Origin of the sequence: Nocardia sp. NPDC056611, from assembly GCF_042792755.1 — a bacterium.
Taxonomy (GTDB): domain Bacteria; phylum Actinomycetota; class Actinomycetes; order Mycobacteriales; family Mycobacteriaceae; genus Nocardia.
In genome coordinates, this window is the sequence record NZ_JBHTVV010000001.1 from 831,621 (window position 1) to 1,061,352 (window position 229,732).

At 69.4% G+C, this 229,732-nt stretch carries 208 protein-coding genes, 2 pseudogenes and 1 riboswitch (2 of these 211 only partly in view); of the genes and pseudogenes, 111 read left to right on the forward strand and 99 right to left on the reverse strand.

Translation table 11 applies throughout. The annotated features are described in order from the left end of the window. The 5 genes from ACFRAQ_RS03805 to ACFRAQ_RS03825 form a co-directional block, all read left to right on the forward strand. Positions 1–571, forward strand: partial view of a TetR family transcriptional regulator gene (locus ACFRAQ_RS03805; protein WP_379093734.1) — the 3' portion only. The gene continues 65 nt to the left of window position 1, outside the view; the window shows 571 of its 636 coding nt (coding positions 66–636); its start codon lies off the left edge, out of view; its stop codon occupies positions 569–571. 41 nt (positions 572–612) lie between these two features. Further along, the gene (locus ACFRAQ_RS03810; RefSeq protein ID WP_379093737.1) at positions 613–1,548 is read left to right on the forward strand and encodes an ATP-binding cassette domain-containing protein; all 936 of its coding nucleotides are present in this window, start codon (positions 613–615) and stop codon (positions 1,546–1,548) included. Continuing rightward, a complete protein-coding gene (locus ACFRAQ_RS03815) occupies positions 1,545–3,206 on the forward strand; it encodes an ABC transporter permease (RefSeq protein WP_379093740.1) in 1,662 nt (553 codons plus the stop codon). Before ACFRAQ_RS03810 ends, ACFRAQ_RS03815 begins: the two co-directional genes overlap by 4 nt. A gap of 214 nt (positions 3,207–3,420) precedes the next feature. After that, the gene (locus ACFRAQ_RS03820) at positions 3,421–3,657 is read left to right on the forward strand and encodes a hypothetical protein (RefSeq protein WP_379093743.1); all 237 of its coding nucleotides are present in this window, start codon (positions 3,421–3,423) and stop codon (positions 3,655–3,657) included. 100 nt (positions 3,658–3,757) lie between these two features. Beyond that, entirely contained in the window at positions 3,758–4,255 is a 498-nt protein-coding gene (locus tag ACFRAQ_RS03825; protein WP_379093746.1) for a hypothetical protein, read from the forward strand. Between the two features lie 18 nt (positions 4,256–4,273). Here the strand turns inward: ACFRAQ_RS03825 and ACFRAQ_RS03830 are convergent, their stop codons facing one another. After that, positions 4,274–5,464 (reverse strand): hypothetical protein, encoded by a 1,191-nt coding sequence (locus ACFRAQ_RS03830; protein WP_379093749.1) that lies wholly within the window; start codon positions 5,462–5,464, stop codon positions 4,274–4,276. Positions 5,465–5,562: 98 nt separating this feature from the next. After that, a complete protein-coding gene (gene glgC / locus ACFRAQ_RS03835; protein ID WP_379093751.1) occupies positions 5,563–6,777 on the reverse strand; it encodes a glucose-1-phosphate adenylyltransferase in 1,215 nt (404 codons plus the stop codon). A 220-nt stretch (positions 6,778–6,997) separates the two neighbouring features. Here glgC and glgA point away from each other — a divergent pair, with 220 nt between their 5' ends. Beyond that, positions 6,998–8,167, forward strand: a complete 1,170-nt coding sequence (gene glgA / locus ACFRAQ_RS03840) for a glycogen synthase (protein WP_379095789.1) — start codon at positions 6,998–7,000, stop codon at positions 8,165–8,167. 1 nt (position 8,168) lies between these two features. Here glgA and ACFRAQ_RS03845 read toward each other — a convergent pair whose 3' ends face one another. Continuing rightward, positions 8,169–8,672 carry a GNAT family N-acetyltransferase gene (locus ACFRAQ_RS03845; protein WP_379093754.1) on the reverse strand — a complete coding sequence of 168 codons (504 nt, stop codon included), beginning with the start codon at positions 8,670–8,672 and terminating at the stop codon, positions 8,169–8,171. A gap of 69 nt (positions 8,673–8,741) precedes the next feature. Between ACFRAQ_RS03845 and ACFRAQ_RS03850 the strand changes: the two genes are divergently transcribed. Next, entirely contained in the window at positions 8,742–9,653 is a 912-nt protein-coding gene (locus ACFRAQ_RS03850; protein ID WP_379093757.1) for a LysR family transcriptional regulator, read from the forward strand. Positions 9,654–9,687: 34 nt separating this feature from the next. Here the strand turns inward: ACFRAQ_RS03850 and ACFRAQ_RS03855 are convergent, their stop codons facing one another. From ACFRAQ_RS03855 to ACFRAQ_RS03895, 9 genes are all read right to left on the reverse strand, one after another. After that, complete coding sequence (locus ACFRAQ_RS03855; RefSeq protein WP_379093760.1) at positions 9,688–10,971, reverse strand: methyltransferase domain-containing protein; 1,284 nt, start codon at positions 10,969–10,971, stop codon at positions 9,688–9,690. Positions 10,972–11,033: 62 nt separating this feature from the next. After that, positions 11,034–11,201, reverse strand: coding sequence for a DUF3117 domain-containing protein (locus ACFRAQ_RS03860; RefSeq protein ID WP_083869218.1), 168 nt, complete (start codon positions 11,199–11,201; stop codon positions 11,034–11,036). Positions 11,202–11,366: 165 nt separating this feature from the next. Then, the gene (locus ACFRAQ_RS03865) at positions 11,367–11,939 is read right to left on the reverse strand and encodes a DNA-3-methyladenine glycosylase I (protein WP_379093765.1); all 573 of its coding nucleotides are present in this window, start codon (positions 11,937–11,939) and stop codon (positions 11,367–11,369) included. Next, entirely contained in the window at positions 11,936–12,322 is a 387-nt protein-coding gene (locus ACFRAQ_RS03870; protein WP_379093768.1) for a DivIVA domain-containing protein, read from the reverse strand. The genes ACFRAQ_RS03865 and ACFRAQ_RS03870 overlap by 4 nt, the downstream gene beginning before the upstream one ends. 83 nt (positions 12,323–12,405) lie before the next feature. After that, positions 12,406–13,542 carry an Mrp/NBP35 family ATP-binding protein gene (locus tag ACFRAQ_RS03875; protein ID WP_379093771.1) on the reverse strand — a complete coding sequence of 379 codons (1,137 nt, stop codon included), beginning with the start codon at positions 13,540–13,542 and terminating at the stop codon, positions 12,406–12,408. Positions 13,543–13,613: 71 nt separating this feature from the next. Then, the gene (locus tag ACFRAQ_RS03880; RefSeq protein ID WP_379093774.1) at positions 13,614–14,483 is read right to left on the reverse strand and encodes a lytic transglycosylase domain-containing protein; all 870 of its coding nucleotides are present in this window, start codon (positions 14,481–14,483) and stop codon (positions 13,614–13,616) included. 176 nt (positions 14,484–14,659) lie between these two features. Then, the gene (locus ACFRAQ_RS03885) at positions 14,660–16,096 is read right to left on the reverse strand and encodes a lytic transglycosylase (protein WP_379093777.1); all 1,437 of its coding nucleotides are present in this window, start codon (positions 16,094–16,096) and stop codon (positions 14,660–14,662) included. 156 nt (positions 16,097–16,252) lie between these two features. Then, entirely contained in the window at positions 16,253–16,840 is a 588-nt protein-coding gene (locus ACFRAQ_RS03890) for a DUF1003 domain-containing protein (RefSeq protein ID WP_379093780.1), read from the reverse strand. After that, on the reverse strand, positions 16,837–18,162 hold the full coding sequence (locus ACFRAQ_RS03895) for a magnesium transporter MgtE N-terminal domain-containing protein (protein WP_379093783.1): 1,326 nt from the start codon (positions 18,160–18,162) through the stop codon (positions 16,837–16,839). Before ACFRAQ_RS03895 ends, ACFRAQ_RS03890 begins: the two co-directional genes overlap by 4 nt. A gap of 61 nt (positions 18,163–18,223) precedes the next feature. Between ACFRAQ_RS03895 and ACFRAQ_RS03900 the strand changes: the two genes are divergently transcribed. The 3 genes from ACFRAQ_RS03900 to ACFRAQ_RS03910 are packed head-to-tail and all read left to right on the forward strand — an operon-like array spanning position 18,224 to position 20,285. Then, positions 18,224–19,159 (forward strand): HpcH/HpaI aldolase/citrate lyase family protein, encoded by a 936-nt coding sequence (locus tag ACFRAQ_RS03900; RefSeq protein WP_379093786.1) that lies wholly within the window; start codon positions 18,224–18,226, stop codon positions 19,157–19,159. Between the two features lie 51 nt (positions 19,160–19,210). Further along, entirely contained in the window at positions 19,211–19,705 is a 495-nt protein-coding gene (locus ACFRAQ_RS03905; protein WP_357091391.1) for a general stress protein, read from the forward strand. Between the two features lie 4 nt (positions 19,706–19,709). Beyond that, positions 19,710–20,285: a suppressor of fused domain protein gene (locus ACFRAQ_RS03910; RefSeq protein WP_379093789.1), complete on the forward strand. Its 576-nt coding sequence runs from the start codon at positions 19,710–19,712 to the stop codon at positions 20,283–20,285. Between the two features lie 16 nt (positions 20,286–20,301). On the opposite strand, the gene corA is transcribed toward ACFRAQ_RS03910, so the two are convergent. Continuing rightward, positions 20,302–21,378, reverse strand: a complete 1,077-nt coding sequence (gene corA, locus ACFRAQ_RS03915) for a magnesium/cobalt transporter CorA (protein ID WP_379093792.1) — start codon at positions 21,376–21,378, stop codon at positions 20,302–20,304. A gap of 62 nt (positions 21,379–21,440) precedes the next feature. Here corA and ACFRAQ_RS03920 point away from each other — a divergent pair, with 62 nt between their 5' ends. From ACFRAQ_RS03920 to ACFRAQ_RS03945, 6 genes are all read left to right on the forward strand, one after another. Continuing rightward, entirely contained in the window at positions 21,441–22,295 is an 855-nt protein-coding gene (locus tag ACFRAQ_RS03920; protein ID WP_379093795.1) for a PHP domain-containing protein, read from the forward strand. Further along, positions 22,292–22,558 carry a hypothetical protein gene (locus ACFRAQ_RS03925; RefSeq protein ID WP_357091388.1) on the forward strand — a complete coding sequence of 89 codons (267 nt, stop codon included), beginning with the start codon at positions 22,292–22,294 and terminating at the stop codon, positions 22,556–22,558. The genes ACFRAQ_RS03920 and ACFRAQ_RS03925 overlap by 4 nt, the downstream gene beginning before the upstream one ends. A gap of 51 nt (positions 22,559–22,609) precedes the next feature. Continuing rightward, the gene (locus ACFRAQ_RS03930) at positions 22,610–24,166 is read left to right on the forward strand and encodes an FAD-binding protein (RefSeq protein WP_379093798.1); all 1,557 of its coding nucleotides are present in this window, start codon (positions 22,610–22,612) and stop codon (positions 24,164–24,166) included. A 477-nt stretch (positions 24,167–24,643) separates the two neighbouring features. Continuing rightward, positions 24,644–25,852, forward strand: coding sequence for an NADP-dependent malic enzyme (locus ACFRAQ_RS03935; RefSeq protein ID WP_379093801.1), 1,209 nt, complete (start codon positions 24,644–24,646; stop codon positions 25,850–25,852). Between the two features lie 126 nt (positions 25,853–25,978). Then, positions 25,979–27,139, forward strand: coding sequence for a sensor histidine kinase (locus ACFRAQ_RS03940; protein ID WP_379093804.1), 1,161 nt, complete (start codon positions 25,979–25,981; stop codon positions 27,137–27,139). Continuing rightward, the gene (locus tag ACFRAQ_RS03945; protein WP_379093807.1) at positions 27,136–27,780 is read left to right on the forward strand and encodes a response regulator; all 645 of its coding nucleotides are present in this window, start codon (positions 27,136–27,138) and stop codon (positions 27,778–27,780) included. Before ACFRAQ_RS03940 ends, ACFRAQ_RS03945 begins: the two co-directional genes overlap by 4 nt. Before the next feature lie 22 nt (positions 27,781–27,802). On the opposite strand, the gene ACFRAQ_RS03950 is transcribed toward ACFRAQ_RS03945, so the two are convergent. Together ACFRAQ_RS03950 and ACFRAQ_RS03955 are read right to left on the reverse strand one after the other, a co-directional pair. Further along, positions 27,803–28,663: an Ig-like domain-containing protein gene (locus ACFRAQ_RS03950; RefSeq protein ID WP_379093810.1), complete on the reverse strand. Its 861-nt coding sequence runs from the start codon at positions 28,661–28,663 to the stop codon at positions 27,803–27,805. Between the two features lie 117 nt (positions 28,664–28,780). Beyond that, on the reverse strand, positions 28,781–29,488 hold the full coding sequence (locus tag ACFRAQ_RS03955; protein ID WP_379093813.1) for a TetR/AcrR family transcriptional regulator: 708 nt from the start codon (positions 29,486–29,488) through the stop codon (positions 28,781–28,783). A 119-nt stretch (positions 29,489–29,607) separates the two neighbouring features. On the opposite strand from ACFRAQ_RS03955, the gene ACFRAQ_RS03960 reads away from it, so the two are divergent. Continuing rightward, on the forward strand, positions 29,608–30,399 hold the full coding sequence (locus tag ACFRAQ_RS03960) for a hypothetical protein (RefSeq protein ID WP_379093816.1): 792 nt from the start codon (positions 29,608–29,610) through the stop codon (positions 30,397–30,399). 59 nt (positions 30,400–30,458) lie between these two features. Here ACFRAQ_RS03960 and ACFRAQ_RS03965 read toward each other — a convergent pair whose 3' ends face one another. From ACFRAQ_RS03965 to ACFRAQ_RS04000, 8 genes are all read right to left on the reverse strand, one after another. Beyond that, positions 30,459–30,794 carry a hemophore-related protein gene (locus ACFRAQ_RS03965; RefSeq protein ID WP_379093819.1) on the reverse strand — a complete coding sequence of 112 codons (336 nt, stop codon included), beginning with the start codon at positions 30,792–30,794 and terminating at the stop codon, positions 30,459–30,461. Positions 30,795–30,885: 91 nt separating this feature from the next. Next, complete coding sequence (locus tag ACFRAQ_RS03970; protein WP_379093822.1) at positions 30,886–32,244, reverse strand: sensor histidine kinase; 1,359 nt, start codon at positions 32,242–32,244, stop codon at positions 30,886–30,888. After that, positions 32,241–32,912, reverse strand: coding sequence for a response regulator transcription factor (locus ACFRAQ_RS03975; RefSeq protein ID WP_357087294.1), 672 nt, complete (start codon positions 32,910–32,912; stop codon positions 32,241–32,243). Before ACFRAQ_RS03975 ends, ACFRAQ_RS03970 begins: the two co-directional genes overlap by 4 nt. 60 nt (positions 32,913–32,972) lie before the next feature. Further along, complete coding sequence (locus tag ACFRAQ_RS03980; protein WP_357087292.1) at positions 32,973–33,395, reverse strand: CBS domain-containing protein; 423 nt, start codon at positions 33,393–33,395, stop codon at positions 32,973–32,975. A 50-nt stretch (positions 33,396–33,445) separates the two neighbouring features. Further along, the gene (locus ACFRAQ_RS03985) at positions 33,446–34,156 is read right to left on the reverse strand and encodes an ABC transporter permease (protein WP_379095792.1); all 711 of its coding nucleotides are present in this window, start codon (positions 34,154–34,156) and stop codon (positions 33,446–33,448) included. Then, positions 34,153–34,794: an ABC transporter permease gene (locus ACFRAQ_RS03990; RefSeq protein ID WP_379093827.1), complete on the reverse strand. Its 642-nt coding sequence runs from the start codon at positions 34,792–34,794 to the stop codon at positions 34,153–34,155. The genes ACFRAQ_RS03985 and ACFRAQ_RS03990 overlap by 4 nt, the downstream gene beginning before the upstream one ends. Further along, a complete protein-coding gene (locus ACFRAQ_RS03995; protein ID WP_379093830.1) occupies positions 34,791–35,936 on the reverse strand; it encodes an ABC transporter ATP-binding protein in 1,146 nt (381 codons plus the stop codon). The genes ACFRAQ_RS03990 and ACFRAQ_RS03995 overlap by 4 nt, the downstream gene beginning before the upstream one ends. 16 nt (positions 35,937–35,952) lie before the next feature. Then, positions 35,953–36,849 (reverse strand): ABC transporter substrate-binding protein, encoded by an 897-nt coding sequence (locus ACFRAQ_RS04000; RefSeq protein ID WP_379095795.1) that lies wholly within the window; start codon positions 36,847–36,849, stop codon positions 35,953–35,955. Between the two features lie 290 nt (positions 36,850–37,139). Here ACFRAQ_RS04000 and ACFRAQ_RS04005 point away from each other — a divergent pair, with 290 nt between their 5' ends. The 3 genes from ACFRAQ_RS04005 (at position 37,140) to ACFRAQ_RS04015 (ending at position 39,249) form a co-directional block, all read left to right on the forward strand. Next, complete coding sequence (locus tag ACFRAQ_RS04005; RefSeq protein WP_379093833.1) at positions 37,140–38,159, forward strand: glycine betaine ABC transporter substrate-binding protein; 1,020 nt, start codon at positions 37,140–37,142, stop codon at positions 38,157–38,159. Between the two features lie 102 nt (positions 38,160–38,261). Further along, positions 38,262–39,008, forward strand: a complete 747-nt coding sequence (locus ACFRAQ_RS04010) for a Crp/Fnr family transcriptional regulator (protein WP_379093836.1) — start codon at positions 38,262–38,264, stop codon at positions 39,006–39,008. 94 nt (positions 39,009–39,102) lie between these two features. Then, positions 39,103–39,249, forward strand: coding sequence for a hypothetical protein (locus ACFRAQ_RS04015; protein ID WP_379093839.1), 147 nt, complete (start codon positions 39,103–39,105; stop codon positions 39,247–39,249). Here the strand turns inward: ACFRAQ_RS04015 and ACFRAQ_RS04020 are convergent. After that, positions 39,215–39,841, reverse strand: coding sequence for a TetR/AcrR family transcriptional regulator (locus ACFRAQ_RS04020; RefSeq protein ID WP_379093842.1), 627 nt, complete (start codon positions 39,839–39,841; stop codon positions 39,215–39,217). The two genes, ACFRAQ_RS04015 and ACFRAQ_RS04020, sit on opposite strands and share 35 nt — an antisense overlap. A gap of 130 nt (positions 39,842–39,971) precedes the next feature. Here ACFRAQ_RS04020 and ACFRAQ_RS04025 point away from each other — a divergent pair, with 130 nt between their 5' ends. The 4 genes from ACFRAQ_RS04025 to ACFRAQ_RS04040 all read left to right on the forward strand — a co-directional run bounded on the left by ACFRAQ_RS04025 (position 39,972) and on the right by ACFRAQ_RS04040 (position 45,211). After that, a complete protein-coding gene (locus ACFRAQ_RS04025) occupies positions 39,972–41,492 on the forward strand; it encodes a flavin-containing monooxygenase (RefSeq protein WP_379093845.1) in 1,521 nt (506 codons plus the stop codon). A 38-nt stretch (positions 41,493–41,530) separates the two neighbouring features. Continuing rightward, positions 41,531–42,361, forward strand: coding sequence for an SDR family NAD(P)-dependent oxidoreductase (locus tag ACFRAQ_RS04030; RefSeq protein WP_379093848.1), 831 nt, complete (start codon positions 41,531–41,533; stop codon positions 42,359–42,361). A 27-nt stretch (positions 42,362–42,388) separates the two neighbouring features. After that, the gene (locus tag ACFRAQ_RS04035) at positions 42,389–43,303 is read left to right on the forward strand and encodes an alpha/beta hydrolase (protein WP_379093851.1); all 915 of its coding nucleotides are present in this window, start codon (positions 42,389–42,391) and stop codon (positions 43,301–43,303) included. Positions 43,304–43,414: 111 nt separating this feature from the next. Next, positions 43,415–45,211 carry an AMP-dependent synthetase/ligase gene (locus ACFRAQ_RS04040; protein ID WP_379093854.1) on the forward strand — a complete coding sequence of 599 codons (1,797 nt, stop codon included), beginning with the start codon at positions 43,415–43,417 and terminating at the stop codon, positions 45,209–45,211. 72 nt (positions 45,212–45,283) lie between these two features. Here the strand turns inward: ACFRAQ_RS04040 and ACFRAQ_RS04045 are convergent, their stop codons facing one another. Then, the gene (locus ACFRAQ_RS04045) at positions 45,284–46,153 is read right to left on the reverse strand and encodes an alpha/beta fold hydrolase (RefSeq protein WP_379093857.1); all 870 of its coding nucleotides are present in this window, start codon (positions 46,151–46,153) and stop codon (positions 45,284–45,286) included. 140 nt (positions 46,154–46,293) lie between these two features. Between ACFRAQ_RS04045 and ACFRAQ_RS04050 the strand changes: the two genes are divergently transcribed. The 3 genes from ACFRAQ_RS04050 (at position 46,294) to ACFRAQ_RS04060 (ending at position 49,211) form a co-directional block, all read left to right on the forward strand. Then, entirely contained in the window at positions 46,294–46,725 is a 432-nt protein-coding gene (locus tag ACFRAQ_RS04050; RefSeq protein ID WP_357087266.1) for a VOC family protein, read from the forward strand. A 66-nt stretch (positions 46,726–46,791) separates the two neighbouring features. Then, positions 46,792–48,345: a molybdopterin-dependent oxidoreductase gene (locus ACFRAQ_RS04055; protein ID WP_379093861.1), complete on the forward strand. Its 1,554-nt coding sequence runs from the start codon at positions 46,792–46,794 to the stop codon at positions 48,343–48,345. A 245-nt stretch (positions 48,346–48,590) separates the two neighbouring features. Continuing rightward, the gene (locus ACFRAQ_RS04060) at positions 48,591–49,211 is read left to right on the forward strand and encodes a Uma2 family endonuclease (protein ID WP_379093864.1); all 621 of its coding nucleotides are present in this window, start codon (positions 48,591–48,593) and stop codon (positions 49,209–49,211) included. A 107-nt stretch (positions 49,212–49,318) separates the two neighbouring features. Here the strand turns inward: ACFRAQ_RS04060 and ACFRAQ_RS04065 are convergent, their stop codons facing one another. Both ACFRAQ_RS04065 and ACFRAQ_RS04070 read right to left on the reverse strand, forming a co-directional pair. Continuing rightward, the gene (locus tag ACFRAQ_RS04065; protein ID WP_379093867.1) at positions 49,319–50,815 is read right to left on the reverse strand and encodes a DHA2 family efflux MFS transporter permease subunit; all 1,497 of its coding nucleotides are present in this window, start codon (positions 50,813–50,815) and stop codon (positions 49,319–49,321) included. 12 nt (positions 50,816–50,827) lie between these two features. Continuing rightward, positions 50,828–51,484 (reverse strand): PadR family transcriptional regulator, encoded by a 657-nt coding sequence (locus ACFRAQ_RS04070; protein ID WP_379093870.1) that lies wholly within the window; start codon positions 51,482–51,484, stop codon positions 50,828–50,830. A gap of 223 nt (positions 51,485–51,707) precedes the next feature. On the opposite strand from ACFRAQ_RS04070, the gene ACFRAQ_RS04075 reads away from it, so the two are divergent. Next, positions 51,708–51,836 (forward strand): hypothetical protein, encoded by a 129-nt coding sequence (locus ACFRAQ_RS04075; RefSeq protein WP_379093873.1) that lies wholly within the window; start codon positions 51,708–51,710, stop codon positions 51,834–51,836. Positions 51,837–51,924: 88 nt separating this feature from the next. Beyond that, on the forward strand, positions 51,925–52,773 hold the full coding sequence (locus tag ACFRAQ_RS04080; RefSeq protein ID WP_379093875.1) for a GNAT family N-acetyltransferase: 849 nt from the start codon (positions 51,925–51,927) through the stop codon (positions 52,771–52,773). Between the two features lie 58 nt (positions 52,774–52,831). Here ACFRAQ_RS04080 and ACFRAQ_RS04085 read toward each other — a convergent pair whose 3' ends face one another. The 3 genes from ACFRAQ_RS04085 to tnpB all read right to left on the reverse strand — a co-directional run bounded on the left by ACFRAQ_RS04085 (position 52,832) and on the right by tnpB (position 61,964). Continuing rightward, entirely contained in the window at positions 52,832–56,578 is a 3,747-nt protein-coding gene (locus ACFRAQ_RS04085; RefSeq protein ID WP_379093877.1) for a multifunctional oxoglutarate decarboxylase/oxoglutarate dehydrogenase thiamine pyrophosphate-binding subunit/dihydrolipoyllysine-residue succinyltransferase subunit, read from the reverse strand. Between the two features lie 112 nt (positions 56,579–56,690). Next, positions 56,691–60,440: an ABC transporter ATP-binding protein gene (locus tag ACFRAQ_RS04090; protein WP_379093879.1), complete on the reverse strand. Its 3,750-nt coding sequence runs from the start codon at positions 60,438–60,440 to the stop codon at positions 56,691–56,693. 57 nt (positions 60,441–60,497) lie between these two features. Beyond that, positions 60,498–61,964, reverse strand: coding sequence for an IS607 family element RNA-guided endonuclease TnpB (tnpB, locus tag ACFRAQ_RS04095; protein WP_379093881.1), 1,467 nt, complete (start codon positions 61,962–61,964; stop codon positions 60,498–60,500). A 144-nt stretch (positions 61,965–62,108) separates the two neighbouring features. On the opposite strand from tnpB, the gene ACFRAQ_RS04100 reads away from it, so the two are divergent. Further along, positions 62,109–62,642, forward strand: a complete 534-nt coding sequence (locus tag ACFRAQ_RS04100) for a VOC family protein (protein ID WP_379093884.1) — start codon at positions 62,109–62,111, stop codon at positions 62,640–62,642. Between the two features lie 3 nt (positions 62,643–62,645). Here ACFRAQ_RS04100 and ACFRAQ_RS04105 read toward each other — a convergent pair whose 3' ends face one another. The 3 genes from ACFRAQ_RS04105 to ACFRAQ_RS04115 all read right to left on the reverse strand — a co-directional run bounded on the left by ACFRAQ_RS04105 (position 62,646) and on the right by ACFRAQ_RS04115 (position 65,273). Beyond that, a complete protein-coding gene (locus ACFRAQ_RS04105; RefSeq protein ID WP_379093887.1) occupies positions 62,646–63,434 on the reverse strand; it encodes a hypothetical protein in 789 nt (262 codons plus the stop codon). A 178-nt stretch (positions 63,435–63,612) separates the two neighbouring features. Then, entirely contained in the window at positions 63,613–64,560 is a 948-nt protein-coding gene (locus tag ACFRAQ_RS04110; RefSeq protein ID WP_379093890.1) for an ABC transporter ATP-binding protein, read from the reverse strand. Further along, positions 64,557–65,273, reverse strand: coding sequence for a hypothetical protein (locus tag ACFRAQ_RS04115; RefSeq protein ID WP_357087233.1), 717 nt, complete (start codon positions 65,271–65,273; stop codon positions 64,557–64,559). The genes ACFRAQ_RS04110 and ACFRAQ_RS04115 overlap by 4 nt, the downstream gene beginning before the upstream one ends. Before the next feature lie 130 nt (positions 65,274–65,403). On the opposite strand from ACFRAQ_RS04115, the gene ACFRAQ_RS04120 reads away from it, so the two are divergent. Beyond that, complete coding sequence (locus tag ACFRAQ_RS04120) at positions 65,404–66,255, forward strand: helix-turn-helix domain-containing protein (RefSeq protein WP_379093893.1); 852 nt, start codon at positions 65,404–65,406, stop codon at positions 66,253–66,255. Further along, on the forward strand, positions 66,248–66,667 hold the full coding sequence (locus tag ACFRAQ_RS04125) for a VOC family protein (protein WP_379093896.1): 420 nt from the start codon (positions 66,248–66,250) through the stop codon (positions 66,665–66,667). The genes ACFRAQ_RS04120 and ACFRAQ_RS04125 overlap by 8 nt, the downstream gene beginning before the upstream one ends. A gap of 4 nt (positions 66,668–66,671) precedes the next feature. Here the strand turns inward: ACFRAQ_RS04125 and ACFRAQ_RS04130 are convergent, their stop codons facing one another. Further along, positions 66,672–67,697 (reverse strand): glutathione S-transferase family protein, encoded by a 1,026-nt coding sequence (locus tag ACFRAQ_RS04130; protein ID WP_379093899.1) that lies wholly within the window; start codon positions 67,695–67,697, stop codon positions 66,672–66,674. A 118-nt stretch (positions 67,698–67,815) separates the two neighbouring features. Between ACFRAQ_RS04130 and ACFRAQ_RS04135 the strand changes: the two genes are divergently transcribed. Together ACFRAQ_RS04135 and ACFRAQ_RS04140 are read left to right on the forward strand one after the other, a co-directional pair. Further along, entirely contained in the window at positions 67,816–68,610 is a 795-nt protein-coding gene (locus tag ACFRAQ_RS04135; RefSeq protein ID WP_379093902.1) for an enoyl-CoA hydratase/isomerase family protein, read from the forward strand. Between the two features lie 320 nt (positions 68,611–68,930). Further along, positions 68,931–70,181: a class I adenylate-forming enzyme family protein gene (locus tag ACFRAQ_RS04140; protein WP_379093905.1), complete on the forward strand. Its 1,251-nt coding sequence runs from the start codon at positions 68,931–68,933 to the stop codon at positions 70,179–70,181. Positions 70,182–70,208: 27 nt separating this feature from the next. Here the strand turns inward: ACFRAQ_RS04140 and ACFRAQ_RS04145 are convergent, their stop codons facing one another. Continuing rightward, a complete protein-coding gene (locus tag ACFRAQ_RS04145) occupies positions 70,209–70,943 on the reverse strand; it encodes a tyrosine-protein phosphatase (RefSeq protein WP_379093908.1) in 735 nt (244 codons plus the stop codon). Positions 70,944–71,362: 419 nt separating this feature from the next. Between ACFRAQ_RS04145 and ACFRAQ_RS04150 the strand changes: the two genes are divergently transcribed. Beyond that, on the forward strand, positions 71,363–71,842 hold the full coding sequence (locus ACFRAQ_RS04150; RefSeq protein WP_357283428.1) for a TetR family transcriptional regulator: 480 nt from the start codon (positions 71,363–71,365) through the stop codon (positions 71,840–71,842). 56 nt (positions 71,843–71,898) lie between these two features. Next, positions 71,899–73,074, forward strand: coding sequence for an amino acid deaminase/aldolase (locus ACFRAQ_RS04155; protein WP_379093912.1), 1,176 nt, complete (start codon positions 71,899–71,901; stop codon positions 73,072–73,074). A 49-nt stretch (positions 73,075–73,123) separates the two neighbouring features. Here ACFRAQ_RS04155 and ACFRAQ_RS04160 read toward each other — a convergent pair whose 3' ends face one another. Next, positions 73,124–76,864 (reverse strand): AAA domain-containing protein, encoded by a 3,741-nt coding sequence (locus tag ACFRAQ_RS04160; RefSeq protein WP_379093915.1) that lies wholly within the window; start codon positions 76,862–76,864, stop codon positions 73,124–73,126. A 421-nt stretch (positions 76,865–77,285) separates the two neighbouring features. Between ACFRAQ_RS04160 and ACFRAQ_RS04165 the strand changes: the two genes are divergently transcribed. Further along, on the forward strand, positions 77,286–78,029 hold the full coding sequence (locus ACFRAQ_RS04165) for an alpha/beta hydrolase (RefSeq protein ID WP_379093918.1): 744 nt from the start codon (positions 77,286–77,288) through the stop codon (positions 78,027–78,029). A gap of 6 nt (positions 78,030–78,035) precedes the next feature. Here the strand turns inward: ACFRAQ_RS04165 and ACFRAQ_RS04170 are convergent, their stop codons facing one another. Together ACFRAQ_RS04170 and ACFRAQ_RS04175 are read right to left on the reverse strand one after the other, a co-directional pair. Beyond that, a complete protein-coding gene (locus tag ACFRAQ_RS04170; protein WP_379093921.1) occupies positions 78,036–78,683 on the reverse strand; it encodes a phosphoribosyltransferase in 648 nt (215 codons plus the stop codon). A gap of 41 nt (positions 78,684–78,724) precedes the next feature. Further along, the gene (locus ACFRAQ_RS04175; protein WP_379095798.1) at positions 78,725–79,528 is read right to left on the reverse strand and encodes a carbon-nitrogen hydrolase family protein; all 804 of its coding nucleotides are present in this window, start codon (positions 79,526–79,528) and stop codon (positions 78,725–78,727) included. A 272-nt stretch (positions 79,529–79,800) separates the two neighbouring features. Between ACFRAQ_RS04175 and ACFRAQ_RS04180 the strand changes: the two genes are divergently transcribed. Then, on the forward strand, positions 79,801–81,600 hold the full coding sequence (locus ACFRAQ_RS04180) for a DEAD/DEAH box helicase (RefSeq protein ID WP_379093924.1): 1,800 nt from the start codon (positions 79,801–79,803) through the stop codon (positions 81,598–81,600). A gap of 72 nt (positions 81,601–81,672) precedes the next feature. Here the strand turns inward: ACFRAQ_RS04180 and ACFRAQ_RS04185 are convergent, their stop codons facing one another. Continuing rightward, entirely contained in the window at positions 81,673–82,431 is a 759-nt protein-coding gene (locus tag ACFRAQ_RS04185) for a hypothetical protein (RefSeq protein WP_379093927.1), read from the reverse strand. Positions 82,432–82,595: 164 nt separating this feature from the next. Between ACFRAQ_RS04185 and ACFRAQ_RS04190 the strand changes: the two genes are divergently transcribed. The 3 genes from ACFRAQ_RS04190 to ACFRAQ_RS04200 all read left to right on the forward strand — a co-directional run bounded on the left by ACFRAQ_RS04190 (position 82,596) and on the right by ACFRAQ_RS04200 (position 86,096). Next, positions 82,596–83,765, forward strand: a complete 1,170-nt coding sequence (locus tag ACFRAQ_RS04190) for an acyl-CoA dehydrogenase family protein (RefSeq protein WP_379093930.1) — start codon at positions 82,596–82,598, stop codon at positions 83,763–83,765. A gap of 9 nt (positions 83,766–83,774) precedes the next feature. Continuing rightward, positions 83,775–84,902 (forward strand): acyl-CoA dehydrogenase family protein, encoded by a 1,128-nt coding sequence (locus ACFRAQ_RS04195; RefSeq protein ID WP_379093934.1) that lies wholly within the window; start codon positions 83,775–83,777, stop codon positions 84,900–84,902. 120 nt (positions 84,903–85,022) lie between these two features. Continuing rightward, the gene (locus tag ACFRAQ_RS04200; protein ID WP_379093936.1) at positions 85,023–86,096 is read left to right on the forward strand and encodes a hypothetical protein; all 1,074 of its coding nucleotides are present in this window, start codon (positions 85,023–85,025) and stop codon (positions 86,094–86,096) included. Between the two features lie 60 nt (positions 86,097–86,156). Here the strand turns inward: ACFRAQ_RS04200 and ACFRAQ_RS04205 are convergent, their stop codons facing one another. After that, entirely contained in the window at positions 86,157–86,684 is a 528-nt protein-coding gene (locus tag ACFRAQ_RS04205) for a hypothetical protein (protein ID WP_379093939.1), read from the reverse strand. Positions 86,685–86,987: 303 nt separating this feature from the next. Between ACFRAQ_RS04205 and ACFRAQ_RS04210 the strand changes: the two genes are divergently transcribed. Next, positions 86,988–87,236 (forward strand): hypothetical protein, encoded by a 249-nt coding sequence (locus ACFRAQ_RS04210; protein WP_379093942.1) that lies wholly within the window; start codon positions 86,988–86,990, stop codon positions 87,234–87,236. Between the two features lie 11 nt (positions 87,237–87,247). Here the strand turns inward: ACFRAQ_RS04210 and ACFRAQ_RS04215 are convergent, their stop codons facing one another. From ACFRAQ_RS04215 to ACFRAQ_RS04230, 4 genes are all read right to left on the reverse strand, one after another. Further along, positions 87,248–88,174 carry a hydroxymethylglutaryl-CoA lyase gene (locus tag ACFRAQ_RS04215; RefSeq protein WP_379093945.1) on the reverse strand — a complete coding sequence of 309 codons (927 nt, stop codon included), beginning with the start codon at positions 88,172–88,174 and terminating at the stop codon, positions 87,248–87,250. Beyond that, positions 88,171–89,388: a CaiB/BaiF CoA transferase family protein gene (locus ACFRAQ_RS04220; RefSeq protein ID WP_379093947.1), complete on the reverse strand. Its 1,218-nt coding sequence runs from the start codon at positions 89,386–89,388 to the stop codon at positions 88,171–88,173. The genes ACFRAQ_RS04215 and ACFRAQ_RS04220 overlap by 4 nt, the downstream gene beginning before the upstream one ends. A gap of 378 nt (positions 89,389–89,766) precedes the next feature. Then, on the reverse strand, positions 89,767–90,717 hold the full coding sequence (locus ACFRAQ_RS04225) for a TauD/TfdA dioxygenase family protein (RefSeq protein ID WP_379093950.1): 951 nt from the start codon (positions 90,715–90,717) through the stop codon (positions 89,767–89,769). 126 nt (positions 90,718–90,843) lie between these two features. Further along, positions 90,844–91,614, reverse strand: coding sequence for a deoxyribonuclease IV (locus ACFRAQ_RS04230; RefSeq protein ID WP_379093953.1), 771 nt, complete (start codon positions 91,612–91,614; stop codon positions 90,844–90,846). Positions 91,615–91,934: 320 nt separating this feature from the next. Here ACFRAQ_RS04230 and ACFRAQ_RS04235 point away from each other — a divergent pair, with 320 nt between their 5' ends. The 4 genes from ACFRAQ_RS04235 to ACFRAQ_RS04250 all read left to right on the forward strand — a co-directional run bounded on the left by ACFRAQ_RS04235 (position 91,935) and on the right by ACFRAQ_RS04250 (position 99,135). Continuing rightward, complete coding sequence (locus ACFRAQ_RS04235; protein WP_379093956.1) at positions 91,935–93,872, forward strand: protein kinase; 1,938 nt, start codon at positions 91,935–91,937, stop codon at positions 93,870–93,872. 79 nt (positions 93,873–93,951) lie between these two features. Further along, complete coding sequence (locus ACFRAQ_RS04240; RefSeq protein WP_379093959.1) at positions 93,952–95,715, forward strand: protein kinase; 1,764 nt, start codon at positions 93,952–93,954, stop codon at positions 95,713–95,715. 97 nt (positions 95,716–95,812) lie between these two features. Beyond that, positions 95,813–96,604: an ABC transporter ATP-binding protein gene (locus ACFRAQ_RS04245; protein ID WP_379093962.1), complete on the forward strand. Its 792-nt coding sequence runs from the start codon at positions 95,813–95,815 to the stop codon at positions 96,602–96,604. Then, positions 96,604–99,135 (forward strand): ABC transporter permease, encoded by a 2,532-nt coding sequence (locus ACFRAQ_RS04250; protein WP_379093965.1) that lies wholly within the window; start codon positions 96,604–96,606, stop codon positions 99,133–99,135. The genes ACFRAQ_RS04245 and ACFRAQ_RS04250 overlap by 1 nt, the downstream gene beginning before the upstream one ends. Before the next feature lie 179 nt (positions 99,136–99,314). Here the strand turns inward: ACFRAQ_RS04250 and chrA are convergent, their stop codons facing one another. The 7 genes from chrA to ACFRAQ_RS04285 form a co-directional block, all read right to left on the reverse strand. Further along, the gene (gene chrA / locus ACFRAQ_RS04255; protein WP_379093968.1) at positions 99,315–100,496 is read right to left on the reverse strand and encodes a chromate efflux transporter; all 1,182 of its coding nucleotides are present in this window, start codon (positions 100,494–100,496) and stop codon (positions 99,315–99,317) included. Between the two features lie 72 nt (positions 100,497–100,568). Then, positions 100,569–101,714, reverse strand: coding sequence for a serine hydrolase domain-containing protein (locus tag ACFRAQ_RS04260; RefSeq protein WP_379093971.1), 1,146 nt, complete (start codon positions 101,712–101,714; stop codon positions 100,569–100,571). Between the two features lie 79 nt (positions 101,715–101,793). After that, positions 101,794–103,218 (reverse strand): protein kinase, encoded by a 1,425-nt coding sequence (locus tag ACFRAQ_RS04265; RefSeq protein WP_379093974.1) that lies wholly within the window; start codon positions 103,216–103,218, stop codon positions 101,794–101,796. 99 nt (positions 103,219–103,317) lie between these two features. Continuing rightward, entirely contained in the window at positions 103,318–104,478 is a 1,161-nt protein-coding gene (locus ACFRAQ_RS04270) for a VWA domain-containing protein (RefSeq protein ID WP_379093977.1), read from the reverse strand. Between the two features lie 136 nt (positions 104,479–104,614). Further along, positions 104,615–107,032, reverse strand: coding sequence for a DUF5682 family protein (locus tag ACFRAQ_RS04275; RefSeq protein ID WP_379093981.1), 2,418 nt, complete (start codon positions 107,030–107,032; stop codon positions 104,615–104,617). Beyond that, a complete protein-coding gene (locus tag ACFRAQ_RS04280) occupies positions 107,029–108,141 on the reverse strand; it encodes an AAA family ATPase (protein WP_379095801.1) in 1,113 nt (370 codons plus the stop codon). The genes ACFRAQ_RS04275 and ACFRAQ_RS04280 overlap by 4 nt, the downstream gene beginning before the upstream one ends. Before the next feature lie 2 nt (positions 108,142–108,143). Beyond that, a complete protein-coding gene (locus ACFRAQ_RS04285; RefSeq protein ID WP_379093984.1) occupies positions 108,144–111,284 on the reverse strand; it encodes a DUF5691 domain-containing protein in 3,141 nt (1,046 codons plus the stop codon). 187 nt (positions 111,285–111,471) lie between these two features. Here ACFRAQ_RS04285 and ACFRAQ_RS04290 point away from each other — a divergent pair, with 187 nt between their 5' ends. Next, the gene (locus ACFRAQ_RS04290; protein ID WP_357283498.1) at positions 111,472–111,771 is read left to right on the forward strand and encodes a SelT/SelW/SelH family protein; all 300 of its coding nucleotides are present in this window, start codon (positions 111,472–111,474) and stop codon (positions 111,769–111,771) included. Here ACFRAQ_RS04290 and ACFRAQ_RS04295 read toward each other — a convergent pair. Next, on the reverse strand, positions 111,768–111,989 hold the full coding sequence (locus ACFRAQ_RS04295) for a zinc ribbon domain-containing protein (protein WP_379093988.1): 222 nt from the start codon (positions 111,987–111,989) through the stop codon (positions 111,768–111,770). The genes ACFRAQ_RS04290 and ACFRAQ_RS04295 overlap by 4 nt on opposite strands. 110 nt (positions 111,990–112,099) lie before the next feature. On the opposite strand from ACFRAQ_RS04295, the gene ACFRAQ_RS04300 reads away from it, so the two are divergent. Next, on the forward strand, positions 112,100–113,659 hold the full coding sequence (locus ACFRAQ_RS04300; protein ID WP_379093991.1) for a carboxylesterase/lipase family protein: 1,560 nt from the start codon (positions 112,100–112,102) through the stop codon (positions 113,657–113,659). A gap of 31 nt (positions 113,660–113,690) precedes the next feature. Here ACFRAQ_RS04300 and ACFRAQ_RS04305 read toward each other — a convergent pair whose 3' ends face one another. From ACFRAQ_RS04305 to ACFRAQ_RS04315, 3 genes are all read right to left on the reverse strand, one after another. Next, complete coding sequence (locus ACFRAQ_RS04305) at positions 113,691–114,986, reverse strand: cytochrome P450 (protein ID WP_379095803.1); 1,296 nt, start codon at positions 114,984–114,986, stop codon at positions 113,691–113,693. Positions 114,987–115,170: 184 nt separating this feature from the next. Further along, entirely contained in the window at positions 115,171–115,887 is a 717-nt protein-coding gene (locus ACFRAQ_RS04310; RefSeq protein ID WP_379093994.1) for a TIGR03089 family protein, read from the reverse strand. Then, on the reverse strand, positions 115,875–117,335 hold the full coding sequence (locus ACFRAQ_RS04315) for an LCP family protein (RefSeq protein ID WP_379093997.1): 1,461 nt from the start codon (positions 117,333–117,335) through the stop codon (positions 115,875–115,877). The genes ACFRAQ_RS04310 and ACFRAQ_RS04315 overlap by 13 nt, the downstream gene beginning before the upstream one ends. A gap of 273 nt (positions 117,336–117,608) precedes the next feature. Here ACFRAQ_RS04315 and rfbD point away from each other — a divergent pair, with 273 nt between their 5' ends. The 3 genes from rfbD to ACFRAQ_RS04330 are packed head-to-tail and all read left to right on the forward strand — an operon-like array spanning position 117,609 to position 120,595. Continuing rightward, positions 117,609–118,526 (forward strand): dTDP-4-dehydrorhamnose reductase, encoded by a 918-nt coding sequence (gene rfbD / locus ACFRAQ_RS04320; protein ID WP_379094000.1) that lies wholly within the window; start codon positions 117,609–117,611, stop codon positions 118,524–118,526. Next, positions 118,523–119,443: a glycosyltransferase family 2 protein gene (locus ACFRAQ_RS04325; RefSeq protein WP_379094003.1), complete on the forward strand. Its 921-nt coding sequence runs from the start codon at positions 118,523–118,525 to the stop codon at positions 119,441–119,443. Before rfbD ends, ACFRAQ_RS04325 begins: the two co-directional genes overlap by 4 nt. A gap of 60 nt (positions 119,444–119,503) precedes the next feature. Then, positions 119,504–120,595, forward strand: a complete 1,092-nt coding sequence (locus ACFRAQ_RS04330) for a sugar phosphate nucleotidyltransferase (protein WP_213559707.1) — start codon at positions 119,504–119,506, stop codon at positions 120,593–120,595. Between the two features lie 80 nt (positions 120,596–120,675). On the opposite strand, the gene ACFRAQ_RS04335 is transcribed toward ACFRAQ_RS04330, so the two are convergent. Further along, complete coding sequence (locus ACFRAQ_RS04335; protein ID WP_379094007.1) at positions 120,676–120,894, reverse strand: DUF4287 domain-containing protein; 219 nt, start codon at positions 120,892–120,894, stop codon at positions 120,676–120,678. A 160-nt stretch (positions 120,895–121,054) separates the two neighbouring features. On the opposite strand from ACFRAQ_RS04335, the gene ACFRAQ_RS04340 reads away from it, so the two are divergent. From ACFRAQ_RS04340 to ACFRAQ_RS04350, 3 genes are read left to right on the forward strand one after another with little or no spacing between them, the layout of a single operon-like run. Next, entirely contained in the window at positions 121,055–121,642 is a 588-nt protein-coding gene (locus ACFRAQ_RS04340) for a TetR/AcrR family transcriptional regulator (RefSeq protein ID WP_357283517.1), read from the forward strand. A 38-nt stretch (positions 121,643–121,680) separates the two neighbouring features. Then, positions 121,681–123,162 carry a phytoene desaturase family protein gene (locus ACFRAQ_RS04345; protein ID WP_379094010.1) on the forward strand — a complete coding sequence of 494 codons (1,482 nt, stop codon included), beginning with the start codon at positions 121,681–121,683 and terminating at the stop codon, positions 123,160–123,162. Between the two features lie 16 nt (positions 123,163–123,178). Next, positions 123,179–123,580, forward strand: coding sequence for a hypothetical protein (locus ACFRAQ_RS04350; protein ID WP_379094013.1), 402 nt, complete (start codon positions 123,179–123,181; stop codon positions 123,578–123,580). Here ACFRAQ_RS04350 and ACFRAQ_RS04355 read toward each other — a convergent pair whose 3' ends face one another. From ACFRAQ_RS04355 to ACFRAQ_RS04375, 5 genes are all read right to left on the reverse strand, one after another. Continuing rightward, positions 123,581–124,507, reverse strand: a complete 927-nt coding sequence (locus tag ACFRAQ_RS04355) for a cation diffusion facilitator family transporter (RefSeq protein WP_379094016.1) — start codon at positions 124,505–124,507, stop codon at positions 123,581–123,583. Between the two features lie 71 nt (positions 124,508–124,578). Then, positions 124,579–125,802, reverse strand: a complete 1,224-nt coding sequence (gene manA / locus ACFRAQ_RS04360; RefSeq protein WP_379094019.1) for a mannose-6-phosphate isomerase, class I — start codon at positions 125,800–125,802, stop codon at positions 124,579–124,581. Continuing rightward, the gene (locus ACFRAQ_RS04365; RefSeq protein ID WP_379094022.1) at positions 125,802–126,983 is read right to left on the reverse strand and encodes a tobH protein; all 1,182 of its coding nucleotides are present in this window, start codon (positions 126,981–126,983) and stop codon (positions 125,802–125,804) included. Before ACFRAQ_RS04365 ends, manA begins: the two co-directional genes overlap by 1 nt. A 73-nt stretch (positions 126,984–127,056) precedes the next feature. Then, positions 127,057–128,433, reverse strand: a complete 1,377-nt coding sequence (locus tag ACFRAQ_RS04370) for a phosphomannomutase/phosphoglucomutase (protein WP_379094025.1) — start codon at positions 128,431–128,433, stop codon at positions 127,057–127,059. Positions 128,434–128,552: 119 nt separating this feature from the next. Next, positions 128,553–128,942 carry a DUF3499 domain-containing protein gene (locus tag ACFRAQ_RS04375; RefSeq protein WP_379095806.1) on the reverse strand — a complete coding sequence of 130 codons (390 nt, stop codon included), beginning with the start codon at positions 128,940–128,942 and terminating at the stop codon, positions 128,553–128,555. A gap of 205 nt (positions 128,943–129,147) precedes the next feature. On the opposite strand from ACFRAQ_RS04375, the gene ACFRAQ_RS04380 reads away from it, so the two are divergent. After that, positions 129,148–129,627 (forward strand): metallopeptidase family protein, encoded by a 480-nt coding sequence (locus ACFRAQ_RS04380; protein WP_357087107.1) that lies wholly within the window; start codon positions 129,148–129,150, stop codon positions 129,625–129,627. A gap of 194 nt (positions 129,628–129,821) precedes the next feature. Here the strand turns inward: ACFRAQ_RS04380 and ACFRAQ_RS04385 are convergent, their stop codons facing one another. After that, on the reverse strand, positions 129,822–130,082 hold the full coding sequence (locus tag ACFRAQ_RS04385) for a WhiB family transcriptional regulator (RefSeq protein ID WP_213560898.1): 261 nt from the start codon (positions 130,080–130,082) through the stop codon (positions 129,822–129,824). Between the two features lie 595 nt (positions 130,083–130,677). Between ACFRAQ_RS04385 and cofD the strand changes: the two genes are divergently transcribed. The 4 genes from cofD (at position 130,678) to ACFRAQ_RS04405 (ending at position 134,250) form a co-directional block, all read left to right on the forward strand. Then, the gene (cofD, locus tag ACFRAQ_RS04390; protein ID WP_379095809.1) at positions 130,678–131,637 is read left to right on the forward strand and encodes a 2-phospho-L-lactate transferase; all 960 of its coding nucleotides are present in this window, start codon (positions 130,678–130,680) and stop codon (positions 131,635–131,637) included. Next, positions 131,634–132,998: a coenzyme F420-0:L-glutamate ligase gene (locus ACFRAQ_RS04395; RefSeq protein WP_379094028.1), complete on the forward strand. Its 1,365-nt coding sequence runs from the start codon at positions 131,634–131,636 to the stop codon at positions 132,996–132,998. The genes cofD and ACFRAQ_RS04395 overlap by 4 nt, the downstream gene beginning before the upstream one ends. Next, positions 132,995–133,513 (forward strand): NUDIX domain-containing protein, encoded by a 519-nt coding sequence (locus tag ACFRAQ_RS04400; RefSeq protein WP_357283541.1) that lies wholly within the window; start codon positions 132,995–132,997, stop codon positions 133,511–133,513. Before ACFRAQ_RS04395 ends, ACFRAQ_RS04400 begins: the two co-directional genes overlap by 4 nt. Positions 133,514–133,564: 51 nt before the next feature. Continuing rightward, positions 133,565–133,728: riboswitch (FMN riboswitch) on the forward strand. A gap of 75 nt (positions 133,729–133,803) precedes the next feature. Next, positions 133,804–134,250 carry a 6,7-dimethyl-8-ribityllumazine synthase gene (locus tag ACFRAQ_RS04405; protein ID WP_379094032.1) on the forward strand — a complete coding sequence of 149 codons (447 nt, stop codon included), beginning with the start codon at positions 133,804–133,806 and terminating at the stop codon, positions 134,248–134,250. 126 nt (positions 134,251–134,376) lie between these two features. On the opposite strand, the gene ACFRAQ_RS04410 is transcribed toward ACFRAQ_RS04405, so the two are convergent. Further along, the gene (locus tag ACFRAQ_RS04410) at positions 134,377–135,720 is read right to left on the reverse strand and encodes a cation:dicarboxylate symporter family transporter (protein ID WP_379094035.1); all 1,344 of its coding nucleotides are present in this window, start codon (positions 135,718–135,720) and stop codon (positions 134,377–134,379) included. 77 nt (positions 135,721–135,797) lie between these two features. On the opposite strand from ACFRAQ_RS04410, the gene ACFRAQ_RS04415 reads away from it, so the two are divergent. The 4 genes from ACFRAQ_RS04415 (at position 135,798) to ahcY (ending at position 140,936) form a co-directional block, all read left to right on the forward strand. Next, on the forward strand, positions 135,798–137,348 hold the full coding sequence (locus ACFRAQ_RS04415) for an ATP-binding protein (RefSeq protein ID WP_379094038.1): 1,551 nt from the start codon (positions 135,798–135,800) through the stop codon (positions 137,346–137,348). Continuing rightward, positions 137,345–138,058 carry a response regulator gene (locus ACFRAQ_RS04420; protein WP_379094041.1) on the forward strand — a complete coding sequence of 238 codons (714 nt, stop codon included), beginning with the start codon at positions 137,345–137,347 and terminating at the stop codon, positions 138,056–138,058. The genes ACFRAQ_RS04415 and ACFRAQ_RS04420 overlap by 4 nt, the downstream gene beginning before the upstream one ends. Positions 138,059–138,269: 211 nt before the next feature. Further along, entirely contained in the window at positions 138,270–139,427 is a 1,158-nt protein-coding gene (locus ACFRAQ_RS04425) for an alkane 1-monooxygenase (RefSeq protein ID WP_379094044.1), read from the forward strand. A gap of 33 nt (positions 139,428–139,460) precedes the next feature. Further along, positions 139,461–140,936, forward strand: a complete 1,476-nt coding sequence (gene ahcY, locus ACFRAQ_RS04430) for an adenosylhomocysteinase (RefSeq protein ID WP_379094047.1) — start codon at positions 139,461–139,463, stop codon at positions 140,934–140,936. An 80-nt stretch (positions 140,937–141,016) separates the two neighbouring features. Here the strand turns inward: ahcY and ACFRAQ_RS04435 are convergent, their stop codons facing one another. From ACFRAQ_RS04435 to ACFRAQ_RS04445, 3 genes are all read right to left on the reverse strand, one after another. Next, a complete protein-coding gene (locus tag ACFRAQ_RS04435; RefSeq protein ID WP_379094050.1) occupies positions 141,017–141,157 on the reverse strand; it encodes a hypothetical protein in 141 nt (46 codons plus the stop codon). A 48-nt stretch (positions 141,158–141,205) separates the two neighbouring features. Further along, on the reverse strand, positions 141,206–141,556 hold the full coding sequence (locus tag ACFRAQ_RS04440; protein ID WP_379094053.1) for a hypothetical protein: 351 nt from the start codon (positions 141,554–141,556) through the stop codon (positions 141,206–141,208). Between the two features lie 155 nt (positions 141,557–141,711). After that, entirely contained in the window at positions 141,712–141,987 is a 276-nt protein-coding gene (locus ACFRAQ_RS04445) for a hypothetical protein (protein WP_379094056.1), read from the reverse strand. Between the two features lie 164 nt (positions 141,988–142,151). Here ACFRAQ_RS04445 and ACFRAQ_RS04450 point away from each other — a divergent pair, with 164 nt between their 5' ends. The 9 genes from ACFRAQ_RS04450 (at position 142,152) to ACFRAQ_RS04490 (ending at position 151,384) form a co-directional block, all read left to right on the forward strand. Further along, complete coding sequence (locus ACFRAQ_RS04450; RefSeq protein ID WP_379094059.1) at positions 142,152–142,799, forward strand: dTMP kinase; 648 nt, start codon at positions 142,152–142,154, stop codon at positions 142,797–142,799. A 78-nt stretch (positions 142,800–142,877) separates the two neighbouring features. Beyond that, entirely contained in the window at positions 142,878–143,555 is a 678-nt protein-coding gene (gene mtrA / locus ACFRAQ_RS04455; protein ID WP_033090495.1) for an MtrAB system response regulator MtrA, read from the forward strand. 44 nt (positions 143,556–143,599) lie between these two features. Next, positions 143,600–145,627, forward strand: a complete 2,028-nt coding sequence (gene mtrB / locus ACFRAQ_RS04460; protein WP_379095812.1) for an MtrAB system histidine kinase MtrB — start codon at positions 143,600–143,602, stop codon at positions 145,625–145,627. Next, positions 145,624–147,423, forward strand: coding sequence for an MtrAB system accessory lipoprotein LpqB (gene lpqB / locus ACFRAQ_RS04465; protein ID WP_379094063.1), 1,800 nt, complete (start codon positions 145,624–145,626; stop codon positions 147,421–147,423). Before mtrB ends, lpqB begins: the two co-directional genes overlap by 4 nt. A 15-nt stretch (positions 147,424–147,438) precedes the next feature. Next, on the forward strand, positions 147,439–148,083 hold the full coding sequence (locus tag ACFRAQ_RS04470) for a ComF family protein (protein ID WP_379094066.1): 645 nt from the start codon (positions 147,439–147,441) through the stop codon (positions 148,081–148,083). 233 nt (positions 148,084–148,316) lie between these two features. Continuing rightward, on the forward strand, positions 148,317–148,982 hold the full coding sequence (gene hpf / locus ACFRAQ_RS04475) for a ribosome hibernation-promoting factor, HPF/YfiA family (protein ID WP_357087356.1): 666 nt from the start codon (positions 148,317–148,319) through the stop codon (positions 148,980–148,982). A gap of 112 nt (positions 148,983–149,094) precedes the next feature. Further along, positions 149,095–150,387, forward strand: a complete 1,293-nt coding sequence (locus ACFRAQ_RS04480; RefSeq protein WP_379094069.1) for an acetyl-CoA C-acyltransferase — start codon at positions 149,095–149,097, stop codon at positions 150,385–150,387. A 173-nt stretch (positions 150,388–150,560) separates the two neighbouring features. Then, positions 150,561–150,986, forward strand: coding sequence for a hypothetical protein (locus ACFRAQ_RS04485; protein ID WP_379094072.1), 426 nt, complete (start codon positions 150,561–150,563; stop codon positions 150,984–150,986). A 65-nt stretch (positions 150,987–151,051) separates the two neighbouring features. Next, the gene (locus ACFRAQ_RS04490) at positions 151,052–151,384 is read left to right on the forward strand and encodes an XRE family transcriptional regulator (protein ID WP_379094075.1); all 333 of its coding nucleotides are present in this window, start codon (positions 151,052–151,054) and stop codon (positions 151,382–151,384) included. A gap of 81 nt (positions 151,385–151,465) precedes the next feature. Here ACFRAQ_RS04490 and bluB read toward each other — a convergent pair whose 3' ends face one another. The 6 genes from bluB to ACFRAQ_RS04520 form a co-directional block, all read right to left on the reverse strand. Further along, entirely contained in the window at positions 151,466–152,098 is a 633-nt protein-coding gene (gene bluB / locus ACFRAQ_RS04495) for a 5,6-dimethylbenzimidazole synthase (RefSeq protein WP_379095815.1), read from the reverse strand. Positions 152,099–152,239: 141 nt separating this feature from the next. Next, positions 152,240–153,490, reverse strand: coding sequence for a fatty acid desaturase family protein (locus ACFRAQ_RS04500; protein WP_379094078.1), 1,251 nt, complete (start codon positions 153,488–153,490; stop codon positions 152,240–152,242). Positions 153,491–153,584: 94 nt separating this feature from the next. Next, the gene (locus ACFRAQ_RS04505; protein WP_379094081.1) at positions 153,585–155,060 is read right to left on the reverse strand and encodes a fatty acid desaturase family protein; all 1,476 of its coding nucleotides are present in this window, start codon (positions 155,058–155,060) and stop codon (positions 153,585–153,587) included. Between the two features lie 155 nt (positions 155,061–155,215). After that, positions 155,216–156,379, reverse strand: coding sequence for a ferredoxin reductase (locus tag ACFRAQ_RS04510; protein ID WP_379094084.1), 1,164 nt, complete (start codon positions 156,377–156,379; stop codon positions 155,216–155,218). A 163-nt stretch (positions 156,380–156,542) separates the two neighbouring features. Then, positions 156,543–157,133, reverse strand: coding sequence for a DUF6912 family protein (locus ACFRAQ_RS04515; protein ID WP_379094087.1), 591 nt, complete (start codon positions 157,131–157,133; stop codon positions 156,543–156,545). Beyond that, complete coding sequence (locus ACFRAQ_RS04520) at positions 157,117–158,538, reverse strand: wax ester/triacylglycerol synthase family O-acyltransferase (protein WP_379094090.1); 1,422 nt, start codon at positions 158,536–158,538, stop codon at positions 157,117–157,119. The genes ACFRAQ_RS04515 and ACFRAQ_RS04520 overlap by 17 nt, the downstream gene beginning before the upstream one ends. 458 nt (positions 158,539–158,996) lie before the next feature. On the opposite strand from ACFRAQ_RS04520, the gene secA reads away from it, so the two are divergent. The 3 genes from secA to ACFRAQ_RS04535 all read left to right on the forward strand — a co-directional run bounded on the left by secA (position 158,997) and on the right by ACFRAQ_RS04535 (position 165,057). After that, the gene (secA, locus tag ACFRAQ_RS04525; protein ID WP_379094093.1) at positions 158,997–161,822 is read left to right on the forward strand and encodes a preprotein translocase subunit SecA; all 2,826 of its coding nucleotides are present in this window, start codon (positions 158,997–158,999) and stop codon (positions 161,820–161,822) included. Between the two features lie 171 nt (positions 161,823–161,993). After that, entirely contained in the window at positions 161,994–162,233 is a 240-nt protein-coding gene (locus tag ACFRAQ_RS04530) for a hypothetical protein (RefSeq protein ID WP_379094096.1), read from the forward strand. A gap of 202 nt (positions 162,234–162,435) precedes the next feature. Further along, on the forward strand, positions 162,436–165,057 hold the full coding sequence (locus ACFRAQ_RS04535; RefSeq protein WP_379094099.1) for a LuxR C-terminal-related transcriptional regulator: 2,622 nt from the start codon (positions 162,436–162,438) through the stop codon (positions 165,055–165,057). Between the two features lie 37 nt (positions 165,058–165,094). Here the strand turns inward: ACFRAQ_RS04535 and ACFRAQ_RS04540 are convergent, their stop codons facing one another. Next, positions 165,095–165,412: a hypothetical protein gene (locus ACFRAQ_RS04540; RefSeq protein WP_357283604.1), complete on the reverse strand. Its 318-nt coding sequence runs from the start codon at positions 165,410–165,412 to the stop codon at positions 165,095–165,097. 343 nt (positions 165,413–165,755) lie between these two features. On the opposite strand from ACFRAQ_RS04540, the gene ACFRAQ_RS04545 reads away from it, so the two are divergent. Next, entirely contained in the window at positions 165,756–168,569 is a 2,814-nt protein-coding gene (locus ACFRAQ_RS04545) for an AAA family ATPase (RefSeq protein ID WP_379095818.1), read from the forward strand. A gap of 6 nt (positions 168,570–168,575) precedes the next feature. Here ACFRAQ_RS04545 and ACFRAQ_RS04550 read toward each other — a convergent pair whose 3' ends face one another. The 4 genes from ACFRAQ_RS04550 to aroA form a co-directional block, all read right to left on the reverse strand. Continuing rightward, positions 168,576–169,100: a nitroreductase family deazaflavin-dependent oxidoreductase gene (locus ACFRAQ_RS04550; protein ID WP_379094103.1), complete on the reverse strand. Its 525-nt coding sequence runs from the start codon at positions 169,098–169,100 to the stop codon at positions 168,576–168,578. A gap of 27 nt (positions 169,101–169,127) precedes the next feature. Next, positions 169,128–169,283 carry a hypothetical protein gene (locus tag ACFRAQ_RS04555; RefSeq protein WP_379094106.1) on the reverse strand — a complete coding sequence of 52 codons (156 nt, stop codon included), beginning with the start codon at positions 169,281–169,283 and terminating at the stop codon, positions 169,128–169,130. Positions 169,284–169,361: 78 nt separating this feature from the next. Beyond that, positions 169,362–170,423, reverse strand: coding sequence for a ribosome small subunit-dependent GTPase A (gene rsgA, locus ACFRAQ_RS04560; RefSeq protein WP_379094109.1), 1,062 nt, complete (start codon positions 170,421–170,423; stop codon positions 169,362–169,364). After that, a complete protein-coding gene (gene aroA, locus ACFRAQ_RS04565; protein WP_379094112.1) occupies positions 170,366–171,667 on the reverse strand; it encodes a 3-phosphoshikimate 1-carboxyvinyltransferase in 1,302 nt (433 codons plus the stop codon). The genes rsgA and aroA overlap by 58 nt, the downstream gene beginning before the upstream one ends. A gap of 105 nt (positions 171,668–171,772) precedes the next feature. Here aroA and ACFRAQ_RS04570 point away from each other — a divergent pair, with 105 nt between their 5' ends. Next, positions 171,773–172,063 (forward strand): hypothetical protein, encoded by a 291-nt coding sequence (locus tag ACFRAQ_RS04570; protein WP_379094115.1) that lies wholly within the window; start codon positions 171,773–171,775, stop codon positions 172,061–172,063. A gap of 52 nt (positions 172,064–172,115) precedes the next feature. On the opposite strand, the gene ACFRAQ_RS04575 is transcribed toward ACFRAQ_RS04570, so the two are convergent. Then, a complete protein-coding gene (locus ACFRAQ_RS04575; protein WP_379094118.1) occupies positions 172,116–173,624 on the reverse strand; it encodes an aldehyde dehydrogenase family protein in 1,509 nt (502 codons plus the stop codon). 146 nt (positions 173,625–173,770) lie between these two features. On the opposite strand from ACFRAQ_RS04575, the gene ACFRAQ_RS04580 reads away from it, so the two are divergent. Then, positions 173,771–174,538 (forward strand): SOS response-associated peptidase, encoded by a 768-nt coding sequence (locus tag ACFRAQ_RS04580; RefSeq protein ID WP_379094121.1) that lies wholly within the window; start codon positions 173,771–173,773, stop codon positions 174,536–174,538. 68 nt (positions 174,539–174,606) lie between these two features. Here the strand turns inward: ACFRAQ_RS04580 and ACFRAQ_RS04585 are convergent, their stop codons facing one another. The 4 genes from ACFRAQ_RS04585 to ybaK form a co-directional block, all read right to left on the reverse strand. Then, complete coding sequence (locus tag ACFRAQ_RS04585) at positions 174,607–174,909, reverse strand: hypothetical protein (RefSeq protein WP_379094124.1); 303 nt, start codon at positions 174,907–174,909, stop codon at positions 174,607–174,609. Positions 174,910–175,077: 168 nt separating this feature from the next. Then, on the reverse strand, positions 175,078–176,769 hold the full coding sequence (locus ACFRAQ_RS04590) for an MDR family MFS transporter (RefSeq protein WP_379094126.1): 1,692 nt from the start codon (positions 176,767–176,769) through the stop codon (positions 175,078–175,080). Next, complete coding sequence (locus ACFRAQ_RS04595; RefSeq protein WP_379094128.1) at positions 176,766–177,311, reverse strand: MarR family winged helix-turn-helix transcriptional regulator; 546 nt, start codon at positions 177,309–177,311, stop codon at positions 176,766–176,768. The genes ACFRAQ_RS04590 and ACFRAQ_RS04595 overlap by 4 nt, the downstream gene beginning before the upstream one ends. Before the next feature lie 156 nt (positions 177,312–177,467). After that, the gene (gene ybaK, locus ACFRAQ_RS04600; protein WP_379094131.1) at positions 177,468–177,959 is read right to left on the reverse strand and encodes a Cys-tRNA(Pro) deacylase; all 492 of its coding nucleotides are present in this window, start codon (positions 177,957–177,959) and stop codon (positions 177,468–177,470) included. A gap of 234 nt (positions 177,960–178,193) precedes the next feature. Between ybaK and ACFRAQ_RS04605 the strand changes: the two genes are divergently transcribed. After that, the gene (locus tag ACFRAQ_RS04605; RefSeq protein WP_379095821.1) at positions 178,194–178,922 is read left to right on the forward strand and encodes a sigma-70 family RNA polymerase sigma factor; all 729 of its coding nucleotides are present in this window, start codon (positions 178,194–178,196) and stop codon (positions 178,920–178,922) included. Between the two features lie 8 nt (positions 178,923–178,930). Then, on the forward strand, positions 178,931–179,200 hold the full coding sequence (gene rsrA / locus ACFRAQ_RS04610) for a mycothiol system anti-sigma-R factor (RefSeq protein ID WP_379095824.1): 270 nt from the start codon (positions 178,931–178,933) through the stop codon (positions 179,198–179,200). 82 nt (positions 179,201–179,282) lie between these two features. Here the strand turns inward: rsrA and ACFRAQ_RS04615 are convergent, their stop codons facing one another. Next, a complete protein-coding gene (locus tag ACFRAQ_RS04615; protein ID WP_153805149.1) occupies positions 179,283–179,357 on the reverse strand; it encodes a 50S ribosomal protein bL37 in 75 nt (24 codons plus the stop codon). 90 nt (positions 179,358–179,447) lie between these two features. Between ACFRAQ_RS04615 and ACFRAQ_RS04620 the strand changes: the two genes are divergently transcribed. Both ACFRAQ_RS04620 and ACFRAQ_RS04625 read left to right on the forward strand, forming a co-directional pair. Next, entirely contained in the window at positions 179,448–179,663 is a 216-nt protein-coding gene (locus tag ACFRAQ_RS04620) for a biotin/lipoyl-binding carrier protein (RefSeq protein ID WP_213559751.1), read from the forward strand. Between the two features lie 87 nt (positions 179,664–179,750). Next, on the forward strand, positions 179,751–181,265 hold the full coding sequence (locus ACFRAQ_RS04625; RefSeq protein WP_357283632.1) for a histidine kinase N-terminal domain-containing protein: 1,515 nt from the start codon (positions 179,751–179,753) through the stop codon (positions 181,263–181,265). 223 nt (positions 181,266–181,488) lie between these two features. Here the strand turns inward: ACFRAQ_RS04625 and ACFRAQ_RS04630 are convergent, their stop codons facing one another. Together ACFRAQ_RS04630 and ACFRAQ_RS04635 are read right to left on the reverse strand one after the other, a co-directional pair. Next, positions 181,489–181,743 (reverse strand): WhiB family transcriptional regulator, encoded by a 255-nt coding sequence (locus ACFRAQ_RS04630; protein ID WP_033087439.1) that lies wholly within the window; start codon positions 181,741–181,743, stop codon positions 181,489–181,491. Positions 181,744–181,999: 256 nt separating this feature from the next. After that, positions 182,000–182,938, reverse strand: coding sequence for a diacylglycerol/lipid kinase family protein (locus ACFRAQ_RS04635; protein WP_379094135.1), 939 nt, complete (start codon positions 182,936–182,938; stop codon positions 182,000–182,002). Positions 182,939–183,147: 209 nt separating this feature from the next. Here ACFRAQ_RS04635 and ACFRAQ_RS04640 point away from each other — a divergent pair, with 209 nt between their 5' ends. After that, positions 183,148–183,606 carry a hypothetical protein gene (locus ACFRAQ_RS04640; protein WP_379094138.1) on the forward strand — a complete coding sequence of 153 codons (459 nt, stop codon included), beginning with the start codon at positions 183,148–183,150 and terminating at the stop codon, positions 183,604–183,606. A gap of 92 nt (positions 183,607–183,698) precedes the next feature. Here ACFRAQ_RS04640 and ACFRAQ_RS04645 read toward each other — a convergent pair whose 3' ends face one another. From ACFRAQ_RS04645 to ACFRAQ_RS04660, 4 genes and pseudogenes are all read right to left on the reverse strand, one after another. Then, positions 183,699–184,178, reverse strand: coding sequence for a GNAT family N-acetyltransferase (locus tag ACFRAQ_RS04645; RefSeq protein WP_379094141.1), 480 nt, complete (start codon positions 184,176–184,178; stop codon positions 183,699–183,701). Beyond that, positions 184,175–184,792: an acid phosphatase gene (locus ACFRAQ_RS04650; RefSeq protein WP_379094144.1), complete on the reverse strand. Its 618-nt coding sequence runs from the start codon at positions 184,790–184,792 to the stop codon at positions 184,175–184,177. Before ACFRAQ_RS04650 ends, ACFRAQ_RS04645 begins: the two co-directional genes overlap by 4 nt. 167 nt (positions 184,793–184,959) lie before the next feature. Next, complete coding sequence (locus tag ACFRAQ_RS04655) at positions 184,960–186,183, reverse strand: hypothetical protein (protein ID WP_379094147.1); 1,224 nt, start codon at positions 186,181–186,183, stop codon at positions 184,960–184,962. 1,337 nt (positions 186,184–187,520) lie between these two features. Beyond that, a pseudogene (locus ACFRAQ_RS04660) lies at positions 187,521–188,889 on the reverse strand (DEAD/DEAH box helicase); the annotation flags it as partial. Between the two features lie 484 nt (positions 188,890–189,373). Here ACFRAQ_RS04660 and ACFRAQ_RS04665 point away from each other — a divergent pair. The 3 genes from ACFRAQ_RS04665 to ACFRAQ_RS04675 all read left to right on the forward strand — a co-directional run bounded on the left by ACFRAQ_RS04665 (position 189,374) and on the right by ACFRAQ_RS04675 (position 191,567). Next, the gene (locus ACFRAQ_RS04665) at positions 189,374–190,408 is read left to right on the forward strand and encodes an alpha/beta fold hydrolase (protein WP_379094150.1); all 1,035 of its coding nucleotides are present in this window, start codon (positions 189,374–189,376) and stop codon (positions 190,406–190,408) included. 145 nt (positions 190,409–190,553) lie between these two features. Beyond that, complete coding sequence (locus ACFRAQ_RS04670) at positions 190,554–191,243, forward strand: ferritin-like fold-containing protein (RefSeq protein WP_379094153.1); 690 nt, start codon at positions 190,554–190,556, stop codon at positions 191,241–191,243. A gap of 96 nt (positions 191,244–191,339) precedes the next feature. Next, positions 191,340–191,567, forward strand: a complete 228-nt coding sequence (locus tag ACFRAQ_RS04675) for a DUF3107 domain-containing protein (RefSeq protein ID WP_213559758.1) — start codon at positions 191,340–191,342, stop codon at positions 191,565–191,567. 98 nt (positions 191,568–191,665) lie between these two features. On the opposite strand, the gene ACFRAQ_RS04680 is transcribed toward ACFRAQ_RS04675, so the two are convergent. Next, a complete protein-coding gene (locus tag ACFRAQ_RS04680; protein WP_357283651.1) occupies positions 191,666–192,331 on the reverse strand; it encodes a TetR/AcrR family transcriptional regulator in 666 nt (221 codons plus the stop codon). A gap of 389 nt (positions 192,332–192,720) precedes the next feature. Between ACFRAQ_RS04680 and ACFRAQ_RS04685 the strand changes: the two genes are divergently transcribed. The 3 genes from ACFRAQ_RS04685 (at position 192,721) to ACFRAQ_RS04695 (ending at position 196,087) form a co-directional block, all read left to right on the forward strand. Further along, positions 192,721–193,716, forward strand: coding sequence for a DUF3152 domain-containing protein (locus ACFRAQ_RS04685; protein WP_379095827.1), 996 nt, complete (start codon positions 192,721–192,723; stop codon positions 193,714–193,716). A gap of 144 nt (positions 193,717–193,860) precedes the next feature. Beyond that, positions 193,861–195,063, forward strand: coding sequence for an adenylyltransferase/sulfurtransferase MoeZ (gene moeZ, locus ACFRAQ_RS04690; protein ID WP_379094156.1), 1,203 nt, complete (start codon positions 193,861–193,863; stop codon positions 195,061–195,063). A 172-nt stretch (positions 195,064–195,235) separates the two neighbouring features. Then, positions 195,236–196,087, forward strand: a complete 852-nt coding sequence (locus ACFRAQ_RS04695; RefSeq protein WP_379095830.1) for a TIGR02569 family protein — start codon at positions 195,236–195,238, stop codon at positions 196,085–196,087. Between the two features lie 85 nt (positions 196,088–196,172). Here the strand turns inward: ACFRAQ_RS04695 and ACFRAQ_RS04700 are convergent, their stop codons facing one another. After that, on the reverse strand, positions 196,173–197,627 hold the full coding sequence (locus ACFRAQ_RS04700) for an MFS transporter (protein ID WP_379094158.1): 1,455 nt from the start codon (positions 197,625–197,627) through the stop codon (positions 196,173–196,175). A gap of 145 nt (positions 197,628–197,772) precedes the next feature. After that, entirely contained in the window at positions 197,773–198,456 is a 684-nt protein-coding gene (locus ACFRAQ_RS04705) for a FadR/GntR family transcriptional regulator (RefSeq protein WP_379094161.1), read from the reverse strand. Positions 198,457–198,563: 107 nt separating this feature from the next. Between ACFRAQ_RS04705 and ACFRAQ_RS04710 the strand changes: the two genes are divergently transcribed. From ACFRAQ_RS04710 to ACFRAQ_RS04745, 8 genes and pseudogenes are all read left to right on the forward strand, one after another. Beyond that, a complete protein-coding gene (locus ACFRAQ_RS04710; protein WP_379095832.1) occupies positions 198,564–199,826 on the forward strand; it encodes a CynX/NimT family MFS transporter in 1,263 nt (420 codons plus the stop codon). Positions 199,827–200,107: 281 nt separating this feature from the next. Further along, positions 200,108–201,613, forward strand: a complete 1,506-nt coding sequence (locus ACFRAQ_RS04715; protein WP_379094163.1) for a nitrate/nitrite transporter — start codon at positions 200,108–200,110, stop codon at positions 201,611–201,613. A 27-nt stretch (positions 201,614–201,640) separates the two neighbouring features. After that, a complete protein-coding gene (nirB, locus tag ACFRAQ_RS04720; protein WP_379094165.1) occupies positions 201,641–204,205 on the forward strand; it encodes a nitrite reductase large subunit NirB in 2,565 nt (854 codons plus the stop codon). Between the two features lie 65 nt (positions 204,206–204,270). Then, entirely contained in the window at positions 204,271–204,666 is a 396-nt protein-coding gene (gene nirD / locus ACFRAQ_RS04725) for a nitrite reductase small subunit NirD (protein ID WP_357283661.1), read from the forward strand. Next, positions 204,663–205,817 (forward strand): annotated as a pseudogene (locus ACFRAQ_RS04730) (uroporphyrinogen-III synthase); the annotation flags it as partial. The gene nirD and the pseudogene ACFRAQ_RS04730, both read left to right, overlap by 4 nt. Before the next feature lie 551 nt (positions 205,818–206,368). Then, positions 206,369–207,193 (forward strand): sirohydrochlorin chelatase, encoded by an 825-nt coding sequence (locus ACFRAQ_RS04735; RefSeq protein ID WP_379094168.1) that lies wholly within the window; start codon positions 206,369–206,371, stop codon positions 207,191–207,193. A 134-nt stretch (positions 207,194–207,327) separates the two neighbouring features. Continuing rightward, positions 207,328–207,540: a hypothetical protein gene (locus tag ACFRAQ_RS04740; protein WP_379094171.1), complete on the forward strand. Its 213-nt coding sequence runs from the start codon at positions 207,328–207,330 to the stop codon at positions 207,538–207,540. A gap of 134 nt (positions 207,541–207,674) precedes the next feature. Further along, entirely contained in the window at positions 207,675–208,082 is a 408-nt protein-coding gene (locus tag ACFRAQ_RS04745; protein ID WP_379094174.1) for a nuclear transport factor 2 family protein, read from the forward strand. On the opposite strand, the gene ACFRAQ_RS04750 is transcribed toward ACFRAQ_RS04745, so the two are convergent. Beyond that, positions 208,079–208,717: a TetR/AcrR family transcriptional regulator gene (locus tag ACFRAQ_RS04750; RefSeq protein WP_379094176.1), complete on the reverse strand. Its 639-nt coding sequence runs from the start codon at positions 208,715–208,717 to the stop codon at positions 208,079–208,081. The genes ACFRAQ_RS04745 and ACFRAQ_RS04750 overlap by 4 nt on opposite strands. Before the next feature lie 117 nt (positions 208,718–208,834). On the opposite strand from ACFRAQ_RS04750, the gene ACFRAQ_RS04755 reads away from it, so the two are divergent. From ACFRAQ_RS04755 to ACFRAQ_RS04780, 6 genes are read left to right on the forward strand one after another with little or no spacing between them, the layout of a single operon-like run. Continuing rightward, a complete protein-coding gene (locus tag ACFRAQ_RS04755; protein WP_379094179.1) occupies positions 208,835–210,217 on the forward strand; it encodes a flavin-containing monooxygenase in 1,383 nt (460 codons plus the stop codon). Positions 210,218–210,232: 15 nt separating this feature from the next. After that, on the forward strand, positions 210,233–211,381 hold the full coding sequence (locus ACFRAQ_RS04760; RefSeq protein WP_379094182.1) for a serine hydrolase domain-containing protein: 1,149 nt from the start codon (positions 210,233–210,235) through the stop codon (positions 211,379–211,381). 58 nt (positions 211,382–211,439) lie between these two features. Beyond that, positions 211,440–213,101, forward strand: coding sequence for a class I adenylate-forming enzyme family protein (locus ACFRAQ_RS04765; protein WP_379094185.1), 1,662 nt, complete (start codon positions 211,440–211,442; stop codon positions 213,099–213,101). Positions 213,102–213,107: 6 nt separating this feature from the next. Beyond that, positions 213,108–214,853, forward strand: coding sequence for an amidohydrolase family protein (locus ACFRAQ_RS04770; protein WP_379094188.1), 1,746 nt, complete (start codon positions 213,108–213,110; stop codon positions 214,851–214,853). After that, complete coding sequence (locus ACFRAQ_RS04775; protein WP_379094191.1) at positions 214,850–215,629, forward strand: SDR family NAD(P)-dependent oxidoreductase; 780 nt, start codon at positions 214,850–214,852, stop codon at positions 215,627–215,629. Before ACFRAQ_RS04770 ends, ACFRAQ_RS04775 begins: the two co-directional genes overlap by 4 nt. Positions 215,630–215,639: 10 nt before the next feature. Next, positions 215,640–216,554, forward strand: coding sequence for an SDR family NAD(P)-dependent oxidoreductase (locus ACFRAQ_RS04780; RefSeq protein ID WP_379094194.1), 915 nt, complete (start codon positions 215,640–215,642; stop codon positions 216,552–216,554). Here the strand turns inward: ACFRAQ_RS04780 and ACFRAQ_RS04785 are convergent. Continuing rightward, positions 216,535–217,116, reverse strand: a complete 582-nt coding sequence (locus ACFRAQ_RS04785) for a helix-turn-helix domain-containing protein (protein WP_379094197.1) — start codon at positions 217,114–217,116, stop codon at positions 216,535–216,537. The genes ACFRAQ_RS04780 and ACFRAQ_RS04785 overlap by 20 nt on opposite strands. Before the next feature lie 188 nt (positions 217,117–217,304). Here ACFRAQ_RS04785 and ACFRAQ_RS04790 point away from each other — a divergent pair, with 188 nt between their 5' ends. The 8 genes from ACFRAQ_RS04790 (at position 217,305) to ACFRAQ_RS04825 (ending at position 226,282) form a co-directional block, all read left to right on the forward strand. Further along, positions 217,305–219,392, forward strand: a complete 2,088-nt coding sequence (locus tag ACFRAQ_RS04790; RefSeq protein WP_379094200.1) for a CocE/NonD family hydrolase — start codon at positions 217,305–217,307, stop codon at positions 219,390–219,392. Positions 219,393–219,648: 256 nt separating this feature from the next. After that, positions 219,649–220,050: a hypothetical protein gene (locus tag ACFRAQ_RS04795; RefSeq protein ID WP_379094202.1), complete on the forward strand. Its 402-nt coding sequence runs from the start codon at positions 219,649–219,651 to the stop codon at positions 220,048–220,050. An 84-nt stretch (positions 220,051–220,134) separates the two neighbouring features. Then, positions 220,135–220,986: an SGNH/GDSL hydrolase family protein gene (locus ACFRAQ_RS04800; RefSeq protein WP_379094204.1), complete on the forward strand. Its 852-nt coding sequence runs from the start codon at positions 220,135–220,137 to the stop codon at positions 220,984–220,986. 175 nt (positions 220,987–221,161) lie between these two features. Beyond that, positions 221,162–221,554, forward strand: a complete 393-nt coding sequence (locus tag ACFRAQ_RS04805; RefSeq protein ID WP_379094206.1) for a hypothetical protein — start codon at positions 221,162–221,164, stop codon at positions 221,552–221,554. Between the two features lie 38 nt (positions 221,555–221,592). Continuing rightward, positions 221,593–222,498, forward strand: coding sequence for an SGNH/GDSL hydrolase family protein (locus ACFRAQ_RS04810; protein ID WP_379094208.1), 906 nt, complete (start codon positions 221,593–221,595; stop codon positions 222,496–222,498). After that, a complete protein-coding gene (locus ACFRAQ_RS04815; protein WP_379094210.1) occupies positions 222,495–223,841 on the forward strand; it encodes an acyltransferase family protein in 1,347 nt (448 codons plus the stop codon). The genes ACFRAQ_RS04810 and ACFRAQ_RS04815 overlap by 4 nt, the downstream gene beginning before the upstream one ends. 154 nt (positions 223,842–223,995) lie before the next feature. Next, complete coding sequence (locus ACFRAQ_RS04820) at positions 223,996–225,531, forward strand: alkaline phosphatase family protein (protein ID WP_379094212.1); 1,536 nt, start codon at positions 223,996–223,998, stop codon at positions 225,529–225,531. A gap of 100 nt (positions 225,532–225,631) precedes the next feature. Next, positions 225,632–226,282: a hypothetical protein gene (locus tag ACFRAQ_RS04825; RefSeq protein ID WP_379094214.1), complete on the forward strand. Its 651-nt coding sequence runs from the start codon at positions 225,632–225,634 to the stop codon at positions 226,280–226,282. A 186-nt stretch (positions 226,283–226,468) separates the two neighbouring features. Here ACFRAQ_RS04825 and ACFRAQ_RS04830 read toward each other — a convergent pair whose 3' ends face one another. The 5 genes from ACFRAQ_RS04830 to narH form a co-directional block, all read right to left on the reverse strand. Further along, positions 226,469–226,774 carry a hypothetical protein gene (locus tag ACFRAQ_RS04830; protein ID WP_379094215.1) on the reverse strand — a complete coding sequence of 102 codons (306 nt, stop codon included), beginning with the start codon at positions 226,772–226,774 and terminating at the stop codon, positions 226,469–226,471. A gap of 107 nt (positions 226,775–226,881) precedes the next feature. Beyond that, positions 226,882–227,616, reverse strand: a complete 735-nt coding sequence (gene narI, locus ACFRAQ_RS04835) for a respiratory nitrate reductase subunit gamma (protein ID WP_379094217.1) — start codon at positions 227,614–227,616, stop codon at positions 226,882–226,884. Next, on the reverse strand, positions 227,613–228,293 hold the full coding sequence (gene narJ, locus ACFRAQ_RS04840) for a nitrate reductase molybdenum cofactor assembly chaperone (RefSeq protein ID WP_379094219.1): 681 nt from the start codon (positions 228,291–228,293) through the stop codon (positions 227,613–227,615). The genes narI and narJ overlap by 4 nt, the downstream gene beginning before the upstream one ends. After that, on the reverse strand, positions 228,290–228,484 hold the full coding sequence (locus ACFRAQ_RS04845; RefSeq protein ID WP_379094221.1) for a hypothetical protein: 195 nt from the start codon (positions 228,482–228,484) through the stop codon (positions 228,290–228,292). The genes narJ and ACFRAQ_RS04845 overlap by 4 nt, the downstream gene beginning before the upstream one ends. After that, positions 228,481–229,732: the 3' portion of a nitrate reductase subunit beta gene (narH, locus tag ACFRAQ_RS04850; protein WP_379095835.1), read on the reverse strand. 464 nt of this gene lie beyond the right edge of the window; 1,252 of the gene's 1,716 nt are visible here — the last part of the coding sequence; the start codon falls outside the window, past its right edge; the stop codon is at positions 228,481–228,483. The genes ACFRAQ_RS04845 and narH overlap by 4 nt, the downstream gene beginning before the upstream one ends.

Sequence of the window (229,732 nt, forward strand, 5' to 3'; positions counted from 1 at the left end):
GGAACAAGGGTTCGGGGTCGGCGTGCGTGCCATCGCCACCGCCGCCGGAGTGTCCCCCGGGCTGGTCATCCACTATTTCGGGTCCAAGGACGGACTCCGGGAGGCGTGCGATGACCAGGTCCGCGCGACCGTCAAGGCCGCCAAGCTGGAGTCGGTCCAGGACCCCTCACCCACCGCGACGATGCGGCAGCTCGCCGAGATCGAGGAATTCGCGCCGCTGATGGCCTACCTGATGCGCAGTCTCCAGGCGGGTGGGCCACTGTTGCGGAACTTCTTCGAGCACATGGTCGAGGACACCGAGCTGTACCTGCGGGCCGGGATCGCGTCCGGCACCGTGCGGGCCATGTCCGACATCGCGGCCATGGCGCGCTACATCGCCACCCAGAACGGCGGCGGCATGATGATGTTCCTGCAGCTGTACGCGGCCGAGCACGAGGGGCCCGTGGACTACCGGAAGGCGTTGCGCGAGTACGCCGATCACATGATGCTGCCCGCGCTCGAGCTCTACAGCTCCGGCCTGCTGGCCGACCGCACGATGCTGGACGCCTACCTCCAACAGCAAGCCGAATAGACCCTCGGCTCCCCACAATCGTTTTCCTGCAAGGAGATTCGATGACCACTCCCGCCAGCCCGGCGATCGAAGTCCGGGACCTGCACAAGAACTTCGGGCAGGTGCGCGCGCTGGACGGCCTCGACCTGGAGGTCGCGCACGGCGAGGTGCACGGCTTCCTCGGGCCGAACGGGGCCGGGAAGTCCACCACCATCCGCGTCCTGCTCGGCATCCTGTCCCGCACCTCGGGCGAGGCCCGGGTACTGGGCCGCGACCCGTGGACCGACGCCGTCGCTCTGCATCGTGACATCGCCTACGTGCCCGGCGATGTCACGCTGTGGCCCTCGCTGTCCGGCGGCGAGACCATCGACCTGCTGGCCCGCATGCGCGGCGGCATCGACCAGGCCCGGCGCGCCGAAATGATCGAGCGCTACGAGCTGGACCCGACCAAGAAGGCGCGCACCTACTCCAAGGGCAATCGGCAGAAGGTGGCGCTGGTGTCGGCGTTCTCGTCGAACGCGCGGCTGCTGCTGCTCGACGAACCCACCTCGGGCCTGGACCCGTTGATGGAGCAGATATTCGGCGAATGCGTGGCCGAGGCGGTGGCGCGCGGTACCACCGTGCTGCTGTCGAGTCACATCCTGTCCGAGGTCGAGAAGCTGTGCCAGCGGGTCACCATCATCCGGTCCGGCAAGACCGTGGAGACCGGCACGCTCGCGCAGATGCGGCACCTGTCGCGCACCTCCATCACCGCCGAGATGATCGGCAGCCCAGGCGATCTCAGCCGGGTGCCCGGTGTCGAGGACATCAGTGTGGAGGGCAGCACCCTGCACTGCCAGGTCGACAGCGAACACCTCGGCGAACTCATCCGGGTGCTGGGCGACGCGGGGGTGCGCAGCCTGGTCAGCCAGCCGCCGACCCTGGAAGAACTGTTCCTGCGCCACTATTCGCTCGACGGCGGCGCGCCCGCCGGCGAGCGCGAGAAGGTGTCGAAATGACCGCCGTCACCGCCACCGCACCTCGCATCGCCGAATCACCGCTGCGCGCAGCCGATTTCACCGGAACCGGCCAGTTGCTGCGGTTGTACCTGCGGCGCGACCGGATCGTGCTGTCGCTGTGGGTGCTGCTGCTGTCGCTGCCGCTGGGCAGCGTCTACATCAAGAGCGTCGAGAAGGTGTACAGCACGCCGGAGGATCTGGCGCACCTCGCGACCAGCATCCTCGCCAGCCCCGCCCAGCTCGCCATGTACGGGCCCGTCTACAACCCCACCGACCTGGGGGCCGTGGGCATCTGGAAAGCGGGGATGTTCCACACGCTCATCGGGATCGCCACCATCCTCACCGTCATCCGGCACACCCGCGCCGACGAGGAGACCGGCCGCACCGAACTGCTGGCAGCCACCCGGGTGGGCCGCTTCGCGGGCCTCACCGCGGTGCTGATCATGACCTACGGTGCGGCACTGGCCACGGGACTGCTCGGATTCGTCAGTCTCGCGGGCACTTCGGTCCCGAAGGCCGGGTCGCTGGCGTTCGGGCTGGCGCTGGCCGCGTCCGGCATCGTGTTCGCCTCGGTCGCGACGGTCACCGCGCAACTGTCGGTGAGCGCGCGGGTGGCGCGCGGGCTCGCCTTCGCGGTGCTGGGCGTCACCTACACGCTGCGGGCCATCGGCGACGCGCGCGCCGGAGACGGGCCGACCAGTCCGCTCACCTGGCTCTCGCCGCAGGGCTGGTCACTGCAGGTGCGGCCGTACGCGGGCGACCACTTCGCCATCCTGCTGCTGCACCTGGCCGCCACCGTGGTGCTGACCGTCGCCGCGTATTACCTGCTGGCACACCGGGATATCGGCGCCGGCCTGATCGCCGAGCGCCCCGGCGCGGCCGGCGCCGGGGCCGCCCTGAGCGGTCCCTTCGGACTCGCGTGGCGGTTGCAGCGCGGCACCCTGCTGGCCTGGACCGTCGGGCTCGGGCTGTACGGGCTGCTGATCGGCAGCGTGATCCACGGCATCGGCGACGAGCTCGGCACCAGCCAGACCATCAAGGACCTGATCACCCGCATGGGCGGCTCGGACTCGCTGGAGAAGGCGATGGTGAACTACGCGTTCACCATGGTCGCGGTCGGCGCGGCCGCGTACGCGGTGTCGGCCACGCTGCGGCTGCACGCCGAGGAGAGCACCGCGCACGCCGAGACCCTGCTCACCGGCGCGGTGTCGAGAACCCACTGGGTGGCATCGCATCTGGCGTACGGGCTGCTCGGTCCGCTGCTGGCCCTGATGGCGTCGGCCGGGCTCGCCGGGCTGGTCTACGGCCGTGCCGCCGGGGACGTCGGCGGCAAGCTGGGGCAGACCCTGGCCGCCGCTCTGGTGCAGGTGCCCGCGGTGTGGACCTTCGCGGCCATCACCGTGGCCCTGTTCGGGCTGCTGCCGCGCTGGAGTTCCGTCGCCTGGGGTGTGCTGACCGCCGCCATCGCCGCGTTCCTGCTCGGCTCGCTGTCCGGTGCGCCGCAATGGCTGCGCGACCTGAACCCCTTCGAGCACGCGCCCAAGGTGCCGGGCGCGGCGTTCACCGCCACCCCGATCGTGGTGCTGCTGCTGGTCGACGTGGCCTTGATCACGGTGGGGCTCATCGCATTCCGCCGCCGGGACCTGCGCTCGGCCTGACGGCGACCGCCCCGCGAACGGCCGCCCCGGACATCCGGGGCGGCCGTTCGCGTGCCCGGCACACGGGCGGCCCGGCAGCGAATCATCAGCTGCCGGTGCGGGTATGGCGGGAGGGCACCGGTGGCGGTGCAGGGGCAGTGTCCAGGGGTGGATTCGGGCCGGGCCTGGGGTGTACCCCAGTAGGGGATCGATTTATCGCTAGGAGGTGGGGGAGATGTTCGAGGGACTGGCCCTCGGGGTGCACCTGCCGACGGGATGGCTGTGGCCGGCACTGGTCGTCTTCGGCGGCATCCTGGGCGCGGCGCTACTGGTGCTCATGCTGGTGAGCGGCGCCCGATTCGACGACCGCGAATCCCGCTACGTGCCGACCACGACGGGCTCGTGTCAGCCGTTCTGCGGCACCGGCACACCCGCGCCCGGGTTCCCGATGCGACCCGGAATCACGAACTGATCGGTCGCCGCGAGGTTTCCGGACGGCACTTCAGGTTTCCGGGCGGCCCACCAGGTTTCCGGATAGCGCGGTCGGATACTCCACGAGAATAGTTCGACGAGTGGGGGTTCCCATGGGTCAGCGGGTACCGGCCGTGGTCGGGTTGTACTTCCGCGACGGCGGGCAGTGGCGGCGCATCGCGGAATTCCGGCTCGCCGCGGACGGCCGCGCCACCTTCCGAGCGGTGGATCCGATCGAGGGCCTGGTCGCGCGGGTCTGGTACCACCAGGGCGTCGACATCCTCGGCGAGCAGCGCACCGTGCTGCCCGGCGACGGCGCGGAGTTCCTGCGAGCACTGCTGCAGCCGTTCGGTTTTCGCGACTACCGGTTCCGGGACGACAGCACCCCGCGCGGCGGGCTCACCCGGGCCCGGCACACCGTCTCCCGCAGCGCGGCCACGCCATGCCCAGCCGAAGGTGAAACCGACTGCGCGGTAGCGGAATCGGAATGTCACCGCTGCGCCGAGCCGGAACCCGCCACCGGCGACCGCGCCCATCGGCCCGCCGCCTGGCGACTGCTGGACGCGGATCGCATCCGCTTCCGAGACGCGGCGCCCTGAGCGCCGCACCAGAATTCGCTACAAGCTGTTGGCCAGCAGCGCGTACTGCGCGACCGCCTTCTTCTTCGCCTCGGCGTCATTGGCCCCGTCCGCCACGCCCACGTACTGCTTGTAGCGGACATAGCAGCGGCTGGGCTTCTTGTCCGAGGATCGGTGCACGCACTGGGAATCCGGCACCTTGTCGTCCACGGCGGTCGTGGTCGTCTCCTGCAGATTCCGGATCATTCCGGCCATCAGGTCCGCGCCCGCCTGCGCGTCGCGCACCCGGATCACGAAACTGCCGTCCGCGACCGACATCTCGCTCGCGCCGGTATCGGCCACCAGCTTGGTCCAGAACCCCAGATCATCCGACGGCAGCACCAGCCAGTTGGCCGGGAACACCGCGAACTTGTCCGGATCCACCGTGCGGTGGTCGCGGTCCATCACCAGGGTGCGGGCCAGCAGGCGATCCGGATCCACCGGCAGCTGGGCGATCTGATCGTTCGGGGTGGCCGCGAACGCGTCCAGCACCGGGACCTCCGCGTCCAGGGTCTTCTTGGACCAGGACAGCAGGCCCTGCAGATCGGCGGTGGGGCGCAGGATGAACAGCGAGATCACGAAATCCTTGTGCGCCATCGCGACTCCGATGGTGGGCACGCCCGGCCGCCAGTGCGCGTACGCGTCCGGATAGTCGGGCAGGGTGAGCTTCTGATTGACGTTCAACGCCACCGAGAAGTCGGCGTCCTCCAGCTCGCGGGCCGCCAGCTTCGCGGCATCCGCGGTCGGGAAGCGCAGCACGCGGGTGGTGATGGTGGTGCCGTTCGGGTCCGGATTGTCGTTGACGTCCTCACGATCGGAGCCGCTGGCCGCGAAACCGGCCACGAAGCCGCGATTCACCAGCACGTTCTTCACCGCGGACGCCAGGTGACTGACATTGAGCACATCGTCGACGCTGGCCAGCACCGCACCGCCGCGGCCGATGTTCAATGCCGGATCGATCTTCACCGCGGGAGCCACCGCGGCGGTCATGCGGATGCCCTCGAGCGTCGCGCCCTTGCCGCCGTTGTTGCGGTCGTAGGTGTAGCGATTCACCGGATAGGTCCCGGTGTCGAGGGTGCGGACATCCAGTTCGCCGGGGACGGCGGTGCCCGAACGGCCGCAGCCGGAGGCCAATGCGGCGATCAAGGCGAGACAGGTGAGTGCGGTGACGACCCGCGCCGGACGGCCCATGATGATCCCTCCCGCGCGGCCCTGCGTCGGCAGCGCTCCCTATCGAAAGATTTTCGGGCCAACGACCGCCGACTGTCCACTCCTATACCGTGTCGCGATCAGACCCAGGTGCCCTTGCCCACGGTCACGACGCCGCCGTTGCTGACCGCGAAGCGTTCCCGATCGCGTTCCCGATCGACGCCGATGATCTCGCCCTCGGTCACCACCACGTTCTTGTCCAGGATGGCGTGCCGCACCACCGCGCCCCGGCCGATCCGGGTTCCCGGCATGAGCACGCTGCCCTCCACCGTCGCGCCGTCCTCCACCAGCACGTTGGAGAACAGAACCGAATTGCGGACGGTCGCCGCCGACAGGATGCTGCCGGCGCCCACGATCGACTCCTGGGCCAGCCCGCCACGGCCGAACTTGGCGGGCGGGAGGTTCTCGGCCGCACCGCGAATCGGCCAGTGCTTGTTGTACAGGTCGAACACCGGGTCCACCGACACCAGATCCATGTGGGCGTCGTAGAAGGCGTCGATGGTGCCGACGTCACGCCAGTAGCCGCGGCTGCGGTCGGTCGCGCCGGGCACCACATTGGTGGAGAAGTCGTAGACCGCGGCCGCGCCGCCGCGCACCAGGGACGGGATGATGTCGCCGCCCATGTCGTGGTCGGAGTCGTTGTCGTCGGCATCGGCGCGGATCGCGTCCACCAGCACCTTCGTGGTGAAGACGTAATTGCCCATGGAGGCGAAGGTGACGTTCGGGTCGTCGGGGGTGCCCGGCGGGTGCACCGGCTTCTCCAGAAAGCCGATGATGCGGCCGGATTCGTCGGAATCGATGCAGCCGAAGGCACTGGCCGAGCTGCGCGGCACCCGGATGCCCGCCACCGTCACGCCCGCCCCGGACTCGATGTGCGCCTGCACCATCTGCTCGGGATCCATCCGGTACACGTGGTCCGCGCCGAACACCACGATGTACTCGGGGTCCTCGTCGTAGATCAGGTTCAGCGACTGCATGATCGCGTCCGCCGAGCCGGTGTACCAGCGCGGCCCCAGCCGCTGCTGCGCCGGCACCGGGGTGATGTACTCCCCGCCGAACCCCGACAATCGCCAGGTCTGCGAGATGTGCCGGTCCAGGGAATGCGACTTGTACTGCGTCAGAACACAAATCCGCAGGTAACCGGCGTTCACCAGATTCGACAGCACGAAGTCGATGAGCCGGTACGCGCCGCCGAACGGCACCGCGGGCTTGGCGCGGTCCTTGGTGAGCGGAAAGAGTCGCTTGCCCTCGCCACCGGCGAGCACGATCCCGAGTACGTGCGGCTGGCTCCTCACACCACTGAAACTACCGGGTGCACCCGAACGTGGAATGTCCAGCATGTGCCGTGTTCATCGCGATCTTGCTGGCCACGTCGATTGGATGGTTCCACAGCGAGCGTTTACGTTGGACCCGTGCACACGTCGCGATGAACACCCGGGGATGAGAGACACCGAGCCTTAGAGGGCCGCGGACAGCCGGAGCGGAGCGGAGGCCATGGACAGAGCACCTCGTGGACTGCGAGTGGCCATGATGACCCGTGAATACCCGCCCGAGGTGTACGGCGGGGCGGGGGTGCACGTCACCGAACTGGTGCCCAGGCTGCGGGAACTGTGCGACGTGACCGTGCACTGCATGGGGGTCGCGCGCACGGATGCGGTGGTGCACCAACCGGATCCGATGCTCTTCGCCGCCAACTCCGCCGTCCAGATGATGTCGGCGCAGTTGCGGATGGCCGACGCCGCGAGCTTCGCCGACGTGGTGCACTCGCACACCTGGTACACCGGGCTGGCCGGGCATCTGGCCGCGCAGCTGTACGGGATTCCGCACGTGCTGACCGCGCATTCGCTGGAACCGCGGCGGCCGTGGAAGGCCGAACAGCTCGGCGGCGGCTACCGGCTTTCGTCGTGGTCCGAGCACAATGCCGTGACCTACGCCGACGCCGTGATCGCGGTCAGCGCGGGCATGCGGGCCGACGTCCTCGACGCCTATCCCGACATCGACCCCGGGAAGGTCCACGTGGTGCACAACGGCATCGACGCCCGGGTCTGGCATCCGGGCGGGCCCGCGCTCGGCTCCCGTGACGTGCTCACCGAACTCGGCGTGTCACAGGACCGGCCGATCGCCGCCTTCGTCGGGCGCATCACCCGGCAGAAGGGCGTGCCGCATCTGCTGGCCGCCGCCCGGCACCTGGACCCCGACATCCAGCTCGTCCTGCTGGCCGGCGCCGCCGACACCCCAGCCATGGAGGCGGAGGTGGCGACCGCGGTCCGCGCGCTGCGCGACGACCGCGACGGGGTGTTCTGGATCAAGGAGATGCTGCCGACCGAACTGGTCCGGCAGGTGCTCGCCGCCGCAACGGTTTTCGTGTGCCCGTCGGTGTACGAGCCGCTGGGCATCGTGAACCTGGAGGCCATGGCCTGCGGGACCGCCGTGGTCGCCTCCGACGTCGGCGGCATTCCGGAGGTGGTGGCCGAAGGGGAGACCGGGCGGCTGGTCCACTACGACGAGCACGCGCCCCACGACTACGAACGCGGCCTGGCCCGGGCCGTCAACCTGGTGGCCGCCGACCCCGTCACCGCCGCCGCCATGGGGACGGCCGGGCGGGTCCGGGCCATCGACCACTTCGACTGGACGCAGATCGCGGCCCGCACCGCGCGGATCTACGACCAGGTTCGCAAGGGCTGAATCAGAGCGGGTAGCGCATGAACACGTCGGCGCGGCCGTAGGGGCTGGGCGGCAACTCCGACGGCGGGACGTGGACGAAACCCATCGACTCGTAGAGGTGCACGGCGCTCGCCAGGCGGGCATTGCTGGCCAGGAAGAACTGCTTCGCACCCAGCTCGCGGGCCCGGTCGATGGCCTCCCGCAACACCACGCGGCCGATGCCCCGGCCCCGGAAGCGCGGCGACACAGCCATTTTCGACAGTTCGAAGACTCCCGGATGCTCCTGGACCAGGGCCACGCAGCCGACGGCCGCACCGTCCAGCCGGGCGATGAGCACCTCGCCGCCGTTCGCGACGATGGCTTCGGCATTGTCGAGGGTGGCCAGGTCGGCGGCCTCGACCGTGAAGAAGGCCTCGATCCACTCCAGATTCAGGTCCCGGAAGGCGCGCGCGTCCTCGGGTCCGGCCATCGGTGCGACCACGATCGAATCGAGCTCGGGGGCTTCGGCGTCCATCTGCTGCGTCACCCCGAAAGCATGTCGGACTTCGAACCATAACGTCCAATACTTGATAGCTGCGATCGATATCATCAGCTTATGAACACTGGGGTGGAGTTGCGGCACCTGCGGTATTTCCAGGCCGTCGCCGAGGAACTGCACTTCGGGCGCGCCGCGGCCCGCCTGCACATCGCCCAGCCCGCCCTCACCCAGCAGATCCAGCGCCTGGAAACCCTGCTCGGCACCCGGCTCTTCGACCGCACCTCCCGCACCGTCGCCCTCACCCCGGCCGGGATCGTGCTGCGCGACCGCGCCGCCGCCCTGCTCGGCCACGCCGACCGCGACCTCGCCGAGGTGATCCGCATCGGCCAGGGCGGCCAGGGCACCCTGCACCTCGGCTTCGTCCCCTCGGTCCTGCCCCTCGAACCCCTGCGCGGCGTCCGCGAATTCCGTGAACGCTTCCCCGTCGTCCACGTCGACCTGACCGAAGGCTTCACCAGCCACCTGATGGCCCGCCTCGCCTCCGGCACCCTGGACATGGCCATCGTCCGCGACCCCGACGACCAGCCCGGCACGGTCACCACCCCGCTCATCACCGAACCGTTCGTAGCGGTCCTGCCCGCCGACCACCCCGCCGCCGCCCGCCCCACCCTGACCGGCGCCGAACTCGCCGACCACCCCGTGGTCTTCTTCCCCCGCGCGGCAGGCGAACTCGCCTACGAGAAGAACCTCACCCCGCTCCTGGAATACGGCCGCCGGCCCCGCATAGTCCAGGAAGCCACCAACTGGACGATCATCCTCTACCTGGTTGCCGCGGGCCTCGGCATCACCATCGCCCCGCGCAGCGCCACCTTCACCGCCCCCGACTCGGTCCGCATCATCCCTCTGACCGGAACCGAAGCCGCCACCACCATCTACACCGCGACCCGCGTGGGCGACGACCGGCCGCTGGTCCACAATCTGCTCGCCCTGCTCCCGAACCGCCCGGCCGCGCCGCGCGAACAGCCTTGAGCGCCACACTCTTCCGGGACCGGGTCGGCCCGGCTCAGCGTGGCCGGTACGCCGAGACCGTCACGGAAGCGGTCACCGCCACCGGATCGGGCAGTGCCGCAACAGCTTCGGCCCGGCCCTCGTCCCCGTGGAACGCCGACGGTCCCATCGCCACCACTCGCGCCACATCCTCGTGCGTGAGCGACATCGTGTATTCGACAGCCTCGCGCCCCACCAGCTCGAAACGCTCCCCGAGGGATTCGGCGAGCCGATCCTCCTTGGCCGCGTCCACGCTCACCATCCCCAGCGGCTCGATCAGCTCCCGCAGATGCCTCGAGGTCGGAGTCACCACCACGAACCGCCCGCCCTCGGCCAGCACCCGAGCGACCTCGTCCGCGTTCCGTGGCGCGAACACCGACACGACCGCGCTCATCACCCCGTCGGGCACGGGCAGCCCACGCCACGCGTCCGCCAGCACCGACCCCGCCCGCACATGCGCCCGAGCCGCCCGACGGGCAGCTGCCTTCGACACATCCAGGGCGATGCCGCGGGCTCCGGGCAGCGCGTCCAGTACCGCGGCCACGTAGTAGCCGGTGCCCGCGCCTATCTCGAGGACCGCGAGACCGCGATCGGCCGCTTCGGTCCGAACGGGCGTCGGCGATTCCGCCGCGGGGTCCGGCCCCGCCCAGGATCGGCTGCCGACCGGACTCTCCGGCGTGCCGGGGGCCTCGGCGCGCCCGCCGCCCGTCGCGGCCGTCTCGCCGGACAGGAGCGTGGCGGCCAGTCGTGCGGCGGAGGCCGTGGCGACCGACATTCCGGGCGTGGCGATACCGGCGCGGGCTCGATGATGGCGGGATGCCGAGTCGGTGCCGGAATTGCGGAGGGCGGTGGGGGTCGCCGCGCCGTCCTCGCGCAGTGGGGCCGGTCGGGCGTCGGTGGCAGCGGCAGCCGGGGGCGAGTCCGCTCCGAATAGTGAGGTGTCGGCAGCGCGGCCGGGCAGGGGCGTCGCGATCGCGGCGGCCAGGGCGGCGGCGATCGGGGCGAAGTGGCCGGCGGATTGGAAGGCGGCGCGGGCGTCGAGCATGGCCGGGGTGTCGCCGGTCATCTTGGTGGACGCGCCGGTGAGGAGGCTGACGTAGCCCTGTTTGGCCAGGTCGTAGCTGTGGCCGAGCCGGCAGCGCAGGGTTCGGGTCGGCGAGTCGTCGGCAGCCGGGTCGACGCCGGCCGTCAGGGGGTGGCCGCACTGTGGGCAGGCCAGCAGGTCGGCGCAGGCCAGAAGCCGATCCGCGGGGGAGGGCTGGTCCGTGCCGACTATGGGGTGCTGTGTGTTGTCGTTCACCGCGATACCGGTAAGCCGGGGGCTCCGGGGAGGAGCCCCCGGGTTGGGCTCACCGGCAGCGATCAGCTGGTGACCTTGACGAGTTCGTCACCGAGCGCCGCGGCTTCATCCGGCGTGAGCTCGACGACCAGACGCCCGCCACCCTCGAGTGGAACCCGCATCACGATTCCACGCCCTTCCTTGGTTGCCTCGAGGGGACCGTCCCCGGTGCGGGGCTTCATGGCCGCCATCCTCTGCTCCCTCCAGATCTGCGCGGTCTGCTGCGCACTTTCATGGAACTCCAGTTGTCACCAACCAGGCAGCCCGCCGGTATGTGGCGGGCTACACCTTGCCCATTCTTCCCTATCGCGGATCGGGGCGGGTACCTGAGTTCCAAAAACCGACCGACGTGGCGTTCAGCGTGTCCCCACATTCACCCAGCAATCGGCGATGTGATCGTCTACCATCCCTGTCGCTTGCATGAGTGCGTACGCCGTGGTGGGTCCCACGAATTTGAACCCGCGCCGCTTGAGTTCTTTTGCGAGAGCGGTGGATTCGGGCGTGACAGCGGGCACATCGGACATTTTCCGAGGCCGCTTCCGTGGGGCCGGGGCAAAGCTCCAGAGCAGCGTGTCGAGACTCTCGTCGAGATCCCGGGCAACCCGCGCATTGTGGACGCTGGCCTCGATTTTGGCTCGATTGCGAACAATGCCCGGATCGGTCAGCAGGCGTTCCACATCGGCCTCTCCGAAGCCCGCCACCCGCTCGATGGAGAAGCCCGCGAATGCCGCCCGGAACGCGGGCCGCTTGCGCAGAATCGTGATCCACGCCAGCCCCGATTGGAAGGCCTCCAGGCACACCCGTTCGAACAGCGCGTCATCGCCGTGCAGCGGGCGACCCCACTCCTGATCGTGGTATTCCCGGTACAGCTGCGAACCCTCCGACCAGCCGCACCGAATTCGTCCGTCGGATTCCACGGGCACGGTCATCGAGTGGCCTCGGGGCCCGGCTCGGCGGGATCGGCCGTCAGCACTTCGGGAACTTCCCGTTCGCCCTCCGGGCGTGGCGTCTCCTCGGGCGCGTCCGCCGGGGCCGTCGCCCGCGCCAGCTCACCCTCGAGTTCGTCGATGCGGGCGGCGAGCCGGGTCAACGCCCAGTCGACCTCACCGGCCTTGTACCCCCGGAACACCTGCTGGAAGCGCAGCGCCCGCACATCGGTCCCGCTGATGCCCGCCACGGGCAGCACGGTGACCGTGGTGCCCTCCGGCAGCGGCCCGAGCTCCTCGGACCGCCCGAAGATCGCACTGGCCACCAGGAACAGCAGGGCGGCGACCAGTCCGACGATCAGCACGTACAGCAGCATGGTGAGCATGCCCCGAGCTTAGGGGTCACCGTCGCGGGCGGCTGCCCACACCCCGGCGGAATTCGGCCGTCGAATTCCGCACGGCCCCTTCGCTACAGGTGGCGGGTGGTGTCGATGGACAGCGACATGCCCGCCAGGCCGCGGCGGCGGACCGAGAGCTTCTCGGCGATGTCCAGCAGCGCCTTGCCCGAGGGGCTCTCGGGCGCGCGCAGCACGATCGGGGTGCCCTCGTCGCCGGCCTCACGCAGCTGCTGCTCGATCGGGATCTGGCCCAGCAGCGGCACATTCGCGCCGATGGTGCGGGTCAGGTTGTCGGCCACGGTCTGACCGCCGCCCGAGCCGTACAGCTCCATGCGCGAGCCGTCCGGCAGATCCAGCCAGGACATGTTCTCGATGACGCCCGCGATGCGCTGCCGGGTCTGCAGGGCGATGCTGCCCGCGCGCTCGGCGACCTCGGCGGCGGCCAGCTGCGGGGTGGTGACGACCAGGATCTCGGCATTGGGGATCAGCTGGGCCAGCGAGATGGCCACGTCGCCGGTGCCCGGCGGCAGGTCCAGCAGCAGGATGTCGAGGTCGCCCCAGAAGACGTCGGCCAGGAACTGCTGCAGCGCGCGGTGCAGCATCGGGCCGCGCCACACCACGGGCGTGTTGCCCTGGGTGAACATGGAGATCGAGATGACCTTCACGTCGTGCGCGATGGGCGGCATGATCATCCGCTCGACCTGGGTGGGCCGCTGCTCGGTGCCCAGCATGCGCGGCACGCTGTGGCCGTAGATGTCGGCGTCGAGCACACCCACCGAGAGGCCCTTCGCGGCCATGGCGGCGGCGAGATTCACGGTGACCGAGGACTTTCCGACGCCACCCTTGCCGGAGGCGACCGCGTACACGCGGGTGAGCGATCCGGGCTGGGCGAACGGGATGACCGGCTCGGCGGCGTCACCGCGCAGCTTGCGGCGCAGCTCGGTGCGCTGCTCGTCGTTCATCACGTCCAGGTCGACGCTGACGGCGCCGACTCCGGGCACGTCGTTGACGGCCTTCGTGACCCGTTCCTGGATGGCGGATTTCATCGGGCACGCCGAGGTGGTCAGGTAGATCACGACCTTGACCGCGCCATCCGCGCCGACGTCGACGCTCTTCACCATGCCCAGCTCGGTGATCGGTTTCCGGATCTCCGGGTCGTTCACCTTCGCGAGCGCGCCCCGCACATCCGATTCCGTAACCACTGGCATGGGCCCAAGTCTAGGAGCGCCGGTTTCGCGCCCCGATGCGGGGCACACTCATGTCAGATGCGGGGCGGGTGTCAGATGCGGGGGAGGGCGGCGGCCGAGGGAGCCATGCCGGAGCCGTACGCGGTCTCCCACGCCATCACGTTGGCGACGTAGGCCATCGAGTTGTTGTAGCGCAGGATGGCCCGCGTCTGCTGGCCCGGGTCACGCATGTCGAGGCCGCCCGAGCACAGGTACTTGCCCGCGGTGAGCGTGGCGTCGTAGATGTTCTGCGGATCGGCGATGCCGTCCCCGTTGCCGTCGGCCGCGTACTTGCGCCAGGTCTCGGGCAGGAACTGCATGGGCCCGACGGCGCGGCGGTAGCTGCCGGACAGGCCGTCCAGGTCACCGCCGTCGGAGGTCTGGATGACGTTGTTGCCGTAGAGGCTTCCGTCGAGCACCGGGCCGTAGATGGGCTGCAGCGGATTGCCGTCCTCGTCGACCTTGCCGCCGAAGCCGTGCGTGGATTCCACCCGGCCGATGCCGGCCAGCAGGTTCCACGGCATGTTGCAGGTCGGGTTCTCCACGGCCAGCACGTGTTCGGCGTTCTGGTAGGCGTCGTGGGCGATGCCGGGCATCCCGAGCGGTCCGGCGGCGCGGGCGGCGGGCACCCGGCCCTCGGGCAGCGCGACGGACTTGATCTCCGGCGGGCCCACGGGCGCAACCTGTTTGGCCTCGTGCAGGAGGGGTTCGGGGGCAGGGGCGGCGGGCGGGGCCGCCTCCGGTGCGGGTAGCTGGTCTTCGTCGCCGCCGAACTGGTGCTGGAAGGTTGCCGCGAGCTTGTCGGTGATGTGGCCATCACCCGCTCCGGTAACTGTGGCGAGCCCTGCGGGCACGAGCCCGGTCAATGCGATGACCGATCCACGACGAACTCTGGGGACCGGGGGTTTACGGTGACGACCCACTGTGTGGTGACCCTCCATTGCCATCGGTTGATACCGGGGAGATGCAACACAGGTCACATTACCTCATCCGAGACCTTCTTGTTACATCTTCGTGATCAACTTTCAGGTTTTGAAGGAATGCCTAGTCAAACGCGAGTTCCGGAGCGACGCGCCGAAACTCGCGAATCACACCTTCGTTACGGAACCGGCGCGGGGGCCGGAGCCGGGAGCGGGATCGTGATGCCGAACGGCAGCGTGATGCCGGGCGCCGGAGTGGTCGGATCGACGGCCTCCGGGGCGGCGTCCGCGGGCGGCTGCGGCTGCGCCTCCGGCGTCTTGGACGGCGTCACCGTTTGCTGGTCCTGCGGTTGCTGGACACCCTGCTGCGGCTGATCCTGCGGCTTGTTCTCGGCCTGCTGCACCGGCGCGGTGCAGGTGGTGATGATGGGCTGATCCTTGGGCAACGGCTTGCCGTCGGGGCCCAGCTTCTGGTCGGCGGGCTGCGCGTCGGCGGGCTTGGCCGGATCCTCGGCGGCCGGGTCGGTGGCCGCGTCGGCGGGCTTCTGATCCGGCGCCGGCGCCGGAACCGCCACCTGCTCACAGGGATTGGCGGGCACGGCCGGGGTGGCCGGGCAGAAGATGCCGCAGGGGATCGGCGGCAGGCCCGCGATGGTGATCATCACCTGGGTCGCGCCGGGCGTGGTGGTCACGACCGTCTGCTGGGTGCCCTCCGGCGCGGGTCCGGCCGGAATTGTGGTGGAGGCCACCGTGATGTCCGGGCCGTTGACCGGAACGTAGTTGTTGGGCACCAGATCCGGCGAGATGCTCACCTGCTGCGGCGCGCCGCCGGTCCGGTAGGCGTTGGCCCAGCTGAGCACATTGGCCGCGTAGGAGATCGAATTGTTGTAGCGCAGCACCGCCCGCAGCTGCTGCTGCGAGTCGGCCAGATCCAGGCCGCCCGAGCACAGGTACTTCCCGGCCGCCAGCGCGGCGTCGAAGACGTTGTTGGGATCGGGCGTGCCGCTGCCCTTTCCGTTGGCGGCGTACAGCGACCAGGTGCTGGGCAGGAACTGCATGGGCCCGACGGCGCGCACGTACTTGCCGTCGGCGGCCTTGATGATCTCGTTGCCGGGCAGTGTCCCGTCCAGCGCCGGACCGTAGATCGGGGTCACCGTGGTGCCCGCGGCGTCGGTGCGGCCGTTGTTGGCGTGGTTGGACTCGATGCGGCCGATACCGGCCAGCAGGTACCACGGCAGATGGCAGTTGGGGTCCGAAGACTGCAGCGCCAGTTCGGCATTGCGGTAGGCGGCCAGCACGATCTCCGGGATGCCGAGCAGGCCGCCGCCGCCGGGCAGGGCGATGTCGCGCAGCGGGACGGTGCCGCCGAAGAGCGGCATGCCGTCCGCGGGCGGGGTCATTGCGCTGAGTTTGCGGGGCGCCTCCGGAGCCGCCGGCACCAGTCCGACCAGCCGATCCGACGGCGTGTCCACAGGCGTGTTCAGACTCGCGTTGGTCGCGGCGGAGGCCGCGAGCAAGGCGTCGGGCGCGGCCTGCGGGGCGACGGGGTGGACCGTCGTGTTGGTGGCGGAACCGGCGGTGACCAGGCCCGCTATCAACAGCGCAGACGCTGTCACCGGAGCAGAAATTCTCTTCGCCACCACACAATCCCCTCAGTCGTGCGGCCGGAGCCCCGTGGTGACACGTGTGCTGCGGCAGTGTCTGGGTCGGTCGCTCGGAACAACGTGATCCAGGTTACCCATGAGTCAGCTTGTTCGGTACAACTTCTGTGGTCAGTCGCCATCTTTCTGTGCCGAAATCGCGACCTCGTTGGCCTTTCGCTCGGTACCCTTCTTTGCTTTCCGCGACTGGACGATCTCCCCGTCGGCGGCCAGTTTCTCCAATCTGACCAGGGTTTCCTTGATATCGTCCAGTTCCCTGCGCACGTAGTCGCGCGTGGCGACCTCACCCACGGCGAGTCGCAGGGCGGCCAGCTCCCTTGCCAGGAACTCGGTGTCGGCCTTCGTCTGGGCCGCTCGGGTCCGATCCTCCTCGAGCGAGACGCGGTCGCGGTTGTCCTGCCGGTTCTGCGCCAGCAGGATCAGCGGCGCGGCGTAGGCGGCCTGGGTGGAGAACGCGAGGTTCAACAGGATGAACGGGTACGGGTCCCACTGCAGCCGCAGCGCGAACACGTTGAGCAGGATCCACACCACCACGATGACGGTCTGGATCACCAGATAGCGGCCGGTGCCCAGGAATCGGGCGATCCGCTCGCTGGTGACCGCGAGTGCCTCGGCGTCCCAGTCCAAGCCGCGGAAGCGATTCTCGAGGGGCGTCTCCAGGCGTTGGCGCGCACTGGATTTGTCGAGCCGTTCGCTCATGAGCGGCCTCCCGTCCCTTCGATCACAGGCATCCCGTGCACGTCGTGATTGTCCTCGTCCTGCTCACGCCAGTCCTCGGGGAGCAGGTGGTCGAGCACGTCGTCGACGCTGACGGCGCCCAAGAGATGATTCTCCGCGTCCACCACCGGTCCGCACACCAGGTTGTAGGTGGCGAAATATCGGGTGACCGCGGTGAGCGGGGCATCGGGGCGCAGCTGCACCAGATCGGTGTCCACGATGCCGCCGACCAGGTTGGCCGGCGGTTCCCGCAGTAGTTGCTGGAAGTGCACGCAGCCCAGGTACCGGCCGGTCGGGGTGGCGGTGGGCGGGCGCACCACGAAGGCCATGGACGCCAGCGCCGGGGTGAGCTCGGGATCTCGGATCCGGGCCAGCGCCTCGGCGACGGTGGTGGAGGCGGTCAGCACCACCGCGTCCGGGGTCATCAGACCGCCCGCGGTGTAGGGCGCGTGCTCGAGCAGGCGGCGGACCGGTTCGGAATCCTCCGGATCCATCAGCGCCAGCAGCGATTCCGCCTCGCCCGCGGGCAGTTCGCCCAGCAGGTCGGCCGCGTCGTCGGGGTCCATGGCCTCGAGCAGGTCGGCGGCGCGTTCCACGCCGAGCTGCTCGAGCAGTTCCACCTGGTCGTTCTCGGGCAGCTCCTGGACCACGTCGGCGAGGCGTTCGTCGTCGAAGGCCGCGGACACCTCGATGCGGCGCTTGAGCGGCAGTTCCCGCAGCATGTGCGCGACGTCGGCGGCCCGCATGCCCTCGAACTGTCCCAGCAGCTGGGTGACGTCCTGACCGGGCATGTTCAGTTCGGTCTGGGTGAGCCCGCGCACCTGCGCCCAGTCGACCACGTGCACCGCGCCGCGGCGGCCGAAACCCACACCGAGGCGGCGGCGTTCGCGGACCGCGACCCGCGACACCACCCAGTCGCGGGTGCGGCCCTTGTCGATGCCGAGGTCGACCACCACCACGTCCACGCCCGCCAGATGTTCGAGTTCGGGGTCGGCGACGCGCACGGTGGAGTCGAGAATCTGTGCGATGGCCAGCAGTTCGCCCGGCCGCTGCTCGAAGCGGCGCACACTGATGGTTCCGGTGGTGAGGGTGATCGCGCCGGGTTCGATGGCCTGCACCCGCAGCATGGGCACGAAAATCCGCTTCCGGGTGGGCAGTTCGACGAGAACGCCCAGTACCCGGGGCTGCTGCCGGTCGTATCGGATGGAGATCACGATGTCGCGGACGCGGCCGATAGACTCGCCGTCCGGTCCCAGTACCACCAAGCCCGCCAACCGGGCGGCGAAAACCTTCGTCGCTGCCATGTTTGATAAGGCTAGTGGGTCCAGCGCGTCCGAAACGCCGCGCCACGAGAAGGAGTGACCCATGACATCGCGCCGATCGGTGCTGGCCGTACCCGGCAGTAACCCGCGCATGATCGAGAAGGCCAAGGGGCTGGGCGCCGACGAGGTGTTCCTGGATCTCGAGGACGCGGTCGCACCGGCGGCGAAGGCGGCCGCGCGGGCGAATATCGTGGCGGCCCTCAATTCCGGCGGCTGGGGTTCCCAGATCCGCGTGGTCCGGGTCAACGACTGGACCACCGCGTACACCTACGCCGATGTCATCACGGTGGTGGAGGGCGCGGGCTCCGAGCTCGACGCCATCCTGTTGCCCAAGGTCACCGACGCCGGCCAGGTGCGGGCGCTGGACCTGTTGCTGACCCAGCTGGAGAAGGCCAACGGCCTGCCGGTCGGGCGGATCGGCATCGAACCGCAGATCGAGAACGCCCTGGGCCTGCGCAATATCGACGCCATCGCCACCGCGAGCCCGCGGGTCCAGACCCTGGTGTTCGGCCCGGCCGACTTCATGGCCTCGATCAATATGCGCACCCTCGTGGTGGGTGAGCAGCCCGAGGGCTACGAGCCCGGCGACGCCTATCACCACATCTATATGACGATCCTGCTCGCGGCCCGCGCCCACGGCCTGCAGGCCATCGACGGCCCCTACCTGGCGGTTCGCGATATCGACGGCTTCCGCCGCAACGCCGCCCGCACGGCGGCACTGGGATTCGACGGCAAGTGGGTGCTGCACCCGGACCAGATCACCGCGTGCAACGAGATCTTCAGCCCGCGCCAGGCCGATTACGACCGGGCCGAGGAGATCCTCGCCGCGTACGCCTTCCACACCTCCGCCGAGGGCGGCGCGCGTGGCGCGGTGATGCTCGGGGACGAGATGATCGACGAGGCCAGCGCCAAGATGGCTCAGGTGATCGCTGACAAAGGTCGGGCCGCCGGCATGGCGCGAACTGCGCGAGCTCTGTGAATCCGGCCCGGCGATCGGGCAGGTGTCGGCCGGAAATAGCATGATGGAGTCATGACGAATCCCATGGGGAATGCGAGCCGGGGCCGGCAGCCCGCCCTGCCGACGCCGCCATCGGGCTGGCCGATCGGCTCCTACCCAACCTACGCGGAGGCGCAGCGGTCGGTCGACTATCTGGCCGACAACCAGTTCCCGGTGGAGGGCGTGACCATCGTCGGTGTCGACCTCATGCAGGTCGAGCGCGTGCTGTACCGGCTGACCTGGGGCAAAGTCATTGGCGGCGGCATGGTTTCGGGCGCCTGGCTGGGCCTGTTCCTAGGCTTGCTGCTGAGCATGTTCACCACCGGCGGCACCCTGGGCCCGCTGGTGGTCGGCCTGGTCGGCGGCATCATCTTCGGTCTCATCTCCGCGTCCATCCCGTACGCGGCGACCCGGGGCCAGCGCGACTTCGCCTCCACCATGCAGTTGGTGGCGGGCCGTTACGACGTGCTGTGCGATCCGAAGACCGCCGAGCAGGCGCGCGACATGCTCGCCAGACTGGCCATCTGAATCGATGGAGGTATTGGACAAGGTCCGGGCCGCGGTGCTCGGTCACTTCGGGGTGGAGTCCGCGGACGCGGCGTCGGTGACGTTCCTGGGTCTGGAGCCCATCGACATCCTGCGCATCCCGGACGGCGAGTTCGTGCACTACTCGACGTTGGGCGGCTCCCGGCATCCGATGACCGATCCGGCGGCGGCGCTGGCCGATCCGGTCCGGGGCCCGCGCGCGGAGCTGGTGCTGACCCTGCGCGGCGGCGCGGGGGCGGGTTCGGGGCTGACCCGGACCCTCGGCGTGCTGGTGGCCGCGCCCGCGGTCGAAGGCGTTGTGCTGCAGGCGGACGCGCTGCTGGACCTGGGCGAGCCGATCTGGGCCAACGCGCCGTTCACGGCAGTCCTGCTGGGCGACAGCGAGATCCCGGAGGTGGTGCTGCCCGATCCCGCGGACCCGGTGCGCTTCCTGACGGTCGCGCCGATCACGGCGACCGAGGCGGCGTGGGTGCGCATCCGCGGCGCGGCGGCGCTGCGCGACGCGTGGGCCGAGGCGGGCATCGACGTCCGCGACCCGGCCCGTCCGGCGGCGACCCTCTAGCGCGCCGCGGGGTTGCTCAAAGCCATTTGTTCCGACGGAAATTCACGTAGAGCATCGTGCACAGCAGCACCATGACACCGATCACGATGGGATAGCCGTAGTGCCATCGGAGCTCCGGTAGGAAATCGAAATTCATGCCGTAGATCCCCGCGATGGCGGTCGGCACCGCGGCCATGGCCGCCCACGCCGAGATCTTGCGCATGTCCGTGTTCTGCTGGACGCTCACCTTGGCCAGCGCGGCATTGATGAGGGCGCTGAGGGATTCGTTGAAGTCGAGGATCTGCTCGGTGACCGCGGTGTGGTGGTCGGTGACGTCGCGCAGGTAGCGCCGAATCTCCTTGGGCAGGGGCAGGGTGGTGTCGTGGGTGAGCACCTGCAGGGGTAGCTGTAGGGGCTTCACGGCTCGGCGTAGTTCCACCACTTCGCGTTTGAGCTGGTAGATCGCCTCGATCTGGAGTTTGTTGGCGGGGGTGAAGACCTCTTCCTCCATGGCGTCGACGTCTTCCTCGATATCGGCGGTGACGGTGACATAGGTGTCGACGACGTGGTCGGCTACCGCGTGCAGCACCGCGCCCGGGCCGAGCGCGAGTTGCGCGGGGTCGGCTTCCAGGTCTTTCCGCAGTCCGGCCAGCCCGCCGTGCTCGCCGTGGCGCACGGTGATGACGAAGTCGGGTCCGGTGAAGACCATGATCTCGCCGGTATCGACGATCTCGGCGACGGTTTTGAGCTCGTGCTCGAGGTACTGCACGGTGCGCATGACCAGGAACAGGATGTCGTCGTAGCGTTCGAGTTTCGGACGCTGGTGGGCGTGCACCGCGTCCTCGGCAGCCAGCGAGTGCAGGCCGAAGGTCTCGGCGACGTCGGTCATCAGCTCCTTGCCGGGCTCGAGCAGACCCAGCCAGACGAAGCCCGCCTTGCGTTCGCGCACTTCGGCGAGGGCGTTCTTGTAGGTGCACCGGTCCCACAGCCGCTGTCCGTCCACGTAGACGGCGCAGTCGACGATCGCGCCGTGCGGTGCGGCCGGTGTGGCGGGCACCGGTTCGCCGGGCCGCCCGGGCCAGTGGAACGAGGGCAGCGGCGGTAAGGAGGACACATCAACGATGCTAATCGTCCCGGGTCGGGGTGATCGTGTGCGCCGCAGGCAAGATAGGTGGGGTGCGCATCGATCTCCACACCCATTCCAACGCGTCCGACGGCACGGACACCCCGGCCGAACTGATCGCGAAGGCTGCCGCCGCCGGTCTCGACGTGGTGGCCCTCACCGACCATGACACCACCTCCGGCTGGGCCGAGGCCGTCGGCGCCCTGCCGCCGGGTTTGACGCTGGTCCGGGGCATGGAGATGTCGTGTGTGGGGCTCGGCGAGGACGGTTACCCGGTGCCGGTGCACCTGCTGGCCTACCTGTTCGATCCGACCGACGAGTCCTTCGCGCAGGAGCGGGAGCGGCTGCGCGCCGAGCGGGTGGTGCGGTTGCGCGCCATGGCCGAGCAGATGGCCGCGGACGGCCTGCCCATCGATCCGGAGGAAGTGATGGCCTCGGTGGGCCCGTCGGCGGGCCGGCCGCATCTGGCCCGGGCGCTGGTGGCCGCGGGCGTGGTGCAGACGGTGGACGCCGCGTTCCAGGATCTGCTGGCCCCGCACGGCCGGTACTACGTCGAGAAGGCCGACACGCCGCTGCGGCGCGCGGTCGAGATGGTGGCGTCGGCGGGCGGGGTGTCGGTGGTGGCGCATCCGCGCGCCCGCAAGCGGGGGCGGCTGCTGGCGCTGGACCACATTCGCGAGCTGACCGAGTTCGGGTTGGGCGGTCTGGAGATCGACCACATCGATCACAGCGAGGCCGACCGTGCGGTGCTGCGCGGGCTGGCCGCGGAGCTGGGGCTGCTGACCACCGGATCCTCCGACTACCACGGCGCCAACAAGACCATTCGGCTCGGTGAATTCACCACCGACCCAACACAATTCGAGGAAATTGTGGGCAAAGCCAGTGGGGTTCCGGTGATCACCGCGTGAAGGTGTTCCGGGGTCTGAGCGGGATCGTCGCCGGGGGTACGGTGGTGCTGGCGGTCACGGTCGCCGGGGCCGCGAGCATCGGTGCTCGCCGCGGTTTTCCGGGCCCCGGAGCGGAGTCGGTGACATGGCATGTGGCCGCCGCGCTCGCGGTTGTCGCCGCCCAGATTTATGCGGATAGACGTCAAGGTTTTGCCGCTTTTTTCGGATGCTTGGTAGTTTTCGGGATAGCGGGATATCTGCTGTGGGCGCAGTGGTGGAATTGAAATACGCATAACGGTTGCGGCGAGTTGAACTGTCGTCGAACATTTGTCGTTATGACCGAATTCGACGCCGATGTGCTGGTGCTGGGAGGTGGCCCGGCCGGATGCTGGGCCGCCCTTGCCGCGGCCGCCGCGGGCGCGCGGGTATTGGTCGTCGACAAGGCCCGCTGTGGATCCAGCGGGCCGACGGCACGGGGCGGGGTCACCCTGTGGAACATCCCGTCGGGCGCGGCCCGCGAGGAGGCGGTGCGGCAGAACTTCGCGCACGGCGGCGGGCTGGGCGAACCGGACTGGATGTACCGGGTGCTGGAGGAGACGCATCGGCGGGTCGGCCAGCTGGTGCACGGCGGCTTCCGTTTTCAGGGCGAACACGCGGAGCGACCGGCGCGGGTCTACCTCGACGGCGCGAAGTATCTGGGCAGGCTGCGGCGCAGCATGGTGATCGCGGGGGTCCGCATCCTCGACCACCATCCGGCCTTGCAGCTGATCACCGACAAGGACGGCGTGGTGTCCGGCGCGGCGGGCGTGGCGCTGCACGGCGAGTCGCCCACCTGGATCGTCCGCGCCCGCGCGGTGGTGCTGGCGACCGGCGGCTGCGCGTTCCTCTCCGGCGGCGCCGGCACCGATGTGGATACCGGGGACGGCCTGCTCATGGGTGCGGAGGCCGGGGCCGAACTGTCGGGCATGGAGTTCTCCAACGCGTATTCGCTGGCTCCGGTGGCTGATTCCCGGCCGCTCGGGGGTCGCCCGGTGTCGGCGGTGTTCGCCTCGGACCAGGTCATGCATTTCGCGACCCTGTACGACGAATCGCGGTCGGTGCTGTGGGGTCAGGGATGCGGTTCCCGGGCACAGGCTTTCGCGGCCATCGCTGATGGCCGGCGGGTGTATGCCGCGCTGGACGAGCTGCCCGAGGGGGTTCGCGCGGAGCTGCTGCGGCTGGGCCCGAGCCCGACCGGTCAGGTGCCGATGGGCGCGGTGCTGGAGGGCACGGTGCGCGGTACGGGTGGATTGCGCCTGGTGGGACCGGATTGCGCCACCACCGTGCCGGGCCTCTACGGCGCGGGGGATGTCACCACCCGGGAGCCGATCACCGGCGCGGTCAGCGGTTTCGGTGGCCAGAACGGCGCGTGGTCCATCTCGTCGGGGGTGTGGGCGGGTGCCGGTGCGGCCGGTTTCGCGGCGTCCCGGCGCAAGCTGGGCAAGGCGCGGCCGGTGCCGGGTGTGGGCCTGGGGGACAAGTCCCGCCTGGATCCGCGCGCGGTGGTGGGACTGGTCCAGGAGCACACTCTGCCCCTGCGGCGCAGCTACTGGCGTAGTGACGGCAGTCTGCGCGACAGTATCGGCGAACTGGACGGCCTGTGGCCGGGGGCGGAGTTGGCGCTGGGCGGAAAAGGTCCCGATCGGTTGTGGGCCCGGCAGGCCGCGGCGCTGCTCGCGGTGGCGCGCTGGACGAAATATTCGGCGCTGGCCCGGACCGAGACCCGGGGAATGCATCGGCGTACCGACCACCCCGGCGCGGGAAGTGACTGGCGGGTACGGTTGCTCTCCGGCGGTCTCGAATCCGTGTGGGTCCGACCGCAACCCGTGGTAGCCGAGGCGGCGCCGGCGTGAACCGGGCGGTAGGTTACTGATCAGTCGAACAGTCCCGTTGACAACCTCACAACCGTCCCCGCGACCGGGTTGTGACAGTTCTCCGAGTTCGGGTTCCCACCAGCGAGTTTCCGTTCACCTGCGCGTGACGCGGCTGACTTACTCTTCAACGATGGTGAGGCGACGCGACGGACCCGGGGTCGATTTGGCACCCCGTCGCAGCGACTGGCAGAATGGGCCGATCCCGGCCGCAGCCACCGCCCGGCCCGGGACACTCGGTGATCACGAACTCCGACTCGCGGGTTCACCCGGGATCACCCCGACTGTCTCGTCCGGACACACCCCTCCGGTTCTCGCTCGACGATCTGTGCCGCCGTCGACCATTCCGTCACGGCGAAAAGATATATATGAGCACCGAAACCATAAAAACAGCTATTACCGAACGGTAACCGTCAAACGGTTGAGTCCGAACCGATCAGGAGTGAAAGCGTGTCACCCGTGACTGAAGCAGTGAATGCCACCGAGGCCCCCGCGTCCAATGGCGCGAACCTGTCCGACATCACCACGGAAGAAATTTTCGCCGGGCATCTTGGCGGCAAGCTTTCGGTCGAACTCACCGCACCGCTGGAGACCCAGCGGGATCTGTCCATCGCCTACACCCCGGGCGTCGCGAAGGTCTGCCTCGGCATCGCCGAGGACGAGTCCCTCGCCAAGACCTACACCTGGGCCGAGCGCCTGGTCGTGGTCGTCTCCGACGGCACCGCCGTGCTGGGTCTGGGCGACATCGGCCCGCGCGCCTCGCTGCCGGTGATGGAGGGCAAGGCGGCGCTGTTCAAGAAGTTCGCCGGGCTGGACTCGATCCCGCTCGTGCTGGACACCAAGGACCCCGACGAGATCGTCGAGACCCTGATCCGCCTGCGCCCCAGCTTCGGCGCGGTCAACCTGGAGGACATCTCCGCCCCGCGCTGCTTCGAGATCGAGAAGCGCGTCGTCGAGGCGCTGGACTGCCCGGTCATGCACGACGACCAGCACGGCACCGCCATCGTGGTGCTGGCCGGCCTCAAGGGCGCGGCCGCGGTGCAGGGCCGTGACATGTCCGGCATGAAGGTCGTGGTCTCGGGTGCGGGCGCCGCGGGCGTCGCGTGCACCGACATCCTGCTGGCCGCCGGCGTCTCCGACATCGTCGTGCTCGACTCCAAGGGCATCGTGAGCAAGGATCGCGGCGACCTGAACGAGTACAAGACCGCGCTGGCCGAGCGCACCAACCCGCGCAATGTGACCGGCGGTCCGGCCGAGGCGCTCGCGGGTGCGGACGTGTTCCTGGGTCTGTCGGCGGGCACCATCGCCGAGGAGCTCATCGCGTCCATGGCGCCGGAGTCCATCGTGTTCGCCATGTCGAACCCGAACCCGGAGATCCACCCCGACGTCGCCGCCAAGTACGCGTCCATCGTGGCCACCGGCCGCAGCGACTTCCCGAACCAGCTCAACAATGTGCTGGCCTTCCCGGGTGTCTTCAAGGGCGCGCTGGATGCCGGCGCCCGCCGCATCACCGAGGGCATGAAGGTGGCCGCGGCCGAGGCGATCTTCAATGTGGTCGCCGGTGAGCTGTCCGTGGACAAGATCATCCCGAGCCCGCTGGACCCGCGCGTGGCCCCGGCGGTCGCCGAGGCCGTGGGCAATGCCGCCCGCGCCGAGGGCGTCGCGTAGTCGCACGCTGAACCGAGCCGGAAGGGGCGCTTCGTCATCGACGAAGCGCCCCTTCCGCGTTCGCGGGCGCGGGATTCGGTCGTCCCCCACACGGGGGAGGAGGGGTCCGGACGGTACCGTGCGGCCATGGATGTGACCAGGTCACTGGCCCGGCAGTCGCTGCTGGTGGCCGCGGTGGCGGCCGTGCTGGACGGCGCGCAGATGGTGATGTGCGGCGGGTTCGGCCTGGCCCCGGTGACGGCCACCGTGCTGACCGTGGCCACGGTGGCCGCGGATCTGGCACTGGCGGCTCCGGCGGCGACGGCGGCCGCGGTGGCGGTGGCGCAGGTGGTGGTGAAGGTGTCGGTGGCGGTGTTCGCGCACCATTACGGGCTCACCGCCAGGGTTTTCGATGTCGGGTTCCTGGTGGCCGGGTATCAGGCCGGCGCGTGGCTGAGCGGGGTGGTGTCGGTGCTGACCGTCACGCTGCTGGCGGGCGGCGCGTTGACGGTGAACATGATGGCGGCGCTGGCGGGCACGAACAATCCTGTGCGGCTGGTGATCTCGGCGCTCGGGGCGGGGGTGGTGCCGTGGCTGGTGGGCCGGTACACGGCGGCGCGCGGGGCCTATATCGCGGAATTGGAGCAGCGGGAGCGGCTGCGACGGCAGGAGCAGCGGGCGGCGCTGGATCGGGCGCTGGCCGATGAGCGGGAGGCGATCGCGCGGGATCTGCACGATGTCATCTCGCATCATGTGAGCGCGATCGGAATTCACGCGGGCGTGGCGCGAATGGCTTTGTCGCGCAGTGATTCCGAGTCGGCGGCCCGGTCGGTCCGTGCGGTGGAGTCCAGTAGCCGGGCGGCGATGGTGGATCTGCGGCGGCAGCTGGATCTGCTGCACGGCCGCGAGGACGACGGTGAGCGGCAGCCCGGGCTCGCCGATATCGACGATCTGGTGCACCGGGTGCGGGATGCCGGATTGATTGTGCGCGTGACCGTCTCGGGGGAGCCGCCGGTGCTGCCGGAGTCGCTCGACGTCATGCTCTATCGGGTCGTGCAGGAGATGCTGACCAATGCGCTGCGTCATGGCGGTGAGCGGGCCGAGCTCGAAATCGTCTACCGGCCGGGCTCGGTGGAGATTCGCGAGACCAATCCGATCACGGCCAGAGCGCCGGGTGCGGATGTGCATCGCGGTCTGGACGGCATCCGCCGTCGTGCCGAGCTGTTCGACGGGACCGTGGTCCACGGTGCCGATTCCTCCGGAACCCGTTGGGATATCCGGGTTTCCGTCCCGATCGGAGTCGCATGAGCATCACCGTCCTGATCGCCGACGATCACGCGGTCTTCCGTTCCGGCTTGCGCGCGGTGGTGGACGCTCACCCCGATCTGGAGTGCGTGGCCGAGGTGGGTGACGGCCGCGCGGCCATCGAGGCGGCCGCCCGCACGCATCCCGATGTGGCGATTCTCGATGTCCGCATGCCCAAGCTGGACGGTTTGGCCGCGACCGAGGCGATCGTCGCCGCGGGCGGCACCCGGGTGCTGCTGCTCACCACCTACGACAGTGAGGCCAATCTGCACCGGGCCTTGTCGGCGGGCGCGAGCGGCTTTCTCTTGAAAAGTCTTCCCCCGGAAGAGCTCGTGGCCGCGATCCGGGTCGCGGTGCGTGGGGACGCGGTCATCGATCCGTCCATGACGCGCAGGCTCGCAACACGTTTCGCGCTCGGTATCGCGCCGCCGGTGGAGCCGCCCGAGCTGGCGCAGTTGACCGCCCGGGAACGGGAGGTGCTGTTGTTGCTGGCCGATGCGCGCAGTAACGGCGAGATCGCGGCCGCGCTGGGTGTCGGCGAGGAGACGATCAAGACGCACGTGTCCCGGGTACTCGCCAAACTCGGTGTGCGCGGCCGCATTCAGGCGGTGGTGTTCGCGCACCAGCACGGACTCGGCCGGTAGCCGGCCGAGTCCGTGGCGGCGATCAGAATCCGAAGGATCCGGTGCTGGGCTTGGTGCCCGGGCCCGGGTCGACCGGCACGTCGGCCACGGTGACCACCTTGGTGGTGGACGAGGCGGCGACGCCGGTACGGCCGGAGAAGTTCGCGCCGATGGTGTACGAGCCCGCCGCGCCCGGGGTCCACACGATGGTGGCCTTGCCGTTCGCGTTGACCGGGATATCGCCGAGGACCTGGTCGCCCGCCTTGAACTGGACGGTGCCGCCCGCGGCGGCCGGGGACACGGTGGCCTCCAGGGTGACCGGGGTGTTGATCTTGGCGCCGCTGACGTCGGTGAGCACGGTGGTCGACACTGCGTCGCTGGACACGGTGATGGCCGGGCCCTTGTCGGTGTAGTTGCCCGAGCCGAGGGAGCCGCTGTAGCTCATGGAGGTCGACAGCGGGGTGTCGCGGGCGCAGTTGACGCCCACGGTGTACTGCACCTCGAAGGTCTGCGACTTCGGCGAGATGTTCGGGTACACCGGGTATTTGACGATGCTGAACGAGGCGCTGACGGCGTCCGGCGTGGTATCGATGGAGACCTGGTCGCCGCCCATCTTCGCCGAGCCCGCGACGGGGGTCAGGCAGGTCGGGTGCGCGTCCTTGATCGAGTAGATGTACTCCACCGGGATGCCGGTCCGCTCGAACTTCGTCGACACGGTCACGACCTCACCGGCGATCGGGTTGGTGTTGGACACCGTCCGGGTGAACTTGCTGTTCCCGTCGTTCCAGGTCACCGTCCCGGACGCGGCCGAGGCCATGCCGGGCATCGCCGCGACCGCGAGCCCGGCCGCCACCGCAAACGCGGCAACCGATCCGGCCGCCCGCTGCATACTTCTGTCCACCATCGTTTCTCCCACGCACCGGGCGCCCTCGATATCGTCATCGAGGCAGGATTCACCCGAGTTGGCGGAATTAGATCACGCCGTTTACTTCCACGGACCCAATTCCGAAATGAACCCATGTCAGATAGGTCCTTGATCATCCGCTTTTCTGGTCGACTGACCATCTGTGGCGTGAGGCAGATCGTGGCCGCGTGGGTTGGCGGCGCGTCTCGGTTGATCCGGGGTGGTGTAGAGGGTGACGGCGTGGTCTGTGCAGCGCTCGATGAAAGCGGTGTCGAGGGGGTGGTCGCCGACGAGAAGGCGGAAATACAGAGGGGCGGAGAGGGTTTCGATGACGTCCCCGGGGCTGGTGTCGGGGGGGAGGTCGCCGCGCCGGATGGCCCGTTGGATGATCGAGGAGCTCTGTTCGAAGCGGGTGGTCCAGAAGTGGCGGCGAGCGGCCGCGACTTCCGGGTCCGGGGAGAGGGCGACCGTGGTGCCGAGGAGTCGGGCTATGCCGGGGCGGGAGATCAGGTCGGCGATCTGCTGGGCCAGTTGGCGGAGGTCTTCCCGGAGGGCGCCGGTGTCGGGGATGGGGTTGGCTTCGGCGGCCAGTTCGGTGACGGCGTCGGCGATGAGGGCGGTGCGGGTGCCCCAGCGGCGGTAGATGGTTGTCTCGGCGACGCCGGCACGGGCGGCCACCTCGGTGATGGTCAGGCCCTCGGTGCCGTGGTCGGCTATCTGGTCGAGGGTGGCGGCGAGGATGGCCTGGCGGACTCGGGCGGATCGGCCTCCGGTCCTGCGGCGGGGGCTTGATTCCGGGTTCTCGCGGTCTCCGGGCTGATCCATGCCCTGTTCATAACAGTTTCGGAGATTGAAAGCTAACAATCCTGGCTTTAGCATTCCCATTGAACCGGGCTTAATGCTAGGTTCACTTGCGTTAAGGATTGGGGACGAGAGGACACGATATGGCCGAGCCCATCGAGATTCGTGCGGACCTGGGGGGACGGCGGATCACCCGAGATCAGGTGCGGGCGTGGGAATCGCGGCGTGCCGGTGCCGTTCTGAGAAAGCTCGCCTCCCGGCTCGGGGAGCGTGCTGTCGCCGAACTGCTGCCGGATCGCACGATCGCGGAGTTGCTCGCCGCGCCCCTCGCTGTGCAGCGAGTCACGCTGACGGACTTGAAGATTCGACTCGGGCATGCCGGGATCTACGCACTGCTCGAGCGGGATCTGGTCCGGTCGGAGCGGATGGCCCGCGTGGGGTTGGCGATGAGCCGGGGGCGGACGAAGCACTCCGCGATTCGCCTGGAGGTCCCGGGCTACTCCGCGGAACGGTTCGCCACGTGGTTCGAGAATCTGGTCGCCGACAACCGTGAGGCCGAGATGGTCGACGCCTGCCCGGATCACTATCTGCTCCGCGGGCTGCCCGACGGACGGCAGGAAGTCGTCGAGACCACCGGCGGATCGCCGATGCCGACCCGGTTCCTGGTCGACTACACCACGACCGATGCCCTGACCGTTCCGGTCGACCCGCGATATCCGATTCAGATCGCGGGGCAAGCGGTTCTGGATGACGGCCTGGTCATCGGCGGCGTCCGCCATCAGTTCCGCGATCAGGACGGCGCTGTGAACGCGCTTCTCACCGTGCAGTTTCCGGCGAGCCTGCCCGGGAGGTTCATCCGGCAGCATCGGTGGCATCTGGCCGCGGAGTTCAGCAACTGGCTGATCGCGGCCGCACCCGTGGCCGCGACGGTCTAGAGTCCCGAAACGCGTGTGGGGCCCGGTCGTTTCGACCGGGCCCCACACGCGATGACCGGCTACTTGTGCTGCTTGCCGCAAGCCTTGTGGTAGTCGATGACGGCCTGGCGCGCCGCCTTCAGATCCTGCGCCTGCTGCGGGTTGGCCTCGCGCCAGGCCTTCAGCTCCGCTCGCCGCTGATCCTTGGGCAGCGCCTTGACCTTGGCGATCTCGGCGGCGACATCGGGATGCGCGGCCAGGTAGGCGGCGACCTTGGGGGCGGAGTCGGCGCGCGCGGCGGCCGCGGCGGCGGGGCCGCAGACGGGGGTGTCGGCGGAGGCGGTGCCGGGGATCGCGAGGGCGATGGCGGCGGCTCCGGCGGCTCCGGCGAGGGCCACGGCGAGGGTGCGTTTCATGCTCACTCCAGGGTGTGTGGTGGGTTCGCCGTCGAATCTGCCCGCCGAACCTGAAGCGTCCCTGAAGCCGGCGGGCTTCTTCAGGTGATCTTCAGGCGGGGAGGGTGAGGCGGAAGACCGCGCCCTGCGCGCCGCGGGGTTCGGGGGCGATGCAGGCCAGGTCGCCGCCGTGGGCGCGGGCGAGACCGCGGGCGATGGCCAGGCCGAGACCGGACCCGTCGGGGCGGGTGTCGCGGGCGGAATCGAGGCGGACGAGGCGGTCGAAGATGCGTTCGCGGGCTTCGGCGGGGATGCCGGGCCCGGTGTCGGAGATCGTCACTTCGACTGTGCTGGAGGAGGATCGGTCCAGCGCGGCGCGCACATCGATGGAGACCGAGCCGTGGTCCCGCATGGCTTGGCAGGCGTTGGTCAGCAGATTGGTGAGGATCTGCGTGACGCGCTCGGGATCGGCGGACACGGTGACGGGATCGCCGATGAGGTGGAATTCGGTGTCCGGATGCAGCATTCGCATGCTGTCGAGCTGGGCGGCGGCGAGCGCGCGCAGATCGACGGGTGCGCGCCGGAGCTGGAGCCCGGCGTCGATGCGCGCCAGGTCGAGCAGATCATCGACCAACCGCCCCGCGCGATGCGTCTCGCGGACCAAGAGGAGCAGCATCCGCTGTCGATCCTCGGGATCGGTGTCGGTGGGCTGTTGCAGGACCGCTTCGGCGAGGGAGCGCACTCCCGTGATGGGTGTGCGCAATTCGTGGGCGGCGTCCCCGACGAACGCGCGAATCTGCTGTTCGGAGGCGCGGGCCCGGGCCTCGGCGGCCGCGGTGTCGCGCAACGCCCCTTCCAGCGCGTCCAGCATTTCGTCGAACGCGGCCGCGGTGCGCCCCAATTCGGTGTCGGTGCGGGACGGTTCGAGCCGTCGTCCGAGGTGGCCGTGCGCGATATCGCGGGCCAGCCGCGTCATGGCGTCGAGCGGTTCGAGCGCGTGGCGTATCCCGAACCACAGCGCGAGCGAGATGATCGCGATGGCGGACGTGGTCGCCGCGGTCAGCAGCAGTCCCAGCCGTGATTGCACCCGGGCCAGCAGCGGGGTGTCGATCTGCAAGGTGAGTCGGCTGCCGTCGATCTCACCGGACCCACTCAAGCGAATGAGGCGTGTCTTGGTGGTGCTGTCCTCGGCGATCCGGTGGTCGAGGCTGCCGAAGGTGCGGCCGTCGGTGAGCACGAGCCGCACCCGCACGGATCGGGTGTCGACGTGGGCGACGAGATCTTCCGGTGTCACCCCGTTCTGCGCGAGCTCGCGGGCCAGCTGCGCCCGGTCGGTGAGCACCGTGTTCTCGCTGCGGTTGACGACCAGCCCGAACAACGCGTGCACGGTGAGCGCGACCAGCACCAGTACGATGCCGGAAACCAGTGCGGCGGTGAGGGTTACCCGCCCACGCAGCGAGACCGTCCTCACTTCGGCGCCCGCAGGGTGTACCCGAGCCCGCGCACCGTGTGCACGACCCGCTCCCCGTGTTCCTCGAGCTTGCGCCGTAGCGCGCTGACGTGCACTTCGACCAGATTCGGGTCGTAGTCGTCGTATCCCCACACGGCCGTGAGGATCTGGGTCTTGGTCACCACCCGGTCCCGCTGCGCCGCCAGGTATGCCAGCAGTTTGAACTCGGTGGCGGTGAGCGTGAGTTCCTGTCCGCCCCGGCGCGCGGTGCCGGTGTCCACGGTCACCTCGAGGTCGCCGATCACGGTGCGGCGCTGGAGTTTCCCCATTCGCCGCAGCAGCGCGTCCACGCGGGCCACGAGTTCGGTGAGGTCGAACGGTTTCACCAGGTAGTCGTCGGATCCGGCGCGTAGTCCCCGGACCCGGTCCTCGACGCCGTCGCGGGCGGTGAGCATGACCACGCCCGCCGCGGAGCGCGCCCGCACCGATTCCAAGAGTGCGAACCCGTCCCGCCCGGGCAGGCCGACGTCGAGCACCACCACGTCGGGCCGGTAGCGGGTGAGGTCTTGTTCCAGCAGCGCGCCGTCGCCTCGCGCGAGCACGTCGTGCCCGGCGGCGGTGAGCCCGGCTCCCACGGCGGCGCGAATGGCCTCGGCGTCTTCGATGACAAGAATGCGTCCCGGTTGCACCCGGCAATTCTCCGGTCACTGCCTGTGAATCCGCTGCGAACCGGGACGCTTCCCGTGGATTTAGTGCGGCACCGCCACGGCACTGATGAACGCGGCGAGCTGCTTGTCGCTGACGTTCTTGGCGAGGTCGGATTCGCAGATCATGCCCGCGAGCTTGTTGCCCTTGCGCATGTCGAGGACGGGCATGCGTTTGATCTGGTTCTGCTCCATGACGTCGAGGACGGTTCCGAGGTCGGTGTCGACGTCCACCGACCACACCCGGCCCTGGGCCAGGTCTCCGGCGCGGACCTTGCCCGGATCGTGTCCCATGGCGATGCAGTTGACCACGATGTCGCGGTCGGTGAGCATGCCGATCATCTGGTCGCCGTCACAGATCGGCAGGGCGCCGACGTCCATGTTGCGCATCATCTGGGCGGCGCGATCGAGCGTCTCATCAGCGGGGATGCATTCCGCGTTCCGGTGCATGATGTCGCGAGCCTTCACTGCGAACCTCCTGTCTCGGATGAGTGTGCCAGGAGACATCGTGACCCCGATCACACCGGAAGGTCAATGCGCCTGTTTCGGATCCGGGCGGTGAGCTGGCCGAATCGTCCGGTCCCGGGCGCGCTCAGCCACACCACGAACGCCAGCAGACCGTCCAGGACGAGCGCCAGCGCGGCCACCAGGATCGCGCCGACCAACACCTTGTCGTAGCGGTAGAGGCTGATGCCGTCGAAGATGTACCGGCCCAGCCCGCCCAGGTTCACGTAGGCGGCGATGGTCGCGGTCGCCACCACCTGCAGGGTGGCCGCGCGCAGGCCGCTGAGCAGCACCGGCAGCGCGTTGGGGAGTTCGACGCGCAGCAGCACCCGCGGCTCGCTCATGCCCATGGCACGGGAGGCGTCGACCACGATGGGGTCCACGTTGGCGATGCCCGCGTACGCGCCCGCCAGCAGCGGCGGAATGCCGACGGTGAGCAGCGCCAGCAGCGGCGGGGTGAGCCCCAGCCCCATCAGCAGCACCACGAAGGTGAGCACGCCCAGGGTCGGCAGGGCGCGCATGGAGTTCGCGAATCCGACGATGAGCGCCGACCCGCGCCGGGTGTGCCCGATCAGCAGTCCGATCGGCACCGCGATCACGGCCGAGAGTCCCACGGCCAGCAGGCTGTACCAGAGGTGTTCGAGCAGCCGCCGCCCGATCCCGGCGGGACCCGACCAGTTCGCGCCGTCGGTGAGGAAGTTCCAGGCGTCCACGAAAAGGTTCACCGCGCAGCCCCTTTCAGCCACGGCGTCGCCACCTTGCCCAGCAGGTACAGCGCCCGGTCCACGATCAAGGCCAGCACCAGTACGACGATGATGCCCGCCACGATCTCGTCCGGATAGTCACGCTGATATCCCTGCGTGAACAGCTTGCCGAGCCCGCCCACCCCGATCAGCGCGCCGACGGTCACCATCGAGATATTGGTGACGGCCACGACTCGCAGGTTGGCGAGGAAGACGGGCAGCGCGAGCGGGAAGTCGACGGTGAGCACCCGCCGCCAGCGCGGGTAGCCGATGGCGTCGGCGGCGTCGAGGGTGGCGTCGGGCACCGAGTCCAGCGCCGCCGGCACCGCCGTCACCAACAGCGCGACCGAGTAGATGGTCAGGGCGATAACGACATTCAGCGGATCGATGACCCCGATCCCGAGCAGTGGCGGCAGGATCACGAACAATGCCAGCGACGGAATCGTGTAGGCGATCCCGGCCGTGGTGGTGGTGATCCGCCGCAGCCAGCGCGCCCGATGCGCGAGCGCGCCCGCCGGGATCGCGATCACCAGTCCGAGCGCCAGCGGCAGCAGCGCCAGCCACAGGTGGGTGCGGGCGTATCCGGCGATCTCGCCGACATTGTCCAGCAGGTACTTCACGTGGTCTCCTCGAAGAAGACCCGATTGCGTTCGGCGTCCTCGGCGGTGCGCTGCCGGTGCAGCTGTTCGAGCACGTCGCGGGCGTAGATGGCGCCGCGCACGCCGCCGGAATCGTCCACCGCGACACCGATTTCCGCGGGCGAGGAGATGGTGGCGTCGAGTGCCTGCCGCAGGTCGCCGCCGGGCGGGAACAGGGAGCCGCCCGAGGCCATGCTGTCGGCGAGCGCGTGCCCGGCGCGGACGCCTTCCACGCCGGTGGTGTCGATCCAGCCCAGGGGTTTCTTGGCCTCGTCGATGACGAGCCGCCATTCGCCCTTGTCCAACCGGAGGCCGGGCACCTGTTCGGGGGAGACGGTGGAGAGGTCGCGCAGGGGTACGGCGTCGGCGGCCCGGAAGGACAGTTCGCGGTAGCCGCGGTCGCGGCCCACGAATCCGGCGACGAAATCGGTGGCGGGCCGGGCGAGTACGGTCTGCGGGACGTCGTGTTGTTGCAGGTGCCCGCCGGGCCCGAAGACGGCGATGTGATCGCCGAGTTTGATGGCCTCGTCGATGTCGTGGGTGACGAAGACGATGGTCTTGTGCAGTTCGGCTTGCAGCCGCAGCATCTCGTTCTGCAGTTCGGTGCGCACGACGGGGTCGACGGCGCTGAACGGCTCGTCCATGAGCAGGATGGGCGGGTCGGCGGCCAGCGCCCGGGCGACGCCGACGCGCTGCTGCTGGCCGCCGGAGAGTTGCGCCGGATAGCGTTGCGCCAGAGCGTGATCCAGTCCGACGCGATCCATCACCTCCAGCGCCGCCCGCCGGGCCGCGCGGCGGGACTGCCCGCGCAGCACCGGCACGGTGGCCACATTGTCGACGACGGTGCGGTGCGGCAGCAGGCCCGCGCTCTGGATCACGTACCCGATGCCGAGTCGCAGTTCGACGGGGTCGACGCGGGAGATGTCCTGTCCGCCTACGGTGATGGCGCCGCGGCTGGGGCTGATCATCCGGTTGATCATGCGCATGGAGGTGGTCTTGCCGCAGCCGGAAGGTCCCACGAACACGGTGAACGACCCGGATTCGATGCGCAGGCTCAGGTCGTGGACGGCGGTGGTGCCGTCCGGGTAGGTCTTGCTGACGCCGGTGAATTCGATGTCGGACACCGTGTTCCGCCTCTCCTTATGCGATCGGCTGGTCGAGCCCCTGCGCGGCGGCCCACTGGCGGGCGGCGGCGGCCGGTTCGGTCTTGCTGCTGCCGGAGACGGCGGTATTGAGCGAGATGAGTTCGGCGGTGGTGAGTTTCGCGGACGTCGCGTCGAGCACCTTGGTCAGCTTGTCGCTCTTCTTGGCGGTGTTGTAGAGCGGCACCACGTTCTGCGGCGGGAAGTTGTGCTTGGGGTCGGTCAGCACCACCAGGTTGTTGGCGGCGATGGCGGGGGAGGTGGTGAAGATGTCGGCGGCGGTGACCTGGCCGTCGGTCAGCGCCTTCACGGTGGCGGGGCCGCCGCCGTCGGCGATCGGCACGAAGTTGCCGGCGGAGATGTCGAGTCCGTAGTTCTTCTTCAGGCCGGGTAGCCCGCCCGGCCGTTCGGAGAATTCCGCCGGCGCGGCCAGTTTCACCTCGGCCGAGTGTGCGGCCAGGTCGGCGATGCTGGTCAGATTCCATTTCTCGGCGGTCGCCTTGGTGACGACGACGGCGTCGGAGTCCTCGCCGGGTGCGGGCGTGCCGATGGCGAGCTGATCGCCGAGCGCCTTGGCGAGTGCGATGTTCACTTCGTCGGGCGTGGTGGCGGTGCTCGATTTGTCCAGGTATTGCAGCAGATTCCCGGTGTAGTCGGGGATCAGGTCGATGGCGCACTGCTTCAACGCGGGCACGTACGCTTCACGGCTGCCGATATTGAGTTTGGTGTCGACGCTGAACCCGTTGGCCCGCAACGCTTCCGCGTAGACGTCGGCCACGGTCTCGGATTCGGGGAAGTTGGCGGACCCGACGGTCACCTTGTTCGTGTCGCCGCCGCAGCCGCCGCCCCCACCGAGCGGATTGGACTTGTTGTCGCCACAGGCGGACAGTGCCATGGCGGCGGCCAGCGCGACCGACGCGGCCAGGATTCGGAGTACGGTCCGGGAGATGCGCTTGCCATCGGCGCGCGTGGTGATGAGCGATTGCACTGTCGTCCTTCCGAGCGGGATGCCTGCGGCGGGCGGGGTGTCACCACCCCTGGAACAGACCTAACTGTCCATATTGCCCGTCTCATCCCGCGAACGGTGCCTACCTACGGTCGGTTTCGCGCTTCCGGCGGAAAAGGCACGCCCGATGTCCGGCCCGGTTTCACCGCCGCGAGGGTCGGCGCGGCAGACTGTTGCGCGTGTCCGGCACTGACTCCCATCCCTCGCAGGCGCTCGGCCGCCGCGCCGCCCGCCGTCGCCCGTCGCGCCGCGCGCGCACGTCCGGGACCGGATCCAACCGATTGGTTTGCGCCGTGCGAACACTGGGCCGGGGCGCGCTCGTCACCGCGATCGCGGTGGCCGCGGTGGCCTGCGGCAGCAAGGACACCGGTCCGGTTGTGACGGTGGGAGCAGGGGATTCGCCCCAGTCCCGGATCATCGCCGAACTCTACGCGGGCGCACTGGCCCGCACCGGCCTGCACACCCGCGTCGCGGAGCGGGTGGGTTCCCGCGGCGATCTGCTCGCCGCCCTCGACTCCGGCGACCTCGCCCTGTTCGGCGACATCACCGGCGACATCCTCACCGCCCTCGACTCGACCGCCACCGTCACCAAGCCGGACGCGGTGAATGCGGCCCTCGCCAAAGCCCTTCCGCAGGGTGTCGCCACCTCCGACCCCGCCGACGGCACCGACCTGCGCCCCGCCATCGTCGCCTCCGCCGCCCACCCCACGACTCTCCCGACCTCCCTGAAGGACCTGGCCCCCCGCTGCGACAGCTTGATCCTCGGCATCGACACCGGCGCCCCCCTGGACGCGCAACGCACCCCCCTCGACCCCGAAGTTGATGTCCTGACCCCCCTGCAGTCGGTCTACCACTGCACCATCACCCGATGGGTCGCCTTCACCACCCCCACCGACCTCCGAAAAGCCCTCTCCGAAGGCGAAATCGACCTAGCAGTCCTCCCCGGCCCCTCATCCTTCCTCCCCGGCGACGGCGCCGACCTAACGCCCCTCTCCGACCCCGACTACGCCTTCCGTGCCGCCATGGTCGCGCCCATCCTCCGCAAGTCCGCCCTCACCGACCCGCAGCTCCGCAAACTCAACTACGTGGCAGGCGAACTCACCACCACCGAGCTCGCCGACATGATCCACCAGATCCGCGACCAGAACGCCATCCCCTCCGCCGTGGCCCGAACCTGGCTCGACGCCCACGCCCTCTGATCCGGGTCCACCACCGTCGCGCTGTGCCACAAACCCTTTCGGTCGCTTACCGTGGAGGGTTCGGGGGCAGCTTCCAACGGCGGTACGGAACTGGATACGACGGTGAACTCACCTGACGACGATCATCTGGGCAATTGGCCCTGGCCCACAGGTACTTTCATGGAGCGGCTGTGCCCGCGATCCCGCAGGTCGCTGCTCCGGCTCGGGACGCGGACGTACGGGCCGCCGGGCACGGTTCTCATGCGGCAGGGCGATCCCGGCAGCATGGTGTATCTGCTGCGCTCGCGCGACCGCTCGTTGTCGGCGTGCGTGAAGATCACCACGGCCGACGGCAGGCTGCTCGCGATCCGGGTCAGCGGTGACGTGATCGGTGAACTCGGTGCGCTGGTGCCGGATTCGCTGCGCTCCAACACCGCGACCGTGTGCACGCCCACCATCGTGCACCGCATCCCGGGCACGGCGTTCATGACCTTCCTGGAAACCCATCACGACGGTTCCCTGGTGCTGTGCCGTTCCCTGGCCGACCGGCTGGCCTGGTCGGATCAGCGCCGCCTGGATTTCGGCGACCATCAGGTGCGGGTGCGGCTGGCGCGCCTGCTCGTCGAGTTCGTCGAGTCGTACGGGCGGCGGGTGGCGGCCGGGTGGGAGCTCACCGTGCGGCTGTCCTACGAGGAGCTGGGCAATCTGGTCGGGGCGCGGGTGGACGCGGTGGGCAAGGCGATGAAGGAACTGGGCGCGGACGGTTCCGTGTGCCTGATGAAGCGGCACGTCATGGTTCGTGATCTCGAAAACCTGCGGCGGGCAGCCGAGTTGACGGATGTTTTCGTGAAAGACGCCCGGGTGACCTGATTTTTCAGGCGTGCTCGTATCCGGCGCGTGCGACTCTCGGGAAGAAGTCTCCCCACCAGCCGGTTCGGGGCACGACCCACGGGAGGTGTGACCGATGTCGGCACCCGCATCACCGTCCGGAGGTATCGCGGTCGACGAGCTGTATCGCCGATTGCTGGTGGTCCACAGCCAACTGGCGGCCGAGCTCATGCTCGCGGCGGCGGCGCTCACTGCTGAAGGGCGGCGGCCAGATCTGCGTTGAGGGCGAGGGCGGGCAGGGAGGTTACGAGCATGTCCACGAGGGCTTCTCGGGGGATGGGTTCCTCGCGAAGCCAGGTGAGGGTGGTTTCCTCGACGAAGGCGATCCAGCCTCGGACCGCCAGGGCGAGCCGGGGGCGGTCGGGGTCGTCGGCGGGGATGGGGGCCTCGGTGAGGATGCGGTCGACGAGGGCCATGCGGGTGGCGTTGACGAGGGCCACGAGTTCCGGGCTGGCGCTGGCGGGGCCGCGGAGCAACGCCAGATACGAGGTGCGGTTCTCGGTGACGTAGGCGATGTAGCGCTCGATCGCGTCCTGCAGCATGTCGAACAGCGACAGGGTGGGGTCGGGGGTGGTGCGTTCGAGGAGTTCGGCATTGGCGTGGTTGACGATCGCCAGGTGGAAGTCGTGCTTGGTGGGGAAGTAGTGGAAGAGCAGGCCGCGGGAGATGCCGGCCTGGGCGGCGATCTCGCCGATGGAGATGTCTTCGAGGGCGCGTTCGCGCAGCATGCGGGCGCCGAGGGTGATCAGTTGCTCGCGGCGTTCGCCGGGGCTGAGGCGCACGCGTTTGGCCCGGCTGTCCGGTCTGCTGCTCACGACGCGCTCCTTGGTCACTTGTCCGACAGTACTGACTGGGGTCGACAGTTACTGAACACGAGTCAATAATATTGACCAGCGCTCAATAACAGTATTGACTCCCACTCAATAAGACCATATTCTCGGGTACATGAGTCGCAAGGTTACAGACAAAGCTGTCGGCAACCGGCCCGCCCGGCACTCCCACGTGATCATCGTCGGCAGCGGGTTCTCGGGCCTGGGCCTGGCCATCCGGCTGAGCAAGCAGGGACGCACCGATTATCTCGTGCTGGAGCGCGGCAACGATGTCGGCGGCACCTGGCGCGACAACACTTACCCGGGCGCGGCCTGCGACGTCCCCTCGCAGCTGTACTCGTACTCCTTCGCCACCAACCCGGAGTGGTCGCGCTCGTTCTCCAAGCAGCCGGAGATCCAGCGCTACATCCAGGGCGTCGCCGACAAGTACGGCGTGCGCGACAAGCACATCTTCGACTGCGAGATGACCGGCGCCCAGTGGAACGCCGCCGAGGCGCGCTGGGAGATCCAGACCAGCCAGGGCCCGTTCACCGCGGACATCCTGGTGTCCGCCGTCGGCGCGCTGTGCGAGCCCAACCTGCCGGACATCAAGGGCATCAACGACTTCCAGGGCGAGATCTTCCACTCCGCCCGCTGGAACCACGACTCCGACCTGGCCGGCAAGCGTGTCGCCGTCATCGGCACCGGCGCCTCCGCCATCCAGATCGTCCCGAACATCGCGGCCGAGGTCGCGCACCTGGACGTCTACCAGCGCACCGCCCCCTGGCTGCTGCCCCGCGTCGACCGCGAGTACCTGGCCCCGGAGAAGTTCGCGCTCAAGCGCATTCCCGCGCTGCGCAGCCTCTACCGCGCCGGCATCTACGCCGCCCGCGAGACCCAGGTGGTCGGCCTGGCCAAGTTCCCGCCCGCCATGCTCGCCCTCGAGACCGTGGCCCGCGCCAAGCTGTTCGCCGAGGTCCGCGATCCGGAACTGCGCAAGAAGGTCACCCCGAACTTCCGTATCGGCTGCAAGCGCATGCTGATCTCCAACGAGTACTACCCGGCCCTGAGCCGCGAGAACGTGGATGTCGTCACCGACGGCATCAAGGAGATCCGCCCGAACGCCATCGTCACCAAGGACGGCGTCGAGCGCGAGGTGGACGCGATCATCGTGGCCACCGGCTTCCATGTCACCGACTCGCCGGTCTACGACACGGTTTCCGGCCGCGACGGCCGTACCCTGTCCGAGGTGTTCGACGCCATCGGCCAGCAGGGCTACAAGGGTTCGGCGATCAACAACTACCCCAACATGTTCTTCATGCTCGGCCCGAACGTCGGGCTGGGCCACACCTCGATGGTGTTCATGCTGGAGTCGCAGATCAACTACATCTCCGACGCCATCGCCCAGTTCGACAACCTGCGCCTGCGCACTGTCGAGGTCCGCAAGGACGTGCAAGACGAGTACAACGCGGGTCTGCAGCGCAAGCTGGAGGGCGCGGTGTGGAGCACCGGCGGCTGCGCCTCCTGGTACCTGGACAAGCACGGCAACAACACCACGCTGTGGCCGGACTTCACCTTCCGGTTCCGTAGTCTGCTCGAGCACTTCGACGTCGCGGCCTACGAGACCACCGGCCAGCCTGTCGCACAGGCCGTTTAGTCACACCCCCCACTCCTGACGAACCGAAAGCGGTAACCGTGAGCAACGATGCTTACTTCAAGGACAAGGTCTGCGTGATCACCGGTGCGGGTTCCGGCATCGGCCGCGCGCTGGCGGAGAACCTGGCCAAGCGGGGCGCGCACCTGGCGCTGTCCGACATCGACGCCGAGGGCCTCGCCGAAACCGTGCGGCGCTGTGAGAAGTTCGGCGTCAAGATCAAGTCCGATCGCCTGAACGTGGCCGAGCGCGAGGCCGTGCTGCTCTACGCCGACGAGGTGAAGAAGCACTTCGGCAAGGTCAACCAGATCTACAACAACGCCGGCATCGCCCACCACGGCAATGTCACCGACACCGCGTTCAAGGACATCGAACGCATCATGGATGTCGACTTCTGGGGCGTCGTCAACGGCACCAAGGCGTTCCTGCCGTACCTCATCGAATCCGGTGACGGCCACGTGGTGAACGTGTCCAGCCTCTTCGGCCTGATCGCGGTCCCCGGCCAGAGCGCCTACAACTCGGCCAAGTTCGCGGTTCGCGGCTTCACCGAGGCGCTGCGCCAGGAAATGCTGATGAGCGGCACCCCGGTCAAGGTCACCTGCGTGCACCCCGGCGGCATCAAGACCGCCGTCGCCCGCAACGCCACCGTCTCCGAGGGCCTGGACCAGAAGAATCTGGCCAGCCTCTTCGACAGCAAGCTCGCCCTGCACACCCCGGAGATGGCCGCGCAGACCATCACCGAGGCGGTCCGCAAGGGCTACGGCCGCGTGCTGATCGGCTGGGAGGCCAAGGCTCTCGACCTGTTCGTGCGCACCACGGCTTCGTACTACCAGCGGATCTCCGCGGTCGTGCAGAAGCGGTTCCTGCCGTAATACAGCGATTCTGAAGGACATTCGGTCATGCCCGATGTGACACTGCCGTTGCCCGTCGTCCGAGCCGTGCTGAACCCGGTCTTCCGGGTCATGCTCCATCACCGGCTCCCGTTCGGTGTCCAGCGGGCACTGATGGATTGGGGTTCGGTGGCGCAGCGCGCGCCGCGCGGCACCCATGTCGAGCACATCCGCCTCGGCGGCCGCCCGACCGAGCGCGTCTCGGTCGGGCCGGTCTCCGACAGCGCCACCGTGCTGTATCTGCACGGCGGCGGCTACACCGTCGGTTCGCCGCTCACGCACCGCTCGCTGGCGGCCTACCTGTCCCGCGAAACCGGTTGCGCCGTGCAGGTTCCCGACTACCGGCTGGCCCCCGAGCACCCGTTCCCGGCGGCGCTCGAGGACGCCGAGGCCGCGTTCCTGGAACTGGTGGCGGCCGGTTACCGGCCGGAACGCATTGCGGTGGCCGGCGATTCGGCCGGTGGCGGGCTGTCACTGGCGCTGGCCGAGCGACTGCGCGACCGGCACGGCCTGACCCCGGCCGCCCTGGGCCTGATCGCGCCGTGGACCGACCCGAACGAGGTCCCCACCCGCAACCGCGATCTGGTCATCAACAAGCCGTGGTCGCGGGCCTGCGCGGCGGCCTACCTGGGTGGCGGCGACGGCAAGGACGCCGGGTACGCGCCGCTGCTGGGCGAACTGCGCGGACTGCCGCCCACCTATGTCCAGGCCGACAAGGCCGAGCTGCTGCACGACCAGTGCACGCGGCTGGTGGCGCAGCTGCGCGCGGCGGGTGTGCCGACCGAGTTCACCGAGACCGAAGGTCTCTGGCATGTCGCCCAGTTGCAGGCGGCTCTGGTGGCGCCGGCCGCCGCGGTCACCGTCGAACTCGGGCAATTCCTGCGCCAGGCGCTTCGACCGGCGCAAACTCGGTCAATAGGATAGAGACGAATCACAGCGCGAGACCGTCCGGGAACAGGTTCGGGCGGTCCGCGGAGAGTTACCTGTGAGCGTGGCGTAAATTACCCGCCAGTAAACCTCTGTGGAAGGGCAGCGATGCGAGAGTTCGAAGTCCCGGCTACCTACACCATTCCGGAGAACGCCAACATGTCGGACGGCGCGTTCCGGCATGCTGAGAAGACCCCCGAGCTGGTGGTCTTCAACACCCCGAATGGCAAGGGCGGCTGGAACGACGTCACGGCGGCGACGTTCGCGAAGACCGTGACCGACGTGGCCAAGGGACTGGTGGCCTCCGGTATCGAGCTCGGCGACCGCGTCGCCGTCATGGCTCAGACCAGCTACGAGTGGGTCGTGCTGGACTTCGCCATCTGGGCGGCCGGCGGCTGCACCGTCGCGATCTACGACTCCTCCTCCGCCGAGCAGGCGCGCTGGATCCTCGAGGACTCCGCCACCAAGCTCACCGTCGTCCAGAACGACAAGCACCGCGCCACCATCGCCGAGATCGAGGCCGGGCTCGACAGCCTGCGCGAGGTCCTGCAGATCGACAAGGGCGCGATCGCCGAGCTGACCGCCCGCGGCAAGGATCTCGACGACGCCGTGGTGCACGAGCGCCGCGCCCAGGTGAAGGCCGCGTCCCCGGCCACCCTGATCTACACCTCCGGCACCACCGGCCGGCCCAAGGGCGTCATGCTCTCGCATGCCAACCTCTACGCCGAGTCGGCCGCCGATCGCTCCTCCATGAGCGAGTTCCTGCAGCCCGGCCGCAAGTCGCTGCTGTTCCTGCCGCTGGCCCACGTCTTCGCGCGCGCGGTCGCGCTGGCCGCCTTCGACGCCGGCGTCACCGTGGCCCACACCGCCGACTGGTCCACCCTGGTCGAGCAGTTCGGCCAGTACAAGCCGAACTTCATCCTCTCGGTGCCGCGCGTGTTCGAGAAGGTGTTCAACGGCGCCAAGCAGAAGGCGCACGACGGCGGCAAGGGCAAGATCTTCGATTACGCCACCGAGATCGCCATCCAGTACAGCCAGTCGCTCGAGACCGGCGGCCCCGGCATCGTGCTCAAGCTGCAGCACGCGGTGCTCGACAAGCTGGTGTTCAGCAAGCTGCGCGAGGCCATGGGCGGCCAGTGCTCCTCCGCCGTCTCCGGCGGCGGCCCGCTGGGCGCGCGCCTGGGCCACTACTTCCGCGGCGCCGGCGTCACCATCTACGAGGGCTACGGCCTGACCGAGTCCACCGCGGCCGTCAGCGTCAACACCCCCCGGCACATCAAGGTCGGCTCGGTCGGCCGCCCGCTGCCCGGCCACGGCGCCAAGGTCGCTGAGGACGGCGAACTGCTGATCCGCGGCCCGGTCGTGTTCGGCGGCTACTGGAACAACCCGGAGGCCAGCGCCGACGCGTTCGACGCCGACGGCTGGTTCAAGACCGGCGACCTGGGCGCCATCGACGAGCAGGGCTTCATCGCGATCACCGGTCGCAAGAAGGAAATCCTGGTCACCGCGGGCGGCAAGAACGTCTCCCCGGCCATGCTCGAGGACTCGCTGCGGCAGAACGCGCTGATCAGCCAGGTCATGGTGGTCGGCGACGGGCAGCCCTTCATCGCCGCGCTGGTCACCCTCGACCCCGAGGCGCTGCCGGCGTGGAAGACGCGCAACGGGATTCCCGCCGACACCCCGATCGAGCACCTCATCGAGAACCCGGCCCTGGTCGGCGAGATCAATGACGCGGTCGCGGCCACCAACAAGCTGGTCTCGCACGCCGAGGCGATCAAGAAGGTCCGCATCCTGCCGGTCGACTGGACCCAGGAGGGTGGCGAGCTGACCCCGAAGCTGTCGCTCAAGCGGGCCGTCGTCATGAAGCAGTACGCGGCCGACGTGGACGCGATCTACAACTCCTGATCGGAGTCGACTCCTGAGCCGAGTCGAACGAGGCGCTGCCGGTGGAATTTCCACCGGCAGCGCCTTTTCCGTTCAGCCGTTCAGCCGGTCGAGGAAGTCCGCGATCAGCGGGGCGATCTCGGCCACATGCGTTTCCAGCGCGAAGTGGCCGGTGTCGAACAGGTGCAGTTCGGCGTCGGGAACGTCCGCGAGATACGCGTGCGCGCCCGGTGCGGGGAAGAACATGTCGTTCGCACCCCAGGTGATGAGGGTCGGGGGAGTGTATTTGCGCAGCCACGCTTGCCATTCGGGGTAGCGGGCCACATTCGACTTGTAGTCGTAGGCCAGGGCCAGCTGAGCCTCCTTGCGGCCGGGGAGGTCCAGATAGTGCTGGTCCAGGGTCCAGGCGTCGGGGTTCAGCAGGCTCGGATCGGGAACGCCGCCCTCGTACTGGCCGCGGGTGCCCTCGAGGGTGAGCAGGCCGAGGATGACGTCCTCGTCACCCGCGTGATCGGGCCGCAGCGCGACGAAACCCTGTGCGGCCTCGGACAGTCCGGCCTCGTAGGCATTGCCGTTCTGGACCACGAGCCCGGCGATCCACTCCGGATGGCGGGCGGCCACGCGCAGGCCGATCGGCGCGCCGAAGTCGAAGATGTACATGGCGAACCGGGTCAGGCCGAGCGCCCGCACGAATCCCTCGGTGATATCGGCCAACCGGTCGAAGGTGTAGTCGAAATCGGCCGGCGCCACGGTGTTTCCGAAACCCGGATAGTCCGGCGCGATCAGCCGGTAGCGGTGGCCGAGCGTGTCCATGAGCCGCCGGAACTGGTGCGAGGCGGTGGGAAAACCGTGCAGTAGCAGCAGGACCGGGGCATCGGCGCGGGCGGGGACCGATTCGCGGTAGAACACGTCGACGCCGTCCACCTCGAGGTGACGGTGCTGGACCCGGGGCAGTTCGCTCATAGCTAGGTCAACCGGGGGACGCACCGAATATTTCTCGCATTCACCGAAATTTCCCGGCCGCGACCGATGATTTCCGGGCGGCCCCCGCGTCCTACCTGTCGGGTGCCGCCGCACCCGCCACACCGACCGAGGAGGAACCCATGCCCGCACTGAACCCGTACCTGGTCTTCAACGGCAACGCCGAGGAGGCGATCACCTTCTACCAGTCCGTCTTCGGCGGCGAGGCCACCATCGTCCGCTTCGGTGACATGGGTGGCGATACCCCCGGCGACCTGCCCCCGGAGATCGCCAACCGGGTCGCCAACGCGCAGCTGCCGCTGAGCGCCACCAATATCCTCATGGTGTCCGACACCCCGCCCGGCAATGACATCGACAACTCCAACCCCGGCTTCGCCGTCCAGGTCGAGGTGGAGTCCGCGGCCGAGGCCGAGCGCCTGTTCAACGAGTTCGCCCCCGGCGGCACCGTCACCATGCCGCTCGGCAAGGTCGAGTGGGCCGACGCGTTCGCCATGGTCACCGACAAGTTCTCGGTGCCGTGGATGATCAACTACACCGGTTCCGCCACCATGTGACGACGTCACCGGATCGTCATTTCTGGCGCGGGTTCGCGCGGCGGTTCCCGCAGTAGGGTCGGTTTCGTGGCCGATCGCGAAGTACGAATCGCCGGCGGCATCGTCGCGGGCCTGGTCACGCTGGGCGTGGCCGAAGTGGTGTCGGTGCTGATCAGTCCGGACAGCACCCCCTTGCAGGCCGTCGGGGCGTGGGTCGTCGACCATACGCCGGACGGGTTCCGGGAATGGGTGATCGGGCTGGTCGGCACCAACGACAAACTGCTGTTGTTCGTGTCGATGGGCGTGGCGGCCGTCGTGCTGGCGGCCGTCGCTGGACTCGCCGAGCGGGTCCGGCGGCCCTGGGGATCGATCCTGTTCGGGGTCTTCGGACTGCTCGCGATGTCGGCCGCGGTGGGACGTCCCGCTGCCGCCTGGACCTGGGCGATACCCGCGCTGCTCGGCACCGTGGCCGGAATTCTCGTGCTGCGCAGCCTGATTCGCCGGCTCGAGGAGTCCGCCGAACGCGCCGACGCGACACCGGCCACCGCGGAGTCCGCCGCGGAACAGACCACGCAACGGCGGCAGGTGATGCGCTGGCTCGCCATCACCGGAGCCGTCGCGGTCGCCGGTGGCATGGCCGGACGGCTCATCGGGCTGCGGTCGCGGGACGTCTCCGCCGAGCGGGCCGACGTCGAATTGCCCACGCCGACCAGCGTCGAGCCGCCCGTCGACCCGGGTGCGGACCTGAAACTGCCGGGCCTCACGCCCTACCTCACCTCGAACTCCAGCTTCTACCGCATCGACACGGCGCTGACCGTGCCGCAGGTCAGCAAGGACGACTGGTCCCTGCGCATCCACGGCATGGTCGATCGCGAGATCCGGCTCGGCTACGCCGATCTCGCCGCCCGCACCCCCATCGAACGGCTGGTCACCCTGGCCTGCGTCTCCAACCCGGTCGGCGGCGAACTGATCGGCAATGCCCGCTGGCTCGGCTACCGGCTCGACGAACTGATCGCCCAGGCCGGGCCGCACCCCGACGCCGACATGGTGCTCTCCCGCAGCGTCGACGGCTTCACCGCGGGCAGCCCCCTCGCCGTGCTCACCGACGGCCGCGACGCCATGCTGGCGGTCGGCATGAACGGTGAACCGCTGCCCACCGCGCACGGCTATCCCGCGCGGCTGGTGGTGCCGGGCCTGTACGGGTACGTGTCGGCCACCAAGTGGGTGACCGAACTCGAGATCACCAGATTCGATCGCGCGGAAGCGTTCTGGACCAAACGCGGCTGGTCGGCGTACGGCCCCATCAAGACCGAATGCCGCATCGACACCCCGCGCGGCCGCACCCTCGCGCCCGGCAAGGTCACCATCGCGGGGGTGGCGTGGGCGCAGCATCGCGGCATCCGCGGCGTGGAAGTCCGTATCGACCAAGGGGACTGGCAGCCCGCGCGCCTGGCGACCGCCCCGTCCATCGACACCTGGGTGCAGTGGGCCTTCGACTGGGACGCGCCCGCGGGCAGCGGCGTGCACACCGTCTGGGCGCGCGCCACCGACGGCACGGGGGAGACCCAGACCGAGCGGCGACAGGACGTCGTGCCCGACGGCGCGACCGGATATCCGTCGTTGACCGTGCGAATCGGCTGAAAAAGACTGTTCCGCCCCAAGAATCGGCGCCGCGTCACGCACGCCGCCGATCCAGTGCGCGAAACACCTCGTGCCCGACCATCGTCCGCGCGGCTCGCCGGTCCGGCGCGGGCGAACGTTCCGAACAACCGTTTCGGCGGCCCGCGCGGATTAAGATCATCGCGGCAGTCGTGGCTCGGTCCGGCCGCTCGGGGGCATCCGCTCGCCCGGGGGCACAACTCGTTCGGGGAATGAGGGGAGCGCGCATGTTCGGCGTACTCGAATGGGCGCGGGCGGAAAACCTGCAGCCCGAACCGATCACGCTCGACATCTGGAAGCAGCTGCCCCCCGACTTCTGCCGGCTCGTCGAGGTGGTCAACGGTGACGTGGTGCGCGCCGAAACGCCCGCCCTGCCCCACCGCAACGCCACCCGCCGGCTGGCCGCCATGCTGGCGTCCGGGGCCGAGCACCACATGAGCCGATACAACGACGGCTCGCTCTACGTCGGCGTCGACCAGGACGTGCTGCTGTGGGAATCGCCGCGCCTCACCATCCGCCGTCCCGACATCATCCTGTTCTCCTGTGCGCCCGCCGATGTCGGCCCGCTGCGGGCCGAGCGGGTGAAGATCGCCGTCGAGGTGGTGTCCCCGGCGACCGAACGCGTCGACACCGCGGACAAGATGGCCGAGTACGCACTGGCCGGAATCCCTTGGTACTGGCTGGTCTACATGGATCGCGATCGAGTGCGCGCCATCCAGACCCACGTCCTGGTACTGGGCCACTACCGGCCGCTGCGGCGGCTGACCGCCCACATCGGCGAGACCCTGACGGACATGCCGATCGACATCCGCATCGACTGGACCCGCCTCGTCGGCCTGCTGCTCTGACCGCGACCCGCAGGGGACGGAAACAGTGCTGCCCGCCGGAAGTCCTGGCGGGCAGCACCTTTGGATTCGAGCCGATCGACCAGCGGCCGATCAGGCCCTGCGATAGGTCAGTGCGCTCCGATGTTCGCCTTCGCCATATCGTCCTGCTTCCCGTCGCCCTGCTTGCCGAAGCCGATGAACATCGCCGAGGCCACCACACCGATCAGCAGGATCGCCGCGGGCAGGTACATGGACTGGCTCAGCGCGGTGCTGAGCTTCTCCAGGATCGGATCCCGCACCTGTGCGGGCAGATCGCTCAGGCTCTTACCGCCCGAGCCCTCGCCGATCGGACCGCTCTGCAGGCCCTGTGCCGAGATCCGCGCCGACAGCAGCGCGCTGATCGCCGCCGAACCGAGCACCGAACCCACCTGGCGGGTGGTGTTGTAGACGCCCGCGCCCGCACCGGCCAGCTGCACCGGCAGGTTGTGGGTGGCGGTGGAGGCCAGCGGCGCCCAGATGCAGGCGTTGGCGATACCGGCGAAGCCGCCGACGATCATGAACAGCGGCAGCGAGCCGTCCGGCTTCATCAACGCGGCGAAACCGAACAGGGTGGCCGCGAACATCGCGAAACCGATGGTCGGGATGACCCGCGGCGCGACCTTGTCCGACATCTTGCCGATGATCGGCGCGAACACACCGGTCAGAATGGCCATCGGCGCGAAGATCAGCGCCGAGCGGGTCGGCGACAGCTCGTGCACCTGCTGCAGGTAGAAGTAGGCGGGCACGAACACACTGGTCACCGCCGCGCCCATGGCCGCGATACCCACATTGGACAGCGCGAAGTTGCGGTCCTTGAACAGGCTCAGCGGCACCAGCGGCTCACCGGTATTGCGCGCCTGGTTGACCACGAACAGCGCCAGCACCACCACACCGGCGGCGATCATGGCCCAGATCTCGGCGTCCCAGTCGTGGGTGTTGCCCTCCTGGATGCCGAACACCAGCAGGAACATGCCGACGCCCGACAGCGCCACACCGACCAGATCGAACTTGTGCTCGTGCGTGGGCAGCGACGGGACCAGCCAGAACGCCAGCGCGAAGGCGATGATGCCGATCGGCACGTTCACGTAGAAGATCCACTGCCAGCCCTGCCAGTCCACCAGCACGCCGCCCAGGATCGGGCCGACCAGGGTGGCCAGACCGGCCACACCGCCCCACAGGCCCATGGCCGCGCCGCGCTTGTCCGGCGGGAAGGTGCGGGTGATGACGGCCATGGTCTGCGGCGTCATCAGCGCCGCGCCCAGGCCCTGCACGGCGCGGGCCGCGATCAGCATGTTGATGCTGGTCGACTCGGCGCACCAGAGCGAGGCGAGGGTGAACACGACCAGGCCGCCGAGATAGATGTTCTTGGGGCCGAAGCGATCCCCGAGCCGGCCGGTGACCAGCAGTGGCACCGCGTAGGCCAGCAGGTAGGCGGAGGTGACCCAGATGACCTGGGAGACATCGGCGTTCAGGTCCTTCATGATTGCCGGATTGGCCACCGCGACGATGGTCATGTCCAGCAGGATCATGAAGAACCCGACGACCAGCGCGTAGAGCGCGAGCCACGGGTTGCGTTGAGTGGACATGGATTCGGGTTCCTATCCCTGGGAGTGGGTTCTGGTGTCGACGCGCTCGCCGGACTCGGAGTCGAAGGTCTCCCATTCGAGTTCGCCGCTGCGGAGCTCGTCCATGAGTCCGCGCAGCCAGGTGACTTCGGCGGTGCTGTGCGCGCGTATGTAGTCGACCCGCATCCAGTAACGGCGCGGGACATCGGAGGCGGCGGCCAGGTCGCGGAGCATGGTCAGCTCGGCGACCCGCGCCTCGATCGAGGCGACGCGTTCGCGGAGGGCATCGATGACCTCGTCCACGGGCAAATTGTGCGCTTCGGCCAATCCGGTCACGAACGCCGGGTACTCGTGAACCGGTTCCCGCAGCAGGTCCCGGACTCGTTCACGCAGCGCCGTGTGCCCGGCCGTGCGAATGCGATAGGTGGTCCGTTCCGGCCGGTTGCCGGCCCGATCGGTGCTCTCCGCCGCGATCAGTTCCTGATCGGTCAGCCGCGCCACCGTGTGATACAGCGACCCCGGCTTGATCTTGGTGAACTGGTCCTCGTGGCGGCTCAATAACAGCTGATACATCTCGTACGGGTGCATCGGACGTTCCTCCAGCAGTGCGAGAACCAGCAGCGCCATCGGCGTGAGCGCTGGAGCCGACTGCTTCTTGATCACCACGACCTCCGTTTCGAGTGACGCCATCACCGTCACCACCATCCTCCGGACCAAATATTCCACGTGGAATATACGACGCCGAACACCGCGCCCACAACCCCTCCCGGGCGACCGGCTCCGCCGGTATTTGTGACCCCTGTCACGTGTCTGTGAAATCGCTTGTTGCAGGCCATTTCTCGGCGAGCAGCAACTGAAACCGACCGGTAACATCAACCTTTCGTCAGGGAAGTAGCAGAAAGAGGTACCCGCCATGTCGGACCAGGAATCGACCACCCAGGACACCGCCGCCGCGGACGGCCTCGCCGCGATGATGGCGGCCTGGGACATCAAGGGCACGGCCGATTCCACTGCGGAGCAGCCGGATTCGGCGGGCGAGTAACTCGTCGCCGGCACCGGACACCGCACAGCCCGCCGAGTCATTCTCGGCGGGCTGTCCCGTTCCCGGTCGTCTGCGCCATGATGGACACATGGGGTGGACGATTACCGAGGACCTGCCGGCATATGAGCGGGCGGCGGACGAATTCCTGCGGTCGGATCCGATCCGGAACACCGTGCTGCTCACGGTGCTGGATCGACTGCGACGGCAGGGGCCGACGATCTACGGGGACGCCGCACCCCATTTCGGATGGTGGACCACTGCCGGAGGCGAGGTCGCAGCCGCGTTCTTCCGGACACCGCCCTTCGGAATCGTGGTGTCCCCGTTGCCATCCGAGGCGATCGTTCCACTCGTGCGTGACTACTCGGCGATCGATCCGGCGCTGTCCGCGGTGTCCGGCCCCTCCGACTCCGCCCGTCCCGTCGCGGAAGCCTGGGCGCGGTCGCACGGCAAGTCGGTCACCCTGAGCCGCGCCGATCGCCTCTACCGGCTGGGCGATCTGATCCCGCCCGATCCGATGCCGGACGGCATCGGACGCCTCGCGACCGACCGTGACCGGGAACTGGCGATCGAATTTCTGCTCGAATTCACCCGGGATATCGGCGACCCGCCCCCGGCGCACTTGGACCGCCTGGTCGATGAACGCCTCACGCGAGGCGGCCTCTCACTGTGGGAAGTGGACGGCACCCCGGTATCGATGGCCGGAACCGGCACAGCCGTAACCGGAACCATCCGCATCGCCCCGGTCTTCACCCCGAAACCCCTGCGCGGCAAGGGCTTCGCAGCCGCCGCCACGACCTACGCCTGCCGCCACGCCCTCGCCTCCGGCGCGAAAGACGTCATGCTCTTCGCCGATCAGGCGAACCGCACCAGCACGGCCCTCTATCAGCGACTCGGCTTCCGGCCACTCGGCGACTACGACATCTACCGCCTCGACTGAGAAACGGCGCGGGGCCGGATCTCGGTGAGAGATCCGGCCCCGCACTGGGATTCGGTGACTAGGCGGTCGGGGAGAACGCCTCGTCGATGATTTCCTGCTGCTCCACGGCGTGCACCTTGGACGAACCCGAGGACGGGGCCGACATGGCGCGGCGGGAGATGCGGCGCAGCTTGCCGAAGCGGGCCGGGAGGATCTCCGGGAGGTTGAGGCCGAAGAAGGGCCAGGCGCCCTGGTTGGCCGGTTCCTCCTGGACCCACGCCAGATCGGAGGCGTTGGGGTACTGCTCCAGGGCCTCGTTGAGGCGGAACTTCGGAATCGGGTACAGCTGCTCGACGCGGACGATGGCCACGTCGTCGCGGTTGTGCTTGTTCTTCTCGGCCACCAGCTCGTAGTAGATCTTGCCGGAGGTGAGCAGCACGCGCTTGACCTTGGCGCGGTCGCCGTTGCCCGACTCGTAGGTGGGCTCCTCGAGCACGGTGCGGAACTTGTTGTCGGTGAAGTCCTCGACCTCGGAGACGACAGCCTTGTTGCGCAGCATGGACTTCGGGGTGAACACCACCAGCGGGCGGCGGATGCCGTCCAGGGCGTGGCGGCGCAGCAGGTGGAAGTAGTTCGACGGGGTGGAGGGAACCGCCACCGTCATCGAACCCTCGGCGCACAGCTGCAGGAAGCGCTCGATCCGACCCGAGGTGTGGTCCGGACCCTGGCCCTCGTGACCGTGCGGCAGCAGCAGCACGACCTCGGAGAGCTGACCCCACTTGGCCTCACCGGAGGAGATGAACTCGTCGATGATGGACTGCGCGCCGTTGACGAAGTCACCGAACTGCGCCTCCCACAGGACGAGCGCGTCCGGGTTGCCCAGCGAGTAGCCGTACTCGAAGCCGACCGCCGCGTACTCCGACAGCGCCGAGTCGTGCACCGCGAACCAGCCCGGGTTGGCCGAGCCGATGTTGTGCAGCGGGGTGTACTCGTCGCCGCTCTTGCGGTCGATGATGACCGAGTGGCGCTGCGAGAAGGTGCCGCGGCGCGAGTCCTGACCGGTCAGGCGGACGGCCTTGCCCTCGTCGATGAGCGTGCCGAAGGCCAGCAACTCGGCCATGGCCCAGTCGACCTTGCCCTCGTAGGCCATCTCGCGGCGCTTCTCCAGCACCGGCTTGACGCGCGGGTGCACGGTGAAGCCGTCGGGCACGTTCAGGAACGCGTCGCCGATGCGCTGCAGCACCGTCTTGTCCACGGAGGTCACGAGATTCGGCGGCAGCTGCTGCTCTTCCTCGATCGACTCGGACGCCTCCGGCGGGAACTTCTCCAGCTCGCGCACCTCGTTGAAGATCCGCTCCAGCTGACCCTGGTAGTCACGCAGGGCGTCTTCGGCTTCCTTCATGGAGATGTCGCCACGGCCGATCAGCGACTCGGTGTACGCCTTGCGGACCGAACGCTTGGTGTCGATCACGTCGTACATGCCCGGCTGGGTCATCGACGGGTCGTCGCCCTCGTTGTGGCCGCGGCGGCGGTAGCAGATCAGGTCGATCACGACGTCGCGCTGGAACTTCTGCCGGTAGTCGACGGCCAGCTTGGCCACCCACACACAGGCTTCCGGGTCGTCGCCGTTCACGTGGAAGATCGGGGCGCCGATGAACTTCGCGATGTCGGTGGAGTATTCGGTGGAACGCGAGTACTCCGGCGCGGTGGTGAAGCCGATCTGGTTGTTCACCACGATGTGCACGGTGCCACCGGTGCGGTAGCCGCGCAGACCCGACAGGTTCAGCGTCTCGGCCACGACACCCTGGCCGGCGAAGGCCGCGTCACCGTGCAGCATCAGCGGCACGACCGAGAACGACCGCGCCTCTTCGCCCTTGGTGACGATGTCTTCCTTGGTGAGCAGGTCCTGCTTGGCGCGGACCAGACCTTCCAGCACCGGGTCGACGGCCTCGAGGTGCGAGGGGTTCGCGGTCAGCGACACCTCGATCTCGTTGTCGCCGAACATCTGCAGGTAGGTGCCGCGCGCACCGAGGTGGTACTTCACGTCACCGGAGCCGTGGGTGGCGGCCGGGTTCATGTTGCCCTCGAACTCGGTGAAGATCTTCGAGTAGGGCTTGCCCACGATGTTGGCCAGCACGTTCAGGCGGCCACGGTGCGGCATACCGATGACGACCTCGTCGAGGGCGTACTCGGCGCACTGGTCGATGACGGCGTCCATCATCGGGATGACCGACTCGGCGCCTTCCAGCGAGAAGCGCTTCTGGCCGACGTATTTGGTCTGCAGGAAGGTCTCGAACGCCTCGGCCGCGTTGAGCCGGGACATGATGTACTTCTGCTCCGCGACGGTCGGCTTCGCGTGCTTCTGCTCGACCCGCTCCTGAATCCACTTGAGCTGCTCGGGATCCAGAATGTGGGTGTACTCCACACCCACGTGGCGGGCGTAGGCGTCGCGCAGGATGGACAGCACGTCGCGCAGCTTCATGCGCTCCTGGCCGTGGAAGCCCGCGACATTGAACTCGCGGTCCAGGTCCCACAGGGTCAGGCCGTGCTGGGTGACATCCAGGTCGGGGTGCGAGCGGAACTTGTCCTTCACCAGCCGCAGCGGGTCGGTGTCGGCCATCAGGTGGCCGCGGCTGCGGTAGGCGTTGATCATCTCCTGGACACGGGTCGACTTGTCGATGCCGCGTTCCTGAATGTCCTTGCGCCAGCGGACCGGCTCGTAGGGGACACCCATGCCGTGGAAGATCTCGTCGTAGAACTCGTCGGAGATCAGCAGGTTGTGGACGGTCCGCAGGAAGTCGCCGGACTCCGCGCCCTGGATGATGCGGTGGTCGTAGGTCGAGGTCAGGGTCATCAGCTTGCCGATGCCCATCTCCGCGAGCTGCTGGTCGCTCATGCCCTGGAACTCGGCCGGGTACTCCATGGCGCCCGCGCCGATGATCGCGCCCTGGCCCAGCATCAGACGCGGCACCGAGTGGTTGGTGCCGATGGTGCCCGGGTTGGTGAGCGAGATGGTGACGCCGGCGAAGTCGTCGTTGGTCAGCTTGCCGATGCGCGCCCGGCGGACGACGTCCTCGTACGCGGTGTGGAACTGCGCGAAGGTCATCTCCTCGGTGTTCTTGATGGCCGCGACCGCGAGCGCGCGGGACCCGTCCTTGCCCGGAAGGTCGATGGCCAGACCGAGATTGGTGTGCGCCGGAGTGACCGCGTTCGGCTTCCCGTCGATCTCGGCGTAGTGCCGGTTCATGTTCGGGAAGGACTTGATGCCCTGCACGATGGCGTAGCCCAGCAGGTGGGTGAAGGAGATCTTGCCACCGCGGGTGCGGGCCAGGTGGTTGTTGATGACCAGCCGGTTGTCGATCATCAGCTTCGCCGGGATGGCACGCACCGAGGTAGCGGTGGGGATGGCCAGCGAGGCCGACATGTTCTTCACGGTCGCGGCGGCCGCGCCGCGCAGCACCTTGGTCTCGTCCTCGGCGGACGGCTTGGGGCCGCCGGAGGTCGGGGCCGCGTTCGAGCTCGGGGCCGGGGTGGTCTGCGGGGTGCGCACCTGCGCGGGGGCCGGAGCCGGGGCGGGCGCGGCGGGTGCGGCGACGGGGGGAGCGGCGGGCGCGGCGGCGGCGGGGGCCGGAGCGACGGCGGCGGCCGCCTGGCTGTTGTTACCAATCTCGGCAGTGTTCTCCGGCGTGTAGTCCGCCAGGAACTCGTGCCAGCTCTCATCGACGGACGAGGGGTCTTGCTTGTACTTCTGGTACATCTCGTCGACAAGCCACTGGTTCTGTCCGAACTGGTCTGTTGAGCTGCTCACAGCAGGTGTTCGCCTCATTTCGTTCTTCGCGCTGCGACGTTTGTGACGTGCCCGGCACGGGTAATCGGCGGATGCGCGCCGATGCGCCCCCACTGAGGATATGCCCACCCCCGTTCGCCGTCGGTCGTGGCTACCACCGAGCGGACGCATTCTCTCGTGACGACTCGTCCTCGCTCGAGAATATTCCTTCCGTCGCCCGCGCCGCAGCCCACAAGCGGGAGTACGCGCCGCGGGCCGCGAGGAGTTCGTCGTGTGACCCGATTTCGCTGATCCGGCCGTGCTCGACGACCGCGATCCGATCGGCCTGCGCGGCTGTCGCGAGCCGGTGCGCCACGATGATCGAGGTCCGCCCCCGCGTCACCGATTCGCTCGCGACCAGCACCGATGCCTCGGCGGCCGGATCCAGGACGGCGGTGGCCTCGTCGAGCAGGAGCAGGTCGGGCCGGACCAGTTCGGCGCGGGCCAGGGCGATGAGCTGGCGTTGCCCGGCCGAGAGCCCGCGCCCGCGTTCCCCGACCGGCTGTGACATGCCCCGGGGCAGCGCGGCGACGGTGTCCAGCGCACCGACCGCGGCGGCCGCCGCCTCGATTTCAACGCGACTCGCAAAAGGTTTGCCAAATGCAATGTTGCTGGCAATGTCGCCGGTGAAGAGGTGAGCTTCCTGTGGGACCACGCCGAGCCGGGAACGGAAGTCGGCGAGGCGATAGTCGCGAATATCCACGCCGTCCACCCGAATTGCGCCGTGAGTGTCCGGATCACGGGCTTTGTCATGCGTTTTCGCTATGGAGATTGCCGTCGCGGCGTCGGTAACTTCGTGATTCGCGTCACCGGACACAGGTTCTCGTGGCATGTCGTAGAGCCGGGCCAGCAACTTCACGATGGTCGACTTGCCCGCGCCGGTCTCGCCCACCAGCGCGAGGCTGCCGCCCGCCGGAATGCCGAGGCTGACGCCCTCCAGGGCGGGCCGCACCGCGCCCGGGTACTGGAAGCGCACGTCGTCGAACACCACCTCGCCACGCAGCTGCCCGTCGATCGGGGCCGCGTCCGCGGGATCGGGGGCGATCGAGGACGGGGTGCGCAGCAGTTCCCCGATGCGCCGCAACCCGACCCGCGCCTGCTGATACCCGTCGAAGAGCTGCGACAACTGCATGATCGGCCCGAACAGCAGCTGCAGGTACAGCACGAACGCGACCAGGGTGCCCGCGGTGGTGGTCCCGTGCGCGACCGCCCAGGCTCCGGTGAACACGACGGCGGCCAGCGCCAGGTCCGCCCACATGCCGACGAAGGCGAAGAAAGTGGCGATGGCCCGCTGCGCCTGCATCCGGCTGACCCGGTAGTTGTCCGAGTATCCGGCGAAGCGCCGCTCGGAGATCGCCTCGTGCCGGTTGGCCTGCACCACCCGCAGTCCCGCGACGTTCTCGGCGAAGTCGGCGTTCACGGTCGCCGAATGCTCCCGGGAGGCGCTGTAGGCGGCATCGGAGACCTTGCGGAACTTCCAGCTGGCCACCAGCAGCGCGGGCACCGTCACGAACACCACCAGGGCCAGGCCCGGGTCGATGATGGTGAGCGCCACCGCGATTCCGCCGACGGTCAGCAGCGCGACCAGCGCGTCCGGCAGGCCGGTCTGCATGAACGTCGACAGCGCGTCGATGTCGGTGGTCATCCGGGTCATGATGCGGCCGGACAGTTCCCGCTCGTAGAAGTCCAGGCCGAGCCGCTGCAGATGCGCGTAACTGCGCACCCGCAACCCGAACAGCACCCGCTCCCCGGCCCGGTTGCTCCACAGCAGCGCGGTCGCCGCGACCAGCCACCCGGCCACGACCAGGACGACGCCGATGACGGTGGCCCGTACCAGCGCGGCGCCGTCGTGCCGCCCGACGCCCGCGTCCACCGCGTACCGCACCACCGACGGGAAACCCACGCCGACAAGCGCGTTCAGTGCCAGCAGGAGCATGGTTCCCGCGACCAGCCATTTCACCAGTCCCAGCGCGTGACTCAGCCGGAATCCGGGGTCGGGCTCCCGCAACGAGTCCGCGTCCAGCCCGGGCTCTTCCAGCGCGGGCGGCAGCTTGCTGAGCACCCGCCGCACTTCCTCGGGCGTATCCCGATCCGGTTGCGCGCCCGCCGCGGTCTGCCCGAGTTCGAGGTCGGAGTCCGCGGCCGCCGGATCGAGCGGCGCGAATTCCGGTGCGGGCAGCCGGATCACACGGTCGGCGTGGGACAGCGTCGATTCGCGGTGGGCCAGGATCAGCGTGGTCCGGCCGGAATCGGTGGGCAGGGACGCGAAGATCGCGGCCTCGGTGACCGCGTCGACCGCCGAGGTGGCGTCGTCGAGGATCAGGACGCGCGGGTCGGCCAGCAGGGCGCGGGCCAGGGCGATGCGCTGGCGCTGGCCGCCGGACAGGGTCAGGCCGCGTTCGCCGACCACGGTGTCGTAGCCGTCGGCGAGGCCATTGATGAAGTCGTCGGCCGCGGCCTGTTTCGCGGCCGCGCGGATCTCGGCCTCGGTCGCCTCCGGTCGGCCCAGGGCGATATTGGCGGCGATGGTGTCCGAGAGCAGGAACGCCTCGTCGAACACGACGCCCACGGCTTCGCGCAGTTCGGCCGCGCGCAGATCGGCGACGTCGGCGCGGGAATCGGTGCCGTACAGGCTGATCCGGCCGGAGTCGGGGGAGTAGAAGCGCGGCAGCAGCAGGCTCAGCGTGGACTTGCCCGAGCCCGCCGGGCCGATGATCGCCACCGTCTCCCCGGGCGCGATGTCGAGGCTGACATCGCGCAGCACCGGCCGGTCCGGATCGAAACCGAAAGTGACGTCCTCGATTCGGATGCCGAGCGGCCCGTCGGGCACCGGCGCCGGATGCTCGGGGTCGACGCGGTCGGGCGCGCTGTCGATGACCTGGTGCACGCGTTCGGCCGCGGCCCGCGTCAACTGCGCCATCACCAGCACGTACGACACGATCCGGGTGGAGTTGGTCATGGTGGCCACGTAGGCGACGAAGGCCAGGAAGGTGCCGAGCCCGATGCTGCCGTGGAAGGCCAGCAGCCCGCCCGCCGCGATCACCGCGACCAGCCCGGCCTGCGGAATCGAGCCCAGTGTCGGGCTGAAGCGGGCGTCGATGCGGGCCGCGCGCATGCGTTCGGCGTACAGCTCGCGGCCGTGGCCCTCCAGCAGGTCGACCATGCGGGCCTCCTGCCCGAAGCCCTTGACCACGCGCACGCCGGTGACGGTCTCCTCGACGTGCTGGGCCAGATCGGCGGCGCGCTGCTGCGCGGACCAGGTGGCGGCGTACAGGCGCGGCCGCACCCGGTAGACCACGAAGGCCAGCACCGGCACCACCAGCAGCGCGGCCAGCGCCAGCGGCGGCGAGAGCCACAGCATGACGCCCGCCGCGAGCACGAATTGCAGCGCCGCCACCGAGGACCAGGGCGCCATCGACAGCAGCCCCTGCACCAGGGTGAGGTCGCTGATCGAGCGGGAGATGACCTGGCCGGTGCGCAGCTCGTCCTGCCCGGGCCCGTCCAGGCGTTGCAGCGCGGCCAGCAGATCCACCCGCAGTTCGTGCTGGACGTCGAGGGCGAGCCGCCCGGCCAGCATGCGGCGGCCGAAGGAGGCGAGGAACCGCCCGAGCGCGAGCGCGCCCAGCGCGACCGCCATCCCCCCGATGATGCCGGTATTGCCCGCGGTCGCCCCGTCGAGGGCGCGCTTGGCCAGCAGCGGCCCGGTCACCTCCACGACCGCGCCGAGCATGATCGCCACCGCCAGGCCCGCCAGCATCCACGGATGCCCGACGCACCTGTCCCACAGCCGCCGCAACCAGCCGCGGCCCGTCCCGTCGCCGGCCCCGGTCACCATCGCCTCGCCCACATCACTCGAACTCATCGCCGAGAACAACGATCTCCCCACCCCCTGTTTGTTCCCCATCCCGTTCCCCGCCCCTTACCAGTGTGGCCGGGACGCCGCCTTGGGTCTCTCGTCCCGGCGTGTTCCGCTGAACTTCGCACCGTTCACGGAATGTGTTGTTCCGTGACCTGCGGGATTGCTCCGGCAGGGTTGGCCCGCAACCGCAGTCTCGGGTCTTCCCGTGGCGATACCATCGCCCGGCGAGCCGGGTCTCACACGGTTTCCAGCGGGCATGTTTACCGTCCCGACGCAACTCGCCGTGGACACCAACGCCGCCAAGTTACGGGCAGCGTTCACATCACGATCCAATACGAGACCGCAATGATCGCAACGGAATACGCGCTCCCCCAAAGCCAGCTTGGCTTTCACTGCTTTGCAGGAAGAACACGTTTTAGAGCTGGGATACCAGCGGTCGGCGGTGATCAACCGTCCGCCGCACCAGTCGGTTTTGTATTCGAGTTGGTGGCGCAGTGTGGAGAACCCGGCCGACCAGATCGCCTTGCTCAGGCACCGATTGCGCAGCATGCCCGCGATGTTCAAGTCCTCCACCACGATCGTCCCGTACTCGTGGGTCAGGCGGGTGGTGAGCTTGTGGAGCCCGTCGCGGCGCATCGCGGTCACCCGATGCTCGAGGCGGTTGGCTTTGGCGTTGGCCTTCTCCCACCGCCGCGACGGCTCGCCACCGTGCTTGCGGTCGGGGCCGCGGCGGCGGGACCGTGCTCGCGCAAGTCGGCGGCGCAGGGCCTGGGTCTTCTGGTAATGCTTAGGGTTGGCAACAATCTCGCCCGTGGACAGGACGGCGAGAGCCTTCACCCCTGTATCCACCCCGACCACGGCGTCGGGCCGTGCGGGTTTCGGATCATTGCGGCGGACCGCGACGGTGAACGATACCCACCACCGGCCACCCCGCCAGGACAAGGTCATGTTCGCGAGTCTGGCGGTCCCGTTCCGCAGCCGCCGCGCGAGCTTGCGCGTCGATTCACCGGTCCGAACGATTCCGATACGGGGAATCTTGACCTGCCGCGACCCGTCGCCGAGTCCGTAACTGCCGGTGGTGACGGTGAACGATTGGTGGGAGTGCTTCTTCCGGGCCGGGACACCCATGCGTGCCCCGGTACGGGTGCCGCGTTTCGACGCCCCGTAGTTGGAGAACGCCTTGGCGACCCGCGCGATACCGGACGAGTACGCCTCTTTGCTGTTCTCCGCCCACCACGGTGCGACCGTGCCCTTCTCCGCGTTCCACGCTTTGCGGAGGCTGTAAGCGGATTGATCGATCCATGGGGTGAGCTCGTCGTCGGGGATGCCGTAGGAGGCTTCGGCTGCGCGCTGCGCCCAGTTGGCGAGGACTTTGCGGCGACCCCAGTTGTAGGCGAACCGTGTTGCCCCGCAGTGGGAACGTAACGCTTGTGCCTGGTCGTGGGTCGGCTCCAACGCGAACCGGTACGCCTGCAACTGTCTCGTCCCCTCCTCGGGACGATCGTTCGACGACGACGGCTCGCTCACCTGTTCGACAGTAGGGAAACCGGGCCAGACACGACAGTATTGAAACCGAAGACACGCCAACCGAATTGTTGCATCCACACCGAAGCCCGACCACCCAACAATTGACCACCTTGCGTCCGGTCTCGTCGAAACGGAGTTCCCGCCATGCCGATTCAGCGCCTCAATCACGCTGTCCTGTTCGTCTCCGACGTGGAACGCTCGGTCGCGTTCTACAGCGAGGTGCTCGGCTTCCGCCGGCTGCCCGGCGGCTTCCCGGGCGGGGCGTTCCTGCAGGCCGAGGGGTCGGCCAATGACCACGACCTGGGCCTGTTCCAGTCCCCGGACCCGTCGATCCCGCACCGCACCGGCCGGGTCGGGCTCTACCACCTGGCCTGGGAGGTGAACACGCTCAGCGAGTTGCAGCGGGTGCGCGACGCCCTGATCGCGGCGGGCGCGCTCACGGGGGCGTCCGACCACGCCTCCACCAAGGCCCTCTACGCCGCCGATCCGGACGGCATCGAATTCGAGGTCTGCTGGCTGGTTCCCGACGCCGCGGTGGAGGCCGAACTGGCGGGTATGACCGCGCCGAGCCTGCCGCTGGACCTGCCGGGGCTCATCGCCGAGTACGGCGCGGACACCCCGGGCGGCCCGCGCACCGATCACGCGGTCTGGCAGCGGGTGTTCGCCGACCGGGACTGAGCGTCAGATGTCGCGGCGGGTGTAGAACCACCAGCCCGCCGCGCCCGCCGCCGCGCTCCACAGCACCAGCATCGCCATGGCCGCCGGCGTGGGCGCGATAAGCGCGTTCTTGGCGTACCGTCCGCCGCTGATCGCCCCGACCGTCGAGGACACCGGCAGGATGGCCGCCAGCCCGCCGAACCCGATGGCGCGCGCGGTGATCCAGATCAGCGGTTCCAGCACCGCCCAGCCCAGCACCGCCATCAGCGCCTGGGTGGGCGAGCGCAGCACGAAGCCCACCGCGGTCCCGATCACCGTCCAACACACCGCCGCCAGCGCCACCCCGATCAGCACGCCGAAGAAGCCGCCGTCCATGGGCACCCGCGAGCCGCCCGCCAGTCGCATGGCGGCTCCGCCGAGCACTTCCATGGCGACCACGGTGGCGAGCGAGAACGCCCCCGCCACCGCGAGTTTCGCGCTCAGGAGCAGGGTTCGGTCGGGGGTGAACAGCGAGCCCATCGCCACGCCCCCGGTCGCGAACTCCGAGCCCGCGCCGACCGCCCCGAAGGCGGCGGCCGCGGCCACGGTCAGCACCACGACCCACGCGGTCAGCACGGACGCCCAGCCGGACCCGGAGCTGAACCCCTGCGCGTTCTCGCCCCCGGGCTGGAATCCGGTCCCCAGCGCCACGAACGCCGCCACACCCGCCGCGACGACCCCGCCGCCGATCACCCAGTTCAGCCGCACCGAAGTCACCTTCCGCACTTCGGAATTCGCGGCCCGGGCCACCACCGGCGGCACAGTGAACTTCATCGAGCGTCCTTTCGTGAAGCGTCCCCGGCCTGGGCGGCTCCGCATATCCGTGCGGCACGGGACGCTGCTCCGGAATCGAGCGTCTCGGCGGCGGTGCCGCGGACCGGTCGTTCGCGGGCCGGGCCACCGGTTGCCGGCGCCGCCGACCGATAGCGAATGTCGATGTGGCACACCGATGTCACCGATACGCCCCAGGGGCGGCCGGGCCGGGGTAGGCGGGGGCGGTGGGTCCGGTGTGGGTGAGGGCGGCCAGCACCTGATCGGGGTGGATGTGTTCGGGCGTGACCTCGGTGAGCTGGACCCGGGCGGCGGAGGCGGCCGATTCCAGTTGTGACAGTGAGGCTTCCGCGATGGCGAGGCGACCGTCCGGCCGCATGACCGAGTCGGTGAAGCCCTGCGCGGCCAGCGAGGTGGCCAGCGCGATCGGGCTGGAGGCCTTGACGAGCAGCCGGTCCGGGTGGCTGCGGCGCAGCCGGGCGGGACTGCCTTGGTAGGCGACGCGGCCGCGGTCCATGACGATGAGCTCGTCGGCGATGGGCAGCACGGTGCTCAGGGTGCGCGAGGTGAGCAGCACGGTGCCGCCGCGGCGGGCGTGGCCGCGCAGATGGTCATTGAGCCAGGCGGTCTCGCCGACGTCGAGCCCGGTGGCCGGATCGTCGAGCACCAGCAGCGGGGGATCGCCGAGCAGGGCGACGGCCAGCGCCAGCCGGGTCCGCATGCCCTCGGTGAGGGTGCCGATCCGTTCGTCGGCGGCGTCGAGGAGCCGGACCAGCCGCAGCAGTTCCTCGGCCCGCTCGTCGGAGACGCCCGCGGCCGCGGCGTACACGCGCAGCTGGGCGAACACCCGCCGCGCCGGGTCCAGCCCGCGCGGGGTGAGCATCGCGCCGACCGCCCGCCGCCCGGCCCGCGCACCGGAACCGGGCCCGCCCACACCGGCGGTGCCGGAGGTGGGGGTGAGCAGTCCGAGCAGCATGCGCAGCACCGTGGACTTGCCCGCGCCGTGCGGTCCCACCAGCGCGGCCACCGTCCCGGCGGGCACCACGAAACTGACGTCGTCGACGGCGGTGATGCTGTCGAAGGTCTTGGTCAGCCCGCCGGCGGCGAAGGCGAGGGGCCGGGCGCTCACTGCTGCTTGTTCCAGGCCGGCGCGTTCAGGGCGGTCAGCGGGTCGGCGTCGACGATCATGGGCTGCGGCCAGCTCAGCGGCGGCGCGCCGAAGGCGTTGCGGGCATTGTCGACGGTGCGGCGGCCCAGCGCCCGGTTGCCGAATCCGCCGATGGCCGCGCCGATTCCGGCGGGGATCACCTTGCCGACCATGAGCGCCCCGCGCTTGGCGATGAACTGCACCATGAACCGCTTGAGCAGCGAATCGTTCATGGAGCTCAGGCCGGGGATCTTGGCGGCCATCAGGCCACCCCAGTTCTTCGCCGACACGCCGACGCTCTTCTGCACGATCTCCATGCCGCTCTCCCCGAGCACCACGGCCAGCACCAGGGCGCGGCGGCGTTCCTTGTCCTCGGGCGCGATGCCGTGCACGGCGGCCACGGCCAGGGTGAACACCGCGGACGCCTCCAGGAAGAACGCGGTCTCCGCGCTCATGGCGGCCACCGACGCGACGGTTCCGACGCCGGGCACGGCCGCCGTCGCTCCGACCGCGGTGCCGGAGGCCGTGACGGTGTTCAGATACAGCTTCTCGAACCGCGCGATGATCTGCCCGGGTGTCTCGTCCGGATGATCGGCCCGCAGCTTCGCGACGTATTTCGCGACCGCCGGGGCCTGCACCTGGGACCCGTTGTCGAGCAGCGAAACGACCGCCTTTTCGAATCCGCCCTTGAACATCGGCAACCCCTTACTTCCGTGCGGTCCTCTCCGACCGAAACTCTATGGCACCTCGACAACGATTCGCGAGATAGACCGGTTCCGGATGGGAGCATCGCGCGCCGCGCCGGATCGGCCTAGGGTGGATCGCGTGGCAGGCGTGTCCGAAGGCGCCTCGGGTGTGTCCGACCCGCGGCTGAGCGCGTACGTCCTCGGCTACGAGGGCTACCTGTTGCACGGCTTCACCCCGGGCACCCACGTCGGCATGCCGGGCTCGGCGCTGACGGTGATCATCACCATCGGCGAATCCATCCACGTCCCCGTCTCCAGTCATCCCGAGCAGCCGGGCGGGCACTGGGACATGCTGGCCAGCGGGCTCACGGTACGTCCGGCGGTGATCGCGCACAACGGCTTCCAGCACGGCGTACAGCTGAATCTGACCCCGCTGGGCTGCCGGGCGGTGCTGGGGATGCCCGCCGCGGCGCTCGGTTCGTGGATCGTGGATCTGGCCGACCTGCTCGGGCCGCGCGCGACGGAGCTGCGGGAGCGGCTGGCGGAGCCGGTGTCGTGGCCGGAACGGTTCGCCGTCATCGACGAGATCCTGCTGCGGCATATCGCCCCCGTGCGCTGGGACGACGAGCTGACCCACGCCTGGGCGCTGCTGTCCGGGCCGGACCCGGCTGTGCGGGTGGCCGAGGTCGCCGACGAGATCGGCTGGAGTCGAAGGCATCTCGGCAACCGTTTCGGCGCGGAGTTCGGCATCACCCCCAAGGACGCGGTCCGGGTGGCCCGTTTCGAACGCTCACACCAACTGCTGCGCGAGCCGGTCGCACCGCCGCTGGCGACGGTGGCGGCGGCCGCCGGGTACTACGACCAGGCGCACATGGCCCGCGAGTGGCGGGAGCTGGCGGGCATGCCGCCGTCGGTGTGGCGGGAACACGAGGAGTTCCCATTCGTCCAAGACCAACCGGTGGCCGAGGTCGGAGGCTGGTGCCATGAGTGAAACCACCAATTCCGTGCGGACCGCCATCGTCGTCTGGCCGACCCTGGTCTACCGCGACGCCGCGGCCGCGATCACGTTCCTGGAGGCCGCCTTCGGCTTCGAGACCACCGCCCGCTACGACTCGGGCGACACCGTCGACCACGCCGAACTGGCCTGGCCGGGCGGCGGCGCGATCATGCTCGGCGGGGTGCGCGAGGGCATGGCGCTGGCATGCCAGCCGCCCGGCGTCGGCTCGGTGTACATCGCCCTCGACGAGATCGACGCGCTGTACGAGCGGGCGCGGGCGGCGGGCGCGACCATCACCCGCGAACTGCGCGACGAAACCGATTACGAATCACGGGGTTTCACCTGCCGCGACCCCGAAGGCGTCTATTGGAGCTTCGGCACCTATCGGGGCGCGGCGGGGGAGTGAGCGGTCAGACCGCGCCGTGACCGGCGGGCACCCGCTCGGCCTCCACCGGCGGAGGCGGCGGGGTGCCGTCGCCGAACGGCTTGCCGCCCAGGGCTTCCCGGCCGTGCGGGGTCAGCCAGTCGCCGAGTTCGGGGCCCTGGGGCACGACCCGCGTCGGATTGATGTCGGTGTGCACGATGTAGTAGTGCTGCTTGATCTGCACGAAGTCGATGGTGTCGCCGAAACCGGGGGTCTGGAACAGGTCGCGGGCGTACGCCCACAGCACCGGCATCTCGGTGAGCTTCTGCCGGTTGGTCTTGAAGTGGCCGTGGTAGACCGGGTCGAAACGGGCCAGGGTGGTGAACAGCCGCACATCGGCCTCGGTGATGGTGTCGCCCATCAGGTACCGCTGGGCCGCGAGGCGTTCGCTCAGCCAGTCGAGCGCGGTGAACAGCCGGTCGTAGGCGGCGTCGTAGGCCTGCTGGTCGCCGGCGAACCCGCACCGGTACACGCCGTTGTTGACCTCGGTGTAGACGCGGCGCATGACCGGATCCATTTCCGCGCGTAGATCTTCCGGGTACAGGTCGGGCGCGCCGGGCCGGTGGTACTCGGTCCACTCGGTCGAGAAGTCGAGGGTCATCTGCGCGTAGTCGTTGGTGACCACCGCGCCGGTGCGCTGGTCCACGACGGCGGGCACGGTGATGCCGCGCGGGTAGTCGGGGAATCGCTCGAAGTACGCGTCGCGCAGGAAGTGGATGCCGAGCACCGGATCCACCTCGCCCGGATCCAGGTCGAATGTCCAGCTGCGCTTGTCGTGGGTCGGCCCGCACAAGCCCAGGGACAGCACCGATTCCAGCCCCAGCAGCCGCCGCACGATCAGCGTGCGATTGGCCCACGGGCATGCCCGCGCCGCGACCAGCCGGTACCGGCCCGGCTCGACCGGATACCCGTCCCGCCCGTCCGCGGTGATCCGCGTTTCGATGTAATTCGTGTCCCGCTTGAATTCGCCGGGCTCGACATAGGTCCCCGGCTCGCTGTTCGAGGTAGTCACTGTGTCTATTTTGCCCTCCGCTCCGCTACGGGCGGGTTCGGGTGATCTCCTCGCAGGTAGTCGTACCGATGTCGCGCCGCCTCTTTTGCGAAGGTAAGCGTCCGCATACATTCAGGGCATGACTGACTCGAAGCCCACCCGCCTGGAGCGCATCGTCACCGACGGCGGCGCGGACGCGGCGATCCTCACCATCGACCATCCGCCGCTGAACCTCTTCGACATGGCGCTGATGGACACCCTCGCCTCGGATCTCGAGGAGCTGTCGGCGAATCCGCCCCGCGCGCTGCTGATCCGCGCCGACGGCAAGCTGGTGTCGGGCGGGGTGGACGTGCACGTCTTCGACGGGCTGTCGGGGGAGGAGGGCGCGCAGCTGTGGCAGGCCCTGTTCGCGCGCATCATCCACCCGCTCGAGGCGCTGCCGTGCCCGGTCGTCTTCGCCGCCCACTCGCTGACCCTGACCGCGGCCTTCGAGATGTCGCTGGCCTGCGACATCATCCTGGCCGCTCCCAAGGCCAAGTTCGGTCTGGTGGAGACCGTGGTGGGCCTGACCCCGTCCATGGGCGGCCCGCAGCGGCTGGCCGAGCGGGCCGGTTCGGGCCGGGCTCGCGAGTTCGTCATGACCGGTGACCTCTACGACGCCGCCACCATGGCCGACTGGGGTGTGGTCAATGCCGTGCACGAGGACGTGGACGCCGCCGCCCGGGCGCTGCTGGCCCGCCTCGCCGAGGGGCCGACACGCGCGCACGCGGCCACCAAGACGATCATCGAGGCCTGGCGGTCCGGCGGTGTCGCCCACGCCGATTCGGTGACCCCGGAGGTGTCCGGGCAACTTTTCGGCACCGCGGACCTGAAGGGCGCGGTGCGCAGCTTCCTGGAGGTCGGCCCCGGAAAGGCCACGTACACGGGCACATAGACCCAGACCGGTCGAACCGGCTGCGCGCGCCCGGGCGTGTCTAATGACGCCCGGGCGTGTCAAGCCGTCTACCTGCGATGGTGTCGGAGTGAGGGCGACACGAGACCGCTCGATGCGCATTCCGGACGCCCGGTCGTGAACGACATCCGAAATCCGACGTTTCCGCAGGCTCGATTGGGGGAACCAGGGTTTGGCAGGACGCCGATCTGTTTCCGTGGGGTCAAAGCCTGACATCCGTTTGCCGACAATCCGCCCACTTCTGTGATCTGCATCATATAGTCACTCATGCCTGGCAGGGCTTCGAGGCACTCGGAGGGACGATGTCGCAGTTACTCGTGGAATTCCCGCACACGCGAAACGGCTGGTGTGACAACCCGCTTGCGCGCGCCGCCGACGGCATCCTGCGCTACGGAAACCTCACCCCCGCACTGACCGAGCTACTCGATATCCAGGTCCACAATTTCGCCGCCCGCGAGGCCGTCGTCGAGATCGGCGGCCCCCGGCTCACCTACCGCGAGCTCTGGTACTCGGCCTCCCGCATCGCGGGCGGGCTGCAGGAGCACGGCATCGGCTACGGCGACCGGGTCGCGGTCCGCATGCCGGTCGGCGCCCGCTGGGTCCAGGCCTTCCTGGGCGCGCTCCTCTCCGGCGCGGTCCCGGTGCTGGTCCACGACGGCCTCCCGGACGTGGTGGCGGACCGCGTGATTCGAGACGCCTGCGCCGACTTCGTGCTGGACGGCGGCGGTACCGCGGCCGGTTTCGCCGCGGCCCTGCCCGACGGCGCGGCCTTCATCGACGACGGCGCGTCCCTGGGCGAGCTGGCGCTGCTCTCCTACACCAGCCCGGGCCCCGACACCGCCCCGCGCGGGGTGGAGCTGACCAACGAGAACCTGCTCTCCGCAATCCGTTCCGTGGTCGGCGCGCTGGATCTGCCCACCGACGGCCTGCGCAACCTGGTGCTGCTGCCGCTCGCGCACGCCAGCGGGTGCGTGGATCAACTGCTGCCGACGTTCGCGGTCGGCGGCACGGTGGTGCTCACCCCGGACCGGTCCCTGGTGCCGCGGGCGCTGGTGGCCGAACGCATCGACATGGTCGCCGCGACCCCCAGCATCTTCGCCGGACTGTTGCCCGGCCTGGCGGGGCTTCGGGTGGAGCAGGTGCGTCAGGTGTGCAGCGCCGGGCACCGCGCCGAACTGGCCGCGGCCTCCGCCGCATCCGGTTCGGTCGCCGACACCCTGCGCGAGGTCTTCCCGGCCGCGCGGCAGTGGTCGGTGTGGGGCGCGACCGAGACCTCCGGCATCGGCCTGGCTCGCGACGACACCGCCCTGGACCTCGACGGCCACGACAGTGCCCGCGACACCCTCGGATTCGCCTTCGGGGGAACAGAACTCGCGTTGTGGGGCCCGCACGCGGATGCCGGGTGCGGAGAATTGCTGTGCCGCGGTCCGAATGTGAGCCCGCGGTACTGGAACGATCCGAAGACCACCGAATCGCGCTTCACCGGGCCCTGGTTCCACACCGGGAACCAGGTCAGCATCACCGCCGACGGCTTGGTCCGCCGCGTCGGCTGACGCGCGGACCCGCCGGGACGCGGGCGCTCAGCCGAGCAGGCGGGTGTGCAGGGCGTCGCGGATCTCGATGGTGATGCCGATTTCGGTGAGGTAGCCGTCGAGGCCGCCGTAGAGGGCGTGCATCGAGGTGGTGGCGCACTCCAGGTATTCGGTGCGGACGCCGAGCAGGTCGTCGGAGACCTCCTTGTCGGACTCCGCGCTCATGAACGAGCGCAGCACCGGCACCGCGTCATTGCTGAGCAGGTAGTCGGCGAATACGTCGTCCTCGGTGACCCCGACCGCGCGCAGCAGCGTGGCCACCGCCCAGCCGGTGCGGTCCTTGCCGGCGGCGCAGTGCACCAGCGCGGTGCCGGCGAGTGTGGAGTCGGCCAGCGACTTGATCGCGAGGTGGGCCTCGGGCAGGGCCGGGAACTGGCGGTAGACCTCGAGCATGTGGGCCTGGGCGGTCGCCTTGTCGCGCGCCTCGTGCGGCGGGGTCTGGCCCATGCGGGAGTCGAAGGGTGTGACCCGCAGTCGCACGCCGTCCGGGATGACGTCGTGCCCGATGTACTCGATCTCGGCGTGTCCGCGCAGGTCGTGGATATCGGTGACGCCCAGCGTGCGCAGGGTGTCGACACCGGCGTCGTCGATGCGGCTTAGCTGGGCGGACCGCAGCAGGACGCCTTCCTTGACGGTGGATCCGCCCACGGTCCGTGCTCCACCCAGGTCACGGAAGTTGAAGGTGCCGGAGATCAGGAATTGGTCGTAGCGCGCAGAGGTCACGAGCTCAGGCTATCGGTGAGTGGGACTCGTGGTCGGCGATCGATCGGTGAGCGGGACTCGTTCGCGGCGAATCCGGTGCCCGAAAATGCGCTGTCGGGTGTGGGGTCGCGCACACCCGCTATGTGTGTCGCGCATACCGCCATAAAATACCGATTGGTCCAAACAACGGCTTTACCTGGCGATCGTTCAATTTGATCATTCCCAATCGATCGCGGGCCCGTTTCAATCAGGTAACAAAACAATCCTGAGGTACGTAATCGGCCATCAAAGCTGGTTGCAAGGCAAGTAAACGACGTAACATCGGTACCCGTTGAACGGGTACGCCGGGGTACAGGCCGGTGATCGATGCTGATCTGAAACCCGTTGAGCGAGCCGCGCAGGCAGAGGTGCGCGAGTCTTTTCGCTAAAGGGAGTCGTCGTTGAGCGCAAGTGGAGAAATCACCCAGGTCGGACTTCGTCCGGCCATGACCGAGGCCATCGAGGCCGCGGCCGGGTCGCTCGATTTCAGCGGTAATCGTGCGCTTCGAGTTCTGTTGCACGCGGGCGTCAGCACGCTGTGGCCGATCCTGAAATCCTCACCCGACCGGCAGCTGCGGGCCTACGAGTCGACCCTGTCGGTGCTGCGGCGGCGCTGGGAGAACCAGACCGGCTGCGTACCGGATCCGATCGCCACCGCCATGTTCCGCGAACTGGACGCCGATGTGACCGAGTTCCTGGATCTGTGCGCCCGCCGTTCGGGTACCCAGTGGCTGGAACCGGTCGACGCCATCGCCGCCTACCTGCTGGCCGTCATCCAGGGCATGGTGTTGCGCTGGCTGGCGGACTGCGATGACGAGATCTCGCTGGTCGTGCTGGACGACCTGGTCTCGTACCTGTCCACCAAGGCCGTCGACCTCTGAGGATTCGCCCGAACTTTGTGCTGGACGAGTGACCAGGTTCGTGGTCGAATGATCTGGTGACCGATTCGTCGCCGATCAGCGGGCTGCACGCGGCCACCGCCGACCTGGAACCACCGCTGGCCGCGGTCGACCTGACCGCCCTACGCGCCAATGCCGCCGATCTGGTGCGCCGCGCCCGCGGCGTGCCGATCCGGGTGGCCAGCAAATCCGTGCGTTGCCGCGCGGTGCTCGAGGAAGTGCTGGGCGACAAGCTCACCGCGTCCGGCGGCTTCGCCGGGATCATGGGTTACTCACTGCGCGAAGCGATCTGGCTGGTCCGCGAGGGCGCGCGCGACGTGCTGCTCGGCTATCCGACCGTCGACCGGCACGCGCTGGCCGAACTCGCCGCCGATCCGCTGCTGCTCGACTCCATCACCCTCATGGTCGACGACACCGACCAGCTCGACTTCATCCGCGCCGCCGTCGGTGAGAAGGCCGCTCCCCGTGTGTGTCTCGACGTCGACGCCTCCCTGCGCATCGGCCCGCTGCACCTGGGCGTGCGCCGCTCCCCGATCCGCACCCCCGACCAGGCCGCGAAGCTGGCGACCGAAACCCGTTCCCGCGGTTTCCGGCTCGTCGGCGTGATGACCTACGAGGCCCAGATCGCGGGCCTGCCCGACACCAATCCGGCTGTGCGCCTCGTGAAGTGGGCCTCCGCCGCGGAGATCGGCAAGCGCCGCCGCCAGGTGCTGGACGCGGTGCGGTCGGTGGCCGGTGAACTGGAGCTGGTCAACAGCGGCGGCACCGGCTCCATCGAGGTCTCCATCAGCGACCCGGACGTCACCGAGGTGACCGCGGGCTCGGGCCTGTACCTGCCGACCCTGTTCGACGGCTACCGCAATCTCGCTCCGCGTCCGTCCATGTACTTCGCGGCTCCCGTACTGCGCCGTCCCGCGCCCGGGATCGCCACCGTGTTCTCGGGCGGCTACATCGCCTCGGGTCCCACGGGCGCGTCCCGGGTGCCGAAACCGGTGTGGCCCTTGGGCTTGAAGCTGATCGGCACCGAGGGCGCGGGTGAGGTGCAGACCCCGCTGACCGGCGCCGACGGGCTGCGGATCGGCGATCGCGTGTGGTTCCGGCATGCCAAGGCGGGCGAACTGTGCGAGCGGTTCAACGAGGTTCAGCTCGTCGACGCCGACGGCAGCCGCACCACCGTGCCGACCTATCGCGGCGAAGGCCACAACTTCGGCTGACCCCGAGTGCACCGAGTTCCGGCAGTCGGGGGAACTCGGTGGCGCGGTGTCAGACCCGGTCGAGTTGCAGGACCGCGGCCAGGTCCGAGAGCTCGGCCGTGGTGGCCGGGAGGAATTCGGTCAGCAGCGGCGAGCGCACGATGATCGCCGACCACATGGCCCGCGAGATGGCGCTGGTCAGCCAGTGCCGCGACAGCAGCGCCCCGATGCCGTGCGGGGCGTCCTCGGGCGCGGAGGTGGTCATGGAGACCAGCACCACCGCCGCCTCGCGGCCCTGGAAGTGATCGGGTGTGCCGACCAGCACGTCCTCGATCTTGGCCCGCGACAACAGGGTTCGGATGCGCGCCACCTGCGCGTGATACGGGGCCACCACCAGGATGTCGTGCGGGTGCAGGCGGCGGGTGACCGCCCCGGTGTGCCAGGGCAGGCCGAGTAGCGTCCGCACCTGGCGCACGATCTCGCGCGCCTCCTCGGCGGATTCGGTGCCGTTGCCGTGATGCTCCACCGCGACCGTGCGCACGCCCGGCGGAATGCCGTCGAGTTCCCGTGCCAGGGTGACGGTTTCGTTCGAGCGCAGCCGATTGTCGTAGCGCAGTCGCGACACCGGCCCGCACATGCGCGGATGCATGCGCCAGGTGCGGTCCAGGAAGTAGCCGTAGGCGGCGGGCAGGGTGCGGTGCGCGCCGAGCAGCCGGCCCAGCACGGATTCGGCGATGGGTTCGGGGTGGGTGCCGTGCGTCGTGGGCGGCGCGGGGTCGCCGACCAGCAGCAGGTTGCGCGCGCACACCGCCACCGCGGCCGCCTCGGCCAGCGGGAACTTCCCGGCGTCCACGATGACCAGCAGGTCCAGGCTGTCGCGCGCGATGCGTTCGGGATCGGTGAAGTCGCCCGAGAGCCCGCCCACCACACAGCCGTTCACGGCATTGTCGAGGAAGCGCGGATAGCGGGACGCCTCGATGGGCAGCCATTCCGGGGCCACCGCGCGGCTGTCGGCCTTGGCCACCAGCTCCGGGAGCACGCCCACCTCGACGACGGCGTCCAGCAGGTGCTCGACCGCCCGGTGCGTGCGCGCCACCACCCCGACCCGCCACTTGTAGCGGGTGACGAGGCGTTCCACGGCGCGCGCGGTGGTGACGGTCTTGCCGGTGCCGGGCGGACCCTGCACGGCCGCATACGAATTGTCGAGGTCCAGCACGGCCGCGGTGACGGCGGCGGCGTGGTCGCCGAACACCTCGGGCAGCGCCGCGCCGGTGCGCAGCCGCGGCGGGCGGCGGGTGAGGATGTCGAAGACGGCCGTCTCGGGCACGTGGGGGAGCGTCACCAGCAGTTGATGTGCGGTGTCCTCCAAGGCTTCCGCGAGACGCGCGTCGGGGCCGGGCGGGCAGGGCGCGATGGCGGTGGGCAGCTCGTCGTAGGGCGCGCAGCCCTCGGGCAGGAACTCGACGACGCGCACCACGTCTTCGAAGCCCGCGTCCAGGGAGCAGCCGAGCACGGTGGCGTGCGCGGTGGCGCGCAGCCCCGGGGTGACGGTCATCCCGGGCGCGGCGTGGTCGTAGAGGGTGAGCACGGGGGTGCCGGGCGGCGGCGCGTTGCCGGTGCCCAGGCGTCCGGTCAGGGTCAGGTACCGGCGCAGGGGCCGCTGTCCGGTGCCGTGCCAGTCGGTGTCGACCGAACCGGAGTCGGCGACGAGTACGCCTGCGGTGTCGGCCCATTCGTCCACCGGGTGGTCGAGGCGGTCGTCGTGGGCCCAGCGCAGCGGACGGCGTTCGCGCCGGTGATAGCCGAGCGCGGCCGCGGTCAGTCCGGCGGCCTCCTGGGCCGGGCCGCGTCGAGCGCCCGAGCTCTCGGCGAATTCCCGCAGCGCGGCCTCGACGTCGTCGGGCCCGGTCTCGGCGTAGTCGTAGGCCCAGCGCCGGCTCGGCCGCACCTGGTGTTCGGCGGCCAGCTCCAGCAGCCAATCCCGCAGGCGCAGCACCGCTTCGGCGCCGTGCCCGCTCTCCTCCTGGTTGGGCGGCAGCTGGTGCAGGTCGTAGGACCGCTCGCCGACCACCAGCGCGGCCCGCACCACGGGGTACAGATCGACCAGCGCGGGCAGCAGCTCCGCCACCGCGTCCTCGGCCTCGGAGTCGCGCTCACCGACGGCATCGAGCACCTCGCGCAGATCACCGCGGTAGTGGTGGATCCGCAGCTCCGGGAACTCGCGCTGCCGCTCCATCAGGAACTCCAGCAGCTCGTCCGCGTCGTCCCGCCGCCGGGTGAGCGACACCCCGCCGTCCCGCTCGCCGCCTCGAATCACGAAGGTGCGCTCGGTTTTCGGCAGCGCGGGCGCGGGCACGAAGCCCAGGTCGATGGTGCTCACGCCGGGCATCGGCCCGGGCTCGGCGGTGGCCACGCGATCTCCGACGGTCCCGGGAGCCGTCGCGCCGGGTGTTCTGGGGCCGAAACTCAGTGCCACCGGAGGGATGTCGGCGTTGCCGAGCCGGGCCGCGGTGTGTTCCGCCTCGCGCGGGTGTTCGGCGGTGTCGGTTTGTGCGTCGCGTGGGCCGTCGGCGCGGTGGCGGGCGTTGGTGGGATCGGCGTCGCCGATCGCCGCGCCGAAACCCACGTGGACGATCAAATCACCTGCGGTGCGGCACATTCCGGCTCGGGGGCGGGCGGTTCCGCAGGTGTTGACCATGGGGATCGCGGCGCCGTCGGGTCCCGGGGGCGCGGTGACGCTGACGAACAGTTCGCCCGGGGCGGGGGCAGCCAGCGCGGCGAGAGCGGCCGGCTCGACGAGGCCGTGCACGGGGCGGCCGGTGCGTTCGCGCAGGATCTGGACCTCGGCCTGGCGCCGCAGGGTGGTGAGGGTGGCGGCGGGGATGCCGGTGACCGTGGAGTCGGCGACCGCGAGCCGGTCCACGGTGGTGATGCCGGCGTCGCGCAGGTGGGCGCGGGTGGCCGGGCGCATGCCCGCGACCAGCAGCAGGTCACGGCGGGCCTCGAGTTCGGCGGTGCAGGTGGGGCAGTGGCCGCAGGCCAGGAAGCGTCGATCGCCCCACTGCACGGGAAGTAGTTCGCCGAGTTTGGATTCCACGATGAGGTTCAGCCGCGCGCGCCGGGCCTGGTAGACCACCGCCATGTCGGCGAGCCGGTGGGTGACACGGACCCCGTCCTCCCACACCAGTGCGTGGGAGGCGGACCGGAAGCCGTTGTGCCGTAGGGCTTCCGCCGCCGCGGCCAGGCCGAGCAGGGTGGCGACCCCGCCGCGGCGTCCGGCGACACCGGTCACGATGTAGTCGTGGCCCTCGGGTGCGTGGTCGCGGACCAGGAATTCGCAGCGGGCCGCGAAGTCGCCGTCGAACAGCACGGCCCCCGCGACCGCCTCGGCCGCGCCGCGCAGTGCCGCCGCGGTCTGCTCGTGCGCGGCCCGCAGTCCGGCCAGCGCCTCGTCCTGCGTGTGCTCGGGTGTCGCGGCCGCGGTGTCGCGGCGTAGCGCGCGGGGATGGTCGTCGGGTAGGCCCGCGAACGGGTCGGCGTCCGGGGGCGTGAGGGCGGCCACGCCGAGGGTGGCCGCGGCGGCCCGGGACAGGCGGATGCGGGTGACGGCGTCGCCGTGGCGGTCGCGGAGGTCGGCGAGGCGGTGTTCGACGGCCGGGTCCGGGGTGCGCGTGAGCGCGCCGCGCGACGGGAACTCGACCGGGGTCACCAGTCCCAGTTCGGCGTCGAGCGCGCGCAGCAGCGCGAACTCACAACGCGCCGCCGCCACCAGGTCTCCGGTGCTGCACACGACACGATCACCGAACAGCATCAATCGCGGCCCTCCTGTGCCATTGCTCCGCCCGCCCGGCCGGGATCGTCACGTGCCGAGTCGGCCATAGCGTAATGACTGCGGGCGGTGTGATGTGCCGCCAGGTGGGGCCCGCGCACCGGGTCGTCCCGGTCGCGAGCCGCCCACGTCAGCGCGCGTTTGCGGGCGGTGTTGGGAGACAACGCGACTCGTGCGGGGCGCGGTGGCCGGAGTCGGCTCAACGCCCGGTCGGACGCCAGAAATCGCCCCGCCATTCCGGCGTGTCGCCCGGCGGGCGAGACCGGGTCGCCCGTCCGGTCCGGCCGGAGGGACCGGCCCGGACCGGAAACCCGGGCCGATCGTTCGGTCCCTCCATTAATTACTGACCAGTTGCCTGTTCGGAGCTTCCCCACAGCCGCCTCCGGTCTGTCACAATCTGCCGATGCGTTACCTCGCGGGCGCTCGCGGCCGCCTTCACTACCGACGATGGCAGCTCGACCATGCCCAGGCCGTCCTGGCTCTGCTGCCCGGGATCGGCCAGCACAGCGCGCACTACCATCGGTTTGCCCGGGCGCTCGCCGCGCACGGAATCGAACTCTGGGCCCTGGACACCTCGGGCCACGGTCTCAGCGAAGGAGACCCGGAGCGGCCCGGCAATATTCACGAACTGGCCGCCGACGCGCGCATGTTCCTGGATCAAGTGCACGAGCACTCCGACTCCACGCCCTTCCTGATGGGTCACTCGCTCGGCGCGGCCACCGCGCTGGCGGTGCTGCGGGACGCCGAACCGCGAGACTTCTCCGGTCTGGTGCTGTCCGGTACGCCGCAGGCGGTGCTGGAGGGCCGGTCGCCGAAATCCGCCCGCGGCAGCGCGGTCGCGAATCGTGGCCGGGCCCAAGCCGTTTCCGGCGGAAGTTCGGCCGAGGCCCGCTCCGCGGCGGCGGCGGCGACGGCCAGCGAATCGGACTGGCCGGGCCCCCGGCTACCCGAGGGCCTGCCGGTGCTGATCGTGCACGGCGCGGACGATCGGCGCGCGCCGATCGACCCGGTCCGGGCCTGGTCCGAACAGGTCGGGGCGCGCTTCCTCACCTATCCCGACACCGGCCACGATCTGCTGCACGAGCCCGCGCACGCGGCGGTCACCGCCGAGGTGGTCGATTTCGTGCACGCCCGCTCGCTGGTCTGACGGCGGTCACCGTTCCGGATCGCGGGCGGTGGCGGGCCGCAACAGCCGCACCACCTCCGCATCGGTGAGCTGGTGGAAGTCGCGATACGCGCCGCCCACGCCGCCGAGATAGCGCGGCACCATCGGGCACACCACCTCATCGGCGACGGCCCGGATCCGCTGCAGCGCTTCGGCCGAGGACACCGGCACGGCGACGACCACCCGCCGGGGCTCGTGCCGGCGCGCGATCTCGCATCCGGCGGCCACGGTCGCGCCGGTGGCCATGCCGTCGTCGACGATCACCACGGTCCGGTCGGTCATGTCGATCGGCGGCCCCTCGCGCAGCACCCGCCGCCGCCGTTCCAGCTCGGCGCGTTCGACGTGCTCGATGTCGATCAGCTGCTCCGGGGACACCCCGGTGTGCCGCATGACGTCGTGATTGAGGACCCGCACCCCGTCCTCGCCGATGGCCCCCATGGCCAGCTCCGGCTGCCACGGCACTCCGAGCTTGCGGACCAGCAGCACATCCAGATCGCCGCCGATCGCCTCGCGGACCGCCACCGCGACCGGAACCCCGCCGCGAGGCAGTCCCAGCACCAACGGATCCGCCGCGCGCAGGTGCCCGAGCACCTCACCCAGCGCGCGCCCGGCGGCCCCGCGATCCGGATAGATCATCGGTATTCAGTCTAGTTGCGTGAGCCTCGGCTCACCGGGGGTCAGTCGCCCCAGATGGTGTACCGGCGCAGCGCCAGGCTGGGGTTGGTGGCCCGGACCTCGCCCAGGTGCGCCAGGTCGACGCGGGCGGTGGCGATGCCCGGCTGATCGCCGAGTTCGGCCAGCACCGCGCCGGTGGGGGCGACGATCATGGAGGCGCCGGAGCCGCGCGGCGCGGCCTGGTCGGCGGCGGCCACGTACATGGTGTTCTCGATGGCCCGGGCCCGCAGCAGGGTGGTCCACTGATCGACCTTGCCGGGGCCGGGAATCCACTGCGCGGGCAGCAGCAGGGTATGCGCGCCGGCGGCGGCCAGGCGGCGAATGCCCTCGGGGAATCGCAGATCGAAGCAGGTCTGCATGCCGAACACGACGCCGTCGACGGTGAAGGTCTGGGACTGGTCGAGCGGGCCGGGGATGAGCAGGTCGGATTCGCGGGAGCCGAAAGCGTCGTAGAGATGAACTTTTCGGTACACCGCGGCGAACTCGGCGTCCGGGGAGGCGGCGACGAGCGTGTTGTAGATGTGCCCGGCGGGCTGGTCCGGGCCCCCGGCCTCGACCACGCCGGCGACCACGTGCACGCCGAATTCGGCTGCCACGCCGCGCAATCCGGTGACGAACTCTCCGGTGAGCGGCTCCGCGGCGGCCAGCACCCGCTCGTCGAGGCGCTTGGTGGCGAACATCGAGTACTCGGGGGCCACCACCACCTTCGCTCCGAGTTCGCTGGCCGCTTTGACCTCGGCGCGCAGGGCGGTGAGATTGGCCACGGTGTCGGTGTGCGGATCGAACTGCACCACCGCCACGTCCACCGACCCCGCGGGCGCGGCGCCGGCCTGCTGCCGGGCCGCGGCGCCGGACTCGGGGACGGCCGCCGCCACGGCTCCCGAGCTGGCCGCATCGGGCGAGGCCAGGGTCCCGGCGGCATAGCTGTGGACAGGAGCGGCTTCGGTATTTCCGAGTCCGGAAACCGGACTCGAGGGCGTCGGGAGGGCGGGCGCGGGCGGGTTGTCCGGTTGCACGACTCCCAGGGTATTCACCCGATGGTCAAGCCCGCAGCTAGCAGGCAGTAAAATCCATGGCAATGAGCACCTCACCGGCCGACAGCGTTCCCACTGACGACGAGAGGGACGTTTCCGGCCCGTCCTTCGCCGATCTCGGGCTCGATGACCGCATTCTGCGGGCCATCGCCGATGTCGGCTACGAATCGCCGTCGCCGATCCAGGCGGCGACGATTCCGCCGCTGTTGGACGGCCATGACGTGGTGGGTCTCGCCCAGACCGGTACCGGTAAGACGGCGGCGTTCGCCATCCCGGTGCTGCAGGGCATGCACGGGGCGGGCAAGGCGCCGAAGGCGCTGGTGCTGGCCCCTACTCGTGAGCTGGCGATCCAGGTAGCGGAGGCGTTCGGCCGGTACGCCACCCATATGCCCGGAACGCATGTGCTGCCGATCTACGGTGGTCAGAACTACGCGGTGCAGCTGTCGGGGCTGCGGCGCGGCGCCCAGGTGGTGGTCGGCACCCCGGGTCGCGTCATCGATCACCTCGAGCGCGGCACGCTCGACCTGTCGGAGCTGCAGTACCTGGTGCTCGACGAGGCCGACGAGATGCTCAAGATGGGCTTCCAGGAGGACGTCGAACGCATCCTGCGCGACACGCCCGCGGAGAAGCAGGTCGCCCTGTTCTCGGCCACCATGCCGACGGTGATCCGCAAGATCTCCAAGCAGTACCTGAAGGATCCGGTCGAGATCACGGTCAAGACCAAGACCTCCACCAACACCAACATCACCCAGCGCTGGGTGCAGGTGTCGCATCAGCGCAAGCTGGACGCGCTGACCCGCATCCTCGAGGTGGAGCCCTTCGAGGCGATCATCATGTTCGTGCGCACCAAGCAGGCCACCGAGGAGCTGGCCGAGAAGTTGCGCGCGCGTGGGTATTCCGCCGCGGCCATCAACGGTGACATCGCGCAGGCGCAGCGTGAGCGCACGATCGGCCAGCTCAAGTCGGGTGTGCTCGACATCCTGGTCGCCACCGACGTCGCCGCGCGCGGTCTGGACGTGGAACGCATCTCGCACGTCGTCAACTACGACATCCCGCACGACACCGAGTCCTACGTGCACCGCATCGGCCGCACCGGCCGCGCCGGCCGCACCGGGACCGCCCTGCTGTTCGTGGCCCCGCGTGAGCGCCGGTTGCTCGATGCCATCGAGCGCGCCACCCGCCAGCAGGTCACCGAGATGCAGCTGCCCAGCGTCGAGGACGTGAACGCGCAACGCGTCACCAAGTTCCACGACGCCATCACCGACAACCTGGCCTCGGACAACCTGCCGCTGTTCCGCAAGCTCATCGAGGAATACGAGCGCGAGCACAACATTCCGCTGGTGGACATCGCGGCGGCGCTGGCGGTCGGCGGCCACGACGGCGACAGCTTCTTCATGGAGCCCGACCCGGAGCCCGCCCCGCGCGAGCGCCGCGAACGCGCCCCGCGTTCCTTCGACGATCGCGAGCGCGGCCCGCGCGAACGGCGTGAGCCCGGCGTCCCGTCGCGGCACCGTCAGACCGGCGCGGAACTGGTCACCTACCGGATCTCGGTCGGCAAGCGCCACAAGGTCGCCCCCGGCGCGATCGTCGGCGCCATCGCCAACGAGGGCGGCCTGCGCCGCAGCGACTTCGGGCACATCAGCATCCGCCCGGACCACTCGCTGGTGGAGCTGCCCGCCGACCTGTCCAAGGAAACGCTGAACGCGTTGAGCCGCACCCGGATCAGCGGTCAGCTCATCGAGCTCACCCTGGACGGCGGCCCGCCCGGACAGCGCTCCATGAGCCGCGCCCCGCGCCGCGAGGGCAAGCGCCCGGACCAGCATCGGCGCAAGCCGCGCTTCTGACACAGCGCTCCGAAACGACGACGCCCGCATCCGGAATGGATGCGGGCGTTGTGTTTTCGGTGGTGGCGCGGTCTAGGCCGGAGCGCTGCCGGAGCCGGAATTGTCGGCCGGGGTCTGGGCGGGAGTGGTCGGCGCGGCCGGGGTGACGGAGGGGGTCGCACCGGAGGCGTCCGGGGCCGCCGGGGTGGCGGCGGGCGGGGTGGCCTGGACCGCGGGGGCGTCCGGGACGGTCGAGAGGCCGACGGTCGGGAGGACCACGCAGCGGGCGTTGGGGTAGTCGATGGTGCCCCAGAGCGAGGCGATGATGGTGCCCGGCCCGGTCTCGACGGTCTTGGACAGCGTCGGGAGGCTGTACTCGGTGTGGTCGTCGAGGGGGACGATGCCGCTGCGGCCGTTGTTCACGTTCAGCCAGGCGACGGTCAGGCCGGAGGACAGGGGGAAGCCGTTCTGCTGGGCCATGACCTGGAAGCTGACATTGCCCGCGGGCAGCGACACCGTGGTGGCCGGGCCCGCGACGCCGGTGACGGCGGTGGCCGAGGTGAGGCTGAACGGCATGTTGAAGCCGCAGCCCAGGGTGGGGGCCAGGTACGAGAATGGTGTGAACTGAACGTTTTCCAGCTTCGCGGCGGCGACCAGCTGGGCGGCCTTGGCGATGTCGGCGACCGCGGTCTTGCCCGCTACGTCGTCGCCGACGGCGTGGGCGAGCTGTTCGACGCCGGTCTCGGCGGGAGTGCGGGGCTGATCGGCAGTGGCCGTGGTGGTGCTGAGGGCCGCGGCGGTGGTCATCGCGGCGATCGCCGCCGTGCGCCGGAAAAGCGTGCTGCCGTTCACTCTGGCTGCTCCTGCGTTGCGGGTGTGGGGTTCTCGGGCAACCTACCAGTTCAGGTCGGTCCCGGTGCCGCCGAGCCGCCCCGTCGGTGTGATCCGGGTGACAAATGGATCGTTACCGGGGGGTAGGTTTGATGGCGACATCACAGCGACGCTCGGGAGAAGCAATGAAGCTGGCCCTTTCACCCGATGAGGTGACATTCCGGGACGAACTGCGCGAGTTCTACCGGACCAAGATCCCGGCGGAGATCCGTGACCGCGTCAAGTACGGTCTCGAGCTCTCTCGCGATGACATCGTCACCACCCACCGCCTCCTCAACGAGAACCACCTGGCCGTGCCCAAGTGGCCGGTGCAATGGGGTGGCCGCGACTTCTCGCCCATGCAGCTGCACATCTGGGAAGACGAGATGCAGCTGGCGTCGGTGCCGGAGCCGCTCACCTTCAACGCCCAGATGATCGGCCCGGTCATCGCCCAGTTCGGCTCCGAGGAGCTCAAGCAGCGCTTCCTGCCGCCGACCGCCAACCTCGACATCTGGTGGTGCCAGGGCTTTTCCGAGCCCGACGCGGGTTCGGACCTGGCCTCGTTGCGCACCACGGCGGTCCGCGACGGCGACTCCTACATCGTCAACGGCCAGAAGATCTGGACCACCCTGGCCCAGTACGCCGACTGGATCTTCTGCCTGGTCCGCACCGACCCGAACGCCAAGAAGCAGGCGGGCATCTCGATGCTGCTCTTCGATGTGAAGACCCCGGGCGTCACCATCCGCCCGATCAAGCTGATCGACGGCCACCACGAGGTCAACGAGGTCTTCTTCGAGAACGTCCGGGTCCCGGCCGACCAGCTGGTCGGCGAGGAGAACATGGGCTGGACCTACGCCAAGTTCCTGCTCGGCAACGAGCGCACCGGCATCACCGGCGTGGGCCGCACCAAGGTCAAGCTGGGTGTCGCGAAAGAGCATGCGGCGCAGATCCGTTCGGGCAACGGCACGCTGCTCGAGGATCCGGTCTTCGCCGCGCGGGTGGCCGAGATCGAGAACGAGCTGCTGGCGCTGGAGCTCACCCTGATGCGGGTGATCTCGAATTCCAGTGACGGCAAGCCGAATCCGGCCTCCTCGGTGCTGAAGCTGCGCGGTTCGGAGTTGCAGCAGGCCGCCACCGAACTGCTGCTCGAGATCGCCGGTCCGGACGCGCTGCCGGTGAACGCCGCCGACATCGCCTCGCCGGGCTGGGCGCAGCGCAGCGGCCCCGGGTACCTCAACTACCGCAAGACCACCATCTACGGAGGCTCCAGCGAGGTGCAGCGCACCATCATCGCCTCCACCATCCTCGGATTGTGAGCCGCCGCCATGGATTTCGAACTCACCGATGAACAGGTCATGCTGCGCGATACGGTCCGGGACCTGCTGGGCCGCGCCTACGACCCGGAGACGCGCCTGAAGGTCATCGACACCGAGCTCGGCTGGAACCGCGACGTGTGGCGGCAGCTTGCCGAATTGGGCGTCCTCGGACTGCCTTTCGACGAGGAGGACGGCGGCGTGGGCGCGGGCCCGGTCGAGACCATGGTCGTCATGGAGGAGATCGGCCGCCGCAACGCGCCCGAACCCTACCTCGACGCCGTGCTGGTCCCCGGCGGGCTGATCGCCCGCGCGGGCAGCGCCGACCAGCGGCAGCGCGTGCTGCCCGCGCTCGCGGGCGGGGAGACCCTGCTGGCCTTCGCGCACGACGAGCCCGGCGCCCGTTGGCCCGCGACCGATCTGGCCACCACCGCGGTGTCGGACGGGGACGCCTACCGGATCACCGGCGTCAAGAACCCGGTGCCGCACGGTGACTGCGCCGACCAGCTGGTGGTCAGCGCCGCCCTGCCCGGCGGGGGAGTCGGACTGTTCCTGCTCGCCGCCGACGCCGACGGCGTCACCCGCACCCCGTTCCGCACCTTCGACGGGCGGCGTGGCGCGCAGCTCGAATTCGCCTCCGCGGCAGCCGAACTCCTCGGCGAGGGCGGCGACGCCCAGCCGGTGATCGACGAGGTCACGGTGGCGGCGCAGGCGAGCCTGTGCGCGGAATCGCTGGGCGCGATGGAAGAGTCGATGCGGCTCACCACCGATTACCTGAAGACGCGCAAGCAGTTCGGGGTCACGCTGTCGAAGTTCCAGACGCTGACCCAGCGGGCCGCGAACATGTACGTCTCGCTGGAGCTGGCCCGCTCCATGAGCCTGTACGCGACCGCGGCGGTGGCCGACGGTTCCGCGGACCGGGTCGCGGCGTCGCGGGCCCGGCTGCAGGTCGGCCGCTCGGCCCGGCACATCGGGCAGGAGTCGATCCAGATGCACGGCGGCATCGGCATCACCACCGAGTACCCGGTGAGCCACTATGTCGCCCGGCTCACCGCCATCGCCCGCACCCTGGGCGGCGACCTGGAGCACCTGCGGGTGCTCAGCGATCGGGTCGGCGAGTACAGCCTCGTGGAGTTCTGACCCGGAGCCCCCGAACGCACCCCGCTCGAGCCATGAGCGGGGTGCGTTCGTGTGTCGGTCCGGGGTGCGAAGCTGAAATTCCGGTGTCGGCATACGGATTGGCGGGCGTAGGGTCGGAGCATGGGAGGAGACGCCGTACGGCTGGACGGGAACACCCTGGTGTTGCCCGGTGAGGTGGGGGTGCGGTTCATCCGCACGCTGAGACTGCCCGAGCAGGGGACGCATCCGCTGCCGCCCGGGCTCGGTGAGTTCCCGGTGCGGCGGGTGGCGGACTACGCCGCCTCGGTGCCGCCGGAATGGGCCGAACGTGGTGGCGTCATGCTGCCCATGTATCTGCGCGAGGCCATGTGGCTGTCGTTCTCCGCGAAGGAGCCCGCGGCGCTGCAGATCGGCGTGGGCAAGGTGTGCGCGGTGTCGGGGAAGCCGTGGAGCGCCCGGCTCGATCGCGATCCGCAGAACTACGTGGTGCTGCCCCGGCAGCCGTGGCTGGACGGCATCAATTCCGGCAAGGGCACCATCCGGCAATTCGTCGCGGTGCCACTCGGATTGGGCGCGACCGTGGAGGGCCAGGTCACCGGGGAGGAGACCTGGGGCGGGATTCAACTCCAGAACTTCGCGCTCAACGATCTCGAACTGGCGCGCTGGCGCAAGGCCGAGGAGGAACGCCGCGAGCGGGCGTCCCGGCGGCGTTACCGCAAGTCGGGTTCCGCCTTCCTGGCCGGAGCTCCCGGCGCTCTGCCGCCCCCGGCCGCGGCTCCGGCCTACGGCGCGCCGCCGGCCCCGGGTGGTCATCCGGCCGGGGCGCCGCGCGCCACCGCCATGGGACTGGGCGTCGGCGGCACCATGCGGCAGCAGATCTACAAAGACGAACGCCCCCTGGCGGATTGGTCCACCGAACGCTCGGGTCGCGTCTTCGTGCACCTGGTGACCCCGCCCGACTGGCGGCGCATCACCGGCGAGGCCGCGCCGCCGTCGCCGGTCGACCGCGCCGCGTACACCGCCGCCGGCCTACCCTGGTTCGACTACTTCGATTCGGACGCAACCGATCTCGCGCCCGCCGATCCGCTCGCGAATGTGGTCCCGGTCGGTGACTGGCTGGGTGACGACCATGAACCGTGGCAGCCGCCGGCGCCCGGTCAGGTACATCAGCTGGGCGACAAGCAGGGCAAGCCCGTCGAGGACGGCGACTGGTAGAGGCCGGTCGTCCGAGGCGTGCCGAACGTCGAAGGCGCGCTGGTCGTCCGAGGTGTTCGACTAGTTGTCGGAGGTGTCCGAAGCCGCGTGGTCCGTGGGCGAGGCGCTCGGGGGCTGCGTGGTCTCCGGGCGGGTGGTGACCGGCGCCTCGGTGGTGGTGCGCGGGGATTCCGTTGTGGTCCGGCTGGATTCGGTCGTCGCCGGCCGGGTGGTGGTGGTCGGGCGGGCCGGGGTCGAGCGGGTATTGCTCGGGTCGGCCGGATCCTCCGGGGTGCCGGTGACGGTGGAGATGGGAGCGCGCCGCGACGGCTGGTCGGCGGCCACCCGCCAGGTCGGGGACGGCGGGATGACGATCGCCGGGGTGGCGGAGGCGCCGCTCTTGGCCGAAGTCACCGGGGCCGCTTGCAGATCGGCGTTGAGCGGCGGCGGCGCGACATAGGTGTCGGTGTGGCCGAGACCGCACGCGCCGAGCAGGATGAGCCCCGCCGAGACCGTGCCGACCGCGGCCGCGGCGTACACCACGGGCTTGGGCAGGCGACGCCACGGGGTGACCGCGTGGTCGTCCGCGCGGGCGTTGCTGCCGTCCATGAGTGGCACTCCTGATTCGTATCGAGTGGGCTCACCCTAACGGAGGCGATGGGCATCGGCCAGGCGGGTGGTCGGTTCGATCGGAGGACCCGTTCGACGCATTTCCGGGGCCTCGAAAATATCTCAAACAGCGGTGATTCAAATATCGAATTAGTAAACTCGGCGCGTTTTGCATACGCGTCGCATGGACTTTCCGTTGCCGGGCCGTAATGTGTGTCCAAAGTTACACAAGAGACGCTCGAAATTAGCCGAGGGGCGCGCCGAAGATTCGCGAACCTGCCGGGCGTCACCGAGGAGTGGATGATGGGTGCATTCTCGATATCCCCGCTGCGCGCATCGGCGCGCTCCGGAGAGCCTGCGGCCCCTCCGACGCCGCGGGTGCCGGCGCTCCTGGCCCGCACCGCCGCCTGGCTGTTCTTTCTGGGCGGCCTCACCGGTGCGATTCTCGGTATTGCCGGACTGCGGGTGGAGATCACCGTCGCGGGTTTGATCCTGGCCTGTACCGCGGGCCTGATTCTGCTCAAGATTCGCGCCGACGCGCACGATAGCTAATTTCTAGCGAATCAATTCCGGTTGGTAATTGTCCACTCGAATGCCGTGGCTTCCGAGTTCGCGCCTTCGATGGTCCGGGATCGATTCGGTTCGCCGAGTTCTTTCAGCAAATCCTCGGAAATGCACACCAAGTCCGACAATACGGACGGTGTGAACCATTCCGGCCGGGTCGCGAACAACAGATCCTCGCTCGAGGTGTTCCCGGAGGCGCCCGGCGCGAACGGGCAGCCGCCCAGCCCGCCCAGCGAACCGTCCACGACGCCCGCGCCCGCGGCCAGCGCCGCCAGCGAATTGGCCACCCCCATACCCCAGGTGTCGTGCCCGTGGAAGACGATGCGGTGCTGCGGAGTTCCCCAGCGCCCGGTCGCGGCCACCGAAGCCACCAGTGCGCCAACCTGACCCGGATGCGCTTGCCCGAGGGTATCGGCGATCACGATGTCCGCGGCGCCCTCCGCGCGCGGATCGGCCGCGATGGCCAGCACCCGCGCGGGATCCACCGGCCCGTCGAACGGACAGGTGAAAGCCGTTGCCAGGCAGAGCTGGATGCGCCCGCCCGCCTCGTGCGCGTACCGCACCGCCTCCGGCATGGCGGCCAGGCTGTCCTCGGTGGTGCGGCCGATATTGGCCTTGTTGTGCGCGTCCGACACCGAGAAGCAGTACTGGAAGTTGCGCACCCCGGCCTCGGCGGCCTTGGCGACGTGCCGCGGCGTGGCCACCCACACCCAGCAGCGATCCAGCTCCTCGGGTGTCAGCCGCTCGACCAGTTCGAGGGTATTGGCCATGGGCGGCACCAGATCCGGGCGCGCCATGGAACCGATCTCCAGCTCCGGCACGCCCGCGGCCAGCAGCTGCCGGGCGATCTGGACCTTGCGCTCGGTGGGCAGCACCTTCCCGGTGAGCTGCAGTCCGTCGCGCAGCGTGACATCGCGCAGGGTCATGACTTCGCCTCCAGGGCATCGATCTCGGCGTCGGTCAGGCCGAGCAGCTCGGACAGCACCTCGCGGGTGTGCTCGCCGAGGTCCGGGCCGACATTGCGGATGGGCAGCGATTGCCCGCCGATCACGGGGACGATGCCGGGGAAACCGACTTCCTTGGGTTCCGGCTCGCCCACGTCCACCGGGAAGGGCTGGATCATATTGCGCGCCTTGTACTGCTCGTCGGCGACGATGTCGGCGGCGGTGTAGATGGGCCCGCACGGGATGGCGGCCGCCTCGAGCACCTTCAGCGCTTCCTCGCGGGTGCGCAGCCGCGTCCATTCGGCGATCGAGGCGTCGAGCCGATCGCGGTTGCGCCAGCGTCCCGCGTTGTCCTGCAACTCCGGGTCGGCGGCCAGGTCGGGACGATCGATGACCTGCATGTAGCGCTGGAAGATGGCATCGCCGTTGCCGCCGATGATGATGCTGTAGCCGTCGCTGGTCGGATAGGCGTTGCTCGGCGCGATGCCCTCCATCCGCCCGCCGACCCGCTCGCGATTGATGCCGTAGGCCAGATAGTCGGGCACCAGCGATTCCATCACCGAGAGGATGGACTCGTTCAACGCCACGTCGATGACGCGCTGCTCCAACGGAACCCGCTGCACTCGTTCCCGCTGGAACAAGGCCATGACGGTGCCGAAGGCGGCGTAGATGCCCGCGATGGAATCGCCGATGGACACGCCGACCCGCACCGGAGGCCGATCCGGATCGCCCACGAGTTCCCGCAGCCCGCCGACCGCTTCGGCCACCGCCGCGAAGCCCGGCCGCTGCGACAGCGGCCCGGTCTGCCCGTAGGCGGAGATCCGCGTGATCACCAGATCCGGATTCGCCGCGTTCAGCACCTCGGGCCCGAGACCCCACTTCTCGAGCATCCCCGGCCGGAAGTTCTCCAGCAGCACATCGCACTGTTTGATCAGGTCGAGCACGATCCCGCGCCCCGCCTCGGTCCGCAGATCCAGCGTGATCGACTTCTTGTTCCGGTTGACCGTCCGGTACAGCATCGACGTATCGCCGCCGTACAGCCGCCAATTCCGCAGCTCGTCACCGGTTTCCGGCCGCTCGACCTTGATCACCTCGGCCCCGAAGTCCCCGAGTATCCGCCCGGCCGTAGGCGCAGCGACGTAATTTCCCAACTCCAGAACCCGAACCCCGTCGAGCGGCCGAATCTCCGTGTTCAATGTGCCCTCCGCTTCGCTACGGGCGGGTTCGCGGCCCTGGAGGTCTCGTTCTTCCCTCCCTGCGCTCCTCCGCTTCGCTCCCCCGCTCCGCTCAGTCCAGAACGAGACGGGCCGCGAACCATTATGGTGCAGCGCACGGTGCGCGAGGGCTACGGGTTCCTCCGATGCGTGCGGGTCGGAGGACAACCGGGTGAACGACGAAAGGCCGGTGCGACGACGAGAGGTTGGTGTCGTCGCACCGGCCTGGCCATGTGGCCGCGAGGTGTACGTGTGGCGCGCGGCCACATGGCATCGAGTCGTGTCGGTCCGCGACAACGGGCAACAGCGGGTGAGTGGCAGCACCCGGTGTGGCCCGATCGCGGTGCTCCGCGCCGGGTTTCAGGCGGCGCGGGGCGTGACCTCCTCGATGATCGAGTAGTGCTCGGCATTGCCGGTGATGATGGTGCTGGGGTCGCCGTGCACGTCGACCGGCACGTCGCCCGCGAGGGTGATGCGGGTGAGGCGGCGGGGCTGGCCGTCGTAGTCGTCGATGGCGTAGTGCTGGGTGGCGCGGTTGTCCCAGATCGCGACATCGCCCAGCTGCCAGTTCCAGCGGGTGGTGTTCTCCAGGCGGGTGACGCGGTTCTGGAGGAGCTGGAACAGGGCCTGGGATTCGGCGGCGGAGAAGCCGACGAAGTTCTTCACGAAGTGGCCGAGCAGCAGGGCACGTTCGCCGGTCACCGGGTGCACGCGCACCACCGGGTGCTCGGTCTCGTAGTAGCTGGACTCGAATTCCTCGCGGTAGGCCTTGATATTGGCGGTCACCTCCGCGTTCTCGCCGCGCGCCACCTCGGTCCGGTCGGCGGCGTAGTCGTAGGCGTTGGTGTGGCGGGCCCGCAGGTTCTCCACGAACACCTTGAGCGGCGCGGGCAGCGAGTCGTAGGCGGCCACGGTGGAGGCCCAGGTGGTGGAGCCGCCGTAGGACGGCAGGTGCACCGCGCGCAGGATGGACGCCTTCGGCACCCGGTCCACGAAGGTCACATCGGTGTGCCAGCTGTTGGCGCGGCCGTACTCGGAGTCGATGGGCAGGGTCTTGACGCCCTTGGAGGTGACGGTCGGGTGCGGGGTGGTGGGCGCGCCCAGCAGCTGCGCGAACTCGTACTGCCCGTCCTCGGTCAGGTGCTCCTGGCCGCGGAAGAAGATCACCTTGTGCTTGTGCAGCGCGTCCTGAATGGCCTGCACGGTCACCGAATCCAGGTCGCCGCTGAGCCGGACGCCGTCGATGCGCGCGCCGATCCTGCTGCCCAGCTGCACGACCGTGGGGGTGGAAGTTGCGTAATCGACGGACATGCCATGCCTTTCGCCCGGTGGAGTCCGGCCCGGATTCGAGCCATGATCAGGACACCATCGGGTGCGCCGCCGAAACAGGTTCAGGATCAGCGGGATCGAAAGGACGGCGGCGGCCGCCGCGGGCGCTCAGCCCAGGTGTTCGCGCAGATACTTCAGATCGTCGGCCACGCCGTCGGCGGGGGTTTCCAGAATCACCGGCGCGCCCGCGGTGCGGCACACCTCCGCCAGCAACTGCGGATCGATGGTGCCGTCGGCGAAATTGGCGTGCCGGTCCGCGCCCGAGTCGAAGGCGTCGCGTGAGGAGTTCAGGTGCACCAGGTCGATGCGCCCGGTGATGGCTTTGATCCGCTCCACGATCCCGACCAGTTCCTCACCGCCCGCCCAGGCGTGGCAGGTGTCCAGGCAGAACCCGGCCCCGTACTCGCCGACCGTGTCCCACAGCCGCCCGATATCGTCGAAATACCGTGCCATGGCGTGATTCCCGCCGGCGGTGTTCTCGATCAGGATCGGCACCGCGAACCCGCCCTTGTCGGCCTGGCGTTCGAACAGTTTGCGCCAGTTGACGAATCCCTCCGCCATCTCCTCGTCGGAGCGGACGTGCCCGCCGTGCACCACCAGGCCGAACGCTCCCAGGTCGGCCGCGGCCTTGGCCTGCTGCGCCACCGCGTTGCGCGAGGGCATGCGCAGCCGGTTGTTCAGGCTGGCCACATTGATCTGATACGACGAGTGCACCACCACGTCGATGTCGCTGGCCTTGATCTGCTCGGTCAGCGGGTGGGGTTTGGGCTTGTCCCAGCTCTGCGGATCCACCACGAACATCTGGATGACATCGGCCCCGAGCTGCTCGCCGAAGCCGATCGGGTCGCTGTCCGTCCGGACGTGAGCTCCAATGCGCATACGCCCAGCGTATCCCCGACCCCCGACAGCTCAGGGCGGGTCCGGCCGGGACGACAAGCAAACGTTGAGTGTTGCGTTAGCGGGTCGTGCGTAGATAGTTCGGTAGGAATTCCGAAGCCCGGCCGATCAGAGGAGGTGAATACCGTTGCAGGCGAACGCTGCAGGTTCGCGCGGCGCGCCCGGCCCGGCGCGAGGCGCGGGTCGGATCGGCTACAGTTTCGGTGTTTTCCGGATCGGCCCGTTAACGATCACGCCGATCGTCTGTGGTACTCCGCACGCTGGTGGGTCCCGGCGCGTGGAGTGGGAAGTGGGAGATCGTCATGCTGTCCGAAGGTGACGTTTTTGCTGAGTATGTCATCGAGCGGCAGCTCGGCCGGGGTGGCATGGGTTCGGTGTACCTGGCCAAACACCCGCGGCTGCCCCGTCTGACGGCGCTCAAGCTGCTGAATCGGGAGATGGTCTTCGACAAGGAGGTCCGGGCCCGCTTCGAACGCGAGGCCGACCTGGTCGCCCAGCTGGACCACCACAACATCGTCACCGTCTACGACCGCGGGCTCGAGGACGGCCAGCTGTGGATCTCCATGCAGTACATCGACGGCATCGACGCCGCCAGCGTGAATCCGCAGACCCTGCCGCCCGAGCGGGCCGTGCAGATCGTCGCCGAGATGGCCGACGCCCTGGACTACGCGCACCGCAACGAGGTGCTGCACCGGGACGTGAAGCCGGCCAATATCCTGCTGGCCCGCTCCACCGGCGGTAAGGGCGAGCGGGTGTACCTGACCGACTTCGGCATCGCCCGCCTGCGCGATGACAGCGGTCATCTCACCCAGACCGGCACGTTCACCGCGACCCTCGCCTACGCCTCGCCGGAACAGCTGACCGGATCCGCGCTGGACGGCCGCTCCGACCAGTACTCGCTGGCGTGCACGTTGTTCTGGCTGTTCACCGGGTCGGGGCCGTTCTCGGCCACCAACCCGGCCGCGGTCATCCAGGGGCACCTGCAGAATCCGCCGCCGCCGCTGAGCAGCGCACGGGCCGGACTGCCGCCGAGCATGGACCTGGTGATCGCGAAGGCCATGGCCAAGCGGCCCGAGGACCGCTTCGCCAGTTGCAGCGACTTCGCGGCGGCCGCGCGCAGCGCGCTCGCGAATCCGAGCGCGCCCGCCATCCCGCTGGTCAACCGGACCGCGCCGCCCATGCCGGTCATGCCCTACACCGGGGGACCGGCCCCGGTCGCGCCGCTGACCGGTGGCGGCATGCAGACCGGGATGCCCATGTACACCGGTGGCGCGATGCCGACCGGCGGGCCGATGCAGACCGGTGGGCCGATGCAGACCGGTGGGCCCTTGCCGACCGGCAATCCGCTGACCGGCGGCGCGCACCAGGCGGGGATGCCGGTCACCGGTGGCCCCATGCAGACCGCGCGCCCGCAGACCACGCCGCCGACCCCGGCCGTGCCGTATCCGGCTCCGACACAGGTCAATCCGGTCAATCCGGTCCCGCCCAAGCCGGTGACCGGCAGCTACACCGGCCACGGCACCAACCAGTACACGCAGCCCCCGGCCTACGGCTACGCGGGCCCTGGCCAGCAGCAGCGGCCGCCGATCGCGCCGCTCGCCGGGCCGATGCCGCCCAAGAAGTCCAATGCCGGGCTCATCATCGGCATCGTGGCCGCGGCCGTGGTGCTGCTGATCGTCCTGGTCGTGGTGCTGGCCGCGATAGGCAGCAAGGCGGGCGACGACAAGATGGGGTCGCCGACCATCTCGGCCACCACGTCGCCGGGGGCCGCGCCCAAGAGCGACAAGTCGATCGACTGGTCGACGGCGGCCAAGGAGTTCCCGAAGCTGTTGCCCGCCACCAAGACCGGCGGCAAGGGCATCAACGGCGCGACCTGCTGGGTGGCCGACTCCCCGGTCTCCTCCGACGCCACCGACGGCACCCCCGACTTCGGCGACTGGAAGGTGCAGTGGCGCTGCTACGGCGGCAGCGACAACAAGGACCCCTTCTACCGCATCTTCGCCTACTCCTCGTCGGCCGCCGCGCAGTCGGTGGTGAAGGGCCTGACCGCCGACACCACCACCCAGGACACCAACGGCGGCAAGACCTACACCAACTACCAGATGACCGACGACAGCCACCCGCGCATGGTGACCGCCTTCACCGACCCCGGCCGCACCCAGTACCTGATGTACACCGACGGCCTGGTCGGCAGCATCGACGACGTCGTCACGTGGTGGAAGAGCGCCCCCATCAACTGAGCTGACCTGGGCGGATGACAGCCCCCGCGCGGGGCACGTAGGGTCGCGGACCGAAGCAGAGTCGGTCGGAAGGGTTCTTGTGCTGCGCAGCGGGGAGTTGTTCGCCGGGTACGAGATCGAACGTGAGCTCGGGCGTGGCGGCATGGGGGCGGTCTATCTGGCCCGGCATCCGCGCCTGCCTCGGCTGATCGCGCTCAAGCTGCTGGGCCGGGAGCTGTTCGGCGATGCCGAGATCCGGGGCCGGTTCGAGCGGGAGGGCGATCTGATCGCCCGGCTCGACCACCCGAACATCGTGCCGATCTACGACCGGGGCATCGACGACGCGCAGCCGTGGATCGCGATGCGCTATGTCGACGGGCCCGACGCGTCCCAGTTGGAGGCGGCGAATCTGCCGCCGCGCGAGGCGATCCGGATCATCGCCGAGACCGCCCGGGCGCTGGACTTCGCGCACAAGCGGGGAGTGCTGCACCGGGATGTCAAGCCCGCCAACATTCTGCTGGAGCGGGCCGACGGCGAGGAGCGGGTCTTCCTCGCCGACTTCGGTATCGCGCGCCTGCGCGACGACGCGAGCAAGCTCACCCAGACCGGCTCGTTCACCGCGACGCTGACCTACGCCTCGCCCGAACAGCTCTCGGGTCAGCCGCTCGATCCGCGGTCGGACCAGTATTCGCTGGCCTGCACCCTGTTCCGGCTGCTGACCGGGAACGTGCCGTTCGACGCCGAACATCCGGTCGGCATCATCCACGGTCACCTGAACCAGGCGCCGCCGCCGGTGAGCGCGCTGCGGCCCGGGCTGCCCGCGGCCCTGGACGCCGTCCTGGCCCGGGCCCTCGCGAAACACCCTGAGGGACGGTTCGATTCATGCGGCGAGTTCGCCGTCGCGGCGCAGGACGCGCTGGAGAATCCGGCGGGTGCGACGCAGTTCCTCGCGCCCGCGCCGCTCGGGCACAGCGGGCCGCCGGGACAATCCGGCCCGGCCCCCACGGCGGTGCTGAACGCCCCGGCGGGCGTCGATCCGAATTCCGTTCCGGGAGCGCGCCGGACGATGCGGTACACCGCGATGGCTCCGGTGACCACGCCCCCGCGTCCGCTGCCGCCGACCCCACCCGCGCCGCGCAGGAAGCGCTCCAGGCTGCGCGGTTGCCTGATCGGAGCGGCCGCGATCGTGGTGCTGCCCCTGGTGGGCATCGCGGGCTGCCTGGCCGTACTCGACCGGGCCGCGACCTCGAACACCCCCGTGACCACCACCGCCGCGCCCGCCCCGAGCACCGAGGAGGCGCCCGCGCCGGCCGAGACCACCGAGCCCGCCGGGATCCCCGAGCACTCGGGCACGGACGCCCAGCTGATCAGCCAGCGGTTCCCGCAGATGCTGCCGCCGGCCGACCCGGCCGCCGATACCAACTCCGGCATCGGCTACCAGGGCGCGGCCTGCACCACCTATCCGCGGTCCGCGCCGCCGCCCGAGACCGGTTCCGGCGATCCGGACCTGGGCGAGTGGGTGGTGGCGTGGAACTGCGCGGGCGGTGTCGGCCACCCGGCCTACCGGTTCGTCATGTACCGCTCGGCCGCCGACGCCGAGGCGGCGCTCGCCGCGCTGCCGGGCTACACCCGTTCCGACGTCAAGGTCCACGGCACCGTGTACACGAACTACCGGATCAACGACAGCGCGTTGCTGCGCCCGCGCCTGGTGACCGAATTCCACGCTCAGGACGGCAAGAAGGACGCAAAAAAGGACGGCAAGCACGCCGGGGACGGTCAGCACGTCTTCCTCATGTACAGCACCGGTTTCCTCGCCACCGATGACCAGTTGCTGGACTGGTGGCGGGCCGCCCCCATCAATTGAGGCCCCGACCCGGTCGTTTGTGTGGACTTGGTGAGGACACGGCCATCAGGGACATCCCGGATGGCATCCGCCCGCGAAGCTAGACACACTGGACTGCATGACTTCGAACGTCTCGGAATCCGTCACTCTCGACACAGGCACCGACACGGTCGCGGCTCGCGCGACCGACCTGGTGAAGGTCTACGGCTCCGGCGATACACAGGTCCGCGCGCTCGCCGGGGTCACGGCCGAGTTCGCGAAGGGGGAGTTCACCGCGATCATGGGCCCTTCGGGCTCCGGGAAGTCGACGCTCATGCACTGCCTGGCGGGGCTCGACGCGGCCACCACGGGCACCGTCCACATCGGTGACACCGATCTGACCCGGCTCTCGGACAAGCAGATGACGAACCTGCGCCGCGACCGGATCGGCTTCGTATTCCAGGCGTTCAACCTGGTCCCCACCCTGACCGCGCTGGAGAACATCACGCTGCCGCTCGACATCGCGGGCCGCAAGCCCGACGAGGAGTGGCTCGCGACGGTGACGAAGCGGCTCGGCCTGAACGACCGCCTGACGCACCGGCCCGCCGAGCTGTCCGGCGGCCAGCAGCAGCGCGTGGCCTGTGCTCGCGCGCTGGCCGGGAAGCCGGACATCATCTTCGGTGACGAGCCGACCGGCAACCTGGACTCGCACTCCTCCGGGGAGGTGCTGTCCATCCTGCGCGCCGCGGTCGACGAGTTCGGGCAGACCGTGGTGATCGTGACCCACGATCCGCGCGCGGCCTCGCACGCCGACCGGGTGGTGTTCCTCGCCGACGGCCAGATCGTGGACGAGCTGCGCGAGCCCACCGCGGATTCCATTCTGGACAAGATGAAGTCGCTGGAGACGACGGCCGGGGAGGACGAGCTCTGATGGCCGGCTCCCCGATGCGCAAGGTCGCCTTGCGCAATCTCGCCGCGCACAAGGTGCGGCTGGTGCTGACCCTGCTGTCGGTGGTGCTCGGCACCGCCTTCATCTCGGGGTCGTTCATCTTCACCGACACCCTGCAGAGCACCTTCGACGGCATCTTCGCCAATCAGGCCAAGGGCGTGGACGTGCGGGTGCAGCCCAAGGGGCAGCAGTCGCTCGGCGTGCCGGACGATGTGGTGACCCGGATTTCCCAGATGGACGGGGTGCGGACCGTCGCGCCGAGCGTCAACGGGCCCGTGGTCCTGTTGAAGGACGGGCACGCCGTACAGACCGGTGGCGCACCGGCTTTCGGGCAGTCGTATCTGCCGCCGGACAAGTCGGTGGCCGAGCCGGAGAAGTACGTCGACGGCGTTCCGCCCACCAAGCCGGGTGAGATCTCCATCAATAACGGCGGCGCGGATCGGGCCGGTTTGAAGGTCGGCGATCGCACCCAGGTGCTGGTGCCGTCCAAGGGCAATGTCGATGTGACCGTGTCCGGCATCTACGAGATCGACGGCTCCTCCGATACCGGTGGCTTCGTGCAGTTGTTGTTCGAGGACACGCAGGCGCGTCAGCTGTTCACCGACGGCAAGCACGTGGCGTGGGTGGACGTCGCGGCGCGGCCCGGCGTGCAGGCCGACGATCTGCGCGACGAGATCAAGGCGGCGCTGCCCGAATACAAGGTGCAGAACGCCGACGAGGTGCGGGAGGACTTCAAGGCGCAGCTGGGCAACGCGCTGAAGTTCATCAACTACTTCCTGCTGGCGTTCGGGTCCATCGCGCTGCTGGTGGGCACGTTCATCATCTACAACACCTTCTCCATGCTGGTGGCGCAGCGGCTGCGGGAGCTGGCGCTGCTGCGGGCGGTCGGCGCGAGCCGGCAGCAGATCGCGCGGTCGGTGGTGGGGGAGTCGCTGATCGTCGGATTGATCGGCAGCGCACTGGGTCTGGCCGCGGGCGTCGGGCTGGCGTTCGGATTGTCCGGACTGCTCAACGCGTTCAAGCTGGGTCTGCCCACCGGCACCATGTCGCTGGAGACGCGGACCGTGGTGGTGGCGATCGTGGTCGGCACCGTCGTGACCGTGCTCAGCGCGTACGCCCCGGCGCGGCGGGCGGCCAAGGTGCCGCCGGTGGAGGCCATGCGGTCGGAGTCCAATTCGTCCGGAGAGTCGTTGCGGCTGCGGACCATTGTCGGCGCGGTGCTGGCGGTGGCCGGTGTGGTGCTGGTGGTGCTCGGCGCACGCGGTACCGGCGGGACAGCCGCCTCGGTGGTCGGGATCGGCGCGGCCGCACTGATTCTCGCGGTGCTGTTCGCCTCGCCCGCGCTGTCGCGGCCGGTGGTGTCGGCGCTCGGGGTGCTGACCCGGCCGTTCGGCCCGGTCGGACGGATGGCGCGCAACAACGCGATTCGCAATCCGCGGCGCACCGCGGCGACCGCGTTCGCGTTGACGCTGGGCCTGATGCTGGTGTCCGCCATCGGCATGCTGGGGTCCTCGGCCAAGGCCAGCATCAGCGAACTGGTCGACCACGGCGTGAAGGCCGATTACATGCTGGCGGGCCCGCCCGGCGGCCTGATCGGCGTCCCCCTCGCCGCCACCGCCACCGTCGCCCAGGTGCCGCAGGTCAAGGATGTGGTGGCCTTCCACGGGGTCGCGCTGAAGGTCGACGGCAAGCAGGTGCTGGGCACCGCGCCCGAGGGCCAGATGACCAAGGTGCTCGACTACACCATGCGGGAAGGCACCGACCAGCTCGGCGCCGACGACATCATGGTCTCGGAAACCTATGCGGCCGACCACGGTTGGCGGGTCGGCGACACCGTCGACATCACCAGCCTGGACTACCGCAAGTTCCCGGTCACCGTGGCGGGCGTCTACAAGGACACCCAGCTGCTGCAGAACCTGGTCACCTCCATGTCCCTGTACGAACGGACCGTGCCGGTCAGCTACCAGAGCAGCTTCCTGGTCCTGGTCGCCGCCCAACCCGGCGCGGATCTGCCGGCCATGCGCACCAACCTGGAGAAGGCCACCGAGCAGTACGTGATCGTCCAGGTCCAGGACCGCGAGGACTTCAAGGGCGCGCAGGGCAAGCAGATCGACACCCTGCTGGCCATCCTCTACGGCCTGCTGGCCCTGGCGGTGGTGATCGCCATCCTCGGCATCGTCAACACCCTGGCCCTGTCGGTCGTGGAACGCCGCCGCGAGATCGGCATGCTCCGCGCGGTCGGCATGCAACGCCCGCAGGTGCGTCGCAGCATCTACCTGGAATCCATGCTGATCGCCATCTTCGGCGCGGTGGTCGGCGTCATCCTCGGCATCGGCCTGGGCATCGGATTCCTCAGCACCCTGAAGGATCTCGGCATCGCGACCATCGCCGTCCCCTGGAGTCAGATCATCCTGATGCTCCTGGCCTCCGGTTTCGTCGGTGTGCTGGCCGCTCTGTGGCCCGCCATCCGAGCCGCCCGCACGCCCCCGCTGGCCGCTATCGCCGACCTGTAATCGGCTCCGAGCCCCCAGGACGTCATCCCGTCGGTTCCCCCGCCCATGAAAGCGGGGGCCTTCGGAAATGGCAACGTTTCACTAACGTGACTGGCCTGGGGACGAGAGCCCGGGGTAGGGAGAAAGGGCCGACGCGGAATCCGCGTCGGCCCTTTGCTTTGCGGTCAGGTGATCGGCGATCAGGTGATCGGGAGACCCACCGCGGCGGCGGCGATTCCGATGGCGGCGGCGGTCAGCAGGGTGGTGACCACGCCACGACGGGCGACCAGGAGGAAGACGGCGGCCGCGGCCAGGACGGCGAACTGCCAGGCATGCTGAAGGGCCAAGGCGAGGGGGATGGCGGAGCCGAGGATGGCGCCGATGACGGCCGGGCCGGCGCCCGCGAGAAAAGCCAGGACTCGGGGGTTTTCACGGAGCTGGTCGAAACGAGGGCCGCCGAAGATGACGAACAGGAATGACGGGGTGAAGGCCACGAGGGCGGCGAGCAGGCCGCCAGGGATGCCCGCGGCGGCGTAGCCGACCACCGCGACCGTCTGCACGACCGGACCCGGGGTGATCTGGCCCAGGGCAACGGCATTGAGGAATTGGGCGTCGGTCATCCAGTGATAGTGGGTGACCGCGTCGGACTGCATGAGCGGGATGATGACGAAACCGCCGCCGTAGGACAGGGCGCCGACCTTGAAGGCGACCCAGCTCACGGCCGCCAGACCGCCGAGGGTGGGCACGGCGAACGCCAAGGGCAGCGGTGCCGCCGGCGAGGTCGATCGGCCCGGAATACCGGTACGGACAACAACTTCCAGGAGACCCGCGGCGACGAGGACGAGCACCAGCCACGGACCGATCAAGGCCGCGGCGAGCGCGCCCACCACCAGGTAAGCGATCCAGCGCAGGCGGGACGCCCGCTCCGTTCCGGCGCGCTGCCAGCTGGCGGGCACCAATCCGACGCCGGCGTGGACGGCCACCGCCGCCACGGCCGCACCCGCACCGGCCGCCGCGCCGAGCGCCCAGCGCGGCACGCCCCCGGCGAGGAAGAACGCCGCCAACGCCAGAATGACCACGAGACCGGGCACGATGAAGCACACCCCGCCCACCAGCGCCCCGGCCGTTCCCCGCAGTCGCCACGCCGAGAAGATGGCCAGCTGGGTGGACGCCGGGCCCGGTAGCAGATTCGTCGCCGCGATCGCGTCCTCGAACTCGCTGGGCGCGATCCACTTCCGCTCCTCGACGCACAGCCGCCGCAGCAGCGCTATGTGCGTGGGCGGTCCGCCGAATCCGATGCACCCGATCCGCCCCCACTCACGGGCGATCGTGCTGAGGCGAACCTCGGCCGCCCGATCGCCCCGCCCGGCTCCGACATCCACGCCCGCAGCCCTCGCTCCATCGTCCTGACCAGCACCGAAACCGCAGTACAGGCAGACGATAACAGCGTTCGGTTACGGGCACAGGGCGTGGTCGATCAGGGTGGCGGCCGCGGATTCCTGCGCCAGGATGTGCTCCGGGGTGTCGCCGAGGGCCTCCGACATGGAGACCACGGCGCTGCGGGCGCCGTCGCCGGTGACGCCATTGAGGGTGATGTAGCCGCCGTCGCCGCCCTCATGGGACCAGTAGGCGCCGCCGCAGCTCAACGGGCGTTCGGCGAGACCGAGGCCGTATCGGCCACCCGGCCACATGGTTTCGAGGTCTCCGCTCACCGGCACGGTCCGCTTCATCTCCGCCAGCCGGTCGGCCGGGAGCAGGCGGCCGCCGAGCAGGGCTCGGAAGAAGGTGTTCTCGTCCTCGGTGGTGGTGACCCAGGAGAGGTTCTCCGGTTCCAGCGCGATCTGGTCGGTGACGTCGACTTCGGAACCGGGGCCGAAGAACTGGTAGGCGCGGGCGTGCGGCTGCGGGAGCGTGGGCGAGTCGCCGAGCCACCGGGTTCCGTGCAGGCCGAGTGGTGTGACGATGCGGTTCTCGATCTCGGTGTGAGCGGGTCGGCCGGTGGCGCGCTGGATGATCTCGGCGAGCAGGATGTAGCCGGTATTGGAGTACTGCCAGTTCGAGCCGGGCGCGAAGTCGGGCGCGTGGGTCATCGCCCGGGCGATCAGCTGGGCGGGGGTGTAGGTGTCGTAGCGCTGCCGGTAGTACTCGCCGGGTGTGGCGTACCCCGGCAGGTCGTCGTGAATACCGCTGGTGTGCTGCAACAGCTGGCGGAGGGTGATCCGGGTGCCGTCGTTCCCGTTGCCCCGCACCATATCCGGCAGCCACCGTTCGACGGTGTCATCGAGGGTGAGCGAGCCCTCGCCCGCCAGTTGCAGGACCACGGTGGCGACGAGTGTCTTGGCGGTGCTGGCCATCCGGAAGTACCCGTCGGACGGGACCGGGTCGCTGGTCGCCAGGTCGGCCGTCCCGCTGGTGGCGACCGAGTCCGTGCCGTCGGGCTCGATGACGCGGGCCTGCACGCCGCTGATGCCGAGAGCGTGGATCGCCTCGGCGTCCTGGCGCAACCTCTGAGCGACGGAGGACTCCGCGGGCTGGGTGCAACCGACGGCCGCCCCGGCGATCAGTAGAGCTCCGAGGGCGGCGGCACAGCGTTTGATCATGATTGAACGCTAGGTCCGCGTGCAGCCCCGGGTAATCCGGCGGATCCCTGGAATCCGGGTGGGGGAGATCCCCCAGGTCTCACAGGGTGGTGCGGAAGGCCTGGTCGCCGAGGACGCTCTCGGGCGTGCGATGGTCGGTGAAGGCCGAGTACACGATGGTGTCGGGCTGCAGCGGGGCGTCGGCCTTGGACTTGCTGCCCTTGACAATCACCGCGATCACGATGATGACGATGACCAGCACCGTGACGATAGCGGCGATCAACCAGGCGGTGCTGTTCGAATTGCGTTGCCGAGGAGCGTAATTCGGTTGCTGGGCATGGTGGGCGTAGGTCTGCGGCGGCTGGTACGACGGACCCTGCTGACTCGTGAAATGTTGCGGCGCGGGCTGGTTCGGGTACGCGGGCGTCGAGGTCTGCTGGTTGTGGATCGGGTGGTGCGGGTACGACGGGGCCTGTTGGTTCGGGTACGACGGGCCCGACGTCGGCGGCGACGGGTACGCGGGGCCCTGATTGGTGTAGGCGGGGCCGGGGCCGACCAGCGGGCGCGGGGTCGACGGGGTGGGCGTCGGCGGGCGCTGGATCACCGGCTGCGGGCGGGCCGGGGTCGGCGGGCGCGGGGCCACGATCGGCTGGGGGTGCGCGGGCGTCGGCGGCCGCGGCGGGGCGGCCGGAGCCGAGAGGGCTCGTTCGGCGGCCGTGGCGAATTCGACGCACGAGCGGTAGCGGTCGGCGGGGCGCTTGGCCAGGGCCTTGGCCAGGACGGCGTCGATGGCCCGGGGCAGGGCCTGGCGCAGCGGGCTGGCCTGGGGCGGCGGCTGCTGCAGGTGGCCGCGGATGACGGCGGCCGGGCTGGTGCCCTCGAACGGGACCGCGCCGGTGAGCAGCTGGAACAGGGTGCAGGCCAGCGAATACTGGTCGGAGCGGCCGTCGAGGGACGCGCCGGTCAGCTGCTCGGGGGAGGCGTAGGCGAGAGTGGCGGTGACGGTGCCGGTCTGGGTCAGATGCCCGGTGTCGTCACGCAGGCGGGCGATACCGAAGTCGGTCAGGTAGACCCGCTCGCTGGAGCCGGTCTTGGAGGACGAGCGGGCCAGCAGGATATTGGCCGGCTTCACGTCCCGGTGCAGGACATTGAGGCCGTGCGCGTAGTCGAGGGCCTTGGCGGTCTCGGTGATGATCTGGACCGCCCGCAGCGGCGGCAGCGTGCCGGGGCTGATGGAGGAGGCGTTCACGCCGTCGATGAACTGCATCGAGATCCACAGCTGCTCGCCCTCGTCGCCGCGGTCGTAGACGGTGACGATATTCGGGTGGTCCAGCCGGGCGACGAGATCCGCCTCGCGGATGAAGCGGGCGCGAATCTCGTCGTCGGAGAACATCTCCTGATTGAGCAGCTTGAGGGCGGTCATCCGGGGCAGCCGCGGGTGCTTGGCCAGATACACCGAGCCCATGCCGCCACGGCCGAGCTCGCGTTCGATGACGTAACCGGCGAACACATCACCAGAGCGCAAACCAAGCACCCGCTTCCCGAAACCAAATCTGCCACGAGCCTGAATCCGCCAGGCAGCCTATCAAGTGCCCGACACCGATCGATTGTCGCTGACCAGCCCTCAACCCGCGTTGAGATGCGCCCAAGCTTGCACGTCACCGCGGTCCAAGGCCACCGCGAGCAGGTCCGGGAACTTGTCCGGGGTGCACGCGAAAGCGGGCACACCCAGGGCGGTCAGCGCCGCCGCGTTGTCGCGGTCGTAGGCCGGGGCGCCCTCGTCCGACAGCGCCAGCAACACCACCACCTGCACCCCCGATTCCTTCATGGCGCGAATGCGCCGCAGCATCTCCGCCCGGACTCCGCCCTCATAGAGATCGGAGATCAGCACGAACAGCGAATCGGCCGGGCGGGTGATGAGCGACTGCGAGTACGCGATGGCCCGATTGATATCGGTGCCGCCGCCCAGCTGGGTGCCGAACAACACCTCCACCGGATCCGACAGCTTCTCGGTGAGATCCACGACGGCGGTGTCGAACACCACCAGCGAGGTGCGCAGCGACCGCATGGACGCCAGCACCGCGCCGAACACCGACGCGTACACCACACTCGACGCCATCGACCCGGACTGGTCGATGGCCAGCACCACGTCCCGCTTCACCGCCTGCGCCTTGCGGCCGTACCCGACCAGCCGCTCGGGCACCACGGTTCGGTGATCGGGCAGATAGTTCGCCAGGTTCTTGCGAATCGTTCGGTCCCAGTCGATGTCCCGCAGTTTGGGGCGCGACACCCGGGCCGCCCGGTTCAGCGCGCCGCCCACGGCGGCCACGGTCTGCGCCGCGATCCGCCGCTCGATCTCCTTGACCACCTTCTCCACCACCACGCGCGCGGTGGCCTTGGTGGTCTCCGGCATCACCCGGTTCAGGCTCAGCAGCGTTCCGACCAGGTGCACATCCGGTTCGACCGCTTCCAGAAGCTCGGGCTCCAGCAGCAATTCGGTGAGGTTGAGCCGATCCACCGCGTCCCGTTGCATCACCTCCACCACGGTCGAGGGGAAGTAGCGGCGAATATCGCCCAGCCACCGCGACACCTGCGGCGCGGACCCGCCGAGCCCGCCCGAGCGCCGTCCGCTCCCGCCCTGCCCGGAGTCGTAGAGCGACCCCAGCGCGCGGTCCATCGCCTGATCGTCGGGGTTGCTCAGGCCGCCGCAGCCGAGCCCGGCCTCCCCGGCGCTGCCGAGCACCAGCCGCCACCGCCGCAGCTGCGCTTCGTCGATCTCGTTCATGCCATCCCCCACGATAAGTATGAGTGGTAACTGGTTGTGCCCCAAGCGGAGTCATGCTCCGAGCCGGGCCGGCTCAGGCGCCCGGCCTGCGGCCGAAGGCTCCGCAGCCGGCTCCGGCCACCGCCGCGCGGGCTCATCAGGCCACTCCGAGGATCTCGGCCGCCGCCCGCATGGCCAGCGTTCCACGGGTCGCGTCGTACTCGGTCCCGGCGGTGGCCGCAGTCATCGGCGCGCCGTGACGGACGGCCTGGCCGATGGCCTGCCGCTCCCCGGCCTCGAACGCGCCGAAGGTCCGGCGCAGCAGGGGCAGGGTGGCCACGAACTGGTCCTCGTCGAGTCCACCCAGCCAGCTGTCGATGAGCGACAACAGGTTTCGGTCGTGCACCAGCAGCAGGCCGCGGCCGCCGAGGAAGCCGTCGATCCAGGCCGCCTTGTCCGGCGCGGTGCGGCCGACCGACAGCGCCGCGGATAGTCGGCGGCCGGACTCCTCGTCGCCGATGCGCTCGGCGTCGCAGAGCAGCCGCACGGCGCGGCCGACGATGCCGCCATGGACGTCGTCGCGATCGGCCAGCGTCTCGAGGGTGGACAGCCAAGTCCCCGAGGCCCATTCGTCGTCGCGGTTCGACAGCGCCAGGTGCACCGCGTCGATCCGGCTGCGCAGCGCGGCGGCCGCGTCGGCGTCGAGTCCGGTCACCGCGCCCGGCAGACCGGCGCAACTACGGACCAGCAGGCTGTCCGCCACCCGGGTCAGCGCCGCGCCGTCGGTGCCGCGCACATCGCCGTAGCGGGCGATGCGCAGCAGGCCGGGCAGCGCCGACATCAGGTGGGTGACATCGTGATCCAGGGCCGCAACGGTTTCCAGCCGGGCGATCAGTCCGTCGGTGGCCCCGCCGAGATCGGCCAGCAGGGCCTCCTCCAACGCGGACGCCACCTTCCCGACCGTGGCGTCCGGATCCCGGGCGGCGTCGAGGATCTTCGCCTCGGCGGCCGACCGCAGGGTGGTGCCCCAGCGCGACGCCTCCACGATCGCGATCGCCAGTTCCGGCCGCCAGCGCAGGGTCCAGGTCTCGCGGAAGGTGCCCGCGTTGCGGACCTGGCTGTCGGTCAGCCGCCCCCACTCGATGCCCAGCAGCCGGAGCCGGTGCAGCAGACGCGATCTCGCGAGCCCGCCGTCGGTGCGCAGATCCAGGTCGACGGTGCGCTCCAGGGCCTGCTGCTTGAGCCGCAGCGTCTTGATCTGGGCCCGCAGGTCCGCCTCCAGCGGCACCGTCGGCGTGCCCTCGGGCACCGTCCCGAGCGCCTCGCCCACCACCAGTTCGGTGCTGACCAGCCGCAACAGGGTCTCGTCGCCGTCGCACAGCACCGACCGGGTGGCCTCGGTGACCTCCGACAGTCCGGCCAGCGGCCGCTCCCGCAGGGTCGCGAGAGTCTCGGCCAGCCGGATGGATTCGATGATGTGCGCGCTCGACACCGGCAGATCGTGGGCGCGCAGGGTGCCCGCCACCTTGGTGAGCCAGCGGGCGATCGGCTGGTCGGTCTCGGTGAACAGGTGGTGGTACCAGCCCGGGGAGGTGATGCCCGCGCCGTAGCCGGACGAGCTCGCCAGCCGCGAATGCGTCCACGGCACCCAGGTCAGCGTGGCCTTGCCCTTGGGCATGCCCTTGAGCAGCCGGGCATCGGCCGCGGCCGGGCCCAGCTTGCCCTCCAGCGCGGGCGCGTGCCACGCGCCGCACACCACGGCCAGCCGTTTCGCCCCGTCCTTCAAGGCTTTTCGCATGATCTGGCGCATGTGCGCCTCGCGACGCAGGGTGTGCGCGTCCACCGTGATCCGCGCCGTGGCAGCCGAGAACGGCTCCTCCTCCGCTGTCCCGGACCCCTCCGCTGTCCCGGACCCCTCGGCTGTCCCGGACCCCTCGGCTGTCCCGGACCCCTCGGCCGGGCCGGCGGAATCGGATTCCTCCGAGACCTCCGCACGATCCTCCGCGTGCTCACGCAGGGCGGCCATGGCCTCGTTGACCGCCGGGAAGATATCGGCGTCCGAGGCGGATTCGACGATGGCGTCCCACCAGCGTTCGGCGTCGTCGTAGCCGGCGGCCGAGGCCAGGATGCCGAGCGGGTCGGTCCGATCGCCCGGCTCGTCCTCGACCGCCAGGCAGATCGAGGCCGGCAGGTCGCAGAAGCCCGCGGTCACACCGTTCTCCGCCGCGTACCGCAGCGCCACCCACTCCGGGGAGAAGGTCGCGAACGGCCAGAACGCGGCCTTGGCGGGACTGTCGGGCTGATAGGCGAGCAGGGCCACCGGCGGTGACATGCCCTCGGCCGCAATGTAACCGACCAGCGGATCGGCGTCCGAAGGGCCCTCGATGAGGATGGCGTCGGGACGGAACCGCGCCAGCGCCAGCGCCAGCGAGCGCGCCGACCCGGGGCCGTGATGGCGGATGCCGAACACCCGCGTCTCGGCCGGGCCCGCGGCCTCGGTGAAAGCCACGGTCTCGCTCGGCAGGGCGGTCTCGGCGGCGTCAGCGGTGTCGGCCGGGATCGTGGCGGCCGTCATTCGTGCACCTCGCGGCAGGCGCGGTAGAAGTCCGCCCAGTCCGCGCGCTGCCGCACAACGGCTTCCAGATACTCGGTCCACACCACCTGGTCGGCCACCGGATCCTTGATGACCGCGCCCAGCACCGCGCCCGCGATATCGGCGGGCCGCAGCACACCGTCGCCGAAGTGCGCCGCCAGCGCGATGCCATTGGTGATCACCGAGATCGCCTCGGCCGTGGACAGCGTGCCGGTTGGCGACTTGAGCTTGGTGCGGCCGTCCTCGGTCATGCCCGAGCGCAGTTCCCGGAACACCCGCACCACGCGGCGGATCTCCTCGGCGGCGGCGGGCACGGCGGGCAGTTCCAGTGCGACACCGAGCTGTTCGACGCGGCGGGTCACGATGGAGACCTCCTCGTCCTCCCCGGCCGGCAGCGGCAGCACCACGGTGTTGAACCGGCGGCGCAGCGCGGAGGACAGCTCGTTGACGCCGCGGTCGCGGTCATTGGCGGTGGCGATCACATTGAAGCCCTTGGCCGCCTGTACCTCCGTGCCCAGTTCCGGCACCGGCAGCGTCTTCTCCGACAGCACCGTGATCAGCGCGTCCTGCACATCCGACGGGATGCGGGTGAGCTCCTCGAGCCGGGCGATGGACCCGGCGCGCATGGCGGTCATGATCGGCGAGGGCACCAGCGCCGCCTCGCTCGGACCCTCGGCCAGCAGCCGGGCATAGTTCCAGCCGTAGCGGATGGCCTCCTCGGCGGTACCGGAGGTGCCCTGCACCAGCAGCGTCGAATGTCCGGCGATGGCGGCCGAGAGATGTTCCGACACCCACGTTTTCGCGGTGCCGGGGACGCCGATCAGCAGCAGCGCGCGGTCGGTGGCCAGGGTGGCGACCGCGACCTCCATGATCCGGCGCGGGCCCACGTACTTGGGCGTGATCACGGTGCCGTCGGACAGCGTGCCACCCAGCAGATAGGTGACCACCGCCCACGGCGACAGGTTCCAGGAGGGCGGACGCGGGCGGTCGTCGGCCGCGGCCAGGGCCTTCAGCTCGTCGGCGAAGGCCTGTTCGGCGTGCGGGCGCAGCAGGGCGTCCGGTTCCTGAGCGATGGTGACTTCCTGAGCAATGGTCACTGCAACTCCTCGAGCATCGTCTTGCGTTCAATGAGGTCATGGGCGAGCTGGTCGAAAGCCTGCTCCCAGTACGGATCCGCGCAGCGGCGGGCCAGACCGGACACCAGTCCGGCCAGCTCCACCGGGAAGTGGGCGGACGCCGCGCGGAACAGCGTCCGATACGAGCCGGGCACCAGGCTGGGCGCACCCGGCCGGTCGGCGCACAGCTGAGCGCGCTCGGTGAGCAGCCGCAGCACGTGCTCGGCCATCGGGCCGGGCCACTGCCGGGGCATGGCGCGCAACAGGGATTCGATCTCGGCGAGCCAGCTGGAATCCAGGCCGCGCAGGTACCGCACCTGATCGGCCTCGGGCTGGAGCGCGAACAGCGCGCGCAACTTGTCGGAATCGGCGTCGCGGGCGGCCGGACCGGAGATCGCCCCGAACAGGGCCCGCGCCCACGCCGGATCGCCCTGTGCCAGTGCGGCATCGGTCCAGCCCGCGAACATGGGTCCGCGTACACCGTCGGCCATGGACACCCGGACCGCCTCCTCGGGGGAGCCGAGCAGCCGTTCCCAGTGCCGCAGCGGCGTGGCCGCCACCACCCGGTGCAGCCATTCGGTGGCCAGATCGGGTGCACCGTCGGCGCGGTAGGTGGTGTAGCCGAAGGAATCCCCGACCCCGTCGCGGCGGGCCGCGTCGTCGAGCACGCCGGGGCCGGTGGTGACCAGTAGCGGCGTGACCGGGCGCGCGCCGAAACTCAGCCAGGCCGATGCCCGCTGCGACATCCGTCGCGCGAACGCCGAATCCGGCAGCCGCCCCAGCAGATCCGCGGCCAGCCGCCGCACCTCCGCGCGCCGATCGTCGAGCGCGGTCTCGAGCAGCGGCTCGTCGGCCGGCGAGAGCCCGTCGGCGAGCACCGCCAGCAGATCGGCCTTACCGGGCCCGGACTCGGTGCCCCACGATCCGGCCAGCGCCGCGCTCGCGGCCGCCGGATCGCGCTGCCGCAACTGCGCCAGCCAGCTGCGCCGTTCCGTCGCCCGGCCGTGCGACCACACGCTCTCGTCCTCGGCGGCCGCCCGCACCAGCGACTTCCAGCCCGGATGCTGCCCGGCCAGCCACCGTCCCCGCGCCCCGGCCAGCCGCAACAGCGGCTCCCGATGCGGGGCGAGCGCTTTGGCGCGATCGAGCAGGACGCTCACCAAGCCGTCCGGCGCGCGGAAATCCCGCGGCGCGGCCAGCGCGAACCACTCCTCGAGGAACGACGAATTGTCCGACAGCATGTCGACCAACCGCGCCCCCGCGGCGGCGGGCAGCAGCGGCCGCTCGTCATCGGACGCGGCGGCCCCATGCTCACCGGAACCGGCGGTGACGCCGCCGCGCGCGAAACAATCCTGCAGCGCAATGGATTCCAGCAGAACAACCGCCGGATCCCCGCTCAGCGCGGTCGCGGCCGAGGTGACGGGCGAGGCCAATCCCGACAGGTCCGCCTGCCGTCGTGCCGTGCCCACCAACGCCGCCGACACCAGCTCGGCGCTACCGGCGTCCTCTATCCCGCCGCGGACGGGGTTCGGAGTCCCCAGCGCCACACCGACATCCACCATCACACCGTCGGCGAGCGCTGCGACGGGAACCAGCCCGTCGACGGTCCATTCGGCGAGCAGGGTGACCGCGTGTCCACCCGACAGCCCGAGCAGCCGCCACGGCTCGCCCTCGGTCGTCGACACCGGCAGTGCGTCGCCCCCGGATTCCACTATGTCCCAACCCTTTTCGCTCCGAACCGGAACGACATCGGCCAGCAGCACCGGCCACGACCGCAGGAACGGATCGGCTCCCAGCGCCCGCGACTGTTCATCGAGAGCGGCGGCGATACCGCCCGGCCGCAAGTCCGACCTCGTGGCGTCCCCGTTCGCCCCTGCGCTGGATACGTTCGACACGGCTTTGGCCTGGTTCGACACCGGCTCGGCGTGATTCGACGTGGCCTCGGGCGGGTTCGGCACCGGCTCGGCGTGGTTCGACGTCGCCTCGGCCTGGTTCGACGTGGCCTCGGTCAGGTGGCTGCCCATGTCGGGGGCGTGTGGGTCGGATCCGTCGCGGGCAGCTGCCGCCATCGGCGCGGCACAATCGCCGCGGTTGTTCTCGCCGGTGAATCCCGGCAGCGGGATCGTGGTGAAGGGTTCGGGAATGTCCTCGTGGCGATCGCCCCAGATGGCGCGCAGGGGCGCGGCGGCGGGATAGAAGTGCAGGTTCGCGTCCACTTGGAAGCCCGGGGCCGGGGTGTCGTTGGGGAAGGCGGGACTGCCGTAGTGGTGGTCCAGGATCAGGGCCCAGCGGCCCGAGGCCCGTCCGCGCAGCCAGACCCGGCGGGTGTAGAGGCCGTCCTCGGTGGTGGTGCGGACGCCCAGGACCTGCCAGCGGTCGCGGACCGCGGGTTCGACGCGGACCGAGTCGGCCGGGGTCTGGTAGCCGATATGGGTGCGCACGCTGGCGCGCAGGCCGGGGGAGAGCTCGTCGAGGCGGGTGTGCGCGGTCGCCAGCAGGTGCAGCCGGGCGTATTCGCGCAACAGTAGCCGGGGCCAGTCGGAATGGCTTGTGGCGAGCGGCAATTGGCGCAAGGTGGCGGCCACGCCGGGGGCCTGCGCGTCGACCATGCGCGCCGCCACGGTCTCGAAGGCGCGCATCGAACGGTCGGACTGGGCCAGACCGGTGCGGACCTGGTCGGTGAGCCAGGTGTCCAGGTCGGCCAGGCCCGCGGTGACCCGGGCGCGGCGCTGATCGGCGGTGGCCCCGGAGCTCGCCGCGGGCGTGGCCTCGGGCGCGGCCTTCTTGGCGGCGCGGGCGGCCCGGCCGCCCAGCCAGTCGGCCGCGAAATCGCCCACGGCGTCCGCGGTGGGTACCTCGCCCGCGCTCCACGACAGCAGCAGCGACAGGGCGTGCTTGCACGGGAACTTGCGGCTCGGGCACGTGCATTTGTACGCGGGTCCGGCCAGGTCGACGATGGTTTGGTACGGGCGGCTGCCGCTGCCCTTGCACAGCCCCCACAGCGCCGTGTCGTGAATCCCGGTGCCGCTCCACTTGCCGCGCAATTTGCGGGCGGCGGTCAGCGACGCGGCGTCCGGTGCGAGCGAGCCGATGTGGTCGGCGGTCCAAGCGGTGGTCATCCATCCCCCTTCCTCGGTTGACATAGTTCTATCCGAGGGCACCGACAGATCCGGGCGTCACGCCGTGGCCGGGCCGGCTGCGGAAGTCGTTCCGCCGCCACCGATTCGGACGATGCGGGCGGTGCGTACCGAGGGCCGCCGACGGGTGCGGGCGGCGCTGTCGGTGGGGCGGGATAGGGTCGCGGACATGCCTCGCGTAGCGATCGAATACTGCACACAGTGCCGCTGGCTGCTCCGCGCGAGCTGGATGGCCCAGGAGTTGCTGACCACCTTCGCCACCGACCTGTCGGAGGTCGCCCTGGTTCCGGGCGAGGGTGGCGTCTTCCGCATCACCGTCGACGGCGAGCAGATCTGGGAACGCAAGGCCGACGGCGGTTTTCCCGATATCGCGCTGCTGAAACAACGCGTCCGCGACCGCGTGGCCCCGGATCGCGCACTGGGCCACACGGACAAGAAGACGGACGAGAACGCCGGACCGGCGAGCTAGCAGCAGCCTCCGCCGCCGCAGCAGCCCCCGCCGGCCGGCGGGGCCGGCATGGACACCGGGGCGGCGCCGCCACGGCTCACGGTTCCGAAGGTGGTCAGCAGCTTGACGGTGTCGTCGTGGCCGTCGGGGCAGGTCGCGGGGGCGGACGCCTCGGCCATCGGACGGGTCAGCTCGAAGGTGTCGCCGCAGCTGCGGCATCGATACGCATAGCTCGGCACCCGGCCAGCGTAGACCACACCGCCGAGCTCGTGCGGCGCGCTGACGATGATCGCCCGGCGACCCGCGAACCACCAGTACCCTCGATTTACGGAGTACGAGGAGGTGTCGTGTGAACACTCGGATCTTCGACGAGCGGACCGAACGCGATGAGGCGCCGGTGGCACGGACGGTGTCCGGCGCCGTGTCCGGCGCCGTCATCGGGTCGGCCGCGGTCTGGCGGGGCATTCCCTACGCCGACAGCACGGCCGGTCCCCACCGCTTCCGCCTGCCGCAACCCGCGCGACCCTGGACCGGCGTCCGCGAATGCGTGCGCTACGGCGACGTCGCCCCGCAGACCCCGGGCTTCGTGCCCGTCGACGCCAACCTGCGCATGGGCGAGAACTGCCTGTGGCTCAATGTCTGGGCCCCGGCCGCCGCCGTCGACGAACCCCGCCCGGTCATGGTGTGGCTGCACGGCGGCGCCTACTGCCTGGGGACCGCCGCCCAGGCCATCTACGACGGCCGCCGCCTCGCCGAGGCCGGTCAGGTGATCGTGGTCGGCGTGAACTACCGGGTCGGGGCCCTGGGCTTCCTGGACCTGTCCTCGCTGGGCGAGGAGTTCGTCCCGAACCTGGGACTGCACGACCAGATCGCGGCCCTGGCCTGGGTGCGCGACAATATCGCGGCCTTCGGCGGGGACCCGGGCAATGTCACCATCTTCGGCGAATCCTCCGGCGCGGGCTGCGTCACCGCGCTGCTCACCTCGCCGCTGTCGGCGGGCCTGTTCCATCGCGCCATCGCCCAATCACCGCCCGCCACAGCGGTTTTCGGTCCGGAGCGGGCCGCCGTGGTGGCCAAGCGCTATCTGGAGCTGCTGGAGCTGCCGCCCGATCGCGCTATCGAACTGCTCACCATGCCGCTCGAACGCATGGTGACCGCGGCGGGAACCCTCTTCGACGAGGTGCCCGCGCGGGAACCGGGCCGCCTGGCCGCCGCGCCGGTGGTGGACGGCGATGTGCTGCCCGGCTACCCGAGCGAGCGCTTCCAGCAGGGGCGGTCGCATCGGGTGCCGCTGCTCATCGGCACCAACAAGGACGAATCCTCGCTGTTCCGGCTGCTGCGCTCGCCGATCATGCCGGTCACCCCGGACGCGGTGAACTCCATGCTGCGTTCGGTCGCCGCCGAGCATCCGGGCCTGTCACCCGAACGCGTCGCCGAGTTCGCGGCCGCCTACGCCGCGGGCACGTCGCGCGGCGCGATGATCATGTCGACCGACGCCGCGTTCCGGATGCCCGCGCAGTGGGTGGCCGACGCGCACTCCACGCACTCGCCGACCTGGATGTACCGGTTCGACCACGCCACCCCCATGCTCAAGGCGGCCCGGGTCGGAGCGGGCCACGCCACCGAATTGCCGTATGTGTTCGGCAATTTCGGTTCCTTCGACTACGACCCGACCTTCTGGCTCGGCGGACGCAAAGCGGCGCAGGAGGTTTCGGGCCGGGTGATGCGCCGCTGGCTGGCCTTCGCCGAATACGGCGTGCCCGCCGCCATCGACGGATCCAAGCACTGGCCGCCCTACCACGCCGCCACCCGGACCACGCTCGTCATCGACGGCGTGGACCGGGTCGTCGACGATCCCGACCGCGACCGCAACTCCGTGTGGGGCGACGACGTCGTCGGCTTCTACTGAGCCGCAACCGATCCCGCCCCACCGCGGCGGGCTACACGGTGGCGGTGGCCCGGCGGCCCAGGTGCGCGGGCAGGTGCGCGTACCCGTGCAGCGTGTAGAGCGGGCGGCGTTCGGGCGCGCCCGCCAGCGCCAGATCCGGGAACGCGTCGAACAGCGCGCGCAGCGCGTGCACGCCCTCCATCCGGGCCAGGCTCGCGCCCAGACAGGTGTGGATGCCGCTGGAGAAGGTCAGGTGCTCGCGGGCGTTCGCGCGGGTGATGTCGAACCGATTGGGGTCGGTGAACTTCTGGGGATCGCGGTTCGCGCCCGCCAGCGACATCACCAGGACGCTGCCCGCCGCCAGCCGCTGATCGCCGACCTCGGCGTCGGCCAGGGCGATGCGCGCGGTCATGGTGACCGGCGGGTCGAAGCGCAGGATCTCGTCGATCGCCTGCGGCCACAGATCCGGATCCGCGCGCAGCATGGCCAGCTGCTCCGGGTGCGACAGCAGCTGGACCACGCCGTTGCCGATCAGGTTCACGGTGGTCTCGAACCCTGCGCCCATGAGCAGGCTCGCGGTCGCCTTCAGCTCGCGCTCGTTCAGCTCCCCGGCCGTCACCAGACTGGACAGGATGTCCTCGCCCGGGGTGGCCCGCAGCTTCGCCAGATGCCCGTTCAGGTACTCGTCCATCACGCTCATGGCCGCGTACGCGTCGCGCCAGGCCCGCCACGAGATGCCGATGTCCAGCAGCGGGCTGGCGGCGTCACCCCAGCTCAGGAACTCGTCGCGGGACGCCTGCGGGAAACCCAGCATCTCGGTGATGATGGCGATCGGCACCTGCTGGGCGAAGGCCGCGATCAGGTCGGCCGAGCCCTCCGGCGGCAGCTCGTCGAGCAGTTCGGCGGTCACCGACTCCACCCGATCACGCAGCCGGCCGATGGCGCGCGGGGTGAACGCCGCCGACACCGACTTGCGGATGCGGGTGTGATCGGGCGGATCGATCATCAGCATGGACGGCGGCTCCACCGGATTCGGCGGCGTCTGCGCCCGCTTCAGGCGATCGCGCAGCCAGGCGGGCATGTCCACGCCGTCCGGGCCGAACGCGCCGAAGCGGTTATCGCGCAGGATGGCGCGGATCAGCTCGTAGTCGGCCGTCGCCCAGGTGTACGGGTTGTGCACCAGGCGGCCGCGGGCACGGATGTCCTCGATCAGGGGATACGGATCGTGGAGCGCGTCCGACGTGGTGATCAGTTTCGCGAACGGAACATCGTGGCGGGCCTGCCAACGCAGACCCCAGCGCGGGGCACCGTGCTCGACCATCCATCGGGCCCAGTATCGGGGACTCATCATCGCGGGACTCCCTCGTCATCGGATGATTCCACGGTACGTAAACGCTTGCCGTGGATAAACATCCCGAGGAGGGAAAGTGTGCTCCTACCGGGGTAGGAGCACCTCCCAGGGGCAAGCCCCTGGAACCCCACGTCGACCGACGACGCCAGCCGCTGGAACCCCATCGCCCGGCGGCGGATCGTCAGCGGCGCTGGGCGGTGACGCGCTCGGTGGCGACGCGGCGCTCCTGGGCGGCGGGGTCGGGGTTGGTGACCTGGACGAGTGAGGCACCGGCGGCCAGTACCGCGACGAAGCCGTCGATCAGTTCGGCGGGGGTGTCCCAGGACGTGGTGGACAGGACCCGGTCCTCGGCGGTGAAGCCCTGGCGGGCAGCCGATTTGCGGGCTTCGTCGAGGACGGCGGAGACCGAGGTGCCGTCCAGGGCACAGCCGATGCCGTGCGGGCGGAACTGGTCGCCGTGGACGCGGACCGAGGTGGCGTAGTCGGTGATGCCGATCGGCAGATCGCGCACCGGCATGCCCATCGGGTCCAGCGAGAGCGCGGCCACCTCGGCGATACCGTCGGCCTCGTCGATGCGGTCGGCGGTCACCAGCGCCAGTTCGGCGTCCGGATCGGCGTGCAGCACCACCTCGACGCCCGCCCACCAGCAGCCCAGCAGCACCGCGGCGGTCTGCCAGTGCGCCGGCAGCAGGACCGCCACCCGGGCGCCGGAGGTGAGCCCGAATTCGTCGCGAATCATATTGGCGGTCTTGGCCGCCCAGTTGGCCAGCGTGAGCGCGGACAGTTCGATGCGCGCGCCGGTGGCGTCGTCGTAATAGGTGATGCGCGGCCCGGCGGGGTCGCGGGCGAGGATGGGGTCGAGTACCGCTTCGGTGAGGGTCTCGTTCAGTTCACGCATTTCGGTCCGTTCGTGCCGGCGTCGATAGGTGGGGCTGGGGGCACGGGCGTCGCGGTCGCGGTTCCGGAGAAATCGAACGTGACGCTGCCCTTCGCCGAACCCGGACCAGAGTAGTCACCCGCCAGCACCACCCGGACCGAGCCCTCGGGCAGTCCCGGCTCCGCCATCACCGGCAGCCCGCCCAGCGCCTGCGCCACCGCGCGCGCCTTGGGGTCGCCGCCCGAGGCGGCCAGCACCCGGCTGCTCTGCACCGGCCCGCCGATCCAGTTGTCCACCGTGCCGGTGCGGAAACCCTTGGCGGCCAGCGCCTGTGCGGCCTGCGCGGCCAGGCCGCCGGCGCCGGAGGCGTTGTAGACGTCGGCGATGACAGTGGACGGCTCGATGCCGCCGTCGCCCTTGGTGTCCTCGTCGTCGTCGCCGACCGCGGCGGTCACGTACTTGTGCACGGCTGTCGGATCCACCCGGACCACGGATTCGCCGTTGTCGGTCCAGCCGTTGAGGTCCTTGACCGGAATGGTCTCGAACTTCACCTCGCCGCCCGCCAGGTCCTGCAGCTGGTGCAGGAAGCTGAGCACGTCCCAGTCGTCGTCGAGCACCACGGTGCGGCCGACCGCGTCGCTGAGCTCCTTCAACCGGCCGGGGCTGGCGAGCACCTTGGCGCTGAGCACCTGGTGCACCAGCTGCGCCATGTACACCTGCTGGCGCACGATCCGGTCGATATCGCCGCGCGGCAGGTCGTGGCGCTGGCGCACGAAACTCAAAGCCTCTGCGCCGTCGAGCTTCTGCTTGCCGGACGGGAAGTCCGCGCCCGAGAGCGGTTCGTCCACCACGTTGTTCAGGCACACGTCGACCCCGCCGACCGCGTCGGTGAGCAGCACGAAGCCCAGCAGCCCGACCTCGGCGTAGTGGTCGACGGTGATGCCGGTGAGCCCGGCCACCGACTTGACCAGCGCCTGCCGTCCGGCCTGGGTGGAGCGCTTGTCCGCCTCGGCGGGGGAGACGCCCTGATCGATCAGCTTCTGCTGCAGGGTCGACTTGGTGATGCCGTACGCGGAGTTGATCTTTCCCTTGCCCAGGCCCGGGATGTCCACGTAGGAGTCGCGCGGGATGGAGACGGCGACGGCGGACCGCCCGTTGTTGGGCACCCGGATCAGGATGATGGTGTCGGTATTGAGTCCGCCCTCGCCGTCGTCGCCGGCGTGCAGCATGGCCAATTCGTCCTGGGTGAGCGGATTTCCGTGCGCGTCGGTGCGTGAGTCGATGCCGACCATCAGGATGTCGGTCGCGCCGTCGGACTTGCCGCCGCCCAGTCCCAGATTGCCGATCCGCTCGATGCCCGACACCAGCTGGTCCACGCTGTGCCAGCCGAGTCCGGTCACCGTCAGGGCCAGCACCGCGGCCAGCGCCGCCAGTGCCCGGCCCGGCCCGCCCCGCTGCCGCGGGCGCATCGCTGATGGGCGGGACCCTTTCGGCACGGATGCCCAGGCACTCTCCGGCAACCGACTGTCCTTTCCAAACTCGGCCCACTGGACCCCGGCAAGCGAGGTCGAATCGAATGGGAGACCCCCACCCTGCAGGCTAGTGGCGGTAACCGTTCAGTTGCCGTAGCCCGGACTCCGTGAGTCGCGCGATGTCGCCCGATTACCCCGGTCTGTCCGAATGAATCCACAGGTCGCGACGGGTTCGCGAGGTGGCGGACGTGGCGTGCCACACTGACAGCCGTGATTGCCGACGACGTGAGCCCGACCACCGGACAGCCGCGCCACGAGACCGCCCGGCTGCTGGTGACCGGAGCGCGCGGCCAGCTCGGCCGGGCCCTGACCACCCTCGCCCCCGGGGCGCGCGGCCTGGCCCACGCCGATCTCGACATCACCGCCGCCGACGCCGTGCGTGAACTGGTGAAACCCGGTGACGTACTGATCAACTGCGCGGCCTACACCGCCGTCGATCAGGCCGAGTCCGAGCCCGAGGCCGCCTTCGCGGTGAACGCCACCGGGCCGGGCGTGCTGGCCCGGGTGTGCGCCGAACGCGGCGCCCGGCTCATTCACGTCTCCACCGATTACGTGTTTCCCGGCACGGCCTCCCACCCGTACGAACCGGACGATCCGACCGGACCGGCCACGGTCTACGGGCGGACGAAACTCGCTGGCGAGCAAGCGGTTCTGGAGTATTCGCCGGACGCGCGCATCGTGCGGACCGCCTGGGTCTACACCGGCGACACCGGTGATTTCGTGGCGACCATGCGGCGGCTGGAGGGCGAGCGCGACACCATCACGGTGGTGGACGACCAGATCGGCTCGCCCACCTACGCCCTCGATCTCGCGGCGGGTCTGCTGGAACTCGCGGGGACGCTGGGGGCGGGTGTCAATCCCGGGGTACCCCGAATCCTGCACGCCACCAATGCCGGACAAGCCAGTTGGTTCGATCTGGCGCGCGCGGTCTTCGCGGGCCTCGGCGCGGACCCCGAACGCGTACGGCCCTGCGGCACCGAGAATTTCCCGAGACCCGCTCCGCGCCCGGCGTATTCGGTCCTTTCGGGCAATTCGTGGGCCGCGGGCGGCCTGTCGCCGCTGCGGGACTGGAAGTCGGCACTGAACGACGCACTGGCCGCCGTCTCCGACTATCCTGGGCCCCCGTGAGCCCCTCGGATTCTGTCGGACAGCCCCCCGCCGCGGCGAAAAAACCGCAGCTGGCAGTCGTCACGGTGACCTACTCGCCCGGCGAGCACCTGGAACACTTCATCAGCACCCTGGCCATCGCGACCGGTGAGAAGCCGCAGGTCATCCTGGCCGACAACGGCTCGGTCGACGGTTCCCCGGAACTGGCCGCCGAGGCCAACGCCCACGTGCGCCTGCTACGCACCGGCGGCAATATCGGCTACGGCGGCGCGATCAACCGCGCGGTGGCCGAGATCGACCCGGACATCGAGTTCATCGTCATCGCCAACCCGGACGTGCGCTGGAGCACTGACGCCATCGACGAGCTGCTGGCCGCCGCCCGCCGCTGGCCGCGCGCCGGTGCGCTGGGCCCCAAGGTGCTCGAGCCGGACGGCAGCACCTACCCGTCCGCGCGCTCGGTGCCGGGCATCGCCGACGGCGCCGGCCACGCCATCCTGGGCAGCATCTGGCCCAAGAACCCGTGGACGCTGCGCTACCGCCAGGACAACGAGGCCATCTCGGAGCGTTCGGTGGGCTGGCTGTCGGGTTCCTGCCTGCTGGTGCGTCGCGCGGCCTTCGATTCCATCGACGGTTTCGACTCCCGTTACTTCATGTACATGGAGGATGTCGACTTCGGCGACCGGATGGGCCGGGCGGGCTGGCACAATGTCTTCGTGCCGTCCGCCGAGGTCACGCACGCCAAGGGGCATGCCGCGGGTCGTCACCCGGAGACCATGCTGCCCGCCCATCACGCCAGCGCGTACCGTTTCCAGGCCGACCGGCATCCGCACTGGTGGCAAGCCCCACTTCGGGTGGCACTGAAAGCTGGACTTGCGGTGCGCTGCAAACTTGCGGTTCGATCCGCACTGCGCGAACGAGATCGAAACGGCTCTGTTTAACATTTGGGGCGGTTAGGATCTGCGGTCGCGTATCACTGACCACCTGACACAGGGGAGAAGATGGCGAACAGCGGTAACACCGCCGGGTCCACGGACGCGGTGATCCTGGTCGGAGGCCAGGGCACCCGCCTGCGTCCGCTGACCTTGTCCGCTCCCAAGCCGATGCTGCCCACGGCCGGACTGCCGTTCCTGCAGCACCTGCTCGCGCGCATCGCCGACGCCGGCATCACTCATGTGGTGCTCGGCACCTCCTACAAGGCGGAGGTGTTCGAAGAGCACTTCGGCGACGGCTCCGACCTCGGCCTCGAGCTCGAATACGTCACCGAGAGCGAGGCCCTGGGCACCGGCGGCGGCATTCGCAACGTGCTGCCCAAGCTGCGCGCCGACACCGTGCTGGTGTTCAACGGCGACGTGCTCGGCGGCACCGACCTGGGCGGGGTGCTCGAGACCCACCACACCTCCGGCGCGGACGTCACCCTGCACCTGGTGCGGGTCAGCGACCCCCGCGCCTTCGGCTGCGTCCCCACCGACGAGAACGGCCGTGTCACCGCGTTCCTGGAGAAGACCCAGGATCCGCCGACCGACCAGATCAACGCGGGCTGCTACGTCTTCCGCCGCGAGTACATCGAGAAGATCCCCGCGGGCCGTCCGGTCTCGGTCGAACGCGAGACCTTCCCGTCCCTGCTCGCCGAGGGCGCGCACATCCAGGGCCACGTCGACGTCTCCTACTGGCGTGACATGGGCACCCCCGAAGACTTCGTGCGCGGCTCGGCCGACCTGGTCCGCGGCATCGCCCCGTCCCCGGCGCTGCCGGGTCAGCGCGGCGAATCCCTGGTCCACCCCGGTGCGGGCGTCGCGCCCGGCGCGCTGCTGATCGGCGGCACGGTCGTCGGCCGCGGGGCCGAGGTCGGCGCGGGCGCTCGCCTGGACGGCGCGATCCTGTTCGACGGGGCGCGGGTGGAAGCCGGTGCCACTGTGGAACGTTCGATCATCGGCTTCGGCGCCCGGATCGGTCCGCGCGCCCTGGTCCGCGACGCCGTCATCGGCGACGGCGCGAATGTCGGCGCGCGTTGTGAACTGCTGCGTGGCGCGCGCATCTGGCCGGGGGTCGACATCCCGGACGGCGGCATCCGCTTCTCCACCGACGTCTGATCTGTCACAACGACATCGGCCGCTCCCATGGAAGGGGGCGGCCGATGTCGGGTGTGTGGCGGAGGTTTCCGCGGGCGCGGTCAGCGCTCCCACTTGCCGGGGTTGAGGTGGAACTGCGCCAGCGCGGTGGCGTGCCCGTGACCCATCTCGTGCTCGGTCTTCAGCCAGTTCACCAGGTCCTTCTGTCCGGTGATGCCGGTCTCGGCGAGCAGGGTGAACCAGTCGTCCACGGAGCGGCCGTATGTGGCCTCGATGGACGGGAAGTACGAAGCCGGTCCGTGGGGCTTGGTGGTCGCCATGTCAGTCTCCTCTGCGCTGGGTGTCATGGGTGTGGACGGTGCGGCCCAGTGGAATTCATCGTGCCGTGGCGAGGGTCACAGGTGGCGAGAAGGCTCGCGGGGTCGGGCGCGTGACCGACTTTTGCGTCGGTAGATTGTCTAGCGGTGCTAGAGTTCGGTTATGAGCGCCATCCAGACCCGCAAGGAACGCGAACGCATCGAACGGCGGCAGCGCATCATCGACACCGCGCGGGAGATCGCCGAGACCGAGGGCTGGGACGCCGTCACCGTGCGCAAACTCGCGGATCGCATCGAATACAGCCAGCCCGTGCTGTACAGCCACTTCGCCGGGAAGGACGCCATCGTCTCCGCGGTCGCCGAGGCGGGGATGGCCGAATTCGCCGGAGTGGTCCGCGAACTCCGCGAGTCCGCGGACACCCCCGAGCAGGCCCTGCGCGCGGTGGTCCAGGGCTACCTCGACTTCGCCCGCGACAGCGCCGCCCTCTACGACGCCATCTTCCTGCTGCGCACCGACCTGAAATTCGGTCCGGACGCGCCGCAGGCCCTCAAGGACGCCTTCGTCGAACTGCTGCTCACCTTCGCTCCCTTCGCACCGCCGCACGACCCCGAGACCTTCACCGAGGTCGCCTGGAGCACCATGCACGGGCTGGCCACGCTGGATCGGGGTGGCCGCCTGCGGCCCGACTTTCGGCAGCAGCGCCTGGAAATCCTGGTCGCCCAATGGGTTCGCGGTGACCGACCCCACTGATCACCCACGGACCTCCCACCCGGGCATACGCTGAAAGCATGGCTGACGCGGTGGTGGTCGGATCCGGTCCCAACGGGCTCGCGGCGGCGGTGATCCTGGCCCGCGCGGGGCTCGACGTCGAGGTGTACGAGGCCGCCGACGGGATCGGGGGCGGGTGCCGCACCGGCGAGGTCACGCTGCCGGGCTTCCACCACGACCTGTGCGCGGGCGCGCATCCGATGGCGGTGGCGTCCCCGTTCTTCCGGGCCTTCGACCTGAAGGCGCACGGCGTCGAACTACTCACCCCGCAGGTGTCCTACGCGCATCCGCTCGACGGCGGCCGCGCCGGGCTGGCCTGGCTCGACCTCGACCACACCGCCGACGGCCTGGGCCGGGACGGCGGAGCGTGGCGGCGGCTGTTCGGTCCGCTGGTGCGCAAGTGGGAGGACCTGGTCGCCCTGCTCATGTCGGATCTGCGGCATCCGCCGATCGACCCGTCCGGCATGCTGCGCCTGGACCCCGGGATCGAACTGCGCGTCCTGCGCCGGATGGTCGAGCAGGCGACGCCGTTGTGGAACATGCGTTTTCGCGAGGATGTGGCGCCCGCGCTGCTCACCGGTGTGTCGGCGCACGCCATCCGGCCGCCGCGCGGATTCCCGGGCGCCGGCGTGGCCATGCTGCTGGGCACGCTCGCCCATGTGCGCGGCTGGCCGGTGCCGCGCGGCGGCAGCCAGGCCATCATCGACGCCCTCGCCGAGGATCTGCGCGTCCACGGCGGGCGCGTCATCACCGGCCACCGCGTCGACTCCCTCGACGAATTCGACGAGGTCCGAGCGGTATTGCTGGATGTCGCGCCGGCCGAGTTGCAACGCATCGCGACCCTGCCCGCACGATACGACTTCGCGCTCAACAGGTTCCGCTACGGCGGCGCGGCCTGCAAGGTGGATTTCGCGCTCTCGGGTCCGGTGCCGTGGCAGGCGCCGGGGTGTGATCGGGCCGGAACTCTGCACCTGGTCGGCACCCGCGCCGAGGCCGTGGCCGCCGAAAAGGCCGTCGCCGCAGGGCGGCACGCGGAGCGGCCCTATGTGCTGGCCATCCAGCCCGGCGTCGTCGACGACACCCGCGCGCCCGCGGGCAAGCACACCCTCTACACCTACGCGCACGTGCCCAACGGCTCGGCCGAGGACCTCACCGAGACCATCACCGCCCAGGTCGAACGCTTCGCCCCCGGCTTCCGCGACCTGATCCTGGCGACCCATGTGCGCACCGCGGTCACCATGCCCGCGCACAATCCGAACTACATCGGCGGCGACATCTCCGCGGGGGCGATGACCCTGCGCCAGACCGTCTTCCGGCCCGCCCCGCGCTGGAACCCGTACGCCACCCCGCTGCCCGGCGTCTACCTGTGCTCCTCGGCCACGCCGCCGGGGCCGGGCGTGCACGGCATGAACGGCTACCATGCCGCCCGCCATGCCCTGCGCAAGGAGTTCGGCATCCCGACCGATCCGCTCGAACTGCTTACCGGCCGCTGGCGCATCTGATTGCTACGCTGCGGCCATGGCCGGTTACTCGGGCACGCCGCTCCCGCGCAAGCTCGGCATCAAGCCCGGGAGCCGGGTGCTGCTGGCCGGGGCGCCGGCGGGATTCGAGCTGGGGGAGTTGCCCGGCGGGGTGCTGTTGCACCGCCGCGCCGGGATCGGGCCCTATGACGTGATCCTCGGCTTCTGCCCCGACCGCGCCGCCCTGACCCGCCGGTTCTCCGGCTGGCGGGAGCGTCTCGCGATCGACGGCGGCCTGTGGCTGGCCTGGCCCAAGAAGTCGAGCGGCGTCCCCACCGATCTCGGTGAGAACGCCGCTCGCGCTTACGGTCTGGGCCAGGGCCTGGTGGACAACAAGGTCGCCGCCATCGACGGCACCTGGTCGGGTTTGCGGTTCGTGGTCCGCCTCGCCGATCGCTGACTACTGCTGGACCGGCTGGGCGCGATAGAGATCCGGCTCCAGGTAGATGACCCGGGCGGCCGGCACCTCGGCGCGCACCCGCGCCTCGGCCTCGTCGATGGCCGCGGCGATCTCGGCGATCTCCAGACCGGGCACGATGGCGACCTTGGCGGCCACCAGCATTTCCTCCGGCCCCAGGTACTGGGTGCGCAGGTGGATGACCCTGTCGATGCAGCGGTCGTCGACCAGGGCGGCGCGGATGGCCGCGTCCTCCTCGGGGGTCGCGCCCTCGCCGATGAGCAGGCTCTGCATCTCGACGATCAGGATGACGGCGATGACGCCGAGCAGGATGCCGATCGACAGGGTGCCGACGCCGTCCCAGATCGGGTCGCCGGTGATCATGGTCAGGCTGATCGCGGCGAACGCGAGGACCAGGCCGATGAGCGCGCCCGAGTCCTCCAGCAGCACCACCGGCAGTTCCGGATTGCGCGAGTTGCGGATGAACCGCCACCAGCTGGCATTGCCCTTGAGCGGCTTGGACTCCCGCATGGCGGTGATGAAGCTGAACCCCTCGAGCCCGATGGCCAGGCCTAGGATGACGATCGCGACGATCGGGTTGGACAGTTCCTCGGGATGCTCGATCTTGTGGATGCCCTCGTAGATGGCGTACACCGAGCCGAGCGCGAAGATGACCAGCGCGACCACGAACGAATAGAAGTAGCGGTTGCGGCCGTAGCCGAACGGGTGCAGCTCGTCGGCCTCCTGTTCGGCCCGGCGTTGTCCGAGCAGCAGCAGGCCCTGGTTGGAGGTGTCGGCCACCGAGTGCACGGCCTCGGCGAGCATGGACGCGGAGCCGGTGATGGCCGCGCCGACGAATTTGGCCGCCGCGATGCCCGCATTCGCGCTGAGCGCCGCCAGGATGGCCTTCTTACCGCCGCCCGCAGACAATGAACCGCCCCTTCCGATGTCCGTTTTGTCGAGAAAACGTGTGTGACCGGGAGGAGCCTACAGTCCGCTCGTCACTCCTCGCCCACCGCGGCGCAGAACAGCTGCGCGGGACCGTCCACCGCCTGAGCCCGGATTCCGCCGTCCGCCGCCGAGATCCACGCCGCCCGACCGCACTCCACGATCAGGTCGTGATTGCCCTGGAAGAGCCGCGCCCGGCCATGGGTGACCAGCGCGATCACCGGACCGGAACCCACCACCGTCACCGGCTCGGCCTCCGGCTCCAACTCGAAGCGGCTGAGCGCGAACTCCGGCGCGGGCGTGTGATAGCGGAAGACGCTGTCCGAGACCTGCTCCGCGCGCACCACCGGCAGGTCGAGCGGCTCGAAGTCGAGCACCCGCAGCAGCTCGGGCACGTCCACGTGCTTGGGGGTGAGCCCACCGCGCAGCACATTGTCGGAGTTGGCCATGATCTCCACGCCCACCCCGCGCAGGTACGCGTGCAGGTTCCCGGCATCGAGGAACAGGCCCTCGCCGGGCTCCAGGGTGATGCGGTTGAGCAGCAGCGCCGCCAGCACCCCGGCATCGCCGGGATAGGCCTCGGCCAGCTCGAGCGCGGTGCGCACCTCGGCGACGAATTCCTTACCGCCGCTGCCCGCCTCGGACAGGTAGCGCACGCAGCCGTCGAGCACCTTGGGCAGCAGCGTGCTCAGGCTCGCCTGCGGCAGCGCGATCCAGGTGGTGAACAGGGTGCGCAGGCCCGCGGAGTCGGGCTGGGCGGCAAGCAGATCGGCGTACTGGCTCAGCTCGGGGACGTCGAGGGCGGCGAGCAGCCGCACGGTCTGGCGCGGATCGCGGAACCCGGCCAGCGCCTCGAAGCGGCCCAGCGCCACCACCAGTTCCGGCTTGTGGTTCTCGTCGCGGTAGTTGCGCATGGCCGAGTCGATGGAAACCCCGGCGTGGTTCTCCCGCGCGAACCCGGCCCGGGCCTGTTCGACGCTGGGATGCGCCTGCAGCGAGAGCGGCTCCTCGGCGGCCAGGATCTTCAGCAGGAACGGCAGCCGTCCGCCGAATTCGCCTGCCACCGGCCCGAGTTCGTGTTGCGGGTCGGCGCTGACCAGCTCCAGCAGGGATTCGCTGTGACCGTTGATCTGTACGCGGGCCGGATCGGCGGGATGCGCCCCGAACCAGAGTTCGGCTTCCGGATGCGCGGAGGGAACCGGCCGTCCGCACAGCTGTGCGAGCGCGGTGCGTGAACCCCAGGCGTAGGAACGCAGCGCACCAACGAGTTCGTGCACTAGTAATTGCCCCCGTCGTAGCGTCCCGGTCCGGTGGCCGGGCGGGAACCGAGTAGTCGGAGATAGGCGGCCGCCATCTCCAGCCGAAGTGCGAGTACCGCAAGCTTTTCCACCTCGCCGCTCGCGGCGGCGGGCACGGGCTGCCCGGGTGCGTCGGCCGGCGGGGCGGCGGCCGCCTCCGTGTCCACGGTGATCAGGTCGGTGTCGACGAGCCCGGCGTCCGAGCCGAACACGGCCAGCCGGCGACGCACGGCGACCTCGTCCGGGTCGGCGCTCACCACGAAGATCCGCACCTGCTCCACCGGCGCGGGGCCGTCGAGCTCCTCGTCGTGGAACAGCGGATCGAAGCCGGGCGCGGCCACGCCTGCGGCCTGCACCAGGCGGCCGTGCGCGGCAATGGCTTCCGAGAGCGAGACGGCCGCGGTGACCTGTCCGGCCGCGGCCAGCAGCACCTCCGACCCGTGTCCGGCGAGCTCGGCGGCCGCGGCGGAATCACCGGCCAGCACGACGCGCTTGCGCTGCATCATGCGGGTGGCCAGGGTCTTGGCCGGATTGTGGAAGGCCTCGTGCTGCGGGCCGTCGCGCAGCGCCTCCTCGTCGAGCAGGTCTGCGAGAGTGTTCAATTCGGGCACGAGCGGTCCGACCCGATGCGGGTCGATGGTGCTCAGCACGGCCAGGCCCGCGGCCAGATAGCGCAGCATCAGATTGTGGTCGAGCACCCGCACTCGCGGCGCGAGAATGGTGGCGCGCCCGGCGGCCGCGGCTCGGATGGGGCCCTCGTCCGGTGCGGCGACGACCACTTCGGCACCCCGTCGGAGTGCTCGGTCCACCGCCTCGGACAGGCGCGGATCACCCGCGTCGTCACCGGCCACCAGCACCACGTCCAGCGGCCCGACCCACGGCGGGACCGAGGTCGCCGGCACCAGCGGCAGGCTGGTGTGGTCGCCCAGGGCCGCGATCAGCAGCGCGGCCGCGCGGGCGGCGCGTCCACTCCCGGAGATCAGGACCAGACTGCGCGGGCGCAGATCGGTCAGCCGGGCGAGCGCATCCTCGGAAAGCGCGGCGGCGGTTGCCCTTACCTGCGCTCCCCCCGAAGCGGCGGAGCGCAGCACACCCCCGGCGTCGGCCGCCTCCAGCGAGGCGACGTCATCGAGGTCGATTACCGGTGTCCCAGCGATCATCGGGCGTTGCCACCTCCCCTCATCGGGTCACCAGGCGCTGGTGAATCCAAGCTCTGTGATTCCACTATTCCAGTCAGGCGCGCACGATGCTCAGGATCTCGGTTACGAGTGCGTCTACATCGTCCTGCGATCGCGCCTCGACGTTGAGCCGCAGCAGCGGTTCGGTATTGGAGGCGCGCAGGTTGAACCAGGCGCCGTCGGCCAGCTGCACGGTCACGCCGTCCAGTCGATCGACCGAGGTGGCGCGGCCGCCGAAGGCCTCGACCACGGCGGTGGTCCGCTCGTGCGCGTCGGCGACCGTCGAGTTGATCTCGCCGGAGGCCGCGTATGTCGCGTAGGCCGAGGCCAATTCCGACATCGTGCGGTCCTTCTCGCCCAGCGCAGCCAGCACGTGCAGCGCGGCCAGCATGCCGGAGTCGGCGCCCCAGAAGTCGCGGAAGTAGTAGTGCGCGGAGTGTTCGCCGCCGAAGATCGCGCCGGTGGCCGCCATCTGCTGCTTGATGAAGGAGTGGCCGACGCGGGTGCGCACCGGGGTGCCGCCCAGCTCGGTGACCAGCTCCGGCACCGCCTTCGAGGTGATCAGGTTGTGGATGACGGTGGCGCCGGGCTCCTTGGTCAGCTCGCGCTCGGCGACCAGGCCGGTGACCGCGGACGGGGAGACCGGGTCGCCCTTCTCGTCCACCACGAAGCAGCGGTCGGCGTCGCCGTCGAAGGCCAGGCCCAGGTCCGCGCCGGTCTTGCGGACGTAGTCCTGCAGGTCGACCAGGTTCTTCGGATCCAGCGGGTTGGCTTCGTGATTGGGGAAGGAGCCGTCCAGTTCGAAGAACAGCGGCTCGATGGTGAACTGCGGCAGCGTGCCCAGCACGGCGGGCACGGTGTAGCCGCCCATGCCGTTGCCCGCGTCCACCGCGATGCGCAGCGGGCGCGAACCGCTCAGGTCCACCAGCTTGTGCAGGAAGTCGGCGTAGGCGGTGAGCAGGTCCTCGCGGGACTCGGCGCCGCGCGGGCCGCCGAAGGCCGGGACGCCGGCGATGACTTCCTCGGTGATCGTGGCCAGGCCGGTGTCCTGACCGACCGGCAGCGCCTTGGCGCGGCACAGCTTGATGCCGTTGTACTTGGCCGGGTTGTGGCTGGCGGTGAACATGGCGCCCGGGCAGTCCAGATGGCCGGAGGCGAAGTACAGCTGGTCGGTGGAGGCGAGGCCGATGTGCACCACGTCCAGGCCCTGGGCGAGCACGCCCTCGGCGAAGGCCGCGGCCAGTTCGGGGGAGGAGTCGCGCATGTCGTGACCGATCACAATGCGCTGCGCGCCCTCGGTGCGCATCAGCCGGGCGAAGGAGCCCGCGACATCGCGGACGAAGTCCGCGTCGATCTGCTCGCCGACCACGCCGCGAACGTCGTATGCCTTGATGACTGCTTGAACGGACTCGGCGGACCGGGCGACTGTCATGGGGAACACCCTAGTAGCAGACCCTTGCCGAGGCAGACTTCGCCTGCCCCTACTTGTCGGGTCAAGTGATTCGGTGAGCTGAGGGCGACTCGTCGGGTATGGCCCGGCGTCGCGCTCGATCAGCTGGGCGGGTCGGGTAGGACGCGTAGGTGCCCGCGGCGGCCGGTGCGGCCCGTGCGGGTGGGGCGCTGCGGGGCCGGGGCGTAGTCGGCGTAGCCGCGCGGGTCGGGATCCGTTGTGCGGCGGCGCAATCCGGCTTCGCGGACGGCTTCGGCCAGGGCGGTCAGATCGTCGTCGTCGGGGGTGGAGCTGGAAAACCCGCCCTCGTGACGGACCAACTCCCATCCCTTCGGCGCGGTGATCCGGGAGGCATGTGTTTCACACAAGTCCCAGGAATGTGGTTCCGCGACCGTGACCAGGGGACCCACGACCGCCATCGAGTCGGAGTACACATAGGTCAGCGTCGCGACGGCCGGGTTCTTGCAGCCTGGACGGCAGCAACGACGCATGGGGATCACGCCAAGCAGGGTAACCCCCCTGGCGGCCCTCTGGACACAGACACGCTCAATGAAGCCCGTCTCACTAGCGTCAATCGGGCCCACAGGGAGGGTTCGCGGCGCGTCTCGTTCCGGACCGAATGGGAAGAACGAGACCTCCAGCGCCGCGAACCAGCCGGAGCGGAGCGGAGGCAGCAGAAAGAGCTAGATTCAAGGTATGACCCGTTCACGTAAGAGGCGGCCGCCCACCGCGCGGTCGGTCATCCGCCGCGGGCGGGGTGTGCGCGGGCCGATGCTGCCTCCGACGGTTCCGGCCCGGCGCACCCGCGGCCAGGAGTTCGACCGGCTGGTGCTGGAGGCGTTCGCGCCTCTGGAGAGCCGTTGGCACGAGCAGTTGACCAAGCTCGACATCGCGGTGGATGACGTGCCGAAAATCCGTCCGCTGCACCCGGATTCGGTCACCTGGCCGGACGAGGTGGTGGCCGACGGGCCCGTGCCGCTGTCACGTCTGATCCCCGCGGGGGTGGACCGCTACGGCATGGCCACCCGCGCGCGCGTCGTGTTGTTCCGCAAGCCCTTGGAGTTGCGGGCCGGTGACCCGGACGACCTGGTCGACCTGCTGCGCGAGGTCCTCGTGCAGCAGATCGCGACCTACCTCGGGGTGGAGCCCGACATCATCGATCCCGAACCCGAGTAGTAGGCCCCGATCCCGAACCCGAGTGGTAAGCCCCCGAACTACGTTTCGCAACAACTGGTTTCGTCAGTTCGGGGTAACTCTTCGGGCACGTCCGACGTTGTATCGGCTCCCAACCGCCGGCACGGGTTGCCGGCGGTCGACGGCTCTCAGCCGTCCGCTGAAGGCGCGGAGAGGCGGGTCGGTGGAGAGGCGGGTCAGATGATGCCGCGCTTGAGGCGGCGGCGCTCACGCTCGGAGAGGCCGCCCCAGATGCCGAAGCGCTCGTCGTTGGCGAGGGCGTATTCCAGGCACTCGTCGCGGACCTCGCAGCCCAGGCAGATGCGCTTGGCCTCGCGGGTGGAGCCGCCCTTCTCGGGGAAGAACGCCTCCGGATCGGTCTGGGCGCACAGCGCCCGTTCCTGCCATTGTTCGGCTTCGGTCATCATGCGACCGCCGCGCGCGAAAGTGTCGTACATATCCTCGGCACCGGTGACGATCAGGCTCAGCCGCGGTGGTTCGGGCTGGTAGGCAGCTCGCGCCCACTGTCCGCCCCCCGGCCGCGTCGTCATCGGTTCACCCCCCTCGTATCCGTTCCGATCGTCGGCGCAGAAGTCAGGTGCTGCGCCAGTCGTGGAATCGGTTTGCGATACACCGCCCGGAATGCCCGACGGGGCCAGCTCATCGGCCATCGCTCCGCCTCCTCACTGTGTGTTAGCGCAGAATGATTAATCCGTCGGAGCCGATCCCACCGACGGCCCAACACCGCGGCGTAGTCCCGCGGCCATCCCCGAGCTTGCGCCACTCCGGTGCGAACAGTTGTTCGAAAACCCGTCCGCGCCTTGCACTCTCACGCGGACCCGGAATGACATGCCTGTGATTAGACACGCCGGGAGCGGCGATGGTCAAGCTGCCGAAGCGATTCCGTTACCATCTGTGACCCCTTCTGGCGGCGTTCCCGCAGATCAGACAGCAAATTCACAGCAAATGAGCTGCGAGCCGCTTTCGGCCCGTCACCGCATAGGCTGTGCGGATGTGACTCGAGAACAAGCGGACACCGCGCCCGGCACCGGCCTGCGGATCGCGGTCCTGGTCGGCGGAGTCGGCGGCGCCCGGTTCCTGATGGGCGTGCGCGAGCTGCTGCCCGGAGCCGACACCACGGCCATCGTCAATGTCGGCGACGACGTCTGGATGCACGGGCTGCGCATCTGCCCTGACCTGGACACCTGCATGTACACCCTGGGTGGCGGCATCGATCCGGAACGCGGCTGGGGACACGCGAACGAGACCTGGAACGCCAAGGAGGAGCTGGCGAAATACCACGCCCAGCCCGATTGGTTCGGCCTCGGTGACCGCGATATCGCCACCCATCTCATCCGCTCGGAAATGCTGCGTCAGGGCTACCCGCTCTCCGCGGTGACCGAGGCGCTCTGCAATCGGTGGCAGCCCGGGGTGACGCTGCTCCCGGCAACCGACGACCGCTGCGAAACCCACGTCGTCATCGGCGACCCGGAGAACCCTGGCGAACGCCGCGCGATCCATTTCCAGGAGTGGTGGGTCCGGTACCGGGCGAACGTAGAGACCCATGGATTCGTGACTATTGGGGCAGAAGCTGCGAAACCGGCACCGGGTGTGACAGAAATCATAGAGTCCGCCGATGTGATCCTGCTCGCTCCGTCGAACCCCGTCGTGAGCGTCGGAGCCATCCTCTCGGTTCCCGGCATCCGGGGCGCAATCCGCACCTCGGGCGCGAAGGTGATCGGCCTGTCCCCGGTGATCGGTGGAAAAGCCTTGCGCGGCATGGCCGATGAATGCCTGTCGGTGATCGGCGTGGAGACCTCCGCGGAGGCGGTCGGGAACTACTACGGCGCGCGCTCGGGCACCGGCATCCTCGACGGCTGGCTCGTCCACACCGGCGACACCGCCGACATCCCCGGCGTCGAAGTCCGCAGCGTCCCCCTGCTCATGACCGACCCGGCCACCACCGCCGAGATGGTTCGCGAAGCCCTCGACATCGCGGGAGTCACACCGTGACAACGGATTCCATCCAGACCCCGGGCGACCACGCGTCCGGCGGCGAACTGCGCATCCTGCCGATTCCGGGCCTGCCCGAATTCCGGCCCGGCGACGACGTCGCCGAAGCCATTGCGGCACAGGCGCCTTGGCTGCGGGACGGCGACGTGCTGGTGGTCACCAGCAAGATCGTCGCCAAGGCCGAGGGCCGCGTGGTCACCGTGCCCACCGACCCCGAGGAGCGCGACGCCGCCCGCCGCCGGCTGGTGCTCGAGGAGTCGGTGCGGGTGCTCGCCCGCAAGAACCGCACCCTCATCACCGAGAACAAACTCGGCATCGTGCAGGCCGCCGCCGGCATCGACGGCTCCAATGTGGAGCAGGACGAACTCGTGCTGCTGCCCGAGGATCCCGACGCCAGCGCCAAGGCCCTGCGCGCGGGCCTGGCCGAACGGCTCGGCGTGCAGGTGGCCGTGGTCATCACCGACACCATGGGCCGGGCCTGGCGCAACGGCCAGATCGACGCCGCCATCGGCTCGGCCGGGCTGCGGGTGCTGCACGACTACAACGGCGCGGTCGACGGGCAGGGCAACGAACTGCACGTCACCCTGGTCGCGATCGCCGACGAACTGGCCGCCGCCGCGGACCTGGTGAAGGGCAAGCTGGGCGGCGTCCCGGTCGCGGTGGTGCGCGGGCTCGACTACACCGACGACGGCTCCACCGCCGGGGACCTGCTGCGCCGCGGCGAGGAGGACCTGTTCTGGCTCGGCACCGAGGAATCGGTGGACCTGGGCCGCAAACAGGCGCTGTTGCTGCGCCGCTCGGTGCGACAGTTCGCCGACACCCCGGTCGAACCCGGGATCATCCGGGCCGCCGTCGCCGCCGGTCTCACCGCGCCCGCCCCGCACCACACCCGCCCGGTGCGGTTCGTGTGGGTGCGCAAGCGCGGTCTGCGCGACCAGCTGCTCGAGGCCATGGCCGAGAAGTGGCGGACCGACCTGACCGGTGACGGCCGCTCGCCGGAGAGTGTGGAGAAGCGAGTCGCGCGGGGCCGCATCCTGTTCGACGCCCCCGAGGTGATCATCCCGTTCTGCGTGCCCGACGGCGCGCACGACTATCCGGACGAGATCCGCCGGGCCGCGGAGAAGACCATGTTCACCGTGGCGGTCGGCGCGGCCGTGCAGGGTCTGCTGGTGTCGCTGGCCGTGCGCGGGGTGGGCAGCTGCTGGATCGGTTCCACCATCTTCGCGCCCGACGTCACCCGGGAGGTGCTGGGTCTGCCCGCGGACTGGAGCCCGCTCGGCGCCATCGCCGTCGGTTACCCCCTCGACGAGCTCGCCCCGCGCGAGGTCGGCGAGCCCGGCATCGGTCTGGTCGAACTGTGAGCGCGGAGTCACTGCACAAGTCCGCCACCGAACTGCTCGAGACCTGGTCCCCGGCAACGGGTCCCGAGCAGTCGCTGCGCGAGGCCATGCTGGCCTTCCTCGGTTCCGCGCCGCGCGGCTGCCTGCGCGAGCACGCGGCCGGGCACATCACCGCCTCGGCCATCGTGCTCTCCCATGACGAGCGAGAGGTGCTGCTCACCCTGCACCCCCGCGTGGGCCGGTGGATCCAGCTCGGCGGCCACTGTGAGGAATCCGACGATTCGGTCGCCGCGGCCGCCTTCCGGGAGGCGACCGAGGAATCCGGCATCGAGGGCCTGACCCTCGAGCCCGGCCTCTACGGCGCGCAGGCCCACCCCATCACCTGCTCCCTCGGCGTCCCCACCCGGCACCTGGACCTGCTGTTCAAGATCAAGGCCCCGGAAGGCGCTGTCCCGGTGCGCAGTTCGGAATCCACCGACCTGCGCTGGTGGCCGGTCGACGCCCTGCCCGCCGACGCCGACGTGCTGTTGCGCTGACCGGACACGGGGGTTCCGGATGGCGGAACCCCCGTGTTACTGTCCGGTCGTACACGTTCTCAGGGCGGGGCGGAATTCCCCACCGGCGGAAATGGCGAGCCGGACCGATCCGGGACGCACGAGCCCGCGAGCGCCACACCTTCCGGGTGTGGGTCCAGCAGATTCCGGTGTGATCCCGGAGCCGACGGTCACAGTCCGGATGGAAGAGAACGCGGCACCGGCTCGTCCGCTCGCGCGGCCGGCCCTGTTCGCGTCTATGCCCTGGGTGACAGCGAACAGGAGGAATCCCCATGTCACCCATGCCGAATCGCATCGCCCTCGTCGCCGCCCGCTGGCACAGCGACATCGTCGACAAGGCCGTCGAATCCTGCCGCGCGGAGCTGCTCGAGCGCGGCTACACCGAGATCGACGTGATCGAGGTGCCCGGCGCGTTCGAGATCCCGTTGCAGGCCAAGCGTTTGGCCACCAGCGGCGCGTACGCCGCGGTCGCCGGGGTCGCGCTGGTGGTGGACGGCGGCATCTACCGCCACGACTTCGTCGCGCCGACCGTGGTCGACGCCCTCATGCGGGTGCAGCTCGACACCGATGTGCCGGTGTTCTCGGCCGTGCTCACCCCGCACCACTTCCACGAGCACGCCGAACATCTGGAGTACTTCGCCCGGCACTTCGTGAAGAAGGGCGCGGAGCTGGCCAACGCCATCGCCGCCACCCTGGCGCTGGGCGCGATCCCCGCCTGAGCAAGCGTTCGCGCACCCTGTCCGCGCGAGCCGGAGGCGGCTCGTCGCGCGGACAGGGTGCGCGGTTCCGACGACGCGCAGCAGGGGGAACGCGCCGGCGGTCCGGTTTCGGCCCAGGGGTTGGGGTCAGGCCGGAACCAGGTCCTTGTCGTGCGGGCCGGGATGATCGTCGTCGACCATGGCCCGCTCGTCGAACGGGATCTCGCGGTCCAGCACCGCGCGGACGCGGGCCGGGTCGATGGTGTCGGTCCAGGTGCCGACCAGCAGGGTGGCGACGGCATTGCCCGAGAAGTTGGTCAGCGCACGGGCTTCCGACATGAACCGGTCGATGCCCACGATCAGGCCGACCCCGTCCAGCAGTTCCGGGCGATGGCTCTGCAGTCCGCCCGCCAGGGTGGCCAGGCCCGCACCGGTGACACCCGCCGCACCCTTGGACGCCACGATCATGAACAGCAGCAGCCCGAGCTGCTCGTGCCAGGCCAGCGGCTTGCCCATGGCATCGGCCACGAACAGCGTCGCCATGGTCAGGTAGATGGCGGTGCCGTCCAGGTTGAACGAATACCCCGTCGGCACGACCACGCCCACCGTGGTGCGATCCACCCCGACATGCTCCATCTTGGCGATCAGCCGCGGCAGCGCCGACTCCGAGGACGAGGTCGCGAAGATCAGCAGATACTCGCGCGCCAGATAGCGGACCAGTTTGAAGATCGAGGTCCCCGCCACCAGGCGCAGCAGCAGGCCGAGCACGCCGAAGATGAACAGGACGCAGGTCAGGTAGAAGGCCACCATCAGCAGCGCCAGCTGCTTCACCGCGTCCAATCCGGTGCGCGCCACCACATTCGCCATCGCGCCGAACGCGCCGATCGGGGCCAGCCACAGGATCATGGTCAGAATCCGGAAGACCAGCTTCTGGATCGAGGCCACCCCGCGCAGGATCGGTTCACCCGCCGCGCCCATGGCCTGGATGGCGAATCCCGCCAGCAGCGCCACGAACAGCGCCTGCAATACCTTCCCCGAGGTCAGCGACGACAGCAGCGTCGTCGGCACGATGTCCTCGAAGAACTGCCAGGTGCCGCCCGCCGCCTTGGCGTCGGTGGCGTACTTGGTGACCTCCTTCGCGTGCGCGGCCACGTTCAGGCCCGACCCGGGATGCAGCAGATTGCCGACCAGCAGCCCGATGCCCAGCGCCACCGTGGACATGATCAGGAAGTAGCCGATGGCCAGACCGCCCACCCGGCCGACCTTGGCGGCCGCCCGCACCGAGCCGATGCCCAGCACGATGGTGCAGAAGATGACCGGCGTGATCATCATCTTGATCAGGTTCACGAAGATGGTGCCCAGCTCACCGACGCTCTTGCCGAAGCCCGGCGCCAGCTTGCCGACCACGACGCCGGCGATGACGGCCACGATGACGGCCAGGTACAGCCAGTGGGTACGGTCTCGGGCCGGTGGTGTTGCACTGTCGCTCATAACGTGAGAATCATGTTCCACCGAGTGACGCCGGTCACTGTTTCGTAAATTATGTTCATGACGTTCGCGGAGGAATCGTGAAGGGCCGAAGACCCCGCCGCACCCTGGCCGGGCAGGTGTTCGTCGTCCAGGTGCTGGTGCTCGCGGCGGTGATCGCCGCCGCCGCGCTGCTGACCTTCCTGCAGACCCGCCGGGTGCAGGACGACGCCACCCGCGCCGAGGTGCGCGACACCGCGGTCGCCGTCGCGCAGTCGCCCTCCACGCTGGCCGGGGTGCGCGGCCCGGACCCGACCGCCGCGCTGCAACCGGTGACCGAGGCCATCCGCAAGGCCACCGGCATGGACTTCATCGTGGTGATGGCCCCCGACCGCACCCGCTACACCCACACCGAGACCGACCGGATCGGAAAACCGTTCAGCGGCAATATCGATCGGGCGCTCGCGGGGGAGACCTTCACCGAGACGTTCACCGGCACCCTCGGCCCGTCCATCCGCGCGGTCACCCCGGTCCGCGACGCCGACGGCCGCATCGTCGCGCTGGTGTCGGCGGGTGTTACCCGCACCCACATCGGCGAGCAGGTGCGCGCTCAGCTGCCGCTCATCCTGGCGGTGGCCGCGGGCGGGCTGGCGCTGGCCACGATCAGCTCACTGTTGCTGCGGCGCAGGCTGTTACGGCAGACCCACGGGCTCGGTACCGCCGAACTGCGGATGATGTACGAGCACCACGACGCGGTGCTGCACTCCATCCACGAGGGGCTGCTGGTGTTCGGCAGGTCCGACGCCGACGCCGAGGTGGTCAACGATCAGGCGCGCCTGCTGCTCGGCCTGCCCGACGGGCCGATCACCCGCGCGGACCTGCCGGTGTCATTGCAGCGCTTGGGGGCCGGCGTGGTGCGTGACGAGATGCACGTGACCCCCGAGCGGGTACTGGTGGTGAATCAGGACGTGGTCGAGCACGCCGGACGCCGCATCGGCACCGTGGTCACGCTGCGCGACCACACCGAATTGCGGGATGTGCTCGGCGAATTGGATTCGGTGCGCGGTTTCGCCGAATCGCTGCGCGCCCAGGCGCACGAGGCCGCCAACCGGCTGCACACCGTGGTCACCATGGTCGAGCTGGGGCGGAATCGGGAGGCGGTGAGCTTCGCGACCGCGGAACTCGAACTGTCCCAGGCCCTCATCGACCGGCTCACCGGGGCGGTCGCCGAACCCGCGGTGGTGGCGCTGCTGCTGGGCAAGGTGGAGCAGGCCGCCGAATACGGCGTCGAACTGACCGTCACCGGCGACACCCTGCTCGACACCACCGAGCCGCTCACCCCGCACGAGATGGTCACGTTGCTGGGCAATCTCATCGACAACGCCCTCGACGAGGTGGGCCATGACGAGGACGCCTGGCTGGAGGTGACGGTGCGCCGCGACGACACCGAGCTGTACATCCGGGTCGCCGACAGCGGGCCCGGCATGTCCGAGGAACTGTTCACCCGCGCCACCGAGCGCGGCTACTCCACCAAGACCGACCACCACGGGCTCGGGCTGGCGCTGGTGCGGCGGCTGGTGGCCCGGCACGCCGGTGAGTTGCGGGCCCGGCGCGAGCCGGAATCCGCTGTGATCGTGAGGTTTCCGCGATGAGAACCGACCGGGAGGCGCCGGTCCGGGTGCTGATCGTCGAGGACGAGCCGAAAATCGCTGCGGCACACCGCTCTTACCTGGATAGGGTGGACGGTTTCGACGTGGTGGCGGTGGCGCACACCGGGCGCGAGGCCCTCTCGATCGCGAAAAGGTCACAATCTTCCGGCGTCCCGATCGATCTGGTGCTGATGGACATCGGTTTGCCGGACATGAGCGGGCTCGCGGTGGCCGCCGCGCTCGCGGTGCTGCGCCCACGCCCCGATGTCATCGCCGTCACCTCCGCCCGGGATCTGGCCATGGTGCGCGCCGCCGTCGCGCACGGCGTGGTGCTGTATCTGTTGAAGCCCTTCACCTTCGCCGCCTTCCGGGAGAAGCTGGAACGCTACCGCGAGTACCGCGCCGCCCTGCCCGCCGGCGAGACCGCGGTGTCCCAGCACGACATCGACCGCGCCTTCGGCGTGCTGCGCACACCCGAACAGCGGCCCACGTCCCCGAAAGGCATTGCGCCGCAGACGATGGACGAGGTGTCGCGCGCGGTGCGGGGTGCGCCCGAGGGCCTGTCCGCGGGCGAAGCGGGCCGCGCGGTGGGGGTTTCGCGGGTGACCGCGTGGCGATACCTGGAACGTATGGCCGAAGACGGCGTGGTGGAACGGCGAACCGACTACGGTCGGACGGGACGGCCGCAGGTTCGCTACGTGTGGTTGCGCTGAGTGCGGGGGATTGCACACCGAGCGCGGTTCGCCGCTGATTTGCGCGTATGGGTAAGTGACGGGAACCACAGGGGCGGTTGCGCCGGAACCGACTGCTCATGATGTAACGGTGGCCACCTTTCGGTCCGCACACGTGCTGTAACAGCCACTAGGTTTCAAGATATGTAGCTGCGAAGTTCTGACGAAGTTGAGTAGCGGAGAAAACGTGCGAATGTTCGGCAAACGGTTGGGTTCGCCGGATCCCAAACGCCACCTGTGGGTGCTGGGGCTCATCGCCCCCATGTCGGCGTTGCTGCCCTCCCAGCTGGTGTTGCATACCAAGCTGACGGTGTTCTGGTGGATCGGACCGATCATCATCCTGATCGTGATTCCGGTGCTGGACTGGGTCGTCGGGGAGGACGGCACCAATCCGCGCGACGAGGATTACGAACTACTCAGCAATGACCGGTTCTACCGGTGGTGCACCTACCTGTTCCTGCCGATCCAGGTGATCGGCCTGGTCATCGCCGCCTGCATGTGGGCGGGCACGGACCTGTCCGCGGTCGACAAGATCGGGCTGGCCACCACGCTGGGGCTTGTCAGCGGTATCGGCATCAACGCGGCGCACGAGCTCGGCCACCGGGTCGAGAGCCTCGAGCGCTGGCTGTCGAAAATGGCGCTGGCGCAGTCGGCCTACGGGCATTTCTTCGTCGAGCACAACAAGGGCCACCACGCCCGCGTCGCCACCCCCGAGGACCCCGCCAGCGCCCGCATGGGCGAATCGCTGTGGGAGTTCCTGCCCCGCAGCGTGATCGGCGGCTTCCGTTCGGCAATCAAGCTCGAAAACGAGCGGCTGGCGCGCAAGGGGCACCGCTGGTTCAGTGTCCACAACCACATCCTGCAGGCGTGGAGCATGACCGTCGTCCTGTTCGGCGGCCTGATGGCGATCTACGGCCCGGCCATCCTGCCGTACCTGCTGTTGCAGGCAGTGATCGGCGCGGGCCTGCTCGAAACCGTCAACTACGTCGAGCATTACGGGCTGCTGCGCCGTCGTCGCCCGAACGGTAACTGGGCCCGCTGCGCCCCGAGCGACAGCTGGAACAGCGACCGCCTGGTCACCAATATCTTCATGTTCCACCTGCAGCGGCACAGCGACCATCACGCCAATCCCGGCCGCCGCTACCAGACGCTGCGCAGTTCCGAGGAAGCCCCGCAGCTGCCCGCGGGCTATGCCACCATGATCTTGCTGGCCCTGTTCCCGCCGGTGTGGCGCATCGTGATGGACCCGCGCCTGCTCGCGCACTACTCGGGGGACGTCAGCCGGGCCAATATCCAACCCCGCAAGCGCGAGCGCATCCTCGCCGCGTACGACGTACCGGCGGCCGCGTAGGGTTTGGGAGAAGCAGCCGACCAGGAGAGGCAGATGACGACCTCAGTGTCCAGCACGATGACCCCTGATGTTCGCAACGGGATCGACTACAAGGTGGCGGATCTGTCACTGGCCGAGTTCGGCCGCAAGGAGATTCGCCTTGCCGAGCACGAGATGCCGGGCCTGATGGCGCTGCGTCGCGAGTACCACGACGTGCAGCCGCTGAAGGGCGCGCGCATCTCCGGCTCCCTGCACATGACCGTGCAGACCGCCGTGCTGATCGAGACCCTGGTCGCGCTGGGCGCGCAGGTCCGGTGGGCGTCGTGCAACATCTTCTCCACCCAGGACCACGCGGCCGCCGCGGTCGTGGTGGGCCCGCACGGCACCGTCGACGAGCCCAAGGGCACCCCGGTCTTCGCCTGGAAGGGCGAGAGCCTGGAGGAGTACTGGTGGGCCGCCGAGCAGATGCTGACCTGGCCGGGCGAGCCGGCCAACATGATCCTCGACGACGGTGGTGACGCCACCATGCTGGTGCTGCGCGGCGCCCAGTTCGAGAAGGCCGGCGTCGTGCCGCCCGAGGACGAGACCCACTCCGAGGAGTACAAGGTCTTCCTGAACCTGCTGCGCGCGAGCCTCGAGGCGGACGGCGGCAAGTGGGGCGCGATCGCCGAGTCGGTCAAGGGCGTCACCGAGGAGACCACCACCGGCGTGCTGCGGCTGTACCAGTTCGCCGCCGCGGGCGAGCTGGTGTTCCCGGCCATCAACGTCAACGACTCGGTCACCAAGTCCAAGTTCGACAACAAGTACGGCACCCGCCACTCGCTGATCGACGGCATCAACCGCGGCACCGATGTGCTCATCGGCGGCAAGAAGGTGCTGATCTGCGGTTACGGCGACGTCGGCAAGGGCTGCGCGGAGTCGATGGCCGGCCAGGGCGCGCGCGTCCAGGTCACCGAGATCGACCCGATCAACGCGCTGCAGGCGCTGATGGACGGCTTCGACGTGGTCACCGTCGAGCAGGCCATCGCCGACGCCGATATCGTGATCACCTCGACCGGCAACAAGGACATCATCACCCTCGATCACATGAAGGCGATGAAGGGCCAGGCCATCCTGGGCAATATCGGCCACTTCGACAACGAGATCGACATGGCCGCCCTGGAGCGTTCCGGCGCGCAGCGGTTGAACATCAAGCCGCAGGTCGACCTGTGGACGTTCCCCGAGACCGGCCGCTCGATCATCGTGCTGTCCGAGGGCCGCCTGCTCAACCTGGGCAACGCCACCGGCCACCCCTCGTTCGTCATGTCGAACTCCTTCTCCAACCAGGTCATCGCGCAGATCGAACTGTGGACCAAGCCGGAGGAGTACGACAACGAGGTCTACCGCCTCCCCAAGCACCTCGACGAGAAGGTCGCCAAGATCCACGTCGAGGCCCTGGGCGGCACCCTGACCAAGCTCACCAAGGACCAGGCCGAGTACATCGGCGTGGACGTGGAGGGCCCGTACAAGCCGGAGCACTACCGCTACTGAGCGGAAACCGCTCGTAACAGCTGACAATTCGGCCGGTCACCCCGCACTGGGGGACCGGCCGAATCTCGTCGCCGGGCGGACTAGCTCACCCACGGCGGGATGTAGACGTCGGTGCATCCGGAGTCCGCGTGCCAGTACAGGCCCTGGCCGGTGATCCGGCACAGGAACCCCTTGTCGAGATGGTCCGCGGAACCGCCGCTCGAGCCGGTGGTCGTGGCCACGGGCTCCGCGGTGAGCGGGGCGGCGATCGGAGCCAGGACGGGTGTGGCCTATGCCGCCGGGTCGAGGACCGCGCTGCTCGGGTTGAACACCGGGTACTTGCAGGTGGCGGTGGCCGAATCCCATTTGCCGTACTGCAGTTGGCAGAGGAACTGCATGTACCCTCTGGTCAAGCCGGATCCCGAGGCGAGTTCGGTCGAACCCGCGTTGAGCGCGGAGGAGCCCGGCGACATGCTCAGCGCCATGAACAGGGCCGTCAAATCCGCCCCGAGGCCGTACTCCGAGATCGGCGCCGGCTCGGGCGCGAGCGGGTCGGCGGTGGCGGTGCCGGTGGCCAGGGCGGCGGTGGCCAAGGTCGCGGCGACGGCGGTCGAGACGCGGTGGGTCAGAGCGGATTTCATCGGGAAACTCCTCGGTGGTAAAGCGTTGGCACAGTTTAAAAGGAAGGCGTTTTAGAACTGTGCCGGGAATTCTGGGGGCACGGCCTCGATGGGGGGTGCGGAAATGACTGTGCCGCCGTCCTTTTCGGGGGCGGCGGCACGGAGTCGGGGTGGTGTCAGCGAAGGCAGACGTCGAAGACGGGTACCCAGGTGCCGCCGGTGATGCTGCAGAAACCGGCGTTGAGGAGCTGGCTCACGCTGGAACCGGTGCCGAGGAAGTTGCTCGAGCCGCCGGAGGAGGAGAGGGAGGATGCCGAGCCGGAGTCGGCGACCTGGGCGGCCGAATCCGGGGTGGCGGGGTCGAGGGTGAGAGGGGCCGCGTTCGCGGTGCCGCCCAGGGAGAGGGCGGCGGTGGAGATGGCGACGGCGGCCAGGGTGAGGCGTGTCTTCATCAGGGGGTGCGCTCCTTGCAGGGGGAGTGGTGGCTAGAACCTACAAGGGTTGAATCGTGAGTGTTTCGGATTCGCTCATATTGTTCCGGTGATCGCGGATCGGGCTCGCCGGACAAACCGGAACCTGCCGTTACGTGGCGGCGGAGGTTGGGTAGTCTCGCCGCATGGGTGCACTGGTTCCGGTGGAAGGGCTCGACGGCGCGGGCAAGCGCACGCTCACCGAGGCCGTCGTCGCGGACCTGCGCGCCCGCGGGCTGCGCGTCGCGACACTGGCGTTCCCGCGGTACGGGGTCTCGGTGCATGCCGACCTGGCGGCCGAGGCGCTGCGCGGCGGCCATGGGGATACCGCCCAGTCCGTGAACGCCATGGCGCTGCTGTTCGCCCTCGACCGCGCCGACGCGCGCGACCAGCTCTCGAAACTGCTCGCGGACAACGACATCGTGCTACTGGACCGCTACGTCGCCTCCAATGCCGCCTACTCCGCCGCGCGCCTCGACCAGGACGCGCGCGGTGAAATCGTGGACTGGATCGCCACATTGGAGTTCGAACGATTCGGACTGCCCGCCCCGGATATCCAGATTCTCCTGGATGTTCCGGTCGACGTGGCCGAGGAGCGCGCCCGCCTGCGCGGCGAGGCCGACGCCGCGCGCGCGTTGGACGCGTACGAGAAAGACGGTGGACTGCAGCGTCGCACCGGTAGGGTCTACCGTGAGCTGGCCGAAATCAGCTGGCGTGGACCGTGGTGGGTGCATCGAACCGGAGACGATCCGGCAACACTCGCCGCGCGCCTCGCGGAAATTGTTGCTGGATAGGGTTGGATGTCCGCCGACAGGTCACGAGTGTTGGCGTGGCGGCCGAATCAGAGCCGGAGAGGTGACAAACTAGACGTTATGAAGCCGAAGATTCTGGTCGTCGACGACGATATGGCTCTCGCGGAGATGCTCACGATCGTCTTGCGCGGTGAGGGTTTCGACCCCCACGTCGTCGGAGACGGCACGCAGGCGCTGACCGCGGTCCGGGAGTTGCGCCCGGACCTCGTGTTGCTGGACCTCATGCTGCCCGGCATGAACGGCATCGACGTATGCCGGGTGTTGCGAGCCGACTCGGGTGTGCCCATCGTGATGCTGACGGCGAAGACCGACACGGTCGACGTCGTCCTGGGTTTGGAAAGCGGCGCCGACGACTACATCGTCAAGCCGTTCAAGCCGAAGGAACTCGTGGCCCGGGTGCGGGCGCGCTTGCGTCGCACCGAGGAGGAGCCGCAGGAACTGCTGTCGATCGCCGATATCGTCATCGATGTGCCCGCGCACAAGGTGACTCGCGGCGGCGCGCAGATCTCGCTGACTCCCCTGGAGTTCGATCTGCTGGTGGCGCTGGCCCGCAAGCCGCGCCAGGTGTTCACCCGCGAGGTGCTGCTGGAACAGGTCTGGGGATACCGGCACGCCGCCGACACCCGCCTGGTCAACGTGCACGTGCAGCGGTTGCGCGCCAAGGTGGAGAAGGACCCGGAGAACCCTGAGATCGTGTTGACCGTTCGAGGTGTGGGCTACAAGGCCGGACCGCCGTGATCGATGGCTCCAGAAACCGCGTGCAGCGGTGGCTGGCGGTAGTGATGGCCTGGTTCCGCAATCTGGGCGAGCAACTGGGCCATGTGTGGCGGCGTTCGCTGCAGTTGCGAGTCGTCGTGTCCACCCTCACCCTGTCGCTGATCGTCATCACGATTCTGGGCGTCGTGCTCACGAGTCAGATCACCGACCGGCTGTTGGACGCGAAGATCAACGCGGCCGTCGAGGAAATGGGTCGCGCCCGCAACACCGTTCAGAATCAACTGACCGGTGTGCACGACTCGGGCACCCAGCAGAGTCGACTCGACGATGCCCGCCGCGCGCTGTTCTCCAGCGCCGGCGGGACCCAGACCGGCGGCGCCGCAGGCAGTTACGAGGCCGCCCTGGCGATGACGGGAGACAGCGGACAGGAGCTCACCTCCGGCTCGATCCAGGAGATCCCCACCGAGCTGCGGCAATTCGTCAAGCAGCGGCAGGTCTCCTACCAGTTCTCCACGGTCTCCAGCCCGGACGGGTACAAGGGCTCGGCGCTGATCATCGGCAGTCCGTCGGCCGATATCGACTCGCTGGAGATCTATCTGATCTTCCCGCTCACCAATGAGCAACGCAGCCTGTCGCTCATGCGCGGCACCATGCTCATCGGCGGCATCGTGCTGCTGGTCCTGCTGGCCGCCATCACGGCGCTGGTGACCCGGCAGGTGGTGCTGCCCATCCGATCCGCGGCCCGCATCGCGAGCCGATTCGCGGACGGGCGCCTCAAGGAGCGCATGCTGGTGCGCGGTGAGGACGACATGGCCAGGCTGGCCATGTCGTTCAACGAGATGGCCGAGAGTCTGTCCAACCAGATCACCCAACTCGAGGAGTTCGGAAATCTGCAGCGCCGCTTCACCTCCGACGTCAGCCACGAGCTGCGCACGCCGTTGACCACGGTGCGCATGGCGGCCGACCTCATCCACGGATCCAGCGACGACCTGGACCCGGCGCTGGCGCGCTCCGCCGAACTGCTGGTCAACGAACTCGACCGCTTCGAGGGCCTGCTCAACGACCTGCTCGAGATCAGCCGCCACGACGCGGGTGTGGCCGAGCTGCAAGTGGAATCGCTGGACGTGCGCATGTGCGCGCGGGCCGCGGTCTCCACGGTGCGGCACCTGGCCCGCGAATCCGGCGTGGAACTCGTGGTCGACATGCCCGAGGAACCCCTTGTCGCCGAGGTGGATCCACGCCGCGTCGAACGGGTGCTGCGCAACCTGCTCGCCAATGCCATCGACCACAGCGAGGGCAAACCGGTCCTCATGCGCATGCGCGGCGACGTGGACGCCAATGCCGTCGCCATCGTGGTGCGCGACCAGGGCGTGGGCCTGCGCCCGGGCGAGGAGAAGCTGGTGTTCAACCGCTTCTGGCGCTCGGACCCCTCCCGTATGCGCCGCTCCGGCGGCACCGGCCTGGGCCTGTCCATCAGCGTCGAGGACGCCAACCTGCACGAGGGCAAGCTCGAGGCGTGGGGCGAGATCGGCGTGGGCGCGAGCTTCCGGCTCACCCTGCCGCTGGTCCGCGGCCGCAAACTGGGCACGAGCCCACTCTCGTTGGAGCCGCCCAAGATTCGCGGCGCGGTCTCACCCGAACAACTGGCCCTGGATATCGCGGGCCCCGACACCCCGGCGGGTTCGGACACGGCCTCCGGCGAAGCCGCCGCGGGCCCTGATTCGGTCCCGGCGGGCCTGCTCGGCCTGGCCGCGCTCGAATCCGTGCCCACCGCAATCGAACCGGGCACCGACGGCCTCGACGCGGCCGCGGTGGAATCCGCCGCCGCGGCAGCCGCGGAAACCGGCGACGACGAACCGGGATTCGACGCCATCGCCCCGGAATTCCCGGCCGCCACCGGCATCGACGACGCGACTGCCGACCACGGCGACGTGACCGCGGCCGACCTGGCCGATGCCGCCGACCTGGCCGCCCGCGAGGGCTTCGAGCCCGAGCCCCCCGACAACGGCACCACCGGAACACCTCCCGGCCCCGCCGAGGGAACCGGTTCCGGGCGTGACGCTTCCGCCGAGCCGGGTGACGGCCAATCATGAGGCGGCCGGCGAGGGCCCTGTTCCGGGTCCTGGCGGCCCTCGGCTGCCTGATCGCGGTGAGCTCCTGTGCGAGCCTGCCGGATTCGTCGGCGCCGCAGGCGCTGGGCAGCTTGGACCACCAGCCCACCAGTACCGCGCTCAACCCGCCGGTGGCCGGGCGCGAGCCCGAACAGCTGCTGCTGGACTACCTGCAGGCCACCGCGGACCCGGCGAACCGGCATCAGCTGGCGCGCCAATTCCTCTCGCCCGCGGCGAATGTGCAGTGGGACGACGGGGCCGGGATCACCATCGTGGACTCCCAGCCGAACACCTTGCGCGAGTCCCGCACGGGTGATTCGGCCACCTATGTGATCCGGGCGCGCAAGATCGGCGAGCTGGCCGCGGACGGCTCCTACCGGGCCGCCGACGGCACGCTGGAGACCAAGATCGATCTGGAGAAGATCGGCGGCGAGTGGCGGATCAAGGACGTGCCCTCGGGTGTCATCGTCGAGCAGGCCGCGTTCGCCAAGTTCTACCACCGGTATTCGTTGTTCTTCCCGAATCCGGCCGGGGCCGGGATGGTGCCGGACCTGCGCTGGATCTCCGCCCGCAAGGACCAGGTGGCGCAGCGGTTGCTCAGCATGCTCAGCGAGGGGCCGCAGTCGGCGCTGGCTCCGGCCGTGCGCAACCCGATGGGCGCGCCCGTCTCGCAGCGCGGCCCGGTCACCAAGGCCAATGGCGATCCCGACAGCGTCGGGGTCGGGGGCGGCGGGATGGCCGTCGACTTCTCCGGCGCGGCCGCGCTCGACCCGGCCAACCGGGACCTGCTCGCCGCCCAGGTGGTCCTCACCCTGTCCGGGGCCGACGTGCTGGGCCCGTACCTGATCAACGCCGACGGCAAACCGCTCGTCGAGAAGTACGCGGCGGGCTGGCAGCGCGCCGATGTGGAGGCCCGCAGTCCGGATGTGATCGCCCGCAACCGGACCGGTCTGCACGCGGTCCGTGACGGTTCGCTGGTGGCGGTCAACGGCAGCGGCATCACGCCCGCCCCCGGCTTCTTCGGCAGCACCCACGCGCTGCAGTCGGTGGGGCTCTCGCCGGACGGGACGCTGGTCGCCGCGGTGGCCCGCTCCGGCCGTCCGGACCCCGAACCCGAGCGCACCCTAATCATCGGAACCTATGACGGGCAGGGCTTTCCGGTCGCCACCGGCGGCACCTTCACCCGGCCCACCTGGCCCGCCGACGGCGGTTCGGCCTGGTCGGTGGTGGACGGGGACCGGGTGATCCGGGCCGTGCACGACCGCGGCACCGGCAATGTGTCGGTGCAGGACGTCGACATCGCCGACCTGATGGCGGCCGCGATCAACTCGACCTCGCCGCGCACCCCCATCACCGAACTGCGCATCTCCCCGTCCGGGGCGCGGGCGGCGATCATCGCCAACGGCAAGGTGTACGTGGCGGTGGTGGTCCCGCAGCCGAACGGGAAGTTCGCGCTGTCCTCGCCGCTGCCGCTGGCCATCGGACTGTCCACGCCCGCGGTGTCCATCGACTGGCTCACCGACGAGCGGGTCATCGTGGCCCGCGACGGCACCGTCGACCCGGTGGCCGGGGTGCTGGTGGACGGTTCGGAGTACCGGGCCCAGTCCTCCCAGAACCTCACCCCGCCGGTGCGGGTGGTGAGCGCCTCCCCGGATCAGGAGTACGTGGCCGACTCGCGCGCGGTGCTGGAACTGACCCGCAATCCCGAAGGGCGCGAGGACTACTGGCGCGAAGTTCCGGGTCTGGGGGCCAACGCGGTTCCGGTGCTGCCCGGCTAGGCGCACACTGGGGGCATGGGGGAACTGCTGGATCTGATCCTGCCGCGCGCCTGCGGCGGGTGCGGGCGAGCCGGAATCTGGTGGTGCGCGGACTGCGCCGCCGCGCTGTCCGGCCCGCCCATCCGGATCCGGCCGCGCGCCGATCCCGGGGTGCCGTGCTGGGCGCTGGCCGCCTACGCGGGTCCGGCGCGACGGGCGGTGCTGGGCGTCAAGGAGCAGGGCCGGCGGGAGCTGGCGCGGCCGCTGGGAACCGGATTGGCCAGGGGCCTGGATCATTTGCGGGACGCCTCCCGGCCCTTGGCACTGGTGCCCGCGCCCAGTCGCGCGGCCGCGGCCCGGCGGCGCGGCGGGGATCCGGTGGTGCGTGCCGCGAGCGTCGCGGCGGGTTGGCTACCGGGTTGCCGCCTGGTACGCGTGTTGCGCATGGGTCCCGGTGTGCGGGATTCGGTCGGCCTCGGGCACCGCGATCGCCAGCACAATCTGCACGGGCGGATCATGGTAGCTACCACCCGGCCCCCGAGCGCGCTGTTTCCGGCAAATGCCGAGGTAGTGGTCATCGACGACGTGTTGACCACCGGTGTCACGGTGACCGAATCGGTCCGCGCGCTCACCGCCGCGCGGATCGCCGTGTGTGCCGTGCTGGTTACCTGCGCTGCTTGATTCTTCGAAATTTGCGTGAACACTGGCGGACAGGTCGCTGGCGCACTAGGTTGGCGATCAGACACCCGAACCGCAAGTTTGGAGGTGGCGCCTCGGACATATGTGCCGATGCGAGTTCCATCGGTCGGCACACGTTTCAATCCCGCCGCACGAGCGGCTTGTGCGGCCAGATCCGGGAGGTACGCGTGACGACTTCTTCACGACTCTCAGCGAAGAACACAAGCACTTCGGTGCTGCTCGATGACGAGCTCATCGACGAATCAGCCAGTCGGGCCACCACGGCGGACGTCGTGGTCAAGGGTAGGACCCTGGGGGAGGGCGGAGTGCCCGACCATTTCCGAATTCATGTGGCGGACAAGCTGTCTCGGCTCGAGCGCTTCGACCCCACCATTTACCTCTTCGACGTGGAGCTCACCCACGAACGTAACCGTCGTCAACGCAAGAACTGCCAGCGAATCGAGATCACCGCCCGGGGCAAGGGTCCGATCGTGCGGTCCGAGGCCTGCGCGGACAGCTTCTACGCCGCCCTCGAGGGCGCGGTCGAGAAGCTCGAGAGCCGATTGCGCCGGCTCAAGGATCGCCGCCGCGTGCATCACGGGGACAAGACGCCGATCTCGGTCGCGGAGGCGACCGCGGGTCTGGTCGACGAATCGCTGTTCTCCGACAACGGATCCGAGGCCCACGACCATTCGGCTGCGATGGAAGGCGAATCCGCCGGTCCCGGCCATGTCGTGCGCACCAAGCAGCACCCCGCGATACCCATGACGGTCGATGACGCGCTCTACCAGATGGAGCTCGTCGGCCACGATTTCTTCCTGTTCCAGGACAAGGAGACCGACCGACCGTCGGTCGTCTACCGCCGTCACGCCTTCGACTACGGGCTCATCAGGCTCGCGTAGTCGCGGTAACCAGGGACATCCACTTTTCGACCGGGGTCACGGGACAGGCCCCGGTCGCCTGTTGTCCGGGGCAAGTCTTGCTGTTACGGCGCGTATCAGTTAAAACTGTGCCATGGCTACCAAGGGCGCTCGCCGTGCTGTCATCGTCGCCGGGGCGCGGACCCCGTTCGTGCGGGCATTCACCGATTTCACACGCATGGACTCCATCGACCTCGCGGGCATCGCCGTGCGCGGGCTGCTGGAACGAACCGGACTGCCCAAGGGCGACGTCCAGGGCATCGTGTGGGGCGGTGTGGTGCTGCCCAGCGCCGCGCCGAACATCGCCCGCGAGATCGCGCTCGACCTCGAACTCGACCCCGGCTGCGAGGGCTACACGGTGACCCGCGCCTGCGCGTCGGGCCTGCAGGCCGTGGTGTCCGCGGCCGCGGCCATCGAGCGCGGCGAACACGACATCATGATCGCCGGCGGCAGCGACTCCACCAGCAATGCCGAGGTCAAGTTGCCGCAGAAGCTGGTGCACGCCGCCGCGCCGCTGGCGCTGGGTAAGCCCAAGCCCAGGGACTACCTCACCGCCGCAACGCAATTGGCCCCGTTCTACGACCTCATGCCACGCCGCCCGCAGATCGCCGAGCGCACCACCGGCGAGGTCATGGGCGAATCCGCCGAGAAGATGGCCCGCATCCACGGCGTCTCGCGCGGCGCGCAGGATTACTTCGCGGCCACCTCGCACCACCGCGCCGCGGCCGCCATCGAATCCGGCCGCTTCGACCGCGAGGTGCTCTCGGTCCGCACCCCCGACGGCACCGCCGTCACCCGCGACGGCCTTGTCCGCCGCGACACCAGCCTGGCCAAACTCGCCAAGCTGGCACCGGTTTTCGCCGAGAACGGCACCGTCACCGCGGGCAACTCCAGCCCCCTCACCGATGGCGCATCCGCGGTCCTGCTGATGAGCGAGGAGAAGGCCCGCGCCCTCGGCTTCACGCCGCTGGCCGCCTTCCGCTCCTGGAGCTTCGTCAGCGTCGACCCGCGCGATCAGGTCCTCATCGGCCCCGCCATCTCGATGCCGCGCGCCCTCGACCAGGCCGGAATGTCGCTGGGCGATATCGATTTCGTCGACATCCACGAGGCGTTCGCGGCCCAGACGCTCTCCGTGGTCTCCGCCCTGGCCAGCGACGAATGGGCCAAGACCCGCCTCGACCGCGACACCGCCGTCGGCGAGATCGACCCGGCCACGCTCAATGTCCACGGCGGCTCGGTCTCCCTGGGCCATCCGTTCGGCGCGACCGGCGCGCGCATGGTCACCACCATGGCCAACGAACTCGCGTTGACCGGGAAGTCCACCGCGCTGCTCGGCATCTGCGCGGCGGGCGGCATCGGAGCCTCGGCGGTGCTGGAAGCCGTCTAGCCGACACGCTTCGTGTCACCTGTCGGGTGGCCGACGCACATGCGTCTTCGTGCAGGTGAGACCCCGATCCGCTGCGCCGGACCGGGGTTTCCGGCGGGCGGATCGAAAATCGTTGGTGGAGACTCGGCGTCGAATGGGTATCCCTGAGGAAACGAGCTGGGCGGAGGCGGATCATGAACGGCAGGACGATGATCGGCACCGCGGCAGTCCTGCTCGCGGCGGGGATCGCCGGGGCGGGAAGCGCTGCGGCGCTGCCACTTCCGGCGACCGGGTCCGAAGGCGGGCAGCCGGTCTCCGATCTGAAGCTGCGGCTGCAGGATGCCGGACGACATGTCGGGGAACGGTATCCCGTCTACGGACTGGTGTACTCGGACGCGGCGGTGTGGACTCTCGGGTTCGTGCACGGTGAGCCGACCCGGTACTACACCATCGACGGGGCGCGCGTGGAGCTCACCGGCCCGGTCAGGGAGTCGGTCAAACAGGGTGACGAGTTCACCGGGACCATCACCATCAACGGCAAGAACGACTCGGGGGATCCCGTGGTCACCTTGGACGACGTGTCCGTCATCGGGCATCGCCCCACCGACGCGCTGCGCTGAGCCGGGACCGGCCGCGCCACTCGGAATGATTGCAGCGTGAAACACATCCGGTACACAATCGAGGTGTGGGTTTCCGGGAGTGGAAACAGGTGGTATCGAACGGCGACAGTGACCGCGCCATCGCCGCGCGGATGGGCACCAACCAGATGCGGGTGGCCCGGCACCTGAGCAGCGACTCGCCGGTCGCGGAAACGGTCATCGCGTTCAGCCGCACCTACGGTGCGAGTCCGATCGAAGGTTTGATCGCGGCCGGGTTCCTCACCCGCGACGACGTACTGCGCGCCTCCCTGGTGGAGGCGCTGCGCGAGGCGACCGGCGCGGAACTGGCCGCCGAGGTGACCCGGCGCCTGACCGACCCCGACCCGGACGCCGCCGAGGGCCAGCCCACGACCACATGACGGGAACGGCTCGGGCGCGGATCGCTGGAGGAGTAGCGCGGGGCGTCGGCTTCGCCGCCCCACAACACCGAGTCTTCGAGGTCAGTCGTCCGAGCGGGGTGTGAACCGCTCCCAGTGGATGGCCGATTCGAGCGGGCGGCGATTGCGCCAGCCGAACCGCTCCAGGTCCGGGACCTGCTGGAACTCGTGGACCGGGCCGACGCAGAGCCAGGCCACCGGCTTCACGCCACGCGGCAGGTCGAGCAGGTCGGTCAGGAACGGCTCGTCGTAGAAGCTCACCCAGCCCACCCCCACGCCCTCGGCGGTGGCGGCCAGCCACAGGTTCTGGATGGCCAGGATGGTGGAGTAGATGCCGGTCTCGGGCACCGTGGCCCGGCCGAGCACGTGGGTGCCGCCGCGGGCCTGATTATGGGTCACCACGATCCCGGTGCCGCTCTCGACGATGCCCTCGATCTTGATCGGATTGAAGGTCTCGGCGCGGTCGGCGGGCAGCGAGTCGTTGAACTCCTGCCGCTTCTCGGCCACGTGGTCGGCGAACGTGCCGAGCGTGCCCGGATCCCGCAGCACCACGAAGTCCCACGGCATGGAATTGCCGACGCTGGGCGCGCGATGGGCCGCCTCGAGAATCCGCAGCAGCGTGGCGTCGTCCACCACCTCACCGGTGAATTCGGCGCGGACGTCACGACGCAACTTGATGGCGTCGTAGACGCTCAAACATTCGAGGGGGCTGATCGGGCCTTCGGAACACACGCGGTCCAGTCAACCAGGCCGGAACCGCGCCGAACCTGGCAGCCCTCCACAGCGAAAACGCCTCCCGCCGAGAGTCCGGCGGGAGGCGTTCGCGGTCGTGGGTGACTAGCCCGCCATGGCGGGCTCACGGCGGGCCAGCTTGCGGCGGCCCTCCTTCAGCGCGGTGCGCAGGCCGCGGCGGCGGCCGGTCGTCGGGTCCACGGTGGTCGCTCCGCCGAACATCTTCTCCGACTTGGTCTCCGGAGCGTCGTCGGTGGAGCGGCGCAGGTACTTGTTGGGCAGCGACAGCTTCATGATGGTGCGCCACGACTTGGCGTACTGCACCGGCAGCGACCCGGTGGTGTACGGCAGGTCGTACTTCTCGCACAGCGCCCGCACCCGCACCGCGATGTCCTTCAGGTGGTTGGACGGGATGTCCGGGTACAGGTGGTGCTCGATCTGGTGCGACAGGTTGCCGGTCATGAAGTGCATGACCGGGCCGCCGGAGATGTTCGCCGAGCCGAGCATCTGGCGCAGGTACCACTCGCCCTGGGTCTCGTTGTCGCAGTCGAACTTGGTGAACTTCTCCGCGCCGTCGGGGAAGTGGCCGCAGAAGATGACCGCGTTGGTCCACACATTGCGGACCACATTGGCGGCCAGGTTCGCGGTCAGCGTGCCCAGGAAGGACGGGCCGGTGAGCAGCGGGAAGATCAGGTAGTCCTTGGCGGCCTGCTTGCCGATCTTCTTCAGAACCGTCTTGCGGTCCTCCTCGAACTGGATGCGCTCGGGCGAACCCGGGGCCCACTTCTTCTTGGCGACCTTGCCCAGTTCCAGGTGCTGGATGGCGACGCCGTATTCGAAGAACATCTGCAGCAGCAGGTTGTAGACCGGCTGGCCCAGGTAGAACGGCGTCCAGCGCTGGTCGCGGGTGACGCGCAGCAGGCCGTAGCCGATGTCGTCGTCCATGCCCAGCACGTTGGTGTACTTGTGGTGCAGGAAGTTGTGGGTGATCTTCCAGTGCTCGGAGGGACCGGCGTTGTCCCATTCCCACTTGGTGGAGTGGATTTCCGGATCGTTCATCCAGTCCCACTGCCCGTGCATCACATTGTGGCCGATCTCCATGTTCTCGATGATCTTGGCGGTGCCCAGCAGGGCGACGCCGGCCAGCCACGCGGGCGGGAAAAGACTAGCGAAAAGCACTGCGCGGCCACTGATTTCGAGGCCGCGCTGGAGACGGATCACATTGCGGATGTAACGGGCATCCTTGTCGCCCAGGGATGACTCGACCTCACGGCGGATCGCGTCCAGCTCCGCCCCGATCGCTTCGACATCCTCCGGGGTGAGGTGCGCGTATTCCTTGACATCCGAGATCGCCATGCTGGTTACAGTACCGTAGGTTACGGTCCCGTAGGTTACGACGATCGAATCTCTAACGTGTCGTATACCGCATTGTTTTCGCGACTGCCGTCTGCTAGCGATTGCGGCGGAGTTTACGCGAGAACCAGCCCTCGCGCTGAGCTTTCTCGGTCAGCAAAGCCTTTTCCGTCAAAGCCTTTTCGCGCAACGCCTCCTTGGCCTCGCGCAGCACCTGCTTCTCGTGCGCGGCCTTCTCCTTGAGCGCCACCTTGGCCTCCTGCAGCGCCGACCGCAGCCCGCGCCGCTCGCCCGTCTCCGGGTCCAGGCCCCAGCTCGGCTGATGCTCGGCCAGCCACTCCGACGCATTGTGCACGGCCAGCCACTCACCGGACTTGTTGTGCTCGGCCAGCCACTCGGAGCCGTTCCACGCCGGCAGCGAGATGCCCGCGAACTTGCGCTCCGAGGAGGTCTCCGGGGCGTCGTCGGCGGTCCGCTTCAGCCACTGATCCGGCAGCGCCAGCTTGTGAATCGTGCGGAACGCCAGCAGGTACTGCTTGCCCAGCGAGCCCGTGGTGTAGGGCAGGTCGTACTTGTCGCACAGCTCGCGCACCTTCACCGACACCTGCGCGTAGCGGTTGCTCGGCAGGTCCGGGAACAGGTGGTGCTCGATCTGGTAGCTCAGGTTGCCGCTCATGAACGCCATGGCCGGGCCCGCGTCGAAGTTGGCGCTGCCCAGCATCTGCCGCAGGTACCACTCGCCCTGCGTCTCGTTCTCGAACTGCTCCTCGGTGAACTTCTCCGCGCCGTCGGGGAAGTGGCCGCAGAAGATGACCGCGTAGGCCCACAGATTGCGGACCAGGTTCGCGGTCGCGTTCGCCTTCAGCGTCGACTTCCACGCCGGACCGGTCAGCGCCGGATAGATCACGAAGTCCTTGGCGACCTGCTTACCGGCCTTGCTCCAGAACGCCTTGTTCGGCTCGTTGACGATGTGGCGCGGCGGGAAGAACTGGCTCGGCGGAATACCCATCTGCTCCTTGGTGGCCGCCAGATCGTGCAGGGCGATGCCCCACTCGAACAGCGCCGCCAGGAACAGATTCGCGACCGGCTGCACCAGGTTGATCGGCTTCCACTCCTCGTCGCGCGTCATGCGCAGGATGCCGAAGCCCAGATCCTCATCCATGTCGAGGATGTTGGTGTACATGTGGTGCGAGTAGTTGTGCGCGGCCTTCCACTGCGCCGACGTCCCCGTCATATCCCACTCCCACGTGGTGGAGTGGATCTCCGGGTCGTTCATCCAATCCCACTGCCCGTGGCTGACGTTGTGCCCGAGCTCCATGTTCTCGATGATCTTCGCGACCGACAGCAGGGCGGTGCCGGTCAGCCACGCCCAGCGCTTCTTCGAAGCGAACAGGGTGGCGCGTCCGGCCGCCTCGAGGATCCGCTGCGCGGCGATGGTGCGCTTGATATAGCGCGCGTCACGCTCGCCGAGCGAGTGCTCGACATCGCGCCGGATGGTGTCGAGCTCCTGGCCCAGGGTCTCGATATCGGCCGCCGTCAAATGGGCGAACGCCTTGATGTCGGTGATGGCCACCGGCAGGTCCTTCCGTGGTTGATCTGCCTCGCACCGCTGCGCGGATGGGCGGCCCCGACGGGGGCCGGTCAGGCTCGATTGCTATCGAGGGTAGCCGTTCTCGGGCGGGACCGTCTCACACGGTGCGGTGTGGGTCGGCCCCCGGACAGTGTCGGTCAGACCTCGAGGGTGCAGTCGCCCGCGGCCGCGGAGATGCAGGTCTGGATCTTGTCCCCGGCGCGGTGTTCCTTGCCGTTGCGCAGGTCCCGCACATGACCCTCGGTCACGGTCACCACGCAGGTCTGGCAGATGCCCATGCGGCAGCCGAACGGCATCTGCACGCCCGCGCCCTCGCCGGCCTGCAGCAGCGTGGTCGCGCCGTCCACCTCGACGGCCCGGCCGGTCTTGGCGAAGGTGACCGTGCCGCCCTCGGCGGTGGCGCTGCGCTCGATCTCGAACCGCTCCACATGCAGCTGGTCCTCGATACCGGCGGCGGCCCAATGCTTTTCGATCTCGTCCAGCATGGGCAGCGGGCCGCAGGCCCAGGTCTCGCGCTCACGCCAGTCCGGGCACACGGTGTCCAGGTCGGCGAGCGCGAACTTGCCGTTCTCGCCGGTGAGGTGCAGGTGGGCGGTGAAACCCGGACGCCGGTCGTGCAATTCGCGCAGCTCGTCGCCGAACATCACATCGTCGGGGGTGCGGGCGGAATGCACGTGCAGCACATCCGGGACCGCGTCGCGGCGATCCATGGTGCGCAGCATGGCCATCACCGGGGTGATGCCCGAGCCCGCGGTCAGGAACAGCACCTTGCGCGGCGCCGGATCCGGCAGCACGAAACCGCCCTGCGGCGCGGCCAGGCGCACGATGGTGCCCGCCGGGACACCCGAGACGATGTGGGTGGACAGGAAGCCCTCCGGCATCGCCTTCACCGCGATGGAGATCAGCCGGCGGCCCTTGTGGGCGCCGTCGCCGGTCCAATCCGGCGGGCTGGTCAGCGAATACGAGCGCCAGTGCCAGCGGCCCTCCACCAGCACGCCGATCCCGATGTACTGGCCGGGGGAGAACTTGAAGTCGAAGCCCCAGCCCGGCTTGATCACCAGGGTGGCCGAGTCCGTGGTCTCCTTGCGGACCTCCACGATGCGGCCGCGCAGCTCGCGCGCCGACCACAGCGGGTTCACCAGGTGCAGGTAGTCGTCGGGCAGCAGGGGAGTGGTGATCCGGGCCGCGGCTCCGCGCAGGGTGTCGAGCGGGGTCCGCCCGGCGTTCCCGCCTTCGGCCACGGGGGCCTCCAGCCATTCGCGCAGTCCTCGCACGGAGAATCCGCCACTCTTCGATGCCATATCCGGAAAGCTTTCTGTCGTCGTGCACGCTGGTCAGCGCATCGTCGCGCACGGTTCGCCCGTGTGATGGGCGACCATCACAACAAGGTTACGGCATCGTAGGTTACGCAGCCGGATGTACCTGTCTCTCGAGACTGCGGGCCGAGGAATTCTCGGGTGGCGGTCAGAGCAGGTCGAGCAGGAACGGGAGTTCCTGGGCCGCGTACCAAGCCAGTTGGTGATCTTCGGCGTCGCCCAGGACGAATTCGGCGTCCGCGTCGCCCATGTCGGCGGCGTCGATCACCTCGACGGCCTTGGCGACCTCGGACTCGGCTTCGGCCAGGTCCACGTGGATCGACGCGATGCGGTCGTAGGGGATGGCGGCGGAGAGCCGGACCACGGCGTCGTCGAGGTCGGGGCGCAGGGTGGCGCCGGTGACGTCGGCGGCGATGACCGCGCGGCGGAAGATCGGGCCCCGGGGCGCGGCCTCGCCGGCCTCGTCGCCGGCGTCCTCGCCGCCCAGGTCCGCGACGGCCTGCTCCTCGGCGAGCAGCCGCAGCGAGGCGCGCGCGGCCTCGGCCATGGCGACCTCGGCGAGTTCCTCGTCGTCACCGGAGGCGTAGGCCTCGCGCAGCGCGGGGGTCACCGCGAAGGCGGTGTCGTTGAGGGCGCGGATCTCCCGGTCCTTCACCAGCTCCCGCAGCATCGGCACCGTGGCCGGGACGTAGACCCGTAGCTTCTTCGGCACGGCGGACGACTCACTGGACGCAGGCACCGAGCATCTCCTCCATCGACTCGTGCACCGAAGCGGTCAGCACCGCGATATCGGCCATGGCGTCGCGATCGGCCGTGAGTCCGTAGAACACCCGCCCGTCGTAGGACGTGAGCCCGATACTCAGAGCCTGAAAGCGCAGCAACGGCGACACCGGGTACATCTCCAGCATCCGCGCGCCGCCGATGTACATGGCCTGCTGCGGACCCGGCGCGTTGGTGATCACCAGATTGAACGTGTGCTCTGCAAAAGTACTCGCCGATCGCACGCTCATGGCATGCAGGCTCGCCGGAGCGAATCCGGCCATGTGCACCAGCGTGCGCGCCCGCACCCCGCGCTGATGCCGCGAGTGCGCCTCGGTGGCGTGCTTGATGTGCTCGATGCGGATCACCGGATTCGGTTCGCCCACCGGCAGATCCAGCAGCAGCGAGGTGACCTCGCCCGCGGGTTTCAGTTCGCCGTGCGGGCCGTCGGCGTACACCGACATGGGGACCACCGCGCGCAGCGCGTCGGCCTCGGTCAGCACCTGCCCGCGGGAGAGCAGCCAATTGCGCAGCGCGCCGGTCACCACCGCGAGGATCACGTCGTTGATGGAGCAGTCGAACCGCTTGCGGATCTTGCGGTAGTCCTCGAGATCGGTGCGCACCACCTCGAACCGGCGATTGCGGGAGGTGCGGGTGTTCAGGGGGCTGTCGGGCGCGCCGATGGCCGCGGTGCGGACCATGGACACCAGCTTCTGCACGGCCTTGCCGGTGGCGTCGACCATCGCGAAGGCCTCGGCCATGTGGTGCCGCGCCACCTCCAGGCCCTCGCGCGGCTGGGTCGCCAGGTGGGCGACCGCGCCGAGCAGCAGTTCCAGCTCGGCGGGCTCGCGGTGGGCGACCCAGGCGTCGTCGGCGACCTCGCGGGGCGCGGTCGAGGTGTCCAGGATCACATGCCCGATCTCGAGCGCGCTGTCGCCGTCCACCAGGGCCGAATGGGTCTTGGTGAAGATCGCGCAGCGGCCCTCCGACAGGCCCTCGACCAGGTACATCTCCCACAGCGGGCGGCTCGGGTCGAGCGGGCGTGAGGCCAGCCGGGCCACCAGGTCGAGCAGCTGTTCGTCGGTGCCCGGCTCGGGCAGCGCCGAACGCCGCACGTGGTAGGTGATGTCGAAGTGGCTGTCGTCCACCCAGATCGGGCGGCCCAGCGCGAACGGGATCTCCCGCACCTTGCGCCGGTACAGCGGTACCAGCGGCAGCCGCGACTCGACCAGCGACACCAGCCGGTCGTAATCCAGCGGCCCGGGCCCGGATCTACCGGTGGGCGCGGGATTGCGCAGGATCGCCAGAGAGCCGATGTGCATCGGGTTGCTGCTGGATTCCAACCGGTAGAACGACGCGTCCTGCGGCGTCAGTCTGGTGATCACGCTGCCCGCTACTCCCTTATCCCTGCCCGCGCCTCGCAGTTTCCCCCTGCCGAGGCGCCGGCTTTCATGCGGACGAACCGCCTGGAGGCAAGCTATCGCAATCCGGTCACCTGGGGGAATGTATGGGCCGCACTGCCCGAGATCACGCACCGTCGTCGGTGCCGCCGTTCCGGGTGCGCGGGCGCAGACCGCCACACGCCGGACCCCCTACATGGTACGTCAGGGGTCTCGAATCAGCTTCGGCCGCAAGCCCATTCGCTGGGCGTTCGCCAGGGTCGGGAGCAGGGGTGCGGGCGTCGCGTTTTCACAGCTTCTCCTCAGCGCCCGGGCAGTCCCGTGCGCAGTTCAGCACCTACGATGGGGGCCGGATTACCATGGCTTGTGAATGCGCGCCCGCGCGCAGGCCTCCCGCCATGGTGGGGGCTACCGACAACACCGACCAGAGGACTACAAGACCCGTGCCTGCGCTGAGTTTTTCAAGGTTGCTACGGATTGGTGAAGGTCGCACGGTCAAGCGGCTGGCAAGCCTGGCGGACGAGGTCATCGCCCTCGACGAGGAGTACACGGCGCTCTCCGACGCCGAACTCCAGGCCAAGACCGCGGAGTTCAAACAGCGCTACGCCGAGGGCGAGACCCTCGACGAACTGCTGCTGGAGGCCTTCGCGACCGCGCGGGAAGCGTCCTGGCGAGTGCTCAACCAGAAGCACTACAAGGTGCAGATCATGGGCGGTTCCGCCCTGCATATCGGCAATGTGGCGGAGATGAAGACCGGTGAGGGCAAGACCCTGACCTGTGTGCTGCCCGCCTACCTCAACGCCATCTCCGGCGAGGGCGTGCACGTCGTCACCGTCAACGACTACCTGGCCAAGCGCGACTCCGAGTGGATGGGCCGCGTGCACCGCTTCCTCGGTCTCGAGGTCGGCGTGATCCTGGGCGGCATGACCCCGGCCGAGCGCCGCGAGGCCTACGCCGCCGACATCACCTACGGCACGAACAACGAGTTCGGCTTCGACTACCTGCGCGACAACATGACCCACACGCTGGACGATCTGGTCCAGCGCGGGCACAACTTCGCCATCGTCGACGAGGTCGACTCCATCCTCATCGACGAGGCCCGCACCCCGCTGATCATCTCGGGCCCGGCCGACGCCTCCTCGAAGTGGTACGCGGAGTTCGCGCGCATCGCCCCGCTGCTGAAGAAGGACCTGCACTACGAGGTCGACATCAAGAAGCGCACCATCGGTGTGCACGAGGCGGGCGTCGAGTTCGTCGAGGACCAGCTGGGCATCGACAACCTCTACGAGGCCGCGAACTCGCCGCTGGTGAGCTACCTGAACAACGCCATCAAGGCCAAGGAGCTCTACACCAAGGACAAGGACTACATCGTCCGCGACGGCGAGGTCATCATCGTCGACGAGTTCACCGGCCGAATCCTGGTGGGCCGCCGCTACAACGAGGGCATGCACCAGGCCATCGAGGCCAAGGAAGGCGTGGAGATCCAGCCGGAGAACCAGACGCTGGCCACCATCACGCTGCAGAACTACTTCCGCCTGTACGACAAGCTGTCGGGCATGACCGGTACCGCCGAGACCGAGGCGGCCGAGCTGCACCAGACCTACGGCCTGGGCGTGGTGCCGATCCCGACCAACAAGCCGATGGTCCGCCAGGATCAGTCCGACCTGATCTACAAGACCGAAGAGGCCAAGTTCGCCGCGGTCGCCGACGACATCCAGGAGAAGCACGAGCTGGGCCAGCCGGTCCTGGTCGGCACCACCTCGGTCGAGCGTTCGGAGTACCTGTCCAAGCTGCTCACCAAGCGCGGCATCGCGCACAGCGTGCTGAACGCCAAGTTCCACGAGCAGGAAGCGCAGATCGTCGCCGAGGCCGGTCGGCCGGGCGCGGTCACCGTCGCCACCAATATGGCCGGTCGCGGTACCGACATCGTGCTGGGCGGCAACCCGGACATCATCGCCGACATCCTGCTGCGCCGGCAGGGCCTGGATCCGGTCGAGACCCCCGACCAGTACGAGGCCCAGTGGCACGCCACCCTGGACCGGGTCAAGCAGCAGGTCGACCAGGACGCCGAGGCCGTGCGCGACGCGGGCGGCCTGTACGTGCTGGGCACCGAGCGCCACGAGTCGCGGCGTATCGACAACCAGCTGCGCGGTCGTTCCGGCCGTCAGGGCGACCCGGGCGAGTCCCGCTTCTACCTGTCGCTGGGCGACGAGCTGATGCGGCGCTTCAACGGCGCGGCGCTGGAGTCGATCATGACCCGGCTGAACCTGCCCGACGACGTGCCGATCGAGGCCAAGATGGTCTCGCGCGCCATCAAGTCGGCGCAGACCCAGGTCGAGCAGCAGAACTTCGAGATCCGCAAGAACGTCCTCAAGTACGACGAGGTCATGAACCAGCAGCGCAAGGTGATCTACGCCGAGCGCGCCCGCATCCTCAACGGTGAGGACATGGAGGGCCAGGTGCAGGAGATGATCACCGACGTGATCACCGCCTACGTCAACGGCGCCACCGCGGAGGGCTACGTCGAGGACTGGGATCTGGACAAGCTGTGGGGCGCGCTCAAGACGCTGTACCCCGGCAACCTCGACTACCGCGAGCTCACCGGTGAGATCGAGAGCGGCGAGCCCGGCGACCTGTCCCGCGAGGAACTGCTGGACGCGCTGCTCGACGACGCGCACACCGCCTACGACAACCGTGAGAGCGAGATCGACGGCCTCGCGGGCGAGGGCAGCATGCGCAACCTGGAACGCCAGGTGCTGCTGAGCGTGCTGGACCGCAAGTGGCGCGAGCACCTCTACGAGATGGACTACCTCAAGGAGGGCATCGGCCTGCGCGCCATGGCGCAGCGCGACCCGCTGGTCGAGTACCAGCGCGAGGGCTTCGACATGTTCGCGGCCATGCTCGAGGGCCTCAAGGAGGAGTCGGTCGGCTTCCTGTTCAACCTCCAGGTCGAGGTGCAGCAGCCGCAGCCGGTGGGCGTGAACGTGGCCGCGGGCCTGCAGTCGCCGGTCGGCAACCGCCCGCTGCCCACCCAGGAGGACGCGGCGCAGGCGGGTAACGGCGCTCCGGCGGCGTTGCGCGCCAAGGGAATCGACGAGTCCGGCCCGCGCGGGCTGTCCTACAGCGGCCCGGACGAGGGCGGCCACGCCGCCGTGCGCAGCGACAGCGACGAGTACGGCGCCGAGGACGGGCAGGGCGGCACCCGCCGCGAGCGTCGTGAGGCGGCGCGGGCGCAGTCCAAGGCGGATCGGTCCAAGCGCCGCCACTGAGTTCGCGATCCTGTCGAAACGTGCCGCGCCCCGGGTGTTCTCACCCGGGGCGCGGTGTTTTCCGCAGTGCGCCAGAAGTTTTCGTGTGATCATGAAACGGTCATGATCGGTTCGCTGTAATTGGTTCCGAACCGATCGCCGGGTGGCGATCGAAAAGGAAGGAACCGCATAATGTTCAAGACTTTCGCGCTCACCGCCATGGCTGTCGGACTCGCCGGACTCGGTGTGGCGACCGCGTACGCGGAGACCCTGACGGTGGACGGCAACTACGCCACGGTCGACGCCTGTGCCGCGGACGGCAACAATGGCCAGTTCCAGGCCGGTGGCGTGCTGCTGCGCGGCGAGGACGGCTGGCAGTGGAGCTGCGATCAGGGCGCCGACGGGCTCTGGTACATGACCATCTTCCGCTGATCGGCGGGCCGCCCGGCGAATCCCATTCGGGTGTTCTCACTTCAACGGTGACAATAGGGGGCATTTCTATCGCGCGAACTCGATTGCGCGTTAATTGAATTGCTCCTATTGATCTTGTGATCTGCGTCATTCGGGACAATTTGTGCCAGTTGCTTGCGGAGGGCTTGGTTGCACGCTATTAGCTAGACTAAATTTCCCGAATGTGTGGGAGGACCTGAAGCTCTACGGGAGGGAACGAGAACGCGGCCACGTGGATCGCGTTCTCGCGGCGGCACGTTCGGGCCGCGGTGCGGCGCTGGTGCTGTCGGGCGATCCGGCGATCGGCAAGACCGCGCTACTGCGGGCCGCGCTCGACCGGGCCGCGGACTTCCGGGTGCTGCGCTGCCAGGGCATCCGCGCCGAATCCGGCCTGGACCACGCCGCCCTGCACGAGCTGCTGCTGCCGGTCGCCGACCGGCTGCCGCTGCTCCCGCCCGCCCAGGCCCGCGCCCTGGGCGTGGTGCTCGGCCTCGACGCCGGTCCCGCCGACGCGTTTCTGGTCGGGGCCGCGCTGGTGCGGCTGCTCACCGAACTCGCGGCCGAGCAGCCGCTGCTGCTGATCGTGGACGAGGCCCGCCTGGTCGACCCGGAATCGGCGCGGGCCATCGTCTTCGCCATCCGCCGCCTCACCGCCGCCCCCGTCGCGCTGCTGGCGGCGCTGCGCGACGACCCGGCCGACACGCTGTGGCGGGACCTGCCCGCGCTGCGGGTCACCGGCCTGCCCGACGCGGAGGCCCGCGGCCTGCTCGCCGACCGGTACGGTCCGCTCGGCGCGCTGCGCCTGAGCCGGATTCTCTCCGTGGCCGACGGCAACCCCCTCGCCCTGCTCGAATTGCCCGGTGTCGTGGGCGATCTCGCGGGCACCGCCCCCGAACCCATGACCCTGGGCCCCGGCGTGCGCACCGCGTTCGGCGAACGCGTCGCCGCCCTGCCCGCCACCGTCCGGACCCTGCTGACCGTGGCCGCCACCGAGACCCGCGGCGTGCTCGGCGTCGTCACCACCGCCGCGGCCGCCCTCGGCGTGGACTCCCAGGCCTGGGAGTACGTCGCGGCGACCGGGCTGCTCACCATCAGCGACGGCCGCGTCGAACGCACCCACCCGCTGCTGTGCGCCGCCGTGCACGCGGCCGCGACCGTGGCCGAGACCCGGGCCGCCCAGCTGGCCGTCGCGGACGCGCTGACCGGGACCGGCGATCACGACCTGAGCGCCTGGCACCGCGCCCTCGCCGCGGGCCGACCCGACGAGGACCTCGCCGCCGCGCTGACCGAACGGGCGACCGGCGCCGCGCACGGGCCGATGGCCGCGGCCGCCATGCTGCGCCAGGCCGCCGCCATCTCACCCGATCCGGAGCGGGCCGGGGAGCGGCTGGCCGCCGCGGCCCGATTCGCCTGGGCGGGTGGCGATATCGCCTCCGCGCACGGCCTGCTCGACCGCGCCGTCGCGCGCCTGGGCCCCGAACGGGCCGCGACGGCCGCGCGCGGTCTGGCCGGACTGCTGGAATTCGTTGCGGGAGAACCGGAACGGGCGAGCCGCCTGCTGCTGCGCGACGCCGAACTGGTGGACCCGGCGACCGCCGCCAACCTGCGGGTCGACGCCGAACGCGCGCGCTGGGTCGCCGGGCACGGCGTGCTCGACCTGGATCCCGCGGAAATGACCGTGCGGGAAGGCATCTCCCGCTTCCACACCATGATCCGGCCGCTGCCGCCCGCCCCGCTGGTGCTGCTGTGGGGGTTGGCCGAGACCGCCCTGGAGCCGTACACCCAAGCGGCGGCGTCGCTGCGGGGCAGCGCCGCCCCGGCGGCGGTGTCGCTACTGCCGCAGCTGGCCATCCTGCAATTCGCCAACGGCCGCTTCCCGGCCGCCGAGCGCACCCTGGCCGAGGCGTTCGAGCTGGCCGAGGCCGGCGGCGTGGACAATGTGCTCGCCCAGTGCTGGGCGCTGCGCGCGAAAATCGCCGCCCTGCACGGTGATTCGGACGGGGTGCTGGTGGCCGCGGATCGGGTGCTGGCGCTGGCCCGGCCGCGGCGCGCACACGCGGTCATCGCGTCGGCGCACTGGCACCTGGGCTTCCACGCCCTCAGCCTCGGCGATCCGGAGACCGCGTACCTGCGCCTGCGCACCCTGGCCCAGCCCGGCCACGACGCCCGGCATCCCACCTACGCGCGGCTGGCCGCCGTGGATCTGGTGGAGGCGGCGGTCCGGGTGGGCCGGCACGACGAGGCCGCCGGGTACTACGAGGAGATCCGGGACTGGGCGCTGCGCTCCCGCGCCGACTGGGCGGTCTCGGCCGCCTACACCTGCCGGGCGCTGCTGTGCACGGACGATCGCGCCGACAAGTACTTCCAGCGCGCGCTGGCCGTGCGGCGCACCCGCCACGATCTGAACCAGGTGCGCACCCGCCTGCTCTACGGCAAGTGGCTGCGCCGGGCCCGCCGCCGCGCCGACGCCGCCGAGCAATTGCGTTCGGCCGCCGAGGCGTTCGAGGGCATGGGTGCGGCCCAGTGGGTGCTGCGCGCCCGGCAGGAGCTCGAACTCACCGGCCGCCGGGCCGCGCCGGTCACCGCGCACGGCGAGACCTCGGTGCTGACCGCGCAGGAGCTGCGGGTGGCGCGGTTGGCGGCCCACGGACTCACCAATCGGGAGATCGGGACCGAGCTGTTCCTCAGTCCCCGCACCGTCGGGCACCACCTGTCGCGGGTGTTCGGCAAGCTGGGGCTCAGCGGCCGGTCCGATCTGGTGGACGTCGACTTCGACAACGGCATGCGAATCGTGCGGCCGCGCTGAGGCTTCCGGCTAGCGGTGCGCCGTGGCTTTCGACCGGTCAGTCCAGGTTGACCGACTCGCCCCAATAGCGCGGGTCCCAGTTGATCAGGATCATTCCGGCCACGCTGCCCGCGCAGCCGCCGCAGGCGTGCACCTGGATCACGCTGTCCACGTCGGTGTCCCCGGCCATGACGGCGCGGGTGGACAGCCACACCGCGCGCAGGTGCAATGCCGCGGGTCTGCCGCAGCGGACGCATTCGGGCAGCGCGTCGTCCGGGTCGTTGCGCCCGATCCGGACCTCCGGGGTGACGGGTGCTCCCGGGCCGAGGGCTGCGTCGAGGAGCGGCGAGAATTCCTTGCGCTCACGGTCTTCCACCAGCGCAGGCTAACTATTTCCGGCGGGGTCCGCACGCCGTGCGACCGAAACGTGTCCTGGGCTCGGAACGGTGCGGGCCGGAATGTTTAACCGGGGCGCCGCCGGGAATGCAAGAGAAAGCGTTTCGGAGCGATGTCCGAATCAGGGTTCCTTATTCGCGCCCGCATTTTAGTCCTCCCGATCCGGAAGAGAATCGGTCATCGTATCGGTCGGTCAATCGGTCGATCGCGAAATGTCCGGAATCGCTTATCCCGGCGGGGATCTCAGCCGCTGGGAAGATCGCGTTTACAGGTTTGTCGGTTGCTCGTAATGCGAGGTACCTTGCGACGTGCGCGAGATCCGGGTGCTCCAGGGGAGGGAACGAGAACAGAACGAACTGTCTCGGGTCCTGACTCAGGCGCGCGCCGGTCACGGCGGGGGAATGCTGCTCTGGGGAGAACCCGGGATCGGGAAAACCGCGCTACTGCGTGACGCCGAACAACGCGCCACCGAATTTCGAGTTCTGCACTGCCGCGGAAATTCCGCCGACAGCGGAGTGGATTTCGCGGCATTGCGCGAACTGCTCGGTCCGCTCGCCGATCGTGTGCCCGCGCTGCCCGATCCGCAGGCTCGTGCCCTGACCGCCGCCCTCGGCCGCGGACCCGGCGCGGCGGACCGGTTCCTGGTGGGCGCGGCCGTGGTCTCCCTGCTGGCGGCCGTGGCCGCGGATCAGCCGGTCCTGCTCATCGTCGACGACGCGCAGTCGGTGGATCTCGCGACCGCCCGCGCCCTCACCTTCGCGCTGCGCCGCCTCGGCGGCGTCCGGGTGGCCCTGCTGGTCGCCATGCGCGACAGCCCCGCCACCACGGTGTGGCAGTCACTGCGGGTGCTGCCGGTCGCGCCGCTGCCCGACCCGGAGGCGCGGCGGCTGCTGGCGCGGCGGGCGGGCGGCGTCGGCGCGCCCCGGGCGAACCGCATGCTGAAGCTGGCCGGCGGAAACCCCCTGGCCCTGCGCGAATTCCCGATCGACACCGAGGACGGCGCCGGAATCGCGTGGGGACCCGCGCCTTTCGGCCCCCGCCTGCGCGCCGCCTTCGCCGAGCGGCTCGCCGCCCTGGACCCGGGCATCCGCCTGCTGCTGGTGGTCGCGGCCGCCGAGGACCGCGGCACCCTGTGCCCGATCGCGTCCGCCGCCACCGAACTCGGTGTCGCCCCGGCGGATTGGGAGCGGGCATTCGAGGCGGGCCTGCTGGTCGTCACCGACGGCCGCGTCGACACGCGGCACCGCCTGCTCGGCGGCGCGGCCTACGACGCCGCCCCGCCCGCCCAGCGTCGCGCCGTCCACCTCGCCCTGGCCGCCGCCCTCCCCGGCTCCGGCGCCGAACAGCTCCGCGCCTGGCACCTGGCCGCCGGACTCGACACCCCGGATCCCGAACTGGCCCGCGCCCTCGCCGACGGCGCACCCCGCGTCCTGCGCCACAACGGCCCCCTCGCGGCGGCCGCCGTCCTGCGCCGCGCCGCCGCCATCACCCCCGATCCGGCCACCGCGGGTCTCCGTCTCGCCGCGGCGGCCCAATTCGCGTGGGAAGGCGGCGATATCGAATCCGCCCGCCGCCTGCTCACCCTCGCCGAATCCCGCACCACCCCGGCCGCCATCACCACCGCCGCCGCGGGCCTGCCCGGCCTCCTCGAACTCGTCGCCGGCGACCCCGCCCGCGCCCACACCCTGCTGCTCCGCGACGCCGACGCCATCGCCGCCCGCCTCCCAGAGATCCCTGCCCCCATCGCGGGCGCGTCCTCGCCGGTGCCGCCCGTTTCGGCGGTGCGCCCCGCGGGGCGCGCGGAGGTCACCGCCGGGAGCGCGAATTCTGCTCTGTCCGGTCGCGATTCGACTGTCTCGCCGTCCCCTACGGCGACGGAATTCGCGGGCGGGAACTCACGGCGCGAGCGCGGGGCCGACCTGGTCGCCGGCTTGCGGCTGCTGGCGGAGCGGACCGAGTGGGTGCTCGGGCAGGGCGTCGACCGGCCGATGGACGGGCAGCTGGAGGCCGTGGTGGCGGAGTCGTCGCCGACGTACGCGGTGCAGCTGCTGCCGCCCGCGGCGCAACTGCTGGAGTGGGGGCTGGCCGAGGCGGGGCTGGAGCCGTATCTGACGGTCGCGGCGGGGCTGCGGGCCGCGGGCGATCGGGCGGCGGCGGTCGGGATGCTGCCGCAGCTGGCCACCATGCAGTTCGCGACCGGGCGGTGGGAGGCGGGGGAGGCCACCCTCGAGGAGGCGTTCGACCTGGCGTCGGGCGCGGGCGCGGACAATATCCTCGCCCAGTGCTGGAACCTGCGGGCCCGGCTGGCCGCCCAGCGCGGCGACGCGGACCTGGTGGCCGACAGCGTGGAGCGCGCGCTGGCGCTGTCCCGCCCGCACGCGGTGCCGCTGCTCACCGGCGGCGCCTACTGGCACCACGGCTTCCACGCGCTCACCGCCGGTGACGCCGAGGCCGCCTATCGCCGGCTGCGGGCGCTGTCGCAGCCGGGCCACGAGGCGGCGCATCCCACGCTGGCCCGGCTGGCCACCCTCGATCTCGTCGAAGCGGCGTGCCGCGTGGGTCGTTTCGACGACGCCGCCGCGCACTCGGAGCACATCGTGCTCTGGGCGCGGCGGTCCCGCGCCCGCTGGGCGCTGGCCGCCGCCTACGCCTGCCGCGCGCTGCTCGCGGAGGAGGACCGCGCCGAGCACTACTACCGGCGTGCGGTCGCGGCCGGCGATTCCCGGCACGGCAGCTTCGGGCGCGCCCGCACCCAGCTGCTCTACGGCAAGTGGCTGCGCCGGGTCCGCCGCCGCCGCGACGCCGCCGAGCAATTGCGGCTCGCCGCGGACGGTTTCGAGCTGATCGGCGCGACCGCCTGGGCCGCGCGTACCCGCACCGAACTCGATCTCACCGGCACCGGGACCAAACCCGCCGGCGGTTCGGACACGCCGCTGACCGTGCAGGAGTCCCAGGTGGCCCGGCTCGCCGCCCAGGGCCTCACCAATCGGGAGATCGGCGCGGAACTGTTCCTCAGCCCGCGCACCGTCGGCCACCACATGTCCCGGATTCTCGAGAAGCTCGGTCTCACCGGCCGTTCCGAGCTGCGCGGCATCGACTTCGACAATGGCATGCGGCTGACCCGCCCGCGGCTGTGACCCCGCTCAGGCGCGGGTGAGTTCGAACAGCCGGAACCGGCGCGTCCCCGCCAGCCGCTGCTCCATGGCGTAGCCGGGCCAGAATTCCAGCGCCCGCCGCCAGGCCCGATCCCGATCGCCGCCGGTCAGCTCCCGGACCCGGACCGGGAACCGCTCGCCCCGCACCATCAGCTCGGCCGCTTCGGCGTGCCGCAGATTGGCCGACCAGGACGGCTGTTCGGGCTTGCCCCAGTTCGACGTGACGATCAGGAACCGTTTCTCGTCCAGGAGATCGGGCGTGTAGAGCAGACTGACGGTGCGCGGCAGCCCGGTGCGGCGGCCCGCCACCGTCAGCTCCACCGCGGGCAGGCCCGCCACATCGAGAATCCCCTTGCGGCCTTGGGTGGTTCGCCGCGCGAGCCGTTCGAGGGCGAAGACCAGCGGGGCGGCGCGCATGACGGTGCGGCGGCGGGCCAGCGTCCGCCCCAGTCGAGGGATCGGATTCCAGCGGGCGGGAGCGCCGGGGCCGCGCTGCCATTCAGCGAAAACCATGTCCCCGATTATGTTGCCGGGCCGCCGCTAGGGCGCCCAACGCGCCCGGTCCCAGTCGTCGTTCCAGTCGTTCGGGTCGGCGGGGGAGCGGTCCTCGTCGTGTTCGCGGCGCAGTTTCTTCTTCTCGTCCTCGCGCGGGTCGGCGTCGTCGTCATGCTCGCGCGGCGGAGTTTCCTCGCTCATGACTTCCCTTCGTGCCTGTTATGCACAAAAGGTATCGAATGGGCGATTCTTCAGCTACCGGTGGCGGCCCGTGTCGCCTCAGGATTCGCTGTTGCCGCGGAACCAGGGGTCGTTGGAATTCAGCGCGGTCAGCAGACGGCGGATGGCCGCCACCCGCTGCTCCTTGCCTTCCAGCAGGTCGAGTGCGCATTCCGGATCGGCGGGCGGGCCCAGGTGGGTGCACCCGCGCGGGCAGTCCTCGATGGCGTCGGCCAGATCCGAGAAGGCGGCGATCACGTCGTCGGGAGTGATGTGGGCCAAACCGAACGAGCGCACGCCGGGCGTGTCGACCACCCAGCCATCATCGGGCAATGGCAACGCCACCGACTGGGTCGAGGTGTGCCGGCCCTTGCCGACTCCCGACACCTCGCCGACCGCGCGTTCGGCATCCGGGACGAGCCGGTTCACCAGGGTGGACTTGCCCACCCCCGAATGCCCGATGAACGCGGTCAGCTTGTCGTCGAGCAGCTCCAGCACCGGCTCCAGGGGATCCTCGATGCCCGCGTAGACGATGGTGAGATCCAGATCCTCGAAGGCCGAGGCGAATTCGGAGTCGGCGGCCAGATCGTGCTTGGTGAGGCACAGGATCGGTTGCAGCCCACCGACATACGCCGCCACCATGGCCCGCTCGACGAACCCGGTGCGCGGTGGCGGATCGGCCAGCGCCACCACGATGAACAGCTGCTCGGCGTTGGCCACCACCACCCGCTCGAACGGGTCGGTGTCATCGGCGGTGCGGCGCAATACCGTTCGCCGTTCGGACACCCGCACGATGCGGGACAGGGTGTCGGGCTTGCCGGACAGGTCGCCGACCAGATCCACCTGGTCGCCGACCACGATCGGGGTCCGGCCCAGTTCGCGCGCCCGCATGGCGACCACGCCGCGCTCCGGATCCCCGTCCAGCACGCACCCCCAGCGGCCGCGGTCCACCGAGACCACCATGGCCGCTTCGGCATCCAGATGCTGCGGCCGGGTCTTGGTGCGCGGTCGCGAGCCCTTGCCCGGGCGCACCCGGACATCGGACTCGTCGTACTCGCGGCGCCTCAGCGTCCTGCTCCCGGCTCGCCGGCGTGGTCCGCTCCGGCCAGCATGCTCTCCCACAACCCGACGAATCCGGGCAGCGTCTTGGCGGTGGTGCCGATGTCCTCGATCTCGACGCCCGGTGTCACCAGGCCGATGATCGCGCCCGCGGTGGCCATCCGGTGGTCGGCGTAGGAGCGCCACTGCCCGCCCGTGAGCGGGTTCGGCACGATGGCCAGACCGTCGTCGGTCTCGGTGGCCTTGCCGCCGAGTCGGTTGATCTCGGTGGCCAGGGCCGCCAGCCGGTCGGTCTCGTGGCCGCGCAGGTGCGCGATGCCGCGCAGCCGTGACGGCGAATCCGCCAGGGCCGCAAGGGCGGCCACGGTCGGGGTGAGCTCACCGACGTCGTGCAGGTCGATGTCGATGCCCGCCAGGCGTTCCGGACCGCGCACGGTCAGCACGTTCTCGAAGAAACGCGCCTCCGCGCCCATGCGCACCAGGATCTCGCGGATCACGTCGCCGGGCTGGGTGGTGATCCGCGGCCAGTGCGGAATGCTCACCTCGCCGCCGGTGACGGCGGCCGCGGCCAGGAACGGGGTGGCGTTGGACAGGTCCGGCTCCACGTCCCAGTCCACCGCGCGGATCGGGCCCGGCGCGACGGTCCAGGTCTGCGCCTTGCGCGGATCGTTGGGGGCCTCGACGCGAACGTCGGCCCGGCGCAGCATCTCCACGGTCATCTCGATGTGCGGCATGGACGGCAGCGCCGCGCCGTCGTGGTTCACGGTGACGCCCTGCTCGAACCGCGCCGCCGACAGCAGCAGCCCCGACACGAACTGCGAGGAACCCGACGCGTCGATGGTGACCGGCCCGCCGCGCAGCGCCCCCGTCCCGTGCACCACGAAAGGCAACCGGTTGCCGTCGATGTCGAGGCCCAGCGCCCGCAGCGCGTCCAGGATCGTGCCCAGCGGCCGCGCCCGCGCCTGCTCGTCGCCGTCGAACGCGACGTCGCCGCGCGCCAGCGCCGCGACCGGCGGCAGGAACCGCATGACCGTGCCCGCCAGCCCGCAATCGACCATGGCGCTACCGAATTCGGCGGGCGGAGTCACCACCAGCGTGCTGCCGTCACCCTCGATCCCGGCGCCCATGGCCCGCAGCGCCGCGATCATCAGATCGGTGTCCCGGCTGCGCAACGCCCCGGTGATGGTGGACGGCCGATCCGCCAGCGCGGCGAGGATCAGCGCCCGATTGGTAATGGATTTGGACCCGGGCAGGGTCACGGCAGCGTGGACGGGAACTCGGACATGGGGCGCGGGCCAGAAAGTCACAATGCCTATCCTCCCAAATGACCGGGGTCTCGGGGGGCGCACGTCCCGTTCTCGCCCGGACCGCAACCCTCGACGTATACGTATACGAGTACGTATGCTGGGTGGGTGATCGATCCCATCAGCCTGGTAATCGGTGGCGCGCTCGTCGGCGGCGGCTGGCTCGCGGGCCGATTCGGCCCCCGCCGCACCAAGTCCGAGCAGCCGAGTCCGGCGCTCTGTGGCTGCGGCCACGACCTGGCCCTGCACGACCGTGAAGCGGGCCACTGCCACGCCGAGAACTTCCGCAAGACCGGGGCGGGCATCAAAGCCTGGGCGCGGTGCAATTGCCGGCGCTACACCGGCCCGACCCCGCTCGAGGAGTTCTTCGCCGCACCGCCGTTGCCGCCGACCACCTGACGCACAACGCCGGTCCCCGCGGGAACCGGCGTTGTCGCAGTGGGTGTTTCGCCTACTTCGCGCGGCCGTGCACCAGGGGCACGATCTTGCGCAGCAGCTTCATGGTGCGGTCGGTGCGGGTGTAGGACAGCAGCGCCATGCCCGGAATCGTGAAGCGCTGCACCGCGATCGAGTGCGGGCGGGCGAATTCCAGCAGGCCGGGGGCGCCGTGGATGCGGCCGATGCCGGAATCGCGGACGCCGCCGAAGGGCAGGCCGGAGATGGCGGCGTAGGACAGCACCGAGTTCACCGAGGTGCAGCCGACCTCCAGTCGCCGGGCGATCTCCATGCCCTGCTTCTTGGAGTAGACCGCCGAGCCCAGGCCGTACTTGCTCTTGTTGGTGAGCTCCACGGCCTCGTCCACGCCGCTGACGGTGCGGATGGTGACGGTCGGGCCGAAGGTCTCCTCGCACACCGCTTCCGAGGACTCGTCCACGTCGACCAGGATGACCGGGTCGATGAAGGAGCCCTTGACGGACTCGGGCCCGCCGAGCACCGCGGTGCCGCCGTTCTTCAACGCGTCCTCGATGTGCCGGCGCACGATGTCGACCTGGCTCGGCATGGTCATCGGCCCGTAAGAGGCCTTGTCGTCGGAGCCGGGCTTGATGTCGGTGAGGATGCGCTTGACCTCGGCCACGAACTCGGTGGCGATGGACTTGTCCACGTACACGCGCTCGACGCCCGCGCAGGTCTGTCCGGAGTTGGCGGTGGCGCCCCAGGCGACGGCGTCGGCGGCGGCCTTGATGTCGGCGTCGGCGGCCACGATCACCGCGTCCTTGCCGCCGCACTCCAGCAGCACCGGGGTGAGCGACTCGGCGGCCGAGGCCATGATCTTCTTCCCGGTCGCGGTGGACCCGGTGAACGCCAGCTTGTCGACGCCGGACTTCACCAGCGCGGCGCCGGTGGCCCCGTAGCCGTTGATGGTGATGAACACCCCGTCCGGCAGCTCCGGGTTCGCCTCGGCGAACGCCTTGGCCACGAAATTACCGATGCCGGTGGAGAATTCGCTCGGCTTGAACACCACGCAGTTGCCCGCGGACAGCGCGTAGGCGATGGAGCCGTTGGGGGTGTAGACCGGGTAGTTCCAGGGGCCGATGATGCCGACCACGCCCAGCGGGCGGTACTCCAGGTGCGCGGCGAAGTTGGCCATGAACGCGCCCGGCGCGACCTTGCGCGGCTTGAGCACCTTCTCGGCGTTGGAGGCGGCCCACTTGATGTGCTCGAGCGCCAACATGAGCTCGAGGAACGCGTCGTCGACGGGCTTGCCGTTCTCGGCGTGGATGAGCTCGCACAACTCGTCGGACTTCTCGACGAGCTTGCTGCCCCAGCGCAGCACGTGCTTCTTGCGCTCGGCGTAGCTCAGTGCGCCCCAGGTGGCGGCGGCGCTGCGGGCTTTGGCGACGGCAGCGCGCACGGCCGCCTCATCATCGATCCGGTAGGTGGCGAGGGCCTCGCCGGTGGCAGGGTTGACGGAAGTCAGCGTCTCGGCCTGATCGAGCGGGGCAGCTTCGGTTGCAGTCATTGTGCGGCGATCCCTTGATGAGAGTGTGATGAGACGAACGTCTCACACCGTCCAAGTGATGTCAATTGCCATCACATTGATGGCGATTCGATTCGCGGGCGCGGTGGTCCTGGTGGGTGTCGGTGACCGGTGGCAGCATGGCAGGCATGTGCGGTAGATACGCGACCACGACGAATCCCGCGAAGCTGGCCGTCGAGCTCGACGCCATCGACGAGACCGGCGACAAGGGCTTCGACCCCAACTACAACGTGGCCCCCACCAACCAGGTGCTCACCGTCGTCGAACGCCACGACCGCGACCACCCCGAGGACCCGGCCGCCCTGCGCCTCCGGGCCATGCGCTGGGGCTTGATCCCACCCTGGACCAAGACCGCCGAACCGGGCGTCCCGGTGAAGGGCAAACCGCTCTTCAACGCCCGCGCCGACAAGGCCGCCACCACCGCCTCCTTCCGCGACGCGGTGAAGAAGCGCCGCTGCCTGGTGCCGATGGACGGCTGGTACGAGTGGATCACCGAGGCGGGCGGCACGGGCAAGGCCGTCAAGCGCCCGTACTTCATGTCCCGCGCCGACGGCGGCCGCCTCTATATGGCGGGCCTGTGGTCGGTCTGGCGCGACCGCGAGCTCGGTGACGCCGCACAGCCGCTGCTGTCCTGCACGATCCTGACCACCGATGCGGTCGGCGATCTCACCAAGGTGCACGACCGCATGCCGCTGCCCATGCCGCGCGAGCACTGGGCGGCCTGGCTGGACCCGGATCACCCGGCCCCGGAGGAACTGCTGGAAACGCCTGCCGCCGCGGCGGTTTCGGACATCGTGATCCGTGCGGTGCCGTCGCTGGTGAACAGCGTCAAGAACAACGGCCCGGACCTGTTGGCGACCGTCGACGAACACGCGGGTCAGATCAGCCTGATCTGACTCGCTACCTTCACGAATCGTGCCCCGCCGCGGGACGCAGCGGGGCACGGGAGTCCTGTGCGGTCGGATCAGCCGCACTTCACCGTCGGGATGCCGATATTCAGCGCGCACTTCAAGGTGTCGGCCATGGAGTCGATCATCTTGGTGACGATTCCGCCGCCGAGCTTCTCGGCCTTGTCGACCCTCTCGTCCTTCTTGGGCGCCGCCCCTCCGCCGGGGGCTCCCGGATCCGGGAAGCTCGGGCCCTGCGGCGCGACGGGCACCGGGACCGGCGCGGCCGTCGCGGTCACGATGGTCACCGGGCCCGCGCTCAGCGCCAGCGCGAGTACTCCGGCGGCGGCAATTGTGTGAATACGCCGATGGCGAGACATAAACCGCATCACATCCTCGGTTCGAAACGGACCTTGCGGACTGCACACGTTCACAACGACCTCACTGCTCGCTCCCCAGTAACTCACAGAGAACCGCCGGGATAGTGAAATGACAGTGCCCCCGCCGCGTCTCCGCGGCGAGGGCACTGTCGATTCGGTTGTCGCCGGTCAGACCGTCGCGGGATCCGCCTGCTCGGCGGCCTCGTCCCGGGCCTGGATGCCGCCCGCGGTCCGCAGCGGCACCTCCTTCCAGAACAGCACCAGGAGGAAGGCGATCAGCGCGACGCCGGTGGCCGCCAGGAACACCCGGTCCATGGACTCGGCGAAGCCCTCCTTGAACGGATGCGCCAGGGTCGGGTCCAGCTTCTGGATGACCGAGCTGTCGTTGAGCACCTGGTTCGCGACCGCAGGATCCTTGGCGACCAGGCCCTGGGCGACCTGCTTGTCGACCGGGTTGTCGCTGGTCATGCCGTCCTTGATGGCCTGCACATAGGCGGGCTGCTGGGCGGCGGACTCGAGCGAGGTGGTGATGTTCGGGGCGAGCTGGGTGAACAGCACCGACAGGAACACCGCCACACCCAGGGTGCCGCCGATCTGCCGGAAGAAGGTCGCGGCGGCGGTGGACACGCCCATGTCCTTGGGCGGCAACGCGTTCTGCAGCGCCAGGGTCAGCGGCTGCATCAGGTTGCCCAGGCCGAAGCCGGTGATGGCCATGAAGATCATGACGATCCACAGCTTGGTGTCGGCCGAGACCAGGTGCAGCAGGAACAGGCCGGCGGTGAGCAGCCCCGCGCCGACCGGCGGGAAGTACTTGTACCGTCCGGTCCGCGAGATCAGCTGACCCGCCAGGATCGAGCCGGTCATCATGCCCGCGACCAGCGGCAGCATCAGCAGACCCGCCTTGGTCGGGCTCGCGCCCTGCACCACCTGCAGGTACTGCGGCAGCAGGGTGATGCCGCCGAACATGGCCGCACCGACCACCACCGAGATGAGCACGCCCAGGGCGAAGGTGGAGTTCTTGAACATGCGCAGCGGAATCAGCGCGGCGTCGCCCTGCCTGGCCTCGACCGCGATGAAGGTCAGCACGCCGAACGCGCCGAGGGCGTAGCAGATGATGGCATGTCCACTGGTCCAACCCCATTCGCGGCCCTGCTCGGCGATCACCAGCAGCGGCACCAGGCCGACGATCAGCGCCGAGATGCCCATCCAGTCGATGGCGACCTTGGTGCCGGGACGCTTGGGCAGCTTGAGCACGCGGGTCACCACGGCCAGCGCGAGGATGCCGACCGGCACGTTCACCAGGAACACCCAGCGCCAGCCGGTGACGCCCAGGATCTGGTCGGTGCCCGAGAGCAGACCGCCGATGACGGGTCCCACCACGCTGGAGGTGCCGAACACGGCCAGGAAGTAGCCCTGGTAGCGGGCGCGTTCCCGCGGGGACACGATGTCGCCCATGATGGTCAGCGCCAGCGACATCAGACCGCCCGCGCCCAGGCCCTGGAAGGCCCGGAAGGCAGCCAGCTGGTACATCGAGGTCGCCATGGAACAGGCCAGTGAACCGGCCACGAAGATGGTGATGGCGGCCAGGTAGAACGGCTTGCGGCCGTACATGTCCGACAGCTTGCCGTAGAGCGGGGTGGCCAGCGTCGAGGTGATCAGGTAGGCGGTGGTGACCCACGCCTGCGCCGAATAGCCCTGCAGCTCATCGGCGATGGTGCGGATGGAGGTCGACACGATGGTCTGATCGAGGGCGGCCAGCAGCATGCCCATCATCAGGCCGCTCATGATCACCAGGATCTGCTTGTGGGTGAAGCCGGCCGAATTGAGTTCCGGCTCCGCCGCTGTGGCTTGGGTTGTCACGAATTGCTCTCCGCGGGTTCGTAATAGGATTTCAGGTCTTTGTGGGCCGCGATATCGGCCAGCATGCGCTGCCGGGTCCCCTCGTAGCCGTCGACGAAGCGATGCAGCAGCCGGGAGAAGACCTCCCGTTCGCCGGGGGTCCAGTCGGTGAGCATGTCGCGCAGCGAGTCGTTGCGGCGGGCCCGGATCTGGGCGGCCACGGTGCGTCCCGCGGGGGTCACGTCGAGGACGCTGGCGCGGCCGTCGGCGGGGTCGGCACGGCGCTCGATGAGTCCGCGCTTGACCAGGCTCGCGACCTGGCGGCTGATGGTCGAGGCGTCGGAGTAGAGAGCCTCGGCGAGCGCGCCCGAGCGTTTCGGGCCGCCGTGGATCAGCTGGAACAGGATGCTGAACGCGGCCGGTTCGATCTCGCCGCCGGTGAGGGCCGAGATCTGTGCGTTGGTGCGATCGCGCAGCTTGGTGAGCCGGGCGATCTCGTAGGCGATGGCATCGACAAGGCCGTCGTCGATGTCGGTGGTGGGCGCCGGGTCATCGTCGGTCACGGTCGGTCTCACCTCCTTGCGTCGGACAATTGCTTGTAAAAGGCAACTAGTTGTACGGCGCAAGTATTCCGACATAGTTGTCACTTGGCAAGGGATTTCCGGAGGTTGTGTCTCCACTCACGGCCGAATCGGACAATTCGCCCATGAATCGGCAGGTCAGGCCACCGCGACCGCCGCGGTCACCGCCCCCGTCAGCCGCACCAGATCCGCGGGCGCGAGCTCGATCTCCAGTCCGCGCCGGCCCGCGCTGCACAGCACCCGATCCCACTCCAGCGCCGAGGAATCGACGACCGTCGGCAGGCGCTTCTTCTGTCCCAGCGGCGAAATCCCGCCCAGCACATAGCCGGTCGTGCGCTCGGCCTTCGCCTTGTCCGCCATCGCCGCCTTGCCGCCGCCCAGCGCCGCGGCCGCCGCCTTCAGCGACAGCGTGGTCGGCACCGGCAGCACCGCCACCGCGAGCCCGCCCGAACCCAGCTCGATCACCAGCGTCTTGAAGATCTGCCCGGCGCTCACCCCGACCTCGGCCGCCAGCGCGTCCACCGCCTCCGCGCCGTACGAATCACTGCGCGGGTCATGGGCATACGCGTGCACCCGATGCTCCACCTTCGCCTGTACCAGGGCTTTGATCGCGGGAGTAGAAGCGGCCATGCGGCTCACCCTAGACACCGCGCGCAAGCCGATTTCAGAGTGTGGGAACAGGCGGAGCGTTCACCCTGTTGCATGCGATACGCGCTTCTCGGCAACCGTCGGGCCCACGGACGGGAAGCACTCGATCCCATGACCAAGGAGGAGTCGGTGTCCGTTCTGCTCGAGGAGCGACCAACCGGTTTCCGGGCCGAATCCCTGTTCGCGGTAGATTCAATTGCTACGGCGACCGAAGGGATTAGCGTGACGAGCGACGACGACATGGTCGATCGCCGGCGTGATGACGATGCGGACAGCATCGACGCCGGTGACGACCAAGCGGTCGACTATGACGACGAAGTGAGCGAATCCGGTGCCCGGAGCTCCGAATCGACGGCCGAACTGGCCGCCCGGTTCGAACGCGACGCGCTGCCGCTGCTGGACCAGCTCTACGGCGCGGCCCTGCGCATGACCCGCAACCCGGCCGATGCCGAGGACCTGGTGCAGGAGACCTTCGCCAAGGCCTACCAGGGCTTCAAGTCCTTCCGTGAGGGCACCAACCTGCGGGCCTGGCTGTACCGCATCCTCACCAACACCTACATCAACTCGTACCGGAAGAAGCAGCGCCAGCCCGCGCAGTATCCGACCGACGAGATCACCGACTGGCAGCTCGCCGCCACCGCCGAACACACCTCCCAGGGCCTGCGCTCCGCGGAGATGGAGGCGCTCGAGGCCCTGCCGGACGACGACATCAAGGCCGCTCTGCAGTCGCTGCCGGAGGAGTTCCGGATGGCGGTGTACTACGCCGACGTGGAGGGCTTCCCCTACAAGGAAATCGCCGAGATCATGGGTACTCCCATCGGTACTGTCATGTCCCGCCTGCACCGGGGCCGCAAGCAGCTCAAGGGCCTGCTCGCGGACGTGGCGCGGGAACGTGGATTCAACCGGTCGGGCAGCGATGCGGCGCGCGAGGAGGTAACCCAGTGAGCGACGAGATGGAAGAACTGGACTGCTCGGCGGTGCTCGCCGATGTGTGGCTGCTCCTGGACAACGAGTGCGACGAGACCGTCAAGGCCCGCCTGCGTGAGCACATCGACCGGTGTTCGCCGTGCGTGGAGGCCTACGGCCTGGAGGAGAAGCTCAAGTCGCTGCTGAACCGCAAGTGCGGTGGCGACCGCGCGCCCGATTCCCTGCGTCAGCGTCTGACCATGGAGATCCGGACCAGCTACACGGTCATCCAGACCCGGGCCGAAACGGCCGAATAAGACATCCCGGATACAGCTGAGCGGCACCCTTCCCCGGTGGGAAGTGGTGCCGCTCAGCAGTTTTCGAGCTTATCGAAGCAGCTCAGGCGTTAGGCCGCTTGCCGTGGTTGGCGGCATTCTTCTTGCGGCCACGCTTCTTACGTCCACGCTTACCCATAGGTAATCTCCCTTCAGTCGGTCGCCATTCTTTCACGGATGATCTGCTGTACCTTCAGGGGCTACAGGTCACTCGAGACGAGAGGTGTTCATGGCTGAGGAAGTGCTGGCCGAGATGGTGTCGACCGTGCAGGAGATCCTGGTCTCCGTCGGCGACGAAGTGAAGGCCGACGACCCGGTGGTCATGCTCGAGTCGATGAAGATGGAGATCCCGGTCATCGTCGAGGGCCCCGGCACCGTGGCCTCGATCAACGTCAAGCCCGGCGACGTCCTGCAGCCCGGCGACCTCATCGCCGTCATCTCCTGAGATACGAGCCCTCAGCCGCTCCTGACGCATCCTTGCCGTGTCGCGTGGGAACATACACGCGACGTGGGAACAGAGGAGTGTGGGTGAATGTCGACCCTGAGTGAGCTACTGGCCGAGCACACCGATCTACCGGGCGCGGCCGTCGACCATTTGCAGCGGGTGGTGGGGGATTGGCAGCTGCTGGCGGATCTGTCCTTCGCGGATCTGCTGCTCTGGGTGGGGACCGGGCCGGTGACCGAGGGCGCGGAGGTGGTCTGCGTGGCCCAGTGCCGACCCACCACCGCCCCCACCGTGCATCCGGAGGACCTGGTCGGCGGCTACGCCACCAAAGAGTCGAATCCGCACGTGTTCGAGGCCCTGCTGAACGCCGATATCCAGCGCTTCGAGGCCGACACCGCGCTGACCGGGGTCTATCACCCGCATCCCGTGCACGCCATGCGCGAGGCCATTCCGGTGCGGGTCGGCGACGACATCATCGCCGTCCTCGGGCGCGACACCGACACCCAGCGCCGCAAGATGCGGTCCAGTCTCGAGATCGCGTACATGTCCTGTGCCGACGACCTGTGCCAGATGGTCGCCGACGGCACCTGGCCGGCGCTCGAGGACCGCACCGGCTCGCATTCCAGTCCGCGCGCGGGCGACGGTTTCATCCGCCTCGACACCGAGGGCACCGTCGTCTACGCCAGCCCCAACGCGCTGTCGGCGTATCACCGCATGGGTCTGCAGAACGATCTGGTCGGCCAGGACCTGGCGCTGACCACCCGTTCGCTCATCACCGACCCGTTCGACGCGCAGGAGGTGGTCGGCGACATCCAGGCGGCCCTGGCCGGAAAGGGCGGGCGCCGAATGGAAGTCGAGGCGCGCGGCGCCACCGTGCTGTTGCGCACCCTGGTGCTGCGGCCGCACGGTGAGCTCGGCGGCGCCGCCGTGCTGGTCCGCGACGTGACCGAGGTGAAGCGCCGCGACCGCGCGCTGCTGTCCAAGGACGCCACCATCCGCGAGATCCACCATCGGGTGAAGAACAACCTGCAGACGGTGGCCGCGCTGCTGCGCCTACAGGCCCGCCGCACCGAGAACGAGGAGGCCCGCCTGGCGCTGACCGAATCGGTCCGCCGGGTCACCTCCATCGCGTCCGTGCACGAAATGTTGTCGATGTCGGTTGACGAAGAGGTCGATCTGGACGAGGTGGTGGACCGCCTGCTGCCGATCATGGCCGATGTGGCGACCGTGCACACCGCCCGCATCAAGGTCCGCCGCGCCGGATCCCTGGGCGTCTTCTCCGCCGAACGCGCCACGCCGCTGGTCATGGTGCTGACCGAGCTGGTGCAGAACGCCATCGAGCACGCCTTCGACGCGGGTGAGAACGGCACGGTCACAATCCGTTCCGAGCGTTCGGCCCGCTGGCTCGACGTCATCATCAGCGACGACGGCCGCGGCCTGCCCGACGGATTCAGCCTGGAGGCCTCCGACCGGTTGGGCCTGCAAATCGTCCGCACACTGGTCACGGCGGAATTGGGCGGTTCGATCGGACTTCACCCCGGAGCCGATGTCGGAACCGACGCGGTGCTGCGAGTTCCGCTCGGCCGGCGCTCCGCGCGCTGAAATATCAACTTCGACGCATAAGTTCGGGCGTGAGCTGAAAAGCCGCGCCCGAACTTTCGTTCGAGGCGCGAATCCCGTTGATCGGGAATTGCCGGGAATTCGTGCCCCCGAGAGGTGGTCTTCCCCTTTACACACTGAAGCCCGGCACCTGTGTTGGTGCCGGGCCGAATTGCGCTGCGGCCCCGAGGCTGGGGTGGGCCGTAACGCCTTGTCGTCTAGGTGGTTAGACGACGCTGCGGGTGCGCGTGCGCGCGTTGCGACGCTTCAGCGCGCGACGCTCGTCCTCGCTCATTCCACCCCACACGCCGGCATCCTGGCCCGACTTCAGGGCCCAGGAAAGGCAGTCAGCGGTGACAGGGCAGCGAGCGCAGACCAGCTTGGCATCGGCAATCTGCGCGAGCGCCGGACCACTGTTACCCACCGGGAAGAACAGCTCGGGGTCCTCGTCGCGACAGATGGCCTTGTGGCGCCAGTCCATTCCTCTGCTCCTTTGCTAGGGCGCGCATGGCGCTGCCCCTCGGGTTTTGTGGTCCGTTCACTTGTGCGACTCGAATGTTTCCGCACGGTTGCTTGTGAATGCTTTCACGAACACCGTAGATGTCAATAGATACCTGGTGCACCGTGGGGAAGCTCACGCTGTAAGACCCCTACATGGGGGTCCGCCGTGTCATTTGTACTCGGTCTAGCGGGTTTTCGCAGCGCAACAACGAGTTTTCTCAGGTGTGTCGAGCCGGCTAGGGCTTGGGCGCGACCACACCGAGGATATCCGGGACGGCTGTGAAATTCACCATGTTGCGTCGACCGATGAAGTCGCCGTCGATTTGCAACCCGATCGGTTCTTCCGCCGTGACGGTTACGCCCGGTACGTCGTCCTCGCGAAACAATGTGTGGCCCTTGGGATCCCCCTGGGCTGCCAGCAACTGTCTCGCGACCATCAAGGTGGGGAGAACTCCCATGGTGCGCATGGCAAACACCCCGAGACCGGATTCGAATGTGGTCCCCGGGTTGGTGACCACGGGCGTGTTGTCGAGATACGTCCAGGGGCTGGCGTTGGTAACGAATGCGTAATGCACATCCGTGACCGGTTCGTGACCTGGAATGTCCAAGGTCACTTGCGGGGCACGGCGTTTGGCCCGGAAGAACTGCTTGACCGTGGTGCGCAGATAACGAGCGGGCGTGGCCGCCTTGCCCTTCGCGCGCTTCTCGTCGATGGCCTCGCACACATCCGCGTCCAGGCCCACTCCCGCGCTGAAGCAGAACCAGCGATCGTCGGCCACGCCCAGACCGATGCGGCGGTCCGCGCTGTCGGCCACCAGATCGATCAGCTGATTGGTCGCGGTCACCGGATCCGGCTCGATGCCGAGCGAGCGCGCGAACACGTTCGCCGAACCGCCGGGAATGATGCCCAGCCGCGGCAGCCATTCACGCTGCGGCTGTCCGGGCAGCGGGAGGAAGCCGTTGATGGTCTCGTTCACGGTGCCGTCGCCGCCGTGCACCACGATCAGATCCATCCGACTGTCGGCGGCCCAGCTCGCCAATTCGGCGGCGTGCCCCCGGTGCTCGGTGTGGCGGACGGTGAGTTCGGTGCGGCTTTCCAGTGCGTGGGCGAGTAGATCGCGAGTGGACCGAGTGGTCGAAGTGGCATTCGGGTTCACGATCAGGAGCGTCCGCACGGTGCCATTCTGCCTCCGCTTCGCTCCGGCCGGTTCGCGGCCCCGAAGTCTCGTTCTTCCCTCCTCCGTTCCTCCGCTTCCGCTTCGAGCGCGGGGAGGCGGGGCGCAGTCCGGAACGAGACGGCCGCGAACCTTCCAGTGCCAGTTCTCAACTGGTCGAACGCCGTGCGGGTGCGTTCGCCAACGACGCTCGGTCGTAGGCTGGGGGCGTGGCTGAGCAGAACCAGGGCGAGAGCAAGTCGGCGGGCGACACCGGGGGCGGGACCGCGCAGGCCGGGGGCGTGCCCGCGACCGTGCGGGTCGCGGGGGCGCTGGTCGCGCTCGAGGGCGCGGCCGGGCTGGTGGCGATGGTCATCCTGATCATCGTCGGCCTGAACGGGGAGGCGCAGAGCGCGAAGAACAGCTATCTCACCGCCGGGTACGCGGCGATCCTCGGCGGCGCGGTGCTGGCGGCGGGGCTCACGCTCATGCGCGGCAAGCGGTGGGGCCGGGCGCTGGCCACATTGACCCAGCTGTTGCTGCTCGGTGTCGCGTACTACATGTTCACCTCGGGGCGGCCCGAATTCGGGACGCCGCTGGGGTTGCTGGCGCTGGGCGCCCTGGGCGCGCTGTTCGCGCCCGCCTCGGTCAAGTGGATGGCCGAGGGGTACGGCTCGGACGCGGAGTAGCGCCGCGCGCCCGGCTCAGCGGCCGCTGAGCCGATTTTTGGACGCTCGCCCACCTCCTGGGTGAGCGAGCGCTTTCCCGGGCCTCTCGGCTCTCAGTCGTCGGCGTGCGTCGCGAGGCGCGCCAGGGGAGCGCCGGCCAGCCGGTAGCCGGTCCACTCGTGCTGATGCTCGGCCCCGATGGACCGGTAGAAGTCGATGCTCGGGGTGTTCCAGGTGAGGACCGACCAGTCCACCCGCGCGTACCCTTGCTCCACGGCCTCGCGGGCCAGCGTCGCCAGCAGGCTCTTGCCCAGCCCGCGCCCGCGCGCCTCCGGCTTGACGTAGAGATCCTCCAGGTAGATCCCGTGCGCGCCCTTCCAGGTGGAGTAGTTCAGGAACCAGATGGCGCAGCCCACCACGCCGTGATCGCTCTCGGCGACATGCGCGTAGAGCGCGGGCGTGGGCCCGAACAGCGCGGTCCGGAGCTGCTCCTCGGTGAGCGTGCACTCCTCGGGGGCCTTCTCGTACTCGGCCAGATCGTGGACCAGACCCACCAGCGCGGGAACGTCGTCGGGTGTGGCGCGGCGGATCATGCGGAGGTCCCTTCCATCGGGTCGAGCGGCGCGACCAGGTTGTGCGCGAGTACGGTTCGCGCTCGATGATCGTGTCCCAGCACCGTAACCGCGGCCGTGGACAGGAAGAACCGGCGGCCCTCGGTCACCTCGAACTCGGCCCAGCGAGCGATGAGGGCCCGCGAGAAGTGACCGTGCCCGACCAGCACCACGTCGCGGGTGGCGAGTTCGGGAATGACCGTGGCCAGCACGTGGTCGGCGCGTTTACGGACCTGGTCGTCGGTCTCGCCCTCGGGGACCTCCCCGGTCCAGATGGTCCAGCCGGGCGACATCCGCTGGATCTCCGGCGTGGTCAGGCCCTCGTATTCGCCGTAGTCCCACTCGACCAGGTCGTCGTCCACGATGACCCCGGTCAGCCCGGCCAGTTCGGCGGTCCGCAGCGCCCGCTGCCGGGGACTGCTGAGCACCAGGGGATTCGACAGGTCCAGGTCGTACAGCAGTTTTCCGGCCGCCCGGGCCTGGGCCTCACCGATCTCGGTGAGCGGCACATCGGTCCGCCCGGTGTGGCGGCGCGCGGCCGACCAGGCCGTCTCCCCGTGTCGAAGCAATACCAGCCGGAATTCGCCACCGCTCATGAATCGATCATGCGCCACCGCCTCCCCGAATACTCAGCGGGCGACGGATTGCCGTCGGAATTGAGCACCCGGGCCGGCGGCTGGGAGCCGATCCGACCCTGGGCGTCCCCGGGGGAGAGCTATCCCGACCGCCGCGAAATCAGCTGGCGCGGTGACCTACGAGGGCCTCAGGGGCGGGCGCCGACTCCGTACACCTGCGTGCCGCGGCGTTCCAGGAACACGGTGCCCGACACCCCGAGCGAGATGGGTTCCTTGTGGTAGTCGCTGCGCTGCAGCGGGATTCGCGATAGCTGGGCGCCGGTGGCGGGATCCAGGATGGCCAGCCCGTCCGGGATCGGGGCGATCAGCTGGCCGGACATCAGCGCGGCGGTGCCGAGCACATTGTGGGTGCCCCACAGCGGGTCCAGGGTGGCGAGGTTCAGCGCGACCAGCGCCTCACCGGTGAAGACGAAGTAGCCCGACGACAGCCGCGCCACCATGGCGGTGTCGGAGAACGCCGGCATCTGGTGTGTAGCAATCAGATTGCCGTTCACGTCGTAGAGCGCGAGAACCGGTGTGGTGGACGGGGTTCCGGGTAGGTAGAGCGCGATCCTGGTGTCGGACACCGCGATCACCTTCGCCCCGTCGACCGCGCCGCCCGGCTCGGTGAGCACGTGCGAGCTGTACTCCTCCGGCGTGGTGCCGTCCTTCGGCGCGGGATTGAGGATGGTCAGTCGCGCGGCCGCCTCGTTCGGGCAGCGTTCCAGCACCGCCACCCGGCTCGGCGCCGAAGCCGACGACACCAGGGCGCACCCGCTGCGCGGCTGGGTGTGCGGGTTCACCGGGGCGTCGACATAGCCGTACTCGAGGGTGCGAACCATGTCCGAACGCCACAGTTCCAGCCGCCGCGGACCCTGCGCCAGCATGTAGGTGCTGTCGGGGGCAAGCGTGATCTTGTCGTCCATGTAGCTGGACCGGGCCGCCACCCGAGAGCCGTTCTCGGCGTTGAGCAGTGTGGTCTGACTGCACCCGCGCTGATCCTTGTAGGTGGCGATGACCGTGCCGAACTGGACCTCCACCGCGCACAGCGGCAGATCCCGCTCGTAGGTCCACACCTGCTCACCGGTGCGGGGATCGCGCCCCGACACCGTGCCGCCGTCGGCGGTGACGGCCACGCCGCCCACCACCAACGACCGCTGGGCCGCCCCGTCGGAGGCATGCCACAGCTCGGCGACCTGCTGGGGCACCGGATCGGTGGAGATCGGCGCGGGCAGGGTGCGGGTGGCCGTACTGGCGTGGGTACCGCGAACACCGCTGGTCAGCACCACGACCACTGTCGCGATCGCCACCAGAGCGGCGATCGCGACAGCAGTGAGAATATCGGCGCGCGTCCGCCGCTCGGGTGCGAGCACGACAGCGAGAGTAGCCGATCCGCCCGACTAGGCCGAGGCCGCGACCGCGGTGTCGGGCACCGTGACGGCGCCCTCCGCCCCGTCCTCGGTCTTCTTGCGACGCGTCCGCTTCACCGGGGCCGCCGCGGAACCGCTTGCCGCGGTACCCGGCTCGACGGCCTCGACCTCGGACGTCGCCGCCGCCTTCACGGCCTTGCGAACCCGCTTCTTCGGCGCCTCCGCCTCGGCCACGACCTCACCGGTCGCGGCGGCGGCCTTCTTCGTCGCGGCCTTGGCCTTGGCGGGCGCGGCCTTCGCGGCGGTGGACTTCGCCTTGCCGTTGGCAGCCGGCTCCGTCGTGCTGTCGGCGGATTCGGCCTGGGTGTCGGCGGCAGCGGCGGCGACCTTGCGAGTCCGCTTGGCCGGCGCCTTCTTCGGCGCCTCGTCCGCCGCGACGGCGTCGACGACAGCGGCGGTCTCGGCCGCGGCCTTGCGAGTGCGCTTGCGCGGCGCGCTCTTCGGAGCCTCGGCGGAGTCCTCCGCGACCACCTCGACAGCGGCCTTGGCGCGGCTCGCCCGCTTCTTCGGCGCGGCCATGGCGACCTCGCCCGAATCATCCTTGGCCTCGGCCGCTACCGCGGCGTCCGCCGCGACGGCGGAACCGTTTGCGCCGGTGGCGGATTCGGTGGTGGCCTTGGTCCGAGTGGACCGCTTGCGCGGTGCCGCGGCCTCGGGCGCTGTCTCGGCGGCCACGGCGGTCTCGGGCTTCGGGTCCGCCGCGGCGCTGTCGGTGGCAGCCACCGAACCGGCCTCGGCCGTGGCCTTGCGGCGGACGCGCTTGCGCGGCGCTTCCGCATCCTGCGACGCGGCCTCGACCGCCACGACCTCGGTGCCCGCCGAATGCTCGTCGGCCACCGGCGCGGCCGCCTTGGCGCCACGAGTGCGCTTGCGCGAAGCCGCCGTCGGGGGCGCGTCCGCACCGGAATCGGCCGTCGCGACAGCCGCGGGAGCCTGGTCCTGCGCCACGACGGGCGCTGATGTGGCCGGAGGCGCGTCGGCGGTGGTGGCCGCGACCTCGGTGGCGACGGTGCTCGCGCCGGATTCGGCCGAACCCCGCCCGCGGCGGTTGCGTCGGCGGTTGCGGCCGCCCTCGGCGGCTGCCTCGCCCGCCGGTTCACCGGCGGCTTCGGTCTCCACCGAGGTGGTGGCCTGGACCGTGCCGGTGGCCTCCGCTCCGTTCGCGCCGCCCTTGCCGCGACGGCGGCGGCGACGACGGCGGCCGGTCTTCTCCGGGTCACCGGTGGTCGAATCCGTCTCGGCGGCAACGGTTTCGGTGGTGGTGGCGGCCGGAGCCGCGTCACCCTCGGTACGGCCGCCACGGGTGCGTCGGCGATTGCGTTCACGGGGCGCGCGGCGTTCGCGTTCGACGACGACGGCGTCCTCGTCGCGCGGGGCCGGGCCCTTGCGCACGGTGCCGGTGACGCCCTGCGGGATGCCGAGCTCCTCGTACAGGTGCGGGGAGCGGGAGTAGGTCTCCGCCGGTTCCGGAATGCCGAGGCCCAGGGCCTTGTCGATCATGGCCCAGCGGTTCAGCTCGTCCCAGTCGACCAGGGTGACCGCGACGCCGGTCTTGCCCGCGCGGCCGGTGCGGCCGATGCGGTGCACGTAGGTCTTCTCGTCCTCGGGGCACTGGTAGTTGACGACGTGGGTGACGTCGTCGATGTCGATGCCGCGGGCGGCCACGTCGGTGGCGACCAGCACGTCGATCTTGCCTTCGCGGAACTTCTTCAGCGCCTTCTCGCGGGCGATCTGCCCGAGGTCGCCGTGTACCGCGCCGACCGCGAAGCCGCGCTCGGCCAGATCGTCGGCGACCTTCTGCGCGGTCCGCTTGGTGCGCGCGAAAATCATTGTCGCGCCGCGGGTCTCGGCCTGCAGAATGCGGGCGACCAGCTCGCTCTTGTCGAGCGCGTGCGCCCGGTAGATCAGCTGGGTGATCCGGTCGTGCACCGCGGATTCGTGGTGCTCCTCGGCGCGGATGTGGGTGGGCCGGCTCAGGAAGGTGCGGGCCAGGGTGATGATCGGGCCCGGCATGGTGGCCGAGAACAGCAGGGTCTGCCGCTGCTCGGGGACCATGTTCAGGATCCGCTCGATATCGGGCAGGAAGCCCAGGTCGAGCATTTCGTCGGCCTCGTCGAGGACGAGCACCTCCACCTTGCCCAGGATCAGGTGATTCTGCTGGGCCAGATCCAGCAGGCGGCCCGGGGTGCCGACGACCACGTCGACGCCGGCGCGCAGCGCCGCGATCTGGGTGTCGTAGGGGCGGCCGCCGTAGATGGCGGTCACGCGGACCGGGGTGCCCTGGTCGTCCTTCAGGTACTTGCTGGCGTTCTCCAGATCCTCGGTGACCTGCATGCAGAGCTCGCGGGTCGGAACGATGATCAGGGCGCGCGGGGTGCCATCGAGGGTCTTGGTGCCGGAGCCGGCGGTGGCGATCCGGTTCAGCAGCGGCACACCGAAACCGAAGGTCTTACCCATACCGGTGCGGGCCTGGCCGATGAGATCCTCACCGGCCAGCGCGAGCGGCAGGGTGAGTTCCTGAATGGCGAAAGTGCGTTCGATGCCGATGTCGGCGAGGGCCCGGACGATTTCGGGGCGCACGCCCAATTCGGCGAAAGTGGGGGCGAGGTGGGTGTCGTCGAGTTCCGCGGTCAGCAGCGTGTCCGCCACACCCGGTTCCTGCTCTACGGTGATCTTGCTCAGGTTCTTGCCTTTCCTCGTTTATCGCGTCTCGCGCGCACGAGGCGTGGGGCGGACCCGGACGGCCCGCGACGACCACTAGATCCGGTTTCTCGCCGCTGCTGGGATGCCTGTCCGGGGGATGGGCGTCGACCTGGCGCGGCGGTGCAGTGCTGCGGATCGGAGTGCGCGCACATTTTCCATGGACTGGCGGGTATGAATTTCCACCGTCCGCGGAGATTGTAGCGTGATACGACCTTCGCCCTGTTTTCCGCCACCGCCGATGTGCGGCATTATTACGCTGGTAGGCGCGCTTATCGATATCCGATACGGGTCTGATCCGGGGTTTCGCAGTAGCGTTAATGATTGCGGCGCACCATAATTCGGTCCGAGAGCGGGTGTGGACCGCGCGACCGGCAGTTGAGTTGCTCACATGTGTGATACGTCGTGTACCACTATCTGTCATGGTGGTGCCGTGAGCTTGGCAGACACCGTGACAACCGCAGCGCGCAACGCGTGGGCCCTGACGTTCGGCGACGGCATCGAGGCCCCCGACCCCACCCCCTCGACGGTGCTGTCCGACGCGCCGCACCGCGAACTGCGCCGCTACGACGGCGCGGGCCCCGACGATCCGGCCGTGCTGCTGGTGCCGCCGCTGGCCGCGCCCGCCTTCTGCTTCGACCTGCGCCCCGACCAGAGTCTGGCCCGGTTCCTCCTGGACTCCGGCCGCGCCCCCTACCTGGTCGACTACGGCGACATCACCTTCGACGACCGCCGCATGGGGTTCGAGACCTGGATCGACGACATCCTGCCCGAGGCCATCCGCCAGGTGTCCGCCGATCGCGGTGGCCGCCCGGTCGACCTGGTGGGCTGGTCCATCGGCGGAGTGCTGGCCCTCCTGACCGCCGCGGCCGACCAGACGCTGCCCATCCGCTCGATCACCGCGGTGGGCGCGCCCCTGAGCTACGACCACATGTTCGGCGCCCGCGAGCTCCGCTCCCTGGCCCGCCTCGACGGCGGCCGCACCGCGACCACCGCGATCCGCGCCCTCGGCGGCGTCTCGGCGCAGATCACCCGGTTCGCCTACCGGGCCACCGCCTGGAACCGGGAACTCGAGCGCCCGCTGTTCATCGCGAGCAATATCGCCGACACCGCGACCCTGGCCCGGATGGAGACCATCGACCGGTTCCAGAATTCGCTGCCCGGCTATCCGGGACGGTTCTACAACCAGCTGTGGGGTCGCTTCATCCTCAACAACGACATCGGCAAGGGCGGGCTGCGGCTGGGCGAGCGCGCGATCGCGCTGGCCGAGGTCACCCAGCCGGTGCTGCTGGTCGGCGGACCGCAGGACGCGATCACCGCGGCCGCCGCCGTGGAGCACGGAACGAAGACCCTGACCGGATCGCCGAATGTGCGGTACGAGACCGCACCCGGCTCGCACCTCGGCATTCTCCTCGCCCGCGACACCACGTGGACCTATCTGGACAAGTTCCTGCGCGACCTGGCCTGATCGGGGCCCGGCGGGTCGTGAACGGCACCGGCGGGTTGTGAACAACTCTGTGGCGCAATGCTTTTCGGGTAAGTCGAGAGTGCGCTCGCGACCCGCCCCTCGATGGGTGAATGCACGGCGTTTTCTGGGGCTAGGGTGGGGACCCATGGGAGCAAACTCGTCCACCGCCCCGGAGCCCACGGGCCACCTCATCGCCGCCGAACACCCGGGTGTCACCGACCTCTTCGCCGTCCTCGCCTATGGCGAGATCTCCGCCTTCTACCGTCTCGCCGAAGAGGCCAAACTGTCGCCCACGCTGCGCGGCAAGGTGGCCGTCGCCAAGATGGCGGGCAACGAGGCCGAGCATTTCCAGACCCTGGAACGCGCCCTCGCCGACCGTGGTACGGACGTCTTCGACGCCATGGCCCCCTTCGTGCGCGCCCTGGACGCCTATCACGCCTCCACCGACCCCTCCACCTGGCTGGAGTCGATGGTCAAGTTCTACGTCGGTGACGGCATCGCCGCCGACTTCTACACCGAGATCGCCGGCGCCCTGGCTCCCGAGGTCGCCGACGTGGTGCGCGACGTGCTGGCCGAGACCAACCACTCCGAGTTCGTGATCGAGGAGGTGCGCGGCGCGGTCGCGCAGAACCGGTCCGAGCGCGACCGGCTGGCGCTGTGGGGCCGCCGGCTGCTGGGCGAGGCGATCACCCAGGCGCAGTACGTGATGGCCCAGCGCGACGAGCTGACCGAGCTGGTGCTCACCGCGACCGGCGACCTGAACGGCATCGCCACGCTGTTCGAGCACATGCAGAACAGCCACACCGAGCGCATGCGCGTGCTCGGCCTGGGCTGAGTTTCGCTATCAGCGCAGGCGGTCGGGGCCGATGGCGGTCGCGGCTGCGCTAGCGTGATCGGGACAGGACTACGACTCTAGGTTCGGAGGTTGGCCGTGGAGGTCAAGATCGGCATTTCGGATAGCCCGCGTGAGCTCGTCATCAACAGCTCGCAGACCCCGGCCGAGGTCGAGGCGCTCGTCAGCGGTGCGCTGCAGGGTGAGGGCGGCGTCGTGGCGCTCACCGACGAGAAGGGCCGCAAGTTCCTGATCCAGGCCGCGAAGGTCGCCTACGTCGAGATCGGCGCTCCGTCCTCGGGTCGTGTCGGCTTCGCCGCCGTCTAGTTTTCCCGCGCGCGACGCGGTAGATCGCGCCAAAAGAATTGGCCCGCCGACTTAGTCGGCGGGCCAATTCTTTTTGATTCAACGAGAGTTGTTATCTCTCAATCGATCGGGTGCAGCGGAACGTGCTTGAGCCCGCCCCAGCACAGCGCGACCGTGGTGTCGACGGCGTCGTCCTTGGGAATCGGCCGGTCCGCCTCGAGCCAGTACCGGGCGCTGAGCTGGCTGGCGCCGACCAAGCCGACCGCGAGTACGCGGGCCCGGTAGGGGTCCAGACCGGAGTCGTGGGCGACCAGGTCGAACACCGCGTCCACACAGGCCTCGGTGGCCTGCTCGACCCGGCGCTGCACCTGCGGCTCATTGGTCAGATCCGATTCGAAAACCAGTCGGAAGCCCTGGGTTTCATGGTCGACGAAGTCGAAGTACGCGGCGACGGCGGCGCGCACGCGCTGCTTGTTGTCGGTGGTGGAGCGCAGCGCCTGGCGCACGCTCGACACCAGCACGTCGACGTAGTTCTGCAGCACTGCCAGGTACAGCTCGAGCTTGCTCGAGAAGTGCTGGTAGAGCACCGGTTTGCTGACGCCGGCGCACTGCGAGATCTCATCCATGCCGGCGGCGTGATAGCCGCGTTGCACGAAGACCTCGCTGGCTGCGGCGAGAAGCTGCGCGCGGCGCGCCTCGCGGGGCAGACGGGTGCCGCGCTTGCTCGTCGCCATGGCCTCGGATGACATGCGGTGCGATGTCATCCGGTCCACGAGGTCAGTCATTGCCTATTTCTCCCAGTTGATTCCCGGTGCGAAGGATGTTCACCGGTATCCCACGAACGATACGCGCTCAGGGGGCCGCTGCCGATCCAGGTTCCGAATATTGGTCGCGTGATGCTCGCTTTGATTATGCGAGGCCGATCACAACTGTGTAGCACATGTTCCGATTTGTGAGGTCTGCCGCATTAGCGTGAGATATCTCGCAGCAATGATCACGGGCTGGGACGGCAGCTCTCGGTGACCGGCCGGGCTGTGAGAGTCTGTCAGGCGTGACCGAGAAGGCCGCCGGCAACAAGCGACGGGGTAGACCCAGCGGGCCGATCTACGATCCGCTCGGTTTGTACGACGACGACGGCGCATCGGAGACCGGCCCGTCGGTATCTTCTGGGCTCATCGCGCCACCCGATCCGGACCTCCCCGCCGAGGACCGCCCGCTGCCGCATCAGCCGCTGCGCGCCCGCTGGGACCCCACCTCCCCGCCCGCCGACGCCCGCAATCGCCCCCGCCCCGAACGCGAGACCAAGAAGCAGAGTCCGCTGGGCCGGTTCGTGAACACCTACGGCTGGCGGGCCTACGCCCTGCCGGTACTGCTGGTGATCACCGTCGTGGTCGCCGTCGACGCCTTCCGCCACACCGGTGACAGCGATGCCGGGCTGCCCGGATTCGGTCGCTTGAGCGAGTACACCGACAAGCCGGGCCGCATCATCGGCGGCGCGCCCAAGGGCGACGGCAAGTACGCCGTCGACCTGCCGACCGGCGCGGTCCCGCCCGGCGGGGCCTACACCGACACCGGCGCGGGCACCTGGCGGGTGATCCCGGGTACCAGCGCTCAGGTCGGCACCGGCACCCAGCACGCCTTCACCTACTCCGTCGAGATCGAGAACGGGGTGGACACCGCGTCCCTGGGCGGTGATGCGGCGGTGGCGCAGATGATCGACGCCACCCTCGCCAATCCCAAGTCCTGGACCCATGATCCGCGCTTCGCGCTGCGCCGCGTCGACACCGGCAACCCGGACTTCCGCATCTCGCTGACCTCGCGCGACACCACCCGCAAGTCGTGCGGTTTCGAAATCCCGGTCGACTCCTCCTGCTACAACACCGAACTGGGCCGCGTCGTGCTCTCGGAGGTGCGCTGGGTGCGCGGGGCCCCGGCCTTCGAGGGCGATGTCGGCTCGTATCGGCAGTACCAGATCAATCACGAAGTGGGCCATGCCCTCGGCTACCACGAGCACCAGCCGTGCGAGACCGACGGCGGGCTGGCCCCGGTCATGATGCAGCAGACCTTCGGAACCCGGAACAACGACATCGCGAAGCTGGATCCCGAAGGCGTGGTGCCGATGGACGGCAAGACCTGCCGCTTCAACCCCTGGCCCTACCCCCGCGCCTGAGCGGCCGCCGCCCTCCAGCGGCGGATTCCGGCCGCTGATCACCCCGGTTCGAACGGGACTAGGCTTGGGGAAGAACGGTCCCGGTCGCTGTGTTGCAGAAATGGCCGCGAGTTTCCGGCGAATTCGATTGAGGAGTCCGCACACGTGACAGCATCGCATCCCTCCCTGCCGCCCTTGGTGGAGCCGGCGGCGGAGCTGACCCGGGACGAGGTCGCCCGCTACAGCCGCCATCTGATCATCCCGGATCTCGGGGTGGACGGTCAGAAACGTTTGAAGAACGCCAAGGTGCTGGTGATCGGCGCGGGCGGGCTCGGCTCCCCGGCGCTGCTGTACCTGGCCGCCGCCGGTGTCGGCACCCTCGGCATCGTCGAGTTCGACGAGGTCGACGCGTCGAACCTGCAGCGGCAGATCATCCACGGCGAATCCGATATCGGCCGCTCCAAGGCCGACAGCGCCCGCGACTCGATTCTGGAGATCAATTCCGGAATCACGGTGGAGCTGCACAAGATTCGGCTCGAGCCCGACAATGCGATCGAGCTGTTCCGGCAGTACGACCTGATCGTCGACGGCACCGACAACTTCGCCACCCGCTACCTGGTCAACGACGCCGCCGTGCTGGCGGGCAAGCCGTACGTGTGGGGTTCCATCTACCGCTTCGAGGGCCAGGTCTCGGTCTTCTGGGAGGACGCCCCCGACACGCCGGATGGTGAGAAGAGGGGCATCAACTACCGCGACCTGTACCCGGAGGCCCCGCCGCCGGGCATGGTCCCGTCCTGCGCCGAGGGCGGCGTGCTGGGCGTGCTGTGCGCGTCCATCGGCTCGATCATGGTGACCGAGGCGATCAAGCTGATCACCGGGATCGGCGACCCGCTGCTCGGGCGGCTCATGGTGTACGACGCACTGGACATGAGCTACCGCACCATCAAGCTGCGCCGCGATCCGGAGCGTCAGCCCATCACCGAGCTCATCGACTACGACGCGTTCTGCGGCGTGGTGTCGGAGGAGGGCCAGGCCGCGGCCATCGGCTCCACCATCACCGCCCGGGAGCTCAAGGAGATGCTGGACGCGGGCAAGGACGTGGCCATCATCGATGTGCGCGAGCCCGTGGAATGGGACATCGTCCGGCTCGAGGGCGCGACCCTGATCCCGAAGGACCGCATCCTCTCGGGTGAGGCGCTGTCGGAGCTGCCGCAGAACACCCCGATCGTGCTGCACTGCAAGACCGGTATCCGCTCCGCGGAGGCGCTCGCCGCCCTGAAGAACGCGGGCTTCTCCGATGCCACCCACCTGCAGGGCGGAATCATCGCCTGGGCCAACCAGGTCGACCCCTCCCTGCCGGTCTACTGAGCCCGCGCGGACGGGCCCTCGGCGGCAGCACGGGGGCCTGTTCGGCGGCGGTGCGGGAGCCCGGAGGTAACGCCTCGGTCGCCGGTGTTTCACACCATGGTTTCGGCGTGTGGAACGGTCGGCGCGGCGAGGGTCGCGAAAACCTGGCCAGCGGTACCGTACGCGCGTGACGATGACTGTTGTGGAACCTCCTGAGCATGTGCGCTCAACCTTCGGGTTGCGCGAGGAACCGCCGGTCCCGTTGGGGAACTGGGATGGCGGCTGGCGGTGTGGCGATGTCGTCTTGAGCCCGGTGACCGATCATGCGCGGGCCGCCTGGTCGGCGAAGGTGCGCGAGACGCTGCGGGTGGACGGGCTGCGCCTGGCGCGGCCGGTACGGGCCACCGATGGACGGTATGTCGTATCCGGGTGGCGCGCCGACACCTACCTCGAAGGCGTGCCGGAACCGCGGCACGACGAAGTGGTGTCGCTGTCGCTGCGGCTGCACCAGGTGACCGCGCAGCTGGAGCGCCCGCGTTTCCTGGCCGCGCAGCCGGTCGCGCCGTGGGCCGACGTGGACGTGTTCGCGGCCGCCGATCGCGCGGCGTGGGAAGCGGTTCCGCTGCGCAGCCTGAAGCTGGGCGGCATGCTGCCGTCCACTTCGCCGGACGGCGACCGCAGCCTGACCCTGATCACCCAGTTGTCGACCCTGCGCAAGCCGGTCGCCACGCCCCCGCAGCTGGTGCACGGCGATCTGTTCGGCACCGTGCTGTTCTCCGGCGGTTACGCGCCCGGCCTGACCGACATCACCCCCTACTGGCGTCCCGCGCCGTGGGCGGCGGCGGTCATCGTGGTGGACGCGCTGTCCTGGGGCGGCGCGGACGACGGTCTGATGGAGCGCTGGGCCCAGTTGCCCGAGTGGCCGCAGATGCTGGTGCGCGCGGTCATGTTCCGGCTGGCTGTGCACGCCCTGCACCCGCGCTCCACCCCCGAGGCGTTCCCGGGTCTGGCCCGCACCGCGGACATGACCCGGCTGCTGCTCTAGGGGCGGGCGAGAGCATGCGGAAGGGCCGCACCGGGCGACGAATTCCGGTGCGGCCCTTCCGTTCCCCAGGGGCGGCTGGGGAGTCTTACACGTTCGCGTGGGCGAGCGAGGGCGCCCGGCCGACGGCGAACGAGGACCGCAGGTAGAACCACCAGCACAGCGCGCCCATGGCGAGGTAGGCCGCCACGTAACCCCAGAAGGCCGGATTCATGCTGTGGTAGTGGGTGTTCGACAGGCGCAGCGCCTGCTGCAGGATCCAGCCGCCCGCCGCGCCGACCGCGCCGATCACGCCGATGGCCGCGCCCGCCTGCCGTTTGGCCGAGATCAGTGCCTCGCCGATGTCCTGCCCGGTCTCCGAGGCGTGCCGCCGCGCTTCCGCGGTGAAGATCATCGGGATCATCCGGTAGGTCGATCCGTTGCCGATGCCGCTGAGCACGAACAGCAGCAGGAACGAGGCCAGGTAGAGCGGGAAGTTCTTGGCGGACAACGACGCCACGATGAGCGCGGTGGCGAACGCCATGCCGCCGAAGACGTAGAGCGTGATCCGCGCGCCGCTGAGCTTGTCGGCGATCCACCCGCCGAAGGGGCGGCTGAAGGATCCGACCAGGGCGCCGAGGAAGGCCAGGTTGCCCAGCGTGCTCATCCACCCGATCTTGGCCAGGCTCGGGAAGTTGGCCTTGAGCAGGGTCGGGAAGGCGAAGGAGAAGCCGATGAAGGAGCCGAAGGTGCCGATGTAGAGGATGGCCATCACCCAGGTGTGGCGGTTGGCCAGCGCCCGCTTGTACGACGTGCCATCGGATTTCGCGCCGCTCAGCGAGTCCATGTAGCGCAGTGCGCCGAAGAGGGCGGCGAGGATGAACGGAATCCACACCAGCACCGCGAGCGTGATGCCGAAGCGGTATCCGGCGGCGTCCTTGGCCATGATGTGCGTGCCCAGCGTGATGATGAGCGGTACGAACAATTGTGTCTGTGCCACACCGAGATTGCCGCCCGCGGCATTGATGCCCAGGGCCGCGCCCTTCTTACCCTCGGGGAAGAAGAAGTTGATATTCGCCATGGAGGACGAGAAGTTGCCGCCGCCGACACCGGCGATGGCGGCCAACGCCATGAACACCCACATCGGGGTGCCGGGCTGGTTGATGAAATAGGCCAGGCCCAGGGTGGGCAGCAGCAGCATGCCCGCGCTGAACGCGGTGAACGCGCGGCCGCCGAAGCGGGGAATGGCGAAGGTGTAGGGCACCCGCAGCGCCGCGCCGACCAGGGTCGGGGTGGAGGTGAGCAGCAGGGCGTTGTTCACGGCGTCGGGATTGTTCTTGCCCAGGAAGGCGAATCCGGCCGAGCCCATGGCGGTGACGACGCTGGCCCAGAGCACCCAGACGCTGAATCCGAGGTTCTCGGCGAATACCGAGAAGATCAGATTCTTGCGGGCGGTCTGTTTACCCCCGTTTTCCCAGAATTCGGTGTTATCGGGTTCCCAGCGGTCGATCCAGCGCCCGCGTTTCTGATACGTGATTTCGGTAGGCTCGATAACTGTTGCCATGAGCGGTTGTCCTCTCGGCTGATGCGACCGCCCTCATCTGCGGTCCCGTCAACCGTAGGAAGCCCGTTTTACGTCCGGGTGTTTTTCCATGACGGAGATGACAATTCGGGCTCACTTGGCCCAGATTCGCATGGTGACCCTTCGGTTACCCGAAATTCTTATCGAGCGTCCGGTATTCAGCCATGAGCGAGTCCAGGAAGCAGTTGGCCGTGCGGGCCGCCCGGTCGGGGTCGCCGTCGATCACCGCGGCCACCAGCTCGGCGTGCTCGTCGTGGTAGGTCTCGCCCTCGCGCGCGGACCGGAAACGGATGCCCGCGGCGATCACCGGCAGCAGCGAGTCGTAGAACTCGAGGTACACCGCGTTGTGGCTGGCGACCACGATGGCGCGGTGCAGCTGCACATCCGCCTCGATGGCGGCGTCGAAGTCGCTGTCCCACAGCCGGGTCCGGTCGTCGAGCAGTCGCCGCAGTTCGGCGATGTCGTTGTCGTCGCGGCGGGCGGCGGCCAGCCGGGCGGCGGTGGTGTCGAGGGCCTGGCGCAGTTCGAGCACGTCGCGCTGCTGGGCGTCGGCGAAGTACTCGGTGAGGGTGCCGCCGAGGGTGGAGGTCGAGATGACGTAGGTGCCCGAGCCCTGTCTGCGTTCGAGCATGCCGGCGTGCACGAGGGCCTGGACGGCCTCGCGCACGGTATTGCGGCCGGTGCCGGTGAGTTCGGTGAGTTCGGGCTCGGTGGGGATGCGCGAGCCGACGGCCCAACGGCCGGAACGGATTTCGGCACGAAGCTGCTCGGTCACCTGGGCGATGAGGCTCGTGCGCCGGACTGGTTGCACGGGGGACAGCGTACCTTGCCTCACATTCGTTGCATCACATCATCGGGTCATCCTATGATTTCGTGGTGACTGCGACGATCGATGAGACGATGGCCCCCGGGCGGGGCATGACCCGTACCCCTGCCGAGCCGGGGCGCGTCCATCTCGAATCGCCGAAGCCCGAACTCTCCCGGCGCGCTCTCTTCGAGGGTCGCCTGCTGGTGCTGGTCGCCATCGTCATGTCGGCGCTGACGCTGCGGATCGCGGTCACCGCGTTCACCCCGCTGGCCGCCCGCATCGGCGACGACATCGGCTACTCCACCGCGGTGGTCGGCGTCTTCGGCATGCTGCCGACCGCCATGTTCGCCCTCGGCGGCCTGCTCACCCCCGTGCTCTCGCGCCGATTCGGCCTGGAGATGACCGCGCTGGCGGCCATGCTCATGACCGGTATCGGCTCGGTGCTGCGTGCCCTGGTGCCCGACACCTGGCAGCTGCTGGCCTTCTCGGCCTTCGCGCTGGCCGGTATGGGCATCGGCAATGTGGTGATCCCGCCACTGGTCAAGCGGTACTTCTCGGATCGGCTGGCACTGCTCAGCTCGGTCTACATCGTGATGGTGCAGCTGGGCACGGTGTTCCCGGCGCTGATCACGGTCCCGATCGCGGACGCGCACGGCTGGCGGTTGTCGCTGGGCATGTGGGCCGCGCTGGCCTTCGCCGCCGCGCTGCCGTGGATCGCGGTGCTGCGCACCCGCCGCGCGAACGCCCGGTTCGACACCACCGAGCTGCTCGCGGACGCGGTCGAGTCCACCGGCAAGGTGTGGCGCTCGCCGCTGGCCTGGGGCATGGCCTTCATGTTCGGCATGACCTCGTTGATCACCTATTCGATGTTCACCTGGCTGCCGACGATCTTCAGCGACGCGGGCGCGGACGCGGCGTTCGGCGGCTCGATGGTCGGCATCTTCGCGCTGATCGGCCTGGTCGCGGCCTTGAGCGCGCCGATCGTGGTGGGCCGCATCGCCAATCCGTTCCCGGTGGTGATCGGCTGCGCGGTGTTCTTCTTCATCGGCTTCGGCGGCCTGTTGTTCGCGCCGATGAGCGCCCCGCTGGTGTGGGTGCTGGCGCTGGGCCTGGGCCCGTCGACCTTCCCGATGGCGCTGACGCTGATCAACCTGCGGACCCGCACCGGCGCCGGTTCGGCCGCGCTGTCCGGTTTCACCCAGGGTGTCGGTTACTCGGTGGCGTGCGTGGGCCCGCTGCTGTTCGGCACGCTGCACACCATGACCGGCGGCTGGCCGGTGCCGTTCGCCTTCCTCACGGTGGCGGTGCTGATCCTGATGGCCGGCGCGTGGGTCGCGTGCAAGCCGCGTTTCCTGGAAGACAGCTGGAACTAGCGGTCACCGGGAACTAGCCGGAATTTCACTGTTCGAGTTGCCGAGTCGTGAGGTTGGGGCCATGCTGTGTGGCAAGGCTCTCACCTCACGGCTCGAAAACTCGTTTTCAGGCGTTTCGTGACCGCCGGAAACTCTTGTGTCACATAGGCGAAACATAAGGCCGGATCTCACGCCGTAAACCCGGAATTCGTGAGCAACCGTTGATTTGCCGGACATTTCGCGCAGCACGGGCGCAATACCCGTTTTCTACCTTGGGGCCATCCAGATTTCAGGAGGGCCTCTTGTTGACGACGCTGACCCGCAAGCGCGACATCGAGCATTGGGATGCCGAGGATGTCGTGGCTTGGGAAGCCGGTGGTAAGGACATCGCGCGCCGCAATCTGATCTGGTCGGTCTTCGCCGAGCACATCGGGTTCTCGGTGTGGTCGATCTGGTCGGTCATGGTGCTGTTCATGCCGACCGACGTCTTCCACATCGATCCGGCCGGCAAGTTCTTCCTGGGCGCGGTGCCGACCCTGGTCGGCGGCTTCATGCGGATCCCCTACACCGTGCTGACCGCGAAGTTCGGCGGGCGCAACTGGACCATCGTGTCCGCGCTGCTGCTGCTGATCCCGACGCTGCTGACGCTGTACTTCATCAACCAGCCGGGCACCTCCTACACGACGTTCCTGATCGTGGCGGCCTTCGCGGGCCTGGGCGGCGGCAACTTCTCCTCGTCGATGTCCAACATCAACGTGTTCTTCCCGCAGCGGCTCAAGGGCTGGGCGCTGGGCATGAACGCGGGCGGCGGCAATATCGGCGTTCCGGTGGTGCAGCTGATCGGCCTGGCGGTCATCGCCACCCTGGGCAACCACTACGGCAACGCCTCGGTGGTGTGCGCGGTGTACCTGGTGCTGATCGCGGTGGCCGCGGTGGGTGCGGCGCTGTACATGGACAACGTCAAGAACCAGAAGGCCGACCTGTCCTACATGCTCAAGGCGCTGCGCGTCCCGCAGTCCTGGGCGATCGCCTTCCTTTACATCGGCACCTTCGGTTCGTTCATCGGCTACAGCTTCGCTTTCGGCCAGGTCCTGCAGATCACCTTCAAGGCCGGTGGCGCGAGTGTCTCCGCCGCCGCGCTGCACGCCGCGCAGATCGCCTTCATCGGCCCGCTGCTGGGTTCGCTGGCCCGCCCGTATGGCGGCAAGTGGGCCGACCGGATCGGCGGCAGCAAGGTCACGCTGTACACCTTCGTGGCCATGACGCTCGCGGCCGTGGTGGTCGCGGTGTCGTCCACCATGGGCGATCACGCCGGGCACCCGAAGGGCGGCGTGCTGGTGGCCATGATCGTCGGTTTCACCGCGCTGTTCGTCATCTCCGGTATCGGCAACGGTGCGGTCACCAAGATCATCCCTTCGGTGTTCGAGGCCAAATCCCGTTCCCTGGAAGGTGATTCGGCCAGCCGCGCGGCGTGGGCCCGCAACACCTCGGGTGCGCTGATCGGCTTCGTCGGCGCGATCGGCGCGCTGGGCGGCGTCGGCATCAACCTGATGCTGCGCACCTCCTACGCCTCCACCAAGTCCGCGACCACCGCCTTCTGGGTCTTCATGGCCTTCTACGTGCTGTGCGGCCTGGTCTGCTGGGCGGTCTTCATGCGCCGCCCGAGCCTGCGGGCGCTGTCCAGCGATACCGCTGACGCCGATGTCGTCGTCGAGGCGGAGGCCCTGGTCCTCGAGGCCGAATCCGGCTCCGCCGCAACCGATCGTGCGTCCAACACCGCCTCGTCCACTCCGTCGGCTCGCGCCTGACCAGTCCAGCTCGAAAGGGACACCGTCATGACCCACAGCATCGAACGCAAAACCGCGATCGTCGTCGGCCACGGCATGGTCGGACACCGCTTCGTGGAGGCCCTGCGCTCCCGCGACGAAGCCGGGACCTGGCAGGTCATCGTGCTCAGCGAGGAGAAGCTGGCCGCCTACGACCGCGTCGGACTGTCCTCCTACGTCGGCATCTGGGAGACCTCCGCGCTGGCCCTGCCCGGCAATGGCTACGAGGGCGACGACCTGGTCGAGGTACGGCTGGGCGTGCGCGCCGACAGCATCGACAAGGCCGCCCGCAAGGTGACCACCTCCACCGGTGACGTGATCGGTTACGACGCACTGGTTCTCGCGACCGGTTCCTACGCCTGGGTGCCGCCGGTGCCGGGCGCCGACGTCGAGGGCTGCTACGTCTACCGCACCCTCGAGGATCTCGACGGCATCCGGGCGACCGCCGAGGCGGCCGGTCCGGGCGCGGTCGGCGTGGTGGTCGGCGGCGGTCTGCTCGGTCTGGAGGCGGCCAACGCGCTGCGCCTGCTGGGCATGACCCCGCACGTGGTCGAGTACAACAACTGGCTGATGCCCGCCCAGGTCGACGAGGGCGGCGGCGCGATCCTGGAGAAGCTGGTCACCGAGCTCGGCCTGAGCGTGCACACCGGTGTCGGCACCGCCTCGATCGCATCCGACGACGCGGCCCCGCCGGCGGAGAAGCTGACCGTCACGCTGTCCGACGAGAGCGAATTGCGGGCCGCCCTGGTGGTTTTCGCCGCCGGTGTGCGTCCCCGCGACGAGATCGCCAAGGCCGCCGGCATCGAGGTCGGCCCGCGCGGCGGTGTCATCACCGACCTGGGCCTGCGCACCTCGGACCCGAGCATCTACGCCATCGGTGAGGTCGCCGCGGTCGAGGGCGTCTGCTACGGCCTGGTGGCCCCGGGGTACAGCACCGCCGAGGTGGTCGCGGACCGCCTGCTCGGCGGTGAGGGCGAGTTCCCGGGCGCGGACATGTCGACCAAGCTGAAGCTGCTCGGCGTGGACGTGGCCTCCTTCGGTGACGCGCACGCCAAGACCGAGGGCGCGCTGTCGGTGGTGCTGCACGACGCCGCCAAGGGCACCTACGCCAAGCTGGTCGTCTCCGACGACGCGCAGACCCTGCTCGGCGGCATCCTGGTCGGTGACGCCACCCAGTACTCGGCGCTGCGTCCGCTGGTCGGCCGCCCGCTGCCCGCCGATCCGGCCGCGCTGATCTCCCCGGCCGGTGCGGAACTGGGCGCGGACGCGCTGCCCGACGACGCGCAGATCTGCTCCTGCAACAACGTCTCGAAGGGCTCCATCTGCGGCGCGATCGCCGACGGCGCCTGCGACGTCCCGGCCATCAAGAGCTGCACCAATGCCGGAACCTCCTGCGGCGGTTGTGTTCCCATGCTCAAGAAGCTGCTGGAGCAGTCGGGTGTGGAGGTCTCCAAGTCGCTGTGCGAGCATTTCTCGCAGTCGCGCGCGGAGCTGTTCCACATCATCCAGTCGACCGGTGTCCGCACCTTCTCGGGCCTGATCGCCAAGTACGGCAAGGGCACCGGCTGCGACATCTGCAAGCCGACGGTGGCCTCCATCCTGGCCTCCACCTCGAGCGATCACATCCTCGACGGCGAGCAGGCCTCGCTGCAGGACACCAACGACCACTTCCTGGCCAACCTGCAGAAGAACGGCACCTACTCGGTCGTCCCGCGGATGCCCGGCGGTGAGGTGACCGCCGACCAGCTCATCACCATCGGTGAGATCGCCAAGGAATTCGACCTGTACGTGAAGGTCACCGGCGGTCAGCGCATCGACCTGTTCGGCGCCCGCGTCGAGCAGCTGCCGCTGATCTGGAAGCGCCTGGTGGACGTGGGCATGGAGTCCGGTCACGCCTACGGCAAGTCGCTGCGCACGGTGAAGTCCTGCGTCGGATCGACCTGGTGCCGTTACGGCCAGCAGGACTCGGTCGGCATGGCGGTGCTGCTCGAAAAGCGTTACCGCGGTTTGCGTTCCCCGCACAAGCTGAAGCTGGCCGTGTCGGGTTGCGCGCGTGAGTGCGCGGAGGCCCGCGGCAAGGACGTCGGCGTCATCGCCACGGAGAACGGCTGGAACCTGTACGTCGGCGGCAACGGCGGTCTGACCCCGAAGCACGCGGTGCTGCTGGCCGGTGAGCTCGACGACGAGACGCTGATCAAGTACATCGACCGCTACCTGATGTTCTACATCCGCACCGCGGACCGCCTGCAGCGCACCGCGCCGTGGCAGGAGGCCCTGGAGGGCGGCATCGACTACCTCAAGGCCGTCGTCTGCGAGGACAGCCTGGGCATCGCCGCCGACCTGGAGGCCGCCATGGCCAAGCACGTGGACGGCTACAAGGACGAGTGGGCCGCCGTGCTCGAGGACGAGGGCAAGCTGTCGCGCTTCGTGTCCTTCGTCAACGCCCCCGAGGAGTCGGACCCGACCATCGGCTTCGACGAGAGCGGCGAGCGCAAGGTGCCCGTCCTGCTCGGCATCCCGGAGCTTCCGGTCGGTGCGGCCCAGGCCACAGAACCCGCCACGCACGGGAAATGACTGCTTAACGACTTGGAAACAGGGCGCCGGTACCAATAGGTAAGGCGTTCGGAGGAGAGTTACCGATGACCGTGATCGACACACCCGGCACCGCAGTCACCACCACCTCGGGGTGGACCCAGGCCTGCCGACAGGACTATCTGATTCCCGGCCGCGGCGTGGCGGTGCTGCTGAAGGGCGGCCGCCAGGCGGCTCTGTTCCTCACCACCGACGGCACGCTGTTCGCCGTCGGCAATATCGATCCGTTCGGGCGCGCGGCGGTCATGTCGCGCGGCCTGGTCGGCGACCGCGGCGGCGTGCCCGTCGTGGCGTCCCCGCTGCTCAAGCAGGCGTTCTCGCTGATCGACGGACGCTGCCTGGACGACGACGCCATCTCCCTGCCGGTCTACGCGGTGCGCGTGGAGGACGGCGTGGTCGCGGTGTCGAACGACCCGGTGCAATTCGTCGGCGGTACCGCATGACCGAGGTCGACGGCGGTACTCCGCTGGCCGGTTTCACGGTCGGCATCACGGCTGCCCGGCGTGCCGACGAACTCGGCACCCTGCTGGCCCGCCGGGGCGCGAATGTCGTTTCCGCCCCGGCCATCCGGATCATTCCGCTGGCCGACGACAACGAGCTGGAGCGGGTGACGCGACAGCTGGTCGCCGACCCGCCGCAGATCGCGGTCGCCACCACCGGCATCGGTTTCCGCGGCTGGATGGAGGCCGCGGAGGGCTGGGGGCTGGCCGAGGAGCTGCGCTCCACGCTGGCCTCGACCCGTATGCTGGCCCGCGGCCCCAAGGCCAAGGGCGCGATCCGCGCGGCCGAGCTGCGCGAAGAATGGTCTCCCGCTTCGGAATCCAGTGCCGAGGTGCTCGATCACCTGCTGGCGCAGGGCGTCGAGGGGGTGCGGATCGCGGTGCAGCTGCACGGCGCGACCACCGAATGGGAGCCTGTCCCCGATTTCTGCGAGGTGCTGCGCTGCGCCGGAGCCGACGTGGTTCCGGTGCCGGTGTACCGGTGGATCCCGCCGGACGACCGCACCCCGATGGATCGCCTCATCGAGGGGATCGTCACGGCCGGACTGGACTGCGTGACCTTCACCAGCGCCCCGGCTGTGGCCTCACTTCTCATGCGCGCCAAGGAAACCGGTCTGCTGGAGGCGGTACTGCACGCCTTCCGGACCCGGGTGCTGCCCGCCTGCGTCGGCCCGATCACGGCCGCGCCGCTGGAGGAGCTGGGCGTGCCCACCACGAGCCCCGGCCGAGCCCGCCTGGGTGCGCTGGCCCGGCACGTCGCCGAGGAACTGCCCCGGCGCGCCAACCGGATTCAAGCCGCCGGCCACGTCCTCAGCGTCCGCGGCGGCTGCGTCGTGGTGGACGGTCAGGTGCGACAGCTGGCTCCCGCGCCGATGGCGCTCATGCGTTCGCTGGCCCGGCAGCCGGGCCGCGTGGTCTCCCGCGAGGATCTGCTCGCCGCCCTCCCCGGCGGCGGCGATGACACCCACGCCGTGGAAACCGCCATCGCCCGCCTGCGAGCGGGCCTGGGCACCCCCAAGGCCATCCAGACCGTCGTCAAGCGCGGCTACCGCCTCGCCCTGGACCCGGCCGAGTGCATCGACAACCCGCATGAAGCCGCGAATCCCGTTGTCCGCCAGCCGGACCCGGCTCGCGGCAACGGTCCGGTCACGCGCCGCGAGATCCCGCAGTCGCGGATCCCGGGCACCCGGCAGCCGATGACCGATACCCCGCCCGCCGCGGCTCCCCGCCGTCCGGGCGCCCCGTCGGCGGTCAACGGCACGGCGCATCCGGCCGCGGCTCCGTCGCCGGTGGCGCGATCCGTCGCCGCGCCGCTGCGATCGGTGCCCGCTCCGGCGGGCCCGGGCACCGGGGCGGCGCGACCGGGCGCGGCCCCGGTGCGATCGGCATCCCCGGCGAATGATGTTCGCCCCGTTGGTCTTCCGGTGCAGCCCGGCAGCGCGACACCCGCGACCCCGGTCGCTGGTCCGGCGGCCACGTCTGCCCGGTCGGCGGCCACCGCCCGCGCCGTGTCGGCGTCGCGCCCGTCGAACCCCAATGCCACACAGTCGAATTCGGTGTCACGGCAGGCATTCCCGCCCCGCTCGTACGGCTCTCCCGGCGCCCTGCCGGGTTCGGGGGCCGTCCGTCCGCCGCGGGGTGCGTGGTGAGCGCCCCCGCGCTGGTGCTGGTCGCCCACGGCACCCGCAGCGCGCGCGGTGTGGAGATGATCGCCGAGCTGGCCGAGGCGGTCGCGCGGGAGCTGGGCGCGTCGGCGCTCGCGCACGCGGCCCGGCTGTCCGGGACAGGTGCCGGTGCCGATTTCGGGGCCGCATCGGCATCGTTGCGTGAAATGGCGATCACGGCCGCGCCGCAGGTGCGGACCGCGTTCGTGGATGTGCTGGGCCCGTCCCCGGCCGAGGTGTTGCGGGATCTGGATCCGGTTCCCGCCGTGGTGGTTCCGGCCTTCCTGGCCTCGGGCTATCACGTATATCAGGATGTGCCGCGAGAGGTGGCCGCGAGTGCGCACGACGCGGTCGCGGTCACCCAGGCCATGGGTCCGGACCCGGCGCTGGCCGAGGTCATGCACCTGCGGCTGCGAGCGGCGGGCTGGCGGCCGGGGGACGCGGTGGTCTTCGCCGCCGCGGGTTCCTCGGACGCCCGGGCGCGCCAGGATGTGCAGCGGGCCGCGAACCTGCTCTCCGAGCGGGTCGGCACGCCCGCCCACCTGGCCTACATCGCCACCGGCGAGCCCAAGGTCCCCGAGGTGGTGGCCCGGGTCCGGGCCGCGGGCGCGCGCCGTGTCTTCGTGGCCTCGTACCTGCTCGCGCACGGCCTGTTCCATCAGCGCCTGCACGAGGCGGGCGCGGACGGCGTCGCCGAGCCGATCGGCGTGCACCCGTCGGTGGTGCGCCTGCTCGCCGATCGCTATGACGCGGCCGTCGAATCCTTGACGGCCGACATCTCGGCGACCGATGTCCGGGTTGCCTGATCGGTCTCTTCCGTCCCGTGGGGATTAGGGGTTCTGCCCTAATTCCCACGCCGAATTCCCGTACCGCTTGGTGATTTTCGGATTCGCGTGGCAACCTTTACCGCAATTCGGTAAAGACTCTGGAGGATTCCCACGTGAAGAAGCTTGTCGTCGCCGCAGTGATCGCGGGCGGTATCGCCGGCCCGGCCGCCACCGCCGCCGCCGATTTCCCCACGATCTACGACCCGTGGACGGCCTGCATCCAGTCGGGTCAGACGGTCGAGCAGTGCCAGGCGCTGGTCAACAGCACCCAGCCGACCGATCAGGGCGCGGGTCTGGGTTACAGCGGTTCCGCGTTCTCCCGCTGATCTCTAAAACAATTCAATTTCAGATTTCGGGCCGACGTCTTCGGACGTCGGCCCGACGTCTTTCCTCACACTCGATATCCCGCTCACCGGAATTTGCCGGTTCGGTCCGGGCGCGTGGCGGTCAGGATGGCGGGATGTCGCTCGAACACCCCGCTCGCCGTGCCGGACTCGCCTCGCAGGCGGCGGTGCGCGCCAAGCGCAAGGGCGAGTGGCTGGCATTGTTCGCCGACGACGCGCGCGTGGAGGATCCAGTCGGGATCTCGCCCTACGACCCGGTGGGGGAGGGGCACGCCGGGCACGCCGCCATCGCGGCGTTCTGGGATCTGGCGATCGAGCCCAGCCGGATCGAATTCACCTGGGCGGATTCCTTCGCCTGCGGCGACGAGGCCGCCTTCACCGGAACCATTCGCAGTACGCGCCCCGAGGTGAGCGTCGAGGTGGATCTGGTGGCCGTCTATCGCGTGAACGCGGACGGGAAGATCATTGCGCTGCGCGCGTTCTGGGAATTGGATCGCGCCCGCGTCACGCCGGTCTCGAATTAGCCCTTCGGCGTCTGGAGCGCCGGGAACCAGATATCGGTGAGGACGGCCGCGGCCTCGTCGGCCGAGACGTCGATGGTGCCCTGCATGGCCCAGCGGGTGAAGAAGCGTTCCAGCTGGGCGACCAGGAGTTCGACGCGCAGGCGCGCCTCCTCCTGGCGGTCGGCGGGCCAGCGTGACAGGTAGGAGCTCATGACGCTGGGCAGCGACATGATGCCTTCCTTGGCCACTTCGCGGAATTCGGGTTCGAGGGTGGTGGCCTCGTCCCAGGCGGGGAGCAGGTCCTTGTACTCCTGGAACCAGTCGATGGCCCGGCGCATCCATGCCGCGAATTCCTCGCGCGAGCCGGTGTCGAGGACGTGGTCGAGGTCCTCGTAGAAGTTCCGGACGCTGGGCAGCGTGCCCTGTTCGGCGATGGCCCGCAGCACGTCCGGCTTCCCGGTGAAGTGCAGGTAGAAGGTGGCGCGGCTGCAGCCGACGGCGGCGGCGATGTCGTCGACGCGGACCGGCGCGTAGCCCTGCTCGGTGAACAGCTGCTTGGCGGCGTCGATGAGCCGGCTGCGGGTGAGCCGCTTCTGTTCGTCGCGCAGCGAGGTGCGCCGCGGGGTTTCGGGGTGGTCTACATCGGATCGGGTCACCGTTGAATGATAGACGCAAGTTAACTCACTAGACACGGTGTCTAGTGAGTGTTAGCGTGTGTGGCACGTCACGTCCGGCAGGGCTCGTCAGACCCGTCGCCGAATCAGGAGAGTGAATTGGCTGCGAAATCCGCACAGAACCGCGAGCTACCCCGGGTCGCCATCATCGGCGCGGGCCCGTCGGGCATCACCGCCGCGAAGCGCATGGCCGAATACGGCATCCCCTTCGACTGCTACGAAGCCTCCGACGAGGTGGGCGGCAACTGGTACTACAAGAACCCGAACGGCATGTCGGCGTGCTACCAGAGCCTGCACATCGACACCTCCAAGTTCCGTCTGCAGTTCGAGGACTTCCCGGCGCCCGACGAGTGGCCGGACTTCCCGCACCACAGCCAGTTGCACCAGTACTTCAAGGATTACGTCGACCACTTCGGCATCCGCGACCGAATCCGGTTCAACCACAAGGTGACCGGGGCCGAGCGTGGCGCCGACGGCCTGTGGACGGTCACCACCGACCAGGGCACCGTCGAGACCTACGACGCCCTGATCGTGGCCAACGGCCACCACTGGGATCCGCGCACCCCCGACTACCCGGGCGAGTTCGACGGCACCCTGATCCACTCGCACTCCTATAACGACCCCTTCGACCCGATCGATATGCGCGGCAAGCGAATCGTCGTGGTGGGCATGGGCAATTCGGGTCTGGACGTCGCCTGCGAGCTGTCGCAGAAGTTCATCGCCGAGAAGCTGTGGGTCTCGGCCCGCCGCGGCGTGTGGGTGCTGCCCAAGTACGTCGGCGGCAAGGTCGGCGACACCCAGGTGGTGCCGGCCTGGATGCCGCCGAAGCTGGCGCTCAAGCTCAAGCAGCGCTTCGTGGTCAAGAACCGCGGCCGCATGGAGGATTACGGCCTGCCCAAGCCGGATCACCTGCCCTTCGAGGCGCATCCGTCGGCCAGTGAGGAGTTCCTGCACAAGGTCGGTTGCGGCGATATCGATTTCAAGCCCGCCATCACCAAGCTGGACGGCAAGGTCGTGCACTTCGCGGACGGCTCCACCGAAGAGGTGGACGTGGTGGTGTGCGCCACCGGCTACCACATCAGTTTCCCGTTCTTCACCGATCCGGTGTTGCGGCCCGACGAGAGCAACAAGCTGCCGCTGTGGCGTCAGATGCTCAAGCCGGATGTCGACAATCTCTTCTATCTCGGTCTGGCCCAGCCGATGCCGACGCTGGTGAACTTCGCCGAGCAGCAGTCCAAGCTGGTCGCGGCGTATCTTTCGGGCAACTACCGGTTCCCGTCGCAGGCGGACATGAACGCGGCGGTGGCCAAGGCCGAGGCCGAGCGCGCCGAGCGCTACTACAACTCACCGCGCCACACGATTCAGATCGACTTCGACATCTATGTGCGAGAGCTCAAGAAGGAACTCGCCGATGGCGCGCGCCGCGCGGCCGCGGTGGGCAATGCCTTGCCGGTGCGCAGCCGCGCCCTGGTCGAGGCCTAGGGGGAGGTGGTCGGAATGAGCAACGTCGCTGGATTCTGCGCCCCTGAATTCGAAGCTGTCCGTACGGCTTTCACCGAGCAGGTGGAATCGGGGGCAGAGCTGGGCGCGTCGGTCTGCGTGACCGTCGACGGTGAGCCCGTGGTGGATCTCTGGGGCGGTTACGCCGACCCGGAGAAGACCACGCCCTGGGCCGCCGACACCGTGGTGAACACCTTCTCCATCACCAAGACCATGGTCGCCCTGAGCACTCTGCTCCTGGTCGACCGCGGTGAGCTGGACGTGCACCAGAAGGTGGCCCACTACTGGCCGGAGTTCGCCGCCAACGGCAAGGCCGATATCGAGGTGCGGCACCTGCTGTCGCACACCTCGGGCGTCTCCAGCTGGGAGGCCCCGATCGTGCTGCCGGACATCTACGACACCGACGCGGCCACGGATCGCCTTGCGGCGCAGGCGCCTTGGTGGGAGCCGGGCACCGCGTCGGGTTATCACGCGATGAACTACGGTCACCTGCTGGGCGCGCTGGTCAAGCGCGTCACGGGTCGCCCGCTGGGCCGCTTCTTCGCCGAGGAGCTCGCGGGCCCGTTGGGCGCGGACTTCCACATCGGTATGGCCACCGAGGATCTGGGCCGCATCGCGACCCTGGTCCCGCCGGAGCTGCCGGAGTTCGATCCGTCGCTGCTGCCGCAGGACAGCGTCATGTTCAAGACCCTGTTCCAGCCGCTGCTGGACTTCGCCGAATGCGGTACCCCGCAGTGGCAGCGGGCGGAGCTGGGCGGCATGGGCGGGCACGGCAATGCCCGTTCCATCGCCCGGCTGCAATCGCTGATCAGCAACGGCGGCGAGTTGAGCGGCCGGAAGCTGTTGTCGGACAAGACCATCGACCTCATCTTCGAGCAGCAGTCCGACGGCGTGGACCTGGCCATCATGGTGCCGCTGCGCTTCGGCATCGGCTACGGCCTGCCGCAGCCGCAGACCGCCCCGCACGTGCCGGACGGCCGGGTGTGCTGGTGGGCCGGGATCGGCGGCTCGATGGTGGTCAACGACCTGGACCACCGGGTCACCTTCGCCTACGCGATGAACCGGATGGAGGCGGGCCTGATCGGTTCGCCTCGTGCCGACGCCTATCTGAAAGCGACCTTCGATACAGTCCGGGGGTCGGCGTGATCGGTCTCACTCTGGTTACCCGCCACGGTTCGCGCACAAGGATTCGAGGACTTGATTCATGACCAACGCCGTTGACCTCCAGGCTCTCGCCGCCCAAGTCGCCGGAAAGCTGACCGCGCCGGGCGCCCCGTTCGAGATGACGGTCGAGCAGGTGCTGGGCGTCCCGCAGCCGGTGTTCAAGAACCGGCACGCGTCGCTGCTGGACCTGCTGGAAGTCTCCCGTGACCTGGGCGACCTCGACTATCTGGTGTCCGCGCGCACTCGCTACACCTTCGCCGAGCACTACGCTGCCGCGGGCGCGCTGGCCGCGGCGCTGGCCGAGAAGTACGGCGTCGGCAAGGGCGACCGGATCGGCATCCTGGCCGCCAACACCCCCGAATGGGTGCTGACCTTCTGGGCCGCACAGCGCCTGGGCGCGATCCCGGTGGGCTACAACGCCTGGTGGGTGCCGCGCGAGATCGAGTACGGCCTCGAGCACTCCGCCCCGACGGTGGTGATCGCCGACGCCAAGCGCGCCGCGTTGGCCGCCGAGACCGGCACCGACATCCCGGTGCTGACCATGGAGACCGACCTGCCCGCGCTGATCGCGGAGTTCGCGCAAGGCAATCCGGCCGCCGAGGTGACCGAGGACGATCCGGCGATCATCCTCTACACCTCCGGCACCACCGGCCGCCCCAAGGGCGTGGTGCACACCCAGCGAAACATGGTGGCGGTCGCCGACTACCACCGCTTCATGGACGCGCTGGCCGCCGGCTTCCGCGGTCAGGCCTGGGACGGTTCCCCGGCCGCCCGCCGCTACCTGGCCACCATGCCGCTGTTCCACATCGCGAGCCTGCACAACCTGTCGATCCCGCGCCTCACCACCGGTGACGCCGTGGTCTTCCCGACCTCGGGCGAGTTCGACGCGGAATCGCTGCTGCAGCTGGTCGAGACCGAGAAGGTCACCAACTGGGCGGCCGTGCCGACGCTGGCGAGCCGCATTCTGGCCGTGGACATCTCGAAGTACGACCTGTCCTCGCTGACCGCGTTCTCCCTGAACTCCGCGCCGTCCTCCCCGGCGCTGGTGCAGCGCTTGCGCGAGAAGTTCCCGGTGGCGCTGCAGGGCCTGACCACCAGCTACGGCTGCACCGAGTCCGGCACCGCCGCGACCGTGGCGACCCCGCCGGAACTGGCCGCCGACAACGAGACCGTGGGCCGCGCGGTGGTCGGCGTCTCGCTGGAGGTCCGGGATCCGGACGGCAAGCCGGTGCCCGACGGCGAGGAAGGCGAGATCTGCATCCGCAGCCCCTACGTCATGCTCGGCTACTGGAACAACGACGACGCCACGAAGGCCGCCATCGACGAGAACCGCTGGCTGCGCACCGGCGACTTCGGAACCCTGCGCGGCGGCAAGCTCTACATCTCCGGCCGCCGTTCGGATCTCATCCTGCGCGGCGGCGAGAACGTCTACCCGCAGGAGATCGAGAACGTCCTCGACGAGCACCCGCTGGTGCGCGAGTCGGCCGTGATCGGCATCCCGCACGAGGATCTCGGCCAGGAGGTGGCCGCCATCGTCGTGGTCGACGATCCGGAGACCCTGACCGAGGACGAGCTGCGCGACCACGTGGCCAGGCAACTGGCCTACTTCAAGGTGCCCGCCCGCTGGCTGGTCACCGCGGATCCGCTGCCGCGCAACGCCACCGGCAAGGTGCTGCGCCGCGACCTCACCCTGGGGAAGTGAATTCCTGTGTACGACACCATCATCAAGAACGGCCGCTGGTTCGACGGCACCGGCGCGCCGTCGGCCATCCGCAATCTCGGCATCCGTGACGGCCGGGTGGCGACGGTCTCGGCCGCGCCGCTGGACGAAACCGATTGCGGGCGAGTGATCGACGCGACCGGCCGCTGGGTCATGCCCGGCATGATCGACATCCACACCCACTACGACGTGGAGGTGCTGCTCGACCCGACGCTGTCGGAGTCGCTGCGGCACGGCGTCACCACTCTGCTGCTGGGCTCGTGCTCGTTGTCCGCGGTGCATGTCGGCGGGTCCGACGCCGGTGACCTGTTCGGCCGGGTGGAGGCGATTCCGCGGCAGTACGTGGTCGAGTCGGTGGACACGCTGAAGACCTGGAACAGCGCACACAGCTATGTGCAGGCCCTGGAGTCGCTGCCGCTGGGGCCGAATGTGGCCTCGTTCATCGGGCATTCCGATATCCGGACCGCACAGCTCGGGTTGGAGCGGGCCACCGATCCCGACGTCAAGCCGACCGAGTCCGAGATCGCGGCCATGGAGCACAAGCTGACCGAGGCGCTCGACGCCGGATTCGTCGGCATGTCCTCGCAGCAGCTGCTGTTCGACAAGCTGGACGGCGAGGTGTGCCGCTCGCGGACGCTGCCGTCCACCTACGCCACCGCGAAGGAACGCCGCCGGCTGAATCGCATTCTGCGCGACCGCAAACGCGCGTTGCAGGGCGGCCCGGACGTGGCCAAGCCGCAGAGCATGATCGGCATGGCGGCCAGCAGCCTGGGCTTCTTCCGGCCCAAGCTGAAGGTGAGCCTGCTCTCGGCCGCCGACATCAAGGCGATCCCGGGCGTGGTGAAGGTCTTCCCGTTGCTGGGCAAGATCATCAACGGCCTGGGTGGCGACTTCCGCTGGCAGCATCTGCCGGTGCCGTTCGAGGTCTACTCCGACGGCATCGACCTGCCGGTGTTCGAGGAATTCGGTTCCGGCGCGGCGGCTCTGCACCTGTCCAACCAGCTGGAGGAGCGGCACGAGCTGTTCCAGGATCCGGAGTACCGGCGCTGGTTCCGCAAGGACTACGACAAGAAGTGGGGCCCGCGTGTGTGGCACCGCGACTTCTTCGACGCCGAGATCACCGAATGCCCCGATCCGAGCGTGGTCGGCAAGACCTTCGGCCAGGTCGGGGTGGACCGTGGTGGTATCCACCCGGTGGACGCCTTCCTCGATCTGCTGGTCGAGCACGGTCCGAAGGTGCGCTGGCGCACGACCATCTCCAACCATCGTCCCGAGGTGCTGAACGCGCTGGCGGCGGATCCCAGTGTGCAGCTGGGCTTCTCGGACGCGGGCGCGCATCTGCGGAACATGGCGTTCTACAACTTCGGGCTGCGGCTGCTGAAGCGAGTGCACCAGGCGCAGCAGGCGGGTACGCCGTTCATGACCGTCGAGCACGCCGTGCACCGGGTCAGCGGCGAGCTGGCGGACTGGTACGACCTGGACGCCGGGCATCTGCGCGAAGGCGATCGGGCGGATGTGCTGATCATCGATCCGGCGCACCTGGACGACAGTCTGGAGTCCTACGCGGAGAACCCGGTTCCCGAGTACGGCAACCTCTCCCGCATGGTCAACCGCAATGACGAGACCGTCACCGCGGTCCTGGTCAACGGCGAGTACGTGTTCGGGCTGGGCGAGAAGGCCGAGACGCTCGGCCGGGACCGCACCGGCGAGTTCCTGAAGGCGGGTGCGCGATGAACGCACGCAGGTTCGACGGCCGCACCGCGGTCGTCACCGGCGCGGCCTCCGGTATCGGCGCGGCCATCTCGGCCGCGCTTATCGCCGAGGGCGCGAATGTGGTCGGCCTGGACCTCGACGAGGCCGGACTGGGCAAGCGGGCAGCCGAACTCGGCGACGCCTTCGTGCCCGCGGTCACCGACGTCACCGACGAGGCCCAGGTGGAGGCCGGAATCGCGGTCGCCGCATCGCGTTTCGGTGGTCTGCACGCCGCCTTCAACTGCGCGGGCGCGTCCCGCATCGGCGCGGTCACCGACCTCACCGAGGCCGACTGGGACTTCACCATCGACCTCATCCAGAAGAGCGTCTTCCTGTGCACCAAACACGAAGCGCGCCTCATGAAGTCGACCGGCGGCGGCTCGATCGTCAATATCTCGTCCCTGGACGCCCGGGTCCCCATGCCCGGCGGCAGCCCGTACTCCACGGGTAAGGCGGGCGTGGTCATGTTCTCCAAGAACGCGGCCCTGGAACTGGCGCAGCACCGCATCCGGGTGAACGCCGTGCTCCCCGGTCTGGTCGACACCCCGCTGGTGGCGGCGGTCATGGGGTACGAGCCCGCCAAACAGATGTTCCTGGACCGCATTCCGATGGGCGCGCCCGCGACCCCGGAACAGATCGCGGGCCCGTGTCTGTTCCTCGCCTCCGACGAGGCCTCCTATGTCACGGGCATCGACATGGTGGTGGACGGCGGCTGGGAACTGAGCAATTTCCCCAACCTCGCGAAGCTCGCGGGCTGAGCGGGACGCGATGAACACCGATGAGGTCATCGCCGGAATCGACCTCACCGGTCGCGTAGCCCTGGTCACGGGAACCACGGGCGGTCTCGGAGCCGAGACCGCCTGTGCCCTCGCGGCCGCCGGCGCCACGGTCCTGCTCGCCGCGCGGAACGCCGCCGCGGCGGGCACGGTCGCGGCCGGTATCCGTGCGCGGTTTCCCGGTGCGACAGTCGATGTCGTCGGGCTCGACCTGAGCGATCTCGGCAGCGTCCGCGCGGCCGTGCGGTCCGTCGCCGAGTGCGCGCCCGCGCTGCACCTCCTGATCAACAACGCCGGGGTGATGTACACGCCGTTCGGCCACACCGCCGATGGCTTCGAATCGCAGTTCGGCACCAACCATCTCGGCCACTTCGCCCTGACCACCGGACTGCTGCCGGTGTTGTCGGCGGGTGCGGATCGGTCCGGTGTCGCGAGCCGCGTCGTCACGGTGTCCTCGGCGGCGCATCACGCGTATCCGGCCGACCTCGACGACCCGAACTTCGAGCGCCGCGAGTACGACAAGTTCGCGAGCTACGGGCAATCCAAGTCCGCGAACATCCTGATGACGGTGGATCTCGCGGCCCGGGGCGCGGAGTGGGGCATCCACGCCTACGCCGTGCACCCGGGTGTCTGCGCCACCGATCTGTCCCGGCACATGTCCCGCGAGGACTTCGCCGAGATGCGCAAACTCACCTCGCGCAACCCCTCGGCCGTGACCACCCTGAAGACGATCCCGGAAGCGGCCGCGACCTCGGTCCTCGCGGCGACCGCCCCCGGCCTGACCGCGCACTCGGGCGGCTACCTCGCGGATTGCGCTGTCGCCCAGGCCAGTCCGCACGCCACCGACCCGGCCACCGCCGCGGCCCTGTGGGAGCTCTCCGAACGCCTCATCGCCCCGTCGTCGTAGGTCGGTCGATACCGGTCCCGGCCCGGCGTGGTTCGACCGCGCGGGCCGCGTTCCGGACCTGTTGCGGCGTCCGGCCGTACCAGCGTCGCACCGCCCGGGTCAGCGCGGACTGTTCGCGCAGCCCGATGAGGGTGGTGATGCGGCTCATCGGTAGATCGGTCTCGCACAGCAGCCGGTGGGCGATGTCGCGACGGGCCTCGTCGAGCAGAGCCGTGAAAGTCGTTCCCTCGGCGGCCAATGCGCGTTGCAGGGTGCGCTCGTGCACCATGAGCATGCGGGCCACGGTCTCGATGTCGGCCCGGGACTCGAGCAGGGCGCGGTCGATGGCCGCCCGGACCCGCGCGGCCATGGTCCGGTCGGGGCCGGGGTAGTTGCGGTCCAGGAAATCCATGGCGACTTTCAGTGCCCGGCCCAGGGATTCGGCGGGGACCAGGGCGTCGCTGTCCGCGATGGCTTCGGGGGTGATCCCGAATCGCCGGAGCAGGGCCGCGCCGTCGCCGCCCAGTTCGTCGATGAGTTCGCGGTATCCGCGCAGGTTCGCCGCGCGCGCCATGATCGCCATCGGCCGGTCGCCCTCCCGCCGGTTCTTCGTCTGCGCGGGGGATCGTAACCCGGCTCGTCGACTGTCTGGGACGGAATGGCCGAATGGGCTTGTCGCGCAGGGGTAAAACGATGTCGCCCTGGGGCGAGTCGCTATTACCGGCCAGTAGCAACAATCTGTCCCAACAACGGTGCGAGAGGTGGGACTCAATGCTGAAGGCGCGATGGCGAACCCGGAGATCGGCCGGGAAAGTGCTGGTGATCATGGCCGCGGTGGTGGCGGGAACACAGTTCCTCGCCCCGATGGCCCTGTCGGACACCGTATTCACCGGAATCGACGGCGGCCCGTACGCGGCGGACTGGACCGCCGCGGTGGACGGACCGCAGCCGCACAACGGGATCGTCCCCGATCTCGCCGTGCCGATCACCATGTCCGACGGCGTCGTGCTGAAGGCCGACATCATTCATCCCGCCGACAACGGCCGTGTCCCGGACGGTCGCCGGCCGGTGATCCTCCAGATGCAGGGATACGGCAAGCTGCCGCTGCTGATCGGCGAGGCGGTGCTCAGCGCCGCCGACGGCCTCGGCATCAAACAGCCGCTGGAGGCGTGGGCCGCGTCGCTGAATCTGCCGGGCGTCGGGGTGGACGGCCTGTTCGACATGACCCGGCAGCTGGATTCCGGCGCCCTGGAGGCGGCCGCGCAGGACTGGGCGCTCGCCGAGGCGGGATACACCCTGGTGCAGGTCGATACCCGGGGCACCGGCACCTCCGAGGGCGCCTGGCAGGTGTTCGGCGACCGGGAGAAGCAGGATGTCGCCGAGGTGGTGGACTGGATCACCCGCCAGTCCTGGAGCGATGGAACCGTTGGGGCCATGGGGATCTCGTTCACCGCGATCACCGCGCTGGAGGCGACCGACCGGATGCCGCCGGGCCTGAAGGCCGTCTTCGCCTACGAGGGCAGCGCCGACATCTTCACCGATATCGCGGGCCCGGGCGCCGCGGTGGGCGTCGGCTTCCTGGTGCCGTGGCTGCTGGGGGTCAACGCGCTCAAGATGATTCCGGACGTGACCGCGCTGCTGGTCGGAAAGTTCGATCCCGCGCAGCAATCCCGCTGGCTGCGCGACCGCCTCGCCGATCCGCTGACCCTGGTCGACATGGTCGTCAACGGCTACACCGCCATGACCCCCGACCAGCTGACCGCGCGGACCCGCGAACTGGTGGACCCGACTTCGGGCTTCCGGCGCGGCCTGAAGACCGACATCACCCACATCCGGGTGCCGACCTTCATGGTGGGCGCGTGGTTCGACATCTTCGGGACGACGCCCACCGACACCTTCGCCGCCATCCCGCTGCCGCCCGAGCAGAAGAAGCTGATCATGGGCGACGGCTACCACCTGGGTTCCGGCGTGGGCGGTTTCGGTCATCCGGGCATGCCGCCGCGCCTGGATGTGTTGCAGCGGGCCTGGTTCGACCACTGGCTGCGTGGAATCGACAATGGCGTCGACAGTTTCACGCCGTTGATCGTGAAGCAGCAGGGCGGCGGCTGGACCGACGCGCCCGAGTTCCCGCGCGCGGACGCCGTCCACCGCCGGATGTATCTGAACGACATCCCGTCGGGCACCAGCCCCGGCTCCCACTACGACGGCGGCCTGTCCGCCGACCCCCGGCAGGCGGCGGTGCGTGATCTGACGGTCACGCCGGCCCTGTCGAGTCTGTGCGGCCGCGACGCCGCCCGCATCACCGCGGGCGCGACCGCCGTTCTCGACCTGTGCACCAACGATTCCCGCGTCTGGGAGAACGACGGCCTGTCCTTCACCAGCGGCCCGGTGTCCGCCCCGACCACGGTGTCGGGCCCGATCAACGTCCACCTGAACGTGGTCGAGGACGCCGCCGACGGGTACTGGGTCGCGACCGTCAACGATGTTGCCCCCGACGGTGTCTCGCACGAGATCGCGACCGGTCAGCTGGTCGCCTCCATGCGTCAGATCGACGAGGACGCCAGTCTCCGCTCCGCCAACGGCGACTACACCGAACCCCACTACTACCTGGACCTGGCCCGGCGGCAGCAGACCGTCCCCGGCGTCCCGGTCTCCCTCGATATCGCCCTGACCCCGATCGAGGCCGTGCTGCAGCCCGGCCATCGCCTGCGGGTCGACGTCTACGCGAGCAACTTCCCCAAGGCCCTGCCGCCGATGATCTTCCTGGCCGATTCCGGTCTGAAGCCCGAGCATCTGCGGCTGGATCCCGACGCCCCCAGCTGGGTGAACCTCCCGTCGACGGTCGCGATCCCGGACTAGTTCCGCGGCGCGCCGAGGGGTCCGGGGCTCGCTGGGGGGTAGCCCCGGACCACTGGGTGGGATAGTTTCGGGTGCCGACCGACTGGAACCGGTGGTTGCGGGTACGGTTTGCCTGATCAGGGCGGACCGGATCCGAAGCCCCCAGTAGTCGGGGCCAGTTTTCCGAATCCGGGCGGGTGGGGGTGGCTGGTTTTGTACACTCCCCGCTGAAGTGAACATCTATCACTTCAGTTTTGAGCTCCGATTCGAGGTACTGATGAAGTCTGCTACACCAGGGGTGTTCGCCGTTCGTGCCGCCGCGGCAGTGCTCGGCGGTGCGTTGTTGTTCGCGGGGGTCACAGGGTGCGGCAGCGACAAGTCCTCAGAGGGTTCGCCGACCGGTGGTGCGGTGGTGTCCTCGGCGGTGAAGGCCACGGGCGCGCCCGCGCCCACCACCACGGCCGCCGCTCCGGCTCCCGCGCCCGCCGAGTCTCCCGCGCCGGCGCCCGCGGCCACCGAACCGGCCGCCCCGCAGCCGGTCGCGCCGGAAGCCCCCGCGCCGCAGCCGGTCGCCCCGCAACCGGTGGCGCCCAAGCCCGCTCCGCAGGTCGAGCAGCCCGCGAAGCCCGCCCCGCCCACCCTGGACGCACCGGGCTTCGAGCCCCGCGCCGGATACTGAGAGAGCTGGACTAGTCAGTTGCTGGGCAAGAATGGACGGTGGCTGTGTGCTGCCGTCGTCGCGGTGGCGGCCTCGGTCTCCGCGATGAGTACCACCCCCGCCGGCGCCGATCCGGGCGCCGAGGGCAGAGAGCTTGTGACCCTGGGTGATTCGTTCTCGGCGAACGCCTGGGACTTCATGGACGGCGACAACACCTGTCAACGCCATGGGAAGACCGCCTGGCCGGTGCAGCTGGCCGAGCTGATGGGCGTGCACGGCACCGACCGGGTGTCGGATCCGTCCTGCCCGGGTTCGTCGATCGACAGCGGGCCGGGCTGGACCATGGCCCAGCAGGCGCAGCGGGCCGACAAGGAAGGCGCGTTCGGTCCCAGAACCAAGCTGGTGACGCTGCAGTTCAGCCTCAACGACAAGTGGGGCAAGAACGACCAGACGTTGTGGGGGTCGCTGCAGAAGTGCGTGTTCAACCTTCCGCTCGGCTGTGACCCCGAGGCCGTCGACGAGAACCGTTTCCCCGACTACACCGGGGTCTCCGGCGCGCTGATGGCCAAGCGCATGAGCAATGCGATCACCTACATCAAGTACTACGCGCCGAACGCGAAGATCGTCCTCGTCGGCTATCCCGAGCTGTTCACACCGGGCACCAGCACGGTCTGTCTCAGCATCGGCGGCGTCGCGCCCTTCATCCAGTCGCGCGGCCGCGCGGTGGTCGAGTACTTCGACCGCATCGACAAGGCGGAGCGAGAAGCCGCCCAACTACTCGGGATCGAGTTCCTCGATGCCCGCGGGCTCACCACCGGTCATGGGCTCTGCTCGTCGCAGCCGTGGCTGAACGGTGTGTTCGACCCCCGGACAGATCTCGACGGTCTGTTCTTCCATCCATCCACCCAGGGTGACACCGTCGTCGCCCGTGCCATCTACGACCGCTACGGTCACTGACCGTGTGCACAGCCGGTTATCGACGGTTTGTCCGTCGATAGCTACTCGTCGAGTCTGCTGGTTGCGCAGGGGTTTTGCGGTTTGCCGAACTCCTGTCGCGGCTCTCGCAGCCTCTTGTACACTCCGCGCAAAAGTGAAAAATCCGCAGTTCAATTTGCGATACGAGGGTTTCAACATGAACATCCGCATCACCGGCACGTCGACCGCTCGCGCCACCGTGGCCGCCATCGGTTCCGTCCTGCTCATCGGTGGACTCGCTGCGTGTGGCAGCGACAAGGCCACCGACTCGCCCGCCACCACGACCACCTCCGTGGTCGCCCCGGCGAGCAGCTCGGCCGCTCCCGCGAGCAGCGCGGCCCCCGCGCCCGCCGCCCCGCCGGCCACCACCGAGGCTCCCAAGGCCGAGGCCCCCGCCCCGGCCCCCGCGCCGCAGGCCGAGGCCCCCGCGCCGCAGCAGGTCGCGCCGCAGCCCGTCGCGCCCAAGCCCGCGCCGCAGGTCGAGGCGCCCGCCAAGCCGGCGCCGCCGACGCTGGACGCCCCCGGCTTCGAGCCTCGCGCAGGGTACTGACGAACCAGCGCAGGTTCTGACAGACGGAGAAAGAGCACGTGTCGGGAAACAACGGACGGTGGCTGTGCGCCGCGGTGATGGCAGTCGCCGCGGCCATGGCGGGAACTTCGGGGGCACAGGCGGATTCGACTCCGCAAGGTAGAGAACTGGTCATTCTGGGTGACTCGTTCACCGCGAACGGGTGGGACCCGTCGGGGCAGGACAAGACCTGTCAACACGGCGCCACCGCCTGGCCGGCGCAGCTGCAGGACCGATTGGGCCTGCGCGGCGACGGACAGGTGTGGAACCAGTCCTGCCCGGGCGCGTCGATCGACACCGGGAACGGCTACATCCTGAAGGTCCAGGCGAGCAACGCCGACAAGGCGGGCGCGTTCGGTCCGAAGACGAAGCTGGTCACCCTGCAGTTCGGTCTCAACGATGTGTGGGGCGACTCGTCGAAGTCGCCGTGGGACTCGATGCAGGCCTGCTTCTACGACCCCGCGGGCGGCTGTGGGGCCGACGCGGTGGCCGACGGCCGGATGGCCGACCCGAAGAACGTGACCGGCGCCGAGTACGCCGCACGGATCAGCAAGGTCGTCGCCTACGTCCGTTATTACGCCCCGAACGCGCGCATCGTGATCGTCGGGTACCCGGAGTTGTTCACGCCCGGCCAGGACGCGATCTGCTTCGACATCGCCGGTTTCGAGATCGGCCAGCCCCGGGGTCGTACGGTCGTCGACTACCTCGATCGCTTCGATCAGGCGCAGCGCGAAGCCGCGGCCCTGTTGCGGATCGAGTACCTCGACAGCCGCGCCCTCACCCGCGGGCACGGTCTGTGCACACCCGACCAGTGGGTCAACGGCGTGTTCGACCCGAAAGTCAATGTCGCCGGTCTGCCGTTCCATCCGGCTCCGCAGGGCGACGCCGTGATTGCCAACGCCCTGCAGGAGAGGTACGCCCGATGACCCGACCACCCGAAGTCGTGCCCGGCACGCGGGAGGACGCCACCGCGCTCGCGGTGGAGTCCTTCTCCACCCAAGTGATCCAACCGGCGCCCGCGGCGCGCCCTGTCGACACCGCCGCGCCCGCCGCCGAATCCGTCATCGAGCGGGCCGCCCGGGTCCGCCCGCCGCTGCCGTCGCTGACCGGCGCGCGCTGGTGGGCGGCGTTCGCGGTGTTCGTGCTGCACGCGCTGGTGTTCCTGCCGGTGTACCCGTTCCAGAAGTCGGAGATGTTCCGCAACATCCACGCCTGGATTCCGATGCAGCTCGGCGCGGCGGGTGTGACCTTCTTCTTCGTGCTGTCGGGCTTCATCATCTACTGGTCGTTCCGGCCGGGCATGGCGAAGGGCGCGTTCTATCGCCGTCGCGTGCTGAAGATCTACCCGTCGCATCTGCTGGCGGCCGCCGCGTTCATCGTGGTGGCGAGCGTGCCGCTGCACCGCGCGGTGGTGTGGGTGCCGAACCTGCTGCTGGTGCACACCTACGTGCCGAAGTGGACCACGGTCGGCGGCCTGAACGTGCCGTCCTGGTCGCTGGCCGCGGAAATGCTGTTCTACCTGAGCTTCCCGCTGGTGCTGCCGCTGATCATGAAGATCCCCACGCGCCGCCTGGTGCTGGCGGCGGCGGTCCTGCTGCTGGGCATCGCCGCCCTGCACACCTCGTACTTCCTGTTCTTCGACGGCCCCAAGGGCATCGCGAACGCCTTCGCGCCGCGGCTGGTCCCGGGCACCACGTCGCCGTACTACGAGCTGCACGCCTCCCCGGCGTGGTTCCAGCAGGCGAACATCCCGGTGTCGCTGTCGTATTGGCTGAGCTACACCTTCCCGCTGTCGCGGCTGCCGGAGTTCTTCCTCGGCGTGCTGGCCGCGCGGATGGTGCTGGAAGGCAAGTGGCGCAACACCAACCTGCTGTGGCCGATGGTCGCCCTGACCATCTCGTACGCGTTGACCTGGGTCGTGCCGGTGAACTACAAGATGTCGGTGCTGATGCTGGCCCCGATGACCGCGGTGGTCGCCACCATGGCGAACCGTGACCTGCACGGCATCGGCAAGGTCAACTCCCATCCGCGCATGGTGTGGCTGGGCAATATCTCCTTCGCCTTCTATCTGATCCAGTTCCCGGTCATGGTGCTGATCACCCGATACCTGATCGGCGGCAAGGAGTTCGGCGTCGTCGGCTGGGCCGGCTTCGCGGTGCTGAGCCTGGTGGTGTCGACGGTGATCGCGGCGGCGCTCTACCACTGGGTGGACCTGCCGATCATGAACAACTTCGCCCGCTCCAAGAAGAAGCCCGCGAAGGCCGCCTAGCCGGGCAGTACTTGTCGCACAACCGCTTCCGCCTATTGGTCGAATGACCAATAGGCGGTTCGCGTTCATCACCCGGTCACTGCGGGGCGGGTGGCTCGACATCTGAAACGTGTTCCATTCGGGTCGCATTTGTCACGACCTGTAAGGAACAGCTATGCGCCACAACGGCGTTCGACAACACCTCGGCAAGGTCCTCGCCCTCTCGGCGGCGGCCGCACTGTCGGTCCTGAGCGGCTCGGCCGTCACCCCCACCGTGGCGCAGGCCGCGGTCACCAGCCCGAACCTGATCGTGGACGGCGATGCCGAAGCGGTGGCGCAGTGCTCACCCAAGGGCCTCGACGGCATGACGCTGCCGGGGTGGAAGATCGTCAAGGGTGAGCCGAACGCGGTGTGCTACGGGCAGTCCGGGTGGCCGGGCCCGTCCTCCACCGGCCCCTCGAACCGGGGCTCGAGGTTCTTCACCGGCGGCGGCACCGGCAACTCCGAGATCGATCAGACCATCGACGTCTCCGGCGCGGCCGCTGCCATCGACGGGGGCGGGGTGAGCTTCGATCTGAATGGCTGGCTGGGCGGCTACGGCGCGCAGATGGACAAGGCGAGTCTCACCGCGACCTTCCTCAACGGGTCGGGCGGCAAGCTGGGGTCGGCCGATGCCGGCAGCGTGAGCAGCATCGACCGCGGCTTCACTACCGAACTGCTGCAGCGTGATGCGAAGGGAACCCTGCCCAAGGGCACCCGCGCGGTCACCGTCGATGTGTACTTCACCTGGACCAACGGTGACACCACCGACGGCTACGCCGACAACCTGTCGTTCACGATCGGCGCACCGCTGCCCGCCCCGGCGCTGACCGCCCCCGCCGCCACGGTCCCCGGCTACGACCATGTCTTCATGGTCTACCTGGAGAACCAGGACTACGACGGCCTCACCGGCATCATCGGTAATTCCGCGGCCCCGTATATCAACAGCCTGCGCTCCCAGGGCGCGACGCTGACCCAGTCCTACGCCACCACCCATCCCAGCGATCCGAACTACGTCGCGCTGGCGGCGGGCGGACTGTACGGGCTGGTCGACAACAGCGTCACCACCACGACCCTGAACGCCCGGCACATCGGCAACAGCGCGGACGCGGCGGGCAAGACCTGGAAGGGCTACGCCGAGGACGCCAACGGCAACTGCGATCAGACCGCGCACGGCGAGTACTACCAGGACGACCTGCCGTTCCTGTACTTCCAGAACATGAAGTCCGATCCGGGCTACTGCGCCGCGCACCTGCAGCCGCTCACCCAGATGACGAGCGACCTGCAATCCACGGCCACCACACCGAATTTCGTGTGGTTCGCGGCCAACGAGTGCCACAACATGGAGGGCTGCGGCGTCGCCTCGGGTGACAGCTGGCTCGGCGCGACCGTGCCCGCGATCCTGAACTCCCCGGCCTGGAAGCAGCAGCGCTCGCTGCTGATCGTGACCTTCGACGAGGGCTTCGCCAAGCTCTTCGGCCCGCTCTACTCGAACCGGGTGCCGACCATCGTGCTCGGCTCGCAGAACTCGGTGAAGGCGGGCTTCAACAGCTCTCAGCGCACCGACCAGTACGGCCTGCTCCGCACCATCGACACCGCGCTGGGCCTGCAACCGCTCACCAATAACGATCGTTACGCGGCCACGGTGAACGACATCTATTCCGGCCACTGACATCTCGCCCCGGGCGCGGTGTGTTCGGTACGACTCGCCGCGTCCTGGGCGGATGGCTCAGGTCCGGGATCCTGTCGGTTCCCACCGCTAATCTGCCAGGATGGTGAAACCGGAATCGGCGCTGCGCCGCTTGATGCGCGACACGGGGAAGTTGCTGCAGCCGTACGGTTTCGAGGGGGCCGAGCCCACCTGGACGCGGGTGCTGCCGGAGGGCGTCGCCACCATCGCCCGGACCCGCACCTTCCGCACCTTCACCGGCGGGCAGCAGGTGCTGCGCTTCGGGCTGGGCGCGTGGGCGACCCCGGCCGCCTGGCAGGAATTTCGTCTGTGGCGCACCGAGCGCTACGGTCTGCGGCCCCTCGCTCCCGAGGCGGCCACCGGTCCGGGCCTGCTCCCCGGTGAGGGCCTGCCCGGTGAATCCGGCGACCTGTGGTCGGTCCGGCTGGATCGCTACCAGCCGGGCCATGTCCAGCCCGAGGACATCGAGGCGATCCGTGCCGAGCTGCCCCGCCGCGTGCACGCCCACGCCCGCCGGGCGCTGCGCCTGCTCGAACCCGACAGTTACCTGGAAGAGCTACTGGCCCAGCCGAATCCGCGCCTCGAGACCTGGGAGGCGATCGTGGTGCTGCTCGCCGGCCAGGGGCCGGACCCGCGACTGGACGCGGCCCTGGACCACCTGCGCGACCAGCCCGGCACTCAGGACGTCATGGAGTTCATCGCCGCTCGCACCCTGTCGAGCCGGTCCGCGTAGAAGAACACCCGCCCGCAGCCGGTGCAGAGCAGGGCGAGCAGGTCCGACAGGGGCCGCCCGCCATTGCGCCGGACCAGATACATATCCATGCTGCCGCCTACCAGGACCCGGCGTTCACCGCAGTCGGGGCAGGGCGTTTCCTGCGGCGTAACCCGCTCGGGCTCGGAATTTTTTGAGAGCACCCGGCTATTGTTGCCCGGCCGACTTCTGATATTCGCGCCATGCCTTCTGCGTGTCGGTCAGTTTCGGCTTCGGTGTGCGATTGCGGAAGAAATTCACCACCATCACGACCGGCAGGATGAAGGCCTGGAAGAAGATCAGGTAGGAATCGCCGTCGAAGAGGAAGGCGAGGTAGAAGGCGTAGCCGAGATAGACCGCGCCGAAGACGGCGTCGATGGTGCGCGCGGTGTTGCTCTGGCCGTCGCGGACCGAGGCGAGCGCCAGCATGATCACCCCGCTGAGCGCGAGCAGACCGACATACCAATTGAACATGGATTCCCCCCAAGACAATTCAGGCCCGACCAGTCGGTTGGGCCGGGCCGAACGATAACACCGGGAAAAACCGGGCGCCACCGATAAATCGGTGAACGCCCGGTATCTCAACGGCGCGGAATGGCCGGGGTTTCCCAGGCTTTCGCGTAGCGCTTCTTGTCCGCGGACTTGTCCGGCTTGCTGCGGTAGACCACGTACGGCCGCACCAGGTAGCCGACCGGCGCGGAGAACATGTGCACCAGGCGGGTGTAGGGCCAGAAGGCGATCAGCGCCAGCACGACCAGCCCGTGCAGCTGGAAGGTCCAGGGCGTGCCGACCATCAGCTCCGGCTCCGGATGCAGGGTGAACAGGCTGCGGAACCACGGCGACACGGTCTCGCGGTAGTTGTAGGTGCCCCACAGCAGGTTGCTGCCCCAGGTGTTGAGCAGGCCGGTGACCAGCGCCGCGGTCAGCAGGACGTACATGACCTTGTCGTTGGCCGAGGTGGCCTGCCGGACGGCGGACACGGTGAGGCGGCGGTAGGCCAGGATGGCCACGCCGATGATGACCGCCAGTCCCGCGACCGAGCCCGCCGACACCGCGACCACGTGGTACGCCTCCTCGGAGATGCCGACCGCGGTGGTCCACGACTCCGGGATGAGCACGCCCAGCACATGCCCGCCGATCACCCCGAGCATGCCGAAGTGGAACAGCGGGCTGCCCAGCTTCAGCAACCGCGACTCGTGGATCTGCGAAGACCGTGTGGTCCAGCCGAACTGGTCGGTGCGGTAGCGGTACAGGTGGCCCAGCACGAACGAGGTGAAGGCGATGTAGGGGAGCATCAGCCAGAGCGCGGAGCTCATCGGCGGGCCTCCGTTCCGGAGAAGGCGAGCGGGTCCATGGCGAAGGGGTCGAGGCCGACCTCTTCCTCCGGCGGGCCCTGGGCGGCGAGTTCGGCGATGCGCCGGCGGTCGGCGGTGGTGACCGGTGGCAGGGTCGCCACCACCGACGCCAGCACCCCGGCGTAAGGAGATCCGCTGTCGGAAAGCGACAACCGCAGCAGTTCCAGGACCGGGACGTGTTCGCCCAGCAGTCGTTCGCCGCCGATCGGGTCGACGGTGGCGGCGAATTCGAGCAGCACGGGCAGGTGGTCGGGCAGTTCCTCGTCGCCGAGTTCGACCCCGGCGTGCCGGTAGGCGTGCTTGAACCGCAGCAGCGCCATGCCGCGTTTGCGGGTGTCCCCGTAGGCGTAGAAGGTCAGGTGCAGACTGGCCCGGCGGCGCATGTCGAAGGTCTCGACGTACTCCTGGGCCAGGGCGATCGGGTCGCCGGTGCGCAGATGGGTGAGGAACCCGGCGAGCAGCGGGCGCACCGAGTCCGGCAGTTCCGCGGCGGCGGAGTCGAGTTCGTCGAGCAGCGAGAGGGTCTGCGCGTTCGGGTAGTCCAGCAGCAGCGCGCTCAGCCGCCACACCAGCCGCCGGTCCCGCTCGTTCAGGGCGACGGCGGGTTCGGGGCGGCGGCGCAGTTTCAGCAGACTCATCGCGAAGCCCCGGTGGATTCCGCTGTGGCGCCGCCGGTTTCGGGATTGGCGTCGAGCTCGTCGATCAGCGCGCGGGTGCGCGGGTGCGGATAGTCGAGCGACAGCGCGTCCCGTCGCCACACCTCACGCCGGTCGTTATCGCTCGCGGTGACGGCGGGTACGGAGCGCCGCCGCAGTCTGAGCAGGTTCATCGCGCCGCTCCCGTCGGTTCGGGTTCGATCGATTCGGTGTCGACGGCCGCCGGCTCCGGCGCGGGGGAGTGGTGCCCATTTCCATTGGCTCCGTTGCCATGACCGGCGGCGCCGTTGCCGTCGGCGGATTTGGGCACCAGCCCGCTGGTGCTCTTGCCGTCCCAGTTGAGCAGGTTGATCCGGTTGGACTTCTGCTCGGGCGCGGCGGCACCGTTGGTATCGGTGAGGTGGAACTTGTCGGCCATGTAGTCGAAGGCCGTCATGCCGGGGCCGCCGTCGGTGTCCAGGGAGCAGCCGGTGGCGAGCGAATCCAGTTCGTGCGCTTTGGATGTCGCGCCGGAGGGGATCACGTAGCGGTGCTCGTACTTGGCGATGGCGAGCAGCCGGTACATGGCCTCGATCTCCTCGGGCTCCAGGCCGACCGCGTCCGGGATGGACAGGTCGGGTTCCTGGCCGAGGTTGATCGAGCGCATGAAGGACCGCATGCCCGCCAGCCGCTGCAGGGAGGCGCGCACCGGGCCGATCTCACCGGCGGTGAACAGTTCGGCCAAGTACTCCAACGGAATTCGCAGCGCGTCGATCGCTCCGAACAGGTTGTTGTGGTTCTCGCCGTCGTGCCCGGTCTGGGTGAGGGTGTCGACCACCGGCGACAGTGGCGGCACGTACCAGACCATCGGCATGGTGCGGTATTCCGGGTGCAGCGGCAGTGCGATCTGGTAGTCGACGATCAGCTTGTAGACCGGCGAATCCTGCGCGGCGGCAATCCATTCCGGGGAGATCCCGGCTCGTTCGGCCTCGGCGATGACGCGCGGGTCGTGCGGGTTGAGGAACACGCCCAGCTGCGACGGATACAGGTCCTGGTCGTTCTCGACCGAGGCGGCCTCGAGCACCTTGTCGGCGTCGTAGAGCATGACGCCGATGTAGCGCAGTCGCCCGACGCAGGTCTCCGAGCACACGGTCGGGATGCCGACTTCCACACGCGGGTAGCAGAAAGTGCACTTCTCCGCCTTGCCCGTCTTGTGGTTGAAGTAGATCTTCTTGTACGGGCAACCGGTCACGCACTGCCGCCAGCCGCGGCACTTGTCCTGATCCACCAGCACGATGCCGTCCTCGGCGCGCTTGTAGATCGCGCCGGAGGGGCAGGACGCCGCGCAGGACGGGTTGAGGCAGTGCTCGCAGATGCGCGGCAGGTAGAACATGAAGGTCTCTTCGAACTCCAGTTTCACCTGCTCGGACAGTTTGGCCAGC

Coding starts and splice junctions, on each gene's coding strand:
- ACFRAQ_RS04625 (WP_357283632.1), top strand. CDS start 179,751: ATGTCGACCCTGAGTGAGCTACTGGCCGAGCACACCGATCTACCGGGC.
- ACFRAQ_RS04210 (WP_379093942.1), top strand. CDS start 86,988: ATGGGTGCATTCTCGATATCCCCGCTGCGCGCATCGGCGCGCTCCGGA.
- ACFRAQ_RS04365 (WP_379094022.1), bottom strand. CDS start 126,983: ATGATCGCTGGGACACCGGTAATCGACCTCGATGACGTCGCCTCGCTG.
- ACFRAQ_RS03930 (WP_379093798.1), top strand. CDS start 22,610: ATGACCGAATTCGACGCCGATGTGCTGGTGCTGGGAGGTGGCCCGGCC.
- ACFRAQ_RS04315 (WP_379093997.1), bottom strand. CDS start 117,335: ATGCGCCCGCGGCAGCGGGGCGGGCCGGGCCGGGCACTGGCGGCGCTG.
- ACFRAQ_RS04125 (WP_379093896.1), top strand. CDS start 66,248: ATGAGTGAAACCACCAATTCCGTGCGGACCGCCATCGTCGTCTGGCCG.
- ACFRAQ_RS03850 (WP_379093757.1), top strand. CDS start 8,742: ATGAACACTGGGGTGGAGTTGCGGCACCTGCGGTATTTCCAGGCCGTC.
- ACFRAQ_RS04140 (WP_379093905.1), top strand. CDS start 68,931: ATGTCGCAGTTACTCGTGGAATTCCCGCACACGCGAAACGGCTGGTGT.
- ACFRAQ_RS04025 (WP_379093845.1), top strand. CDS start 39,972: ATGAGTCGCAAGGTTACAGACAAAGCTGTCGGCAACCGGCCCGCCCGG.
- nirB (WP_379094165.1), top strand. CDS start 201,641: ATGACCCACAGCATCGAACGCAAAACCGCGATCGTCGTCGGCCACGGC.
- ACFRAQ_RS04450 (WP_379094059.1), top strand. CDS start 142,152: ATGGGTGCACTGGTTCCGGTGGAAGGGCTCGACGGCGCGGGCAAGCGC.
- ACFRAQ_RS04670 (WP_379094153.1), top strand. CDS start 190,554: ATGGGAGCAAACTCGTCCACCGCCCCGGAGCCCACGGGCCACCTCATC.
- ACFRAQ_RS03905 (WP_357091391.1), top strand. CDS start 19,211: ATGACGAATCCCATGGGGAATGCGAGCCGGGGCCGGCAGCCCGCCCTG.
- ACFRAQ_RS04305 (WP_379095803.1), bottom strand. CDS start 114,986: ATGAGTCCCCGATACTGGGCCCGATGGATGGTCGAGCACGGTGCCCCG.
- ACFRAQ_RS04695 (WP_379095830.1), top strand. CDS start 195,236: ATGACTGTTGTGGAACCTCCTGAGCATGTGCGCTCAACCTTCGGGTTG.
- ACFRAQ_RS04405 (WP_379094032.1), top strand. CDS start 133,804: ATGTCACCCATGCCGAATCGCATCGCCCTCGTCGCCGCCCGCTGGCAC.
- ACFRAQ_RS04170 (WP_379093921.1), bottom strand. CDS start 78,683: ATGATCTATCCGGATCGCGGGGCCGCCGGGCGCGCGCTGGGTGAGGTG.
- ACFRAQ_RS04700 (WP_379094158.1), bottom strand. CDS start 197,627: ATGGCAACAGTTATCGAGCCTACCGAAATCACGTATCAGAAACGCGGG.
- ACFRAQ_RS04330 (WP_213559707.1), top strand. CDS start 119,504: ATGGCGAACAGCGGTAACACCGCCGGGTCCACGGACGCGGTGATCCTG.
- ACFRAQ_RS04040 (WP_379093854.1), top strand. CDS start 43,415: ATGCGAGAGTTCGAAGTCCCGGCTACCTACACCATTCCGGAGAACGCC.
- ACFRAQ_RS04105 (WP_379093887.1), bottom strand. CDS start 63,434: ATGAAGTTCACTGTGCCGCCGGTGGTGGCCCGGGCCGCGAATTCCGAA.
- ACFRAQ_RS04385 (WP_213560898.1), bottom strand. CDS start 130,082: ATGTACGACACTTTCGCGCGCGGCGGTCGCATGATGACCGAAGCCGAA.
- ybaK (WP_379094131.1), bottom strand. CDS start 177,959: ATGGCCGCTTCTACTCCCGCGATCAAAGCCCTGGTACAGGCGAAGGTG.
- ACFRAQ_RS04445 (WP_379094056.1), bottom strand. CDS start 141,987: ATGAAGACACGCCTCACCCTGGCCGCCGTCGCCATCTCCACCGCCGCC.
- ACFRAQ_RS04035 (WP_379093851.1), top strand. CDS start 42,389: ATGCCCGATGTGACACTGCCGTTGCCCGTCGTCCGAGCCGTGCTGAAC.
- ACFRAQ_RS04650 (WP_379094144.1), bottom strand. CDS start 184,792: ATGAGCGGTGGCGAATTCCGGCTGGTATTGCTTCGACACGGGGAGACG.
- ACFRAQ_RS04160 (WP_379093915.1), bottom strand. CDS start 76,864: ATGCTGTTCGGTGATCGTGTCGTGTGCAGCACCGGAGACCTGGTGGCG.
- ACFRAQ_RS04190 (WP_379093930.1), top strand. CDS start 82,596: ATGAAGCTGGCCCTTTCACCCGATGAGGTGACATTCCGGGACGAACTG.
- ACFRAQ_RS04470 (WP_379094066.1), top strand. CDS start 147,439: ATGGGGGAACTGCTGGATCTGATCCTGCCGCGCGCCTGCGGCGGGTGC.
- ACFRAQ_RS04335 (WP_379094007.1), bottom strand. CDS start 120,894: ATGGCGACCACCAAGCCCCACGGACCGGCTTCGTACTTCCCGTCCATC.
- ACFRAQ_RS04500 (WP_379094078.1), bottom strand. CDS start 153,490: ATGGCGATCTCGGATGTCAAGGAATACGCGCACCTCACCCCGGAGGAT.
- ACFRAQ_RS03890 (WP_379093780.1), bottom strand. CDS start 16,840: ATGAGCGAACGGCTCGACAAATCCAGTGCGCGCCAACGCCTGGAGACG.
- ACFRAQ_RS03950 (WP_379093810.1), bottom strand. CDS start 28,663: ATGGTGGACAGAAGTATGCAGCGGGCGGCCGGATCGGTTGCCGCGTTT.
- ACFRAQ_RS04790 (WP_379094200.1), top strand. CDS start 217,305: ATGCTGAAGGCGCGATGGCGAACCCGGAGATCGGCCGGGAAAGTGCTG.
- ACFRAQ_RS04805 (WP_379094206.1), top strand. CDS start 221,162: ATGAACATCCGCATCACCGGCACGTCGACCGCTCGCGCCACCGTGGCC.
- ACFRAQ_RS04485 (WP_379094072.1), top strand. CDS start 150,561: ATGAACGGCAGGACGATGATCGGCACCGCGGCAGTCCTGCTCGCGGCG.
- ACFRAQ_RS04115 (WP_357087233.1), bottom strand. CDS start 65,273: ATGTTCAAGGGCGGATTCGAAAAGGCGGTCGTTTCGCTGCTCGACAAC.
- ACFRAQ_RS03895 (WP_379093783.1), bottom strand. CDS start 18,162: ATGGCAGCGACGAAGGTTTTCGCCGCCCGGTTGGCGGGCTTGGTGGTA.
- ACFRAQ_RS04205 (WP_379093939.1), bottom strand. CDS start 86,684: ATGGACGGCAGCAACGCCCGCGCGGACGACCACGCGGTCACCCCGTGG.
- ACFRAQ_RS03860 (WP_083869218.1), bottom strand. CDS start 11,201: ATGGCGGCCATGAAGCCCCGCACCGGGGACGGTCCCCTCGAGGCAACC.
- ACFRAQ_RS04050 (WP_357087266.1), top strand. CDS start 46,294: ATGCCCGCACTGAACCCGTACCTGGTCTTCAACGGCAACGCCGAGGAG.
- ACFRAQ_RS03820 (WP_379093743.1), top strand. CDS start 3,421: ATGTTCGAGGGACTGGCCCTCGGGGTGCACCTGCCGACGGGATGGCTG.
- ACFRAQ_RS04550 (WP_379094103.1), bottom strand. CDS start 169,100: ATGGTTTTCGCTGAATGGCAGCGCGGCCCCGGCGCTCCCGCCCGCTGG.
- ACFRAQ_RS04070 (WP_379093870.1), bottom strand. CDS start 51,484: ATGGCGTCACTCGAAACGGAGGTCGTGGTGATCAAGAAGCAGTCGGCT.
- ACFRAQ_RS04825 (WP_379094214.1), top strand. CDS start 225,632: ATGGTGAAACCGGAATCGGCGCTGCGCCGCTTGATGCGCGACACGGGG.
- ACFRAQ_RS04800 (WP_379094204.1), top strand. CDS start 220,135: ATGAGTACCACCCCCGCCGGCGCCGATCCGGGCGCCGAGGGCAGAGAG.
- ACFRAQ_RS04235 (WP_379093956.1), top strand. CDS start 91,935: ATGCTGTCCGAAGGTGACGTTTTTGCTGAGTATGTCATCGAGCGGCAG.
- narJ (WP_379094219.1), bottom strand. CDS start 228,293: ATGAGTCTGCTGAAACTGCGCCGCCGCCCCGAACCCGCCGTCGCCCTG.
- ACFRAQ_RS04620 (WP_213559751.1), top strand. CDS start 179,448: ATGGCTGAGGAAGTGCTGGCCGAGATGGTGTCGACCGTGCAGGAGATC.
- ACFRAQ_RS04845 (WP_379094221.1), bottom strand. CDS start 228,484: ATGAACCTGCTCAGACTGCGGCGGCGCTCCGTACCCGCCGTCACCGCG.
- ACFRAQ_RS04250 (WP_379093965.1), top strand. CDS start 96,604: ATGGCCGGCTCCCCGATGCGCAAGGTCGCCTTGCGCAATCTCGCCGCG.
- ACFRAQ_RS04090 (WP_379093879.1), bottom strand. CDS start 60,440: ATGAGTTCGAGTGATGTGGGCGAGGCGATGGTGACCGGGGCCGGCGAC.
- ACFRAQ_RS04290 (WP_357283498.1), top strand. CDS start 111,472: ATGCCTCGCGTAGCGATCGAATACTGCACACAGTGCCGCTGGCTGCTC.
- ACFRAQ_RS03900 (WP_379093786.1), top strand. CDS start 18,224: ATGACATCGCGCCGATCGGTGCTGGCCGTACCCGGCAGTAACCCGCGC.
- ACFRAQ_RS04680 (WP_357283651.1), bottom strand. CDS start 192,331: ATGACTGACCTCGTGGACCGGATGACATCGCACCGCATGTCATCCGAG.
- ahcY (WP_379094047.1), top strand. CDS start 139,461: ATGACGACCTCAGTGTCCAGCACGATGACCCCTGATGTTCGCAACGGG.
- ACFRAQ_RS04065 (WP_379093867.1), bottom strand. CDS start 50,815: ATGTCCACTCAACGCAACCCGTGGCTCGCGCTCTACGCGCTGGTCGTC.
- ACFRAQ_RS04180 (WP_379093924.1), top strand. CDS start 79,801: ATGAGCACCTCACCGGCCGACAGCGTTCCCACTGACGACGAGAGGGAC.
- ACFRAQ_RS04380 (WP_357087107.1), top strand. CDS start 129,148: ATGACCCGTTCACGTAAGAGGCGGCCGCCCACCGCGCGGTCGGTCATC.
- ACFRAQ_RS04745 (WP_379094174.1), top strand. CDS start 207,675: ATGTCGCTCGAACACCCCGCTCGCCGTGCCGGACTCGCCTCGCAGGCG.
- ACFRAQ_RS04260 (WP_379093971.1), bottom strand. CDS start 101,714: ATGATCAAACGCTGTGCCGCCGCCCTCGGAGCTCTACTGATCGCCGGG.
- lpqB (WP_379094063.1), top strand. CDS start 145,624: ATGAGGCGGCCGGCGAGGGCCCTGTTCCGGGTCCTGGCGGCCCTCGGC.
- rsrA (WP_379095824.1), top strand. CDS start 178,931: ATGGAAGAACTGGACTGCTCGGCGGTGCTCGCCGATGTGTGGCTGCTC.
- ACFRAQ_RS03870 (WP_379093768.1), bottom strand. CDS start 12,322: ATGCTCACCATGCTGCTGTACGTGCTGATCGTCGGACTGGTCGCCGCC.
- ACFRAQ_RS04230 (WP_379093953.1), bottom strand. CDS start 91,614: ATGCGCATTGGAGCTCACGTCCGGACGGACAGCGACCCGATCGGCTTC.
- ACFRAQ_RS04075 (WP_379093873.1), top strand. CDS start 51,708: ATGTCGGACCAGGAATCGACCACCCAGGACACCGCCGCCGCGGACGGC.
- ACFRAQ_RS04820 (WP_379094212.1), top strand. CDS start 223,996: ATGCGCCACAACGGCGTTCGACAACACCTCGGCAAGGTCCTCGCCCTC.
- ACFRAQ_RS04340 (WP_357283517.1), top strand. CDS start 121,055: ATGAGCGCCATCCAGACCCGCAAGGAACGCGAACGCATCGAACGGCGG.
- ACFRAQ_RS03945 (WP_379093807.1), top strand. CDS start 27,136: ATGAGCATCACCGTCCTGATCGCCGACGATCACGCGGTCTTCCGTTCC.
- ACFRAQ_RS04080 (WP_379093875.1), top strand. CDS start 51,925: ATGGGGTGGACGATTACCGAGGACCTGCCGGCATATGAGCGGGCGGCG.
- ACFRAQ_RS04225 (WP_379093950.1), bottom strand. CDS start 90,717: ATGTCCGTCGATTACGCAACTTCCACCCCCACGGTCGTGCAGCTGGGC.
- ACFRAQ_RS04100 (WP_379093884.1), top strand. CDS start 62,109: ATGCCGATTCAGCGCCTCAATCACGCTGTCCTGTTCGTCTCCGACGTG.
- ACFRAQ_RS04710 (WP_379095832.1), top strand. CDS start 198,564: ATGACCCGTACCCCTGCCGAGCCGGGGCGCGTCCATCTCGAATCGCCG.
- ACFRAQ_RS03865 (WP_379093765.1), bottom strand. CDS start 11,939: ATGACCGTGCCCGTGGAATCCGACGGACGAATTCGGTGCGGCTGGTCG.
- ACFRAQ_RS04425 (WP_379094044.1), top strand. CDS start 138,270: ATGTTCGGCAAACGGTTGGGTTCGCCGGATCCCAAACGCCACCTGTGG.
- ACFRAQ_RS04480 (WP_379094069.1), top strand. CDS start 149,095: ATGGCTACCAAGGGCGCTCGCCGTGCTGTCATCGTCGCCGGGGCGCGG.
- ACFRAQ_RS04000 (WP_379095795.1), bottom strand. CDS start 36,849: ATGGCACTGTCCGCCTGTGGCGACAACAAGTCCAATCCGCTCGGTGGG.
- ACFRAQ_RS03955 (WP_379093813.1), bottom strand. CDS start 29,488: ATGGATCAGCCCGGAGACCGCGAGAACCCGGAATCAAGCCCCCGCCGC.
- ACFRAQ_RS04795 (WP_379094202.1), top strand. CDS start 219,649: ATGAAGTCTGCTACACCAGGGGTGTTCGCCGTTCGTGCCGCCGCGGCA.
- ACFRAQ_RS04370 (WP_379094025.1), bottom strand. CDS start 128,433: ATGACAGTCGCCCGGTCCGCCGAGTCCGTTCAAGCAGTCATCAAGGCA.
- ACFRAQ_RS04630 (WP_033087439.1), bottom strand. CDS start 181,743: ATGGACTGGCGCCACAAGGCCATCTGTCGCGACGAGGACCCCGAGCTG.
- ACFRAQ_RS04045 (WP_379093857.1), bottom strand. CDS start 46,153: ATGAGCGAACTGCCCCGGGTCCAGCACCGTCACCTCGAGGTGGACGGC.
- mtrB (WP_379095812.1), top strand. CDS start 143,600: ATGGCCTGGTTCCGCAATCTGGGCGAGCAACTGGGCCATGTGTGGCGG.
- ACFRAQ_RS04165 (WP_379093918.1), top strand. CDS start 77,286: ATGCGTTACCTCGCGGGCGCTCGCGGCCGCCTTCACTACCGACGATGG.
- ACFRAQ_RS04410 (WP_379094035.1), bottom strand. CDS start 135,720: ATGAGCGACAGTGCAACACCACCGGCCCGAGACCGTACCCACTGGCTG.
- mtrA (WP_033090495.1), top strand. CDS start 142,878: ATGAAGCCGAAGATTCTGGTCGTCGACGACGATATGGCTCTCGCGGAG.
- ACFRAQ_RS04555 (WP_379094106.1), bottom strand. CDS start 169,283: ATGAGCGAGGAAACTCCGCCGCGCGAGCATGACGACGACGCCGACCCG.
- ACFRAQ_RS04060 (WP_379093864.1), top strand. CDS start 48,591: ATGTTCGGCGTACTCGAATGGGCGCGGGCGGAAAACCTGCAGCCCGAA.
- ACFRAQ_RS04765 (WP_379094185.1), top strand. CDS start 211,440: ATGACCAACGCCGTTGACCTCCAGGCTCTCGCCGCCCAAGTCGCCGGA.
- ACFRAQ_RS04775 (WP_379094191.1), top strand. CDS start 214,850: ATGAACGCACGCAGGTTCGACGGCCGCACCGCGGTCGTCACCGGCGCG.
- ACFRAQ_RS04270 (WP_379093977.1), bottom strand. CDS start 104,478: ATGAACGAGATCGACGAAGCGCAGCTGCGGCGGTGGCGGCTGGTGCTC.
- ACFRAQ_RS04585 (WP_379094124.1), bottom strand. CDS start 174,909: ATGTCTCGCCATCGGCGTATTCACACAATTGCCGCCGCCGGAGTACTC.
- ACFRAQ_RS04580 (WP_379094121.1), top strand. CDS start 173,771: ATGTGCGGTAGATACGCGACCACGACGAATCCCGCGAAGCTGGCCGTC.
- ACFRAQ_RS03875 (WP_379093771.1), bottom strand. CDS start 13,542: ATGCCAGTGGTTACGGAATCGGATGTGCGGGGCGCGCTCGCGAAGGTG.
- ACFRAQ_RS04830 (WP_379094215.1), bottom strand. CDS start 226,774: ATGTTCAATTGGTATGTCGGTCTGCTCGCGCTCAGCGGGGTGATCATG.
- ACFRAQ_RS04375 (WP_379095806.1), bottom strand. CDS start 128,942: ATGCGTCGTTGCTGCCGTCCAGGCTGCAAGAACCCGGCCGTCGCGACG.
- ACFRAQ_RS04215 (WP_379093945.1), bottom strand. CDS start 88,174: ATGACCCTGCGCGATGTCACGCTGCGCGACGGACTGCAGCTCACCGGG.
- ACFRAQ_RS03830 (WP_379093749.1), bottom strand. CDS start 5,464: ATGGGCCGTCCGGCGCGGGTCGTCACCGCACTCACCTGTCTCGCCTTG.
- ACFRAQ_RS04135 (WP_379093902.1), top strand. CDS start 67,816: ATGACTGACTCGAAGCCCACCCGCCTGGAGCGCATCGTCACCGACGGC.
- ACFRAQ_RS04195 (WP_379093934.1), top strand. CDS start 83,775: ATGGATTTCGAACTCACCGATGAACAGGTCATGCTGCGCGATACGGTC.
- ACFRAQ_RS04085 (WP_379093877.1), bottom strand. CDS start 56,578: ATGAGGCGAACACCTGCTGTGAGCAGCTCAACAGACCAGTTCGGACAG.
- ACFRAQ_RS04310 (WP_379093994.1), bottom strand. CDS start 115,887: ATGCGTGAACTGAACGAGACCCTCACCGAAGCGGTACTCGACCCCATC.
- ACFRAQ_RS04275 (WP_379093981.1), bottom strand. CDS start 107,032: ATGACGGCCGCCACGATCCCGGCCGACACCGCTGACGCCGCCGAGACC.
- ACFRAQ_RS04780 (WP_379094194.1), top strand. CDS start 215,640: ATGAACACCGATGAGGTCATCGCCGGAATCGACCTCACCGGTCGCGTA.
- ACFRAQ_RS04440 (WP_379094053.1), bottom strand. CDS start 141,556: ATGAAATCCGCTCTGACCCACCGCGTCTCGACCGCCGTCGCCGCGACC.
- ACFRAQ_RS03810 (WP_379093737.1), top strand. CDS start 613: ATGACCACTCCCGCCAGCCCGGCGATCGAAGTCCGGGACCTGCACAAG.
- ACFRAQ_RS03960 (WP_379093816.1), top strand. CDS start 29,608: ATGGCCGAGCCCATCGAGATTCGTGCGGACCTGGGGGGACGGCGGATC.
- ACFRAQ_RS04645 (WP_379094141.1), bottom strand. CDS start 184,178: ATGATCCGCCGCGCCACACCCGACGACGTTCCCGCGCTGGTGGGTCTG.
- ACFRAQ_RS04350 (WP_379094013.1), top strand. CDS start 123,179: ATGGCCGGTTACTCGGGCACGCCGCTCCCGCGCAAGCTCGGCATCAAG.
- ACFRAQ_RS04510 (WP_379094084.1), bottom strand. CDS start 156,379: ATGGCATCGAAGAGTGGCGGATTCTCCGTGCGAGGACTGCGCGAATGG.
- ACFRAQ_RS03940 (WP_379093804.1), top strand. CDS start 25,979: ATGGATGTGACCAGGTCACTGGCCCGGCAGTCGCTGCTGGTGGCCGCG.
- ACFRAQ_RS04575 (WP_379094118.1), bottom strand. CDS start 173,624: ATGACTGCAACCGAAGCTGCCCCGCTCGATCAGGCCGAGACGCTGACT.
- ACFRAQ_RS03910 (WP_379093789.1), top strand. CDS start 19,710: ATGGAGGTATTGGACAAGGTCCGGGCCGCGGTGCTCGGTCACTTCGGG.
- ACFRAQ_RS04285 (WP_379093984.1), bottom strand. CDS start 111,284: ATGACCACCGCTTGGACCGCCGACCACATCGGCTCGCTCGCACCGGAC.
- ACFRAQ_RS04760 (WP_379094182.1), top strand. CDS start 210,233: ATGAGCAACGTCGCTGGATTCTGCGCCCCTGAATTCGAAGCTGTCCGT.
- ACFRAQ_RS04530 (WP_379094096.1), top strand. CDS start 161,994: ATGTTCAAGACTTTCGCGCTCACCGCCATGGCTGTCGGACTCGCCGGA.
- ACFRAQ_RS04015 (WP_379093839.1), top strand. CDS start 39,103: ATGTCGGCACCCGCATCACCGTCCGGAGGTATCGCGGTCGACGAGCTG.
- ACFRAQ_RS04815 (WP_379094210.1), top strand. CDS start 222,495: ATGACCCGACCACCCGAAGTCGTGCCCGGCACGCGGGAGGACGCCACC.
- ACFRAQ_RS04420 (WP_379094041.1), top strand. CDS start 137,345: ATGAGAACCGACCGGGAGGCGCCGGTCCGGGTGCTGATCGTCGAGGAC.
- nirD (WP_357283661.1), top strand. CDS start 204,271: ATGACCGTGATCGACACACCCGGCACCGCAGTCACCACCACCTCGGGG.
- ACFRAQ_RS04785 (WP_379094197.1), bottom strand. CDS start 217,116: ATGGCGATCATGGCGCGCGCGGCGAACCTGCGCGGATACCGCGAACTC.
- narI (WP_379094217.1), bottom strand. CDS start 227,616: ATGAGCTCCGCGCTCTGGCTGATGCTCCCCTACATCGCCTTCACCTCG.
- ACFRAQ_RS04345 (WP_379094010.1), top strand. CDS start 121,681: ATGGCTGACGCGGTGGTGGTCGGATCCGGTCCCAACGGGCTCGCGGCG.
- ACFRAQ_RS03965 (WP_379093819.1), bottom strand. CDS start 30,794: ATGAAACGCACCCTCGCCGTGGCCCTCGCCGGAGCCGCCGGAGCCGCC.
- ACFRAQ_RS03815 (WP_379093740.1), top strand. CDS start 1,545: ATGACCGCCGTCACCGCCACCGCACCTCGCATCGCCGAATCACCGCTG.
- ACFRAQ_RS04245 (WP_379093962.1), top strand. CDS start 95,813: ATGACTTCGAACGTCTCGGAATCCGTCACTCTCGACACAGGCACCGAC.
- ACFRAQ_RS04200 (WP_379093936.1), top strand. CDS start 85,023: ATGGGAGGAGACGCCGTACGGCTGGACGGGAACACCCTGGTGTTGCCC.